Source organism: Vibrio sp. L5-1, assembly GCF_021728315.1.
GTDB lineage: Bacteria > Pseudomonadota > Gammaproteobacteria > Enterobacterales > Vibrionaceae > Vibrio > Vibrio splendidus_K.
This window is the reverse complement of sequence record NZ_JAKKCQ010000002.1, coordinates 814,627-1,010,490: the sequence shown is the minus strand read 5'-3', so window position 1 is coordinate 1,010,490 and position 195,864 is coordinate 814,627. Positions and strand designations below refer to the sequence as shown.

Below are 195,864 nucleotides of genomic sequence, written 5' to 3'. Positions count from 1 at the left end.
AGAAGACTTATGGTTTGTCTAAGTAACGTTGTAATGGCTGGGCTACCTGGATTCGAACCAGGGAATGCTGGCATCAAAAGCCAGTGCCTTACCGCTTGGCGATAGCCCAACAGGATATCAATTAAGATATCTAAATAATGGTGCGGTCGGAGAGACTTGAACTCTCACACCTCTCGGCGCCAGAACCTAAATCTGGTGCGTCTACCAATTCCGCCACGACCGCAGCAAAGCTTTTACTCTAGCGAAGAGTATAGTTAAGAAGACTTATGGTTTGTCTAAGTAACGTTGTAGTGGCTGGGCTACCTGGATTCGAACCAGGGAATGCTGGCATCAAAAGCCAGTGCCTTACCGCTTGGCGATAGCCCAACAGGATACCAATTAAGATATCTAAATAATGGTGCGGTCGGAGAGACTTGAACTCTCACACCTCTCGGCGCCAGAACCTAAATCTGGTGCGTCTACCAATTCCGCCACGACCGCAGCAAATCTTTATAGTTATATCGACATTGGTGATTCAATATAACGTTGTTTGTACTTTTTCTTTCATAAAGAAAGAATGGTGGCTACTGCGGGATTCGAACCTGCGACCCCATCATTATGAGTGATGTGCTCTAACCAACTGAGCTAAGTAGCCAATAATGAATTTTATGTATTCACTATTTTATCTCTAATTAAAGAGAAATAATGGTGCGGTCGGAGAGACTTGAACTCTCACACCTCTCGGCGCCAGAACCTAAATCTGGTGCGTCTACCAATTCCGCCACGACCGCAGCAAAGCTTTGTACTCTAGCAAAGAGTATAGTTAAGAAGACTTATGGTTTGTCTAAGTAACGTTGTAATGGCTGGGCTACCTGGATTCGAACCAGGGAATGCTGGCATCAAAAGCCAGTGCCTTACCGCTTGGCGATAGCCCAACAGGATATCAATTAAGATATCTAAATAATGGTGCGGTCGGAGAGACTTGAACTCTCACACCTCTCGGCGCCAGAACCTAAATCTGGTGCGTCTACCAATTCCGCCACGACCGCAGCAAAGCTTTTACTCTAGCGAAGAGTATAGTTAAGAAGACTTATGGTTTGTCTAAGTAACGTTGTTTGTTCTTCTTTCATAAAGAAAGAATGGTGGCTACTGCGGGATTCGAACCTGCGACCCCATCATTATGAGTGATGTGCTCTAACCAACTGAGCTAAGTAGCCATCTGAGAGCGAAGTAATATAATATAATCTCGCTTCCAATGCCATTATCTTTTTAAAGATAATTACACTTTAAATTGTGGCTGGGCTACCTGGATTCGAACCAGGGAATGCTGGCATCAAAAGCCAGTGCCTTACCGCTTGGCGATAGCCCAACAGGATATCAATTAAGATATCTAAATAATGGTGCGGTCGGAGAGACTTGAACTCTCACACCTCTCGGCGCCAGAACCTAAATCTGGTGCGTCTACCAATTCCGCCACGACCGCTTTACTTTCCTAAAAACTCTTTGTTGTTAAGAGACAGATGTTTAATAACAAACAGAGTGCTTAGGAAATGGTGGCTACTGCGGGATTCGAACCTGCGACCCCATCATTATGAGTGATGTGCTCTAACCAACTGAGCTAAGTAGCCATTTCCAAATTGTTGCTCATTTCGAGACGTTGCCGCTTCGTTGTGAACGGGGCGCATTATGCGGAGTTGAGCGAAACCCGTCAACTTTTTTTTTGAATAAATCGCGAATAAACATCTGTTCGGTTTCTTTTTAGGCAAAGAGGTGTATTTGTCGACAAAAAACAGGTCTAAAAGGCGATATATATAGGAAGTTAAGTTTTGGATGTGGGGCTATTTCTAAAGGGGGAAAACAAAAAGGCCAGTGAATTCACTGGCCTTTTTTCTAGATGTTTAATCAGAATTATACGTTGAAGCGGAAGTGAACTACGTCACCATCTTTAACGATGTATTCTTTGCCTTCAAGACGCCATTTACCTGCATCTTTTGCTCCGCTTTCACCGCCAAATTCGATGAAATGTTCGTAGCCAACTACTTCTGCACGGATGAAACCTTTCTCGAAGTCGGTGTGGATCTTACCAGCTGCTTGCGGTGCTGTTGCACCGATAGGAATAGTCCAAGCACGAACTTCTTTAACACCGGCAGTAAAGTAAGTTTGAAGAGTCAGTAGCTCGTAACCAGAGCGGATCACTCGGTTAAGGCCTGGTTCTTCGATGCCCATGTCAGCTAGAAACTCTTCACGATCTTCATCGTCAAGCTCAGAAAGTTCAGATTCGATTGCAGCACACACAGCAACAACAACGTTGTTCTCTTTTTCTGCATATTCGCGAACGGCGTCTAGGTAAGGGTTGTTTTCAAAACCATCTTCAGCAACGTTTGCAATGTACATTGTTGGCTTAAGCGTTAGGAAGTTAAGGTAGTCGATTGCTGCTACTTCTTCTTTGCCAAGTTCAACAGTACGAGCCATACCACCTTCAGTCAGGATAGGTAGAAGCTTTTCAAGAACTGTAGTTTCAAATTTAGCGTCTTTATCTCCGCCTTTTGCTTTTTTAGCATTACGGAAGATTGCACGTTCACAGCTATCTAGATCGGCAAGAGCAAGCTCAAGGTTGATCACTTCGATATCTTCGATTGGAGAGACCTTGCCAGAAACGTGAACGATGTTTTCGTTTTCAAAGCAGCGTACAACGTGACCGATAGCATCAGTTTCGCGGATGTTAGCTAGGAATTTGTTACCTAGACCTTCACCTTTAGATGCGCCAGCAACTAGGCCTGCGATATCTACGAATTCCATTGTCGTTGGAAGGATCTTCTGTGGATTAACAATTTTTGCTAATGCATCTAAGCGTAGATCTGGAACCGGAACGATACCTGTGTTTGGTTCGATTGTACAAAATGGAAAGTTTGCTGCTTCGATGCCTGCTTTAGTCAGTGCGTTAAACAGAGTTGACTTACCAACGTTTGGTAGACCAACGATGCCACATTTAAAACCCATGATATAAACCTTATTCTGCTTTGAACGTATGTAAGCGATTTTGTGCTTTTGGTAGGCCATCTTTTAATAAGATGTCTAGGCTACGAACCGATTCGTCAACGACAGCCTCGATACACTCTTGCTCTTTCGCAGGAGCTTTGCCTAATACATAACCTGCAACTTTATCTTTGTGTCCTGGATGGCCAATGCCTAATCTAAGACGATAGAATTCTTTATTGTTACCCTGCTTGCTGATGATGTCTTTCAGACCATTATGTCCACCATGACCACCACCTTTTTTAAACTTTCCAATACCTGGAGGAAGATCTAACTCATCGTGAGCCACCATGATCTCTTCTGGTTTAATTTGGTAGAACTTTGCTAAGGCAGCAACAGCTTTGCCTGACAAGTTCATAAAAGTCGTTGGGATCAGCAAGCGAAGATCTTCACCATGAACCATGATACGACCCGTTAGGCCAAAGAACTTTGGTTCGTTCTTTAGTGTCACGTTATGTACACGCGCTAATTCTTCAACTACCCAAGCACCCGCATTGTGGCGAGTTTTGGCGTATTCTGGACCTGGATTAGCCAGTCCAACGAGAAGTTTTATTTGTTGGCTCAAGGTATGGATCTCTCTTGGGATTTCAAAAAGCGCCGTATGATATCACAGTTTATGAAAAAGGTGCGAGCTAGCTGATAGCAACACGATGATTCCTGACTGTGGTGAATTACGGCTTAATATTGGTTAGACATAAAAAAAGCACTTCATTCAATGAAGTGCTTAATATGTCTCTCTCACGAGTTTCTAAAACAAAGCTATAGAGCTTTGATTAGTTAAACATCGCTGAGATTGATTCTTCGTTGCTGATGCGGCGAATTGCTTCAGCAAGCATGCGAGAAAGGCTTAGCTCAGTCACTTTGCCTGTCGCAGCCATCTCTGGAGAAAGCTTGATTGAATCTGTAACAATAACTTGGTCTAGAACTGAGTTACGGATGTTTTCTGCAGCAGTACCAGAGAATACAGCGTGAGTAGCGTAAGCGAATACACGCTTAGCACCGCGCTCTTTAAGCGCTTCAGCTGCTTTACACAGTGTGCCACCAGTATCGATCATGTCATCAACGATAACACAGTCACGACCTTCAACATCACCGATCAGGTTCATTACTTCAGAAACGTTAGCACGTGGACGACGCTTATCAACGATAGCGATGTCAACATCACCTAGCGCTTTAGCGGTTGCACGAGCACGTACAACACCACCAAGGTCTGGAGAAACCACGACTGGGTTTTCTAGGCCACGGTTAGCCATGTCTTCTAGAAGAACTGGAGTGCCGAAGATGTTATCAACAGGTACATCGAAGAAGCCTTGGATTTGCTCTGCGTGTAGGTCGATAGTCAAAACGCGGTCAACACCAACGTTAGAAAGGAAATCTGCAACAACTTTTGCAGTAATAGGCACACGAGCAGAACGTACACGACGATCTTGACGGGCATAACCGAAGTAAGGGATTACAGCAGTAATACGGCCAGCAGAAGCACGGCGCATTGCGTCAATCATTACCACCAATTCCATAAGGTTGTCATTGGTTGGTGCACAAGTTGATTGAATCAGGAATACATCGCTACCACGAACGTTTTCATTGATTTGTACAGCGACTTCGCCATCAGAAAAACGGTCTACAGTAGCATCGCCAAGAGAGATGTATAGACGATCAGCAATACGTTGGGCTAGTTCAGGTGTTGCGTTACCAGCAAATAGCTTCATATCAGGCACGGTGGAAACCTCGGGTTGCGTCCAGTTTTAAATAGATTGTGGGTGGGCTGATTGGTATTCAGCCAAAGTTTCTTTCAAAGGCGAAATGTTTCGTCCTCTCGCGACAAACGCGGAAACTGTGTCAGGCAGTTGCTCTAGCACCGATTCGGCTTCTTTTTTGCTGCTAAATTCAGCAAAAACGCATGAACCCGTACCAGTCAATCTCGACGGCGCGTATTGTAGCAGCCATGAAAGTTGCTTATCAACCTCTGGGTACAGCATTCGCACAATTTTTTCGCAATCGTTTACGTATTCTTGCTCTAGAAGCGTTGCTAGTGCTCGCTTCGGCGTATTTCGAGTTAATTCTGAATGTGTGAATATGTCTACAGTTGCTATGCTCACTTGAGGTTTAGCAACGAGATACCATTTTTCATCCGGATTAGCGGGCTGTAGCTGTTCTCCAACCCCTTCTGCAAAGGCGGCGTGGCCTCGAACGAAGACCGGAACGTCTGCACCAAGCTTTAAGCCAATCTCGGCTAACTGGTCATCAGACAGGTTGAGTCGCCATAAATAATTAAGCGCGACCAGCACGGTTGCTGCATTTGAAGAGCCCCCACCAATGCCACCTCCCATTGGCAACACTTTCTTAAGTTCAATATCCGCACCGAAAGAGGTCGATGTATATTGTTGGAGGGCAGTTGCGGCTTTCCAAATCAGGTTATCTTCTGTCGCAACGCCTGGAATTTCAGGGGTTATTGTGATCGCACTGGTTTCTTGATTTGCACTAACTGTTAGCTCATCACCAAATTCGACAAACTGAAATAAGGTCTGAAGTTCGTGATAACCATTGTCACGTTGACCAGTGATATAAAGAAATAAATTCAGTTTAGCCGGAGAAGGCCAGTGGGTTGGCGTTGTTATCATTTTTTCAGTGTCCACTTCGAAACTACAATGTTGATTTTGTTCTCGTCTTGCTTGAATGACAATCGAGTAGGGAGTGGGATTGTCTCTACCTTAGTGTTGTCTTCACTAGAGTTCTTGTTGTCTTCACCAGATAATAGTTTACTCGGCATCTCTGTATTGCGATAGTTAGCAAAACTCAGTGTCCATAGTTGGTTGCTGACTTGTTTGGTGAGAGATTCAAGCGTGTTGGTGGTGTTCAATTGGTAGCTATCGGCTTGATCTGGAATGCCAAGGAACCATTGCGGTAGATGGTCTATGGGAATCTGCAATCCAGTAAGTTGTTCCACAAGAACGGAAGCACTTGCATGAGTAAAAACTTGGTCATCATAAGTGACTACCTTGGCACCCGAACTGTCAATTGTGAGGTTCAAGGCGGTTTGACCAAGGAAAGTAGTGAGCCTCAATTGACTCTGATTTGGTGAATGCTTCCAAATGAAATTTAGGCTTTGGCGTTGCTCTGGAGAAATGTAAGCGAGCTTGCCTGAGGCTTGATAGTTTTCTATCTGTAAAAGCCGATCTTGGTGGCTTTGCCACTCGACGCTTGTCGGTTGTTCTGGGATAGACGAGCAACCCACCATAATTATGGTTATAAAAATAAGAGACGTGATTTTACGAAGCTTGCTCATATTTGCTCACAACTTGTTCAAATTTATCTAAAAAACGTCTCAACTATAGCATTGAATTCACGAAGTCAGGAAAACAAATCCCGCTTGCTCTTTAAATAGAGCCATGCATCAAGTAAAATTCGCCCCTTGTTTCCATTCCCTGATCGAGAACTTCTGATACATGTCTTTGCTTGCCGTAGGTATCAATCACAATACAGCGTCGGTTGAATTGCGAGAAAAAGTCGCTTTTGGTCCAGATAAATTATCTGAGGCACTCAAGCAACTTAACGCAAATGCACACGTAAATGGAAGTGTCATACTTTCTACCTGTAATCGAACTGAAGTGTATTGTGACGTCAAAGGCGTGGCAAAAAACAAGTTGATCGATTGGCTGTCTGTATTTCATCAAGTTAGCCCTGAAGAATTAAAACCGAGCATCTACATCCATGAAGAGCAAGCCGCGATTAAGCACTTAATGCGCGTTGCTTGTGGTTTGGACTCTCTGGTTTTGGGCGAGCCGCAAATTCTTGGTCAGGTAAAACAGGCTTACACCGATTCGCGAGAGAACAAATCTGTTGATGCTTCAATGGAAAAACTGTTCCAGAAATCATTTTCTGTCGCCAAGCGTGTTCGAACCGAAACTGAAATTGGCGGAAGCGCGGTGTCCGTTGCTTACGCAGCCTGTACGTTAGCCAAACACATCTTTGAGTCGATTGCTGAATCAACGGTGTTATTGGTGGGTGCGGGTGAGACGATTGAATTGGTGGCAAAACACCTTTCAGCGAATGGCTGCACCAAGATGATAGTGGCTAACCGAACTCGTGAGCGTGCTTTAGGGCTAGCTGAAGAGTTTGGTGCTGAAGTGATCAGTCTGAATGAGATTCCTGACCATTTGCATAGAGCGGATATCGTGATCAGCTCAACTGCGAGTCCGTTACCTATCATCGGTAAGGGCATGGTTGAAACCGCACTGAAGACAAGAAAACATCAACCTATGTTGTTGGTTGATATTGCGGTTCCTCGTGATGTGGAATCTCAGGTCGGCGATCTGAATGATGCTTACCTATATTCCGTTGACGATTTGCAGTCGATCGTTGATGGCAATATTGAACAACGAAAAGTAGAAGCGATTCAAGCTGAAGCAATAGTTAGTGAAGAAAGCGCCGCGTTTATGAGTTGGATGCGTTCACTGCAAGCGGTAGACAGTATTCGTGATTACCGTAAATCGGCCAATGAAATCCGAGAAGATTTATTAAGTAAGAGTTTACAATCACTTGCCGCTGGCGGTGACCCTGAGAAAGTCTTACTTGAGCTGAGTAATAAGCTCACAAACAAATTGATCCATGCTCCAACGCGTGCACTTCAAAGTGCAGCTGAGCAAGGAGAACCTGCAAAATTAATGGTCATTAGACAGAGTTTGGGCTTAGAAAACCCTCAATAATATTCGACCTCCAACAGAATAAGACATTATGAAAGCCTCGATTCTAATAAAGCTTGAAACACTTGTTGAACGCTATGAAGAAGTTCAACATCTACTTGGTGATCCCGGTGTACTTGGGAATCAAGACAAATTCCGTGCCTTGTCAAAAGAGTATTCTCAATTAGAAGAGGTGACGGGGTGCTTCAAATCATACCAGCAAGCTCAAGAAGATTTAGAAGCTGCTGAAGAGATGGCAAATGAAGACGACGCAGAAATGCGCGAAATGGCTCAAGAAGAGATCAAAGATGCGAAAGCGAATATTGAACGTCTGACTGATGAGCTGCAAATTCTTCTGATTCCAAAAGATCCAAACGATGAGCGTAACTGTTTCTTAGAGATTCGTGCCGGTGCTGGTGGTGATGAAGCGGGTATTTTTGCGGGTAACCTTTTCCGCATGTACTCTAGATTTGCCGAGAAAAAAGGTTGGCGCGTTGAGGTGATGAGCAGCAATGTTTCAGAGCAGGGCGGCTTTAAAGAGATGATCGCTAAAATCAGTGGCGACGCTGTTTATGGCACAATGAAGTTCGAGTCTGGCGGTCACCGTGTACAACGTGTACCTGAGACTGAGTCTCAAGGTCGTGTTCATACATCAGCATGTACCGTTGCGGTTATGCCTGAGATCCCAGAAGCTGATCTACCAGAAATTAAAGCTGGCGATCTTAAGATTGATACTTTCCGTGCATCTGGCGCGGGTGGTCAGCACGTTAACACCACGGATTCAGCAATCCGTATTACTCACTTGCCAACCGGTACAGTAGTAGAGTGTCAAGACGAGCGTTCTCAGCATAAAAATAAAGCGAAAGCGATGGCTGTTCTTGCGGCTCGTATCGTTCAAGCTGAAGAAGAGCGTCGTGCTGCTGCTATTTCAGATACACGTCGTAACCTATTAGGTTCTGGTGACCGTAGTGACCGTATTCGCACGTACAACTACCCTCAAGGTCGTGTTTCTGATCACCGCATCAACTTAACTATCTACCGCCTGAACGAAGTTCTGGAAGGTGATATGCAAAGCCTGCTTGATCCTGTTCTACAAGAGCACCAAGCCGATCAACTAGCAGCACTTGCTGAGCACAACTAATTACTATGCAGTCAGCATATACGGTTGAAAGTGCTTTAAAGTCAGCAATCGTACAGCTTCAAGAGGGCGATAACACATCGCCCTCGATTGATGCTGCGGTACTGCTTTGTCACGCTTTAGATAAACCTAGATCTTACCTACTGACTTGGCCTGAGAAGCATCTCACTTCAGAACAGGAATCCGAATTCCATACCCTTCTAAAACGTCGCTTAACCGGTGAGCCTGTGGCTTATATTGTTGGTGAACGTGAGTTTTGGTCGCTGCCGTTAAAAGTTTCTCCTTCTACTTTAATCCCGCGCCCGGATACCGAGCGTTTGGTTGAAGTCGCTTTGGATAAAACCTACGGCAAACAAGGTGCGATTCTAGATTTAGGCACGGGCACAGGTGCTATCGCGTTAGCATTGGCGTCTGAAATGCCGAATCGACCAGTGACGGGCATTGATCTTCGCCCTGAAGCGCAGCAACTTGCTACAGAAAATGCACAACGCTTGAACATCACCAACGCCACCTTTTTACACGGCAGTTGGTTTGAGCCTTTGAGCGCTGTGAGTTCTGAAGAAGAAGCTGTGAAGTTCTCGTTGATTGTCTCGAACCCACCTTACATTGAGAAGAATGACCCTCATTTATCTCAAGGTGATGTGCGTTTTGAACCGATCACAGCGTTAGTTGCTGAAGAGAAAGGTTTAGCTGATATTCGATACATTTCTGAAAACGCACGCGGTTTTTTAGAAAACGAAGGCTGGCTAGCGTTTGAACACGGCTATGACCAAGGCTTGGCGGTACGTGAGATAATGCAACAACTGGGCTACTTGGATGTGGTTACAGAAAAAGATTACGGTGGTAATGACCGAGTGACATTGGGTCGTTACTGTTCATAGGCTGCTGTTAATCATCTTGTGAGCAATAGATGATGAACTTGCTAAATTGATACCTTTAACTCGACAATACACTTAACTCGATAATGCATTTAACGCGGAAATACAGAGAATTAACGCAGAAATACAGGGCATTAACGGGTATTGTTTGGCTCGTGTTAACGAAAGCACATATAAAAATATAAAGGAATACCATGTACGAAGGTTTAAAACATTTTCACCTACTAACGATTGCTATAAGCGCGCTACTTCTTTCGATTCGTTTCGCTCTGATGATGGTTAACTCACCAAAGCTTAAGCATCCTTTCTTGCAGCGTTTCCCTCATATCAATGACTCGTTGCTGCTGCTATCGGGTATTGGTTTGATTTTTATCACTGGCTTTATTCCATTTACACCAGCAGCGCCATGGTTAACCGAAAAACTAACTTGTGTTATGGCTTACATCGCACTGGGCTTCTTTGCGCTTAAGTTAGGTAAGAACAAGCTATTGAGAGTTTTTTCATTCTTTGGCGCTCTAGGCTGGCTAGCAATGGCAGGCAAAATCGCAATGACGAAGACACCAACATTTTTCGGTTAATTATCTCCTTATTTCGGTTAGTTACGTATGTACGAATTTTTTGATGAAGACTTTGACCAGCTAGAGTTAGCTGAAGGTGCATTGATCTTAAATAAAGCGATTAACCCAGAAACTCAAGACAGCTGGGCTGAGCAAGAACTGGCGAGATTGTTAAAAGACGCTGAGTTTGCTTTGGTTAATGAAACCGATGAGCAGCAGAAGTTTGAATCTTTTATTCGACTATTCTTTTACGAGTGGGGCTTTGCTGGCGATAAAGATGCGTACTTCTCTTCGGAAAACGCATTTATCGATAAAGTGCTCGAAAGAAAGAAAGGCATCCCAGTGAGTCTTGGTGCGATTTTTCTTTTTCTTGGTCGCAAGCTAGGCTTCCCTGTAGAGGGCGTTTCTTTCCCAACTCAATTCTTGCTAAAAGTTAGTTGGTACGGGCAAGCAGCCGTCTATATTAACCCTTATAACGGTGAGTATGTTGGCGTGCAAACTTTACGAGCTTGGTTAATCGGACATGATGGCCCACTCGCTAAGGTGAAAGCGGAACACTTAGAGGTTGCCGATCACCCAACGATTATTGGTAAGTGGCTAGCGTTGCTTAAGAGTGCATTATTGCGAGAAGAGCGTTATACGCTTGCATTGAAGTGTACTGATCTTGCGTTAACCTTTGTGCCGGATGATCCGTATGAAATCCGTGACCGCGGCTTTATTTATCAGCAGCTAGACTGTCATCAAGTTGCAGCAACGGATTATCAATACTTTATCGACCAATGCCCAGATGACCCTGCATCTGAGTTGCTAAAATCTCAAGTGAACGTCATGAACGAAAAGACAGTGGTTGTTCACTAATTAATAATTATTTAGAGAGAATATGATGGAACAGAAAACAGTTCACATTGGTGACATGCCAATTGCTAACGACAAGCCATTTACGCTATTTGCAGGCATGAACGTTCTTGAATCTCGCGATCTAGCTATGCAGATCTGTGAGCACTACGTGAAAGTCACAGAGAAGTTGGGCATCCCTTACGTATTTAAGGCGTCTTTCGATAAAGCAAACCGCAGCTCAGTTCACTCATACCGTGGTCCTGGTATGGAAGAAGGTCTTAAAATCTTCCAAGAGCTGAAAGATACCTTTGGCGTGAAGATCATCACGGATATTCACACTGAAGCACAAGCTCAGCCTGTTGCTGATCTGGTTGATGTAATCCAGCTTCCAGCGTTTCTTGCTCGTCAAACTGACCTTGTTGAAGCGATGGCTAAGACTGGCGCGGTTATCAATGTGAAGAAGCCTCAGTTCATGAGCCCGGATCAAGTAGGTAACATCGTTGATAAGTTCGCAGAGTGCGGCAACGACAACATTATTCTTTGTGAACGTGGTTCTTGCATGGGTTATGACAACCTAGTAGTTGATATGCTTGGTTTCGGTGTAATGAAAAAATCATCAAACGGCAGCCCAATTATCTTTGATGTGACTCATGCGCTTCAAATGCGTGACCCATCAGGTGCTGCCTCTGGCGGTCGTCGTGAGCAAACCGTTGAACTTGCTAAAGCGGGTCTTGCGACAGGGATTGCGGGTCTGTTTCTTGAGGCTCACCCTAACCCGGATCAAGCACGCTGTGATGGCCCATCGGCGCTACCTCTAGATAAACTAGAGCCGTTCTTGAAGCAGATGAAAGCACTTGATGACCTTATCAAAGGCTTCGACCACATCGATATCAAATAGCTTTGGCTGATGCTAAATAACTAGCATTAAATCGCTAATGTTAGTGAGTGTAAGTGGTTATTTAACAGCATAAGATAAACGCCCAACTCTTAGAGTTGGGCGTTTTTTTTAACGGGACATCCGTTCAGTTCACTGAAGCCTCGGCCTATTTTGACGATGACCAAGTTGTTTTTCGATGACTAAGCTGTGTAGTCGTTAGCTAACCTGTTTTTCAGAGTACTAATCAACGGCAGATGATTAAATCTTTGTAAACAGAACCTTTGATTCCCTAAGAAAGTGGTATGGGTGTGTGAGGTCTGTCCTGTTTATAGTAAATTACTGATGTTCATCACACTTTATAAGTAAACGATTGCCTGTGATGCAGGGGAAGTTTGAGTGTAATCTCATAATTTTGTTACACTTAACTGCCGATCTATGCGTGACCAATTCGACATAAATATGAAATCGTCGTGTTACATCTAGAATGTTAATTTAAGATTAGTCATGTTGAAGTCTTATTGTTCGAACTCCAGGAAAGGGGTCGCAATAGATTATAAAAAGCAGTGGATTCCCCTAAAAGTTCAAAGGTATGACAATGAAGCAACGCCTTATTCTAAAGACAGCACTAAGTGCTGCAATCCTAGCTACTCTAGCTGGGTGTGCGTCTCAATCAACTCAAGATTGGAACCAAGACGAAACTTACAAGCTTACGGTTCTACACACTAACGACAACCATGGTCGTTTTTGGCAGAACAAATACGGTGAATACGGCATGTCTGCGCGTAAAACGCTTGTTGATCAACTTCGTGCTGAAGTTGAAGCAGAAGGCGGTAGCGTGTTGCTTCTATCTGGTGGTGACATCAACACGGGTGTGCCAGAGTCAGATCTTCAAGATGCAGAACCTGATTTCAAAGGTATGAATAAAATTGGTTACGATGCAATGGCATTGGGTAACCACGAGTTTGACAACTCTTTAGACGTACTACAAAAGCAGATCGATTGGGCTAACTTCCCAATGCTATCTGCAAACATCTACGACAAAGCAACAGGCGAACGCAAGTTCCAAGCTTACGAGATGTTTGAAAAGCAAGGTATCAAGATTGCAGTTATCGGTCTAACCACTGAAGATACGGCAAAAATCGGTAACCCTGAGTTCATCGCGAGCATTGACTTCCGTGACCCTAAAGAAGAAGCGAAGAAGCTGATCGCTGAACTTAAAGAAACAGAGAAGCCAGATTTAATCTTCGCTGTGACTCACATGGGTCACTACGAAAACGGCCAACGTGGTGTTAACGCACCGGGTGATGTAGCACTTGCTCGTTACCTAAACGAAGGCGACCTAGACATGATCGTTGGTGGTCACTCTCAAGAGCCTGTATGTATGGAAGGCCCTAACGTTGCGAAGAAAAACTTCAAGCCGGGTGATGAGTGTAAACCAGACGTACAGAACGGTACTTACATCGTTCAAGCTCACGAGTGGGGCAAGTACGTAGGCCGTGCTGATTACGAATTCCGTAACGGTGAACTAGAGATGGTGAGCTACGATCTGGTTCCTGTTAACCTTAAGAAGAAAGTTAAGATTGACGGTAAGAAGCAACGTGTTCTTATTCAAGATGAAATCGCACAAGATCCAGAGTTGCTTGAATTCCTACGTCCTTTCCAAGAGCAAGGTCAAGCACAGCTAGAAGTTCAAATTGCTGAGACAAATGGCAAGCTTGAAGGCGATCGTAATGTGGTGCGTTTCCAACAAACTAACCTAGGTCGTTTGATTGCGACTTCTCACATGGAGCGTGCACAAGCAGACTTCGCTGTGATGAACTCTGGTGGTGTTCGTGACTCAATTGAAGCGGGCAATGTCACTTACAAAGATGTACTGAAGGTACAACCTTTTGCAAACATCCTGACTTATACAGACATGACAGGTAAAGAAGTTCTAGATTACCTAAACGTTGTGGCGACGAAACCAATCGATTCTGGTGCTTACGCGCAGTTCGCTGGCATTTCAATGACAGTAGCAAACGGTGAAGTATCGAATGTCTTCATCGGTGGCAAACAGCTTCGTTTAGACGAAACCTACCGTTTCACAGTGCCAAGCTTCAACGCGGCTGGTGGCGACGGTTATCCTAAACTGTCAGATCACCCTGGTTACGTGAACACAGGTTTTGTTGATGCTGAAGTACTGAAAGAGTACCTAGAAGCGAACAGCCCAGTTGACGTGAACAAGTACGCACCTTCTGGTCAAATGGTTTACAAGTAATTAAACCCAGTTGATAGAGTCAATAGGTGCTAAATTAGATTGACTCTAGCACCATGATAAATTTAACTAAAGCGACGCCTCGGCGTCGCTTTTTGTTTATCTATCGTTTGGATTTGTTATGACCCCTGCAATCAATCTAGCTAAGAAAAAGAAAATCGCTCATAGCGTGCATCAATATCACCACGATGCGAATAATACGAACTACGGATTAGAGGCTGTCGAAGCGCTTGGTCAAGATCCTAAACGTGTATTTAAAACGCTTTTGTTCTGTTTGAATGGCGTCGCTAAAGATTTAGCTGTTGCCGTTATTCCCGTTGATCAGAAGCTAAACCTGAAGCTTGCGGCAAAAGCGGCAAAAGGCAAAAAAGCAGAGATGGCGAACCCTGATATTGCTCAGAAAACCACGGGTTATGTGGTGGGTGGGATCAGCCCTCTTGGTCAGAAAAAAGCCTTGCCTACCTTTGTTCATTCCAGCGCTACCGATTTTGAAACGATATGCGTGAGTGCAGGGAAGCGCGGGCTAGAAATTGAACTCGACCCGAAAGACTTAGCGCTACTGACTCGCGGTCAGTTTGCTGATCTATGTTTATAGATTGTCGTCGTCATGATGATACAACTACCGAATGACAAACAAAAACGCCCGCTAGATTAACCTAGCGGGCGCTTTTATATTGAGTGTCTATCCTGATATGTGCTTGTACATTGAGGACGAATTATGACTACTTCTTCAGACCTAAAGTACCACCAACACGCTTCGGTGCAGGCTTACCGCTTCGACGATCGTTATTGTTACGATCTGTGCGGGTGCGATCCGAACTGTTTCTATCTGAATTAGAACGCTCTGAACGAGAGTTCGATTTCCAGTTCTCGGTATTGCCACCGCCACCGCTTTCACCGTTCGATGAGTTACGACCACGCTTTGAGTTAGGCGCATGACGGAATTCATCCGCATTGTTACCGCGATAGGTGCGAGTACGATTCTCGTTTTGATTACGTCGCGCTGTTGAAGTTTGGTTCTCTTCACGGCTATCAAATAACTTAGCATCGGTTGCCTTGCGAATTCGCTGACCTTTTGCGTTCATTTTTGACGCATCTTCAGTGCTCACTGAGCCTTCACACATAGCCAAGATCTCAGTGATCTCTTCTTCGCTTAGGTAGCGCCACTTTCCGTTTGGAATGCCATCAAGTGAGATATTCATAATACGAACACGACGTAGTTTGAATACTTCATAGCCTAACGCTTCACACATACGACGGATCTGGCGGTTAAGGCCTTGAGTTAGCGTAATTCGGAATGAAAACTTGGTCTCTTTCTCGACATTACACGGCAAGGTCACGGTATCCAAAATCGGAACACCAGAAGCCATCTTCTTCAAGAATTCCGTCGTAATCGGCTTATCTACACGCACCACGTATTCTTTCTCGTGGTTGTTACCGGCACGTAGGATTTTGTTTACGATGTCGCCATCGTTGGTCAAGAAGATAAGACCATCAGAAGGCTTATCTAGACGACCAATAGGGAAAATACGTTTGTGGTGGCCGATAAAGTCGACGATGTTGCCTGGAATATCACGTTCAGTAGTACAGGTGATGCCTGTTGGTTTATTAAGAGCAATGTAGATCGGCTTCTCTTTTGAGCGAACAGGTTTATTGTCGATCTCAACATCATCACCGGGCAAGACTTTAGTACCCATTTCAGGGATCTTACCGTTAATAGTAACTCGGCCTGCATCAATGAGTTTGTCGGCTTCGCGGCGTGAGCAAAAACCAGTTTCACTGATGTATTTATTAAGGCGTTTAGCTTGGGATTCTTGTGACATGATATTCTCTTAGCGTTTCACAACGGAAATATAGATAAACAAAAAGCAACCTTTGGATAGTTGCTTTGAGTTGGGATTCGTTAACTGAGGACAATTTTAGCACTTGGTGTGAGTCTAGGCACGCAATATCGATCTTGATACAATTCGCTATCAGTGTACTTATCTGTTTCAACCAGTTAACTGGTGCGTTTTTGATGGCGCTCTCTGTTCTCTAGCTTTTTCTCATTACTCTTTCTGAGCATAACGTAGACTGCGCCAGTACCACCATGAAATTGCTGAGCAGAATGAACACATTGAACGTCGTTAATTTGCGTGAGCCAATTCGCCACGTAGCTTTTCATCATTGCTGGTGGGTTCGAGCGCTCACCTTTACCGTGAACAATGATAACGGTGCGAACATCCATTCTTAAACACTGGCGTAAAAATGAGAGTACTTCGTTACGAGCGTCTTTCAGTGTTTTCCTATGAAGGTCGAGTTTGGCCTGAATAGGGTATTTGCCTAAGCGCAGCTTTTTATATACGCCTTCTTGTACACCATCTTTCTTGTAAGCAATGACGTCGTCTGGCTTGATCATTGGTGAGTAGTCTAATGATAAGTAGTCTTTCTCGTCGTCAGACAGCCACATAGCGGCTTCACGCTTAGCAAGGTGAGATTCTGTGACTCGGTGTACTTTCTGGTGTTCGGCGGTGTCATGGTCGATACGTTTAACATCGCCCATCATTTCTTGGAATAGATCTAAGTCGTCATCATGAGACATAGTGTGTATCTCAAGTTGGAGAAGGATAGGGTAAGTATACCTAAGTTGAGGCTGGGTTTAAAAATGAAAAAACCGGAGAAGACAATAAGTCTGCTCCGGTGCAAAGCGTTTTTACATCCACCCAAAGAAAATGATACTTAAAAGTAGATGACTTAGGCTGAGCGATTCTAGTGAGGAGATTTTTCAGTCATAACTTTGTAGATGAAGAAGCCTCCATAGAACATCATGAGACCCAGAGCCCCGAATATTACTATCATTGAAGATAGCCCCACTGCATTACCAAATAGGAGTTCTAGCCAAAAGTCCATGTGTATACCTCAAAGTTATATGACATGGCTTAGTGTATTAAGTAGCGTTATCAATTCACTGATCTGGATCAATCCTGTTTCATAAGTTAAATACTTGTTGTTGAGTGTGTGTTTTTCGTCACATTAGCCGTTAGGTTGTACGTCTTTTGTTCGAACGATTCGATATTGTAAAAAAGAGTGAAAAAAGCTCTTGCGCATAAATTCAGAATCCGTATTATACGCTTCATCGACAGGCAATCAGCCAGTTAGATATCTCGGTGAATAGCGCAGCTTGGTAGCGCATCTGGTTTGGGACCAGAGGGTCGGGGGTTCGAATCCCTCTTCACCGACCACATTAAGAAAAAGGCTTCTCAGAAATGAGAAGCCTTTTTTGCATTTCAGGATAAAGATAATCACTTGGTCAACGGGTTCGCCTGATGTTCAAAATAAGCTCTTCAACGCCACATTAAAGAAGCCGTAGACCATTTATTATAGAGAAGGGCTACGACTTTTTTGCATTTTGGTATGTGCGTCATTCCCTAGAGTGACGAAGGAGCGAGTCGGGAATCTCTTGTTGTTCTAAACATCCCGCATAGAGAAAAGGATTGACTCAATAAGCCCGCCCCAAATCTGTTTACTTCACATCACAAGTAATGTTCTTGATTGGTGTCTCTGAGGTAACAAAGCAAACATACGCTTCAACAGGATTATTTGGACCAATTCGAATGTAGCCTGCCTGTACTTCATCTTCGTTAAAAGTCACCGAGTGAGAGTTACCCATCTTGCCATCGTAAAAGCTTGCTTCAAAATTACCATTCATTTGGCTTGCGATACGGTTGCGTGTCGTAGACGTCGTGAAAGTAATATTCGCGCATCGCATGGGTGGCTTTTCAGTAATCAAAAACTGTCCGCTTTCTTTATCTAGCACGCCGCCTTTTGTATCTGGCTGAATGTCGATGGCTTGAAATTGTTCGATGGTACAAGTTTCTCTGGCAGAGGCTGTCGTGGGCATCAGGATCAAGAGAGCTAAAGGTAAAGCGAAGAGAACTGGTTTCATGAGAACAACACCGTGTATAAAAAGAGCGAAAGATAATAGCACCGTTATGGTGCTATTAAATGTAATGATTCTGTTATTAGGTAATGGTTATATTATGAGAAGGTCATGGTCTCGAATTTAGTTAGTTGTCGTCACTAACCTCAAATTGACACTGAGCCTGTTGGCTTTGTGATTGTTGAATGACATTAAAACCTTTCTCTTTTAACAACTGCAAAAGGTTACCTTCGCCAACTAGGTGCAAGGCGCCAACCACGATCAAATAATTCCCATTTGAATCGAGTTTCCAATCATTGGCGGATAGCTTGTTTGCCCAGTCGATATTGCGATCAGTTAAGAATGCTTTCTCGAGTTCAAGCGACATCTCAGACAGCTCTGCGAAGGCTTCCAGCTTCGCTAAATCACCCGCTTTCCAGCTTTCAATTAGGCAATGAACCACACGATCAGTTTGGTCAAATTCCTCAAGGCTACTGACTAACCATTCCTTACCGTCATCCTTTTGTTTTGTCATCAGGTCTATTTGGAATTGTAGTGGTTCTAAACTGATAACCGGAACATCTTGGATAGTCGCTTTGTAAGCTAGCGTCGCATCAACGCCGCCGGCGGAGCCATAACCAAGGTTTTTTAGCTGCTGCATCTGTATGGAGAGAGAAGTAGCCCAAGGCGGTGAGCTAAGCAGTTGTTGCGTCGGCATCTCCAACGATTTTGATATGTCGGTTAATAATTGCAGTTGTTCTTCATTGAGCACATCGGCTGTGGTGAGTTTGTTGTGGGGATATACAACGCCATCAGACTTTCTGATATCCGTTTCGATAACTAACCCATCACTGTTTTTTAGCGCGTCGGTGATCGCTGAAGGAAGTGGGTACATACTCTCGTCCCCAACGTGCACGGAACCTAAGATAGTGAGTGTCAGTTCATCCTTTTTTGCTTGCCAATAAAGGGGCTCGGCGACCGCTTGCCTAGCTGAAAAAGCGAGAACGAATAAAACCATGTATAAGAATGGGCGCAAAGGGAGCTCCTTTAGGAAGTCTTAAACTCGTTAAAATCGATTTTGACGGTGTTTTTTAACGGTTTTTTTTGAGAACGATGTCACGTTGTTTGTACGAAAAGTATAACAACACCAACAAACTCTTAAACCTTTCTCAGTAACAACGACACGATTTTATGAAATCCTTTCAAAAGATTGTGATTCAATTCTCAAATATTACGTCAAAATAAAACTGACGGAACTGTCGATATCGGTAACTTGATGATTTTAATCAGGTTAATTTTATCAATATTTTTTAGATTTGAAGTCGATCACTTTATTAACTTGATTTAATTCACGACGAAAAATAAGGCCATATAGTTTATCTAACTTTTGAAGCGTTCTATTTTGCTTCTAACTCAATTTTTTAAATTTATGGGTGAATACGATGTTGAAGAGAAACTTACTATCTGTAGCAGTACTGGCTGGTTTAACGGGTTGTGCGGTAACACAAGCACCAGAACAAAAGGTGGTAAATGCACTGGCTGATAACCTAGATGTGCAATACGAAATTTTGACGAACCACGGCGCAAACGAAGGCATGGCTTGTCAGGATTTAGGCGCAGAGTGGGCATCATGTAACAAAGTGAACATGACTCTGACCAATGATGGTGAAGCGATCGATTCGAAAGATTGGACTATCTATTTCCACAGTATTCGCCTTATCTTAGATGTTGATAATGAGCAGTTTAAAATCACTCGTGTAACGGGCGACCTACACAAACTAGAACCTACAGATAAGTTCGATGGTTTTGCCGCTGGTGAAGAAGTGATTCTTCCACTAACAAGTGAATACTGGCAACTGTTTGAAACCGACTTTATGCCGGGTGCATTCGTAACGGCGCCAAACGCTGAACCTAAGATGATTGCTTCATTGAATACGGAAGATATCGCGTCGTTCGTAACCGGTTTGGAAGGAAATAACCTTAAGCGTACACCTGATGACAACAATGTCATGGCAACAGCGGTTACTCGCTTTGAAAAGAATGCTGATCTGGCAACGCAAGATGTATCAACCACTTTACTACCAACGCCAATGTCGGTAGAAGTGGGCGAAGGTTCAGTGAGCATTGCTGGTGGTATTGCCCTACCGAAAGACGCATTCGATGCTGAGCAGTTCGCTGCAATTGAAGAACGTGCAGATGTGGTAAACGTAGATGTGAGTGGCGACCTACCTGTTAGTGTTGCTGTTGTTCCTACTCAGTTTACGGGTGATTTAGCGAAATCTGGCGCTTATGAACTAAGTATCTCGGAAGAGGAGGTTGCGATTAAAGCGTTTGATAAAACAGGTGCTTTCTACGCAGTTCAGTCTATTTTTGGCCTAATAGACAGTCAGAACGCTGAATCATTACCACAACTGTCGATCCAAGATGCGCCACGCTTTGACTACCGCGGTGTGATGGTGGATGTTGCTCGAAACTTCCACTCAAAAGATGCCATCCTAGCCACGCTAGATCAAATGGCAGCCTACAAGATGAATAAACTGCACCTTCACTTAACGGATGATGAAGGCTGGCGTTTAGAAATCCCAGGTTTACCAGAGCTAACGGATGTAGGGTCTAATCGTTGTTTTGATTTGGAAGAGCAAAGCTGTTTACTGCCTCAGCTAGGTTCAGGTCCAACAACAGACAACTTCGGCTCTGGTTTCTTTAGTAAAGCGGATTACGTCGAGATCTTAAGCTACGCAAAAGCGCGCAGCATCGAAGTAATCCCAGAAATTGATATGCCAGCACACGCTCGTTCTGCTGTGGTATCAATGGAAGCGCGTTACACTCGCCTAATGTCCGAAGGCAAGGAAGCTGAAGCGAACGAATACCGCTTGATGGATCCACAAGATACATCGAACGTAACTACGGTTCAGTTTTATGACAAGCAAAGCTTCATTAACCCATGTATGGAATCTTCAACTCACTTTGTCGATAAAGTTATCTCTGAAGTGGCGGCAATGCACCAAGAAGCGGGCGTTCCATTAACGACTTGGCACTTTGGCGGCGATGAAGCGAAAAACATCAAGTTAGGCGCGGGCCTACAAGATATTAATGCAGAAGATAAAGTGGCATGGAAAGGTAATATTGACTTGGCTAAGCAAGATAAGCCATTCCAACAATCTCCACAGTGTCAGTCTTTGATCGCTGATGGTACTGTGAGCGATTTCGGTCACCTGCCAAGTCACTTTGCAGAGCAGGTATCTAAGATTGTTGCTGACAAAGGCATCCCTCACTTCCAAGCATGGCAAGATGGCCTGAAATACAGTGAAGGCGAAAAAGCATTTGCAACAGAAAGCACTCGCGTGAACTTCTGGGACGTTCTTTACTGGGGCGGTACTTCATCAGTATACGACTGGTCAGCAAAAGGGTATGACGTAATCGTCTCTAACCCAGACTACGTATACATGGATATGCCATACGAAGTTGATGCTGCAGAGCGTGGTTACTACTGGGCAACACGTGCAACCGATACTCGTAAGATGTTTGGCTTCGCACCAGAAAACATGCCACAAAACGCAGAAACATCATTAGACCGTGACGGCAATGGTTTCTCTGGTAAAGGCGAGATTGAAGCGAAACCTTTCTACGGTTTGTCTGCACAACTTTGGTCTGAAACAGTACGTACCGACGAGCAGTATGAATACATGGTGTTCCCTCGCGTACTTGCAGCAGCAGAGCGCGCATGGCACAGAGCTGATTGGGAAAACGACTACAAAGTGGGCGTTGAATACTCTCAAGATACTGACTTAGTGAATAAGCAGTCTTTAAACAGTGACTTTAATCGCTTCGCGAATATTGTAGGGCAACGTGAATTGGCTAAGCTTGAGAAAGCTGGCATTGATTACCGACTGTCAGTACCGGGCGCTCAGGTTGTTGATGGCAAGCTAGCGATGAACGTACAATTCCCAGGCGTAGAGCTGCAATACTCTGCTGATGGCGAAAACTGGTTAACGTACGATGAGCAACAACGTCCTTCGGTTTCAGGCGAAACTTACATCCGCTCTATCTCTGAAAGTGGCGAGAAAGTAAGTCGAGTAACTTCGGTAAAATAATCGACAAGCAACATTAATAGAAGAGCTCCCTAGCTTTTATCTGATTCAGATAAGAGTGGGAGCTTTTTTTTCGTCCAAATCAAGTTAGCCACTTCTCTTAAACTGAAACATATAGAAATAGCCTTTATGTATATCGTCAACAATGTACATAAGGTGAGTTCCATCGCAAAAGTGACGCGCTTCTCATTATTCTCTTCAAAAAATAAGTCTCTCATCAAAAACTCTAAATCAGGTGTGATTGAACTAACTTAATCTAATTTTGTGACGTGAAATAACGTGATCTCGATCTGTGTATTTTTAAGTCTTAACTTTTTTATTAAATTTTATATTTTTAAGTGATTGATTTAAATGCATTAAATAACTTGTTCTTTTTTGATAGTGAGAGAGATCACTCTGCTTACTCTTTTATTTTGAAACGCAAATTAATTCGAGCAACATAGATTTCATGCCAGGGAGGCAACTAACTACTCAAGCGGTGAAGGTGAATGATGTACCGAAGATGTGCCGCTGAAAAAATCAAACTAAGGCAGTTTACTATGAAAAAAATTATCGCTCTAAGTGCACTTTCTCTTGCTTTTGCTTCTAGTGCTTTTGCTGGTTCTTCTTACGTTACAGGTAACATCCAAATTCATGACGATGGCCGTATCCACGGTTCTGATATGACTTCTACGCTAGAAGCTGGTCACACGTTTGACAACTCTCTAGGCGGCTTCACGGTTTATTCTGAGTTTGATGGCATCCAACTTGGCAAACTTGAATCTGAAAATGGCGGTGCAGGTAATACTACTCCAGGCATCACTGTCGGTGGTGAGCAATCTTTCAACATTACTGACAAATTATGGGTTGCTGCTGGTTACCAACACCTATTCTCTGCAGGTGAGAGCATTCAGTTCCGTCCATTAGTTAAGATCGGTTACAACTTCGATAACGGTATCTCTATTAGCAACCGTACTCGTGCACACATCGATGATACTTCGGCTAATGCTGACACAGACTACCGCATGGATAACCGCATTGGTTACACAGTGAATGCTGACCTAGCACTTAGCTACAACAACGTATACATGATTGATGCTGAAGCGATGGACCATGAGTTACGTGCTACATGGACTCGTCAAGGTGTTCAACCTTACTTTGAGTTCCGTAGCCAAGCTAACGGCGTAGATTTCGCAAACGGCGATTCTAAGCAGAACAACGCATTCGTATTCGGTGCTTCTTACGGCTTCTAAGCCGATTCACTTGGCTGCTTAGTCGATTAGATTATTAGCCGAGTGAGCTTCTTCGCTAAATAGCTTCTTAGCCAATTAGCGAGGAGAAATATAGCGGCACTAACAGCCCGGTTGGTACCGCGACAAGATTTGCTTTACTGTCCAAAAGCAAAGAGCCTAGCAAGTAAACCACAGTCTTGGGTTTACTCATGCTAGGCTCTATTTTTATGACTTCTTTTAATTGCTTGGCGTTGGTCTAGTTAAGCTTTATTTTCCGTTGTAATGACGGTACTCAAACACCTGACCTTCTTCATTAAACGCATACACAGAATACTCGTCTTTCTTATCGCCATATTCCATGCCCGGAGAGCCCATTGGCATGCCTGGAACCGCTAAGCCAATCGCATTACGTGGTGGATTTTCTAAAAAGGCTTTCACGTCCTCTGCTGGAATGTGCCCTTCAAATACGTAACCGTCGATCTCTGCAGTGTGGCAAGAGGCTAGTTTTTGCGTTACCCCTAACTTCTGCTTTATTGGATTCATATCATCGTGGAGCTTCTCTGTAACATCGAACCCAGCATCTCGCATATGTTCTGTCCATTCTGTGCAGCAGCCACAGTATGGAGACTTATGGTTTAGAACATCAGTCGCGAGAGCTTGTCCTGAAATTGCAGCGAGTGCTGTAAGAGTCATAATTTTACGAATCATGGTTAACCTCATGAATATGGTTTTTGTTGATATTAGAATGTGTGGGTTTGAAAAGTCTTAATCTGTTGGCATTGCTTACTACCGTGATTGACGACATCGCCATCGCAGCGCCTGCAACGACAGGGCTAAGCAGAAATCCGAAAAATGGGTAGAGCACACCGGCTGCGATAGGAATACCAAGTGAGTTATAGATGAAGGCACCAAACAGGTTTTGCTTCATGTTTCTCACGGTCGCTTGAGATAGCTCGATCGCGTTGCTTACTGATAATGGCGATGAGTTGAGTAGCGTCATTTGCGCACTTTCAATCGCGACATCACTGCCACTGCCCATTGCGATTCCTATATCTGCTTGAGCAAGAGCTGGTGCATCGTTAATACCGTCTCCGACCATAGCAACACTCTTATATTGCTGTTGCAGCTGAACAATATGTTGAGCTTTCTGCTCTGGAAGCACTTCCGAGATAACCTCGTCGATACCGACGTCTTTACCTATTGCTTGAGCCACAGAGTCATTGTCACCCGTTAATAGCACAGTGTGAATTCCGGCGGATTTTAGTTGAGCTATCGCCTGTTTGCTATCTATTTTTAACGCGTCTGAAATGCCCAATATGCCTTCCAGTTTTTGGTCAATCACAATGAAAATAGGCGTCCACGCTTGCGAGCGGCAAAGTTCGATAAAATCCGCGCCAATCTCAGTATTGATGCCTAACTGGGTTAGGTATTTAAGCGAGCCAACTTGCACGTTCTTGCCGTTAATTGTTGCCTGTACGCCAAGCCCTCGTTGGTTTTCGAACTCGCTATGAGGTAGTGCTGAAACTTGTAGGCTCTCTGCATATTGGCAAACGGCTTTGGCGAGTGGGTGCTCAGATCCCACTTCTACTGAATAAGCATAAGCCAGTAACTCTTGCTCCGTTAGATTAGAGTAAAAGGCCTGTTGAACGGTTGGTTTGCCTTGGGTCAACGTACCTGTTTTATCAAACACAACAGCATCGATCTTGCTGGCAGACTGCAATACATCCGCATCTTTAATAAGAACGCCAAACTCAGCGGCTTTACCCACGCCAACAGTAATCGACAGTGGCGTTGCTAGGCCTAACGCACATGGACAGGCGATAATCAGTACAGTGGTTGATACCACGAGCATGTAACTTGCACTAGGTTGCGGGCCAACAAGAAACCAAACTAAGGCGGCAATGGCGGCGATTGCGACCACAACAGGTACGAACACGGCCGAGATAGAATCGGCAAGCTTAGCAATCGCAGGTTTGCTGCTTTGTGCTTGGCGAACCATCTGAATGATTCGAGCCAGCATGGTGCTTGAGCCAATTCCAGTCGCTTCAATCACTAAGCTGCCATCACCATTAATGGTACCTGCTGAAACGCCATCATTAATCGATTTAACGTTGGGAAGCGGTTCGCCGGTCAGCATTGATTCATCGATGTAGGATTCACCCGAAACCACAACGCCATCGACAGGGACTTTTTCTCCCGGTTTTACACGCACTTGCATACCGACTTGAATGGCTTCGACGGCGATGGTCTGTTCTTTACCATCGACGATAACCACGGCTTTTTGAGGCTGTAAGTTAATCAGTGCCTGTAAAGATTTGGTGGTGCGTGCTTTGGCTTTGGCTTCAATGTAGTGTCCTAAAGAGATAAGGCCGATAATCATTGCACTTGCTTCAAAATAGACATGACGCGATGGTTCTGGGAACCATGATGGAATCAGTACAACCAGCATTGAATAGAACCATGCTGCACCCGTGCCTAAAGCGACCAAGGTATCCATGGTCGCACGCTTATGCATGAGAGACTGCCAAGCATTCGTGAAGAAGCTGCGTCCCGAGGTCGCAAGCAGTATCAAACAGACCACACCAACCAATCCCCAAGCCAATTGGTCGTTAAATGTAACAATGGTCATGCTGCCACCGAACAGACCCCACGCCATCAGCGGAGCTCCGATAACCAGCGCGCTTACTGAATTCTTTAGGAAAGCTTTTTGGGTACGAAGTTGTTGTTCTTGCTGTTTTTGCTGTTGAGTCGCCGCGTCATCAACGAACTCCGCACCATAACCTGCGGTTTTTACCGATTCTATGAGAGCATTCTCGATGACGTCACGTGTTTTAGACGTGAAGACCAAGGCTGTCTGTTCTGCGAGGTTGATCTGAGCTTGGTCGACGAACTCATTCTTTTTCAACGCTTTCTCTACCGAAGAAACGCAACTCGCACATGTCATTCCTTCAAGAACAAGATGATAGGTATATTGGCTAGCAGCAGGTTTAGCTGGTGTCGGTTCTACGGGCGCTGTTTTTTTATCTTCTTTTGAATCTGAACTCGATAAAAGGTCATGAGCTTCAGAGTAGGGAGTCGCGTGATAACCCACGCTTTCGATCAGCGCAATAAGCTCTGATTCTGCAAGCAAAGTAACCAAGGACAATTCATATTTGCTGATTTCTAGGTCTGATATTTGCTCGGTCTGCTCAAGCGCTTGAGTCAGTTTGCTCACGCACTTACCACAGCTGAGTCCTGATAATGATAGATGCAGCGAATTACCCATGGAATAACTAAGGGTCGCTAACTGTTCGTTGAGTTCAACGTAGCTAAAAGGAGTCGAAATGTCGATGTACGTCGGCGATATGTCATTGATCGTCGTGTTATCGGAATCACCAAACAGGGTGTGGACTTTCTTCGCGCAACCCATGCAATTTAGGCCGTTGAGTGCGGTAGTGTAATGGTTCATATCGATACTCCAATTCTCATCTACACCCAACATAAACCTTACCGTAAGGGTAAGGTCAAACATAAATTTAAAAAATTGATCTTAGTGGAATATGAATGGGTGGGTTACGTTGGTGAAATAAGCGTGAGTTAAAGAAAAGCGTGGCTATAATTTATTGGCTCAGGCTATAGATTTGCTACATCGAAGCTGGATTTGGCCTTTCTACAGTGGCTTTCGCACAAGATCCGCGCATTAATCATTCACTACTGATTGTAGATTTAAGCGGTGGTGATAAAATAGCGCCCAAAATTTAGTGATATTTGTCTATTACAGACTTTGTATTAGACCCCACTAAAAGAATCACCTACATAATCAAGGTATTTAAATGACGGTTAAAACTCGTTTTGCTCCTAGCCCAACTGGCTATCTTCACGTTGGTGGTGCACGTACTGCACTTTACTCTTGGCTATTCGCTAAGAACCAAGGTGGTGAATTCGTTCTACGTATCGAAGACACGGACCTTGAGCGTAACTCTCAAGAAGCGGTTGATGCAATTCTAGAAGGCATGCAATGGATGGGTATGGAATGGGATGAAGGTCCTTACTACCAATCTAAGCGTTTTGACCGTTACAACGAAATGGTTGATAAGCTCCTTGCTGAAGACAAAGCGTTCAAATGTTACGCGTCTAAAGAGCTGCTTGATGAAATTCGAGCACAGCAAGAAGAAAACAAAGAAATGGCTCGTTACGATGCGAACCACCCTAAAATTGTTGCAGCAAACGAAGCAGCAAAAGAAGGTGATGCGTGCGTTATCCGTTTCCGTAACCCTAAAGAAGGCAGCGTAGTATTTGATGACCAAATCCGTGGTCGCATTGAAATCTCTAACAGCCAACTTGATGACCTAATCATTCGTCGTACAGACGGCGCACCAACATACAACTTCGTGGTTGTAGTAGATGACTGGGATATGGGTATTACACACGTTGTTCGTGGTGAAGACCACATCAACAACACACCTCGTCAAATCAACATCTATGAAGCACTAGGCGCGCCAGTCCCAACTTTCGCTCACTGTGCAATGATTCTTGGTGATGACGGTGCAAAACTTTCTAAGCGTCACGGTGCTGTATCAGTAATGCAATACCGCGACGAAGGTTTCCTTCCAAATGCACTAAACAACTACCTAGTTCGTTTAGGTTGGTCTCACGGTGACCAAGAGATCTTCTCTCAAGAAGAGATGATTGAATTCTTCAGCCTGAACGCAATCAGCAAGTCTGCATCTGCATTCAACACTGAAAAGCTACTTTGGTTGAACAACCATTACATCAAGACTTCTGAGCCTGAGTACGTTGCAAAATACCTGCAATGGCACCTAGACGCACAGAAGATCGATACAACAAACGGCCCAGCGATCACTGAAGTGATCACGCTAGTTGGCGAGCGTTGTAACACGCTTATAGAACTTGCTGAGCAGTCTCGTTACTTCTACGAAGATTTCTCTGAGTTTGAAGCTGGCGCAGCGAAGAAGCACTTACGTGGTGTTGCTAAAGGTCCACTAGAACTTGCTCTTGCTAAGGTTGAAGCGCTTGAAGAATTCACAACAGCAAACATCAAAGACGGTGTGATTGCAGCAGTATGTGAAGAGCTAGAGATCGGCATGGGTAAAATCGGTATGCCACTTCGCGTAGCAGTAACAGGCGGCGGTCAGTCTCCTTCTGTTGATGCAGTGATGGAGCTTGTTGGTAAAGAGCGCGTAATCGCTCGCATCAAGATGGCTCTTGAGTTCATCGCTGAGCGTGAAGCTAACGCTTAATTGAGCGATTGCTAGAATCAAAAAAGGGTCAGTAACTTGGTTACTGACCCTTTTTATTTGTTTTGAGCTTGGTTGATTAAAGCTTATCTTCAGCAATCATTTGGGTCGCTTGAGTGGAGGTTTTCTTATCGAACAAGATATCCATCATCGCTTTGATGCGTTCCATATTGTCGCCAAACTTTGATAAATTTCCGCTATTCGGTGCTTTAAACTCAACGTTGCCTATGCGTTGTTGATCTTGATAAGCTGAGATCTTAGCGTCCGCCACAAAGGTTCTGAAATCCCAGCTCCAGCGAGAGACATAATCAAGCGTAATGTCCTCTGGATTATGTTCTGAACCGTCGGCAACCACTTTACATTTCACCTGATTGTTCAGACACCAGTCGAGCATGGAATCGAGGAAAATGCTGCGTGTTTTTACATCTTCCACGATCGTGATATTTTCGATGTTGTTTGCTTCAGGAAGTGCATTGCCCGCATACTTCGGAGCACTGCAACCTGCGAGTAAAAAGACAACAGCAAGAGCTAGCCAGTTTTTCATTATCTATCCTAGATTTTTTTGAAGATGATGGAAGTGTTGATCCCGCCAAAGGCAAAGTTGTTGCTCATTAGGTATTCAACATCCAGTTCGCGGCCTGAGCCCGTTATGTAATCAAGTTTACCGCAGCGTTCGTCAATGTTTTCAAGGTTCAATGTTGGACTGAACCAGCCTGAATGCATCATCTCTAGGCTTAACCAAGCTTCAATTGCACCACACGCACCAAGTGTATGACCAAAATAGCTTTTCAATGAACTGATTGGCACTTCTCCGAAAATGTTCGCTGTCGCATTACTTTCTGCAATATCGCCTTTTTCGGTTGCAGTACCGTGAGCAGAGACATAACCAATCTTTTCAGCCGGAAGCTGCGCGTCTTTGAGTGCTTTCTCCATACAAACTTGCATGGTTTCCATTTGAGGTTGGGTCACATGAGCTGCATCGCAGTTGCTGGCAAAGCCGACAATCTCAGCGTAGATCTTTGCGCCGCGAGCGACGGCATGTTCATACTCTTCGAGCACAAGCGTACCAGCGCCTTCACCGATGACTAGACCATCGCGCTCACTGTCGTAAGGGCTAGGGGATTTTTCTGGTGTGTCGTTTTTTAAACTGGTAGCAAAAAGGGTATCGAAAACGGCAGACTCAGTTGGGCATAGTTCTTCACCACCACCAGCAACCATCACGGTTTGGTAGCCGTGTTTGATCGCTTCATAAGCGTAACCAATCGCTTGGCTCCCTGAAGTGCAGGCACTGCTGGTGGGAATCACGCGTCCGCGCAAGCCAAAGAACAGTCCAACGTTGACCGCAGCAGTGTGTGGCATCATTTGAACATAGGTAGTTGCTGTGATTGCTCGTGTCGATTTCTCGTTAAGCATCACACCAAACGCACCTACGGCATCAGTACTGCCGGTTGAAGACCCGTAGGCAATGCCCGTTTCTCCGTTAGTTAGAACATCATGTCCAATCAACCCGGCTTGTGTTAAAGCATCTTCAGTCGCGACAGTGGCTAAGCGAGAAACCCGACCCATGCCTCGAACCTGTTTACGTTTGTAGTGTTTTGGTAACTGGAAGTCATCAATAGGCGCAGCTAGCTTAGTGTTGAGGCCATCGTATTGCTCAAAACTTGGCATATATTGAGTGGCATTTTCACACGCTTTCAGTTTTGGTTCGATGTGCTTCCAATCATTACCAAAGGCAGTAACACCAGACATGCCAGTTACAACAACGCGGTGGGTCATACTAAGCCTCCATTGACTGAAATTACTTGGCGAGTGACGTAGCCTGCAATATCAGACATTAGGTAGCTGACTAGGCCAGCCACTTCTTCTGGCTCGCCCATGCGGCGCAGTGGAACTTGAGGTAGAGCGTGATCTTTCACGTGCTCATCAACCATACCGGTATCGATTAAGCCTGGAGCAACACAGTTTACCGTGATCTTGCGTTTTGCGAGCTCTAGAGCCAGAGACTTAGTCGCGCCAATTACGCCCGCTTTTGCTGCAGCATAGTTGGTTTGACCACGATTACCCATGATGCCAGATACCGACGCCAGAGTAACGATTCGACCGCCTTTACGCTTTTGAACCATAGGCATTACGCACGGGTGAAGTACGTTGTAGAAGCTGTCGAGATTGGTATGGATCACGCCATCCCACTCTTCTTCCGTCATGGCAGGGAAGGCCGTATCACGAGTAATGCCCGCGTTATTTACTACACCATAGTAAGCGCCATGTTCAGCTATATCTGATTCAAGCGTTTCACGGCATTCACTGCGATTGCTGATATCGAATTGGATCAGACGTCCTGCGCCACCCAATTCAGTGATCGACTTTAAGGTATCTTCGGCACCTTGCTTGTCACCCATGTAATGAACGGCGATTTCAAATCCGTCTTTTGCGAGTTGAATAGCGATCGCTTTACCAATGCCTTTACTGGCACCAGTGACTAAAACCTGACGGGTCATGATGGGCTCCTAGTTTTCATTTCTTGTAATTTGTGTTCAGTTGGCACATAGACATTAAGTTGGCATTGAGCCACCAATTCGCCTTGGTCTTCGACTCTGGCGGTAAACACGGCCATGCCACTGTCTTCCATCAGTTGCTCGGCGTAGATATCAAGGGTCTGACCTTGAGTGAACTCATCACATAGTGACTTGTAGCGACGAGAACCAAGTAAGAAGCCGATTGGAGGAGTCGTGCCGTTTTTCAGCGCATGGTATCCAGACCATGCAGCCACAGATTGCGCCATAAATTCGATACCGACATAAGCCGGTACGGTTTGAGATTCGGCATTAAAGAACAGGTTATGAGCACCAATATCGACCTGACAGTGAATCGACAACGCCTCTACATTGATAGCACGATCGATTAATATCATCGGATCATCGTGTGGAAGAAGTTGGTCTACAGAAGGGATATCAGTCATTTACTACACCAAAGATCAGGCTAATGTTGTTGCCACCAAAAGCGAACGAGTTGCTTAAGATGTTCTTTACTTTAAGTTTCTGGGAACAGTTTACCAAATCAATCTCAATATCTTCAGCTTTATCCTGACATTTTTGTAAGGGAAGCGGTAAGTCATATTTTAAAATATGCCATGCTATTGCAGCCTCTATCGCACTTGCGGCTCCAAGAGTATGCCCGGTGAGCGGCTTGGTAGAACTGACGGGAACCTTGTTTGCAAAAATACGATGAATGGCTTTGCTTTCCATTGAGTCATTGAGAGGCGTTGCGGTGCCATGAGCATTGATATAGCCGATGTCCTCTGCTGTTAGCTGTGCAGCGTTCAGTGCCTTTCTCATTGCTTGTTCTGCGCCATTTCCTTCAGGGTGAGGGGCTGATATATGGTGCGCGTCAGAACTATCACCACAACCTAACAGAGCAATATTGGGTAAGTTGTTCGATGGTTTTATTTTGCTAAGCAGCATAAATGCGGCGGCTTCTCCGATATTAATACCATCTCTAGAAGCACTAAAAGGCTGACAATGTGTCGTTGAAAGTGCTTCAAGGCCATGAAAACCATTGAGCGTCAGCTTACATAAGGTGTCCACACCACCGACTAATACAGCATCAGCCATTCCAGAATCTAACAAACGTTGAGCGGTAAGAAAAACACGGCCGCTTGATGAGCAGGCGGTCGAGATTGCGTAGCTTGGCCCTGTTAATGAGCAATATTGACTAACAAACTCTGAGGTATTCCCTAGCTCTTGTTTGGAGTAGTGATAATGCTCAGGAAACTCACCGTTTGCCAATTTATGTTTGAATGCCGCTTCACCGTCAGAAATTCCCGAGGTGCTTGTGCCGATAACCACAGCAATTCTATCTGCGCCAAATTGTGACTTTGCTTGTTCGATAGAGTCTTGGATTTGATTCAGAGCTGATAACGCCAGTTGATTGTTACGAGTGGCGTATTGTGCGAGATTGGATGGAACCTCTGGCAGTTCGCCTGCGACCTTACCGACGATAGTGTGCTTACCATCATTCAGCATATCGCTTACTTCAACCATGTTTGATTCGCGTGTATCTTTGAGGCAGCCATGAATGTCAGCAACGCTTGAGCCTAATGCGGAGTGGAAACCACAGTCTTGGATATAAATAGGCATGATGTTTAGCTCTTATTTGGGTTATCGACAATCGTTGAGTTCAACGTTTGTATAGTGATGGTGTAGCCTTGAATCAAATGCTTGAAAACAATGTCTCCAGAGAGCTTCTGCTCATTAGCTTTTGCTTGATACTCTATACGAATAATGGCTTGTTGGTCGTCGTCAAACACGGTTCTTGTATTGTCAGTATCGACTAGATGCCAACTTATGTTTTGCAAAGGCTGAGTCCAGGCTTCAGTCGGCCATAAGGTCAGCATCAAATTAAATAGCACCTGTTCAGGTTGTGGCAAAGTTGCGCCAAGCCCAGACAAAACCTGCGTATCAATCACTTGATTTTGATATTGCAGCGATAGGATGCGAGTACCCCAAGAAGAAAACCCCGCCAAAACTACTTTATCCGCTGTCACTTCGACTTGAACAGGCAATTGCTGCGTATCGGTTTTCCACGTAGCGCTGATGAGCTGACTGGCCGTGAGGGAGTATCCCAGTTCAGCTGGCAATGGTAGTGCTAGCTCGGTGTCATTGTTGATAGACACACTTGCACCAGTTGGCTGCTGAGAAACCATCGAGCAGGCACTGAGCATTACACCCACTAGCGTGACGAAGGTTACCTTTAATGTCCTGATCATCTAAAAACCTCTCGAGAAGTTGGTCTTTCTACGTTTTTGCTATTGTTGATCGCGAGTGGAGAAAGCAACCACGCCACAAAAATACCCGTTAAGACGGTAACGCCGAAACTATGAATGGCATGAGTCTGACTTAGTGACAGTAAGCCAAATGAAAGCAACGTTGTGAGACCCGATAGGGTAATCGCTAATAAGGTGCTTAGCGATTTTTTCTGCTCAGCAAAGAACAGGGTATAGTCGATACCAATCCCTAAAATTAGAATCAGTCCAAGCAGGTTAAACAGATTCAGTGTCGAGCCTAAAATGCTGGTGACCGCTAAACCTGCGACTCCGGCAATCAATGAAGGCAACAGCATTAATAGGCTTTGCTTCACACCGTAGCGCCAACCTAAAACCATCCCAATAGCGGCCAAAGCTATCAATAATAGCTCGGTGATCTTGACTCTGTATTCCTCAAAGAGAGCGGAGATTTCATCGGCTTTATTAAGGTATTTAACACCTTGTTGCTGAGCAAAGCTTGAATCGAGCCATTGAGAGAACAGTGCTGAGTTTGTAACGCCTTTGATCAAAATGACTGATGCCGCTTGTCCATCGATAGGTTTTAACCAAAGTGGTCGAACAGGTTCTGACACCGGTGATTCTAAAAATCCAGATACCGTGATTGCTTCGAACTTAGGTAATTCTGGAAAGCTAGGCCAACCAAGCGTGTTCTGTAAGATATGGCTTTGCTGGCGATAGAGTTGTTCAACCAATTGATAGTTATCATGCTGGTCTTGTTTACTTAACAACTGCTGATTGATGCTGCGATATCCTGAGATACCTTGGCTATCGATTAAAGAGTCTAAGCTCGCGGTGATTTCTGCCAGTTTTTTGAGTAGCTTTTGATCGCTCTTAGCGGTCACCAGCAGCATATTTTGGCCACTGCCTAATCCTGATATCTCAGTAATGGCTTGCTCTTGCTGTTTGAGTTGATCAGGCATCGCTTGAAGTTGGCGAATATCGTCGTCGTAGCGAATTTGACTGAGTGATATCAAGCTAACGACAGTCACTATTAATGGTAAGCCAATTCTAAACTTTTGGTTGCTCCAGAGACTTAACCAGGTATGCCAAAGCTTCGACAAGGGAAGCGGGCGTTCTTGACTTGGTTTTGCAGCTAAAACTGGGTACCAACACACCACGCTGGCGTAAGCCGCAATAAGCCCAATCGACGAAAACAGAGCAAGTTGCTGTAAACCCGGGAAAGGTGCCACCAACAGACCTAGGTAGCCAATCAAGCTGGTGATCAGACCCAAGGTGATCGCAACGATAATATGTTTCAACCCTTTGTTGCTTTGCCATTGATTACCCGCCGCCAAACGATCGGTTAGGTAATGAAAAGAGTAGTCGATGGATACGCCAATCAAGCTGGCACCGAACACCAAACTAAATAGGTGAACCTTGCCGAAGATAGCGACGGTGCTTGTAAGAGCAACCAACAACCCAGTGCTGATGGAAAGCAAGGATAAGGCAAGTGGTAGGGCACTACGAAACGTCAGCCACACCAATAAAATAACACCGGCTAATGAGCCCAAACCAATAGTACTGATTTCTGATTTCGCGCTTTCGGTGCCGTAATTTGCGTAGAACACCACACCGGTATGCTGCACTTTGACGCTAAACTGTTTTTCGACCTCGAGCTCAATTGAATCAAGATCAGGAAGTTGTTCTTGAATCGCCAAGCTATAAGGTGAGCCAGCCAGCGTAGCCGTGACCAAAATATGAGTTTGGTCATTAGATTGAGCGGTGAGGTACCCTTCTTTCAGAACAAAGTTACTTGATTGAACGCCAACAGCACTGATGTAGTCGCGAAATAGCAGAAATGGATCCATCGACAGTTCGGCTGCAGTGACGCCTGAGAATGGATTGTACAGAGACTGGATGACATATTGAGCTCGCGAATCCGGCGAGTGTGTCAGTGTCTCTTTTTGTTGTTGGGTCAGCAGTTGAGCTCGGTGACGAAAGTAGAAATCGCTCCACTGGCTTTGGGTGCTGGCGTTGATTTTGCCTTGAACTTGCTTAAACAGAGTTGGCTGACTTGAAAAAGCTCTTTGGTTGAGAGCTTTTTCAAAAGCGTCGGTCGCAATCATGGCTTGGTCGATGTCGGGGGCGCTGATGATAAACACTACTTGCTCGCTCATCGAGCTGGATATCTGCTGGAAGGCTTGCTCTACCATTGGGTCTTGCTGGTTTTCTGGTAGTAACTTTAGAATGTTGCTTTCAATCGGTACCGACGAAGAAAAAGCGAATTGTTTTATTAACAATACGCTAAATAGTACTACGATAACAAGCCAAACAAGGGCCAGACTAGAGTTGGAATTGTTGCGCTTCAGCATCTGATAATACTTCCGGTAGATGGCTTAATTGGCTAAATTCGATCACCGTGCTGTCTCCACGAATCTCTCTCAACTCAATACGTTCAATATCATTTTTACCTTGCAGCGTAATGGCTTCAAACACCGCGTTCATCGGCGCACTTTTCGGCTTTAGAGTGAGTGTCCATCGTGTGTCTTGTGAACTTGCGTTTGCACTTTGATCAGTGTTTGTAGTGGTTGCAGGCTCAAAGTCGAGTGAGAATTGTTCTTGGAGTTTTTGCGTATCCCCGTGGAACACCGATAAGAATATATGGCTGAAATAAAACGCCATTGGGTTTTCTTTGTCGGTAATGATTTTAGCGGGTTGATCGGCAAACCTTTGGCTCAGCTTGTTATCGGTTAACACCAAGCTCACAGGAAAGGGGGTAGTTTGCGTCCAAAGCAAACCATTCGACTTGTCTAACAGGAAAGTACCTTGTGACGTCAAAGGCTGGGCGAACATTTCCATGTTGCGCGTTTGGGTGAACTCACCACGCACTATGTTGTTTGCGCTTAATACTGTTTGCAGATCTGAAATAGAACCAACCGTAGCTGTACTTTCATTAGCAATAACAAAACTACTCGCCGTCATTGAGGCAAGCCCTAGTAGTGCGATGCTGATGTGTTTGCGACTGCGTTTAAACAGACTCATGTTTCACCTGCTGCTGTGTGTTAGATACTTGAGGTTGGTCTGATTGTTGGTCGCTTGGTTGCTGTTCAGTTGATTGGGGTAAGCAGCCAAATTGATGCCAATGCTCGACTTTATCTGTAAACACTTTCGGTGAAGCGAAGCACATCTCTTGTTCTTCAATGGTCACCGCAACCTGCATTGTGTGGGCGCGTGTCATGCGAGCACCTGTGTTGGCATCGTGAATTTCGTAGTCAACACGCAGGCGGTTTTCCCATTCAGTCAACTTAGCCGATACCTTGATCTGATGATTGAACGGTATCGCCTTAATGTACTTTACACGCGTGTCGATGATCGGCCACATGTAGCCCGAATCCTTCATCTCATGGTAGTTGTACTCAATCTTATCCATCATGATACGCCTTACTTCTTCAAAAAATCGGAAGTAATTACCGTGATAGATCACGCCCATCGGGTCGGCATCTTGGAATGAGGTGATAAGTGTCACCTCAGATTGTAATGGATGAAGGATTTCAGACATAAATCGCTCTCAACAATATTGCGTAAAGGGTTAGCTACTCTATGAGTAAAGTGACCAGTGCTGACTTTGAATACGAGCAATGAAGTGGCGTAGATCGCCTTCAAGTGGTCGGTCTTCAACGATAAATTCAAACTCTTTAAGCACTTCGTCGCGAATGTACTTTAGGTTTTCACTCATGTGGTGCTCATCAAGCTCATTGTGACGTTTACGAAGCTCGAGTGCTTGTGTACCCGCCAGAAGTGATGCCGCTGCCACTTGTTCCGTTAGCTCTAGAACGCGTAAACAATCACGAGCAGCAATGGTACCCATGCTGACTTTATCTTGGTTGTGACATTCAGTAGAACGAGAGAACACGCTTGCTGGCATGGTGTGTTTTAGTGCTTCTGCTGTCCAAGCCGAAACACCGATCTGTACTGCCTTGAAGCCGTGGTTGATTGGCTTACGTTCGCCTTCTGCGCCTGTTAGGTTAAATGGCAGTCCGTTGTTGAACTTGTAATCCATCAACTGTGCCATTTGGCGATCAAGCAGATCCGCAAGGTTGGCTACTGCTGTTTTTAACGTATCCATCGCCATGGCAATATGGCCGCCGTAGAAGTGTCCACCGTGCAGTACGCGCTCGTTGTCGCCATCGATAATTGGGTTGTCGTTAGCGCTGTTGAGCTCATTCTCAATCATTTGGCGAAGCCAAGGCAGAGAGTCTTGAACGACACCGATAACGTGTGGAGCACAACGCAATGAGTAACGATCTTGCAGACGGTCACTGTTGCGAGGTGGGCGTTCTGCTTGAAGGTCGTCGCGTAACCACGCTGCAATTTGTTGTTGACCAGGGTGAGGCTTCACTGCAAACAGCGCTTCATCGAAGTGGAAGTCATTACCTTGCATACCCACAGACACCATTGCCGTGATCTTAGTCGACAGCTGAGCTAGATATTCTGCACGTTTGTAGGCGATACAAGCCAGAGCGGTCATTACTGAGGTGCCATTCATCAATGCCAAGCCTTCTTTTGGCTTAAGCTTGATAGGGCTAATTCCTAGCTCTTTGTAGACGTCACTAGTAGGGCGAACTTCGCCTTTGTAGATAACATCGCGCTCACCAATCAGTGCGGCCGCTAAGTAAGACAGCGGCGTTAAATCACCACTGGCACCCACCGATCCTTCTTGAGGAATACGCGGTGAGATGTCTTGGTTAATCAAAGTAACGATCTGGTTGAGCAAATCATGAGTCACACCAGAGACACCTTGTGACAGAGAACACAGGCGAGTTGCTAATACTGCACGAGATTGTTCGTGAGACAGTATTTCGCCTAAACCACAGCCGTGAAAACGTGTTAAATGCAGTGGTAGCTCGTCAACTAGGTTTGGCGGAATTGCAACGGTACATGAGTCACCGTAACCGGTTGTCACACCATAGATCACGCCTTCTTCTTTCAACAGACGCTCTAAGAAAGCGACACCACGGTCGATCTTAGATGTGAAGGCTTCACTTGAGTTCATCGAAGCTTTTGCGCCTTGTGAGATAGCGACAACATCCTCAATCGTGAGGCGTTCGGCACCAAAGGTGATGCTATTTGGATTCTTTTTCGTCATGGTGCTTGCTCAATGTCCAAAAATTAAAAAAGTTGTACCACTGAAGCGGTGCTTTCAGTGTGTAGTGCTCAAGTCGATTTGCGTATTTTTGCACGACTTGCTGTAAAGATTGTTCGCGAGTCTTTCTGGGTAGTTCTATCTTGTCGCTAAAATGCTCGAAATAGACATTAAAATGCGGCTTAGATTGTGAGTCATCACGTAGCCCAAATAATAGAAATACTGGCGCTTTGAGAACAGAGGCTAACATAAATGGCCCTTGAGGGAAGGGCGCTTCCTTACCCAAAAACTCAGCCCATACTGAACGGCTCTCTTTGTTGGTGGAGGTTCTATCGCCAACAATCACAATCCACTCACCTTGTTCCAGTTTCTGTTGCAACAAGATAGCAGTATCAGGCCCCATTGAAGTTACCTGAATCAGGTTTAAATCAGACTGCGGGTTGACCGCTTTCATCACCGAATTAAAACGCTCAGCGTGCTCGGTAAAAACCAATGCATTGATTTTGATGTTCGAGTGTCTGCGACCCAAAGCTCGACACAGTTCGATGTTGCCAAGATGAGAACCTAGGATTAGCACACCTTGCTTATTTGCCACCATGCTCTCAAATTGTTCTTGACCATGAATGCTCAGGTTATCGACCGAAAAATCCCCTTTCCATGCAGCCAACTTGTCTAGCATGGTATGGCCAAACGAGAGCAAATGGTTATAACTGGTTAATTCAGCGGGTAACTCAATATTCTGTTGTTCAGCGTATGCCTTAAGCTGAAATAGGTACTGTTCTGAGGCGTTTCGTGCACGTTTGCCCGTTAGGTGGTAGTAACGCATCACGCCGCGTAAAATCAGATTAAATACGCCTCGGCCCAACAAGGTATAAACGGCCAATAACAGTTTGATTCCCAGCACAGTGCCGCGTTCTTGAGTACGCGACCAATGGGGTTGTTCTGGACCTATTTGTTCGGAATTTACTTGTCTTGAATCTGCCGAGGAACCTTGGCTATTTTCAGCTGGCAAACTCTTAGCTGCAGATAAGCTCTCGGCGGAATCTGATTTGAAATGACGAGCAATCAATTTTGGTGCTCTCGGCAGCATGCCGAAGAACAGTCTTGTGTGCATCCAACTGATTTTTACGTTGTCCCACAGTGCATCGAAATGAGAGATACCATTTTCTGGGTAGATAACACGCGTTTCAACGAAGTCGATATCGCAGCCTTCCCAATACAGGCGAACCAGAATCTCGATATCAAAGTCCATTCTCGAACCGACATCGTATTTATTCAGTACGGTTTGCGTCTTATCGATTGGATACGCTCTAAAGCCACACATGCTGTCTTTAATCGAGAGAGATAGGGTTTCTATCCATACCCAGATATGTGTCGCGTAGCGTCCGTAGAGCCTTGCTTTAGGCACGCTCTCGTCATAAACAGGCTGACCTGATATCAAGCGCAGAGGTTTGTCTTGCGAAGCTTGGATTAACGCGGGTAGGGCGTCTAGGTCATGCTGTCCGTCAGCATCAATCTGAATAGCGTGGCTAAAGCCGAGCTCTTGCGCTCGCTTGATGCCCTCTTTTACTGCGCCGCCTTTGCCTTGGTTCTGATCAAGTGTTACCAAAGTCACGCTTGGGCTATCGGCAAGTGGAGTCAGAAACTGTTTGGTCTCGAGTTCACTGCCATCATCAACAATAATGATCGGAAGTTCGAAATTAAGAAGTGATGAGACCACCGAGGGCATGGTTGCGCCGTGGTTAAAGCACGGAATTAGGAAGCAAGCCTTGTAGTTGCTTTCTTCAAGTGCGTGTTGAGAAACAGCCTCAGCGCTATTCACTTTTCTCTCCCAGCTTCATTTTGCCTGAAGAGTGAATCTGTTCGCCGTTGTTTGAGGTGTAACTAAAGCTAAGTTTGTCTTTGTCAGCGTCCCACTTGAGTGACAACTGTATGGTCGAGTCTGGCAGGATCGGTTCTTGGAATTTGATGACTTCCATGCCTTTAAAAAAACCAGGGACACTCAGTTCTTGGACTGCGTAGTGAAGTGCCCAATCAATCTGCGTAACACCAGGAAGAATAGGGAAGCTCTTGAAGTGCCCCTTAAAATCGGTGATGTCACCAGCAATATGGAGTGTCAGGGTCGATTCTTTCTCTGCAGTGTCAACAGCAATGACGTTTGGTTTTCTCTTATCCATAGCGTGTGTTTAGAATCCTTGGGCTGAAAATGGGTGTTCTGACAAAAATATAAAAAGATAATCTCAGTGTAAAATACGATCAGCGGTTTCTATGATTTTATTAGCTGTTCGATATGAGAGGTTAGTCGCTTACCTTGGCTGTTGAGTGGAATCTCATCAACAATGCGATATTTTCTTGGGATAGCGATCGGTTCTAACCATTTTCTAAGTTCTGAACGCAGCATCAACCAGAATTTACCTTTACTCATGGTGGCGAGTTTCGCTTGGCCTTCCTCTGATAATACCAAAGCCGACGCCAAGATTAAGCGCTCCGGTTCTTCAAATGGAATGACAACACACTCGCTTATCCAAGGAAGTTGCTCAAGTCGCTTTTCGACTTCAACCAGTGATACTCGTTTTTCTTCAATCTTGATCACTCGGTCGGTTCGGCCTTTCAATATAAATTGATTATCCGAAACCATTTCGCACTCATCGGCGGTTTGATACCAGTTGTTTTTGTCGATGTACGGCGACAATAACTTAATGCAATTCTCACTGTTGAGACTAGCCTCAATACAGTCAAAAAGCTGCCAAGGCGTTTGAGCGCTCTCTTGCTGACGAAATGCGATGCCACCGGTTTCTGTGCTGCCAAATACCTCGATGGGAAAATGTCCTAACAAATTAAGTGCTTGGTGAGCCGATTCGGTTGGTAAAGGGCCACCAGAAGAAAACACACCAGCTAGCTGTGCAAACTCTGTCTCGTGTTTTAATCGTTTGAGTAGCGCAGGACTACTGATCAGCACGCTCTGTTTGTTAGCGTGAGATAGGATTTGTTCAGGGTACTCAAGATTGTGTCGAGCAAATGGAACACCAGAACAAAGTGGCCATAAAATTCGGAACAACAGACCATAGATATGTTGGTGTGAAACCGTGCTGTGGACTCGGTTGCCCTTAAGTAAATCGCCCCAGTTTTTATCTAGCTGAGCGATTTCAATATCTAGGTGCTCTAAGGTTTTGTCTATAGCTTTGGGCGTACCACTTGAACCTGAAGTAAACAGGGTCAAGTGGATAGCTGCCAAATCAATGGGCGAAAGATTATCGATTAGAGGTTGTTGTGCTTTAGGGTTTGAGTCCAATAAGTTTTGGATATTGCTAACTTCACTAACCTCAACTTCACCAATCGAGTCATCAACTAACAGGCAATCAAAATGCTCACTCAGCTCGGCAAGCGCACAAGGTTGATAGTTACCCGGTAAGATGATGTGTTTTTTGCTGACAGCACATGCCAAAAAGGCCACCGAAAATAGGTAGCTGTCTTGGGTACAAATCGCAACTCGTTGAAAAGGGGATGAAGATAAAAGGTGTACGAGTTGAGATAAGTCGTCGTTAAATGTTTGCCAAGTAATCTCACTATTGTCGTCAAAGCAGACAATAGATTCAGGGGCTCGGTTTTGACTGAGGAGTTCAGACAATGAGATGTAAGATACGGTTTGGGTCATAACAATTTAACTCTGACGAATGCGCTGTCTTACCACCCACTCTCCTGCAAAGAGTAACCCGGCGAACAAATAGCTGAGTAAGCCATTGTATAGGGTCCATATTTCAAGAGGCTGGAAACAGGTGTAAAGGGCGATAGAGCCATTGATAACAAAGAACAGGCACCAAACCTTGGTGACTTTTCGTGTGTAATCAACACCACTTTGCGGAAGTTCAGGCTCTTGGAGTCGAGCAAGACGTTCGATAATAGTTTGCGGTTGCCATAGGCTTGAAGCGAATACAGCCAACATACAAACATTAACGATGACGGGATAATAGGTTAACCAGCCATGCTGTTTGAAGGCTAACCCTAATGCCAGTAGAACAATTCCGGCACTTCCACTGATCCAAGCTAGGTGTTTTAGCTCTTTGATCTTAGCCTGACCACCGGTGAAAATGCGGACAGCAAAGATAGCGGCTAAGACGATACCAACGGTTTGTAGGCCAAACTTGTTGAGCCCAAAGTAAACCGCTATTGGATAAGTGAAAAGTATGATTGCCGACAATAAAGTCAGCAGAGGACGCATTAGGCGTCCTTCAATAGTTCAACCACAGACTCCACAACGTCATTAACGGTGCGTACTGCTTTGAACTCTTCAGGTTTGATCTTCTTACCCGTTACGTTCTGTAAATGAACGACCAAATCAACCGCATCAATGCTGTCTAGGTCTAGGTCGAGATAAAGGTGTGCTTCAGGCGTGATATCTTCGGCATCAAGCTCAAACAGCTCAATAAGCGCATCTTTAACCTGATTGTATACTTCTTGTTGGTTCGCTTGTGTCATAAAGATCTGTCTAGTTGTTTGTTTGAGAAGAGATGTAGTTCGCTAGATTTTCAACTGACGCAAAGTGCTGTCGAGTGTTTGAATCGTCGGCATCGATAACAATGTTGTACTTTTTCTTGATAGCAAGACCAAGCTCAAGTGCATCGATAGAATCTAGTCCAAGTCCATCACCAAATAGTGGAGCTTCTGTTTCAATCTCATCAATGCTCATGTCTTCAAGGTTCAATGCGTCGATGATCAGTTGTTTCAGTTCGTTGTGTAATGTTTCCACTTTGGCCTACTTAATGCTTTATCTGAATGCTGCTTTAAGGGGGCGATTCTACATTATGCGAGGTATTTTCGAAATGCCGATATCGCCGGTTGTTTATTGATGAGCTAAATACTTTCTTCGGAAGGGAAAATAGTGTGTGCAAGATGATGATTAAGGCGTCTTGCTGCCGAAGTTAAGTTATTTGCATTCTCAATAAATGGTGCGACTTCTATTTTACCTTTCACCGCGATATGAAAAAAGGGTTTCGTAGCAGGAACTTGATACCATTTTTTCTCTTTCGTTAAGAATGTCGGAGAAACCGTAATATGAATCACGCGTAAATCGGTTTGTGTTCGAGTAGCAATTTGCGCCGCACCACGTTGTAAGGATGGTTCAATTCCTGGCGTTGTGCGAGTTCCTTCGGGAAAAACCAGCAGTACATTGCCACGTGAAAAGCGTTCTTCACAACGTTCTAAAAGATCATCAGGTGCTTGATTGGGTATGTAACCCGCCGCTTTAACAATTCTCTTCATAAACGGGTTTTCCCATATGGCTGCTTTAACGAGGCAATCACATTGAGGAAGTTGAGAGGCGATCAGCACATAGTCGATTAAGCTCGGATGGTTGGCAACGATGATGCAGTTGCGATCTTCGCGCAGCAGCTCGGCACCATCAATTCGGTAGTCAATTGCCCCAGTGAATTTCATGATTTGGCAAAAAGCATTGAAGGAGAAACGAATCAGTCGCTGAACTTTGAGCTCTCTTTCAATGATATTGGGTGTCGTTATCGCAATAGAAGGTAAGATTATGAAGCTTAATACTAAGCCTCCCAGCCCAAAAGTGGTAAAGCAGAACCCTGTCGCAAACACTCGCCAATATTGGTCTAACTTGCTCATTGCTGTGTTCCTGTCTTGGCGTTATTTATCCACGACCAAGTTTGGTGCTTGCCAGCAACAGTCCACTTATTTGTACCCAATAAGATATGTTGGAGCGTTTGTAGCCCTTGTGGTAACCCGGAAGATGCTTGGTTGGCTTCTACTGTTCTAGTAATAGAGTATTCACTGCCAGTCGTGAGCACTAAGCCCAGAGCATAATCAGCATAGTGTTGTGTTTCGTATTCTTGGTAAAGCTCAGGCAAAGGCTGGTCGAAATCAATGACGAGCACACGATGTGACGGATACTGATGTAGGTAAAGATAAGCTTCGATCAGAGCATTGTGGAAAGTATCTTGCCCAGCAGCGATAGAGGTCAGTGGAATCGGCGCTTTTGCGGCAATCGTTGTGAGACCAGCAGCGGTATTGTGCACCGACTGCGAGAACGCCATTGGTGAGGCGTCATCACCTTCTAAGATTGATTGAATCAATGTGGCAGTTCGGTGCAGCTCACCATGTCGGCTGGCAAAAACCAGAAAATCAACCGAGGTGTCTTTTAATAGAGTCAATGCGGTTTGGACGGCAAGCTTACTTTGCAGGCTCATTCGGCGACGCATCATCGGCGGGATGGCTTTAAATTCAGTTGAGCCATCTTGTGGCCAATCTAAATTTGTGCTCCATGTTTGCCATTCGGCAACGGAATTGAGCCCCGCAGAATTTGCAGACCATTTCTCAATATTAAACGACATTAATTGGGATTGATTTGACATAAAGTATTGATTTGCTTTGGGTCTAACTAAATACTATGCGTGCTTATAAATAAACACAGGTAAGGAATTTAAATGAAATTACTAAAAATAGCCGTTTCAATGTTATTCATATTCGTTCTTGCAGGGTGTGGACGTGTCCAACCTGTAATGAATGTTGAGGATACTCCAGTTGCACTTAATCTTCAAAGTAAACAGGTGAAATCAGCTATTTATGAGTCTGCTGAAAACCGAGGCTGGTTGGTTTCAGAAATAAAGCCTGGCTTGATCCGTGCAGAACTGTATGTTCGTTCACACCATGCTGTGATTGAAATTCCTTATAGTGACAAGTTTTACTCTATTCTTTACGTTGAATCAGAGAATTTGAAGTATGACGATGGTGAAATACACCGTAATTACAACCGTTGGGTTAATAACTTAAACGTTGATATTAAACGTAAGCTTGCACAAATGGCAGCTGAGTAATCCTCTATTATTTTAAAGTTAGGTTTTTCGTGTCGGAATATAAATTAGATCCATTCAATGCATTAGAAGCAAAAACAGAAGCGCAAAAGTTGTCTTTCGCTCCAATTGTTTTTCACACTGCTCGTACACTTCGTGATTTAGGTATCTTGAAAGCGTTAGATGACGCGGGCAGTGATGGTTTACCTGCAGAGACTCTTTCGGAAATAACGGGCGTATCTGAGTACGGCGTAAAAGTTCTGCTTGATATGGCGTTAAGTGCTCATATTGTTACTTGGGACAAACCTAACTATAAAATGGCCAACCTTGGTTTTTACCTTCTGCACGATGGTATGACCAACGCAAACATGGATTTCACAGCCGATGTTTGTTACGCCGCGATGATGCATCTAACTGAAGCAATTGAAGAAGGTACACCTGCGGGTTTGAAAGAGCTGGGTGACTGGGAAACTATTTACCAAGGCTTGTCTCAATTGCCAGAAAAAGCAAAAGAGAGCTGGTTCAAGTTTGATCACTTCTATTCAGACCGTTCTTTCCCTATTTTGCTTGAGAAAGTCTTCAGTAAGAAACCTAAATCGCTGGTGGATATTGGCGGTAACACCGGTAAGTGGGCGATGCAGTGCTGCAACCATGATGCTGACGTTGAGGTGACGATTGTTGATTTGCCACAGCAACTAGAAATGGCAATGGCAAACGCGACACAACATGGCCATCGAGACCGAGTGACTCCATTCCCAGCCAACATGCTCGACAAACAGCAAGCCCTGCCAACGGGCGCCGATGTGTGGTGGATGAGCCAGTTCCTTGATTGCTTCTCGCCAATGGAGATTCTGAGCATATTAAAGCGTGTTCGCTCTCATATGTCAGAAGAGGCGACGGTCTATATCCTTGAACTGTTTTGGGATGCACAGAAATACGATGCGGCTTCTTATAGCTTAAACGCGACCTCTCTTTACTTCACTTGCTTGGCCAATGGCAACAGCCGTTTTTACCGCAGTGAAGATTTCCTAGAGATCGTTGAAGAAGCTGGCTTTGAAGTGGTGACCCGTACCGACGATATCGGCCTTGGTCATACGCTTCTTGAACTGAAAGCTGGCGCGCAATAAAAAATAACAAACATGGCTTAAATTAATGAAAAAACTGTCAACTCAAGTAGTGATCATCGGAGCTGGGCCATCAGGGTCTATTGCTGCGTCTTTGCTTCATAAAAAAGGCATCGATGTTCGAGTGATTGAAAAGAGCCTTTTCCCGCGCTTTTCGATTGGTGAAAGCTTACTACCTGCTTGCATGGAAGTGATTGAACAAGCTGGGATGAGCGAAGCGGTGGCTGACGCTAACTTCCAATTTAAAGATGGTGCCGCTTTTCGTAAAAATGGCGTGTACACCGCGTTTAATTTTGAAGATAAGTTCTCTGCTGGGCCGGGAACCACGTTTCAGGTTCAACGAGGCGCCTTTGACAAGGTGTTAGCAGACACTGCCGAGGCGCAAGGTGTTACCATTGATTATCAACATGAGTTGATGGGCATTAACTTCACTGAAGACAGCACCATTTTAGACGTACAAGTGCTTGATGGAGAACGCTATCAGCTAGAGGCTCAGTATGTGCTGGATGGCAGTGGCTTTGGTCGCGTGTTACCGAAGATGCTTGATTTGGAAGAGCCATCATCGCTTCCTCCACGCAAAGCTATTTTCACGCACATTAACGACCATATTTCAGAGGTTGATACCGACCTTGAATATGACCGCAACAAAATTCTGATCTCGGTGCACCCAACCAACCCTGATGTTTGGTATTGGTTGATCCCGTTTAGTAACGGTGTGTCTTCGTTTGGTATTGTCGGGGAGCCTAAGTTCTTTGAATCATACCCAGAAGACAAGATTGCCGCGATTAAGCAACTGGCAACGGAAGAGCCGGGTTTGGCTGAAATATTGGCGAATGCAAAGTATCCAAACCCTGCCGGTGAAATCGGTGGCTATTCTGCCAACGTAAAACACCTTGCAACAGACAAATACGCACTATTAGGTAATGCTGGTGAGTTCCTTGATCCTGTATTTTCATCAGGTGTGACGATTGCGATGAAGTCGGCTCAGTTTGCGGTTGAGTGCGTGGAAAAGCAGCTCAATGGTGAGAAGGTTGATTGGGAACGTGATTATGCAGATCCATTGATGGTTGGCGTAAACACCTTTAGAACTTATGTTGAGGGATGGTACTCAGGTACTTTGCAGGATGTGATTTTCTATCAAGATCCCAACCCGAAGATTAAGCAAATGGTGTGTTCTATTTTGGCTGGTTACGCATGGGATCAAAGTAACCCCTATGTGAAAGAATCAAAACGCCGACTGACGACACTGTCGGAGATATGCCGAAGCTAGGTGGTCGATTAAGGTGTAGCAATCTACTAAAGCACCATAATGATAAAGCCTATAAATCAAAACAGCCGCAATGCGGCTGTTTCTGTATCTGCTAAATATGGGAAGCTGATTCTTAGCTTACTCGCTTTACTGAAGTTGATACTACTTCAGGTCGATGCTGTTCAATCGTCCCATAAAGATAAGTAACTCAATCACATCTTTGTGGGCTTCAAGCAGCGCTCGTTTGGTTTGGCTGTAGGCGGCGAGTCGCCCGTGCTTCCTTATAGAGCATACTTTGGTTCTATATTTGTATTCACCACTTTCAGAGAATACGCGCCACTTAGCGATGTAGCATTCATCTCGATGTTCGGGATCTGTCTGAGTCGGGTTTGGTTTGAATACTATTTTAGGTTCTAAACTGTGCGGTAAACGCGTCATCAGATAGGGCTCTCTAAGGACTTTTGGCCAAAACTTTCCCCAGAGCTTTCTGCCAAGCTCATCTCTTAACTTGATGGTTTTCTTTAGTGCTTTGTCTTCACCCATACGAACAAAACCGACAGAACGATGTAACACCGTATCTTCGGGAGTATGGATGTGGATTTTAAAAGCGGTTTGGCCTTTCGATATAAATCGATAACCGGTCGCACCAATTAGATTATTCTGGCTCATAGTTTGCTAAATGATGATTATGTTATTAATAAGGTTACGACAAATACGTTAAAACCGAAACTAATCATCATGAAAAAAATAAAGCCTTAACAAAAGTGCTAAGGCTATATTAGAAACTATGAAGTGAGCTTGTCGCTAACTACATGATTTTCTGCATTACATCACCAATTTGAATGCTTCCAGCAAGGCTAGGTTGATCAATCGTGAGTTCAGCTTCGTTCTCATAAACGCGAGAAACGGTCAGTGTGATATCGCTTTGAGAGACCTTATTACGTGGCAAGCCTCGTTGGTCGATAAACGAACCGGTGTGCCACAGTTGCAGTTTGTCACCTTGTTGAACGCCATGCATTCGACCTAAATCAATGGTCACAGTGTTACCAAATACTGCAGCCACCTCTGGAAGCGTGATTTTACATGATACTTCTGATTCCAAGTCCAACATAATATTGCGGCTGACGCGAAGCATCATACTGCCGTAGGTTGATGCCCAGAAACGAGCACTGCGCGTATCAACCTCACTGGTCTTAGCAAAAGGCCATTTTGCCACTTCACGATAGCTACGGTTATAAACCTGATGACCTGTTTTGCCATCGAAGACTTGCATTTCTAAGGCAAACTGGCGGTTTATAATGTCGTCTTTTAGAAGCTTGGATTCAATGGTCGCAGTTAAATCGGTGATATCACCGCCGATAATGTACTGTGCTCCCGTGTCTTGTGCGATCATTTTGATCACTTCCGGTCGACGCTTGTCGATATCGTAATTGGTTGTACCAACAGAAACAAAGCTACGAGATTCTTGGGCCAGTTGTCGGTCAACGACATGGCTAAAATCATCACCAATATTATAGATTCTGCCCATTACAGCTTGTTGTGGGGAAGTCACATCAATGTTGCCGACCAAAAATGTTTTCTTATATTGGCTCTCATGGCAAGCATTTGCCGAAGGGTAGATGTCGATCCTTGCAGTGATCATTATATTGCCACTGCGTTTCTTCTCTTTTTCTACCAAGATGTAGCGCACTTCATGATTGGTAAATTGAAACTCTTTCTTCTTCGCGTCGAGGTAGGGTGTGAGGTTAGCAATGCTACCAATGTCAGCACCAGAGAACTGGATCGCTTTATATACCGCGTCTTCCAGCGCATGGACTCTTGCGGCTTCCTCTGACGATACGATGGTTGCTGTACCGGTAACTTCATACCAAGAGGCATGAGCACTGAAGCTTATGGTTATCAGTGAACTTATTGAAAATAAGTAAGAAATTATTTTTTTCATCTATTCGTTACCAGTTGGGTATAAATATTGCTTAACAAATAACTATAAGCTTGAAGCTGACTTAAGTGCGTTTTTCTTAATCTGAACCATTAATGAAAAGCAAAGACTGTTCCAACATTGTAATCCATTGAAAAGAATAATGGTGAGAACATATTGGAATAGGTAGCACTAAACATATCTGGAGATTAGAGAATGAAAAAATGGCTCGTAGTAATGAGTGTCATGTTACTGACATCATGCGCTTATTCGCCGATCTATAACGGCAAGTCTGAATATTCAGGCAGTCAGTTTATGTTGATGGACAGCCCTCGTCATACCATGGACTTTTTCGTGGAAAGTATGACTGAAGATTTGATCATTTCGAATACGAGTATTTCAGCAAGAACTCCAATTGCGATAACTTCGTTTGTTGACCTGCAACACATGGACACAACAAACTGGCTAGGAAACTCGGTATCAGAAGGCTTCATTCATCAGTTTCAGCGTCGTGGCTTCAAGGTGGTTGATTTTAAAACAACCGGTTCGATCCAAGTCACTCACCAAGGTGATTTTGCATTAAGCCGTGATTGGAAAGACTTAGCTCAAGAGCAAGATGTCCAGTACGTGCTGACAGGCACTATGCTTCGCCAAGAGGGCGGTGTTCTAGTTAATGCTCGTGTGGTAGGTATGCAAACTCGTATTGTGGTAGCTTCCGCGCAAGGCTTTTTGCCAGCGGATCGTATTGGTCGAGATCTAGATACTCTGAACAGCATTCGAACTCAAGATGGTGTCATTATTCGTTCTGATCCAACGATGACTCAGCCTTACACCGTTATTCTTCGCCCCTAGGAGTTCGAGATGAAGAAGTTAATATTTGTTGTTGCCGCTTTACTGCTTGTTGGCTGTCAGCCTCTGCAAAACATGAGGCCAGATGATTACTTAGTTGCCGTTGGTTACGCGAGTATCAGTGAGCAAAAGGGACGTAACGACGAGGAAAGGCGCATTCGTGCGATGAGAGCTTCCAAGATCGATGCTTATCGTGAACTTGCTGAACAAGTGTATGGCATGCGAGTAAGCGGCCGAGCAGAGCTTGAAGATCAACGCCTTGGCACTGAACGTACTTCTGGCGCAGTTGATGGCGTAATCCGTGGCGCAGAAGTGGTGCGCAGCTACCCAGTGGGTGATAGCTATGTAACAGAGCTCCAATTAGATATCCGTAAGATGGAACAGCTACGTAATTACGGTGAAGTTCAGGCAGTGCCTGAGAAGAGACAACAAACGTTGTTCTAGTTTTAGGAGCATCTAGTTATAGGCTTACCTAATTATATTGGCTACCACTCGCTTTCCAGATGGCGTATCGGCAACCAATAACGGTTATGGTTAAGAAAGCGGCAAGTATGAAAATACTTGCCGCTTTTTTGTGTTTATCGTTTATTAGGGGCATTTATAGGTTTAGAGAGACTTTGACGGTGTAGCGAGAAGGGTAGGCTGAGATACAGATACAGATACAGATACAGATACAGATACAGATACAGATACAGATACAGATACAGATACAAGCAAGAAGGGTGTTATGCGCAGAAGATTAGCCCAATTAGGCTTTTACATTGGTTCCCAGCGTAGAAATCGTATGCGTTTGGCCACCGGCATTGTAAGTCATACCAATTTTACCATGGCTTTGCTGCATCATATTACTGAGTTTTTTGAAGCTGAGGTGTGCTCGATTCAAGGCTTCGCCATTGACTAGGTTCGCTTGGTGGCAGTCGTGCACTATGGACTTGATGGTCGCGACTAACTGAGCAAGTTCAGGGTTCTCGGTCAATTCTGAGATATTGGTATGGGTAGCAATTCGTTGATCGGTTGATCTTAGCTGTTCAACAAGGACCACTTTTTCTTTGGCGATTCGCTCAATATCGTTTGATTGTCGGCTCGTAATAGCGGTTTTCTCTGAACTTAGTAATTCAGATAAGGCTTTGGCATTTTGAAGTTGAAAATTAACTAAATCTGCTAGTGCCGCCATAACGTAAACCTATTCATAACCTCGTGTACTTTAAGACAATAACTTCAATGAAAAGTTAGTGTTTTCTTAAAGGCCTTTTAATTCATCTTCGAACTTGATCATGTTGTCAGCCAGTTTTTCTGGATCGACAGTGTATGAACCATTCGCAATCGCTTCTTTGATCGCAGCAACTTTTACAGAGTCAAAGCTTGGTTGTGCAGCCATGTCTTGATGGAGCTGACCAATCGCTTTGCCTTGTTGGCTTAGTGAAACCGCGTCTTTGCTTGCTGGTGATTTAGTTGACACATCAGAACGTGATGCCTCAGAGCTAGAATCAGAGCGTACTGCTGGTCGGTTAGTGGTCGTTAGGGTTTGCCCTGAACGAATATTATCAATGCCTGCCATAGTTAAGCCTTTTTCTTCAAAAATGGGAACCTGTACAGTCAATATCGACCAAGGGTTCGAATACTTTAGCAATTTTTAGCTCAATAGTCGAAAAGGGACAAAACACCACTGTCGTTATATTTTGGCGTTAAAGTTGAGAGCAAAATAACTAACGATACCGTCAATTTAGAAGTAAAGAGTTAAAAGTAAACCGTGACTTCAGACATGCTGGTAACAATACCTTCAATTATACGCTGTGATTTATCATTTTTCACTCTTACTTGATCACCCATTGAGCCATCCGTAAGCGCAGTCCCTTTGGTGGTAATGGTCATGCCACCTTTTACTGCCTGTATGATAACCTTCTCGTTTCGGCATACGACACAGATATCGCCTCTTTCGACAACATCGCCTGGCCTCAGGTTTTTTTTCACCTTAGCGCCGATCACTTGTTGGGGAGCGGTGAAACCTTGACGACGAAACTTGTTAAGCGAAATCATAGCGGTGGTGACATCGTATTGACCAACGATTTCGCCTCTTGCTAGTGAGCGTGTTGTTGTGACTAGTGGTACTGACATTGAAAGGCGTACCGGCACGTAAACTCGCCACTCATCAGGAACACATTGCACTAAAACCGTAATGCTACTACGGGTATTGCTGGTGGTTGAGGCGCTGGTATCTAGAGGAATAGGGCAATCTGTTGCTTTGATTCTAGAGTCCACATTTGCTGAGTTAACAAAGAGTTCGCCGCCTTGTGGCTGCTCAACTGTCTCTAGGATGTGTTGTTCCGCCGCAGATTGAATCATTTCAATTTGCTCTGGAGTCGCAGCTTGTACAAAAAAACTAAACAATATTGATAAAATGCCGATAAACTTAGCGACAGTTTTAAAAGTAGCTCTACACATTGCTATGGAAAAAAGCGGCAGATTTGTTTTATGATATATCATTCCGTTTCTCTAGTGGTTCGTAGCCTGCAGTAGACTAACACTTTTTATACAAAAAAGTTTGATATGGAGATGAGCTCATGACGGGTATTCTTGATTCGGTGAATCAGCGTACGCAACTCGTCGGTCAAAACCGATTAGAATTACTAACCTTTCGCCTAATGGGGCGTCAGCGTTACGGCATTAATGTTTTTAAAGTAAAAGAAGTACTTCAGTGCCCTAAACTGACAAAAATGCCAAACTTGAACCCACTGGTTAAAGGTGTAGCACACATTCGTGGCCAAACGATCTCTGTAATCGATTTGAGCTTAGCGATTGGTGGCCGTCCTACAACGGATGTTGAAAAGTGTTTTGTGGTTATTTCTGAGTTTAACCGAACCATTCAAGGTTTCTTGGTCAGTTCAGTAGAACGCATTATTAACATGCACTGGGAGTCGATTCTTCCGCCGCCAGATGGTGCAGGCAAAGCCCACTACCTGACTGCAGTCACCAACATTGATAATGAGCTGGTAGAAATTCTTGATGTAGAAAAAATTCTAGCGGAGATTTCACCTGTTGATGAAACAATGGACAGCAAAATTGCTGAAGAAATCGCAGAAGTAGAACAAGGTAAAGAATTGGTTCGTCGTATCTTAATTGCTGATGATTCAACGGTTGCTCGTAAGCAGGTTCAGCGTGCGATTGAGTCGATTGGTTTTGAAGTTATTTCGGTGAAAGATGGTAAAGAAGCCTATGAGAAGCTGGTGGAGATGTCATCAGAAGGCAGTATTTACGATCAGATTTCATTGGTGATTTCAGATATCGAAATGCCAGAAATGGATGGCTATACGCTGACTGCTGAGATTCGTCGTCACGCCGAACTTAAAGATCTATACGTAATTTTACACTCATCATTGAGTGGTGTATTTAACCAAGCCATGGTTGAGCGTGTAGGAGCTAACTCCTTTATCGCGAAGTTCAACCCCGATGAGCTTGGTGCAGCGGTAAAAGCTGCGTTAACTAACTAAAAGAGACATTAATGACTGCTATAACAATAAGTGATCAAGAGTATCGCGATTTCAGCCGTTTCTTAGAATCTCAATGTGGCATTGTATTAGGTGACAGCAAACAGTACTTAGTGCGCAGCCGTCTAAGCCCATTAGTAACGAAGTTTAAGTTAGCTTCGTTGTCTGATTTGTTGAGAGATGTAGTAACAGGTCGAAACCGTGAGCTGCGCGTGGCTGCAGTCGATGCCATGACGACGAACGAGACACTTTGGTTCCGTGATACTTACCCGTTTGCTGTGCTTGCGGATAAACTTCTACCGGAAATAGCGGCAAATAAACGTCCTATTAAGATTTGGTCTGCGGCAAGCTCTTCAGGCCAAGAAGCATACTCAATGGCAATGACGATTCTTGAGACTCAAGCTCGTAAGCCAGGTATGTTGCCAAATGTATCAATTACCGCAACTGACATCTCAGCAAGTATGTTGGATATGTGCCGCACTGGCGCGTACGACAACCTTGCATTGGGACGTGGACTTTCTCCTGAGCGTCGTCGTACTTTCTTTGAAGATGCGGGCGATGGCCGTATGAAAGTGAAAGATAACGTTAAGCGCATGGTGAACTTCCGCCCTCAAAACCTGATGGACAGCTATGCATTGTTAGGTAAGTTCGACATCATCTTTTGTCGTAACGTGCTAATTTACTTCTCGCCTGATATGAAATCAAAGGTACTTAACCAGATGGCAAACAGCCTGAATCCTGGTGGCTACCTATTATTGGGAGCGTCTGAATCGCTAACAGGCTTAACGGATCGTTTTGAAATGGTTCGCTGTAATCCAGGCATCATCTACAAATTAAAGTAATGAGTGGCACCAGTTTTAGGTGCAAAGTTACTGCCTAATTTCAAAACCCAGCCAAGTGCTGGGTTTTCTTTTTCCGGCTTAACCTATATCTTTAAGTCAGAGTGACATTCCAATTTACTCTATTTTTTGGCTTGTATATTGCAAGTTTACCCACGAGTAACCTGTAAAAGTATTGATAGCCCGCTTTGTTTTAAAAGTTGGTATATATATTGCTTTGGTTATCTCATAACAGTCAGTTCTTGAGTTGAGGTTTACATGGCTATTTCTTTTGACAATGCTTTAGGCATTCACCAGCACACAGTTGGTGTACGTGAGCGTAACGCTGAGGTGCTTTCCACCAATATCGCGCAAGCAAACACGCCTGGGTATAAAGCAAAAGGATTAGACTTTAAGAAATCGCTGCAAGCGGCAAGTTCTGGGGCAAGCATTGGTCTTAGCCGTACAGATGGTCGGCACATTTCTGCCTCAACAACGGTGAACGGGGAAACGAAGTATCGAATTCCTACCCAACCTGATACAGGAGATGGCAACACGGTTGATTTGGATTTGGAAAGAAACCTTTTCATGCAAAACCAAATTAGGCATCAAGCCTCTCTCGACTTCCTAGGAAGTAAGTTCAAGAATTTAACTAAAGCGATTAAAGGGGAATAATTAGATGAGTTTATTCAATGTATTCAATGTGACTGGTTCTGCGATGAGTGCTGAATCTGTTCGTCTAAATACGACCTCGAGCAACCTTGCAAACGCGGACAGTGTAAGTAGTTCTGCTGAAGAAACTTACAAGGCTCGCCACGCAGTGTTCGGCGCTGAGTTAAATAAAGCACGCAACAGTGGTCACACTGTGCCTGTGAAAGTATTAGGTATTGTGGAAAGCGATAAGCCGTTGAGCGCGGAGTACAACCCAGATCACCCATTAGCGAATAACGAAGGCTATATCTACAAACCTAACGTGAACGTTATGGAAGAAATGGCAAACATGATTTCGGCATCACGCGCGTACCAAACAAACGTGCAGGTTGCTGACTCGAGTAAACAAATGCTGCTGCGTACGCTGCAGATGGGTCAATAAGGATAAGGAGGTAGCACATGGCTGGAATCAACAACAATGTTGGTCAAAGCGGCTTGTCCTATGTTGACCAGCTGAAGAGTCTTCAAGATGGCGCGAAAAAGCCCGACGAAACAACAGGTAAGCAGGATCTTAAACAAGAAGACTTCTTATCTTTGTTGACTAAGCAATTAGCCCAACAAGACCCTTTTAAGCCGGTTAGCAATGACCAGATGATTGCGCAAATGGCTTCATTTGCGACCGTAGATGGCATTGGCAAAATGAATACACAGTTTGAAAGCTTGAATTCATCAATGACTTCTAACCAAGCATTACAGGCATCCTCTTTGGTTGGCCGCGATGTATTGGTTCCTGGTGCGGCAGGTGTGAAACCCGGTGATGGCGGTATGGCGTCCATGGTTAAGCTTCCTCAGGCAATGGACAATGTAATCGTCCGTGTTGAGAACGAAGTTGGCCAATTGGTTCGCACTTTTGATATCGGCTCTAAACCATCAGGCGACACACGTGTTGAATGGGACGGAAAAGACGAAGACGGTAACCCATTGCCGGCTGGTAAATACAACGTGAAAGCGTCGGGTTTACTGGATGGCGAGAACACAGAGTTCCAAGTTTCCAGTTATGCGAACGTGAACAGTGTGCTTCTTGGTAAGGGCGATGGCAACGTACTACTCAATCTGGCTGGTTTCACATCGCCAGTACGACTTGCTGAAGTACTAGAAGTTGGTAAAGCGTAACGCTTTAAAAGAGTGATTATGCTAGCTAGAGAGATTAGGAGAATATTGGAATGTCATATGTAGCTTTAAGCGGTCTATCCGCTGCACAACTAGACCTGAATACAACCAGTAACAACATTGCGAACGCAAACACATTCGGCTTTAAAGAGTCACGTGCGGAGTTTGGCGATGTTTACTCAAGTTCGTTATTCACTAACGCAAAAACGACGGCAGGTGGCGGTGCGCAAGCTAGCCAAGTGGCGCAACAGTTCCATGAAGGTTCAAGTATTTATACGAACAACCCAATGGACTTACGTGTAAGTGGTACAGGTTTCTTTGCAGTATCGAAAGACCGTATGGTACCGGAGATCAATGAACTCACGCGTAATGGTGCATTTCACCTAAACAAAGACAACTACATGGTTACCGCTAACGATGAGTTTCTTTTAGGTTACGATGTTGATCCAAATTCGGGTGAAGTTCTTTCTTACGCGCCAAAGCCACTCGACATTCCTGCTGAGTTTGGTAAGCCAAAACAGACAGAAAACATTGAAGTAGGGGTTAACCTTCCTGCAAACGGTGATCTTAAAGACCCGGCTGCATTTAACTTCAAAGATGCTGACACTTATAATCGTGCAACGTCTTCGACGGTATACGATTCTATGGGTCAGTCTTACAAGTTAACGACTTACTACCTCAAAGATCAGACTCAACCAAACACTTGGCAGACGTACTACACCATGTCAGATGAGAACGGTGAAAAGCCGGTCAATATCACGGGTGGTGATGCGACCAATGCACAAGGTCATGTTGGTCACACAATGAAGTTCAACAATGACGGTACGTTGGCGAGCCTTAACAATGGCCAGCCAATTAACTCTGAAGCACTAGGTGCAGGAGCTAACCCAATTGATTTGAACGGTGCTGATCCAACGCAGGTGCTTAAGTTTGGTCTAGATTCGTCAACTCAGTTTGCCGCCCCATTTGAACTCACTAAGTTCGATGAAGATGGTGCGACAACAGGTTTCTTAACCAAAATCGATTTCGATGAGTACGGTAGTGTTTTAGGTACTTACTCAAATGGTGAAAACGTGATGCTTGGCCGTGTAGGCTTGGTTCGTGTACCCAATGAGCAAGGCCTAGATAAGAAAGGCGGCACTCAGTGGGACTCTACTAATGACTCAGGTTCTAAAATCTGGGGTGAATCGAACAAAGGTTCATTTGGTAGCATCAACAACGGCTCGCTAGAGCAGTCGAACATCGATATGACTCAAGAACTGGTTGATTTGATTTCTGCTCAACGTAACTTCCAAGCGAACTCTCGTTCTCTAGAAGTACACAACCAACTGCAACAGAATATTCTTCAGATTCGTTAATCGTTTCGAGCGTTTGAATCATCTGCGAATACCCAATTCAATGTTATTGAATTGGGTATTGTTGCTGAATTTGATATGGCTGTTTACTTTTCTATTTGCCGCCCCTATTGCCGCACGGTAATGCCACTGGCAACAATTCTTCCTCAATGATCCTTTTGTGATCCCTCTTCTTCGTTGTTTTCTATTTAAATTATTGATAAATAACAGTTAAAAATACTGGCACAGTGTTTGCTTTGTTAGCCCCAGAAGATGATTTTTTGGAGCAGAATTATGGATCGCGCACTGTTTCTTGCCATGAGTGGCGCTAAGCAAAATATGCAAGCTTTGCAGCTACGTGCTAACAACCTTGCCAACGTAAGTACAACGGGTTTCCGTGCTGATTTAGCACAAGCACGTTCAATGCAAGCGTACGGTGAAGGCATGCCTACTCGTGTTTTCAGCATGACAGAACGTCCGGGTCATAATTTCGCACAAGGTAGTGTGGTCACCACTGGCCGCGATCTTGATGTCACGATACAAGGTGATGGCTGGATTTCGGTAATGGACAACACGGGCCGTGAAGGCTTAACACGTAACGGTAACCTAAAGGTTGACCAAAACGGTTTGCTAACCAACGCAAGCGGTCATTTGGTGTTAGGTGAGAACGACGCACCCATCACACTACCTATTCCTATCAGTAAAGTAGAAATCGGCACAGACGGTACCATTTCGGTGATTCCTCAAGGCGCTCCAGCTGAAGAATTAGCGATTGTCGACCGTATCAAACTTGTGCGTCCAGATAATCAAAGCTTATTTAAAGACACGAATGGTTTATTCCGTTCGAAAAACCCAGATCAGGCATACGAAGCAGATGCAGCGGTAACGTTGCTAAAAGGTGCCATCGAAGGCAGCAACGTAAATGCTGTCGGTGAAATGACCAGCCTAATTGACTTACAACGTCAATTCGAAATGCAGGTCAAGATGATGAGCACAGCAGAGGAAATGGACAAGTCGTCTGATTCACTGCTTCGTATGAGCTAATAGAATTTAAAGGAATTTGCTATGCATCCAGCATTATGGGTAAGTAAAACAGGTTTAGACGCCCAACAAACCAACATCTCAACAATTTCAAACAACCTTGCCAACGCCTCAACCATTGGCTTTAAAAAGAGTCGTGCAGTATTTGAAGACCTGTTCTATCAGAATATCAACCAGCCAGGTGGCCAATCGTCTCAAAATACTGAGCTGCCAAGTGGCTTGATGTTAGGTGCAGGTTCAAAAGTAGTCGCAACTCAAAAAGTGCACACTCACGGTAACGCGCAAACGACGTCTAACAGCTTAGATATGATGATTGAAGGCGACGGCTTCTTCCAAGTTGAAATGCCAGATGGTGAAACAGGTTACAGCCGAAATGGTCAGTTCACTCTGAACGGTGACGGCGCGATCGTTACATCAGGTCAAGGTTATGCTCTGCAACCAGAAATCGTGATTCCTGAAGATGCGATTTCGGTAACTGTTGGTAACGACGGTGAAGTATCAGTACGCCTACGTGGTGAGCAAAACAACGTCGTGGTTGGCCAAATCACCATCACTGACTTCGTAAACCCAGGTGGTTTAGAGCCTGTAGGTCAAAACCTTTACTTACCAACCGGTGCTAGTGGCGACCCGCAAGAGGGTGTTCCTGGCTTTGATGGCTTAGGTAATATTCGTCAGTCGATGCTAGAAACATCGAACGTCAACGTAACCGAGGAGCTGGTTAATATGATTGAAGCTCAACGTGTTTATGAAATGAACTCGAAAGTTATCTCGTCGGTAGACAAGATGATGAGCTTTGTTAACCAACAGCTGTAATTGGTTTATTTGCCGTTTACTTTTTTAATTAATAGATCTGTTTTTGCTAATTGATCCATTTACCACTGCCTGCTGAGAGTATATCGCCATGAAACGTATTTTTTGTTTAGCTCTGTTTATGTCTATGACGGGCTGTGCTGTACTGGATCCGATCGAGACTCCAGCAGAAGAAAACGCAACCACAGTAGTTGATGCAGTGGAAGGTGATAAGTCGGCTCAAGAGAGCTCAGGCATTATCGACACGCTTCGTGGTCGAACCGATCCAGTTGCTGGTGACCCAGCATGGGCGCCAATCAATCCAAAAGAAAAACCAGAACACTACGCAGCAGCAACGGGCTCACTGTTCAATGTTAATCACATTGGCAGCATGTATGACGACTCAAAACCTCGTGGCATTGGTGACATCATTACCGTGGCGTTAGACGAGAATACTCGAGCGACCAAGAAAGCCAACGCAGACATGTCTAAGTCGAACGATGCATCGATGGAGCCGCTGGCAGTTGGTGGTCAAGAGCTGACTATCGACAAGTACAACTTTTCTTATGATCTGAGCAACACCAACACCTTTGCGGGTGATGCGTCAGCCAACCAAAGTAACAGCATCAGCGGTTATATTACCGTTGAAGTTATCGAAGTATTAGCCAATGGTAACCTAGTGGTTCGTGGTGAAAAGTGGATGACACTGAACACGGGCGATGAGTACATCCGCCTAAGCGGCACTATTCGTCCTGATGATATAGACTTCGAAAATACCATCGCTTCAAACCGTGTTTCTAACGCACGAATTCAGTATTCAGGTACGGGCGTGCAGAAAGATATGCAAGAGCCTGGATTCTTGGCACGATTCTTTAATGTATCACTGTAAAGCTTGAGAGGGTGTCGAGATACTGACAGCCTCTATCACGCAGCCATATTTAGTTAAGCTATTATAAATTAAAGCAATACAGACAGGTTATTCAATGAAAAAACTAACACTCGTACTATTCGGCATGCTATTTCTTGCCACCAGTGCCCATGCTGCGCGTATCAAAGACGTGGCAAAAGTGGCGGGTGTTCGTAGTAACCAACTTGTCGGTTATGGTTTGGTGACTGGTTTGCCGGGTACAGGTGAGACAACTCCCTTTACCGATCAAACGTTTAACGCGATGCTGCAAAATTTTGGCATTCAATTGCCGCCTGGCACTAAGCCAAAAACCAAAAACGTAGCGGCAGTAATTGTTACCGCTGAGCTTCCTGCGTTCTCTAAGCAAGGTCAGGAAGTTGACGTAACAGTGTCTTCTATCGGTTCAGCAAAAAGCCTTCGTGGTGGTACCTTGCTACAGACCTTCCTGAAAGGTCTAGACGGTCAAGTGTATGCGGTCGCACAAGGTAACTTGGTAGTAAGTGGCTTTAGTGCACAAGGTAACGACGGTTCTAAGATTGTCGGTAACAACCCTAACGTCGGTATCATATCTAGCGGTGCGACGGTTGAGCAAGAAATCCCAACTCCATTTGGCCGTGGTGACTACATCACTTTCAACCTAATCCAATCCGATTTTACAACGGCTCAGCGCTTGGCTGACGCGGTTAATAATTTCCTAGGCCCACAAATGGCTTCAGCGGTCGACGCGACGTCAGTCAAAGTTCGCGCTCCTCGTGAAATCAGCCAACGTGTGGCTTTCTTATCTGCCATTGAAAATATTGAATTTGACCCTGCAGAGGGTTCTGCAAAAATCATTGTTAATTCTCGTACCGGTACCATTGTGGTTGGTAAGCACGTGCGCCTAAAAGCGGCAGCGGTAACGCACGGTGGTATGACGGTCGCAATCAAAGAAAACCTCAACGTGAGCCAACCGAATGCATTTTCTGGTGGTCAAACGGTCGTCGTTCCTGATTCTGATATCGAAGTCACCGAAGCCGATGGCAAGATGTTCAAGTTTGAACCGGGTCTAACGCTGGATGATTTGGTTCGAGCGGTCAACGAAGTGGGCGCAGCGCCTTCTGATTTAATGGCAATCCTTCAAGCACTGAAACAAGCCGGTGCAATTGAAGGCCAATTGATCATTATCTAAGGAATAAAGCATGATTAAGAATAACAATGACATCGGCTTTATTCACGACATCGGTAGTTTAGACCGTCTTCGTCAACAAGCCGTAAACGGTGAAGAAGGCAGCGAGAAAGAAGCATTAACCGCGGCGGCAAAACAGTTTGAATCGATTTTCACCTCGATGTTGTTTAAGTCAATGCGTGATGCGAACTCTAGCTTTAAGTCGGATATGCTGAACAGCCAGAACGAGCAGTTTTATCGTCAGATGCAAGATGACCAAATGGCGAGTGAGTTGAGTGCTTCAGGTTCATTAGGCCTTGCGGACATGATTGTTGCTCAGCTAAGTGCAGGCCAAGCAAGCGACGCGACAGAAGATAAGGTTCGCAGTGAAGGCTTTGATACCTCACTGGAAAGACCTCAGTATTCAGGTCGTTCAGAAGAAAAAGTATCTGAAGTTCAATCTGCTTCCGCTGTTAAACAACCAGCATCTTTCGATTCTCCAGAATCTTTTGTTACCTCAATGAAGCCTTACGCTGAAAAAGCGGCGAGCGCACTCGGTGTTGACTCGTCACTGCTACTGGCGCAAGCGGCACTTGAAACAGGTTGGGGCTCTAAGATGATTAAGAACTCTTTGGGCAACAGTAATAACCTATTCAACATCAAAGCAGATAGAAGCTGGAAGGGCGATAAGGTCGCGACTCAAACTCTTGAGTTCCATGGCAAAACCGCCGTTAAAGAGTCTGCTTCTTTCCGTTCTTACTCAAGTTTTGAAGACAGCTTCAACGATTATGTGAAGTTCTTGAACGAAAATCCAAGATACGAAACAGCGCTACAACATCAAGGTAATTCAGAGAACTTCATCAAAGGCATTCATCAGGCAGGTTACGCAACCGACCCTAACTATGCAGACAAGGTTTTACGAGTTAAAGCCAAGATCGATGAGATGAACTAGCGTCATAAATCAACATAGAGAGCTTGCTACTGGCAGGCTCTTTTCTTCTCTGCCCCTTCAGTTCTTGCGCGTCATCCATAGTTATCTCCTTACACTTCAATAAATTATTGTATTTTAACTCTCCACTATTTGTATTGGCACATATATTGCTATTTATCTTAGTAATATGCGGTTGTAGTTAATCAGTTCATTCTGGTTTTGTTAAGTTTTTTGGGGGCATTATGGCGTCGGATCTTCTGAATGTAGGGGCACAAAGTGTTCTTACGGCTCAGAGACAGCTCAACACCACAGGTCATAACATTTCTAACGCCAACACAGAGGGCTATAGCCGCCAGTCTGTGATTCAAGGTGTGAATGACCCGCGCCAGTACGGTGGGCAATCCTACGGTATGGGTGTGCATGTGGAAAATGTTCGCCGCTCTTGGGATCAGTTTGCCGTCAAAGAACTTAACTTATCGACAACTAATGCCGCCAACAAAGGCGATACCGAAGCCAACCTCGATATGCTGTCGAGCATGTTATCGTCGGTCGCTTCAAAGAAGATTCCAGAAAACCTCAACGAATGGTTTGATTCCGTTAAGACTCTCGCCGATACCCCAAATGATGTGGGTGCGCGTAAGGTCGTGTTAGAGAAAGCAGGGCTTGTAACTAAAACCTTGAATGAATTTCATGAAACGGTACGTCAACAGTCTGATTCTACGAATAAAAAATTAGAAGTCGGCATTGAACGAGTAAACCAAATTGCGGTTGAGATTCGTGACGTTCAGCGTCTGATGATGCGAACACCAGGTCCTCACAATGATTTACGAGATCAGCACGAAAAGCTGATCAATGAGCTATCTGGCTACACCAAAGTGACGGTAACGCCGCGATCTAATGCGGAAGGATTTAACGTCCATATTGGTAATGGTCATACCTTGGTTTCTGGTAGCGAAGCAAGTCAACTGAAGCTAGTTGACGGTTTACCTGATACGCATCAGCGTCGACTGGCGATTGTTGAAGGTAAGTCTCTGAAGCCGATTACCAGTAATGATATCGATGGGAAAATCGGTGCCATGCTCGATATGCGAGACGAACACATTCCTGACATCATGGATGAGCTTGGGCGTTTGGCGACGGCTTTCTCAGAGAAAGTAAACTCACTTCAATCACAAGGTTTGGATCTCAATGGCAACGTTGGCCAAGATATTTTCACCGATGTGAACTCTGAGCGGGTGGCGAAATCACGCGTCACGGCTGGCAGCCAATCAAAGGCTGATGTTGCCGTTTATATTGATGACACCTCTGCCTTAAAAGGCGGCGAGTATGGTCTTAAGTATGATGGCAGTGATTATGTCGTGACCAAGCCTGACGGTGAAACGGTAAAAGTCAGCACTAATGCAGCAGGCAATGCTTTTTATCTAGATGGCATGCGAGTTGAAGTTCGAAACCCTCCTGAATTAGGTGAGAAGTTGTTACTGCGTCCAACGCGTAACTTTGCAGCTCAGATTCAGATGGAAACCAAAGACCCTAGAGATATTGCCGCGCAAAGTTATGAGGCATCGACCACGTTCGCGAAAGGCTCTGCGGGGTTCAAGATCCTAGCGGCCGGTCAATTACGTGAGTTTGAAGTGATTGTTTCACCAAAAGGTGAGCAGTTTGCCGTGACTGATCCGAAAGGCAATATTTTAATGCAGCCGCAGCCGTACCCGCCTGAAGGGCCGGTTACGATTAATGGCACGACTTTCGAGTTGACCGCTGGCGCTGTGGCAAACGATAAATTTACGGCAAACCTTGTCCCATCAGAGGGTGACAACGGTAACTTGCGTAAGCTGCAAGATCTCCAAACCGGTAAGATCTTGAATGATGGTGAGTCTACGATTTTAGACCTTTACCACAACTTGAATACCAACACGGGCCTGAAAGCGTCGACGGCAAATCGGTTAAGCGACATTGCCACCTTAGAAAAGGAATCCGCTCAGGAACGTATTGCTTCAGTGTCGGGGGTTAACCTCGATGAAGAAGCGGCAAATATGATGAAATTTCAGCAAGCGTATATGGCTTCTTCACGCATCATGCAAGCAGCCAATGATACGTTCAATACTATTTTGGCTCTGAGGTAGGAAGTATAAATGTTGAATCGTATTTCTAGCTTCCACAATTACCAATCTGTTCAGAACGACTTGCGCCGTCAAGAGAACAAGATACATCACAACCAAGCACAACTTGCTTCAGGTAAGAAGTTGCAGTCGCCGAGTGATGATCCTCTTGCGACCCATTATTTACAGAATATTGGTCAGCAATCAGAGCAGCTAAAACAATATAGTGACGCAATCGTCTTGGTTCGTAATCGATTGGAGCATCACGAGGTATTGGTCTCCAACACCGAGGGTTTTGCTGATGAAGCAAAACGAACCGTGATGGAAATGATTAACGGTGCGCTTTCTCCAGAGGACCGCTTAGCGAAGAAACGCGAGATCCAAGAGCTATCGAATAACTTTCTGCATCTAGCTAACTCTCAAGATGAGTCGGGCAATTACACGTTTGCGGGTACTAAGCCGAAGAATCAACCCTTCTTTAGAGATAACCAAGGTAATGTCAGCTATCAAGGCGATGACTATCAGCGAAAGATGCGTGTAGCGAGTAGCTTCGAGATGGCGATGAATGATCCGGGCAGCAAGTTATTTATGGAAATAGATAACCCGTTTGGTGATTACGAACCTCAATACAAGCTTGAACCTGCTTCTGAATTACTTTTGGAACGTGCGACGAACTCAGCTGAAGATGGGTCAACGTATAAAGTGACGTTCGTTGATATGCAGACAGGAAATTATGCTTATCAACTTGAAAAAGATGGCGCAGTGGTGGCCGCGGAAGACTTTGATCCTTCGACTGGCATTGTCTATGAAGGTCTGAATATCCAAATCAAAGGCCAAATCACTAAAGGTGATTCGATCACCTTAGAACCACGAGAGACTTTCTCTATCTTTGATACGTTCAAAGAGGCGGCTGAGCAGGCTGAAAACCCGGTATCGGATGCATCAGCAACAGCGAAACTGCACCAAGTAACCGAAGAGTTCCACGCTGCGTTTATCCATTTGACCAAGGCGAGAACCGATGTTGGTGCGCGTTTAAGTACGCTAGATATTCAAGAGCAACAGCATGAAGATTTTAAGTTGTCTTTAGCCAAAGCAAAAAGCAACTTTGAAGACTTGGATTACTCGAAAGCCATCATTGAGTTCAATGAAAACTCACGAGCATTGCAAGCTTCTCAACAAGCGTTTGGTAAAACCAAAGACCTGACCTTGTTTAACTATATTTAATGATCAATCGGTATTTAGTGGTGAACTAACACTCACCATTGAAGTTAGATTCTTTGCCGTATGTGCTATGCCGTATGAGCGAATCACTTTAACCTTTGCCGGTTTTTTATACAGGATGTCATCTGTTTGAAAATAGCGGCAAAAAGCGGCAATGGGTCAACGAAGGTACTTTTTGTTCCCCAAGCTAGTTAAATCAAATCGAGTTGAGTTTTAACTTAAGTGATTGATTTTATGTATATTAAAAATTAATCGAAACAGTATTAAACTTGGCATATAACTTGTATCTGTGTTGGTCATGAAATGATTTATACAGATCTTAAACCCTGCATAGGGTTTAGCGAGTAATACACGGTCAGTGCTTATCCATATGAGAGTAAAGCTGGCCGCTTCGCAGAAAGTTTGCGAACTCATAAGGAGAGCAAAATGGCTATTAATGTAAGCACTAACGTTTCTGCTATGACAGCACAGCGTTACCTGAATAAAGCGTCTAATGATCTAGCGACCTCTATGGAGCGTTTGTCGTCAGGGCATAAAATCAACAGCGCGAAAGACGATGCAGCTGGTCTGCAAATCTCTAACCGTTTAACGGCGCAATCACGTGGTTTAGACGTGGCAATGCGTAATGCCAATGATGGTATTTCAATTGCACAAACCGCTGAAGGCGCGATGAATGAATCAACTAACGTACTACAACGTATGCGTGATCTGGCGATTCAATCATCAAACGGTACGAACTCGGCAGCGGAACGTACAGCGCTTAATGAAGAGTCTTCGGCACTTCAAGATGAGCTAAACCGTATCGCGGAAACGACCTCGTTTGGTGGCCGTCGTCTGTTGAATGGTTCATTTGGTGAAGCATCTTTCCAGATTGGTTCTAGCTCTGGTGAAGCAATGATTATGGGACTCACTAGTGTTCGTGCTGATGATTTCCGTATGGGCGGTACTACGTTTGATTCTGAAAATGGTAAAGATAAAAGCTGGGAAGTGCCGCCAACGGCGAGCGACCTTAAGTTTGAATTCAGAACCAAAGCAGGTGAAGACATCGTTTTAGATATCAATACCAAAGCGGGTGATGATATCGAAGAGCTTGCTACTTACATTAATGGTCAATCTGATCTTGTTAACGCATCGGTTACCGATGATGGTCGCATTCAACTATTTGTTGCTGAACCTGACCTTGACGGTGCCATGTCGATCTCTGGTGGCCTAGCATCTGAGCTAGGTATTAAGAGTGAAGGCCGTGCAACATCGGTTCAAGATATCAGCCTGACTAGCGTTGCAGGTTCACAAAACGCAATCAGCGTAATTGATTCTGCAATGAAGTACGTAGATTCACAGCGTGCTGATTTGGGTGCTAAACAGAACCGTCTAAGCCACAGTATTAATAACTTGGCAAACGTTCAAGAGAACGTCGACGCTTCTAACAGCCGAATCAAAGATACGGACTTTGCGAAAGAGACGACGCAAATGACCAAATCACAAATTCTGCAACAAGCAGGTACTTCGATACTTGCTCAAGCAAAACAGTTGCCTAACTCTGCAATGACACTATTGCAATAGTTATTGGTTGAACTTGCTGCTCGTGTTCAGACGTGAGCCATGCAGCAAGGGAAACTGGCAAGCATACTTACTATGAGTGTTTAGCTCTCTCATCTCTCACCTGCTATTCATTTTTACGGTAAGAATGCAACGGCGTGTCAGAAATGTGTTCATTTCTCGATGATCTCCACACAGGCTCTGACCTGCCAACTAGCCCCGGTTCTCTCAAAGGAAAAGGGGCTTTTTCCTTTCTGCTCTTTATCTCTCTGTTTTCTATCTTTCTGCTTTTTTGTTTTCTTGTCTTTTGCGTTTCCCACTGGTTTCTAACTTTAGATTTCTGATCCTTAAGTTTCAATTCAACCCATTTTCTTCGTTACAAATGCTCTCCTTGGCTAGATGAATTGCACAATATTTATGCCCATCAATGATCTTTGGTGATTGATCATTTCTGAGCGTTGAGTAACTTGAACGGCGATTAGCGTGTTTTTTGAACAAATTAAGATTTGTACCCGATTAAGCTCTATCGCCTTTTTAGAAAGGTGTGAAATTTAACTTACTGATAAGTAATGATTTATTATTTTATTTGTGGTTTTTTTAAAGTTTTTCTAAAGCTTCGGGATTTTGAGCCGTTATTAAATGTAACTTTGAGAGAACTACTTGGTTTTCCGAGACGTCGGAAACCGCTATACCGGAAAATCAATTGGAGAAATCACCATGGCAGTGAATGTAAATACAAACGTTTCAGCGATGACAGCGCAACGTTACCTAAACAACGCAAACAGCGCACAACAAACATCAATGGAGCGTCTAGCTTCAGGCTCTAAAATCAACAGCGCGAAAGATGACGCTGCGGGCCTACAAATCTCTAACCGTTTGAACGTTCAGAGCCGCGGCCTTGATGTTGCTGTTCGTAACGCGAATGACGGTATCTCAATTGCACAAACTGCTGAAGGTGCAATGAACGAGACAACGAACATCCTGCAACGTATGCGTGATTTGTCTCTACAATCTTCAAACGGCTCAAACTCAAAATCTGAGCGTGTAGCGATTCAAGAAGAAGTAACAGCACTGAATGACGAATTAAACCGTATCGCGGAAACAACGTCTTTCGGTGGCAATAAGCTGCTTAACGGTACTCACGGTACTAAATCATTCCAAATCGGTGCGGATAACGGTGAAGCGGTAATGCTTCAACTGAAAGACATGCGCTCTGATAACGCTCAGATGGGTGGTAAAAGCTACCAAACTGAGAACGCGAAAGACAAAGACTGGAACGTTCAAGCTGGGGCAAACGACCTAAAAATGTCGTTCACTGATAACTTCGGCCAAGCACAAGAAATCGATGTGTCTGCGAAAGCGGGCGACGACATCGAAGAGCTAGCAACGTACATCAACGGTCAACAAGATTCTGTTAAAGCGTCTGTAACTGAAGACGGTAAGCTGCAAATGTTTACTGGCAACAATAAAGTTGAAGGCGAAGTGGCATTCTCTGGCAGCCTTGCTGGTGAACTAGGCATGCAACCTGGTAAAGATGTAACGGTTGATACTATCGACGTAACATCAGTTGGCGGCGCACAAGAATCTGTTGCAGTTATCGATGCGGCACTTAAGTATGTAGATAGCCACCGTGCTGAACTGGGTGCTTTCCAAAACCGTTTCGACCACGCTATCAGCAATTTAGACAACATTAACGAGAACGTTAACGCATCTAAGAGCCGTATTAAAGATACCGACTTCGCGAAAGAAACGACTCAGATGACTAAGTCTCAGATCCTTTCTCAAGCTTCAAGCTCGATCCTTGCTCAAGCGAAGCAAGCTCCGAACTCGGCACTTAGCCTACTAGGTTAATCGATTAAAAAGCCACGTTGCCACGTTGGTTATAAGCGCTGTTGACTATAAGCGTTGTTGATCATAAGCGTTAACGTTAGGCCTCCACAAATTAGCTCGTGGTGAGAGATGAGCGCTAAACAGACCCAGCTTCGGCTGGGTTTTTTATTGCCTGCAATTTGGCGAAGGTGTATTTGGAAAGTGCAATGTTGGTAAGCAGGAGCAAAAGCGAGATTCCCTATCACGTTCGTTCCTCACTGTAGGGAATGACGGGAATTGGGAAATGATGATTTCCTCGCTTACTACATCGAAGCAGTCTTTCGTTATCCCAGAATCGAGTAGAACGAGATATCAGGGATCTGCTTTGGTTTTTATGCGCAAGGCGACACTTATAAATGAGCGAAGATACGAAACTTTAGCGAATGTCGCCCTATTAATTGAAGCCCGATCACACTTTTCCTTGTTGTTGAAAATAATACGAAAAAACTCGCAATTTTTATTAAAGCTTCTAATTAAGGGGCCGTTAAAGGGATTGAGAGAAATGATATGTACCAATGTAAGGTGAGAGAGACACTGGTGCATAAACAAAATTGACATGTATTTGTGTGAGGTGAGAGTCACATAAGTACATTAAAAAATGCCTAAAGGAGATCAACTATGGCGATTAATGTAAGCACTAATGTGTCTGCAATGACGGCTCAGCGCTACCTAAATAGCGCGGCTGAAGGTACTCAAAAATCAATGGAGCGTTTGTCTTCTGGCTATAAAATCAATAGCGCAAAAGATGATGCTGCAGGCCTACAAATCTCTAACCGCTTAACGTCGCAAAGCCGTGGCCTAGATATGGCTGTGAAAAACGCGAATGATGGTATCTCTATTGCACAGACAGCTGAAGGTGCAATGAATGAGTCAACCAACATTCTGCAACGTATGCGTGACCTTTCTCTTCAATCTTCAAATGGTTCAAACAGCAAATCTGAACGTGTTGCGATCCAAGAAGAAGTCTCTGCTCTAAACACTGAACTTAACCGTATTGCTGAAACGACCTCTTTTGGTGGTAACAAGCTTCTTAACGGTACTTACGGCAGCCAATCTTTCCAAATCGGTGCTGATTCTGGTGAAGCAGTAATGCTGACTATGAATAACATGCGTACTGACACTCAAGACATGGGTGGCAAGAGCTACGGCGTTACAGAAGGCAAAGATGCTTCTTGGCGTGTAGCTGCAGGTTCTGATCTGACTATCAAATACAACGATAAGTTTGGTGAAGCACAAGAGTTGTCTATTTCTGCGAAGGAAGGCAACGATATGGAAGAGCTAGCAACTTACATCAACGGTCAGAGCCAAGACGTTAAAGCGTCAGTTGGTGAAGGCGGCAAACTGCAACTTTTCGCTTCAAGCCAAAAAGTTGAAGGTGATGTTGAGTTCGGCGGCAGCCTTGCTGGTGAACTTGGTATTGGTGCAGCTAAAGACGTTACTGTTAACGACATTGACGTAACATCGGTTGCTGGCGCGAACGAAGCGGTATCTATCATTGATGGCGCACTAAAATCTGTTGATAGTAACCGTGCTTCTCTTGGTGCTTTCCAAAACCGTTTTGACCACGCAATCAGCAACTTAGATAACATCAACGAAAACGTTAATGCATCTAAGAGCCGTATCAAAGATACTGATTACGCGAAAGAAACGACAGCGATGACGAAGTCTCAAATCCTACAACAGGCGAGTACTTCTATCCTAGCTCAAGCAAAACAATCACCATCAGCAGCTCTAAGCTTATTGGGCTAAACTTACCTCGGTAAGTGGCGGTAAACTCTACTCTGGGTAGAGTTTTACTGTATGGCTCACAAAGGAGGGAGGGAGACTGTTATGGAAATACCATCCAACGCATCGAACATCCAGCCTTATGGCTCACCTAATGGCATTAAATTTGCAAGCGATGAAGGTAGTAGTGCGTTGAGCACTTCACGACTGAAAGAAGCAACATCTTATGGCAAGGTAGAAAAATCGAAAGAGCAAGCTACCGAAGCGGCGATTCAATTAGCTCAACATCGACAAGAGTTAAACGATGAAGAGCGAGTCAAGATGGTAGAGAAGGTAAACGAGTTTATCTCCTCTCTCAACAAGGGTGTTGCCTTTAAAGTCGATGAAGAGTCGGGGAGAGATGTGGTTACCATTTATGAGACCACTACCGGTGATATTATTCGCCAGATCCCTGACGAAGAAATGCTTGAAATTCTAAGACGCCTAGCAGCCCAAAATTCAAATAGTAGAATATTTGAGGTGAAGGTTTAAGTCGTATTATTGAGGTGGTTTAATGAGTTTTGGCCCAATGGGGATTTCGTCTGGCATGGATATCAATTCCATGGTCAGCAAAATTGTTGATTCGGAGCGTGTACCTAAACAGCAACGAATTGATAATGAACGAACGCGAATCGATACCAGCATTAGTGCCTATGGAAGACTCAGAGAATCCCTTGATTCGATGAAAAACCTGATGACAAACTTTCGTCAGGAAAAAGCTTTTGCTGTGCGAACAGTTGAAAGTACCGATGAAGGTCTGGTTTCTGCAACCGCGACTACCGAAGCGATCGCTGGCAAATATGCCATCGATGTGTTGCAGCTTGCCCAGAGTCATAAAGTGGCTTCTGATGTACTGTCAGAGGACATGAAATTTGGCCCAGGTAAGCTGCAGGTTTCGCTTGGTGATGACAGCTTTGATGTGCAAGTTGGCGACAGATCGAAACTTATCGATGTCGTTCGCAGTATAAACGGCGCAGATAGCAATCCAGGCGTTCGTGCATCTATTATCAATGATGTCGAAGGCCCACGACTTATTGTCGCCTCGAACCAGTCTGGTTCAGATCAGCAGATCAGCATTAATGTAGAGTCTGATGCTGCTAATCCTCTAAAAAAACTCGAATACAAAACTCTAGAAGAGCGTGTGAAGGCGCTTGAGAAAGCGCGCCTTGCTGCACAAGATGTTCTTGCTCTAACCCCTGCAGGAAAAGCCGTTGAACTCATCGATGAAGCGATCGCTAACGATGAACCAAATGCGAGTGAAAAACTCGATGAAGACGGAAATGTTATCCCAGCAACCCAAACCGATTCTGCCTCAGATGTTGACGGAGACTCTCAAAGTCTTAGCTACGGCGAGCAAGCTGCAGCCGATGGTCAAGCTGCCCTAGACGCAGCTCAGGCGTCAAAGTCTGTGATGCCCGAAGACAATATCCCAGGTTGGACTGAGACAGCCTCAGGAACTCTTTTAGATTCTTACTACACACCAGAACTTGAGCTTGATGAAAAAGCGATAGAGAAGGCGCCTGACGTGCCGGGGTGGTCAAATGCTGCCTCGGGTACTCTGACCGATTCTTATGTGACGCCGAAAGAAGCTCAGCAAAAGCTTGAAGCTGAACAAGCGCGAATCGAAGATAAAATTTCACAAGAAAAAGCCGATTTGGCTGAGAAAGTTCAAAAAGGCGAATTGACCGCGGAACAAGCCAAAAAAATTGAGCGTGCGAAATTAGAACCCGAAGAGCGTGAGCTTTTAGAGAAAGTCGATAAAGTGCAAGCTGACCTCGAACAGGCACAACAGTCTTTTGATACCTATAGCGGTATGGCTGAAGTTCAGGCGGGGCAAGATTCAATGGTCGTTCTAGACGGCGTTGCACAGCTTTCTAGTAATAACAATGTGATTGAAGATGCCGTAGAAGGTATCGATATTACGGTGAAAGGAAAAACGCCCAAAGATAAGCCACCGGCCGAAATCGGTGTTGAGTACGACCGTAATAGTGTGCGCCAAGACATTGAATCTTTCGTTAACTCTTACAATCAGTTTTATCAAGTGTCTAAGAACTTGGCGGGCGTTGATCCAACGACTGGCCAAAAAGGGCCGCTTTCTGGCGACAGTACTGTACGTAATGCCGACTCGCGATTGAAAGGGGTGTTCTCATCAAGTATTGAAGGCGCGCCTGATAATCTCAAGTCATTGACTGAATTTGGTATCACGACCACAAGGCAAGGCTCGCTAGAAATTAACTACGACATGCTTGATCGTCAACTTAATAATAACTTCGATAAGTTGGGTGAGTTCTTTGGCGGCAACAATGGTTTCGCCAAAAAAGTGGAAGATGCGATTCAAGGTATCACAGGTATCACCGGTTCGATTCGTACTAGAGAAAAGAGCTTAGTCGAGCAAAACTACCGCTTGGTTGATGATCAAAGCGCACTCGATCGCCGCATGGACAGCCTAGAAAACCGCACACATTCTAAGTTTACTGCCATGCAAGATGCGACTAGCAAGATGCAATCCCAGCTGGGCAGTATGATGAATGCGTTGGGCTAATAGATGAACAGTCAGCTGCAAGAGCTTTGTGAACTCGATCAATTAATTATCTCTAAGCTTGAATTTAGTGAAATTAATGCTGAAGAAATAACGCGGCTTGTCGATAACAGAGAACAGTTATTGCAAAACGTGCTTCAAATAATCGACTCACACCCCGACGTTAAGCAAAGTTCTGAGTGGTTTGAAGCCATTACCAGAACCAGAAAATTAGTCGAATTGATGCAGTCTGAGACGAGTCGAGTCGGTAAGACCCTACACAAATATCGTCACGGCGCTAAATCAGTTCAACAATACAAAAAGTTTTTATAAAAGAGGTTTACTATGCGCGGTTCTTTACAGGCATATAAAAAGGTATCAGTGGATAGTCAGCTAACAGCTGCCTCACCGCATAAGATTGTACAAATGCTAATGGCAGGTGCTATCGAGCGCTTGATTCAAGGTAAAGCGGCAATGCAAGCGGGCAACATCCCAGTGAAAGGCGAGCGACTTGGTAAGGCTCTGGATATCATTATTAGCCTACGTAGTTGCCTGTCTATGGACGATGGTGGCGATATTGCGAAAAACCTAGATCAACTTTATGAGTTCATGATCACGCAAATTTCTGCGGCAAATCACAAAAATGACCCACAGCCTATTGATGATGTTATCGATATTATCCGCGAAATTAAGAGCGCTTGGGACCAAATTCCGAACGAATATCACAACTTGACGTCTGCTGACGTAGGTATTTAAAGAAAAACTGCAGTTTTAACCAATCTCATATCCCTTAATTGGTTGGTTGCCTTATTTTTTTAATCAAATAAAATAGAAGCCATTAGATAGCCTAATGGCTTTTTTCGTTGCTGATTTCCTAAATTTGTCCACGTAGACCATAATCATTGATACTTTTCTCTGTTTTATCGATTACGTCGCTCACCGTTTTTCTGCATCGCACCAAAATAAAGGCAATAATTCCTACTTATGCAAGGTTTGGCAAAACTGCTTGTCGTCGACGATAGCGCTCAAGATCGTCACAATTTAAGCACAATATTAGAGTTTGTAGGAGAGAGCTGCGAAGTAATCAGCTCTGAACAAGCACGTAAAGTTGATTGGTCACTACAGTGGGCCGGCTGCATTATTGGTACCATTAAAGGTAAAGGCTTCAACGCATTACTGAATGAAAAGCTTGTTCACGCCAATCACATCCCTTTACTGGTGATTGGTAAAAACAATCACCCGGTTGACGAGCTAACTAACTATGTTGGCGAGCTTGAACTTCCTCTTAACTACCCGCAATTAAGTGATGCATTAAGGCACTGTAAAGATTTCTTAGGCCGCAAGGGTGTTCAAGTGGTGTCTTCGGCACGCAAGAACACACTGTTTCGCAGCTTAGTAGGGCAAAGTGCTGGCATTCAAGAAGTACGTCACTTAATTGAACAAGTCTCTTCTACGGAAGCGAACGTGCTGATTCTTGGTGAATCTGGTACCGGCAAAGAAGTCGTAGCGCGTAATATTCACTATCACTCTAAGCGCCGTTCTGGGCCTTTCGTGCCTGTGAATTGTGGTGCTATTCCACCAGACTTACTCGAAAGTGAGTTGTTTGGTCATGAGAAGGGCGCATTTACTGGTGCGATTACCGCACGAAAAGGTCGCTTTGAATTGGCTGAAGGTGGCACACTGTTTCTTGATGAAATTGGCGATATGCCAATGGCAATGCAAGTTAAGTTGTTGCGTGTACTGCAAGAGCGCTGTTTCGAACGCGTAGGTGGTAACAGCACCATTAAAGCTGACGTTCGTGTGATTGCAGCAACACACCGCAATCTTGAAGACATGATCGACGATGACTCGTTCCGTGAAGACCTTTATTACCGCTTGAATGTATTCCCGATTGAAATGCCGGCGCTTCAAGATCGTAAAGAAGATATTCCACTGTTGCTTCAAGAACTAATGACTCGAATGGAAGCGGAAGGCAGTATGCCGATCTGCTTCACGGCTCGTGCTATCAATTCTTTGATGGAGCACTACTGGCCAGGTAACGTTCGTGAGCTAGCGAACCTCGTTGAGCGAATGGTTATCCTGTATCCGAATAGCTTGGTTGATGTGAATCATCTACCCACTAAATATAGATACAGTGATATCCCTGAGTTCCAGCCTGAATTTAATCGCTTTGTGTCGGAAGAAGAGCAAGAACGTGATGCACTTTCTGATTTGTTCTCAGAAGATTTTAGCTTTGACCAGCAAGATGATCTTGCCGATAACGCGAATGCGCCTCAAGAGTTACCACCAGAAGGTGTTAATTTGAAAGAGCTGTTGGCGGATATGGAAGTGAACATGATTAACCAAGCCTTGGAAGCGCAGGGTGGCATTGTTGCCCGTGCTGCAGACATGCTTGGAATGCGCAGAACCACTCTGGTTGAAAAAATGCGTAAGTATAATCTACAGCGATAGAGCTCAGATTCGTGTTCAGCGATATCAAATTAAGACGGGTGTTGAGTTAAAGCATCGTTTTGGTTGAGAGAATAGAGAGGGCATAGTCGAGTTGTTGCTTGCTTAACTATGTGATAAATATAGCAAATAGCCTGACGCGTGTTTTACGTGTCAGGCTGTTTTAGTATTTGAGGCAAATTTTTGACATGCACGGATCTAACGAATCAGAAAATCAGTCACACCTAGATTCAGTTGAACAGCAGGTTGAGCGCTATAAGCAAGTGCTTGATGTGATGCCAGCAGGTGTCATCTTGTTAGATACTCATGGTGAAGTAAGGGAAGCGAACCCAGAAGCGCACCGAATTTTAGGTGTGGAACTGGTGGGCGAGAAGTGGTTTTCGGTTATTCAAAGTGCCTTTGATCCAAAAGACGATGATGGACATGAGATCTCACTGAAGAATGGGCGTAAGGTTCGTTTGGCTATTTCAGCTTCTACCACGGGTCAACTTATCTTGATTACCGACCTGACAGAAACTCGTCTTCTACAGTCTCGCGTGAGTGATCTTCAGCGCTTGTCGTCGTTAGGCAGAATGGTAGCCTCGTTGGCACACCAGGTTCGTACGCCACTTTCTAGCGCCATGCTTTATGCATCAAACCTTGCCGCGCCAAACTTACCGCCGGCAACAAAGACACGTTTTCAATCTAAGCTTATGGATAGATTGCATGACTTAGAGAAGCAAGTGAACGACATGCTGTTGTTTGCCAAAGGTGGCGACAACAAGGTTGTGAAGCCATTTACCGTTGCTGAACTGATCACTGAATTTCACCCAATGGTGGAAGCGGCATTAAAATCGAACCAGATTGATTATTGCCAAGAAGTGGAAGGCGAAGAGACTCAGATGTTTGGCAATGCTAATGCTATAGCTTCTGCTCTGAGCAACCTAGTTTTGAACGCAGTGCAAATTGCGGGTAAAGAATCGCAGATTGATGTTTTTTTTAGGCCCGTAAACGGCGAGCTTAAGATATCAGTGCAAGACAGTGGCCCCGGCGTACCGAAAGAGCTTCAAGGTAAAATTATGGAACCCTTCTTTACCACTCGTTCGCAAGGTACAGGTCTAGGTTTAGCCGTTGTACAAATGGTCTGTCGAGCACATGAAGGCCGACTGGAATTGATATCAGAAGAAGGGGATGGCGCATGCTTTACTATGTGTCTACCGCTGGAAAGAAGCGCTTCTTCTGAAGACTAATAAGTTTTAACTGAATTTACACTGGAGAATCCTATGGCTCAAAGCAAAGTGTTAATCGTCGAAGATGATGAAGGTCTACGCGAAGCCCTTGTCGACACTCTCGCGCTTGCTGGCTATGAATGGCTGGAAGCGGATTGTGCGGAAGATGCTCTGGTAAAATTGAAATCGAACTCCGTTGATATTGTTGTCTCTGATGTGCAGATGGCAGGTATGGGCGGCTTAGCACTGCTAAGAAATATCAAGCAGCATTGGCCAAATCTACCAGTATTGTTGATGACAGCGTATGCCAACATTGAAGACGCCGTTGCCGCAATGAAAGAGGGCGCTATAGACTATATGGCAAAGCCATTTGCGCCTGAAGTGCTGCTTAATATGGTGAGCCGTTACGCTCCCGTAAAATCGGATGATAATGGCGATGCCATCGTTGCCGATGAGAAAAGCATCAAACTAATGATGTTGGCTGATAAGGTGGCTAGAACCGATGCTAACGTCATGGTTTTGGGGCCAAGTGGTTCTGGTAAAGAGGTGATGTCTCGCTATATTCACAACGCTTCGAGCCGTAAAGACGGTCCGTTTGTTGCGATTAACTGTGCCGCGATTCCAGATAACATGTTGGAAGCAACACTGTTTGGCTACGATAAAGGCGCATTTACTGGTGCTATTCAAGCTTGTCCTGGTAAATTTGAGCAAGCTCAAGGCGGTACTATTTTGTTGGATGAGATCAGTGAAATGGATCTTAGCCTACAAGCGAAACTACTGCGCGTGTTGCAAGAGCGCGAAGTTGAACGTCTTGGTAGCCGCAAGAGTATCAAACTGGATGTTCGTGTTCTGGCAACCAGTAACCGCGACCTAAAGCAGTATGTTTCTGAAGGGAATTTCCGTGAGGATTTATACTACCGCCTGAATGTATTTCCAATTACTTGGCCAGCACTGTGTGAACGTAAAGGCGATATTGAGCCGCTTGCGAAGCACTTGGTTGAGCGCCATTGCACCAAACTTGGTATGCCCGTTCCTGTTCTGTCCGAGCAAGCCATCAATAAGCTCGTCAATTATCCGTGGCCGGGTAATGTGCGTGAACTGGATAATGTCGTGCAGCGCGCTCTAATTCTGAGTGAGCAAGAAAATATTTCAGGTGAGCACATCTTACTTGAAGGTGTCGATTGGCAAGACGCAAGTGGCCTACAGCAAATTGTTGAAGGCAACAGTGTTGCAGCGCCAGAAATTAAGCCGATAGCTGAAGCGAGTCCAATCAATAAACTGGCTGCCAGCAGCGAAGGGTTAGGTAATGAGCTTAGAGATCAAGAGTATGCGATTATTCTTGAGACGCTGATCGCTTGTAATGGCCGACGCAAAGAAATGGCAGAAAAGTTGGGCATTAGTCCTCGTACATTGCGTTATAAGTTGGCAAAGATGCGCGATGCTGGGATAGATATCCCAAACTGAGGATAGGTTAGTAGTGTCAGCTTTCTGACTAGTGTATTACGATATCTAGTCAATTTAATGTGTGGCACGCTAATTGCTCTGTCAATAATACAGCTAAATAGATAGTCATAATTTTGACTCCTGAGGTAGTAGATGAGAATAGATGGTTTACAAGGCGAAATGCAGGCAATGATGGTTGAAGCTGCTAGCGCGCGTCCTGCTGCAACGGGGCAAGCGGTCGGTGCAGATTTTGGCAACATGCTGACGCAGGCCATTAATAACGTGAACTCATTACAAAAAACCTCAGGTGATCTTCAAGCTCGTTTTGATAGTGGCGACCAAAGCGTGTCTCTATCGGACGTGATGATTGCTCGTAATAAATCTAGTGTGGCTTTTGAGGCGACGATCCAAATTAGAAATAGATTGGTCGAATCGTACAAAGAGCTGATGAATATGCCGGTATAAGTTGGGTAATTAAATAGTGGCAGATAATAGTCAAACAACAGATTTAACCGTAAGCGATAGCAATGACCATGCACTCATTGCAGGTTCGGAGCTTGATGGGGAAGGGCAAAATCCCGATCTAGGTGAACGCAGTTCCTCTAAGTTCGATATGGCCGTCGGTGATCTCGATTTACTTCGTCAGGTCGTCTTAGTCCTATCTATTTCTATCTGTGTAGCGCTGATTGTGATGCTGTTTTTCTGGGTGAAAGAGCCAGAAATGCGTCCATTAGGGGCTTATGAAACAGAAGAGTTGATTCCCGTTCTTGATTACTTGGATCTACAAAAGATCGAATACACTCTTGAAGGTAACACTATCTCGGTACCGGCTAGTGAGTACAACTCATTAAAGCTTAATATGGTACGAGCGGGTTTGAATCAAGAGCGAAACGCCGGTGATGACATCCTCATGCAAGACATGGGTTTTGGTGTATCACAACGTTTAGAGCAAGAGCGCCTTAAGTTAAGTCGTGAAAGACAGCTTGCGAAAGCCATTGAGCAGATGAAACAGGTACGTAAAGCTCAGGTTTTATTAGCCTTGCCAAAGCAGAGTGTCTTTGTTCGTCACAATCAAGAAGCCTCAGCTTCCGTATTTCTGACTCTGAAAACGGGCAGTAACCTCAAGCAGCAAGAAGTTGATTCTGTTGTCGACATGGTGGCAAGTGCCGTTCCGGGAATGAAAACCTCACGTATCACGGTGACCGATCAGCATGGCCGACTGTTGAACTCAGGTTCTCAAGACCCGATGTCAGCTGCGCGTCGTAAAGAACATGAGCTAGAGCGCAATCAAGAGCAAGCGCTGCGTGAAAAAATTGACTCTATCCTAATTCCTATTCTTGGGTTTGGTAACTATACCGCTCAGGTTGATATTCAGCTTGATTTTAGTGCAGTGGAACAAACGAGAAAACGTTTTGATCCGAATACGCCAGCGACTCGAAGTGAATACACGTTAGAAGATTACAACAACGGCAACACTGTGGCTGGTATTCCTGGTGCTTTGAGTAACCAGCCTCCTGCAGATGCTTCAATTCCCCAAGATGTTGCTCAGATGAAAGACGGTGCGATGACGGGGCAAGGCTCGATTCACAAAGAAGCGACCCGAAACTTTGAGCTAGACACAACCATCAGCCATGAACGTAAACAGAGCGGCACGGTTAACCGTCAGACGGTATCGGTAGCGATCAAAGACCGTCAATCACTGAACCCTGATACGGGCGAAGTGGTTCATACGCCAATCCCTGCCAGCGAAATTAATGCGATTCGTCAGGTACTGATTGGTACTGTCGGTTTTGATGAAAATCGTGGCGATTTACTCAATGTGTTAAGCATGCAGTTCGCACCACAAGTGACGGATGTTGTCGCTGATGTGCCAATTTGGGAGCATCCAAACTTCAATGATTGGGTACGCTGGTTTGCGAGCGCGTTGGTTATTATTGTCGTGGTATTGGTACTTGTTCGCCCTGCAATGAAGAAACTGCTTAACCCAGCAGCTGACGACGACGACCAAATGTACGGCCCTGATGGTATGCCAATTGGTGCCGACGGCGAAACCAGCTTAATTGGTGGTGATATTGAAGGTGGCGAGTTGTTTGAATTTGGTTCAAGCATCGACTTACCAAACCTTCATAAAGACGAAGACGTGCTGAAAGCAGTACGTGCACTTGTAGCGAATGAACCAGAGCTAGCAGCTCAAGTAGTTAAGAATTGGATGGTAGATGGCTAACGAAATAGTTCCACAACAAACGGAAGGCGGTGAAGTGCTTGATGTCTCTAGCGTGGATATCGATTCTATCTCAGGCGACGAACGTGCTGCGATCTTGTTACTAAGTTTAAATGAAGAAGATGCTGCTGGTATTATTCGTCACCTAGAGCCAAAGCAGGTTCAGCGTGTGGGTAGTGCAATGGCGCGAGCTACTGATCTATCCCAAGAAAAAGTGGGAGCGGTTCACCGTGCTTTCTTAGATGATATTCAGAAGTACACCAACATTGGTATGGGCAGTGAAGACTTCATGCGTAATGCGCTGGTCGCTGCCTTGGGTGAAGACAAGGCGAATAACCTTGTTGACCAAATCCTTCTTGGTACTGGCTCGAAAGGTTTGGACTCACTTAAGTGGATGGATCCTCGTCAGGTGGCGAGTATCATCATCAACGAGCACCCTCAGATTCAAACCATTGTATTGTCGTACCTCGATTCTGATCAGTCGGCTGAGATTCTGTCTCAATTCCCAGAAAGAGTTCGTCTGGATCTGATGATGCGTATCGCTAACCTTGAAGAAGTTCAACCTTCGGCTCTTGCTGAATTGAATGAAATCATGGAGAAACAGTTTGCGGGTCAAGCGGGTGCTCAAGCTGCCAAAATTGGTGGCCTGAAAGCCGCGGCTGAGATCATGAACTACATGGACAATAATGTGGAAGGCGTCTTGATGGATCAAATCCGAGATCAAGACGAAGATATGGCAACGCAGATTCAAGATCTTATGTTTGTCTTTGAAAACCTTATTGAAGTTGATGACCAAGGTGTTCAACGACTGCTGCGTGATGTTCCACAAGACGTTCTACAAAAAGCGCTTAAAGGTGCTGATGACGGTCTACGTGAGAAGATCTTCAAGAACATGTCTAAACGTGCTGCCGATATGATGAGAGACGACATTGAGGCGATGCCGCCAGTAAAAGTCTCTGACGTGGAAGCGGCTCAAAAAGAGATATTGGGTATTGCGAGGAAGATGGCAGACAGTGGCGAGATTATGCTGTCTGGTGGCGCCGACGAGTTCCTTTAATACAGAAACCTCAAGAGCCCCACACTGTTGGGGCTTTTCTTTATCCAATCTCGAACCCAAGATTAACTCCGTTCAACGGCTTGAATTTACATGCAGCTGGACGCATTCATAGATAGGTACTGATATGTCAGGTGATAGAAAACGCGGCTTCCTTCGCCCTGAAGAAGATAATACGGTTGCCCAACCTCAAAAATGGGGGTTGCCTGACTACACCTCTGATGTGAATAAACAAGCCAAAGAAACGGCCTTTAATTACGATCCTAGTTGGATGCCGACGGTTGAAGAAGCCATTGAAGACGAAGAGCTTGTTCTGACTGAAGAGCAAATCGAACTGATTAAGCAAGGTGCTTATCAAGAAGGGCTTCATCAAGGGCAAGAAGCTGGCTTTAAACAGGGTTACGATAAAGGTAAAGAAGAAGGGTTTGTTGCAGGCCACGAAGAAGGCAACCAAGCCGGCAAGCTTGAAGGCGTGACTGCTGGTCAAGAGTACATTCAGCAGCAAGTTGCCATCTTTATGGGGCTAGCCAACCAGTTTGCTCAACCGTTAGAGCTGATGAACGCTCAGGTAGAGAAGCAATTGGTGGACATGGTACTGACCATGGTCAAAGAAGTGGTTCATGTTGAAGTGCAAACCAACCCACAAATCATATTAGATACCGTCAAAGAGTCGGTCGAGTCGTTGCCGATCTCAGGTCATGCGATCACATTGAAGCTTAATCCCGAAGACGTCGCGATTATTCGTTCTGCGTATGGCGAAACTGAATTGGATTGCCGCAATTGGACGTTAGTTGCAGAGCCTGCACTCAACCGTGGTGACGTACAAATCGAAGCGGGTGAGTCGAGCGTTAACTACCGCATGGAAGACCGTGTGAAAAACGTCATTCAAAACTTCTGTGGCGCAAACCGTCATCAGGGTCATGAGTAATGCTTGAATTAGCAAATCGTCTTAGCCAATACAAAGTCGAAGGGCTAAAATCGCGACCAATTGCCTCTGGTAAGTTAGTACGCGTTGTTGGCTTAACGCTTGAAGCGACCGGCTGTAAAGCACCCATCGGCAGCCTGTGTTTAGTAGAAACCATGTCTGGTCAGATGGAAGCCGAAGTCGTCGGCTTCTCTGGCGATAACTTATTTTTGATGCCGAGTGAACAAATCACTGGGATATTACCTGGCGCTCGTGTGACCCCCGTGACCACTGAAAGCGGTATCCCTGTTGGAATGGAATTGCTTGGCCGAGTGATCGACGGTGTGGGTAATCCACTTGATGGGCTAGGTCCCATCTATACCGAACAACGCGCTTCATTTAATGCTGAGCCAATCAACCCTTTAGCTCGAAAACCGATTTCTGAACCGCTCGATGTCGGCTTGAAGGCCATAAACGGCTTGCTGACGGTAGGTAAAGGTCAGCGTATTGGTCTGTTTGCTGGTTCCGGTGTCGGTAAGTCGGTCACGCTCGGGATGATGACTCGAGGCACAACCGCGCAAGTGGTGGTGGTGGGTCTAATCGGTGAGCGTGGACGAGAAGTTAAAGAATTTATTGAAGAGATTCTTGGCGAAGATGGACGCAAACGATCTGTGGTGGTCGCTGCTCCTGCGGATTCATCGCCGCTGATGCGATTGAAAGGTTGCCAAACTGCACTGGCTGTAGCTGAGTACTTCCGCGACCAAGGTTTAGATGTTCTTTTATTAATGGATTCATTGACCCGTTTTGCTCAGGCTCAGCGTGAAATTGCTCTGTCTGTGGGTGAGCCGCCAGCAACTAAAGGTTATCCGCCATCAGTATTCGCCAAGCTTCCTGCGCTGGTGGAACGTGCGGGTAACGGCAACGATGAACAAGGCTCTATCACGGCTTTCTTTACCGTTTTAACTGAAGGTGATGACTTACAAGACCCCATTGCCGATGCGTCACGAGCGATTCTTGATGGTCACATCGTTTTATCGCGTGAGATGGCTGATGCCGGACATTATCCTGCGATTGATGTCGAGAAATCCGTCAGTCGTGTTATGCCGCAAATCACCACCGAAGAACATGTATTGATGTCGAAAGCGGTGCGCCAAGTACTGTCTATCTGTCGTAAAAACCAAGATTTGGTATCGATTGGCGCTTACAAACCGGGGACTGATCCTGCCATTGATAGTGCCTTCACCTTGAAACCGAGGTTGGATGAGTACCTACAGCAAAAAATGAAAGAAACGGTTCCCTATGACATGTGTGTCAACATGTTGAAACATGTATTGGGTGGCTAACGAATGAATAAGGTTAGTCATGGATAACGCATTAGAATTTTTGCTCGACCAAGCCAAGGATCAAGAGAACCAAGCCGTACTCGCGCTCAACAAAGCGAATTCAGAGCTTCAAGGTTACTATGAGCAGGTCGCTCAGATTGAAAAGTACCGACTTGATTACTGTCAGCAACTTATTGACCGCGGAAAAGCAGGACTCACAGCGAGTCAGTATGGTCACTTGAACCGTTTTTTAACTCAACTAGATGAAACATTATCTAAACAGAGAGAAGCGGAGCACCATTTTAAAAACCAAGTCGACAACTGCCAAAACTACTGGATGGAGCTACGTAAAAAGCGTAAATCCTACGAGTGGTTGATGGAGAAAAAACAGAAAGAGAAGGCAAAGCTGCAAGATCAAAGAGAACAAAAGCAAATGGATGAGTTCTCGACGCTGATGTATGGCCGAAAGAAGATGTGATCCTAAGCCCTGAATGACGAAGGTGTTGCCGTTCAGATTGTGAGAACAGAACTAATAGGCATGTTTCTTGCTCCGTTTTATATAAAATTGCGCGTTATGCCCAGTAAAGGCATGAAAAGCACCCGACTTTCTTTTTGTTGTCCGATTTATGGCAGCAAAGCTAGTAGATAGAGCTTGTATATATGAATGTTAGCCTTTCCTCAAATTCAGCGACCAACAAAACGTCATCGTTGTTGGACACCGGTTCTGCCTCTTCAAAGGTAGAAGAGACCGGCGACTCTAAAGGTTTCTTAGAGTCTTTTAAAGAAGCGCTAGGCTTTGAAGAAAGTGACAGCAAAGCGGCAGTAAAAGACACTGATGACGCCTCAAAATCTAACGATAAACAGACCTCTTCGGAAGACGAAGTATCGGCTGAAAAGACTAAAGGTGATTCAACTGAGTCTAAGAACGCTGATGAGGCTAGCGAAGCTCAAACCAAGCAAGCTAAAGCAGCGAGGGATGTTGAAAATACGGCTACTAGCAACGCAGCTACTGAACATACGTCTGAACTAAATTCACCGTCGAGCGATAAAGCCTCGTCGAAACCGTCTGATGACGATACCTTGGCTGCGGCTCAGCCCAAAGGTGACCAGTCCCAGAAAGCTCTGGTTAATAGTGATTCTGATACACAATCCGCAGAGCTGAATGCTCAGGGGGCATCTCAAGCTAGTGCTGCGATGAGTGAAGGCAATAAATTGCTTGGTCAGTTGGACGAGGCAAACAAAACACTGAATCAACCTGACAACGGCAAAGGCTTGCCTCAGCAAGTGAAGGCTGATGAAGCTCAAGGCAAGATTGTAGGTGCGACTGCTGTGGGCGTTCTTGCGACCGACACCGTGGGTAAACCGGCACAACAAACCAATGCAACAAATCAAGAAAACGGTCTTGAGATCGATTCTGAAATTGCCGTGCTTACCGGAGGTAAGGGTGTATCACAGTTGACTGATGATGAAATTCGACAGTTGATGGATAAAGGCGTCACCCCAGAACAAATTGAAGCGAGTATGAGCCGAGAGTTGCGCCAAAAGAACGCGGCCAGTTCGGTTGCTGCCGATCAGAGTCAAGCACTCTCAGCAGCGGATATGGAACTTGCAAAACAGGTTGATGCCCATACCAAAGCGTTAAACCAATTGAATGGACAGATCGAATCAGAACAGTCTGTTGTCGATGGTCTGGTTCATAAGCAACAAAGTGGCGCTAAGTTGACCGTCGATGAGCAAGCTGCGCTGGCTCAAGCAACTTCTAACTTAGAAGTATTAAATCAACAGCTAACCAATGTTCAACAGCAAGCAACGGCTTTACTAAGCCAAGCTCCGAACGTGAACAGCACACCCGGTGAACCCGCCGCTATTGATTGGGACAACACTGATTCAAATGAAGCCAAAGCCTTAGCCGCGGTGGCATCAACAGCTGCAGTAGCGACGGCTGCACAACAAGTATCAGCGCAGGCCGCTTCTCAATCAACAAATAATGCTCTTACGGATAAGGCGGCAATGCTGCACGCCAATAATGCGCATGCGGCTCAACAGGCAGCAGTTCAGCAATTACAACAAGGGAATGCCGCTCCAATGCAGCAGCAAGCGGCTTTAGACCCAAGCTTAACGGCACAAAGCTTAGCGATGAATGCAACGCCAGCGGCCACAAAAGCAAGCTCGACTGACGCGCTTCTTAAAGCGGGCGCTGGTGCCGCTGCATTGTCTGGTTTGGGTAAAGCGGGTGCTAAAGAAGATTCTAAAGATTCGACCTTGGCCCAGCAGATCGCTTCTGCGGCTGGTGCACAAGGTACAGCAACGGTTGGTTCAGCACCTACACGAGCTGAAATTCAAGCTGCTCAACAAGCGCCTTTACAGCTCACCAAAGAGTTAGCCAATGAGCAGGTTGCGGAAAAAGTCCAAATGATGATGTCGAAGAACCTCAAGAACTTGGACATTCGTCTCGACCCACCAGAATTGGGTCAGATGAAAATACGAATGACCATGAATAATGATGTGGCGAACGTGCACTTTACGGTTAGTAATCAACAGGCAAGAGATGTGATTGAACAAACCTTACCTCGCTTGAGGGAGATGCTTGCTCAACAAGGCCTACAACTAGCCGATTCGTCAGTTCAGCAACAGAGCTCTGGTCAGGGACAGGATAGATACAACAATGGTGAGCAACAATCCGGCACTAACCGCACAAATGATGGCCAAGGTGATGAAAACCTTGATAGTGGCAGCAATCTTGAATTGAATGTCGCATCAAAGCGTGATGGAATTAGTTATTATGCATAATATCAGGCTAAGAACGCTTGATAGAAAGAATCATCAGTTAATAGAAAGTACTGTCAGTTAATAGAAAGAACCGTCAGTTAATCGAAAGAACAGGAAGTTAGAGTAAAGTATGGCAGAAGAACAAGATGCACCTAAAGGGAAGAGCAAGCTCCTTATCATCATTATAGCGGTAGTCGTTTTGCTGCTTGGCATAGGTGGTGCGCTGTTCTTTTTCTTAGGCTCCGATGATAGTGCCTCTGAATCTCAGTCTCAGCCAGCCACCGCAGTGGTCGCAGCAGAGCCTGTCATGTATGTTAATATTCCTCAGCCTTTCTTGTTCAACGTGGCGGGGGATAAAAAAGATCGCCTAGTTCAGATAAAAGCACAGCTGATGGTACGTGGCAGTAAGAATGAAGACCTCGCACGCTACCACTCTCCACTCGTAGAAAGTACGCTACTGGCCACGTTCGCTTCGGCAACGGTCGATCAATTACGCTCACCCACTGGGCGAATTGAACTGCGTGACAAGGCAACTGAAGATATTAAAGCAAGTCTGGCTCAAGCTGTTGGCCAGCCTGTGATTGAAAAAGTGTTATTCACTGACTTCGTAATTCAATAGGTAATTTGTGACCGATTTATTAAGCCAAGACGAAATTGATGCGCTATTACATGGCGTTGATGATGTTGAAGAAGTTGAAGATGTCTTAGAAACCGAGAATGACAGTGCGGTCAATTTCGACTTCTCATCTCAAGATCGAATCGTCCGTGGTCGAATGCCGACCCTTGAACTTATTAACGAGCGCTTCGCACGTCATATGCGGATCAGTTTGTTCAATATGTTACGTAAAACGGCTGAAGTGTCGATCAATGGCGTACAAATGATGAAGTTTGGTGAGTACCAAAACACATTGTATGTACCCACCAGTTTAAACATGGTTCGTTTCCGCCCGTTGAAGGGCACGGCGCTGATCACTATGGAAGCACGCCTTGTATTTATTCTTGTAGAAAACTTTTTCGGTGGTGACGGCCGTTTCCACGCCAAGATTGAAGGCCGTGAATTCACGCCAACAGAAAGACGAATTATTCAGTTATTGCTGAAAATTGTTTTTGAAGATTACAAAGAAGCTTGGTCTCCAGTGATGGGGGTTGAGTTTGAATATTTGGATTCTGAAGTGAACCCAAGCATGGCGAACATTGTGAGCCCAACCGAAGTGATTGTTGTGAGTTCATTCCACATTGAAGTGGATGGCGGTGGTGGTGATTTCCACGTCGTGATGCCTTATTCCATGGTTGAGCCGATTCGTGAATTGCTTGATGCCGGTGTTCAATCAGACAAAATGGAAACCGACGTTCGTTGGAGCACCGCACTGCGTGATGAAATCATGGATGTGCCAGTCAATTTTCGCGTGAACTTGTTAGAGCAAGATATTTCCCTACGTGATTTGATGGAGCTGCGCCCAGGGGATGTCATTCCCATGAACATGCCTGAACACGCGACGATGTTTGTCGAAGAGCTGCCGACTTATCGTGTGAAAATGGGGCGTTCTGGTGAGAAGCTCGCGGTACAGATTTCGGAAAAAATTCAAAGACCGCATGTGGTCAAAACTGATCTCGCTTTTCTAGGCAAAGACCTAATGTCTGAGCTCGAAAACAGCGATGATGACGAATAGCAAAATAGATAAAAGTATAGGAATTGGTAATGGAACCTAGTGAAGATCAAAAGCTAGCAGACGAATGGGCTGCAGCACTTGGTGAAGACCCTTTAGCACCGTCAATTGATGTTGATGATGTGCTTGCGGCACCACTTGATGAACTAACCGATTCATCGTCTCCGATTTCTGAAGATGAGCGTCGTAAACTGGATACCATCATGGATATCCCAGTGACTATCTCGATGGAAGTTGGCCGTTCTCAGATCAGTATCCGTAACTTACTTCAATTGAACCAAGGTTCGGTTGTAGAGCTCGATAGAATTGCTGGTGAGTCACTAGACGTGATGGTTAACGGTACTCTGATTGCGCACGGGGAAGTGGTTGTGGTGAACGACAAATTTGGTATTCGTTTGACTGACGTAATTAGCCAAACAGAACGAATTAAGAAGCTACGTTAATGCGCTTTTCGCCAAAAAGATTGGTGGGCTCGTCTCACGGGATAGCTGGTTTGTTTAGCGGAGTGACCGGCTTGTTTCGTGAAATCACACGCTTGTCCCGTGGAACATTGGGAATAGGGCTGTTGTCTACGCCTTCTATTGCCTTTGCTGCGCCTCCTTCTCTAGATTTAGCGACCACTTTTGGGTCGCTAATTTTCGTTATCGCCTTCATCTTATTTATTGCTTGGTTACTCAAGCGAATGCAAGTGCCAGCGATGTCGAATCAACAAGGCCTAGCCATTGTTAGACAAATTCCTGTTGGAACTAAAGAACGCATTGCGATTGTTCAAGCGGGTGATGAACAGTTCTTAGTCGGCATTACTACGCAATCCATTCAGCTGATCTCTAAGCTCGATAAACCTCTTACTCAGGAGATGCTGGAAAAAAGTACGTTTTCAAGTCAGCTTTCCCAGCTAATAAAAAAAGATGCAAATAAGTAACGGATTTTCGAATTCATCTTACTTTTACCAAATCGGATCATTCCGAACGGTAAAAGTGCTGTTAGTTCAGCTCATTCTTCTCTGCTCTATCGTATTCAGTGGGTCGGTATTTGCGCAGGCCGAAGACGGCACAGTTATCCCTGCGAATACGGCTGGCTCTGAGTCGGTAACCATCAGCTCGATGGAAAAAGATCAAGCTACATCGCAAACCATGACCACAGGCAGCTTAACGGGAAATGGTGGTGGTATTCCTGCCTTTACCATGACGACTAATGCTAACGGTGGTGAAGACTACTCGATCAATTTACAGATATTGGCTCTAATGACCATGCTTGGCTTCTTGCCGGCAATGGTAATTTTGATGACGTCGTTCACCCGTATTGTGGTGGTGATGTCTATTTTGCGTCAGGCAATGGGTCTCCAACAAACGCCTTCAAACCAAGTGATTATTGGGATCGCGATATTTTTGACCTTTTTCATCATGTCACCAGTGATCAATCAAGTGAATGAGCAAGCGGTTCAGCCTTATCTCAATGAACAAATATCGGCACGACAGGCGTTCGACGTTGCCCAAGGCCCGATCAAGTCTTTCATGCTCAAACAAACCCGAATCAAAGATCTAGAAACCTTTGTTGAGATCTCGGGTGCGGAAGTAACTAACCCTGAAGATGTTTCCATGGCGGTTCTGATTCCAGCGTTTATCACATCGGAGTTGAAAACGGCTTTCCAAATTGGCTTCATGCTGTTCTTACCTTTCTTAATCATCGACTTGGTGGTCGCCTCGGTATTAATGGCTATGGGTATGATGATGTTGTCACCGATGATTGTATCGTTACCATTTAAGTTGATGCTGTTCGTTCTTGTTGATGGTTGGAACTTGATACTCTCCACTCTCGCCGGCAGTTTTGCCTTGTAGCTGGGGGAATAATGAATCCTGAAATATTCGTAGAGTTGTTCCGAGATGCACTTTGGATGGTACTGATAATGGTATGTGCCATTATTATTCCTAGCCTATTGATTGGTTTAGTCGTAGCGGTTTTCCAAGCTGCGACGTCTATCAACGAACAAACATTGAGTTTCCTACCGCGTTTGATCGTGACGTTATTGGCGTTGATGATGTTTGCTCACTGGATGACTCAGATGATGATGGAGTTTTTTTTCGAACTCATCGAACGCTTGCCGCAAGTTCTGTATTAAACCAATATGGAATACCCAACGAGCCTTGTACTAGAGTGGTTAGCCAATTATTTTTGGCCATACACTCGCATCTCAGCCATGCTGATGGTGATGACGGTAACAGGGGCACGCTTTGTGTCGCCGCGTATCCGTCTGTATTTAGGTTTGGCGATCACCTTTGCTGTGATGCCCGCAATCCCAGCAGTTCCTAAAGAGATTGAGCTGCTGTCCTTCCAAGGATTCTTGACGGTATTTGAACAAATCGTGATTGGTGTCGCCATGGGGTTTGTTACTCAGTTTTTGATTCAAACTTTTGTTATGCTCGGTCAGATTTTAGGTATGCAATCGAGTTTGGGTTTTGCCTCTATGGTCGATCCTGCGAACGGTCAAAATACGCCAGTACTTGGCCAACTGTTCATGCTGTTGGCGACCATGTTTTTCTTGGCGACCGATGGCCACTTGAAAATGCTGCAATTGGTGGTGTTCAGTTTTAAAACCTTGCCGATTGGCAGTGGCTCTTTAACCGCCGTCGATTTCAGAGAGCTGGCATTGTGGCTTGGAATCATGTTCAAAACAGCATTAGCGATGTCGTTATCGGGTATTATTGCGCTGCTGACGATTAACCTTTCATTTGGTGTAATGACACGTGCTGCACCTCAGCTAAACATATTTTCTTTGGGTTTTGCATTTGCGCTACTCGTGGGTCTGTTACTTTGTTGGTACATCCTTGGCGGATTGTTTAGCCACTATGAGCTATTTTGGATACAAGGCGAGCAACAGATATGTCGTCTAATCCGGTTAGATTGCTAGGAGACTGAAATGGCAGAGTCAGACGGCCAAGAGCGCACAGAAGACGCCACGCCCAAACGCTTGCAACAGGCCAAAGAGAAAGGGCAGGTTGCAAGGTCAAAAGAGCTGGCGTCAGCATCGGTATTGATAGTCGGTGCGATTTCTTTAATGTGGTTTGGCGAATCGATGGCGAAGGCTTTGTTCGAGGCCATGCAACGCCTGTTTTCACTCAGTCGTGACGAGATTTTTGATACTAACAAACTACTGGAAATAGCGGGTGGCGCACTAGTAAACTTGTTGTTTCCACTGTTCTTGATTCTAATCACTTTGTTCGTTGCTGCTGTGATTGGCGCTGCGGGTGTTGGTGGGGTCAATTTCTCAATGCAAGCCGCTATGCCAAAGGCATCTAAGCTCAATCCTTTGAGTGGTATCAAGCGTATGTTTGGCTTACAAAGCTGGGTTGAACTGCTGAAATCTATCTTGAAAGTGGCTTTGGTATCGGGCATGGCCATTTACCTGATTCAAGCTTCTCAACATGACTTGATGCAGTTGAGTATGGATGTGTACCCACAGAATATATTCCATGCCTTAGATATTTTGCTTAACTTCATCCTGTTGATCAGTTGTTCTCTACTCATCGTGGTCGCCATTGATATCCCATTCCAGATTTGGCAACACGCCGATCAGCTGAAGATGACCAAGCAAGAAGTCAAAGACGAATTCAAAGACACGGAAGGTAAGCCCGAAGTAAAAGGGCGTATTCGTATGCTGCAACGAGAAGCCGCTCAACGACGAATGATGGCTGACGTTCCTCAAGCGGATGTGATTGTGACCAACCCGGAACACTTTTCAGTGGCGCTGCGCTATAAGCAGAATCAAGATAAGGCACCAATTGTGGTTGCTAAAGGTGTCGATCACATGGCGATGAAGATCCGTGAAATCGCACGAGAAAATGACATCTATATTATTCCAGCACCGCCATTGGCCAGGGCGCTTTATCACACCACAGAGCTAGAACAACAAATTCCTGACGGTCTGTTTGCGGCAGTTGCACAAGTACTTGCATATGTTTTCCAGCTTAAGCAATACCGAAAAAAAGGTGGAGAGAGGCCAAAACTGCAAGATTCTAATATGCCGATCCCACCTGATTTACGACATTAGATCAATTGCTTGAGCTCAGCTTGATGAACCCTGATAATAGCAACTTAGCTACCCCTCTTGTTTCCGAGGTGATGGCGATAATTTGACGTGAGATGTTGGTACAGTGTTTGCTATATCAATTCCGAACATATTAGCCCATAGCAACATAGCTTAGACCTAGGCCTCAATCTGCTTAGTGAGATAGCTACAACATAGCGAAACTGCCTAGATTTATGAAATTCACCCTGCCTTTTGCGGACAAGCTACCTAAAATTCCTAACCGTGCCATGCCTGCGATTGGCGCGCCTGTTATGGTGCTTGCAACGCTAGCTATGGTGGTGCTGCCCATTCCAGCTTTCTTGTTGGATATGTTCTTCACCTTCAACATTGCACTGTCTATGGTTGTGCTATTGGTTTCGGTTTATACCCGTCGGCCTTTAGACTTCGCTGCATTCCCGACCGTACTCCTGATTGCGACTCTGCTCCGCTTGGCCTTGAACGTTGCTTCGACACGTGTGGTATTGCTCCATGGCCATGAGGGTGGTGACGCTGCCGGTAACGTTATCGAAGCCTTTGGTAACGTGGTTATCGGTGGTAACTATGCGGTTGGTTTGGTGGTGTTCTTGATCCTGATGATCATCAACTTCATGGTTGTCACCAAAGGTGCGGGTCGTATCTCGGAAGTAAGTGCACGTTTTACCCTTGATGCTTTACCGGGTAAGCAGATGGCAATCGATGCCGACTTAAATGCAGGTTTGATCGACCAAGATCAGGCTCGTACTCGACGTTTTGAAGTGACCAAAGAAGCCGATTTCTACGGTTCAATGGACGGTGCATCTAAGTTTGTTAAAGGTGATGCGATCGCTGGTATCTTGATCTTGTTCATCAACATTATTGGTGGCTTGAGTATTGGTATGGTTCAGTTTGACCTTGGTTTTGGTGAAGCAATCGAAATCTATACACTACTGACTATCGGTGATGGTCTGGTTGCTCAAATTCCATCGCTATTACTTTCTATTGCTGCAGCGATGATGGTTACGCGTCAAAACACCGATGAAGACATGGGCGAGCAGCTTGTCTTCCAAATGTTCGATAATCCTAAAGCCCTTATGATCACTGCTGCAATCCTTGGCATCATGGGTATTGTGCCGGGTATGCCGCATTTCTCGTTCTTGAGCCTTGCTGTCGTTGCAGGTGCAGGTGCCTATTACATTGATAAAAAGAACAAGAAAAAAGCCGAACAACCCAACCTTCCAGCTACGGTTGAAGCGAGTGGGGAGACGGGTTCTCAGAAAGAACTTTCGTGGGATGATGTTCAGCCTGTTGATATTATTGGCTTAGAAGTTGGCTACCGCTTGATTCCTCTAGTTGACAGAGACCAAGGTGGCGAACTGCTTGAACGCGTTAAAGGGGTGCGTAAGAAGCTGTCTCAAGATTTTGGTTTCTTGATCCCAGCAGTACACATCCGCGATAACCTAGAATTGACGCCAAACAGTTACCGACTCACCTTAATGGGGGTTGCGGTTGGTGAGGCTGAGATTAAGCCGGATATGGAATTAGCCATTAACCCAGGTCAAGTGTATGGAATGATCGATGGTGAGCCGACGATTGACCCTGCCTTTGGTCTAGAAGCGGTGTGGATTCGTGAAGAGCAGCGTGAACATGCGCAAGCCTTAGGTTACACGGTTGTTGATTCATCAACCGTGTTGGCCACTCACCTCAGTCAACAGCTAACGAATAACGCATCACAACTGATTGGTCACGAAGAAGTTCAGAACTTACTTGAGATGCTTAGCCGCTCAACGCCTAAGCTGGTGGAAGGCTTTGTACCGGACCAATTACAGCTTGGCGTCGTTGTGAAAGTGCTACAGAACCTATTGAATGAAGCCATTCCAATTCGTGATATTCGAACAATAGTCCAAACTTTGTCGGAGTACTCAAGTAAGAGTCAAGAACCTGACATACTTACGGCGGCTGTTCGTATCTCTTTGAAACGACTAATTGTTCAAGAAATCAATGGTATAGAGCCAGAGTTGCCCGTAATAACCTTGATTCCAGAGCTGGAACAAATCTTGCATCAAACCATGCAGGCATCCGGCGGAGAATCTGCTGGTATTGAACCTGGTTTAGCCGAACGTTTACAGACCTCACTCAGCCATGCCACACAAGAGCAAGAGCTGAAAGGTGAGCCAGCAGTGCTACTGACCTCTGGTGTATTGCGTTCAACTCTGGCTAAGTTCGTGAAGAACACGATCCCAAGCTTGAGAGTGTTATCTTACCAAGAGATACCGGACGAAAAGCAGATACGTATAGTACAAGCTGTTGGTAATTAAGCCGCCTAATTAGAACGGACGATCGAATTGAAAATTAAACGATTTTTTGCAAAAGATATGCGAACCGCACTGCTCCAAGTTAAAGAAGAACTTGGCTCAGAAGCGGTGATCATGTCTAACAAAAAGGTCGCAGGTGGCGTGGAAATTGTTGCCGCTATTGATGGCGAATCTAGCCCGTCGACAGCGAGCCAGAGATTAAATAAACCTCAGCAGCCTGCGCAAAGCCAATATACGCAAATGGCCGCACCCGCAGCACCGGCAGGGCGTCGTCAATTAGACGATGACAAGGTTAGCCTACAGACAAGTGCTGAAGGTGGACGCTCAATGACTAAACGCTTTGCGAATATGCTAAAGCAATACAGTCATGGCGCCGATGATGAGCCACAGCACCGCGCTGAAAACGAAGACTCGTTGTCAGCATTGCTAAATCGCCAATCCAGCACGGGTCATAAGCCACATAGTAATCAGCAGCCGCATAGTAATCGTCAGTCTCTCGGCAACCAGCCGTCTCTTGGCAGTCAACAATCTTCCGGTAATCAGCAGTCTTCCGGTAACCAACAAACTCACGGGAGCCTCGATTCAGCATTTGCTCGTGAAACCGGCTTATCTAAATTGATTGCCGAAGACCGCAGAGTAGAGCGTCCAGCACCTCGTTTGGATCCTACCCGTTATGATCGTGGTCGTGAGAACCCTCAATCGAAAGGTTCAGATGCAGAAATGGAGACGATGCGTGAAGAGATGACCTCAATTCGTCGTTTGTTAGAGCATCAAGTATCAGGGCTAATGTGGCAAGAAGTTGAGCGTCGTGAACCGCTTAGAGCAATGCTTATCAAACGCCTTGAACGTATGGGTGTATCTGCCGAACTTGCCGATCAAATGGCTTGCTACATCCCTGAAGATACCAAGCCTGCACGTGCATGGAAGGCCTTGTTAGCACTGGTTGCTGACCAGATCTCAGTAACGCAAAAAGATATTTTAAAACGCGGTGGTATTGTGGCCTTATTGGGCCCGACTGGCGTAGGTAAAACAACGACGGTTGCTAAGCTAGCAGCACGCGCAGCCATGGAATATGGCGCCGACAACGTCGCACTAGTGACAACGGATACATATCGTATAGGTGCACATGAGCAGTTATCGATTTATGGTCGAATTATGGGTTGTCCTGTAAGAGTTGCTAAAGATTCTAGTGAATTGGCCGATGTAATATATCAGTTACGTAATCGTCGCCTGATTCTGGTCGATACTGCAGGCATGGGACAACGAGATGTTCGCCTATCTGAGCAGTTAGACACATTGATGCAAGAGAGTGGTTCCGTTATCAATAGTTACCTTGTGTTGCCTGCAACCGCACAGCGCAAAGTACTACAAGAAACCATTGAACACTTTAGAAGAATCCCGTTGTCGGGATGTATCCTGACTAAGCTGGATGAATCCCTTAGCTTGGGTGAGTTCATCAGTGTGGTAATACAAAATGCATTACCAGTTGCTTACATAGCAAATGGTCAACGAGTTCCTGAAGATATCGTCATAGCTCAGCCAAAGTATATGATTGCTAAGGCCAATGAGTTATTAGAAAAATCTACAGAGAATGAACCTCATTACTGGAATAGCGATTCTGAAGGGCTCTAGGCGGCGGATAAATATGAATGAGAATATGATACACGATCAAGCTAGCGGCCTCCGTCGCTTAACCAAGCCTTCACTCACAAAAGTTATCGCTGTAACCGGTGGTAAGGGAGGCGTCGGTAAATCGAATGTGACGTTAGGTATGGCTATTTGTATGGCTCGCCAAGGCAAGAAAGTCATGGTACTGGATGCCGACTTAGGGCTGGCTAACGTAGACATCATGCTGGGCATTCGTTCTAAACGAAACCTGGGTCATGTGTTGGCTGGCGAATGTGAACTTAAGGATGCGATTGTCGAAGGGCCGCACGGAATTAGAATTATTCCAGCGACATCTGGCACACAAAGCATGACTGAACTTTCACACGCTCAACACGCTGGGTTGATTCGTGCATTTGGTTCGCTTGAAGATGAGATGGATATCTTGTTGGTTGATACCGCTGCGGGTATTTCAGACATGGTAATTAGCTTCTCAAGAGCGGCGCAAGACGTGGTTGTTGTGGTTTGTGATGAGCCTACCTCAATCACAGATGCATATGCACTGATCAAGCTTTTGAGCCGAGAGCACCAAGTTCAGCGATTCAAAATTGTTGCAAATATGGTCAGAAGCTACCGCGAAGGCCGAGAATTATTTGCAAAGTTGACTTTGGTCACAGAGCGCTTCTTGAATGTGAGCCTCGAACTCGTAGCATGTATTCCTTTAGATGATAAAGTACGTCAATCAGTCAAGAGACAGAAAATCGTAGTAGATGCGTACCCTCGCTCTCCAGCTGCATTGGCAATCAGCTCTTTGGCTAATAAAGCATTGACCTGGCCAATACCAAAAACGCCAAGTGGACACTTGGAGTTCTTTGTTGAAAGGCTGCTGAATCGTACTGAATTTATAGAGGAACCATTTGGTGAATAAAGCGCTTACTTACGATCAACATGCTAATCACAATAGCCAACAGGCTTTTTTTGAGAAGTATTCTGTGTTGGTTAAACGTATCGCTCATCACTTGTTGGGGCGATTACCGCCTAATGTCTTGGTTGATGACTTAATTCAAGCTGGCATGATTGGCTTGATTGAAGCGCAACAAAACTATGATGGTACCAAAGGCGCAAGCTTTGAGACGTATGCAGGTATTCGGATTCGCGGAGCTATGTTGGATGACATTCGCCGTGGTGACTGGGTGCCGAGATCGGTTCATAAAAACAATCGAGAAATCAGCAGTGCAATCGCGGAATTAGAGGGTACCCTCAACCGCGACCCAAGTGATGCCGAAGTGGCAAAGCACATGGGGCTGAGTTTAGACCAGTACCACAACGCTTTAACTGATATTAATTGCTCAAGACTGGTCGGGATCGAAGATTTAGGCGTCTCAGATGATGTAATATCTCCGAATGAAGACTCTCAAGATAATACGCCCTTTCAAGGGGTTGCTGATGAGTCATTCCGTCAAGCTTTGATCGATTCGATAAAACAACTTCCGGAAAGGGAAGGCCTCGTGCTTTCGCTTTATTACGACGAAGAACTCAATTTAAAAGAGATTGGGGAAGTGCTAGGTGTCAGCGAATCTCGTGTCAGCCAAATACTGAGCCAATCTATGCAGCGTTTACGCACTAAGTTAAGTGCTTGGACACAGAACGACTAACAACACTGATTCTATTCAGTGGAGGCTAATTTGAACAAAAACATGAAAATTCTCATTGTTGATGATTTTTCAACGATGCGCCGAATTGTTAAAAACCTACTTCGCGATTTAGGTTTCAACAACACTCAAGAAGCAGACGATGGCTTAACCGCGTTACCTATGCTGAAAAAAGGCGAATTTGATTTCGTGGTAACTGACTGGAACATGCCAGGCATGCAAGGTATTGACCTGCTTAAACACATTCGCGCAGATGCAGAACTTAAGCACCTTCCAGTGCTTATGATCACTGCGGAAGCGAAGCGTGAGCAGATCATCGAAGCAGCGCAAGCGGGTGTTAATGGTTACATTGTGAAGCCTTTCACTGCTGCAACGCTGAAAGAGAAACTTGATAAGATTTTTGATCGCTTATAAGCATCAATAAGTTTTAGGCACTTCTAGGCAAACACTGACCGATAAGTTCTCTGTTTATCTCGATAGCCTAAGCGCACAAAGTATGCGGAGTAAGGCCGAACTCAGGATGATTTCATTAGAACAAGCAAAAAAATTAGTAGAGCTGCTTGAGAACGATGAGCAGCAAGATGCTGATTCTCTTGTTAGAAGCATTTATGAAGACAATTTTAGTCTTCAAGACAATCCAATGCTTCAAGAAATAGGAAGTTTGACTCGCGACCTCCATGACTCTTTGACTCAATTTAATTTCGATGAGCGCATCAGCGTTATCGCAAATGATGAAATCCCTGATGCAAGGGATCGCCTTCAGTATGTCATTGATAAAACGGAAGTTGCGGCAAATAAGACGATGGACGCTGTCGATCGTTGTATGCCAATTGCAGACAACCTACACGAGTGTTTACTTCAAGTAAGGCCTCAATGGAATGAACTGATGCATGGCCGCATTGAGCTGGCACAATTTAAAGCTTTATGTCACCGCATTGATGGATTGCTTGTCCAAGTAGAAGGCGATAGTACTGAACTACGTGGACAATTGACTGAAATCTTGATGGCTCAGGATTTCCAAGATTTAACTGGGCAGATAATTAGCAAAGTTATTACCTTGGTGAATGAGGTTGAAGGACGTTTGGTCGAGATTCTCACCGTATTCGGTGCGAATCAAACAGAGCCAACTCCAGAGTCAGAGAAGAAAGCATCTATCGCGCCTGAAGGTCCGATTCTGAACCCAGAAGAGCGTGAAGATGCTGTTGCATCTCAAGATGAAGTCGACGATTTGTTATCCAGTCTTGGATTTTAAAGGTAACGTATGAGCTACGATTTAGACGAAGATATTCTTCAGGACTTTTTAGTCGAAGCAGGAGAGATCCTTGAACTCCTATCAGAACAACTGGTAGAGCTTGAGAATAACCCTGACGACAAAGACCTATTAAATGCTATTTTCCGTGGTTTCCATACAGTAAAAGGTGGTGCTGGTTTCCTAGCATTGACTGAGCTGGTGGATACTTGTCATGGTGCTGAGAATGTGTTCGACATTCTACGAAACGGCCAGCGCAGCGTAACATCAGGTTTGATGGATACGATGCTGCAGGCTCTAGATACAGTTAATGTACAGTTTCAAGCCGTGCAAGATCAGGAACCTTTAGTGCCAGCTGATCAAGCTTTATTGGATGAACTTCACCGCCTCTGTAAACCACAGTCGACCGATGAAGCTGCTCCAGTAGAAGCCCCAGCACCAGTAATCGCTGAACCCGCTTTTGAAGCGCCTGCTGAACCGATCGTCGAAAGCGCAAGCATTAGTGCATCTTCAGTGGATGATATCTCTGAAGATGAGTTTGAGCGTCTGCTTGATGAGCTTCATGGTAAAGGTGGTTCACCAACAGCATCTTCTGTACCAACACCGCCGCCAGCTCCTGTTGCTCATCAGCCGGTTGCTGAGAACGGTGATATTACGGATGACGAATTCGAAAAGTTATTAGATGAACTGCATGGCGCGGGCAAGAGCCCGACGGCAGTAGGTTCAGCGCCTCCTCCTCCGCCAGCACCTTCTTCCGCACCCGTTTCGGCGATGTCTGAAGGTGATGACCTGATGAGCGACGAAGAGTTTGAGAAGCTACTAGACCAGTTACATGGTTCAGGTAATGGACCAACTATTGAAGAGTTAGATGCAGCAACTAAACCTGCTGCAGCGAAGCCTATTGCACCAGTGCCTGCTCCACAAGTAGCTCCTAAGCCTAAGCCATCTGCACCGGTCGCTGTTAAAGAAGCACCAGCGAAAGCTGAAGTTAAAGTACCAGCGAAGAAACAACAAGCCGACGCTACAGTTCGTGTCGACACGTCAACACTGGATACCATCATGAATATGGTGGGTGAGCTGGTGTTGGTTCGTAATCGACTTGTAAGCCTTGGCTTAAACAGTAACGATGAAGAGATGGCAAAAGCTGTCTCGAATTTAGATGTTGTTACCGCAGACCTCCAAGGTGCGGTAATGAAGACTCGTATGCAGCCGATCAAGAAAGTTTTTGGTCGTTTCCCACGAGTTGTCCGCGACCTTGCTCGTAGTTTGAAGAAAGACATTGTTCTTGAAATGCGCGGGGAAGAAACGGATCTTGATAAGAATTTAGTTGAAGCACTTGCCGATCCTCTGATTCACTTAGTGAGAAACTCTGTGGATCACGGTATTGAAATGCCTGAAGCCCGTATTGCGGCTGGCAAATCACAAACGGGTAAAGTGATTCTTTCCGCCTCGCAAGAAGGTGACCACATTGAACTGGCTATCGTTGATGATGGCGGCGGCATGGACCCTGATACGTTGCGTGCTATTGCGGTTAAACGTGGTCTGATGGACGAAGATGCCGCATCTCGTTTATCAAACAAAGAATGTTTCAATCTTATCTTTGCTCCTGGCTTCTCAAGTAAAGAAAAAATCTCGGATATCTCAGGTCGTGGTGTAGGCATGGACGTTGTGAAAACAGCGATCAACACACTGAATGGCTCGATTGATATCGATTCAGAGATGGGACAAGGCACCAAGATCACGATCAAGGTTCCATTGACGCTGGCGATTCTGCCAACCTTGATGGTCGGTGTTGCTGGTCATCCATTTGCATTGCCATTGGCTTCTGTAAACGAGATTTTCCACTTAGACCTCAGCCGCACTAACGTGGTTGATGGCCAGCTGACCATCATCGTTCGCGATAAGTCTATTCCGTTGTTCTACTTGCAAAACTGGCTAGCACCCAAAGCGGGTATTGTGGAATTGCGCAAAGGGCACGGACATGTTGTTATCGTACAGCTTGGTAGTCAACGTGTTGGTTTCGTTGTCGATACGCTTATTGGTCAAGAAGAAGTAGTCATCAAGCCACTTGATAAACTACTACAGGGCACGCCAGGAATGGCAGGCGCGACAATTACAAGTGATGGACACATTGCATTGATTCTAGATGTGCCGGACTTGTTGAAGCAGTACGCAGCTGCGTCAAGAATTTAATTTAAGGATAAATATGGCGATTAAAGTATTAGTCGTTGATGATTCGAGTTTTTTTCGTCGTCGCGTTAGCGAGATCATCAACTCAGAGGCTCGCCTAGAAGTCATTGATGTAGCAGTAAACGGTAAAGAAGCGGTTGAGAAAGCGAAACAGCTGAGACCTGACGTAATCACGATGGACATCGAAATGCCTGTCATGGACGGCATCACCGCCGTTCGTGAAATCATGGCTGCGTCGCCAACGCCTATTTTGATGTTTTCATCGCTAACGCATGATGGTGCGAGAGCAACGTTAGATGCGTTAGACGCTGGTGCGCTAGACTTCCTACCTAAGAAGTTTGAAGACATCGCGCGTAACCGTGATGATGCTGTCGCATTGCTTCAACAACGTGTGATTCAGATTGCAGCAAAGCGTGCGTTTATGCGCCGTGCTCCTATTGCGCCACGAGCTACAGCTACACCGGCAACAACTTCAACACCATTGCGCCAACCGATTTCAGCCGCAGCTTCAGCAGTGAAACCAGCGGTTGCATCAACGGCGAAATTCAGAGCTTCGGGTAAAAAGTATCAATTAACTGCAATTGGTACTTCTACTGGTGGCCCTGTTGCACTACAGAAAATTTTGACGCGCATCCCTGCACACTACCCACATCCGATTGTGTTAGTTCAGCATATGCCAGCAACGTTCACCGCCGCTTTTGCTAGCCGACTGAATACCTTATGCAAGATTGAGGTTCGCGAAGCACAAGACGGAGATGTGTTGAAACCTGGAGTGGCTTATCTTGCTCCTGGTGGTAAACAGATGATGGTTGACGGCCGTCCAGGATCTGCTCGCTTAAGAATTATCGATGGCGGCGACCGAATGAATTACAAACCTTGTGTGGATGTAACCTTCGGCTCTGCAGCGAAGATCTACGGTGACAAAGTCTTGTCTATGATACTGACCGGTATGGGCGCTGATGGTCGAGAAGGTTCGCGTATGTTAAAAACTGCGGGCTCGACAATCTGGGCGCAAGACGAAGATAGCTGTGTTGTATATGGTATGCCTCAAGCTGTAGCAAAAGCTGGCATTTCTACTGAAGACCTCCCTCTAGACCGCATTGCGGAAAGGATTTTGGTTGAAGTTGGGTTAGCTTAGGTAAATCGAAATGATTGTTTGGAGTGTTGCAAACCAAAAAGGTGGTGTTGGTAAAACGACCTCGACCGTGACCTTGGCAGGTTTACTTGCGTTGAAGGGGCACCGTGTTCTGTTGGTTGATACTGACCCGCATGCATCACTAACCACCTATCTGGGTTACGACTCAGATACGGTGGAATCGAGTCTGTTTGATCTATTTCAGTTGCGTGAGTTTAACGCGCCGACAGTAAGACCTTTGATTTTACAAACGGAAGTCGAAGGTATCGATATTATTCCCGCGCACATGTCTTTGGCAACATTAGACCGTGTGATGGGAAATCGAAGCGGTATGGGGTTGATCTTGAAGCGTGCTTTGGCCGCTTTGAAAGACGACTATGACTATGTGCTTATCGATTGTCCGCCGATTTTGGGCGTGATGATGGTCAACGCATTGGCTGCCAGTGACCGTATTTTGATTCCGGTACAGACTGAGTTTTTGGCAATGAAGGGCTTAGAGCGCATGATTCGCACTTTGGCTATCATGCAGAAGTCTCGCAAAACACCGTTTAAGGTGACGATTGTCCCTACGATGTACGACAAGCGAACTAAAGCATCACTGCAAACATTAACTCAGCTAAAAGAAGATTATCCAAATCAAGTTTGGACCTCCGCTGTGCCGATAGACACTAAGTTTCGAGATGCTAGCCTAAAGCGCTTACCAGCATCTCATTTTGCATCGGGTAGTCGTGGTGTATTTGCTTACAAACAGCTGCTTATTTATCTCGAAAGGCTGGCGATAAATGAGCGCGAATAAAGAATCAACAATGGCGCGATCAAGTTTATCAAGTGAACAAGCACTTGATGATTACTTTACTGCGCTGTTAGGTGATGAAATGCTGGATTCTGACGAATTTTTTGTTGACGAGACCAGCGATGAGTCATCATCTGCAGAGCCAGAGCCAGAGCCAGAGCCAGAGCCAGAGCCAGAGCCAGAGCCAGAGCCAGAGCCAGAGCCAGAGCCAGAGCCAGAGCCAGAGCCAGAGCCAGAGCCAGAGCCAGAGCCAGAGCCAGAGCCCAAATATTCGAGTTACTCGACCTATGCCGAGTTGCGAGAAGCTGAATTTGAAGTGCCCAATCTGGAAGACGTTCAAAAATTACTGAGCCGCTTAGAAGCGACGAACGTGGTTGATGAACTGAATCTTGATGAATTAATGGATCAGAACACGCAGAAAATCGCTCAGCAAGCAGACATGCAAATGTTTGATGCTGCGGTGGAATCCGTTCAGCTTTCTGTAGAGTCTGAGATTCAAGACTGGAACCTCCCAGAGTCAGATTCGTCAATGGTTGTTGATCGACCTGTTGAACGACCAATTGAGCAGCAAGCCGAGTCTCCAATAGCGGAAGAGTCACCAATAGCTGAAGAGTCGCACGTTGAAGCTCTGCAAGACGGAACTCACACTGAAGAGTCAGAAATTGAATCTATCAGTGAACCCGAGGTTGAGGTTGAGGTTGAAACTCAATCTGGCGGTATTGAACGGTTTACATCTTGGGAAACTACGGCTCGAACAGAAGATTTTCAGGTACTGTATTTTGATGTCAACGGGGTAACATTTGCTGTTCCTCTTGATGAGCTTGGTGGTATTCATCGCCTTGAAGAGCTAAGCCATTTGATTGGTAAGCCTGCTTGGTATTTAGGTTTGCAAACAAACCGAGAGAGTCAGTTAGATGTGGTCGACACCGCAAAGTGGGTGATGCCTGAGAAACTAACGAATGATGAATACAAAGAAAACTATCAATATATAGTGATGCTTGGCGAAAGCTTATGGGGGCTTGCGGGTACTGAACTTAAAGGTACCGAGCTTCTTAACACCGATAAAGTTCGTTGGCGAGAAATGGCAGGTAAACGCCCATGGCTCGCTGGTATGGTAAAAGAAAAAATGTGTGCTTTGATTCATGTTGAAGCATTGATCGCCATGCTAAACGCAGGGCTAGATGTAAAAGCATTAAGCTAGTAATAAGCATTAGGCTAACAATAAACGCATCAAGTTAATAATAGTGGTCGGTAACGACGGCAAGAGGATTAAATATGTCTCATATGAGTGAAATTGAAGTAAGAAAAGACCCAACCAATGATGAAGTACTTCAATGGGTGACATTCCAGCTAGAAGAAGAAACTTACGGCATTAATGTTATGCAGGTACGTGAAGTACTTCGCTACAGTGAAATTGCTCCAGTACCGGGTGCTCCAGATTACGTTCTAGGTATTATTAACCTGCGTGGTAACGTTGTTACTGTTATCGACACTCGTTCTCGCTTTGGTTTGATGCAAGGTGAAATCACAGACAACACTCGTATCATCGTTATTGAATCTGAGCGTCAAGTCATTGGCATTCTAGTAGACAGCGTTGCTGAAGTGGTTTACTTACGTTCTTCTGAAATCGACACAACTCCAAGTGTTGGTACTGACGAAAGTGCTAAGTTCATCCAAGGTGTTAGTAATCGTGATGGCAAGCTGCTTATCTTGGTAGATCTAAACAAACTATTAAGCGAAGACGAATGGGATGAGATGGCTCACCTGTAATGTTTGAAGCGCTTCCTTTAAGCCCTGTTGCTCTGATTGCCGGAGTCGGGGTTTTTACATTATTCATCGTGATTTTGATTAGCAAAGTAAAACGTGCGATTCAAAAGCAGCTCGATCAGTCACGCCTGCAAGTTCGTAACTTGGACAAAGAGCTTCAAAAATCGAGCAAGCAATTGCTTGAGGTTCGCTCTGTCGTGGTTGGCCTTGGTCAGAAAGTGACGGAACAGCAAGATCTAATCAAGCACTTGAATGAACGCATTGTAGAGCTGGAACATGTTGATACCGATGGGCGCTTGTACACGCGTGCAACGAAGATGGTTCAGCTTGGTGCAGGGATAAACGAACTGATCGAAGAGTGTGAATTACCTAAAGCTGAAGCTGAGCTGATGATGTCTCTGCAGAATAAGCTCGCGGGTAAGGAAAAAATCCCTTCGCTAAGAAGTAACCCTTCATCGTACGATGAACAACCAGATGCATCTCATAAGCGCAGAGACCCAACTCGACGTCGTTAAATTGAGCGCTCGCTGCGTGTTGAGTAATTGATGTTTATCGTGCACTCCTCTTAAAAGAAGCTTCGGCTTCTTTTTTTATGCCTGACAGCTCTATATAGAACGATGTTTATAAGTGCTTGTATCTAAGGCAGTATCTTGTTTGTTGATGAAAATGTGTAAATTGTGATGCGGTGGTAACAGTTTCTTACGGAGTTTGTTCTATCGAAAACGCCTAGTCCTGTTTTGTCACCATATTGGTGTGCTACTATAGCCCTTTCATTACTCGACTAAATTTACCTATGCTTGAAGTCTCAAATTTAACTGCTATTCGTGACGACAGGGTTCTATTTGAATCGTTGTCTTTTCAATTGAAACCCGGTGAGCTGGTTCAAGTTGAAGGTCGTAACGGTACTGGGAAAACGACACTCCTTAGGATTATCACCGGCTTAGGTGATCGTGATGAAGGTACTATCTCTTGGGATGGTGAGTCCATTGAAACGAGTCGAGATGTGTATCACCAAAATTTGCTTTTTCTGGGTCACCAAACTGGCGTAAAACGCGAGCTTAGTGCCTATGAGAACCTGAGCTTCTATCAATCGATTCACAGCAGTGGAACGAGTAAGGAAGAACTTTACAATGCATTGGCTCAAGTCGGCCTTGCTGGACGAGAAGACGTGCCTGCAGGTCAACTTTCGGCGGGTCAACAGCGCCGTGTAGCATTAGCTCGTCTGTGGCTAAGTAAGCAAATGTTGTGGATTCTAGATGAACCGCTGACTGCCATTGATAAGCAGGGCGTTAAAGTTCTTGAGTCTCTTTTTTCTCAGCATGCAGACAACGGTGGCATTGTGTTATTAACCACACACCAAGATATGTTTGCTGATAGCCCGAAACTAAGAAAAATAAAGTTGGGTGAGTAATATGATTTCTTCAATGACAACGATCATTCGACGTGAGCTGTTGATCGCATTTCGTCGCCAAGCCGATATCTTTAACCCTCTGTGGTTTTTTATCATTGTCATCACCCTTTTCCCATTGAGTATCGGCCCTGAGCCAAACCTACTTGCGCGTATCGCAGCGGGCATTGTTTGGGTTGCTGCTTTACTTTCTGCATTACTCTCTCTCGAACGATTATTCCGAGATGATTTCCAAGATGGCGCCCTTGAGCAGATGATGCTGATGCCCATCCCGTTGCAGTTGGTAGTATTGTCCAAGGTCATAGCGCACTGGTTATTGACAGGGTTACCATTAATATTGATCAGTCCGTTGTTAGCGGTACTGCTGTCCTTAGATTTCGATACTTGGTTATCGGTGGTCTTAACGTTATTGGTTGGTACGCCTGCATTAAGCTTTATTGGTGCGATTGGTGTCGCTTTAACGGTTGGATTACAAAAAGGCGGTGTGCTGTTAAGTCTGCTTATTTTGCCGTTGTATATCCCAATTCTTATATTTGCTACATCAGCGATTGATGCGGCAGCACTAGGCGTTGCGTATAACGGACAATTAGCTGTGTTAGGGGCTATGCTAATGGGCGCAATGACGCTCACCCCATTTGCCATAAGCGCAGCGCTGAGAGTGAGTGTTAACTAGTTAATTATCTGATTAAAACTAGTTAACTAAGCGTTCACTTCCACTTTGTTTGTTCAGAGTGAACTAATTGAAGCTTTTAAACTCATAGAGTCACTGAAAGAGACAGTAAGCCAAATAAATTATAATAATTATAGCTGTAATAGCTGTAAGCAATATGAAGTAAGAGTGAGATTACAACATGTGGAAATGGCTCCATCCCTATGCCAAAGCAGAAACCTCTTATCAGCTTGCTGGTAAACTTCTGCCATGGTTCTCTATCCTAGCGCTATTGTGTCTATCCGCCGGTACTGTGTGGGGGCTTGCATTTGCGCCTTCTGATTACCAACAGGGCGATAGCTTCCGTATCATCTATATCCATGTTCCGTCTGCAATTTGGTCGATGGGTGTATACATGTCGATGGCAATTGCGGCATTCATCGGCTTGGTATGGCAGGTGAGATTATCAGACATGGCTGCATTGGCTATGGCGCCTATTGGTGCTGTATTTACCTTCATAGCGCTGCTAACCGGTGCTGTTTGGGGTAAACCAATGTGGGGTGCTTGGTGGGTTTGGGATGCGCGTTTGACCTCAGAGCTGATTCTTCTATTCCTATACTTGGGTGTGATTGCACTACACCACGCGTTTGACGACCAAAAAACCGCAGCGAAAGCAGCAGGTATTTTGGCGATCGTTGGTGTCATCAACCTACCTATTATTCACTTTTCAGTAGAGTGGTGGAATACACTTCACCAAGGCGCGACGATTACTAAGTTCGATCAGCCTTCTATTTCAAGTGACATGCTATGGCCGCTTCTTCTCAACATCTTCGGCTTCGCCTTTTTCTTTGGTGCTGTGACTATGGTTCGTTTTAGAAACGAAATCATCAGTAAAGAAAGTCACCGTCCGTGGGTTCGTAAACTCGCGGCTGATAAAGCGTAGTAGGGTAGGTAATTATGTATTTTGAATCTCTGAGTGATTTCTTTGCCATGGGTGGCTACGCCTCATATGTATGGAGTGCATTTGGAATCACATTCCTCGCGATGATCATTTTACTGGTCTTAAGCGTTCGTCGTGGTAAGCAATTACTAAATGAAGTACAAGCTAAGATTGATCGTCAAGCTCGTATCGATGCAGCAAAAAATATGGAGAACACTCTATGAACCCAAGACGTAAAAAGAGGCTGGGCATTGTCTTAGCGATCTTTTTTGGTATCAGTGCAACTGTTGGATTAATGGTTTATGCGCTTAACCAGAACATGGATCTGTTCTACACGCCAACTGAGCTTGTTAACGGCAAAGACGGCAAAAAACCTGAGGTAGGTCAACGTCTGCGTATTGGTGGCATGGTTGTAGTCGGTTCTGTAAGCCGTGACAACGAATCACTACGTGTAAGCTTTGACTTGAAAGATGTTGGTCCTAAAGTAACGATTTTATACGATGGCATTCTTCCTGATCTTTTCCGTGAAGGGCAAGGTATTGTTGCTCAAGGCGTTCTGAAAGATGCGACAACAATTGAAGCTTTCGAAGTCTTAGCGAAACACGATGAAGAGTACATGCCTTCTGAAGTTGCTGAAGCAATGAAGAAAACCCATGAGCCAATGCAGTACTCGACAGAACAAAAAGAAGGAAGTGCTCAATGATAGCCGAGATCGGCCACTTTGCCATGATCCTGTCCTTAGGGCTGGGATTGCTATTGAGTGTGCTCCCGCTGTATGGGGCAGCTCGAAATAACACATTATTAATGAATAGTGCACGACCGCTATCATGGGGTATGTTCGGATTCCTAGCGATTTCGTTTTTTATCTTGTGCTACGCGTTCTACACCAATGATTTTACGGTTCAATACGTAGCAAGTAACTCGAATAGCCAACTTCCTTGGTACTACCGAATCACAGCGGTTTGGGGTGCTCATGAAGGTTCATTACTGCTTTGGGTTCTTATCCAAGCGGGTTGGACGGTTGCAGTAGCGACGTTTAGCCGTGGTATGCCTCAAGAGTCTGTGGCTCGCGTACTGGCTATCATGGGCTTGATTACTGTCGGCTTCTTGCTGTTCATTATCGTAACGTCTAACCCGTTCTTACGTACACTGCCTTACTTTCCTGTCGATGGCCGTGACTTGAATCCATTACTGCAAGACCCAGGTTTGATTATTCACCCGCCTATGCTTTACATGGGTTATGTAGGTTTCTCGGTTGCGTTCTCTTTCGCTATTGCTTCTCTAATGAGCGGTCGTCTAGATACGGCTTGGGCTCGTTGGTCTCGTCCTTGGACAATCGCTGCTTGGTTATTCCTAACGGTAGGTATCGCACTTGGTTCATGGTGGGCTTACTACGAACTTGGCTGGGGTGGCTGGTGGTTCTGGGATCCAGTAGAAAACGCTTCATTCATGCCTTGGTTGGCTGGTACAGCGCTGATGCACTCGCTTGCGGTAACAGAAAAGCGTGGCACATTTAAAGCCTGGACAGTATTGCTGGCTATCTCTGCATTCTCTTTAAGCTTACTAGGTACATTCTTAGTTCGTTCGGGCATCTTGGTATCGGTTCACGCATTCGCGTCAGATCCTGCTCGTGGTATGTTTATTCTAGGTTTCCTAGTGTTCGTTATCGGTGGTTCACTGCTGTTGTTTGCTGTTAAAGGCGCATCGGTTCGTGTCCGTGGTAACTTTGATTTGGTTTCTCGTGAAAACGCACTACTCGGCAACAATATCTTATTGATTGCTGCGTTAGTGGTTGTGCTAGTGGGTACGTTGTTACCACTTGTTCATAAGCAATTAGGGCTGGGCTCGGTTTCAATCGGTGCACCATTCTTTGATATGTTGTTCTTCTGGTTAATGATCCCGTTCTCGTTCTTACTTGGTATCGGTCCTCTGATCCGTTGGAAACGTGACAACCTATCTAAGCTCGTTAAACCTATGCTGATCTCGGGTGCATTCTCATTGGGCTTAAGTGTGCTAATGGTGACGATGCTGGCTGACCGTTTCAGCGGCACAGCTTTTGCTGGTTGGGTAATGGCGTTTTGGATCATCTTCATGCATGGCTTTGAGCTTCATGAGCGTGCGACACACCGTCATACATTCCTGAAAGGCCTGACTAAACTACCTCGTAGCCACTGGGCGATGATGTGTGGTCACATAGGCTTGGCTGTGACAGTGATTGGTATCGCGATGGTGCAAAACTACAGCATCGAACGTGATGTGCGTTTAGCGCCAGGCGAAAGCTACCAACTTGAAGAATACAGCTTCCTGTTTACAGGGGTTCGTGACAAAGATGGCCCTAACTACGATGGTTACATCGCTGACTTTGAAATTACCAAAGAAGGCAAATACATCAACACGCTTCACGCTGAAAAACGTTTCTACACCACAGCTAAGTCTATGATGACTGAAGCTGCGATTGATCGTGGCGTAACGCGCGACCTTTATATCGCAATGGGTGAGCGTTTAGACGACAACAAATCTTGGGCTGTACGTATTTACTACAAACCATTTGTACGTTGGATCTGGGCGGGTTCTTTGATCATGTCGATTGGTGGTGTGATTGCTATCAGTGACCGTCGTTACCGTTTCCGTAAGCCAACGAAAAAGTCGGCTCAAGAGCAGGAGGCTTAATTCGAATGAACAAGAAGATTTTATTCATTCCATTGATTGCGTTCATGGTTCTAGCTGGAATCTTTGCAACTCAATTGATGCGTAACCAGTCGGGTGATGACCCGACTAAACTTGAATCCGTATTGATTGGTAAGCAGGTTCCTGAGTTTGGCCTAGAGGATTTGGAACAGCCGGGTAAGTTTCATGATCAAGCTATCTTTAAAGGTGAGCCGCTGCTTCTTAATGTGTGGGCGACTTGGTGTCCTACTTGTTATGCAGAGCACTCTTACCTGAATAAGTTAGCGGATCAAGGCGTTAAGATTATTGGCCTTAACTACAAAGATGATCGCAATAAAGCGGTTGGTTGGTTAAAAGAACTGGGCAACCCGTACTTAATCAGCTTGTTCGATGGTAACGGTATGTTAGGTCTTGACCTTGGCGTATATGGCGCTCCTGAGACCTTCCTAATTGATGCTAACGGTGTGGTTCGTTACCGCCATGTTGGTGACGTGAACCCGACTAACTGGGCATCGACGCTTCAGCCGATGTACCAAGAGTTATTGGAGGAGGCGAAATGATTAAACAAACACTTGTAGCAATGTTCGCCACGTTCGCTATCTCTGCGTCGGTAACGGCGGCGCCTATCGAATTTCATGAGTTTGATACGGTCGATCAAGAGCAGCAATTTAAAGATTTGAGCAATACGCTTCGTTGCCCAAAATGTCAGAACAATACGATTGGTGATTCGAACGCGGAACTTGCGGTCGACTTGCGTCAAAAAGTGTATGAGATGACAAAAGAAGGCAAGTCTGAGCAAGAAATTATTGATTATATGATTGCTCGTTACGGTAACTTTGTAACGTACAACCCGCCACTGACCTTGGCGACATCGATCCTATGGGTTGGTCCGTTTTCGGTTGTTGTATTAGGTTTTGGTTTGATTGTTTTACGAAGCAGAAAGTCAAAATCAAAAGCAGTAGAGTCCAATAAAGACTGGGATGCAGACAAAGAAGCACGTTTAAAAGCGTTACTCGACGAAGAGAACGACGGAGATAAACAGTAATGACTCTATTTTGGATTTCTACAATTGTCCTTTCGCTAGCCGCAGTTTTATTGATTGTTCTGCCTTTCTTGAATAAGAAAGAAAACAACGATGACGTGCTTCGCGATGAGTTGAATAAAGCCTTCTATAAAGATCGCTTAGTTGAATTAGAAGTAGAAGCTGAAGAAGGCCTTGTTGATAACGAGCAAGAACTGATCGCTGACTTAAAACAGTCGCTACTTGATGACGTTCCAACGCAAGAAAAAATCAAGAGAACTCAAATATCTACGCTGGGTGTCGTTGTACCGTCAGTGATTCTGGTTCTGGTTGTGACTTATGGTATGTACTTCCAGTTTGGTGCATTAGACAAAGTTCAACACTGGCAAGAAGTGAGTTCGAACCTTCCTGAGTTGTCTAAAAAGTTAATGTCATCAGAAGGTGGAACGCTTACCGATGATGAACTTGAAGATTTGACTCTAGCGCTTCGTACTCGTCTTCACTATCAACCAAAAGATTCAACCGGTTGGCTACTGCTTGGCCGTATTGCATTAGCAAACCGAGACGCAGAAACAGCGAAAGATTCTATGGAAAGAGCTTACAAACTTGAGCCTAAGAATGAAGATGTTCAGTTAGGTTTTGCTCAAGCACTGATGCTTTCACCTGATGAAGCCGATCAAAACCAAGCGCGTTTGATTTTGAGCCGTTTGATCCAAAACGATTATGTCGACCTTCGAGTGTTCTCACTGCTAGCGTTTGATTCTTTTGAACGTCAAGATTACCCGGGTGCTGTGAAGTACTGGAGCATCATGCAACAGATGATTGGTCCACAAGATAGCCGCTACGAGATGTTGTCACGCAGTATTGAAAGTGCTCAGAAGAAAATGGGTGACACCATGGGGGTTGACCAAGGTAAGAGTGTTGCAGTAACGCTTGAGCTGTCTGGCGATGTTAATGCTGATCCTAAGTCTGTGTTGGTTGTTTCAGTACATAGAGCTGATGGCTCACCAATGCCGGTCGCTGCAGCCCGTTACCCATTGGGTTCTTTCCCACGCACTGTTGTTCTCGATGATGGTAACAGCATGATGGAAGGATCTAAGTTGTCTAGCCTTGAAACTCTGATGGTTAGAGCTAGGCTTGATACAGATGGTAACGTTTCAACTCGCGATGGTGATTGGTACGGTGAAAGTGAAGTGGTTGAACTGGGTGCTCCAGTGACCATTAATATAAATAAGCAATATTAATCATCATTTTGCATAGGTGTTAGCTATTCCGATTTTGCAACAAACGGTATAGACTTACGCAACCAATTGAGGCCAGCGATTGCTGGCCTTTTTTTATTATATGAGTTCCTTATGGAAAAGGTGATATGTCTGTCAGTGTTTTAAGACTCTCGAGTTTACTTTTTATCGCAAGCTTAACGGTGGGCTGTTCTAGCGCGCCAGATGAAAGCACGAACGATAATAACCTCGAAACCTCTGAATACGTCGAAGAGTCCCACCCGAATGACCCTTTCGAAGGGTTCAACCGAGCGATGTGGGATATCAACTACGAATATCTTGATCCTTATTTAGTTCGTCCTGTTTCACTCGCTTATGTTGGCTACACCCCTGTTCCAGTTCGCTCTGGTATCTCAAATTTTTTAGCCAATTTAGATGAACCTGCAAGCATGGTGAACAACTTATTCATGGGTAATGGCGAGAAAGCACTCGACCATTTCAACCGTTTTTGGATTAACTCAACCTTTGGCTTGTTGGGCCTAATCGATATTGCCAGTGAAGCGGGTATCACCAAATATGACGACAAGTCGTTTTCTGATGCGATTGGTCACTATGGGGTAGGGAATGGGCCGTACTTTATGGTGCCGGGTTATGGTCCTATTACGACTCGTGAAGTGACGGAGCAAGTGGATAGTCTGTATGTACCTTTGTCATTAATTAGCTTCTGGGCGAGCCTCGGAAAGTGGGCGTTCGAAGGCATGGAAACTCGTGCTCAGTTAGTTTCTCAAGAAGCTCTGTTGGATGACTCGCCAGATCCATATGCTCTGACTCGTGAAGTTTACATTCAACGTCGTGACTTTAAAGCCGAAATCGAACCGGAAGAAGTCGATCTTGAAGAAGAAGATTTCATTGACGGATATCTAGAAGATTACTAGATATAAGGTTTTGAATATCAGATAAAAGAAAGGCTCGATGTTGATAAGAACATCGAGCCTTTTTAATGTTTATTACTTTGATTCAGTAAATAGATTAGAAGCGGTAGTTAGCTTGGATACCCACTAACCAGATGCTACCTGTCACTTCACCTTCGAAGTCGCCACCAAATGGTGCTGATGCTGCATCGTCTTCAAGCATTTTTGCGTCTTTCGCTAAAATGTAAGTGAAACCTGCGTCTAGAGTTAGTTGCTCAGACCATTGGTAGCCTGCACCAATACTTAACCAAGTACGGTCTGTTTCAGGAATAGTTGCAGTGCGGTGCTCTTCGCTTACTGCTGATGTGTCGTATGCGATACCAGAACGTAAAGCTAACTTAGGTGTCATTTGGTAAGTTGTACCAATCGCAAAGCGGTAGTTGTCTTCCCAATTTTCTTCTTTTATATCTTGCGAACTAGCAGGTCCAAACTCAGGGATATCGGCAACTAACTCTTTAAAGCTGCTCCAATTCGTCCAGTTTACACTCGCATGTATTGCAACTTTCTCAGTTAATTGATGAAAGCTCGCTAGTTCGGCAGTAGCCGGCAATGCTAGTTGCATTGAACCATTGTATTGAGACTTAACCGGAGTACCTATAGCGCCGGCTACGGCATCAAAACCTACACCTTTTGCGTGGCCTTCCAGTGTAAGGTCAACTTCTGATTTGTAGGTAAAACCAAGGCGGTTGTTTTCATTGATTTGCCACGCAGTACCTAACTGCCAACCCCATGCAGTGTCATCACCTTCCATGTACTTTAAAGCAGTCCCTGTTGGTAATGGAACAAGTGAATTCGCGGTAGATGCTGCGCCAAAGCTGCCTTCAGCCATGATGTAACGAACACCACCACCAACAGATACACTCTCAAGTACTTGGTATGCCGCGTTTAAGTTTAGCTCCATTGTGGTAACACTTGCCTCGTTACCATGGTTCGCACCGCCAAAGTCTTTGCCTAGGTCTGTTTCCATGCCGTAGTTAGTGCCAGCAGCAAAGCCCAACGCAAATTTTTCGTTGTACTTATGAGAAACATAAAAGTTTGGGATCACTGCGCTATGAGCGAAATCGCTAGAGTTCGATGAAGTAGACTTACCCATCATAGAGGTAGAAGTACCGTCGATATCAATGTTTGGATCAACATAGATACCACCAACAGAAACTTGAGTACCTTCTAGGTAAGTCAGCATTGCAGGGTTACGCCACTGTGCGTCTGCACCGTCAGCCATTGCAGCTTCACCAGCGTACGCACGGCCAAGACCTGTTGCTGAGTATTCTGCTAGTTGAAAACCTGCCGCGTGAGTGACGGTAGAAGTCGAAAGTAGTCCAACTGCCACTGCAGCAGATAGAAGAGTCTTATTCATTTTCATTATTATGTTCGCTGAATCATAAGTATTTAGTGTCGTGATTCTACGTTTAGAGTTATTACTTTAAAAATGAAATTCGAATAAAACAGTGTTTTAGGGATTAAATGAGTAAATGTGTTTAATTATTAGAGAAATAATCTAAATGTTTCGGCTGTGTTGCGAAGTTTGAGCGTACACTTGTAGGCATATTTTGCCTCTGCAGGCTACAGCTGTAAGCTTAAATTGATGTTGGTCAGTGGGTTATGCAATAAAAAAGGGTCGCGTAATGCGACCCTTTGGGATTGTTAACTTCGATTATATTAGAAGCTACGGCTGTACTGCAGACCTAGTAGGATTGCATCAGCATGTGTAGTTGCTGTAAGCGGAGTTCCTGAAGAGGTTTCCTTAACATCTACGTCATCACCTAGTAGGTATGTAAAGCCAAAGTCTACATTAGATGCTGTATCGATGTGGTAAGTGAAACCAGCAGATAACCACTGACGATCAGAATCAGGTACAGAGATTGAAGTCAGCTCGTCTTGTGCGCTTGTGTCATACATGTAACCAGTACGAAGAGTCCAGGTGTCGTTTAGGTAGTAAGTACCACCAATTGCATAGTGCCAGCCATCTTGCCATTGGTACTCTTTATTGTAAGTACCTTGGATAGCGCCTTGAGATAAGTTTTCGAATTCGATTTGGTCGAAGTCACCCCAACCGATCCACTGTACAGAGTAGTGTATAGCAAATTTGGTGTCTTCGATTTTGTGGTAACCAGAGAATTCAGCAATGTCCGGTAGAGGAAGAGTGATCTCTTGACCTTTATCATCTTTAGCCGTGATTTCAGGGCTGTAGCGGTAAGACAAACCAAAGCGGTTATTCTCATCCAATTCGTAAACAGTACCAACGTTAAAGCCTACTGCCCAACCATCAGCCTCGTCGACGTTTAATAAAGGAGTTCCTGCCGGTGGGATCCCCATTGATGGAGCTCCAGGGCCAAAACCTGCGCCAGCTGTACGTTTCATTGTACCTTGGCCGTAGATAAGATCTAAGCCAGCACCAAAGCTCCATTGAGAGTTTAGGCGGTATGAACCAGCAAGACCAAAGTTGATGCTCTTAACATCCGTTAAGCCGCCGTATTCAGCCGCAGGGTAGCTGTCATCAAATTCTGTTTTAGTACCGAAGTTTGAGTAAGCGTTCACACCCCAAGCAAACTTATCATTTACTGGAACGATAAGGTGAATGTTCGGAGCGATTGACGTATCACCTACATCATCTGTATCGCCTACTGGAATACCACCAGCATAATTAACGTCGCTTACTTCAATCATTGAAGTGATGCTTTCAAAACCAAGAGATAGCTCAGTTTTATCAAATAGTGCCATTGCTGCAGGGTTACGTGCCATTACTGACGCGTTATCTGCGATTACGGCATCACCAGCGAAAGCACGGCCGATGCCGGTTGCTGATTGTGCGTTAAGTTGGAAACCTGCTGCCATCGCTTGCGAAGACGCCAGTGTAATTGTTACTGCTAAAAGAGACTTTTTAAACAGACGCGTGTTGTTGGTAGTCATTCATTTATTCCTTTATATATCCGCCTCTACAGGGCGATTAATTTGAGCAATTGCTCAATGGTGGCTGATCCTATTCGCAAGTATACGATATACAAATCCGACCATTGGAAATTTTGAGGGTAAAATTATGGAAATGACGCCTATCTGGCACGGAAATGGTGTGAAATGCTGTTTTTTAGAGTTTTAACTCTAGAGGTATTGGTGTGGTGAATGATTTTACGGTTTATTGATAAATAAAGCCCAGCAATATCAGTGATATACTTGCTGGGCCTTTTGTGACGGGGCTTTGAGAGCGAATTAGCTCATCGGTTTAATCATTTTGGTTAGCTTTTCGGCGATTTTAGAGACATCCTCGCCATCTTCGCCGACAAGGATCAAACTGCTGCCATCGATCGGTGTTACTGAGCCTGACATGCCTTTTTCATCAAAGTCGATAGACTTGTCAGTCGGAATTCCAGTTAAAAACAGAGTGACCTTGCCTTTTTCGCCTTGAAAAACCATGTGCATTGCGTTGGACTTACCAAAACCGCAATGGTTTAGGTAATACACATGATAAGGGAAGGCTTCATCAAACTGGTAAGCAAATGGATTCATTTTTGCGTTGATCTGTTGTGATGTAACTTGTTCGTCGATTGAACTAACAAAACTTTTCTCATCAACAACATGTTTCATCGCGGTATCGACCAAACTTGCTTGAGCTGGAGCAACCAGTGCGTTTCCCCAATTAACCTGTCCGACCAATAAGCCTGCAACGAACGCAACTGAAGCGGCCATCGCCATTGCTCGTCGAGCAAACGTAGGTCTTACGACTTTACTTTCTTCGCTCGATGTTTGATTGAACAGAATGCGATCAGCAAGATCGTCTGGCACATCAACATTCATTGCTGAATGGATCTGCTTATCAAGCGATAGTACATCGTCTAAGAAGTGACTATTGGCTTCACTACTTGCTACAGCATCGATAATATCTGGTGTTCGTTGTTTAGGTTCCGACAAAACACGACGACGAAATTCTAAATCATCCATTATGTTGCCCCCTCTCTGCCTCTTCTGTATCCAGCATCTCTTTCAACTGATTTCGAGCTCTGAATAAACGTGTCATTACTGTGTTTTTGTTGAGATTGAGGATATCTGCAATCTCTTCACCACTAAATCCACCAATCACTTGTAGGAAGAGTGGTTCACGGTAATCGACTTCAAGTTTCATGATCTGAGCTTGCAACCACAAATGTTGATGGTGCGGGTCATCGCTGACACTAGCATCATTACCATGATCGTCGATATCAACCAGATCAAACTGTTTGCGTTCAAAACGTCGAGCATTCTCGCGTCGCAAGATGGTAATCAGCCAAGATTTAGCGGCTTTTTCATCTTGAAGGCTATCGAGTGACTTCCATGCACGAAGGCAAGTCTCTTGTACTAAATCTTCGGCAATGCTCTTGTCTTTACATAGCCAATAGGCGTAGCGAAAGAGGTCACGATGATAGGCACGCACGAGTGCTTCATATTTTCTTTGTTTGTCCATATCAGAGTTGACCGGACGCTTGGCTGTTTTCTTTCCAAACATTTTTATTATTGACACACGAGCCTCCATAATTGCTCTGCGTATAGCTGTCCTCTATACGTTGTGCTTCGTTTTTATATTCTGTTTCGTTTTTAGGGCTAACGATCGGCAGGAAACCGTAAAATCACATTAAAATTGATCTACTTCAAAATCTAAGGCCTCGAACAAGCTATAGTACACCTTGTCGTCTAGTTAGTCATTCGTGGCTAGCATGTTGAGCAAGACGACACTTCCTTTTGAAGGCTGACTTTACTTTCTCCTAATCAGGAAACTGATTATTTCAATTGGCGTTAAGTTAATTGCTTTATATACATTCCGACCACACAGTTTTGTGTGGTTTTTTTTTGCCTCAAGAAAACAATCCTCACACACTGCAATAACAGCGCCTACACATAATAGTTTAGTCTCTTAGGACAACCTTTCCCCCCAAAAGGTTCGCCTGAAGGTGCAGTTAAATTTTCAAACAGTGAGATACTCGTATCACGTTTATTTAAACGCTCGTTTGATTTTATTAACAACTTCTTTACAATGCTTCAGGTCAGACCTCTTAACATTAAGGAGAAACCATGGGCAAACAGGAAGTCAAAACCCGTTCTGGAGAACGTGTTGCCGTTGTCGCTGGATTACGAACCCCATTCGCTCGTCAGAGCACTGAATTTAGTCAAGTGCCTGCGGTTGACCTAGGAAAAATGGTCGTGAGTGAAATGCTTGCGCGAACAGATATCGATCCTGCGCTTATTGAACAAGTGGTGTTCGGTCAAGTAGTACAGATGCCAGAAGCGCCAAACATTGCACGTGAAATTGTGCTTGGTACTGGTATGGATATTAATACCGATGCGTACAGCGTGACACGAGCTTGTGCAACTAGCTTTCAAGCGGCGGTTAACGTGGCCGAGAGTATTATGGCTGGCACGATTGATGTTGGTATTGCTGGTGGGGCGGATTCTTCTTCTGTATTGCCTATCGGTGTTTCCAAAAAATTGGCTGCAAATTTATTGGCATTGAGTAAAACGAAAACGTTGGGCCAAAAGCTCAAGATATTAAAAACGTTATCCGTTAAAGATCTTATGCCTGTGCCACCTGCTGTTGCTGAATATTCTACAGGCCTTTCAATGGGTCAAACCGCAGAGCAGATGGCAAAAACTCATGGTATCACTCGTCTAGAACAAGATGCGCTCGCTCATCGATCTCACTCTCTGGCTTCTAAAGCTTGGAAAGAGGGGAAAATCAAAGATGAAGTGATGACGGCATTCCCAGCACCTTATAAAAAGTATTTAGCGGAAGACAACAATATTCGCCACGACTCAACGGTTGAAGGCTACGCTAAATTACGTCCAGCATTTGATAGAAAGTACGGCAGTGTAACGGCAGCCAATGCCACGCCTCTTACCGATGGCGGCGCTGCGGTGATGTTGATGCGCGAAGGTAAAGCTAAAGAGCTAGGCTTAGAAGTGCTTGGCTATATTCGTGGCTATGCATTCTCAGCGATTGGTGTTGAAACGGATATGTTGATGGGGCCGACTTACGCGACCTCTCAAGTATTGAAGAATACCGGTCTAGAATTATCAGATCTAACGCTTATCGAGATGCACGAAGCATTTGCAGCCCAAGTTCTGGCTAACGTTAAAATGTTTGCAAGCGATGAATTTGCTCAGAAAAATCTTGGCCGTGAAAAAGCGCTTGGCGAGATTGATATGGAGAAGTTCAACGTTCTAGGTAGCTCAATTGCTTACGGACACCCGTTTGCAGCGACTGGCGCACGCATGATGACCCAAACACTACGTGAACTGAAACGTCGCGGCGGCGGCTTAGCACTGAATACAGCTTGTGCGGCTGGTGGCTTAGGTGCAGCAATGATCTTGGAGGTGGAATAATGTCTACGACTCTTGATGTGAAAAAAGAAAAGAAAGCAGTCAAAAAAACGGATTCAACTCCAGTGGCTGCATCCAAAAGTGACAAGACAGTTACAAACGATGAAGCCGTAAAACAGGCGACCGCATTTTCTTTAACTATCGATGACCAAGATATTGCATGGCTTGCGATCGATGTGCCAAACGAAAAAATGAACACGCTACAAGCGGCGTTTGCCGAAGAAATGAAAGCCATCTTCGAGCAGTTGAAGGAAAAGCAAAGCCGCGTAAAAGGCTTGATCGTTCACTCACTGAAACCAGATAACTTTATCGCTGGTGCTGATGTGCGAATGCTTGATGCGTGTAAAACCGCTGACGAAGCACAATCTTTGGCTCGTCAAGGACAGGAGATGTTCCAAACACTCTCAGATCTTCCGTACCCAGTAGTCGCAGCGATTCACGGTCCATGTTTAGGTGGCGGTTTAGAGTTAGCTCTGGCATGTGATTACCGCGTATGTACCGACTCAGATAAGACTCGTCTTGGTTTGCCAGAAGTTCAATTAGGTTTGTTGCCTGGCTCTGGTGGTACACAGCGTTTACCTCGCCTTATCGGTTTGCTGCCTTCTCTTGACCTTATTCTTACGGGTAAGCAACTGCGCGCTAAGAAAGCGAAATCTTTAGGTGTAGTCGATGCTTGTGTTCCGGAAACTATCTTGCTCGAAGTGGCTAAAAGCTTTGTTGAAAAGAATGCTGGTAGCAAAAAAGGCAAACGTCTGGCGTCTCAAAATCAGGCTTCAACTAAAGAAAAGCTGATTTCACGTAATGGCCTTGGTCGTAAAGTAATTTTCGAACAAGCTTCTAAGAAAACTAACCAGAAAACACGCGGCAATTACCCAGCAGCAGATGCGATTCTAGATGTAATTCGCTATGGCCTAGAGAATGGTTTTGATAAAGGCCTTCAGTATGAAGCGAAGCGCTTCTCTGAATTGGTGATGACCGCAGAATCTAAAGCTCTCCGCTCTATTTTCTTCGCAACCACTGAAATGAAAAAAGAACACGGTGCAGACGCAGAACCTAAAGCCGTTAAGCGTGTTGGTGTATTGGGTGGCGGTTTAATGGGGGCGGGTATTAGCCATGTTAGCGTTGCTAAAGCTAAAGTACCGGTTCGTATTAAAGACGTATCCAATGAAGGCGTGTTGAACGCACTTAACTACAACTTTAAGTTGTTCGACAAGCAGCGTAAACGTCGCATTTTGAGTAAAGCTGAACTTGAAAGCAAAATGCTGCAGCTTTCTGGTGGTATCGACTTTACGAGCTTTAATCACACCGATGTGGTGATTGAAGCGGTATTTGAAGACCTCGATCTTAAGCAATCGATGATTGCCGACATTGAGGCGAATGCGAAACCTGAGACTATTTTTGCGACCAACACTTCTTCATTGCCAATCCACAAGATTGCAGAGAAGGCACAGCGACCAGAAAACGTTGTCGGTCTTCACTACTTCAGCCCAGCAGATAAAATGCCATTGGTTGAAGTTATTCCTCATGAAACAACGTCAGAAGAGACGATTTCGACAGTTGTTGCATTAGCGAAGAAGCAAGGCAAAACGCCAATTGTTGTTAAAGACACGGCGGGTTTCTACGTGAACCGTATTCTTGCTCCGTACATGAATGAAGCCGCGCACTTATTATTGGCAAATGAGCCGATTGAAAAGCTCGATAGCACGTTATTGGACTTCGGCTTCCCGGTTGGCCCTATCACCTTATTAGATGAGGTGGGTGTTGATATCGGCGCGAAGATTATTCCAATTTTAGTGAATGAGCTTGGCGATCGTTTCCAAGGCCCTGATGTGTTCGATATTCTTTTGAATGACAACCGTAAAGGCCGTAAGAGTGGCAAAGGTTTCTACACTTACAAAGGTAAGAAGAAAGAAGTCGATAAGTCAGTTTACAAGCTGCTTAAGCTGCAACCAGATCCTAAGTTGAGCGATAACGATATCGCGATGCGCTGTGTGTTACCTATGCTAAACGAAGCGGTTCGTTGTTTGGATGACGGTATTATCCGCAGCCCACGTGATGGCGATATTGGTGCTATTTTCGGTATCGGTTTCCCTCCATTCTTAGGAGGTCCGTTCCGATACATGGATCAAATGGGTATTAAGTCATTGGTCGAAATGATGAACGACTTCGCTAAGAAGTACGGTGATCGTTTTGCGCCATGCGATGGCCTACTGACACGTGCTGGTTTGGATGAGTCTTTTTATAAGTAACTCTCTCTACAAGTAACGTTCTAGCACATTGATTATCAAGCCCGTATCAAGCAATTGATGCGGGCTTTTTTTATTTTTTTGAGTGTGCGAAAGGAAGGAGATTCCCGACTCAGTCGTTCCTCCTTCTCGGGAATGACGAGGAGAGGGATGTGTTCTGCCAGATATTATCGGTGTGTCGGGAGATTCCCAACTCGGTCGTTCCTCCCTCTTGGGAATGATGAAAGAGAGGTTGAAAGTAAGCTATTAGTGTTAATAGGGGGATTGTGGCTAATGCATTGCAATCGAAACTACCGTCATCTCCTAAAGCGACGAAGGAGCGTAATCGGAGATCTGATTTTGTGCTTCATCCAAGAAAAAAGGTTGATGCTTTCACATCAACCTTATGAATTTCAACCCAGTTTTATCAGCCAAGCTCACAGTCTTTAGGGCGTAACTGAAACTCATCAATTGAGCCAATCTCCACACCTGCCGACAACTTCTGTTCCTCATTATGAGCATTACCATGGGCATGCATAATCAGACGATTTGCCGTGCGAGGTTTAAGTTGGCTGACAACAAAACGCATCATGTCTGAGCGTGTCAGACCTTTGAGGTCTTCCAAGACTCGTTCTCTCTGATTGAATTCCAAGTCCTTATTGCCTATCGCAACCCATAAACGTTGAGCGCGACCGCGCAAGGTGGTATCTGGCGTTGAAATCTGATTCCAGAGGCCGCGTTTACTGCTATGCCATTGATAGTCGTTAAGCTCCAGCAGCACCATGTAAAAGGCATTGAGGAACTCATCTATAGAGGCTAATAAGTCTGCCGGGGCAGCATTCGGTGATTGCACATACAACACAATACCTGGGTGTCGGTTCAACGGCATATTGCCAGTGCCGACCATATAGCCTAGCTGCTGCTTGGTACGAATCTCATGGAAGAAGGTGGCTGACATCAAATGGTTGGCCAATGAATACAGCGCAATATTTTTAGGTGAAATATCAGCACACTGGTAGTAAACCACGATGGCTGAATCATCTTGATTACATACGACTTCGCGTTGGAAGCTACCGTTTTCACCCAACATGATTAACGGGCGTAGTGACTCTTCGTAAGCTTGGTCTTGAACACGTAATGCATCTTTTAGCGTTTCAGCCATCTTGTGTGCATCGGCTTTTTTCCAATCACCATACACAAACATTTCGACATGCAGTTCTGCCAAAATCGCTTGAACAAAAGAAGAGAGTTCATCGACCTCAATCGTTTCCAATGCTTCAATTAAAACGGAATAGGGCGGGTTGTTTGGCTGAAGTATTCCGGTCATCGCATTAAACAGTTGCGAAATAGGACGATCTTGCGACGCATTATTCCAGTTTCTGAGCAATTGGTGCTTAATAGTTTCAAAGCGTGTTGGACTAAAGTCGCGTGCTTGGAAGCGCTCAAGGATCATATTGAGCAGCTGTGGTTGCTTTTCGCTGAACCCCGAAAGCGTGAGTGTTACACCGCCCTGATGGGTATACATGTTGTAGCCCATACCCGCAATCTCAGCCTGATACGTATCTTTTTCAAGCGAGTCCAAGAACATCTCTACACACAAGCGTGTTTTAACGATGTTTCTCGGGGTGGCGACTGAATGTGGGCTGTCGATAGCGATATACACCACACCTTTAGGTACTCGAAATTGATGGTCTTGGAGGTGCCATAACTTAAAGCCATCCAGTTCTTCTAACAGTTGTGGGTGCTTAGCATCACCTTCGAGTTCAGCAGGGTCTAAGTCGTAGCAAATAAATGGGTTTTTACTTGGCAGCTCAAACATCCAGCCGGGGTTGATGCACGTAAAGCACTGGGTCTGCTCTGGGCTAAAAGGTGTGACGGAGTAGGGCGTAAAGTACCACTTCGCTTCTCTATCATACTCGAAGCCTTGAGCTACGATGGTGACCCGCATGTTGTCGACAGATAAGTAGGGAAGCAAAGAGCGTTGTAATTCTTCGTCAAAGTGCGACATCTTATAATCGCCATACACTACGTCCTGCTCTTGATAGTGCTGCATGTTGATAACAAGATGACTGACGACATCGAGCGGTCTGGAGGGCTCTTGAAAGCGGAAAGCGGACTCTAAAACGGCGCGCTTTTCAAGATAACGCCACTCTTCGATGCCTTGTTGTTCAATGAGTTTGATGTACTGAAATATTGCTTGAACGACGTTATCGGTTTTGGTTAAGCCTTCGATGGTCATTGAGCAACTGATCGTGAAATCACGATAGTTACTGCCACTTGCGCCGCCACCTGCCGAGAGGGAAGTAATCCAACCTTTCTCTTTCAGCTGCATCATCAAACTGCCTTCGCCTTCGTAACCGATAAGGTGTGCAAAGAATGATAATGGCTTAACACCATAGTGCTCGTCCATGCTTGGCATTGGGAAGGTTAAGATAAGTTTGCGCACTTCTTTTATCGGTTTAACGTGTACTTGTACGCCAGTGCTTAACTCGCCAACAATCGGAACTGCAACCTTCTTGCCTTGTAGATGATGGTTGGTAATAGAACTGAAGCGCTCCTCAACCCAATTCTGCATATCATCAAGCGATTGGTTTCCAGATAACGTCAGTGTCATCAGGTCGGCTGAATATTGTTGCTGGTGGAACGATAAGATCTCTTGGCGAATCGTGTCACCGTTTCTGTCACCTAACGTCTCGATATTACCGACAGAAAACTTCGAGAATGGGTGATTGTGATTCACCAGTTCTTTGGTAACTTGGTACAAGCGTCGCGAGTCGTCGTTGAGTTTCATCTTGTATTCGGAATCAACGGCTTGGCGTTCTTTATCTAGTGCTTCTTCGTTAAAAAGTGGTGCTGTGAAAAATTGGCTGAAGCGATCGAGTGCGGTTTCAAAGGCATTCAATTCAACGTCAAAAAAGAAGCAGGTGTGTTCGGTTCCGGTCCAAGCATTGTTGCTACCGCCATGTTGGCTGATAAAACTTTGGAACTCTCCGACCTTTGGATACTTTTCAGTTCCCAAAAATAGCATATGCTCTAAGTAGTGCGCTAAACCCTCTCGGTCGGTAGGGTCATCAAAATGCCCGACATTAACGGCGAGTGCGGCTGCAGCTTTTTGAGCGTTCTGATCGTGAACTAACAGTACTCGCAATCCGTTATCCAAGGTTACGTAACGGTATTGATGTTCATCATTAGGGCTTAAATGCACAGAAGCATCTCCAGAGAAGGTGGTTTTTAAATTATGTACGCGATGATTTGAGGTGCAAACCTTGCGATCACATTTTGGGATATGAAGAGCTTTTTGGCGACTTCTAAATCATTTTTATCGATTTTTATCAGTGATTTATTTTCTTTTAATAAGATTGTTAAGAAAGTCGAACTCTTTAGCAAGTGACTTGATATAATTATTTATATAGACTGCGGCTTCTCTAGTTTGAGAGCCAAACGCTAAGTAGCGTATCGCTGATATGGGATATATCGACTTTCGAAATGTTACGTAGACAGGACTGAACATGAAAATATTCATAATGCGCCACGGTGAAGCAGAACATTTTGCGGACTCGGATGCAGAACGAGCGTTAACCAAGCGCGGGAAAATGGCATCTCTTGCAGTGGCTCAAGCTGCAAATGAGCAGGGGATTAGTCAATTCGATAAAGTGCTTGTGAGCCCATATTTAAGGGCACAAGAAACGTGGTTAGAAATATCTCAGGCGTTTTCCGGAAAGAAAGTAGAAACCTGTGATGATATTACGCCTTATGGAATGTCTGACGACGTGTTTGATTTGACTTTAGCGATGGCTGAAGTAGAAAAACTAGAGACCATTTTGTTTGTTTCTCATTTACCTCTAGTTGGCTACTTAACCGCTGAGTTCGCGACAGGCATGGCACCACCAATGTTTCCGACTTCTGGATTAGCTTGTATCGAATTCGACCTTGAGACACAAAAGGGCGAGTTACTTTGGAATATTAATCCATAGACTAGACAAAGCTCGTTGGGCTCTTTTTTTACAAAAAAAAAGACAAAGTTGAAGACAAATAAAAAGGGCACCTCAATGCAATTGAGATGCCCTTTGTCATTTCTGAAACGCTGTTTGTACGAATCAATAACTGGCTAGTTAACTTTTGTTGAATAAACAGCAAACTAGAGGTTATTTATCGGGAATGGAAAGTAAAACCAGCAGCGCGCCGTTGCCGCCAAACTCTAATGGTGCTTGGTGAAAAGCCATTACATCTGGGTGCTGCGCTAACCACAAAGGCACCTTCTGTTTAAGGATGTGTTTACCGATACCGTGCTGAACACAGGCACACGCCACGCTCTCTTTCACGCAGTGCGCAATCATGGCACCTAACTCGCGTTTCGCTTCTTGTTGAGTCATACCGTGCATGTCAAGATACACATCAGGTACGTAGACACCACGACGTAAGCGCTTCAGTTCATACTTAGAGACATCATCACGCGCATAACGTGTTGGACCTTCTTCGCTAAGATGCGGAATGAACTCATCCGAGAAATAAAACTCGCTATCACTGGCTTGTCTTGCCGTGCGAGTAATTTCTTTTTGCTTGGCATTTCTTTTTGGCTGCTGGACTATGGTATCCTGTTGCAACTTTTTAACGCCCTTTACTGCATCGTTGAATAGGGCGAAATCGTCATCGAAGTCGGTGTCTTTTTTGCTCATCAGGTTATGAATTCTAATTAGAAACGTAATTAGCAGTATTGTAGCGCTTTTCGGAGACAATTTTGGATAAGATTTTTGTAGAAGAAGCGGTATCAGAACTACACACGCTTCAAGATGTGATTCGTTGGACTGTTAGTCGCTTTAACGCAGCGGGCCTTTTTTATGGTCACGGCACTGATAACGCGTGGGATGAGGCGGTACAACTTATTTTACCTACTCTTTATCTGCCGATTGATGTTCCTTCGCATGTGATGAACTCTCGTCTAACGAGCAGCGAACGTCTACGTATTGTTGAGCGCGTAATCAAGCGTATCAATGATCGTACACCAACGGCTTACCTAACCAACAAAGCTTGGTTCTGTGGTCTAGAGTTCTTCGTTGATGAACGCGTTCTTGTGCCTCGTTCGCCAATTGGTGAGCTGATCGAAGCTCAATTCCAACCTTGGTTAACTGAAGAGCCAACGCGCATAATGGACCTTTGCACGGGTAGTGGCTGTATTGCTATTGCTTGTGCTCATGCATTCCCTGATGCTGAAGTAGACGCGATTGATATCTCTACTGACGCATTGCAAGTTGCTGAGCAGAACGTTCAAGATCACGGCATGGAGCAGCAAGTGTTCCCAATCCGTTCAGATCTTTTCCGTGATTTACCAAAAGAGAAATACAACCTGATCGTATCGAACCCACCTTACGTGGACGAAGAAGATATGAACAGCCTACCGGAAGAGTTTACTCATGAGCCGGAACTTGGCCTAGCAGCGGGTACTGATGGCCTTAAACTGGTTCGCCGTATTCTTTCTAACGCACCAGATTACCTAACTGATGATGGTATCTTGATCTGTGAAGTGGGTAACTCAATGGTTCACATGATGGACCAATATCCAGAAATTCCATTTACTTGGATTGAGTTCTCGAATGGCGGTCATGGCGTATTCATGATCACTCGCGAGCAGTTAGTGGCTTGCGCAGATGAGTTCTCTATCTACAAAGACTAAGTTTTGTATAGACTAAGTTTGCACAGACTAAACTTTGTATCGAAAAAGCTTCTTTGATTAGATTCGGGTTACCTTCGTTATTAAAGAAACCCTATCTGTATTAATTTAAACGCCATGCAGCAGTGCATGGCGTTTTTTATTGCCTAAATTTTGGATATCGTACTTAGCGTTGAGGATTGGTTTCATATTATTTAGTTGCTTAATGTGAATAACTATCACATATTGATAGTCAATGTTTACTCGTTTTAGTGAGTTAAGGAGAATTCGCGATGAGCTTTGATACATGGATTTATTATTTATTAGCTGTGCTGGTTTTGACAGCTTCACCCGGGCCAAGCTCTTTATTATGCATGACCAAAGGTGTGCAATCTGGCTTTAAATTATCGATATTTACCGCACTGGGTAGCTTAACTGCGATTACTGGAATTCTAACGTTATCGTTTACTGGGCTGGGCGTGATTATCGCTTCGTCTGAGGTGGTGTTTAATGTCATTAAATGGACCGGTGCTGCTTACCTAATTTATCTTGGTTGGAAGTCACTACGTTCTAGCCAGCAAGATTATGACAACCTATCCAATCAACAATCCGATTCTAAATCGGTTAAAGAAAGTGCTGCGCAGCATTACCTCAGTGGCTTTATTGTTGGCGCGAGCAATCCCAAAGCTATCCTATTTTTTACCGCACTTTTTCCGCAATTTATTGACCCATCGATCGCTCTGGTTCCACAGTTCACCGTGTTTGCTTTGACCTTCGCCGTGATGGAATTATCTTGGTTAATGGTGTATGCCTACTTGGGCGCGAAGTCGTCAAATTGGTTGTTTGCTAAAGGCCGAGCCAAGGTATTCAATCGTGTCACTGGAGGTGTCTTTATTGGGGCTGGTGCACTGCTTTCGACGACCAGTCGAGCATAGCTTTTGATTTATCAAATAGTTGAATAGTTACAGAAGTTTCTTGGTGTTGTCATAAAAGGTTAATATTAATGTGCTTGCTGATATCGACATAAAGTCGATATATTGGTGTTACACCATCACGTTCTCGAGGAGAGACATATGCAGCATCAAGAAATGATTCAACACAGTAATTTCGGCGTTATCAGTCGCACTTGGATTTTCTCTACCCTTTCTCTAGTGGGTATTCTTGCTCTAATGTAGTCAGTTTTATGGCTCAATATTTTCAGTTTTTATTATGAATACACTTGTTAAAAAGTCTTCAAAGTCAGAACTCTTATTCTCGTAAATGTGGCTCTTCTCATCAGTCTAGCCACTTAGCTTTTCCTCTTCTTAGCAGTACCTTTCTCTCAGTAACCTTTTTTCTCTGAATAGTCTCTTTGTCTGATTAACCCTTTTATCTCAATAGACCCACTGCATAACCTGATCTGAAGTTGTTATCAAACTGTGATAATCTTAAATCATCTTTTATCTACAGTGTGCCTCTCATGTCTGTCTGGGATTCTATTTCATTTAACAATCGATTTACCGCATTACCTCGACTGTTCTATACCCCAATTCAACCTACACCGCTCAGCAATGTCCAATGGCTCGCATGGAACCATAATCTTGCGAATGAACTTGGCTTTCCGTCATTTAAAAACGCTTCCGAGGAATTGCTTGAGACGTTATCTGGCAATGTTGAACCTGAGCAGTTTTCGCCAGTTGCAATGAAATACGCAGGTCACCAGTTTGGATCTTATAACCCTGATTTAGGTGATGGAAGAGGGCTGTTATTAGCTCAAGTTGTCGCGAAAAGTGGTGAAACGTTCGACTTACACCTTAAAGGTGCAGGTAAAACCCCCTATTCACGTATGGGCGATGGTCGAGCGGTTATTCGCTCAACGGTTCGTGAGTATCTATGTAGCGAAGCGATGGCGGGTCTTAATATCCCAACCACACGTGCGTTGGCGATGATGACCAGCGACACACCCGTATATCGAGAGAAGCAAGAGTGGGGCGCATTGTTGGTGCGTGCTGCTGAGTCACATATTCGTTTCGGTCACTTTGAACACCTGTTTTATACCAATCAGTTGTCAGAACATAAATTATTGGCCGACAAAGTCATCGAATGGCACTTCCCAGAATGCCTCGATGAAGATAAACCCTACGCAGCCATGTTTAATGAGATTGTTGATCGCACCGCGGAAATGGTCGCATTGTGGCAAGCGAATGGTTTTGCTCACGGAGTGATGAACACTGATAACATGTCGATCATCGGGCAAACTTTCGATTATGGCCCATTCGCGTTCCTTGATGAATATGACCCAAGATTGATCTGTAATCACTCGGATTACCAAGGTCGTTATGCTTTCAATCAACAGCCTAGAATTGGATTGTGGAACCTATCGGCACTGGCTCACTCACTTTCACCGCTGGTGGATAAAGCCGATCTTGAGGCTGCACTCGAACAATACGAACCACAAATGAATGGTTATTTTAGTCAGATGATGCGTCGTAAGTTGGGGCTGCTTTCGAAACAAGAAGGTGACAGTCGTTTGTTTGAATCTATGTTTGAGCTGATGTCGCAAAACAAAGTCGACTACCCAAGATTCTTTAGAACGCTGTCGAACTTGGATACCTTGCCGCCACAGGAAGTGATTGATTTGATTATCGACCGCGAGGCAGCAAAGCTATGGATGGATAACTACTTACAACGCTGCGAATTAGAAGACAGTTCAGTGGCAGAGCGCTGTGAAAAGATGAGACAGGTGAACCCTAAATACATCCTCAGAAACTACTTAGCTCAGCTTGCGATAGACAAAGCTGAGCGTGGTGATAGCAGCGATATTGAAGCATTAATGGTGGTTCTGTCTGACCCTTATGCAGAACACCCAGACTATGAATACCTTGCCGCCTTGCCGCCTGAGTGGGGCAAAGCCATGGAAATCAGCTGTTCCTCTTAACCTTCTATGATTCTTTGAGTCGCTAAGTACAGGTAGAGGTCACTAAGATGTGATCTTTATCTGTTTGTTCGTCTAACTTTACAAACATGTCAATAATCAAATAATCGGCCAGCCTATACACTATGTGAATAAGTTGTAAATTTAATAGGTTTGGGCGATGCCAACAAATACTCGAATTCTCGTGGTGGATGATGATCAAGAAATCCGCGAGCTGCTGGAAGAGTACCTCACAAAATCGGGTTTCGATGTCTCTTCTGTTGGAGACGGTGTTGAATTAGAAACCCACCTGCAAAGCCAAGGTTATCCAGACCTGATTCTGCTCGATGTTATGCTCCCCGGTGACGATGGTTTTACTTTGTGTCAGCGAGTTCGAAAGCAATCCAATGTGCCAATCATCATGCTGACAGCGGTATCGGATGAAACCGATCAAATTATTGGTTTAGAAATTGGTGCCGATGATTACATTGCGAAGCCATTTAGTCCGCGCCAATTAATGGCTCGTATCAAAGCACTACTACGCCGTGTTCAAGTGGTGGATGACAAGCCAAGTGATGCATTGCCAAAGCAGATTATTTTTGGTGATTGGACGCTCGATACACTTGCGCATCGAATTTCTCACAATGAAAATTCAGAAGAAATGGACTTGTCAGGCAGTGACTTTTCTTTGTTGATGTTGTTCTTAACTCGTCCTAATGAAGTTCTCGACCGTGACACCATCTCTTTCGCCACCAGAGGTCGCGAAGCGCTGCCTTTTGAGCGAGGCATTGATGTGCAGCTTAGTCGCCTGAGAAGTCGGCTGGGCGACAGTGGTAAATACCCTCACTACATCAAAACTATGCGCGGTAATGGCTACATTCTTGCTGTGCCGGTTCAGTATGAACACTAAGCATGACCTACTGTTAATGAAGTAATGCTAATAAAGTATTTCCAATGAAGTATTCCGGATGAAATATCTCGTATGAACTGGATGAGTTGGTTGAAACCAAATTCGTTAGTCGCAAGAACCTTATTGTTGACGCTGTTAGCCGTGGTGATAGCTCAGGGCATCGCAACGTCTATATGGTATAGCGAATCAAAACACAAAGAGCTAGAAGGGATTCGTTCTGCGTCGTCGAGCATGGCGAACATGTTTGCCTCGACGGTGACTTTCTTTCAGTCTCTGCCCGTTAAATATCGTCATATCGTATTAGATCAGATCCGCAATATGGGCGGTACGCGCTTCTTCGTTTCTTTCAATAAAGAGGCTTTGATCGTTGAACCGATTCCCGATACCCGCTTAAAAACCGCATCGATAGAAGCGATAGAAAGTGTTTTAAGTAGCAAGCTCAATAAAGTCGAATCGGTGCGGGTAGATTTTTCTCGACCTGAACACCTTCGCTTGCTTAAAAACGACATCTACTTAAGCGATCTCCCACGATCGTGGGCGCACCACACCTTAACGTTAGAACCTCTTAATCCGCCAATTCTGGTTGTTCAAATAGAGCTAACCAGTCATGAATGGGTGTACATTGCCGCATTGTTGCCAGCGCCATATGTAAAACTCGACGATACGATTCTTGGCAGAGAGCAGGTGATCTTCTTGGTCTCTTCAACGCTTATTCTACTGGTGTTGACTTACTTGATGATTCGTCGCCAAGTGCGACCTCTTAAAAAGCTGGCAAGAGCGGCTAATGAAATGAGCATGGATATTCAGCAGCCTCAATTGAAAGAAGAGGGGGCGACTGAACTGGTCACGGCAACCCGAGCCTTTAACCGCATGCAGCAGCGGATCCGTCGTTATGTTGCTGACCGAGAACACCTATTCTCTGCTATCTCTCATGACTTGAAGACGCCAATCACCCGTTTAAGGCTTCGAGCCGAGCTATTGGAAAGTGAGGTCAAGAAAGACAAGTTCAACAAGGATTTGGATGAGCTTGAGATGATGGTGAAAGGCGCATTACAAGCGGTCAGAGACACCGACCTTCATGAAAATAATGCCATTATCGATCTGAACGAGATGATGCTCTCTGTGATTGAACTACACAATCAATACCAAACTCAGGTCGAGTTTGAACCTGCAGTGATTGAGCCTTTGGTTGCCAAACCGCTAGCGATCAAACGCGTGCTTACTAATCTTATCGATAATGCTGTGAAATATGGACAATCAGCTGAGATGGATATCAGCAGTGATTCTGTGTGGGCCATTGTGACGATTCAAGACCATGGCAAAGGTATCCCTGAAGACAAATTAGAGTTGGTTTTCGAACCCTACTTTAGGTTGGCTACGGACGACCAAGGACACGGTTTAGGGCTCGGGATCTGTCGAAACATTCTACATGGACACGGCGGAGATCTCATTATTCGCAACTCCTCTCAAGGTGGCTTAGAAGCCAAAGTCTATATACCAAGAGGCTTAGAAGTGTAATGTAACAATTGTGTTACATAAGTCTTACCTTTTGTTTCAATCCTAAAAATCAAAATAAGTAGACTCTTTATTGAACCGGACGTCGAGTCCGCTAAACATGGAAGATTATAATGAAAATCAATAAAACCCTACTTACTCTATCTCTTCTTGCAGCCTCAACATTTTCTCAAGCCGGTGAAGTGGAAGTGCTTCACTGGTGGACTGCCGGTGGCGAAGCGAAATCCGCAGCGGTACTGAAAGAGATGATTGAAGAACAAGGCCATACTTGGAAAGATTTTGCTGTTGCTGGTGGCGGCGGTGAAAGTGCGATGACTGTTTTGAAAACGCGAGCAGTATCGGGCAATCCACCTTCTGCAGCGCAGATTAAAGGTCATGATATTCAGGAGTGGGGTGGTTTAGGTTTTCTAACGTCTCTCGATGCGACTGCTAAACAAGAACAATGGGATGAACTACTACCAGAAGTCGTCACTAAAGTGATGAAGTGGGATGGCGAATATGTCGCGGTTCCTGTCAACGTTCACCGTGTTAACTGGCTTTGGGCTAACCCTGTTGTTTTAGAAAAATCAGGCGTTACGGTTCCAACTACATTAGATGAGTTCTTTGTTGCTGCAGACAAGATTAAAGCGGCCGGCTTCATTCCACTGGCTCACGGTGGTCAACCTTGGCAAGACGCGACGGTATTCGAAGCCGTGGCACTTGATGTATTAGGCAGTGAAGATTACAACAAAGCGTTCGTAGAACTTGATATGGACGTGTTATCTGGCGACAAAATGGTGGAAGTGTTCACCAAGTTTAAAAAGATGCGTGACTACATCGACAGCAACTCTCCAGGTCGTGATTGGAACGTAGCAACCTCGATGGTTATCAATGGCGAAGCCGCGATGCAGATCATGGGTGACTGGGCTAAAGGTGAATTTACTGCGGCAGGCAAAGTACCGGGTAAAGACTACATCTGTGCACCAGCTCCGGGCACTGACGGCCAATTTACCTTCAATATCGATAGCTTTGCGTTCTTTGAGCTAAGCGACAAAGAGAACCAAAAAGCGCAGCAAGATCTAGCGAAAACCATTCTTACCAAAGATTTCCAAGAGGTCTTCAACCTTAACAAGGGTTCTATCCCTGTACGTCTAGATATGGATATGTCTAAGTTCGACCAATGTGCGTTGGATTCAATGGCAACCTTCAAAGCGAGTGCTGAATCTGGCGATCTTGTTCCGAGTATGGCTCACGGCCTAGCGACAACAAGCTACGCTCAAGGCGCTATCTATGACGTAGTGACCAACTTCTTCAATGAGAAAGATGCCGATCCGAAACAAGCGGCAGCTAAGTTAGCAAAAGCAGTAAAAGCGGCTATCTAATCAAACTTGATAAGTGACACACAACGCACGTGAGTGTCGGGTTGTGTTGCTTTATCGAACCCCCAGGGTGGGTAGGCTCGTAGGGAGCCTATCTACTCTTCACTCCCAATTCTGATATGCGTGATGCTGATGTGGTACCGAGAGGTAAGCCATTGGCTCGATTGTGCAACAAGGATAAGTTATGGAGCATGTTTTGACTGAGTCGACTCCAAAACCCACAAGGAGCCAGCCTGCACCGAAACCAAGTTTTGCTGACAGGTTGCAACATTGGTTACCTAAAATAGTACTGGCGCCCACCGCGTTAGTGACCGTGGTGTGTATCTACGGCTACATTTTTTGGACGGCAGCGTTGTCGTTCACCAACTCTCGATTTCTGCCGAGCTTTAACTTCGTTGGTTTAACCCAATATGAAAAGCTGATGGACAACGATCGCTGGATTACCTCAATCACCAACCTCGGTTTGTTTGGTTTTCTATTCATGGCGATTGCCATCTTGCTTGGTGTTGGTTTAGCCGTATTGCTTGACCAGAATATCCGTCAAGAAGGTGCGATTCGTACTATCTATTTATACCCAATGGCGTTGTCGTTCATCGTTACAGGTACCGCTTGGAAATGGATTCTTAATCCAGGCCTTGGCATTGAAAAACTGATGCAAGATTGGGGCTTTACTGACTTCAAATTCGATTGGCTCGTCAATTCTGAAATGTCGGTTTACACCTTAGTCATAGCAGCACTTTGGCAGTCTTCTGGATTCGTAATGGCGATGTTCTTAGCAGGCCTGCGCGGCATTGACTCATCAATCATCAAAGCGGCGCAAATTGATGGGGCAAGCTTACCGACCATCTATCTCAAAATCATTCTGCCTTGCTTGCGCCCTGTGGTTTTCAGTGCGGTGATCATTACGTCGCACATTGCGATTAAGAGCTTCGACCTTGTGACCGCAATGACGGCAGGTGGCCCCGGTTATTCATCGGATCTTCCTGCGCTATTTATGTACGCACACTCCTTTACTCGCGGACAAATCGGCCTTGGTGCTGCTAGTGCCATGATGATGCTTGCCGGTATCTTAGCGATTCTCGTGCCTTATCTTTACTCTGAACTTAGGGAGAAAAAGTCATGATGAATAACATCAATTTTGCTCGAATCTTTATTTATTCAGCACTGCTTTTCTTCTGCTTAGTTTATCTAATGCCATTGTTCGTGATGGCGCTGACGTCATTCAAAACTCTGCCTGACATCAAAGCGGGTAACCTGATGAGCCTCCCGAAAGAGTGGGTGTTCGATGCTTGGTATAAAGCGTGGGATACCGCCTGTACGGGTGTGAAATGTGAAGGCATCAAAGGCTACTTCTGGAACTCTTTCCAAATGGTGATTCCTGCGGTTGCGATTTCAACATTTCTCGGTGCATTCAATGGCTATGTCGTGACGAAATGGCAATTCAGAGGTTCAAACCTGTTCTTTAGCTTGTTGTTGTTTGGCTGCTTCATCCCATTTCAAGTGGTGTTGTTACCAATGGCAACCATGCTCGGCAAGGTGGGGTTAGCGAACACAACCATCGGCTTAGTGATTGTGCACGTTATCTACGGCATGGCGTTTACGACCCTGTTTTTCCGTAACTTCTACATCTCGATTCCTGATGAATTGATCAAGGCGGCAAAACTCGATGGTGCAGGTTTCTTTACCATCTTCTTCAAGATTTTATTACCGATCTCAACGCCAATCATCATGGTGACGGTGATCTGGCAGTTTACCGCGATTTGGAATGACTTCTTGTTCGGAGTGGTCTATTCCGGCTCAGATACTCAGCCGATTACCGTGGCATTAAATAACTTGGTCAATACCAGCACTGGCGTTAAGGAATATAACGTCGACATGGCCGCCGCGATCATCGCCGCGCTGCCAACGCTGTTGGTGTATGTCTTCGCAGGAAAATATTTTGTTCGTGGCCTAACGGCAGGATCAGTAAAAGGATAATTACCCATGGCAACATTAGATTTAAAACAGATCCGTAAAACCTATCGCAACGCGGACAACGAAACGTTAAAGGGCATCGACATCAGTATCGATTCGGGGGAATTTTTGATACTTGTCGGCCCTTCGGGGTGTGGGAAATCCACACTAATGAACACCATCGCTGGGCTTGAAAATATTAGCTCGGGTGAGATTGTAATTGATGGTGTAGACGTGGCGCAGGTTGAACCTAAAGATCGCGATATTGCGATGGTATTCCAGTCGTACGCGCTTTACCCAAACATGACGGTGCGCGGCAATATCGCTTTCGGTTTGAAGATCCGCAAGATGCCTCGACAAGAGATTGATGCCGAAGTTAATCGAGTGGCAGAAATGCTGCAAATCGAACAGCTGCTTGATCGTAAACCGTCGCAACTTTCTGGTGGCCAGCGTCAACGTGTCGCGATGGGCCGTGCTTTGGCTCGTCGTCCTAAGCTGTATCTATTTGATGAGCCGCTTTCTAACTTGGATGCCAAGCTGCGTGTTGAGATGCGTCATCAGATTAAACGCCTGCATCAGAAGCTCAACACCACGATTGTTTATGTAACTCATGATCAGATCGAAGCAATGACTCTGGCGGATCGCATCGCAGTAATGAAAGACGGTGAACTGCAGCAGTTAGGTACACCTCAAGAGATCTACACCAAGCCAAACAATATGTTTGTGGCGGGCTTTATGGGTTCACCTTCTATGAATTTCATTAAGACCATGGTGGATCTTGATGATGAGCAAAACCCGATCATCAAAGTGGTGGGTACTGCCGAACAAGAACACCACATCCGATTGCCACAGAGTATGCGTGACCAAGATGGCAAAGAGTTGGTGATAGGGCTACGTCCTGAGCACATTACCGAGCAGCAGGGTGATGATGTTTCTGCCTCTACAAAGCTAGACTTACAACTAGAGGTATTGGAACCGACAGGGCCAGATACTATTGCGATGGTTAAAGTGAACGACCAAGAAGTCGCGTGTCGTTTATCGCCAGAATTTGAAGTGTCCGTTGGGCAAATGGCACCGCTGCATTTTGACTTATCAAAGGCCGTATTCTTCGATGCTCAAACCGAAGCGAGAATCGATTTCTAAGTTTTATAACGGGTTATATTTCTTTGAACACCTCATCTTTTGATGGGGTGTTTTTGTGTCAGAATAGACAAATTCATATTAATGATAAAAAACTCAGTAGAGTCTATGCTTGATGGGAGATTAATTTTTATAAAAAGGATGTCTGCAATGAGAGTCCAATTACTTGCAGGAGCAATGTCACTTGCTCTTCTTTCCTCTCCTGTATCTGCTGTTGTTAATCATGATTTGAGAGACAGTTATATTGTCGTTTTGAAAGATAGTACGTCGGTGTCACGAGCGAATGATATTGCACGTGAAGTTGCCAATGGGCGCGGTGTAGTCGGTCATCAATATAGCCATGCCCTGAAAGGATTTTCAGTCAAGTTCCCAGAACAAGCACTCAAAGGTCTTAAAAATAGGTTCCCTGAGATTGATTACATTGAGCCTGATATCGTCATGCATGCTTTGCCGCGAGGGGGTAAACCTAATCGAGGCGGAGGTGGAGATAGTGTTGAGCGAGATCCGCAACAGATCCCTTGGGGTGTAACCAGAGTCAACGGTGGGACAAGTGATATGAGTAACGCCTCAGTCGTTGCTTGGGTCATTGATTCGGGTATTGACAGCAACCATCCCGATTTGAACGTAAACAAATCTCGAGGGGCAAACTTCACTCGCGGTAAGAAAAACAATACGAATGATGGTAATGGTCACGGCACGCATGTAGCAGGAACGATTGGTGCCTATGATGATGGTTTTGATGTCGTTGGCGTTGCCCCCGGTGTGCAGGTAATTCCAGTACGAGTTTTAGATAATAGTGGTAGTGGCTCAATGTCGGGCGTGATTGCGGGTGTTGATCATGTTGCACGCTATGGCGGCTCTGGTGACTGTGCCAATATGAGCTTGGGAGGAGCTGGATCTTCCTCTGCCTTAGATAGCGCTATTAAAACAGCTGCTGCCCAAGGGATATTTTTCTCAATCGCAGCGGGTAATTCAGGCCAGGATGCAAGTGGTTTTACGCCAGCTAGCACTAACGGTACAAACATATTTACTATCTCAGCATTTGGAGAAATTAACGATAGCTTCGCTTACTTTTCCAATTATGGTTCTGATGTAGATTACGCTCAACCGGGAGTCGATGTACTATCGACTAAAGCGGGAGGAGGAACGGTTTCTTACAATGGTACCTCGATGGCAGCTCCTCATTTTTGCGGAGTACTGTTAGTAACCGGTGGCTCATTCTCTTTAGATGGGGTTGTGAATAATGATCCTGATGGAGATCCGGACCTTATCGCAGTGAGCAATTAATTCGTTTAACAGTAATGATAGCTCAATGGGTAAAAAAATGCCGTTGTAGGCAATAAAAAGCGACCTGATGGGGCGCTTTTTATTGTGAATAATCATCGAGTAGACAGTTAATTATCATCAAAGCTGATATTTAGTGTGATGTGGCTATATAAAGCTGACGTAGAAACGCGTAGGATCGACTCAACTTTAGATCAAATACTAGGTAGCACTTTGGTGCATAGACAGAAAAAAACATGAAACTAACAGCAAAACCAGCGGCGAATAACGCTTTACTTATTTCTATTACGACACCGGATTTTAAAGGTGACGAAGCAAAAGAGTCTCTTGCCGAACTTGCTCGCTTAGTGTCAACCCTAGGGTTTAAAGTCGTTGGTACGCAATCGCAACACCATAGTTCATCTCAACGACAGAATGTGTTGGGTGCAGGTAAGCTTGCCGAAATTGCACATCTAACTGGTTACCAAGGCTCTATTGAAGAAGCTGAAGATGAAGATTTTATTGATGAGTCGTTTGATTTTAGTTCTGAAATCGATGAGCTAGATTTTGATGATCTTCCAACGGGCAATTTCCAATACGGTGCCGCTGATGTTGTGGTATTCGACTGTGATTTAAGTCCATCTCAAATGCGTACTGTTGAGGCGAGTTTGGGTGTGGAAGTATTTGACCGTACTGGCATCATCATCGAAATCTTTAGTCGTCACGCTCGTACTCGTACTGCCCGTCTGCAAGTTGATATCGCTCGTCTAAACTATTTAGTTCCACGACTGCGTGAAACGGCTGAGGGTGATAAAGAGCGTCAAATGGGTCAGGGCGCAGGTGAAACTTCACTAGAGCTAGACCGTCGTAACGTACGTGACCAAATTGCTGCGCTTAAGCGTGAGCTAGTAAGCGTACAAGATGAAATGAAGACCAGACGCACAAGGCGCGCGGAGCTTTTCACTGTTGCTTTAGTTGGCTACACCAATGCCGGTAAGTCTTCGATGATGCGTGCAATGACCGCAACCGAAGTGGTGGGTGAAGATAAACTGTTCGCAACGCTAGATACTACGGTTCGTGCACTTCAGCCGATTACTCAGCCACGTATTTTGGTTTCAGACACCGTTGGTTTCATCAAGAAACTGCCACACGATCTGGTTGCTTCATTCCACTCAACGCTAGCAGAAGCGCATGATGCTTCACTGCTTTTGTATGTGGTTGATGCTTCTGACGTTTCGTTCCGCGCACAACTTGATGTGGTACACGACGTATTAGCACAAGTGGGCGTTGAAGGTAGCGAAAAACTATTAGTGCTTAATAAGTGCGATAGATTGACTGAAGAACAGCAATTAGAGCTGATCGAAGAATTCCCAGATGCGATGCTAACGTCGACTCGTGATCCGCTAGATATTACGAAGCTGCACAAGTACATCGTTGGTGTTGCTGAAGAAGGCATGATCGAAGAAGAGATCACTATCCCTTATTCTGGACAAGGCATCATCGGTGAGATTCGCTCAAACATGAGTGTGGTTAAAGAAGAGTACGACTACGAACACATCAAATTAACGGTTCGTTCAAGCGCCATTGATTTAGCGCGACTGAAAAAGCGTATGCAAAACTCTTAATCGTCTATCAAATTTAGATAAGAACACCTAAAGAAAAAGCGACCTAAGTGGTCGCTTTTTTTATTCGTTGAGCCTAGCTAATTTAAGTTTAGCTAAGTCATGAGTCACTTAAGCCATTCTTTGAGTTGGCTTCCAGCGTGCGAGTTCAGGATCAAGCTTAATGCCCTGTGAGGTCAGCAGGTTAACACGTGCTAAGTAAGCCGCACCGTGCATCAAGTGCTTAGCAAGGTCGACCGCATTACGCTGTTGGTAATCATCTAGGTAGCTGTCTTTTGCCCATGCGTTGAATGCGCCAAGTGCAGGGCCTGCCCATACTTGGTAATCCATTTCACGACCTTGTTCACCTGTGTTTGACCAGCGGCTAGAAAGCCCTAAGTACCAACGGAAGATCAACGCCATCTTACGCTTTGGGTTGCCTTCAGCACGTTCGATCTGTTTAGGGTCGCGCTCGTTAAAGTGCGCCACAGTACCTGCCCAAATGTCATCCAGTGTTGAACGGAATACCTGCTTCTCAAGTTTCAGACGCTCTTCTACTGGAATCGCTTCAATCGAGTCGTAACGTGTGTATAGCTCATACAGTTTGTTTGCACGCATTGGGAATAAAGTGCCGCGTTTAACCACTTGCAGTTTCACGCCCATTTCGAACATGTCTGCCGCCGGAGCCATAGTCACGTCAGCCATTTCGGTTGTCGAAAGCAGCTTACGTGTGTGTTCGCTCGCGCCAGCCTCGACACACGCTTGGTTGATTGAACCGGTAACAATGTAAGCAGCGCCCATGTTAAACGTCGCTAGAGCAGCGTCAGGCGTACCTACGCCACCACCACAGCCAACACGCAGTGGCGTTTTGAATTGGTACTGTGCTTGAATTTGTTCTTTCAACGCAAGAATCGTTGGCAGTAGGGTAACCAGAGGACGATTATCGGTGTGACCACCAGAATCGGCCTCTGCAGTAATGTCATCCGCCATAGGAACCAGCTGTGCTAGCTCCATCTGTTCTACTGTGATTCGGCCTTCATCAACCAAAGCTTGCAGCATTTTTGCAGGAGCAGGCTGCATGAATTTACTCGCGACTTCAGTACGGCTTACCTTAGCAATAACCTTGTTGCCAATCTGAATCTCACCTTGTGCATCGCGACTAAGGCCTGCTGCACGGTAGTGAACGATTTGCGGTGTTAAACCTAAGAATGCTGAAGCCTCAACCGTTTTTACTTGGTGCTTCAAAAACAGCTCTACACTGCCGCGCTCTAGTGCAGGTTCACTTGGGCTGTGAATCAGGTTAAACGCGTAAGGACCGTTTGGTAGTGCTGCTTGAATACGGTTGATCGCTTGCTCAACGCGAGACGGGATTAAGCCCGCCGCGCCAAATGAACAAAGAATGCCAGCTTGACCAAGCGCAATCACTAACTCTTCAGATGAAATGCCGTTTGCCATTGCACCTGCATAGTAAGCGTATTTTACGCCGTGGCAGCGACGAAAATCTTCGTCGCCTAGGCTTTGTGTACCAAGAGCAGGAGCAAAGGCGCTAACAGGTTGGCTGTTCGCTGAGCTTGCTGAATCGCCCGATGCAATCTCAGCTTGTTGGCTTACGCCTAAGCCTTTTTCTGGGTGGTTCACGACGTAACAAGCAAGGCTTAAATCTTTCAAAATTGTTGACATTGCCGCGTTATCAAAGCGAGTTGCGCTCTCTTCGATCTGCCAAGGCCACGGAGATAGCTTTTCGTTATTGATTGTAGTTTGAGTTGTCATAATTAATTCTTTCCTAGTTCTCTGTCTCTGTCACTAAAGGCGGCTTATGCTTTATCGTTCGCAGGGGCTTCTTCGATACAAATCGCGATGTCTTTCACTTCGTAAATACGCAGACCATCTTTGCTCAGGTTTGCGTCGCCAACGATGATGAGTTTGCCGTCTTCGTCTTTAATCGCAGTGATGTGTACATCCAGTGACATCTGTTTGTTCAGAGGGTTAATCTGACCACGGTATTTCCATTTCACTTCAGATTGGATTTGACCAAACTTAGGATTACGGAAGCCAGCGCCAAGATCTTTGTTTAGTGCGTAGGTTTGCATTAACTCGATGATCGCTTCGACACCTAGAGAACCTGGCATTACTGGGTCTTGATGGAAGTGGAACTGGAAGAACCAATCACTTGGGTCAATCGTACGCTCAGCGTATAGGTAACCTAGACCGTCTTTACCACCATCGCTAGTGATCTGCACAGTATCGATAAAGTTCAAACGACCGCCAGCCAGTTGGTAGTGCTCTTGCACTTCACCAGTAGCAGAAACAGGTGCATTAAAGTAACGACTCGTTTTGTCTAGCAAGTTGATGTTTACGTCTGGCGTGCGATTGTTATCAACGTGCCATGCGTGAGTCACTTTACCGTTGTCCAAACCTAATTGGTCTTTCAGTGCCGCGCCTTTGAAATAACCAAATACTGCCGTACCTTGGTAGAAAGGCACACCGTCAGTGCTTAGCTCAAAGCTGAAGCTCTGTACGATGTTGGTACCCATCATTACCGTTGAAAGCAGACGAGAATCGTTGGTGATGGTTTTGCCACGTAAATCGACATTGCGTAGCATTTTGCCGCTGCCGTCTAGGTTACGGAAAAATAACTCTTCACCCGGGAAGCCCAGTGTTGTGCCCATGTAGCCAGAGATAAAGCCGTTTGGCTGCAGTGATATCTCCATTAATACCGAGTAAGGCATCAAGGTTTGGTGGCTGTTTTCATCAAAGTACCATGCGTTTTCTGGCACTTCGTATTCTGCGATACATGAAGATGGTTTCTTGAATTCACCACGTTTACCTTCAATCTCAACCACACGTGTCGTTAGCTGCAAGTCGCCACACGGAGTACGTGGTGGGATCATGCCACGGTAAATAGAGAAATCAGGACCGAAACATTTCTCGATATCGCCAGTTGCGAACTCGAACATGTGATAAGGCGTGAATGGAACTGTGTCTGGTGTACGGTTCGGGTAGTCAGGCGTCACCGGCGCTTCAACGTGTTGAAGAGGAATCACGCCTTTGTTTGGTGCTGTTTCTAGGTCTTCAATTTGTGCCATCAATGGCGCATTTGCTGAAGCTTGTTGGTTCACTGCTGGTGTATGGCCCAAGTTTTCGATAACAGGGGTCGCGACAGCTGTCTCTAAAGAAGGCAGGTAACGAGTACATTCGTCGTCTTCTTTGATCATCACACCCAAGTTTTGGAAATCAACAATCACTTTGCCGTTCAGCAAAATATCGATGTTAGCTTTCGCGTATGGGCGAGGGCTTAGACCAATCTCAGTTACTTCCATGCGGTAAGTCAGTTCTGCCGATTGTGGTAGAACTTGACCACGACAACGCACTTGTTGAGGGGCATTTTCAAGCGGTTGGAAACGACCATTTTGAACAAGCGTGTGCATGCCAAGATGCATCATGAAGAATTGAAGCAGTTGACCACAACCTTCTGCCATCAAAGATCCTGCCATTACCGAGTCATCTTTGAAGTGACAAGGGAAGTACCAGTGGTCAGGCTCTAGCTGCTTATGACCTTCAATCAGACCAAGTCCCCATGTGCCGCCTTGCGGTTCAACACGGCTAACCTTTTCGATCATCATGAACTTCTCTGAGCTGAAGCACAAAGAAGGCTGGTGGCGATTAGATTGGTGAGTCGGGCCAAAACATTCTGCAATGTTGGCAGTCAGTAGATGACGCAGTTCTTGGTGGTTAAACTGGGTTTTAGGGCAGTGCAACATAGGGTCGAAGCGTTGCTTAGTTACAAGCTTACGAGCCTTGATTTCATCTTCAGTGTGAATCACACCTTTGCCATCTGCTAGCTCTTCGTCCGTGAAGAAGCCCGCACAGCCGTTATCCATTTTGAGGATCATCTTGTCGCCAACGAAACATTCGTACGAGAAGAAGAACAGCAGCGTGTCGCCATTGCGAGCAAAGTTGTTGATTGAGATATCGTAACGCAGCGTATCGCCACCACGAGGCAAGTCGCCAAGGAAAGTCAGCGTACAATCAAGCAGGCGATAAACACGCTCGCCTTTGTTTTCGAAATCAATGCCTAGGTAGCTGATCAGCATTAGATCACACTGACCAGATTCAACTGCAACAGCCCAAGGGATCTGACCATCAACAAGATACGGCGCATCAACTGGGATGTCGTATTCTGTGGTCATGGTGCTTGGCTTGTACTCGTTGACTGTCGCGTTGAGCTTAGTCACACGAGATACCAATAGGTAGTCAGTGGTTGGTAAACGAACGCGGCGCGAGTAGCTATCGATGATCGCGTAGTCAGGGCCAAATACATTCGCAATATCACCTTCCGCGTATTCAACCAGAGCATCGTAATCCCAGATACATGGTTTACGGATCGGTTTCACTGGTGCTGGTGTCGCAAGTACGTTGACTGGCGTTGACTGAACCTGAGCTGGTTGAGCTTGAACAGGCTGAGCTGGTGTTTCGGTTGAGCTATCTAAACCAGATGTAACTGCGTTTAGCTGCGCTTTTAATAGTGCATCAGCCATTTGCATGCCTTGGGCACGAGTGTGCAAGAATGCTTTGTGTACCTGCTGCGCTGCTTGCTGGTTTTGAGCAAAAGCTTGGTTGTGTGGTGTTACAGACGGCTGTGATGCTGCATCCGTATTAGCGTCGATATTCGATACGCCATTTTTAGCGGATAGGACATGAGTCATATTGCTGTGGTTACCTGTTAGCTGACTGTGGCGCGTTGGCGCCAGAGTAGGGGATACTGATGTAGGAGTTTCGATTACTGGCTCTACCGCGTTCTGCGTTAGTGCTTTCTTCTCTAACTCTTTTTGCACAAGAGCTGCTTGAATGCTTGCTGTCGTTGGAACCGACGCCACTCTTGCTGCTTGTTTACCAGAAGCTTTCTGTTGAATCGTTGCTAAGTTAGTCACTGGGGTTTGGGCAATATGTTGATAGATATCGCGACCACCAAGAGTCACTTGCTTAACCAATTGACGTTTAGCATCGCTCGCCAGTTCATTGCTTAAACGAACGGAAAGTGATTGAGATTCAACACTCGATTGGCTTAGTAGCAGCTGTGAACATTGTCCTTCGCTGATGTTGGCAACAATCGCACTCTTAGAGCTGATATTTGGATTCAGAGACTCAAGGTTCAGATTGAGCAGACCGTGTAGCAGGCTCGCCATGCCAGAAGCAGCGGAGCAATGACCAACACGTTGACTCGCTTGAGTCGTCTTGGTAACCCCTAAGTTGAGAGGTACAAGCTCGTGTGATGAAGTCTCTGGTGCATGGTTAAGCTCAAGCAGAGAAACATCGTTCGAGCTCATACCTACTTGAGTCAGTAACTCATCAACAACGGCGTTGTTACGCTCGCTTGAGCCAAAGGCCAATGCGTTGATACTGCCGTAAGCCGTGTCTTGGTTGCTCGCTACTCGGTTTTCTTCAACAAGAACAATTGCACCTGCGCCTTCACCCACATTCCAACTGCCGTCTTGCGGTTGTCCGAATTTTGGAGCAAGTGACACTGGGCTCACGCTGTTCTTCAGAATCACATGCTCTGCACTGCCGCTTAGGTCAACGGCTGCAATCACGACTGCGTCCATTGATTCTTGCGACATTAGGTTTTGCGCGACATCGATACAACGAGCAACTGACTGTTCAGCGGCTGAGATCGTAAAGGCAGGGCCGTTAAAGTCCCACAATGAAGAGATACGCGAAGCCATGATATTGCCGATGAAACTGGTGTATTGGTTCAGCTTTGCTGCGTCCATCACACTGTCCATCGCGATGGTTTCTAGCGCTTGGTATTCGTCTTGAGTTAGTTCGATACCCATGTTGGCAAAGCTGTCAGCCAATTGGCTATGCAGGTTTACGCGTCCACGGAATTGGTGCATCTCAAGCTCAGTTTCCATCGCGACTAAAACCGCAACCTTTTGGCCAGCAACAAGCTTGGCATCTTTGATGGCTTCGTCTGCAACTTTCATCAGTAGCAACTGCTGAGAGATCAAACGGTCATCTTCATTTGGCGGCACTTTGAAGCGCAGGAAATCGAGATCGAATTGATCGATGTAGGCTCCATTTGGAATGCCGTGTAAACCAAACTGATTCAGTAGTTCTGGATGTTGGTCTAAGCCTTTCCAGCGTTTCTTAGGCAAAGCAATGAAAGCATCGTTGTTGGTTTCAATGGCAGTGCTTAGCGCGTTGATACTTTGCAGAGAACCGAAGTGAGACGCGAGGCCAGTAATGCTTAAATTAGACGGCTGTAGGCTTGGAGACGCTGACTCTAGAGTTTGGTTTATATGACTCTTATCTGAATACGCTTCAAGTAGTAAGTGTGCGTTACAACCTCCGAAACCAAATACAGAAACACCCGCACAGCGCTCTTGGTTACCTGCTTTACTTGGCCAAGGTTGAACCTGCGTTGGCAGAGTCTGTGATCCAAATAAACCTTCAGACGATGATAGAGGCTTGTCCAAATTAATACTTGGAGGAAGCACGCCTTCTTTCATCGCAAAGATCATCTTCATGATCCCTGGCATACCTGCCGCAGTCAGTAAGTGACCGAGGTTTGACTTCGCAGAGCCAATCAATGGCGGGTTAGAACCATTCAATTTGTCAGCAAAGAAACGCTCCATTGAGGTTAACTCAACCTTGTCACCTAATGGTGTGCCGGTTGCGTGACATTCAATCACTTCAATGCTGTCTGGTGTTAGGTTTGAAGCCTCGTAAGCGCGTTCAAAGGCTTGGACTTGTCCCTTGCTATTTGGGCTTAATACGAACTGGCCACGGCCATCGTTCGACAAGCCAATACCGCTGACAACTGCGTAAATATTATCGCCATCACGCTCTGCATCAGCTAAGCGTTTTAGGACTAAAACACCAGCACCTTCGCCAGCAAACAAACCTTTACTGTTGCTATCAAACGGAACCGACACACCGTGGTCTGGGTAAGCGTGGAAGATGGAGAAACCCATGTTGATGAAGAATGGGTCAGCACCGGATACCGCGCCTGCCAACATCATGTCGGCTTTGCCTGTGTTCAAGTAATCACACGCTAACTTCAATGAATACACTGAACTTGCGCATGCGGCATCAAGGCTAAGTTGCACGTTGCCTAGACCCAATGCATCCGCCACTAACTTAGAGGCGTTATGTGCAGCTGCACCGTTGATCGGGTTGAGGTCTTGAGCGGTTTCATTGGTTGGTAGCAGTGAAAACTGGTCATTAGCCAATTTATCTTTAAGTGCTTTCTCGACCACCGAGTGATACATCGGCAGAAACAGGTCGTTTGAACGTGTGGTTGGGAAGGAAAGGGCACCCATGATCACGCCTGTGCGCTCTAAAACATCGGCATCTAAATTAATGCCTGCGTCGACTAACGCCTTACGACTGGTATCCAAAGCCCATAGGAAACTCTGGTCAACACCGTTGAACGATTCTGCTGCTAAGCGGTAGCCATTGCTATCGAAATTGAAGTTTTCGATGTAGCCGCCTTTGTCACAGTAAAAGCGGTCTGACTCACCTTGAACGCCCTGATAGCTTTCAGGTTTAGCACCTAACTTTTCAGCGCTTAATGTGGTTCGAGAATCTTTTTTATTCAGCAAGTTTTGCCAAAAGTCTTTTGGCGTATCAGCTTCTGGGTATTGGTTAGCAATACCGACAATCGCGATCTTATTGCACTTCACTTGCTGCTTATTCTTAGCTTGAGCCTGAGCCTGAGCCTGAGCTTGATATTGAGATGACTTCGATTGAGAACTCATACTAGCTCTCCTTGATGATTCACTGCACTGCCTTGAGACACACCACGTAATTGCTTAGTGGTGATCTGTTGTTTTAGCCCTTGGATAAGAGGCTCGACAGACAATGGGATTTGATGAGTAATGAGCTGACCAATGCATTTGATGAGCGTGACAACATCGTCACCGCCTTTGGCATTGGAAGCGATTGTGCAGTACTGGTCGGCTACGTCGTCGCTACGATTGATCTTGTCGATCAATGTGCTGGTTTGACGATCGGCACCCACTTCAACGAACAGACGCGCACCTTGCTGACGAGCACTCTGGATCAACGCGGTGAAATCCAGCGTCGAACAGAAAGTGTCGGCAATCGAAAGGGCGATGCTATCGCTGTCGATATTGATTGGTGCGCCAGTCGGTAGACCTGCTGCGCTGATAAAGCGGATATGCTTTGGCAACTTGTCGAACAGTGGTTGAGTGTAAAACTCACGTACTTGGCTATGCTGGCTTAGTGCTGGTGTAGTGTGCATGGCAGTCACGCGGTTAGCGGCAATGCCACGTTTTCCAAGCTTTTTGAGCAGAGCGCGACAAGTGCTTTCACAACCGGCCAGTACGCAAGTGTCACCTTGGATGATAGCGAGATAAGCGCGTGGGAACTCTGGTAACAGAACCTCAATCGCTTGTGCATCACTGCGAACCACAAAGCTATTCCATTGGATGCTTTCGTCGCTGCTCAGCTGCCAATCTTGACGCACGGCGGTGAGTTCGCCAGAAATAGCCGTGGTGAAAATAGGGCTAGTTTGAGTCATCTCAATCAGCGCATGCGGGTTTTTCCAAACATTTAAGCTGGCCCACATGGATGCCTCACCCTTGGAGTAACCCAAAGCGAAATCTGGCTGCACTTTGAATTCATTAGATAGCAGTTGTGTTAACAGATAACTACTGCCTACACCTGCAATAGCCAATTCACTAAGCGACATTTCTTGCGAGTCTTCAGCGTAGGTTTTTTCAGCCTGCAGCATCTCTTTCAAGTTACCTTCACGTTCTAAACGAGCGAATAACTGTGGAAAATGGTGATGAAATTCACGCAACATACCGGGATAAACTGTGCCAACACCAGGGTAAACAAATGCAACGCCACCTTTGCTCTGAGGCATCGGTGAGAAACAACTGCCCGCAGGCGTTTTGTATTGGCTATTGTCAGCCATTACTTTTGGCAACGCATTTTCTAGCGCTGTGATTTCTTGCAATGCAGCATCAATCGAAGCTGCCTGAATCACGATGTTCGCGCCAAGGTCAACATTGTGTTTAACGCTTTGAAAGAGGCTTAGGTTTGAATACATCAAGGTGGCGATAGCAAGTTCGCTGTCCGCCGATTCGTTAACGCATTTAAGCTCTACTCTTAGTGAGGCTAGCTTAGAAACTAATTCAGCTTGGTGATTGCCAGAAACCACAAACATCAAACGCTCGCTCGATAGCAAAGGTTTTGGTTCTTGCAAACCGGTCGCTTGAGTCAATATCAGGCTGGTGGCTTTGTGGCTATCGTCACTGAAAGTTAACGCAGCAATACGCGCTTTGTTCGGCTCAGTGAACCAATAATGGCCCGGTAAAGAATGGTTTGGCAATGAACGGCTCGATATCGCATTAACCATATTCAACAATTCATCAAACTGCTGCGAAGCAGATAGGGCTGAGTATTGCTGTTGATGATTTAAGTCTGAAATGGGACGGCGTGACATATCCAGAGCAAGCTGAACGCTATCTCCATTATCTAGATCGAGAGCTTCGACAAAACCCGCTAAATTCGCGTGCGGGTGAATCTTATTCTGAGCAGCGGTCAGCGCACTCAACATCAACAATGATGGTGAGTGAGAATCCAAACAAAGCTTAACCATACTGCCTTGATTGACTGCCTTAATCGCTTGAGTAAGTGCTTGATTAAAATTGCCATCAACCACAACAGTTATCATGTCTGGGAACGAGGGGAATAAGTCGGCAGAAAGCTCAGCCGTGTTTGCTGGCTGAGCTAAAAGAGCGATGCGCAATGGCATCGCTTTATTAGTAGGAACAGTCACTATGACAATTGCTCCTTTTCTGGGTTCTTAGTCGCCTCTTTCTTCGATACTACTGAGCTAGATTTTGGCGAAAATGCGTCATTTAAGCTCTTGCTGATGGTGACTTTGGCACCTTTCATTACTGCGCTTAAACGACCATCTTGGTGGTAAAGCGAGATATCAGCTTGCAGCGAACGAGCCGTGCTTTTTATCACGCTCAGCTCTAGCCAACCTTGGCCACCATTGTGCATCGGTGCGTAACAAATAAACTCACCGATTGCAGACGGTAGGCTTGCCGCGCCGTATTTCAATCGAGCCCATACCAGCATTGCTTGCAACAGATAATCTTCAGCAAATGGCTGGCTATCACCAAAGCCTTGCTTAGGAATAAATGATCCGCAGTCGCTGTTTTCAATCAGAGGCAATTGGCATTGAGCCAATAAGCCTAAGTCGTCAAAGCGTTCGACTGAGGTAATACCTTGCAATCTTGGTCCATGAAACAGAGTACCGTCACTGTATAGAGCTTGTGCCGTTGTTACAGGTGCTGAAGTGTTGGCCTCAAAGCGTTTTACTGACGCTTGTTGAACATCTTCAGACACTTGCACAGAGGCAACTTGCAACTGAGCTTGATACTGTGGTCGCCCTTGGCAACTGATCACCGCTTTTAGCTGATCTTTTGATTTAGCATCAGAAGAAAGAACCAGATTCAGTTCTTGCACTTCATCAGTATCAAAAATCACACCCTTAAGCAGTTTGTAGTTGTGAACGCTAACGTTCACCCCTAACAGTTGCTCTGCCACTTCACGCATCCATTGGATGGCACACACTGTCGGTAACACTGGGTTACCAGCAATGCAGTGATCTTGAATGAAAGGCAATGCCTTTGGATCAAGATGACGTGTCACAGTGATGCTTGTATTCAGCGGACTCTTTGCAAGATGCACAGACTCCGCATTAAGCTTTTTTACAGCAGCTTCCTTGTTGTCAGAACCTTGCATGCTCGTACCAACCAGCAATTGAATGCCAGTTTCGTTCAGTAGTTGAGAGCTAAACAGCTCTGCACCTGCTTGAAGAGGAATTACGTACACACCACGTTCTGTGAACATACGTTTCAGTGCTGCGTTGACCATGCCACCGTCCCACGGTCCCCAATTGAAGCTCATCACTTTCGCTTGAGAGTTACGAGCAGATAGTTGTAGAGCCGCTTTGTTTAGGATCTCGTTAGACATCGAGTAATCACTTTGGCCAGTGTTTCCATAGAAACCCGCCGCCGAAGAGAACATCGCAATCAGTTTTAGCTTGCTGCTATCAAGACCACTAAGAACCGCTTCTAGTCCGCCCACTTTCGTGCCGTAAACCATGTTTAGCTCATCAAGCGTTTTGTCTTGAATGTGTTTGTCCGCTAGCACGCCTGCGCCATGGATAAGCCCCGTGATGCTGTCGAAATTCGCCAGTGTTTTCGCTACTGACTCATGGTTCGACACATCTAGACTTAGGTATTCAGCGCTCGCGCCAATCTCGTTGAAAGCGGCAAGTGCTGCGTTGATTTCAAGGCTGCTCAATACCGGTTTTAGCAAGGTATCTACTTTCTTCGGCGTTGGTTTGTCACCTGTTGCTTGTAGGTGAGCGATAGCCGCTGGTTTTAGCTCTTTCTCTTGCTTGCCTTGTGCCCACTGAGGTAGCTCAGCTGAAGTAATATGCTTACTACGACCTGCAAGAATGAAGTGAGACTTACATTGCTTAGCAAGCGTCAGTGCACATTCAAACGTCACGCCTTTAGCACCGCCAGTTACGAGAACTTTGTCGCTCTTGGAGAGTTGAGCGCCTGCGTTTTTGGTTTGTGCAGCACCTGGTGTTGCCGCAATCAATGTTGCACGACCAGATTCGCCGTTTTCCGCATGGCTAAGGCCGATTTCAACCGTGTTGGTATCGATATCGAATAGTTCACCTGTGATAGCTTCAGCTAGGTGACGAGCATCAATAGAAGCGTCAGCATCCAATGCACGGCAGAATACGTTTGACCATTCATGGCTCAGTGTCTTAGTTAGACCAGACAGCGCCGCTTGGTTAAGTTCTGCGTTCGCTAATTGCTTAGTATCTAGGTAACCAAAGCCACCATCGATACGGCTTAGTGTGAAAAACACGCTGCGACCAGAAACGGTATTCAGCTGACCATTTAGGTGCTTCGCGAATAAGAACGCTGTGGTTAGTGAAACTCTTGAGTCTGCATTCAAGTTAACCGCTTGCTCGTTGCTTTGTTTCGCATCAACGATAGCTTGTAAATGAATGAAGCCAGCAATCACTTTGTTCGACGTTTTAAGGTCTGCTTCGATGTCGTTAATAACTGCAGTCACACCCGCATCATCGACGCTGTTGAGTGTGTAGCTTGCGATTTCACTGTTTAAAGGTGACGCGGCAGAAAGAGCACTACGCACTACAGCAACTTGAATGCCGTTAGCGGTCAACTTTTCTGCTAGAACACCGGCGTTGTGACCATCATCTGTGATCACGACACAAGCGTCTTTTGAGAAACAATCGACGAGTTTATCTGCCGCTGGTAGCTTTTTTAGCGCCACCTCATTGTGTGGAGGAAGTTCCGCTGTCGCTGTTTCTGCGATAGGCGTTACTGATTCAGCTTTAGGAGTCGCTACGGGTGCTGCTGCGGATAGCTTGCTTTGCATGTAAGTAACGATTTCACCAAGCGTACGACACTCAGCTAAGTCTTCAGGGTTTAGCTCTGGCAGTGTTGGTAGCTGGTCTTGAACCGTACCCAGGATCTCAACACGTTTGATTGAGTCGATGCCAAGGTCTGCTTCCATGTCCATCGCTAGGTCGAGCATTTCTGCTGGGTAGCCTGTTTTATCGGCAACCACTTCCATCATTGTTGATTGAACATGAGCTGGGTTTAGGTCGTTGCTCGTGCTTTCTGCAACTGCATCTGAAACAGGTGCTGCGTTAGGAGCCTCATTAGCGCCTAGCTTGCTGTTCATGTAGTCAACGATTTCGCCAAGAGTACGACACTCAGCTAGGTCTTCAGGATTTAGCTCTGGCAAGGTTGGTAGTTGGTCTTGAACCGTACCAAGGATCTCAACTCGTTTGATTGAGTCGATGCCAAGGTCTGCTTCCATATCCATTGCTAGGTCGAGCATTTCTGTTGGGTAGCCCGTTTTATCAGCCACTACGCTCAACATTGTGCTTTGAACTTGCTCTGCGTTTAAACCGTTTGATACTGCTTGCGCTGGTGCAGATGCTTGAGCTGCTGCAGGAGCAGAAGCTGGAAGCTTACTGTTCATGCTTTTAGTATTCATGTAAGCAACGATTTCACCTAGAGTACGACACTCTGCGAGATCTTCAGGGTTGAGCTCTGGAAGAGTCGGTAGCTCGTCTTGAACCGTACCTAGAATTTCAACACGTTTGATTGAATCGATACCAAGGTCAGCTTCCATGTCCATTGCTAGATCTAGCATTTCAGTCGGGTAGCCCGTCTTCTCTGCGACTACTTCTAACATGGTTTTCTGAACGACAGCGGCATCTAGTCCGTTGTTAGATGTTACCGGAGCAACTACTTCAGTTTGTGCTGCAACTGGTGCAGACGCTGGAAGCTTGCTGTTCATGTAGTTAACGATTTCGCCAAGAGTGCGACACTCAGCTAAGTCTTCAGGGTTTAGCTCTGGAAGAGTAGGCAGTTCATCTTGAACCGTACCAAGAATCTCAACACGCTTGATTGAATCGATACCAAGGTCTGCTTCCATATCCATTTCTAGATCAAGCATTTCCGTTGGGTAACCTGTCTTCTCAGCAACCACTTCTAGCATGGTTTGTTGAACGACTTTTGCATCAAGACCGTTAGCTGCTTGAACAGGAGCGGTTGCGCTTGGCTGTGCAGCAACAGGCGCAGATGCAGGCATCTTGCTGTTCATGTAAGTAACGATTTCGCCAAGAGTACGACACTCAGCTAAATCTTCAGGGTTCAGCTCAGGTAGGTTTGGCATTTCGTCTTGAACGGTACCAAGAATCTCTACGCGTTTGATTGAGTCGATACCAAGGTCTGCTTCCATGTCCATTTCTAGATCAAGCATTTCCGTTGGGTAACCCGTTTTCTCAGCGACCACTTCTAGCATCACTTTTTCAGCATCTGCTGATTGTACTGCTACTGGTGCAGCCACAGGAGCCGGTTGTGCTTTAACTGGCACAGGTTGAGCTGCAACCGGTGCTGCTGCTTGAGCGGCTACTTGTGGTGCAGGCACGGCTTTCTGGACTGGAGCTTGCTGAGCTGTTGTATTTTGAACTGGTGCTGCTTGAACAGACTGAGCTTGTACAGGAGTCGCTTGCACTTGAACTACAGGCTGTTGAACGATAGCTGCTGAAGTAGTTGGAGTAGTTGGAGTAGCTGGAGCTTGAATCGCTGGCTGAGCATTTACAGACGCAACGAAGGTGGGTTGTGCCGTTTGTACTGAACCTTGCGTCAGCATATTAAGTGCTGAGTTGTTGCTGTGCGCTTGCATCTCTAGGTAATGAGCGTGCGCTTTTAGCGTTTCAGCTTGGTGCTGGTGGAACATCTCCATAGAACGCTGTAGGTTCTCAGGAATTGCTACGCCTGCCGTTGCCATTTTCGCTTGCTCAGACATTAGGGTGTTGAACGTGTCACCGTATTGCTGAGGAATTGTAAGGAACTGCTGATGTACTTCTGCTGCTTGTTGTTGAGCATTGAAGAACGATTGCAGTGAAGATTCATCAACCGTTACTTGAGCTGCAGGCTGAATAGTCGCTGGTGCAGGTTGCGCCACTTGAGGCTGCTGAGTTGCTACTTGTACACTTGGTGCTGCAACTGATTGTTGTACATTTGAAGCTTGAGGAGCAGCCACAGGTACTTCAACGATTTCTGTTTTAATCACTTCTTTTTCCACGATTTTCTCGACTTCAACTTTCACTTCAACAATCTCAGTCTTTTCGGTGACGTTGCCCGAAGCTAATGATTGATCCATTTTCTTACGAGTAGCAGGGCTGATGTAGTTGGTTGCATTCAGCTTGATGTTCATTGGTGATGCCTTTGCAGGTTCAGCAATGTCAGCTTGGTAAGGGTCAATGTTGTCTAATGAAACACCTGCCACACACAGTTGAACCGCAGCTAAGCGAAGCTGTTGGTCACTGTCGCCTTTAGGGCTTGGGTTGATGCTGATTGCGTAAAGCTCTTCGTTCTTGTCAGCCAATGTTTTCTCAACCAGCTTTTGAAGAATGTTCTTCGGACCGAACTCAACGAATACGCGCGCACCGGCTTCATACATCGCTTCAATTTGCTCGCTGAAACGAACCGATTGCAGCATGTGCTGTTTGAATGCTTTCTTAATCGCTTTCGCGTCTTTGCTGTGCAGTTTGCCCGTTGCGTTTGAGTAAAGCGGCAGCGTTGGAGCGCTGAATGAAGCTTTATCAATTGCAGCAGCAAATGGTTTTTGAGCGTGAGCAACAAGCGGTGTGTGGAAAGCACCAGACACTGGCAGAGCAATCGCTTTGAAGCCTTGATCAGTTAGCGCTTGTGCTGCTTGTTGAACCGTCGCAGTTGGACCTGCAATAACCAGTTGAGTCGGAGCGTTGTAGTTGGCAATGCTCACGCCTTCGAATTGGCTGATGCAGCTTTCAACGGCTGGAAGCTTGTCTGCGTCTAAGATGACCGCAAACATAGTACCGCTGTCGCCTTGTTCAGGTGTTGCTGCCATTGCATCGCCACGAGCGAAAGCTAGTTGGTAGTAATCGTCTTGCGAGATAACACCCGATGCACATAGTGCACTTAGCTCACCAAAGCTGTGGCCTGCGACCATGTCTGCTTTGAAGCCTGCTTGAGTCATGATGTCGAACTGACCCATAGACACAGTACCAATCGCACTTTGCGCGTTGGCCGTGTTGGTTAACACCACTTCTTGAGCTTTGGTTGCTTCTGGTGTGAAGGTTGGGATTGGGAACAGAATTTGCGACAGAGCCGTTTTCTTGTGTTGACCAAATACTTGATCCGCTTGAGCAAGCTGTTGGCGCATCTCTGGGTAGTGACAAGCAAGCTCGCGTCCCATGTTGAGGTATTGCGAACCTTGGCCTGCAAATAGCGCTGCCACTTTACCCGCACCGTTTTCAGCAATCAGTGCTGACTCGCGGTAGCTAGTGCCGTTTGGCATCTGCCAATGTGTTTTGGTTTGGCTCTCAAGCATAGAAACCGCTCGAGTCAGTTGCGCTTGAAGGTCTGCTTGGTCAGTCACGACTAAACCAATACGAGCATGTTTAGCGTCAACTTCGCGTAGAGCGTGTTGCTCAGCAAGCGTTTCTAATTTGAACGCAGCGTCTGTAGCTTGAGTTGAAACCTGTTTAAGTTCATTGATCAGAGCTTGACGAGATTCCGCGCTGAATAACAGAGTTTGTGGTACTTGGCGCTGACGGTATTTATCACCGCGAGCGTGTTCTGGCGTGTACTCTTCCAATACAACGTGGAAGTTAGTGCCACCAAAACCGAATGAGCTGATACCTGCACGGCGCGGTGTGCCGTCGACACGTTGCATCCAAGGACGCGTTTGTGTGTTTAAGTAGAACGGTGAGTTCTCGATATCTAGCTTAGGATTCGGAGCCGATACGTTAATCGTTGGCGGCAGTACTTTGTGGTGTAGTGCTAAAGCAGCTTTGATTAAACCTGCAGTACCCGCGGTTGATTTTGTGTGACCAATTTGAGATTTCACAGAGCCTAACGCAATGTGTTGCTTCTCTTCGTTGTTCTCACTGAATACCGAGTTTAAGCCACCAAATTCAGCCACATCACCCGCTGCAGTACCTGTACCGTGCGCTTCTAAAAGGCCAAGTGTGTGCGGTGCGAAACCAGCATCATCGTAAGCACGTTTCAGAGCTTTAGCTTGTCCTTCAGGGCGAGGCGCATAAATACTTTTGAACTTGCCGTCTGAAGAAGAACCCACACCTTTGATTACTGAATAGATTCTGTCGCCATCGCGCTCTGCATCTTCAAGACGCTTAAGAGCAACCATGCCGATGCCTTCACCAATCATCATGCCTTTTGAGTCGATGTCGAAAGGTTGAATCGTTTCATTGGTAGTAAACGCAGGTGTTTTAGAGAAGCTCATGTACATGGTTGGTGAGTTATCAGTACACACACCACCTGTGATCATCATTTCACTGCGGCCTTCAACCAGCTCACTTAGAGCCATGCGCATTGCGGCTAGAGAACCTGCACAAGCAGCGTCTACCACACAGTTGATACCACCAAGGTCAAAGCGGTTAGCAATACGACCTGAAATTACGTTACCCAATGAACCAGGGAATGAGTTCTCTTCCCAGTGGATGTATTGGTCTTGGAATTTTTTGATCAGCATTTCGCTGTCTTCGTCGTTGATGCCACTGCTCTTGAATACTTTTTTCAAAACAGGGTATTGCAGACGAGCATTTAGGCTTTGAGCGATCTTTTGACCACCACCAACACCGAGCGTAATACCGATCTTATCGCGATCGTAGCCTTCAGGCAGCTTGGCATCTTCAAGCACTTCTTTTGCAACGATCAGAGAAAGCAGCTGTGATGTATCAGTCAGTTCTAGGATATTTGGCGGAAGGCCGAACTCCATTGGGTTGAAGTCCACTTCAGGGATGAAACCACCGCGCTTACAATAAGACTTGTCTGGCGTAGTACGATCTGCATCGTAGTAATCTTCTGGACGCCAGTGCGTATCTGGTACTTCGGTAATTGCATCGATCTTTTCACTGATTAAATCCCAGAACTTATTTAAGTAACGGGAGTTCGCAAACATGCTTGCCATACCAACGATAGCAACTGGCATATCTTTAAGGCGTTTATTGAGTCGAGTGTCGTCGACTGATTCCGGTGTATTTTTTTCGGGTTGGCTCATTATGAGTCTCCACTTGAAATCACTGAGGGCGATGTCGTGTTTTGAGGCTGCGTTTCTAAATGGATCGAAAATAAATCTGAAACAGACTTGGGCAAACGCAGCTGAAGAGTAAGGTTGCCAAAAGTAGGCCACCTAACTGAAATAGGGTGTGCGAAGTACATTGACTTGCGGGAGTTGAGAACGTGTTTCATGCGCGAAGAGGGCATTCGAATGTGAGGGTCATGTCCATTAAAATCCTGTCCAAAGTACTGCTTTTGTGCAAAGCAGGTATCCGCAAAAAAAACGTGTGAATTTGTTTAATGGTTGAGCAGGCTACCCGAGGTGAGTAGTTGATACAATGCTCCCAGCGGCCACTATGATCTGTTCAGACCAGATGAATCGAGTGTGTTTTTAATTTTTGTATTTTTATTGTATTTAACTTATTGATATTTAATGGGTATGAATTGTTTTTTAGTGTTTATACTCTATTTTTTGGCTTGATGAGATCTATGTCAGGTTTTTGTAAGTAAGGTTTAATAGATGACTGTTTAACAAGGCTGAGTGTGATCTATGTTTTAATTTGTTATTATTTTAAAATTAAATTCCAAGCCCTCATATGAAGGATGTTTCCTTCCCGATTTCTCTATGTTTATAGCAAATCATAGGTGAGTTAAATTTGTTCGTTTTGATGTTTTTTTGATAGCTTGATGAGAGTGGTTTTAATAAATGAGTGCTAGAGATATGGGAATACCGATTGTGGGTTTGTGGCTTTGCTCTCTGAGTGATTTACATGATGATATCGATAGCGTGTCGTACTTAAAACAGAGACTCACGATGGATGAGATAGCCAAAGTTGATCGCTATCGAATGCCCTCATCTCAGGTTCAAGCTTTGTACGTTCGTAACTATCTAAGAAAGGTGTTGTCTTGCTATTCTGATTTGAGGCCAGAAGAGTGGCGGTTTGAATATGGCGAGAAAGGTAAGCCAAGCCTAATTACAGAACAACAAATTAAAACGGGGTTAAATTTCAATATTAGTCATAGCAAAGAACATTTGTTGATTGCAGTTTGCCAGATAGAAGGGAAGCAAGTTCAATTGGGTGTTGATATTGAACACGCAAGAAGTTCGACCAATATCGACTCGATCATGAAGCACTACTTTTCAGATGCAGAACTTACGGATTTACTTGAGCTCAGCAAAGAAGAACAGAGAGAGCGTTTTTTCGATCTGTGGGCATTGAAAGAGTCGTACATCAAAGCGACGGGTGAGGGGCTAGCGACATCGTTGCGAAGCTTTTCGTTTGATTTCTCTAACCTGACTAACAAGACATTGCCAATTCACTCTTCGGATTTTCAACCAAACTTGCAGGATGAAATTAGATTGTATAGCGAAATCAGGCTACATAGCGGGATTGGGTTGGATTTGGATTCTGCTCAAGAAGACGATATTTCTACAGATTGGCAATGTTGCTTGGGTCGATTAGATGACCAGTACCGTTTTGCCGTGACTCTTGGTGGAAATTTGCTACCCATGCAGATAGAGATGAGAACCTTTTCGTTGTCTCATCTCTTTTAAGCGAGTTTGGTGAGGTGAGGTGAAGTTAGCTCGTTTCGCCAAGCATCGCTTTTAATACTTCGGCAGGCACTGGCTGCAGTTGCTTGTCTTTATCTAGGCAAACCATTTCGATATCACCAATCACCGCAGGCTTAGTTGCATCTTTGCGCCACACTTCTTGTCGCCATAGCGTTTTGTATTTTCCATCGAGTTCAAAAGAGGTTCGGATGTCGCAGATCTCAGCGAACTCAACTCCATCTTGAAAAGTCATGTTGGCTTTATACACCGCAAACCCCAGTCCATGCTCGTTCCACAAGGTTGCCAGTTTATCGCTGCCCAATACATGCTCGCGTGCACGCTCAAAGTACTTTAGAAAGTTAGGGTGATAAACCACACCTGAGTGATCGGTATCTTCATAGTAAATTTGTACTGGGTGATGGTAGATCTGACTCATTGGTATCAACTCTTGTTAAGTAGTGAAGTGGTAAATCTGGCTAAGTTGTGCAGCACTTTACAGGATAGGTTGAAATTACTTCAAGGCATCATAGTCAAACTCGCTTTTGGTCAGACCTCATTCGGCCTTATTTATTACTAATACGTTGGTCAGCTTCCACCCATTTACAAATATTCTATGTGTCATTTTCCACCCATTAATTTTTGCCGCGAGTTGGCGACTACCACAGGCAGATATCATGAAGCCTTATGGTTAAAGGGTTGTTAATGATTTGTGTCAATGTGGCGCGCTAATTGCCTTAGTGAAAGCACGCAGTTCCCATTGAAGGGCTGTTTTGTTTACTAAGGAGAATAATAATGTTTAAGCCTCTTACCCTGCTGTCTGTATCTGTTCTGGCGCTCACAAGCTTTAATGCTGCTGCAAACTGTGACCCTGGTGAAATTGTGATTAAGTTCAGTCACGTAACCAATACTGATAAGCACCCGAAAGGCATTGCCGCTTCTTTACTGGAAGAGCGAGTAAACACGGAAATGAACGGCAAAGCTTGTATGCAAGTTTTCCCGAACTCAACACTTTACGATGATAATAAGGTACTGGAAGCCCTGTTAAATGGTGATGTTCAAATGGCAGCGCCATCGCTATCTAAATTTGAGAAGTTCACTAAGAAATACCGCATTTTTGACCTTCCTTTCCTATTTGAAGATGTAGAAGCTGTTGACCGTTTCCAAAACTCAGAGTCAGGCGAAAAACTGAAGAATGCAATGAAGCGTCGTGGCTTACAAGGTCTAGCGTTTTGGCACAATGGCATGAAACAGATGTCGGCGAATAAACCTCTTATCAACCCTGAAGATGCGGAAGGTTTGAAATTCCGTGTTCAAGCATCAGACGTATTGGTGGCTCAGTTTGAACAACTAGGTGCTAACCCACAGAAGATGTCTTTTAAAGAAGTATACGGCGGCCTGCAAACTAAGGTTATCGATGGCCAAGAGAACACATGGTCAAACATCTACGGTAAGAAGTTCTTTGAAGTACAAGACGGCGTAACTGAAACCAATCACGGTATCTTGGATTACTTAGTTGTAACGTCAAACGACTTCTGGAAAGACCTACCTGAAGATGTACGTACACAGCTTGGTACTATCGTTCAAGAAGTCTCTGAAACACGTAATGCAGAATCTTCAAAAGTTAACCTAGCGAACAAAAATAACATCATCGAAGCCGGTGGTGAGGTTCGTACACTTACGCCTGAACAGCGTGAAGCATGGGTAGCTGCACTTCAACCAGTATGGAAGAAGTTTGAAAAAGACATCGGTTCAGACCTTATCGATGCAGCGTTAGCTTCAAACCAATAACACCGCTAAGGGAGTGGCGTGCATTTCGCCACTCCTTATTAAAATAACTATAAGCGGAGTCAATTATGGATAATCCTCAAATGGAACAACCAAATTCTAGCGAATCAGCACTGGAAACCTCTTTTTTTTCCAAAGTCGGAAGAGTTACAGATGTGATTGAAGAGTCATTAATCGCATTTTTCCTTGGCGCAATGACGCTACTTACTTTTGCCAATGTGGTATTCAGATACGCATTCAATGGCAATATATTGTGGGCACTAGAACTGACTGTGTTCATGTTCGCTTGGATGGTGTTAGTAGGCGCATCTTATGGCGTTAAAAAACACTTTCACATTGGCGTTGATGTCATTATTAACCTTGCCCCAGAAAAGCTACGTAAAGTGTATGCGTTAATCGCCGTTACAAGCTGCCTAGCCTTTTCAATCCTACTTCTTATCGGTTCTTGGAATTACTGGTACCCGTTCGCGACCGAGCGAGCTTGGTATGAAACCGATGATATTCCAATGCCAGAGATGCTTCAGTTTCTTGCCGACTGGCTGAATGAAGGCGAGCGATACGAGAAACTGCCACGTTTTATTCCTTATATGGCGCTGCCGATTGGTATGGCAATGCTGACGTTCCGATTTATCCAAATCGCTTATCAAGTGGCGACGGGCAAGCTTGACCGCATGATTGCAGGCCATGAAGCCGAAGAAGAGCTGGATGCATTGAAAGCTGATGTGTTAGCGGGTTCTGATGAAGACGCGACAGCGGTATTGGATTCGACTAAGCAAAACAAGGCGAACGAGTCGGGTACAAAATCTAACGGTAAGGAAGACTAATCATGGCAATGTTATTTCTATTTTTAATGGTAATTGCTTTCATGTTGGTCGGTGTACCAATTGCGATTTCCCTTGGTTTATCGAGCGTCATATTCTTGTTGATGCACTCTGATGCGTCACTAGCTTCGGTTGCACAAACGCTGTTTAATGCATTTGCAGGCCACTACACACTCTTAGCGATCCCTTTCTTTATCTTGGCCTCTAGTTTCATGTCTACAGGTGGTGTGGCGAAACGTATTATCCGTTTTGCTATCGCAATGGTCGGCTGGTTCCGCGGCGGTTTAGCGATGGCGTCGGTTGTGGCATGTATGATGTTCGCAGCGTTATCTGGATCGTCTCCAGCAACGGTAGTGGCAATCGGTAGTATTGTTATCGCTGGTATGATCAAAAACGGCTACACAAAAGAGTTCGCGGCAGGGGTTATCTGTAATGCGGGTACTTTAGGTATCTTGATTCCACCGTCAATTGTTATGGTTGTTTACGCTGCGGCGACGGATGTATCTGTAGGTCGTATGTTCCTCGGTGGCGTTATTCCTGGTCTGTTGGCCGGTGTGATGTTGATGATTGCTATCTACATTGCAGCACGTATTAAGAAGATTCCTGCACAGCCGTTTGTGGGCTGGGGCGAGATGTTCGCAGCAGCAAAAGACGCAAGTTGGGGTCTGCTACTGATTGTCATCATTTTGGGTGGTATCTACGGCGGTATCTTTACACCGACGGAAGCGGCGGCAGTGGCAGCAGTTTACGCGTTCTTCATTGCTAACTTTATCTATAAAGATATGGGGCCATTCGCAGATAAGAAAAACACCAAGCCAGTTTTAGTTAAAATCTTCCAAACCTTCTTCCATAAAGACACCAAAGACACGCTCTATGATGCAGGTAAGCTGACGATCATGTTGCTGTTTATCATTGCCAATGCTCTGATTCTTAAGCATGTACTGACAGAGGAACGCATTCCTCAGATGATCACTGAGTCTATGCTTTCTGCGGGCTTAGGTCCGATCACCTTCTTAATTGTGGTAAACGTTCTACTCTTGATTGGTGGGCAGTTCATGGAGCCATCAGGCTTGCTGATCATCGTTGCGCCATTGGTATTCCCAATTGCAATTGCACTGGGTATCGACCCAATTCACCTAGGTATCATGATGGTTGTGAACATGGAGATAGGGATGATAACGCCGCCTGTTGGGCTCAATTTGTTTGTGACCGCGGGGGTTGCGAAGATGTCGATGATGAACGTGGTAAAAGCAGCACTGCCGTGGGTTGGCGTGATGTTCTTGTTCTTGATTATCGTAACTTACGTACCTTGGGTATCAACATGGTTACCGACCACGTTGATGGGTCCGGAGATCATCACTAAGTAGATAGTGAAGTAACAACGAAGCGATGAGGAGGGTTAAACCTCCTCATCGATAATCTTGCCATATCTAGAACCTGAATCAATCTGCTCATACAGCGCTCTTTTTGCCTCTAATTCTGGCGTGTATAGATCGACATGATTGTCAGTATAAAAAACACCATCTATCTCGAAAGTATCGGTGATCGAGGGAACTCTTGTTTTCTCACCCATAGTTATTTCCTTATTACTTTGATTGCATAACATCCTGTTATCAAAATAAGTATAGGTGATCTTGCTCCCAAATCTAATTTAGTTTTCGTTTTGTCTGTATGACTCTTTCACTAGCTGGTGTTTTTGCATCTTATCGTAGAGTGTTTTTCGGGGAAGTTGCAGCCGATCCATCGTCTCTTTGATGCTGCCATTACACTCAATAAGCGCTTGCTTTAACGTGTTTTTCTCAAAATCACAAACCAGTTCTGCTAACGACAAATGTTGGGTCGACTCCGAAGTACTGTCTGATAAGTGAGATAGCTTGCCTAAAAGTACGAAACGCTCCGCAGTGTTACGCAATTCTCGTACATTTCCCGGCCAATCGTGGGCTAAAAGCTCGTGCAGTTCTTTCTGTGGAATTGCCGGGGCTGTTTTGCCATAACGTGCCGCAGCGACCAGTAAGAAGTGGTGGAAGAGTGCTGGGATATCTTCTTGGCGGCTTCTCAACGGCGGTAAATCTAGGGTGACAACATTCAATCGGTAGTAAAGGTCTTGTCTGAAAGTCCCTTCTTCAGCTGCCTTTTTCAAGTCCACTTTGGTTGCGGCGATTACTCGAATATCAAGTGGGACCAATCCGTTTGAGCCAACTCTTTCGATGACGCGTTCTTGCAAGACACGTAACAGGCGAATTTGTGCCTGCATCGGCATGGATTCGATCTCATCTAAGAATAGGGTTCCGCCTTGAGCAAACTCGAACTTGCCAATGCGTTTACTCTCAGCACCTGTGAATGCGCCTTTTTCATGGCCATACAACTCACTTTCAATCAGATTTTCTGGAACCGCCCCGCAATTGACGGCAACAAAGTTTTGTTCTCGTCGACTGCTTTGCTCATGTAGGGATCGTGCGACTAATTCTTTGCCCGTACCTGTCTCACCAAACAACAAAATATCGGCGTTAGTGTCGGCAACGTGGGTGATGATAGAACGCAGCTCGGTCATTGATTGCGTGTCACCAATGATTCTTGGTCCAAGCGCTTTACTGGCCTTGAGAGAGCGCTTCAATTCAATATTCTCAAGGGTAAGTTGGCGTTTTTCTATCGCTCGCTTAGTAGTTTCGATTAGGCGTTCATTGGCGAACGGTTTTTCAATGAAGTCATAGGCGCCGTCTTGGATTGCTTGTACGGCCATGGAGATATCGCCGTGGCCAGTGATCATGATTACGGGGACTTCTTTGTCTTTGTGCATTACGGTGTTGAGCAAGTCATGCCCGGAAATACCCGGTAAACAGATATCAGTGATGATTACGTGGGGTAAGCCGTTCTCTTGAATTGCGAGCAGAGCAGATTCGGCATCGGGAAAGAACTCCGCTTCAATATCGGCGAGCTCAAAGCTCTGTTCAATCGCCATTCTTAGATCGGATTCATCATCAATGAAATAGACGTGACACATAGTGATTCCTTTACTTCTTTGTATTCTGATTATCGCTGAGTTTTTTGCTTGTTGGTTGGCTCGCTTGTTAAATAGCTAGCTTGTTAACGGTTTAATCTCAGTCTGTTGTTTTTGCTTTACGTAATGGTTCTTCTTGCTGCTGCTGTTCAAAAAGGGGCAACTCTATGCTGAATCGAGCACCACCTTGAGGGCTGTGACCGGTAACGAGCTTGCCGTTGATTCCGCTGATTATTTGTTGAGAAATCGATAACCCAAGTCCAAGTCCGTTTTTCTTGGTGGTATGGAAAGGTTCAAAAAAATCTCCGCTCGAAGGGGAAGTGAAGCCGGGGCCATTATCATCGACATGAATCAGCAAGGTGCTGGCTTGTCGATGGTCGGATTCCCTAATCTCTAACAGAATAGCCAATTGCTTGTCGTCTTGTTGTTCCATCGCCTGAATCGCGTTGGTCAGCAAATTAATGATTACTTGTTCCAATTGAATGGCGTTGGCGAGCACGCAAGCATCAAAGGTTTCAGGAAGTTCGTTGACCTTTACTCGTTCACTCTTGAGTTGTGGTTTCATCAGCTCTCTTGACGAGTGCAATACGGGAAGTATCTGCAACGTGTGTAGCTCTTCCGCGGTGGATTTCTTGGCGAAGGAGCGAAGCTGGTGGCTGATTTTCGCCATGCGATCAGTGAGCGCCGAGATTCGCGAGAGGTTGTCATCGACACGATCGATCTTTTCTTTGGCAAGAAACAGTCGGCCGTTGTCGGCATAACTGCGAATCGCAGCGAGAGGGTTATTCAACTCATGGCTGATGCTTGCCGACATTTGCCCTAGCACCGCCAGCTTGGCGGCTTGGATGAGTTCGTCTTGTGTCTGTCTCAGTACATGTTCGGTTTCGATACGATGTTTAATCTCGACATGCAGCTCTGATGTGCGCTCAAGCACTTGAAATTCTAGCTTTTGCTTGGCTTCAGATTGCAGCCTATCAATTTGGGCACGCCTTTGTTGTCGATGGTGATTGAGCTGCATCGTTAGATAAATAATCGCAAAGATAAGGCTCAAAACCACTAGGTAAGCCACCAGATCCCACCAAACTAAGTGGGTCGGAGAAAATACCCGTATGGTGAGTTTCGGTTCGGCTAAGAAGCGTGATGAGCTAAAGAATTGCTCTTGGACGAGCTTGTGCGGAGACTCAATATTGCTAGTCGCACTCTCGAAATTACCAGAGAAGTGAAGGCTTTCTATTTTGGTATCGAGATACTGCCTGCTTTCTTGAATTCGAGCTTGCTGTGCTTGGCTCAGCGGCTGAAGGCTTTTGAACAGCCATTCAGGATTACTCGACATGAATACGATTTGGTCTTTATCGTCAGCAACAAAAAAACTCTGTTTGCCTTTCCAACTTGCTTCAATCAGCGATAAATCCATCTTTACGACAATGACGCCAATAATCTCAGCGGCATAGGAGACGGGGTAAGAATAATAATAGCCTCGCTTCCCAGACGTTGAACCTAGCGCAAAATATTGATTTTCATTACCTTGAATGGCTTCTTGATAGTAGGGACGGAAAGCAAAGTTTCGACGAATAAAAGAATGCGGTTGATTCCAGTTACTGGCTGCGATAGTGGTGCCAATGCTGTCTAATAAATAAGTGTCAGACGCTTGAATCACCGAATTTACGTGCTCTAGATAGCGATTGGTGAGTTCGATTTGCGCAGAGTTACTTGGAGAGTGAAGGGCATCGACCAGCTCTTTGTCTTTTGAAAGCAGCTCAGGAATGTGCGCGAACTTATCCAATTGGCTTGAAATATGAACCGAAAAGCGGTCTAGCTTAGATTGATGATCATTTAACAAACTTTCATGACTTGTACTCCACACCCAATGACCGCCAAAGACCATCAGTAGACTGTATATGGCCATTAATAGTATTGGGATTCTAAAAGCTTGAAACATGAAGGCTCTCCGCTAATTTCTTTGGTAATCAATCAAGCCCGTCTTCTCTCATTTATGGTAGCAAATAGCGGTGGTTTTTGCTGAAAGGAGAAAGTCGACAGGTGGGGGTAGGTTAAGGGTTTGTAACGGGGATTGTTGAAAAAGTTATCGACTCTGAGGGGTAAAACAAGAGCAAGATCTCTTTTTAAGGTTTTTAGCAAAAAAAGCCCTCGATTCCCTTGAAAAAGTCGCTATTGTCCCCATTTCTGTTGTGCTAAGTGATGATTTGATCGTTTTTGTATCATTTAGTTGGACGAATTTAGAGCATTCATCATCATGCAGAGGTGAACGGCTCGACAGAGATTAAACAGATCGCTAGAATGTCGCATCTAAAATTTCTGTCCTGAGGCTAATCGGAGATACCTTTCTTGTTTCCGAAAACAAGCTTCACTGCTTTTTGTAAGTACGTGAAAACGTTTTATAACTGCGTGAGAACGTTCAATAAGCATGTGAAGAACGAAGATATCGCTGATTAGTCTGGTGTTTGGTTGAATAATCAATTCAGACATCAATGCTCGATTTTAAATTAGGTGTTCGGATAGAGCACTACACAAGAATGCAGCCAACAACGTCGGCTTTTGAATTAAAGCTAAGTTACGGCTCATATGCTCAGATTACTGAGCCAGTTTTGAGGTTTATATAATGCAAGTTACTGTTGAAACGCTAGAAGGCCTAGAGCGCCGTCTTAATATTACTGTTCCTGCTGCTAACATCGAAGATGCAGTTACAGCTGAACTACGCAACATCGCGAAAAACCGTCGTTTCGATGGTTTCCGTAAAGGCAAAGTGCCTATGAAGATGGTTGCTAAAATGTACGGCAAAGCAGTACGTCAAGACGTGATGGGCGAAGTAATGCAACGTCACTTCATCGAAGCGATCGTTAAAGAGAAAATCAACCCAGCTGGCGCACCTACTTTTGCACCAGTTGAAAACAACGAAGGCGCTGACCTAGTATTCAACGCAACTTTTGAAGTTTACCCAGAAGTTGAGCTGAAAGGTCTAGAAAACATCACTGTTGAGAAACCAGCAGTAGAAGTTAAAGAAGCTGACGTTGAAGAGATGATCGAAACTCTACGTAAGCAACAAGCAACTTGGACTGAAGTTGAAGCTGCTGCTGACGCTGGTTCTCGTGCAACTATCGACTTCGTTGGTTCTATCGACGGTGAAGAGTTCGAAGGCGGTAAAGCTGAGAACTTCCCACTAGAGATGGGTGCTGGTCGCATGATCCCTGGTTTTGAAGACGGTATCGTTGGTAAAACAGCAGGTATGGAATTCGAAATCGAAGTAAACTTCCCAGAAGATTACCACGCTGAAAACCTAAAAGGTAAAGCTGCTAAGTTCTCTATCAAGCTGAACAAAGTTGAAGCTCGTGAACTTCCAGAACTAAACGAAGAATTCGTTTCTAAGTTCGGCGCAGCTGAAGGCGTTGAAGGCCTTAAAGCTGAAGTTCGTAAGAACATGGAGCGTGAGCTTAAGCAAGCTGTTAAGAACCGCATCAAAGAGCAAGCAATCGACGGTCTAGTTAACGAAAACAACATCGACGTACCTTCTGCTCTAATCGATCAAGAGATCGGTGTTCTACGTCAACAAGCTGCTCAACGTTTTGGTGGCAACACTGAAGCTGCTGACCAACTTCCACGTGAGCTGTTCGAAGAGCAAGCTAAACGTCGCGTAGTTGTAGGTCTTCTTCTTGGTGAAGTAATCAAGACTGAAGAACTAAAAGCTGACGACGAGAAAGTTAAAGCTATCATCGAAGAGATGGCTACAGCATACGAAGATCCAACAGAAGTTATTGCTTACTACGAGCAAAACGAGCAAATGATGAACAACATGCGCAATGTTGCTCTAGAAGAGCAAGCTATTGATGCAATCATCGCTAAAGCTCAAGTTTCTGATAAAGAAGTTAGCTTCAACGAGCTAATGAATCAGCAACCTGCTTAATATAGTAATATCTGACGTAGAAGGTTGACGTACGGTCAACAATTCTGCTAACAATGGTCCGTATGATTTAATCATTCGGGCCATTTATTTTAGGGACATAAGAATATGAGCTACCAAGAAAAAAATACAATGCCATCGATTATGGACGCACTAGTTCCTATGGTGGTTGAACAGACTTCCCGTGGTGAACGTTCTTACGATATTTATTCTCGTCTATTAAAAGAACGTATCATTTTCTTAACAGGTCAAGTGGAAGACCACATGGCAAACCTTGTCGTGGCTCAACTGCTTTTCTTGGAATCAGAAAACCCAGACAAAGATATCTATCTTTACATCAACTCACCTGGCGGTAGCGTAACAGCGGGCATGTCTATCTACGACACAATGCAGTTCATCAAGCCAAACGTGAGCACAGTATGTATGGGTCAAGCTTGCTCTATGGGTGCATTCTTACTAGCGGGTGGTACTCCTGGTAAGCGTCACGTGCTTCCAAACTCACGTGTAATGATTCACCAGCCACTTGGCGGCTTCCAAGGCCAAGCGTCTGATATTCAAATTCACGCGCAAGAGATCCTAACGATCAAACAAAAGCTAAACAAACTATTGGCAGAGCACACTGGTCAGCCTTTAGAAGTTGTTGAGCGTGATACAGATCGTGATAATTTTATGTCTGCTGATCAAGCAGTAGAATACGGCTTGGTAGATTCAGTTCTTAATCACCGCGGTCAATAATTGCACGGCAATTGTTTAACGCAAAGTGATTCAAATTGATATACACTCAAGCATAGAGAGTAAAGGCTAAGAGGTTAGCGAATGACAGACAAAAGCAAAGAGGGTGGTAGCGGTAAACTGCTTTACTGCTCTTTCTGTGGCAAAAGCCAACACGAAGTTCGCAAGTTAATCGCAGGTCCTTCTGTTTACATTTGTGATGAATGTGTCGATCTTTGTAACGACATTATTCGTGAAGAAATTAAAGATGTTCTTCCTAAGAAAGAATCGGAATCGCTGCCAACGCCGCGTGAGATTCGTGAGCATCTTGACGACTATGTAATCGGTCAAGAATACGCGAAGAAAGTGCTAGCAGTTGCGGTATACAACCACTACAAGCGTTTGCGTAATGGTGACACGACAGCTGAAGGCGTAGAGCTAGGTAAGAGTAACATTCTTCTTATCGGTCCTACTGGTAGTGGTAAAACGCTACTGGCTGAAACACTGGCTCGTTTCCTAGACGTTCCATTCACAATGGCAGATGCAACAACATTAACCGAAGCCGGTTATGTGGGCGAAGATGTTGAAAACATCATCCAGAAGTTGCTTCAGAAGTGTGATTATGACGTAGCGAAAGCAGAACGCGGCATTGTTTACATCGATGAAATCGACAAGATTTCTCGTAAAGCTGAAAACCCATCAATCACGCGTGACGTGTCTGGTGAAGGTGTACAGCAAGCTCTACTTAAACTTGTTGAAGGTACAGTTGCTTCAGTTCCACCTCAAGGTGGTCGTAAGCATCCACAGCAAGAGTTCTTGCAAGTGGACACGTCTAAGATCCTATTTATTTGTGGCGGAGCGTTCTCTGGCCTAGATAAAGTGATTGAGCAACGTGTAGAAAAAGGTTCGAGCATCGGTTTTGGCGCAGAAGTGCGTTCAAAAGATGAAGCAAAAACTGTGGGTGAACTGTTCACTCAAGTTGAACCTGAAGATCTCGTGAAGTACGGTCTAATTCCGGAATTCATTGGTCGTCTACCCGTGACAACGACACTGACAGAACTTGACGAAGAAGCTCTAGTTCAAATTCTTTGTGAACCGAAGAATGCGCTTACTAAGCAGTACGCAGCATTATTTGAAATCGAAGAGACTGAATTAGAATTCCGCGACGATGCTCTACGTGCAATTGCGAAGAAAGCAATGGAACGTAAAACGGGTGCTCGTGGTCTGCGTTCTATCTTAGAGGGTGTTCTACTAGAAACTATGTACGAACTGCCATCTTCGACAGATGTAAGCAAGGTTGTGATTGATGAGTCGGTAATTAATGGTGAGTCAGAACCACTGTTGATTTACAGCAACTCAGATAACCAAGCAGCGGTTGCAGAGTAGGTCTTTTTTAGACAAGTCACTCAAATTGAAAAAGGAGGTAAGCAATTACCTCCTTTTTTTTATTCTTCCATTGAATCCAGTCGTTTAAGCCCCATATACTGCTTTATAAGTTAAAGCGGAAGAGAGAAATATATGAACTTGGAACGTTCCGAGCGTATCGAAATCCCCGTGCTACCTCTACGTGATGTAGTGGTTTACCCACACATGGTTATTCCATTGTTTGTCGGTCGTGAAAAATCGATTACTTGCCTTGAATCGGCAATGGAAGCTAACAAACAAGTACTACTTGTAGCGCAGAAAGAAGCGGACACTGATGAGCCTTCAATCGACGACCTATTTAACGTAGGTACAGTCGCTACTATTCTTCAGTTGCTAAAGCTGCCTGATGGTACTGTGAAAGTACTTGTCGAAGGTCAGCAGCGTGCAAAAATTCACCAGTTCAAAGAGAGTGAGTTTTTCTTAGCGGATGCCGAATACGTTGTAACCTCAGAACTTGACGAAAAAGAACAAGAAGTGGTTGTTCGCAGCGCGATCAATCAATTCGAAGGCTTTATTAAGCTAAACAAAAAAATCCCACCAGAAGTTCTAACGTCTCTGAACGGTATTGATGAGGCTGCACGCCTAGCCGATACGATTGCAGCGCACATGCCACTTAAATTGGTTGATAAGCAGCACGTTCTAGAAATTGCAGATGTGACTGAACGTTTGGAATTCTTAATGGGCCAAATGGAGTCAGAAATTGACATCCTGCAAGTTGAAAAACGCATTCGTGGCCGCGTTAAGAAGCAGATGGAGAAATCTCAGCGCGAGTACTACCTGAATGAGCAAATGAAAGCGATTCAGAAAGAACTGGGCGAGATGGATGACGCACCTGATGAATTCGAGACTCTGAAGAAGAAGATCGAAGATTCTAAAATGCCTCAAGAAGCTCGTGAAAAAACCGAGCAAGAACTGCAAAAACTGAAAATGATGTCGCCAATGTCTGCTGAAGCAACAGTAGTACGTAGCTACATTGATTGGATGGTTGGTGTTCCTTGGGCTAAGCGTTCAAAAGTTAAAAAGAATTTAGCGAAAGCGGAAGAGGTCTTGAATGAAGACCACTACGGCTTAGAGCGTGTTAAAGAACGTATCCTTGAATACTTGGCAGTACAAAATCGAATTAACAAGCTAAAAGGTCCAATCCTTTGTCTTGTTGGTCCTCCTGGTGTCGGTAAAACCTCGCTAGGCCGTTCGATTGCAGCGGCAACGGGCCGTAAGTACACTCGTATGGCTCTTGGTGGCGTACGTGACGAAGCGGAAATCCGCGGTCACCGTCGTACTTACATAGGTTCACTTCCGGGTAAACTGATCCAGAAGATGTCTAAAGTTGGTGTTAAGAACCCACTGTTCCTATTAGATGAAATCGATAAGATGTCTTCTGATATGCGTGGCGACCCATCTTCAGCGCTTCTAGAAGTGTTAGATCCAGAGCAAAACGTTGCATTCAACGATCACTACCTAGAAGTAGATTACGATCTGTCAGACGTCATGTTTGTTGCAACGTCTAACTCAATGGACATTCCTGGCCCGTTACTGGACCGTATGGAAGTGATTCGTCTGTCGGGTTACACAGAAGATGAAAAGCTCAACATTGCTAAGAGCCATTTACTGGACAAACAAGTTCAACGTAACGGTCTTAAGCCTCACGAGATTAATATCGAAGATTCAGCAATCGTCGGCATTATTCGTTATTACACGCGTGAAGCGGGTGTACGTAACCTAGAACGTGAAATCTCTAAGATCTGTCGTAAAGCAGTTAAGAATATCCTGCTAGACAGCAGCCTTAAGTCTGTAACGGTTAACATTGATAACCTGAAAGAGTACTTGGGTGTTCAACGTCATGACTTCGGCAAGGCGGATGAGAGTAACCGCATCGGTCAAGTGACTGGTTTAGCGTGGACTCAAGTTGGTGGCGATCTACTGACTATCGAAACTGAATCAATGCCAGGTAAAGGTAAGCTAACGCAAACCGGTTCTCTTGGTGATGTGATGAAAGAGTCGATTCAAGCTGCCATGACTGTGGTTCGTTCTCGTGCGGAAAATCTGGGTATTAACACAGATTTCTACGAGAAACGTGATATTCACGTTCACGTACCGGAAGGTGCAACACCAAAAGATGGCCCAAGTGCGGGTATCGCAATGTGTACTGCATTGGTATCCAGCCTAACGGGTAATCCTGTGAAAGCTGAGGTCGGTATGACAGGTGAAATTACCCTTCGTGGTGAAGTTTTACCTATCGGTGGCTTGAAAGAGAAACTGCTTGCAGCACACCGTGGCGGCATCAAAACTGTCTTGATTCCTAAAGACAATGAGCGTGATTTGGAAGAGATTCCAGACAATGTAATCGCTGACTTAAAGGTGATTCCGGTCCAATGGATTGATGAAGTACTTAAAGTCGCGCTAGAACGAGATCCGTCAGGGGTCGAGTTTGACGTGAAAAAATAGTGATGCATAGCAAAAATAAGTAAAGAATTACGCTGATAGACCCGAAAAGGCTTGTCAGCGTTTTTTTTGGACGCTAAGTTATTTGACTAAAGCGGCAGCCCTTTTGCAATAAGGCTTGCGGCTAAATTAAAACCAAAATGGAACGTACAGTCATCGAGAAGTAGTCACAGATGACACATAGGGGAAAAACAGTGAATAAAACACAACTAGTAGAATCAATCGCAGAAAACGCAGACATCTCTAAAGCTTCAGCTGGTCGCGCTCTAGACGCTTTCATCGAAGCAGTTGGCACAACGCTACAATCAGGTGACCAAGTTGCACTTGTTGGCTTTGGTACTTTCAGTGTTCGTACTCGTGCTGCTCGTACAGGTCGTAACCCAAAAACTGGTGAAGAGATCCAAATCGCAGAAGCTAAAGTACCTGGCTTCAAAGCAGGTAAAGCACTTAAAGACGCATGTAACTAATTTTCACTGCTGAAACCTCGCTTTTAGAGAGGGGAAGGCAGTAAAATGCGTTTACTGTTTGAAAAATGATGTTTCATTCTTAGACAGTATGTGTGCAAAGCACATTGAACTTATTTAAATTATGCGCATCCTACTGATGCGCATTTCTTTTTCTGATAATATCGCGTGAATAGATTTTTATTTTGAAGCCAATGCTTCATATCCGGAGAGCACTTAAATTATGATGGATCGATTACGCGAAGGCGTGAATAGCATCGCGGTAAAAATTATCCTTGGGTTGATTATCCTGTCATTCGTATTCGCAGGTGTAGGCAGCTACATCACCGGTGGCGGTAACAACGCAGCAGCTAAAGTTGGCAACACAGAAATTGCTCGTGGTGAGTTCGAACAAGCTTACCAAAACGAACGTAATCGTATGCAGTCTCAACTTGGCGATTACTTCGCTCAAATGCTTGCAGACCCTGCATACGTAGAGTCTTTCCGTAAATCAGTACTTGATCGCATGATCAACGATGTTCTACTTGAGCAGCAAGCTGAGTCACTAGGCCTACGAATCAGTGATTCTCAAATCCGTACAATGATTCTAGAAATGCCTCAGTTCCAAACTGCTGGTCAATTTGATCAAGAAGTTTACCAATCAGCACTGCGTCGTGCAGGTTTCAGCGCAGAAAGCTTCGCTGAATACATGCGTCGTGACCTAATGCGTAACCAGCTTGTGACTGCGCTTCAAGGCAGTGAATTTGTTCTTCAAGGCGAAATCGATACGCAAAGCAAACTTATTGCTCAAACTCGTGACATTCGTACAGTGACCTTGTCTGTTGCTGATCTAGCGAAAGGCATCGAACTAACTGACGAGCAAATCGAACAGTACTATTCTGAGAACCCTCAAGCTTACACTCGTCCAGAGCAAGCTAAGGTGTCTTACATCGAGCTTTCAGCTGAAGCACTTAAGTCTCAGCTTGAAGTAAGCGATGAAGAAGCACAGAAATACTACCAAGAGCACCTAGACAAGTACTCAACTGAAGAGCAACGTAAAGTTAGCCACATTCTAGTTCAAGGCGATGACGAAGCGAAAGCTCAGTCAATCCTAGACGAGCTAAATGCAGGCGCTGATTTTGCTACGCTAGCGGAAGAGAAATCTGACGACTTCGGTAGTGCAGATGTTGGCGGTGACTTAGGTTGGATTGAACGCGATGTTATGGACCCAGCATTCGAAGACGCGGCTTTCGCTCTTGAGAATATTGGCGATACTACTGGCCTAGTTAAATCTGATTTTGGCTACCACATCATCAAGCTAGACGAAGTAAAAGCATCTCAAGCTCAGCCTTACACTGAAGTAGCGGCAGAGATTAAGACAGAGCTTCTAGACCAGCATGCTGTAGACCAGTTCTACGAACAGCAAACTGAACTAGAAAAAGTAGCGTTTGAATTCCCAGATTCTCTAGACGATTCTGCTCAGGCTATAAACGCGAAAATCACGACGACTGATTTCATCTCTCAAGTTGACGCTCCAGAAGTTCTGATGACGCCTGCAGTTATGCAAGCTATCCTGAGCCCTGAAGTGAAAGAAGACGGTCTGAACTCTGAAGTTATCGAAGTTGCACCTGAGCACGTGATTGTTGTTCGTGTAGAAGAGACTCGCGACGAGACAGTTCTTCCTCTAGCTGAAGTGAAAGATCAAGTTGTCGCTGCATTGTCTGCTGTACAAGCTGAGCAACAAGCAGTTGAGCTAGGTGTTTCTCTAGTGAACGAGCTTAAGCAAGGTAACGAAGCAGTACTTGCAGATAACAACCTTGAGTTCACTGAACTTGAAACGATTGACCGTAACTCGCCACTAGCGGCGTCTGTATTCGCTCTAGCGAAACCAGAAGCAGGTCAAGCTGTGTTCGGTCAATCTAAAGACCAAGACGGTAACATCGTTGTTGTTGAGCTTTCTAAAGTAACGGCTGAAATCAACCCAGCTTACAGCACTCAAATTGGTGCACAGTTGGAGCGAGTTGGTAATCAGCAAGACCTTACTAATGTATTAAACGTACTGCGTAAAAATGCAGACGTTGAATACTACGTAGTGGGTCAGGGTCAGTAAGCTCAGGTTAGTTTGAGTTAGTTTGAGTTAGCTTAGCTCGGTAGTTAGGCCTGTTTGGTGGCTGACTACCGAGAATCAACATGCGATGGTTGTTGTTTTGCAAATTAGGTTTATTCGATAAATAAGAATTGCGAGCCAACAAACAAGCTGATGAAAACAAGATGTATAACGAAGCGGGTCACTTAGGTGACCCGCTTTATTTTTGTCTGGTGATTGTGTTATCTAGTGCGGTAAATGCATAAGTTACGTTTTTTGTTCAAAGGAACGGTTTATGCGCACGATATATTCAACACTACTTCTTTCATTTCTGATGGCCCTGAGCTCCCCAGCGTTTTCTGATAGCCCATCTAAAGCTGAGCTTTACGATGGCATCGAGATTACGGTAAACATCAATACTGCGACGGCAGAAGAACTCTCAGCGCTATTAGTTGGTGTTGGGGACAAGAAAGCCCAAGAGATCGTCGATTACAGAGATCAAAACGGTGCGTTTACGACTGCTGATGATTTGGTGAGTGTGAAAGGGATAGGTGAAGCGACGGTTGAAAAGAACCGTGAGCGAATTCAACTTTAGTTTGAAGGGTTACGGCAGTTTGAAGGGGTACGGTTATAGAGGGCTACTTTCTATTCGGTAACCATAGTACCAAAACCATGAAGCCTCCAGCGATAGCGCCTGCTAGGTGGGCTTCAATGGCCACGCGAGCATTAATCAGTTCGCCAGTGGTGCTAGAAGGGCCAACAAGCTGCTCCCAAGCTATTTTAGCTATTAACCCCAACACCAGGAGCCAGCTTGACCTCCTGCCGTTCAGCGCTTCATTGAGAGCGAATAAACCAAACAACCCATGTAATGTCCCAGATAACCCCACATAGATATGAATGTCCGTCAGCAACAACGCCAGTCCAGTGATTAAGCTAATGAAAAGCAATGCACCAATAAGCCGTTTTTTATAGGGTTGAAACAGATAGCTGATGATCCATAAGCCTGCTAGATTCATCAGAAGGTGCGAGTAGTTGGTATGTGAAAAGTTTCCTGTTAGGATCCGCCACCATTGCCCCTCGGCAATCGCATTGCTATCCCATACGACCCAAGCTTGTATTGGCTCAAATTGGAATAAGACGCATAAAAGTGAAGTGAAAATTAAAACAGGGTACACATTAAATCCATGTCTCGTTATTGCCCCCAATGCAGCAAGGCTTTGAAAGCTTGTATTTGTCAGTGGGTTACACCACTCGAATCGAATGTTGAGCTTATCATTCTTCAGCACCCATCAGAAGAGCATCGCCCGATGGGAACTGCGCGCATCCTCTCGTTATCTCTAAATAACAGCGTGACGCTTGTCGGTGAAGATTTTTCAGACAACGAACAATTGAACGCATTGCTGGCCAATGAACATTACCAACATGTGATTTTATACCCAAGCGAAAACTCTGTTTCAGTTGAATCTGTGACATGCCCTAATAAGAAGCTGCGTGTGATTTTATTGGATGGGACGTGGAAGAAGGCGTTCAAGATGTGGCAGGTGTCGAGTAACTTGCATGCGCTGAGCACGGTTCATTTACCGAAAGACCTCAAGGGTAATTATCGAATCCGTAAAGCGCCCAGTGAAAACAGCCTTTCTACCGTCGAAGCCGGCTATCATTTGCTTAGCTTGCTAGATAGTGATGGCGACTTTAGCCCTTTGCTAACGGCATTTGACCAAATGATTCAGTTTCAAATCAATCAAATGCCGCCGGGTGTGTTTGAGAAAAACTACTTAGATTAAGCCGATTCACTGGTACGAGTCAGGAATTAAAACTCGGTATGAGCTGAGAACAATTGCTGATGCATTTTCTGCGCAAGATCATCGGTCATTGATGAGATGTAATCCGCAATCACGCGCATTTTTATTGATTCATCTTGATGCTGTAGCCATTGCTTTTTGATGGACAGTGGCAGCAAGCGTTCAGGATCTGCGCTGAATGCTTCAAACATATCCATGATGATCTGTTGGCCTTTGTATTCGATGACTTGAACTTGAGGCACTTGAATCACGAACTCGCTGACAAAGTGCTTCAGTTTATCGAGTGTGCCATCCATGCTCGGTTCAAGCACCGCATTGTAAGCCAACAGCACATTCTCAAAGCTAGCATCCACTCGTTCAATCGAAATACTGGTCAACAGAGCGTTAACTATCCCACCAATCGCATCTTTTCGACGATACTGCTCACCAGAGAAAAGCATCTCTGTAATTGAATCTAGGTGTTCACAAATCCAAGGATCGGCCATTTCTTTAAGTTGAGGGTAAGCTGAATCTACCCATTGTGTTTTGGTCACAGAGCCAAGCACAATGGCATCTTCTAAATCATGTACGCCATACGCGATGTCATCAGCCAACTCCATGATTGAACAATCAAGTGACTTATATTTGGTCTTATTGTGCTCAAGTGGCTCGGTATGCGTTTTTCTTTTCTGTTTTAGAAGCTGTTGGTCGCTGCTTGAAAGCGGCTCCAGTACCCAGTTAAAAAGTTCTTCATCATGATCGTAGATGCCTTTTGCTGGCATCCAATCTTTGGCTCGGAGTTGTCGTTGGTGCTTAACAGGCTCAGACTGTAATTTAGCTTGAACTTCGCTAAGAAGTGAAGGGTATTTAATCAGCCCCAACAGAGTGCGTCGAGATAGGTTCATCCCGTGATGTTCGGTGTAAGGTTCTAGCTGGGTGACAATGCGAAACGTTTGGGCGTTGCCTTCAAAGCCACCGTGGTCGCGCATCATATAGTTCAACGCGACTTCACCACCATGCCCATAAGGTGGGTGGCCGATGTCGTGAGCTAAACACAGTGAGTCAATCAAGCTATCTGAGGGGAGAAGATCTCGAAATTCGGGCTGCTTTTTCTTGAGTTGAGCGACAATACCAGTACCAAGTTGTGCGGCTTCTAGCGAATGGGTAAGGCGAGTTCGGTGGAAATCGTTTACCGTGGTGCCATGAACTTGAGTTTTTGCTTGGAGGCGACGAAAAGCAGCAGAGTGAAGCACACGCGCACGATCGCGTTGATATGGGCTACGATGGTCATCACGCCTTATTTTATGTTCATCGTCATTTCGATGTTGCCATTCTTGTTCGAGTTCAAATGGTGGTTCGAGTGGAGAAGTCAAAATAGCACCTATCAATCTGATTTATTTAGCTAATTACACTCAAGTTATACCCAGCTAGCTTATCTCGTCTAGTGATAATTCAAAGCTTGGCGCAAATGTGGTGAGAAAGTAGGCCATTTCTGGGCTTTTACGCTGTTCGAGTGTTTCTTCCAGTCGGCGTTTCGCTTGCTCGTATTCGTGGTTTCCCGCGCTGAGTTCTTCCAAGCATTTGAGGTAAGCACAGATAGTGTCGGCTTGCTTGACGATGCTTTGTTCTTCTTTGTTTGCTGTTCCGGATATTAAGAAGGGCGCGAAATCGTCTTGGAATTCTTCCGGTAGCATTGAAAGCAGTCTTTGTTCTGCTGCGGCTTCTATCTTCTTGTACTCTTGGGCGATGTCTGGGTTGTAGTATTTAACTGGCGTCGGTAAATCACCCGTTAGTACTTCACTGGTATCGTGGTACATACCAATCAGCGCAATGTGCTCGGGGTTGAGCTGGCCATCAAACTTCTTATTTTTAATTAATGCCAAGGCGTGTGCGACGAAAGCAACTTGCAGGCTATGTTCTGAAATGTTCTCACTTGAGACTGATCGCATCAGGGGCCAGCGTTGAATCAGCTTCATACGGGCAAGATGGGCAAAGAAATGGCTTTGTTTCATAAGAGTCCTTTCTAAACTGTGCTCCACTCGTATCATGTGTTCAACATAGTAATACGAGACAGCGGATACAAAAAAGGCTCCCAAACAGGAGCCCTTTAAGCATAGAAGTGATTGATTACAAGTTAAAGTCTTTTAAAACAGCAAATTGTAGTCATCTTTCTTTGTGCTAATTAACCTTCGATGAGGTCGTCTTGGCTGTAGGTCTGTAAGAAGCGCTCTAGACGACCAATCGCGATTTCTAGGTCTTCGATATGTGGCAGAGTCACGATGCGGAAGTGATCCGGTTTTGGCCAGTTGAAGCCAGTACCTTGAACCAATAGTACCTTCTCTTGCTTAAGGAAATCGAGCACGAATTTCTGATCGTCTTTGATGTTGTACATATTGGTGTCGATCTTAGGGAACAGGTACATCGCGCCTTTTGGTTTCACACAAGATACGCCAGGGATCTTGTTGATCAGTTCCCATGCACGGTCACGTTGCTCAAGCAGTCGACCACCAGGAAGAATCAGTTCGTTGATACTCTGATAACCCCCCAGTGCTGTTTGGATGGCGTGCTGCATTGGTACGTTGGCACACAAACGCATCGAGGCCAGCATTTCTAGCCCTTCAACGTAGCCTTTCGCTATGTGCTTCGGACCCGTTAAGAACATCCAGCCACCACGGAAACCACACACGCGGTAAGCCTTAGATAGACCATTGAATGTGACCATTAGTACGTCTTCAGCAAGCGTTGCGACTGAAGTATGTACGGCACCGTCGTAAAGCACTTTGTCGTAGATTTCATCAGCGAAGATGATCAAACCGTGCTCACGAGCAATCTCAACAACTTGTAATAGGAAATCACGGCTGTATACCGCGCCCGTTGGGTTGTTCGGGTTGATAAGAACGATACCGCGAGTCTTTGGTGAGATCTTCGCACGCATGTCGTCTAGATCTGGATACCAATCAGCATCTTCATCACACATGTAGTGAACCGGTGTACCACCAGAAAGCGCAACAGACGCTGTCCATAGTGGGTAGTCCGGAGCGGGAACTAAGATTTCATCACCATTATCCAGTAGCGCCTGCATAGACATAACGATAAGCTCTGATGCGCCGTTACCAATGTAAACGTCTTCTACATCAAGGTTACGTAGGCCTTTTTTCTGGTAGTGCTGAACAACCGCTTTGCGGGCTGAATAGATGCCTTTTGAGTCACAGTAACCTTGAGATGTCGGTAGGTTACGGATTACATCAACAAGGATTTCATCAGGGGCGTCAAAACCAAATGGGGCGGGGTTACCAATATTAAGCTTCAGTATTTTATGCCCTTCTTCTTCCATGCGCTTAGCATGTTTGAGTACAGGTCCCCTGATTTCGTAGCATACGCTGTTGAGTTTTGACGACATCCCGATATTTTGCATTGCCGATTTCCTGAAATTAATTTAAATACTTTATTAAAGTACCGCAAAATGGGGTTTGATAGAATAAAAATCTGATGAATGTCGCATTTCAGTGTCACGTTTGGTCTTTTTGTTGTCACTCTTTTCTAAATTTTAATTAATCGCTTTCTTTGTTGTTGTCTAAGATGAATAAAGAGGCTGGATCGCTTAAAATCACAGGAATGTTCAAAAGATATAGTAGATTCTTGATCTAAGTGGGTGCTGCCCATAAAGTATCAAACTAATATAATAATAATTTAGATGTGAACGAGGTCGATTTGTCACATTTCCAGCAAACTATCTCCGCTTTGATTGAGCGAGTACAAAATGCCCAAGCAAGTGAAGTTCGTTGTGTTGAAGTTCTAACGCAAAAACCATCGTTTGCATTTATAGAATGGCTTCATGCTCAACCGCTCTTTCCAAAGTTCTACTGGCAGTCACGTGACACTCGTGAAGAGGTCGTCGCGCTCGGTCAACTGCACACTTTTTCTGATCCTGCTCCCGCATACGCAATTCTTGGTGAAGACCAACGAATTTGGGGTGGACGTTCATTTGATGGACATACCGCAAAGAACCGTCGTTGCATGGAATCGTTTTTCTTCCTTCCTCAGGTTGAATTAATCCGCTTTGACGACACTTGGTCGCTAGCGGTTAACTTGTCTCCTGATCGCGTTGCCTCCATTAACGCTTTGAATAAGCTTTCTGTAGAAGCGGCGATATTGGCACCTTTGTCGGCTCACATTGAACAGATTAACCACGTTCCAGAACGAGAACAGTGGGGTAATTTGGTCGATAAAGTGCTTCAGGGCATTAGCGACGAAGAGTACAAGAAAGTTGTTTTAGCGCGTAAAACCACACTGCAGCTCGATGCGCCAATCTGCGCGGCTCAATTACTCAAGGCCAGCTACCTGCAAAACCATCACAGCTTTCACTTTATGTTGGTATTGGATTCTAAACACAGCTTTATTGGCTCAACGCCAGAGCGTTTGTATAGCCGGTATGGGACAGAGCTGGATACTGAAGCTCTAGCGGGAACCATTGGTCGCGGAGAAAACGCGACAGAAGATATGGAGTTAGCGAACTGGCTTTCTCAAGACAGTAAAAACCTCAATGAGAACCAGTATGTGGTCGACGACATCATTGAGCGCCTCACTCCTCATTCTCAAACGGTCCATGTTGAAAAGGATACGCGTCTTGTGCGCTTGCGTAAGGTGCAGCATCTTAAGCGTAATATCCACGCTCAGCTTAATAATGGCGTTAACGGTGTGCAGTTGCTTGCTGCATTACAGCCGACTGCTGCGGTGGCGGGTTTACCGCGTAAAGAGGCGATGGACTTCATTCTTGAACACGAACCGTTTGCGCGAGGCTGGTATGCAGGCTCTGTTGGCTATATCAGTCATCAGAGAGCAGAGTTTTGTGTCGCGATTCGAAGCGCGTTAGTTGTAAACGATCAAGTACAGCTGTTTGCTGGCGCAGGGATCGTGCCGGGATCGGTTGCCGAGCATGAATGGCAAGAATTGAACAAGAAGATGTCAACCTTACTCAGCTTGATTTCGGATCACCCGCCGTTGGGTGTGGCGTCATGAATCACGACCAAGCCGTATTAAATAGAGTTTGGAGTCACACATTACTTGAAGAGCTAGCACGCAACGGTGTTGAACATGTTTGTGTTGCACCGGGCTCTCGCTCAACGCCGTTAACTCTCGAAGCTGAAGCCAACCCCAAGTTAACCTTACACACGCACTTTGATGAGCGTGGTCTTGGATTCTTAGCTTTAGGTTTAGCTAAAGCCAGTGATAAGCCAGTTGCCGTGATTGTTACCTCTGGTACTGCTGTCGCTAACCTTCTCCCTGCGACGGCTGAATCTGGGCTGACACGAGAGAAGCTGATTTTGCTGACCTCTGATAGACCCATCGACTTGGTCGACTGTGGTGCCAATCAAGCGATTCAGCAACAGGGTATCTTTTCTTCCCATGTTGAAAGTGCTTTAAACTTACCAAGCCCTAGTGCACAAGTTTCTCTGAATTGGTTACTGACATCGGTTGATCACGCCCTAGTGAAACAACGCAATGTTGGTGGTGCGATTCATATCAACTGTCCGTTCCCAGAACCTCTATATTCTGCGAATAGCGCGGAAATGTATGCGGAATACACATCCAGTGTCGCTGGGTGGAAAGCTTCGACAAGCCCGTATACCAATACCTACTTGCCTAACCATTTGAATGAACAGCCAGTCGCGCCGGGCGATTACGTTGCCCGTAAAGGTGCGGTGATTATTGGCTCTATCGATAATAAATCAGCGAGAAAAGCAAAACAGTTTGCATCAGCTTTAGGTTGGCCAATTTTCTGCGATCCTCAATCGGGCGTAAGCAGCGATTGGAAACATTATGATCTTTGGATGCAGAGTGACGTAGCGAAAGAACAACTTAACCAATGTGATTTCATCCTTCAGTTCGGTGAGCGCATTGTTTCTAAGCGCCTTAATCATTGGATAAAGTCGCAAGCATCATCATTCTGCTCATCACAATATATTGTTGTGTCACCAGATACGCACCGAATCAACCAAGATCATCTGCCTCAAACTCATATCGTTGCTGCTATCGAGTCATGGGTGTCAGAGCAGCATTTACCCACCTTGTTAGGCCAGCATGCAGGTTGGGCGGCTCCTTTAATCGAGGTCGCAAATACTGTTCAGCAACTCGCCCTCGCGCAAATATCCAACAATGACCAATTGACGGAACTCAGTGTTGCCGTTGACTTGTCGTCTAGACTTAAAGGCAGAGAGCTATTTGTGGGAAATAGCTTGATGGTAAGGCTGGTGGATATGCTGTCATCAATATCTGCGAATCAAGTTTACAGTAACCGTGGTGCATCGGGCATTGACGGCTTGGTGGCGACGGCTGCGGGCGTGGTGAAAGCCAACCAGAATCCTTTGTTGATGTTGATTGGTGATACCTCTTTGTTGTACGACCTCAATTCACTGGCTCTGCTGACTCATAATTTAACGCCGATGGTTATTGTTGTGACCAACAATGACGGTGGTGCAATCTTTGACTTGTTGCCGGTACCAGAGCAGCAAAAACAGTCACTTTATCAAATGCCTCATGGTTTCAGTTTTGAACACGCTGCTGCGCAGTTCCAACTTGGTTACGCTGCACCAGAAACCTTGAATTGCTATCAAAACATTATCGAACAACATTTCGAACAGGGTCAGGGTACCTTGCTCGTTGAAGTTAAGACGCCTCCCGAACAAGCGTCTACTTTGCTGAAACAATTCAGTTCAATGCTCACCGAGGCATTAGCCTAAGGACTTTACATGCTTTACTCCAATTATTACCCAGCTGTACAAGAACCTTCCGACAAACCTTTGCTTGTTTTTTTACATGGTTTACTCGGAAGCGGGGATGATTGGAGTGCATGTCATCCATATCTAGAGGATTTTCCTCGTCTTTGCATAGATTTGCCCGGGCACGGACAAAGCCGCTTTATCGATCCGGTAGGCTTTGATCATTGCTGCAAGAAAATCGTTCAGTGCATTACTTCTCAACTTGCCCTCAACGATCTTCCTGCGGATTACCCTATCGTGGTAATTGGCTACTCTATGGGAGGAAGGCTCGCCATGTATGGGGTGACAAGCCCTTGCTTCGAAACACTCAATCTAGAGAAAGTCATTATTGAAGGTGGCAACTTTGGTCTAGAGCGTGATGAAGAACGAGCACAAAGGTTAGTACATGATACGCAGTGGGCTGTCCGCTTTGCGCAGCAGTCGATTGAAGATGTTTTAGACGATTGGTATCAACAAAGCGTCTTTTCTTCACTAAATCATGAGCAAAGACAAACTTTGGTCATAAAGCGTAGTGGTAACCTTGGAGTATCCGTAGCAAATATGTTGTTATCTACTTCGTTAGCTAAGCAACCGGATTTACGTGCCACATTGAAATCTCATGAGCATTTATTGCATTATGTGTGTGGAGAAAAAGATCGTAAATTCATGGAGCTAGCTGAGAATAGTGGCTTTGAATATAGTCAGGTTGATTACGCGGGTCATAATGTTCATTTTGAGCAACCAGAGTTGTTTTCAAACTTGATAATCCAATGTATCGCCAGTCGTCGCTAATCTGACTGAGCGGATCTCTAGTCTCAAGCACTATCAAAAGCAGAGCAACACCGTCACGACTACTTGTTAGTCGTGGTCTCTAATAGAACAATGGGAATCACCATGGCTAAAACAGTAGGCATCACAGAAGAAGAACTTTACGCGGCAGTTAACTGGAGCGATGAAAGCAGTCAATTCGAAGATATTCAGTACCACAAGTCTGACGACGGTATTGCGAAAATCACGATTGCGCGTCCTCAAGTCCACAATGCGTTCCGTCCACAAACCGTAAAAGAGATGATCAATGCGCTGGCTGATGCTCGTTATGACGAGAAGGTTGGCGTAATCATTTTGACGGGTCTTGGTGAGAAGGCGTTCTGTTCTGGTGGTGACCAAAGTATTCGTGGTGACTACGGCGGCTATCAAGATGATTCAGGTACACATCACCTGAACGTACTTGATTTCCAACGTCAAATTCGTACTTGTCCAAAACCAGTAATCGCAGCGGTATCGGGTTGGGCAGTCGGTGGTGGTCATGTTCTTCACATGATGGCAGACCTTACCATCGCAGCTGAAAACGCTCAGTTCGGTCAGACAGGTCCTAAAGTCGGTTCATTCGATGGCGGTTGGGGTGCTTCTTACATGGCTCGTATCGTTGGCCAAAAGAAAGCGCGTGAAATCTGGTTCTTGTGTCGTTTCTACGATGCTCAAGAAGCATTGGACATGGGCCTAGTAAACACAGTGGTACCTGTTGCTGATCTAGAAAAAGAAACCGTTCGTTGGTGTCGTGAAGTTCTTCAACACAGCCCAATGGCGCTGCGTTGCTTGAAAGCCGCACTAAACGCAGACTGTGATGGTCAAGCCGGTCTACAAGAGTTGGCGGGTAACGCAACCATGATGTTCTACATGACAGAAGAAGGCCAAGAAGGCCGAAACGCATTTAACGAGAAGCGTCGACCTGATTTCGACAAATTTCCGCGTAACCCATAGTCTTTCTCTTCTTTAAAATGAGTCGCTAATAGCGGCTCGTTTTGTTTTGATGTTCCCCGTTTTTTAGGAAACTTTATGAACTCAGTGAATTCTCAGCGTCACGCTAAACTCTACCGTTATCAACTACCTATGGATAGTGGTGTGATTCTTCGTGACAATAAGTTGAACGAACGCGTTGGCTATATCATCCAACTTGAGTGTGATGGTAAAACTGGCTTTGGCGAAGTCGCACCTTTGCCAGGTTTTAGCCAAGAAGATGCCGAACAAGCCGGTATTCAGCTTCAACACGAATTAGAGCTTTGGAGCCACAACAACCCTCAAACGCCTTTTGATGAGCTATATCCTTCTGTTGCCTTCGGCTTTTCGATGGCGATGATGGAATTACGAGGCGAGCTCAACGCAGAAGGTAACTACCAAGCGGCGCCGTTGTGTACAGGAGATCCAGATGAATTGATCCCTGTGCTGAATGAGATGAAAGGCGAGAAGGTCGCCAAAGTGAAAGTCGGTCTCTACGAAGCGATTCGCGATGGCATGTTGGTTAGCTTATTTCTTGAGTCGATCCCTGATTTGACCCTAAGGCTTGATGCCAACCGTGCGTGGAAGCCAGAGAAAGCGAAGCAGTTCATTAAGTACATTTCGCCGTCACTGCGTCAGCGTATTAGCTTTATTGAAGAGCCTTGCCAAAAACCAGAAGACAGCTTGGCATTTGCTATTGACCATGGCGTAGCGATTGCGTGGGACGAAACATTGCAAGAAGCGGTGCGAAGCCCAGAATTTGATCTTAGCGACCTTACTGGTGTTAAAGCTGTCGTGATCAAGCCAACTCTTATTGGTTCTGTAGAGCGTTGTGTGGCAATCATTGAGCGTGCACAGCAACTCGGTATCAAACCAGTACTAAGCTCAAGCATAGAGTCTAGCCTTGGCTTAACTCAGATTGCTCGATTAGCACAACAATACTTGCCTAATGAAGTTCCAGGACTTGATACCATTGGCTTGTATCAGCAACAGCTAGAGGTTTCTTGGCCGGGGTGTCAGCTTCCGGTTTCTACTCTTGAGCAGCAACAATTGATTTGGTCTTCTTAAGCTGATCGTTCGATTGGCTTAGACCGTTTTCAATCTATAACTTGGTTATCTTATGATGCGCCCACAATCTAATCATCACCCGCTTTGGGTACAGTGGGCGCAGCAAAACCCACATCAAACAGCGTTAGTGACTACTCACCATACCTATACTTGGCAGCAAGTGTCTGTGCTAGTGAGTGAGTACCAACAACAGCTATCTCAGCAAGGCCTATCTGAAGGTGACGTCCTGACGATTGTTGGTAAGAATCAAGCTGAAGTGACCCCTGTTTACCTTGCCGCACTCAATTTGGGTGTGGTTTGTGCGTTTACGATGCCTCAGCCTAGCTTACGCCTGAAGAAAAAGCTCGATTCCTTAAATCAAGCAGGTCAACAAAACTACCTTTGGATTTTGGACAGTTGCGGGATAGAGCAATCAGAGACTGTCGATTTGAATACTCAGTTGGTGACCTTATCTTGCTTAAATGAAGTGAAGGTCGATGGTGATGATAATCGGATAACGGCATCTCAAGACTCCAACTTCAATCCGCAAAATCTAGCGAGTATCGTATTCACTTCAGGTTCTACCGGAAATCCGAAAGCAGTGGCTCACACGCTTGAGCAGCATTTATGCTCGGCGGTCGGGTTACTCGACGTTTTTTATTTTGAACAAGGTGACACTTGGTTACTGAGTTTACCTATGTACCATGTGTCAGGATTAGCGATAGTTCATCGTTGGTTGGCGGCAGGTGGTTGCATCAAAATAGGCACAGGTCAGCTTGAAACCGACATCGAAGGTTGCAGTCACGCTTCATTAGTGGCTACGCAGCTACATCGATTACTAAAGAGTAAGCAAGCACTTACTTTAACTCATGTACTTTTGGGTGGTAGCCATATTCCAGAAGCTCTTGGGCTTGAAGCTCAACACATGGGTATAGAAACATGGCTTGGCTACGGCATGACAGAAGCGGCTTCAACAGTGACTGCGAAGCCCGTTGATGCCAGTAGCACGGCCGGATTTGTCCTTAACCATCGCCAACTAAAAATTGAAGAACAACGTATCTTTATTGGCGGCGAGACGCTCGCTTCCGGTTATTACCACCAAGGTAAATTAACGTCCTTAGTTGATGAGAATGGCTGGTTCGATAGCAAAGATCTTGGTGAGTGGATAGGCGAACAAGTGTCGATTATTGGTCGCGCCGACAATCAGTTTATTTCTGGTGGTGAGAACATTCATTGCGAGGAGATTGAGCGAGCACTCAACCAATTGTCTGAGGTTAATCAGTCTTTTATTGTTCCTATTAAAGATGATGAGTTCGGATTCCGACCTGTCGCTATTGTAGATTGTACTGATTTACCAACTAAAGAATGGTTTATCGAGCAATTGACGGGTCGTCTTGAACGGTTCAAATTTCCTGTTGAGTATTATCGAATGCCTAAGCAAGAACAACTGGGTATTAAGGTCTCACGCGCTGGGTTGGCACAGTGGTTGTCTCAGCATAGGAGTTAAAGGTAAGCGCTTACCTCGACGTTATTTGCGAAGCTGTTAGGTGATTCAGTTGTTAGGTGACTAAGTTGGCAGGCGGTTAGTTAATTTAGCAATTAGATAGTTCAAAACAGAATTTATTATCTTTATAACCATCCATCATAATAAGTCCTATAAATAACGGATTATAGAATAAGGTCTTATTATGAAAATTGCCCTCATCATTGCGGTTTTACTGCAGATAGGCCAAGCGGTCACTTCGTCAGGGTTGACTCGCTCGTTGGCTGAACTCACCGCATTTGTGTTGGTTGTGGTACTTGTTTTAATGAAAAGAGAGAGCAAGAAGAGTGATAAGCCCCTGTTTGATTTGTGATTGTTGCAACAAAGAATATCTTTACCACAAACGATAAAGGCAAAGCCCATTTGAGCTTTGCCTTTTTGTTTTGTTGCTCGCTAATCTGAGTGTCTAGGTAACCGAACAACCAGTTAAAGCGTTTCTTTGCGAACTAAGCAAGAGTTAACCACGCCAAAGAACCTGTCGAAATCATCGTCCACATCGTAATACCAAACATCAATGGCTTCGGCCCTGCTGCTTTTAACTTCTCTACAGAAATACCACAGCCAATTAAGAACAGACACACAACCAACGCGCGTTTGGACACATCAAAGATCCCTTGGTAGACCATCTCAAATTGTGGCAGCAAGTCACTGATAGCAATGGCGGCGCAGTAGAAGAAAATGAAGTAAGGAATCGTAATCTTCTTTTGATCGTTCTTGAAGATCATCGCGCTGACTAAAGCGATTGGGATGATCCAAAGTGCACGAGCGAGCTTCAATGTTGTCGCTGTCGTCAGTGCTTCTTCACCGTAAGCCGAAGCTGCACCTACCACAGAAGATGTATCGTGAATCGCAATGGCGGCCCAAGTCCCAAATGTTTGTTGGCTTAACTCAAGCGCGTGGCCAATCATCGGGAATAAGAATAGGGCTACAGAGTTCAACACAAATACCGTAGCTAACGCCAAGCCAATCTGTTCATCGTCCGCTTTAATCGCAGGTGCTACAGCTGCTATCGCGCTACCACCACAAATAGCGGTACCTGAAGAGATAAGGTAGCCCGTGGTGCGATCCAATCCCATTCGTTTGGCTAAGAACCAACCAATGACTAACGTACCAATGATGGTCGTGACAATTAAACCAATACCGTCGCCTGTTACCGCCAATGCTTTTTCAAACTGAATGCCAAAGCCTAAGCCGACAATCGAGTAGGCCAGTAACTTCTTTGTGAGTTTGCCTACTTCTAGATGCTCAGGGACTAAACCTAAACTAGCAAGCAGAAAGCCAATAACGAGGGCCGTCGGTGAGCTTACCCACGGTGTTAAGCAAAACAGTGCAGCAAGATAAAATGGAGCAGACTTTTTTAGGTTCATTATATTTAGAGTCTTGTTGTGTTGTCACGTTATTGTAATGAGACCACTATACGTTCAATAAAATGATAAGTAAGTCTAAATGAATTGAACAAACGTTAAGGAAAACTTAACGCTTGTTCAGCTGATATGAATAAAGGGCTGGTTAGCTAGCGTAGTGTTCCGCGAAGGTCTGAGACTGACTGCCGAAGAGTTTTGCATGAGGCATCTTTAGCGAGAATTGGCTTGCCAGCTTCTATCTCTAACTTGGTCCAGAAGCGGGTTGGTAGTCCTTTGCAGGCACTGCCTTTGTAACGACTGAAGTAGCTGCCCCATAGCCCTTTGAGAGCCATTGGAATGACAGACACAGGAGATCGTTTGATAATCAGCTCCATTCCACGCATGAACTCTGCGACTTCACCATCAGAGGTTAGCTTTCCTTCTGGAAAAATACACACGATGTGGCCTTCATGCAGAGCGCGTTCTACTTCTTTAAAAGCATTTCGAATCGAGCTACGGTTGGTTGCGGAGATTGGAATAACCCCAGCTCTTTTCAAGAAACGTCGAATAGGCGGCAACTTGGTGTAATCTTCTTCCATCACAAAGCGGATCAAGCGAGGGCAAACGGCGCTCAGCAATAATGCATCCATATAACTCACATGGTTACAGATAATCAATGCGCCGCCTTTTTCTGGCAGGTGATGTAAATTTTTATGTTTAACTCGGTACATGGTGTGAGTGACCACCCACGTAAAGAAACGGAAAGCGTAAATAGGCACCTGATAAAACAGATACAACATAACCAAAGTGTTTCCTATCGCGAGCAGTACAAACAGTTGTGGAATTGAAAACTCCAAAATACTAAGGCAAACAATACCTAAAACAGCGCTCCCGACCATGAATAGCGAGTTGTAGATATTGAGCCCGGCGATTACTTGAGCTCGCTCATTTGGCTTTGCCCGTAGCTGCATTAGAGAGTAAAGCGGAACAATAAAGATACCGCCAGAGATCCCCAGTAGTAGAAGATAAGCAAACAGCGGCCAAAGTTCGGAATACGTCACAAACTGATGGAAAGAGTTAAAGTCAGGCAAAGACTCCGGAATTGATGTCGCCATCAACAGGCCGAAGATCGAAATACCTAGGCTACCCATTGGCACGATGCCGATTTCAATACGGTGATTAGATAGTTTATCGCAAGCCAAAGAGCCAATCGCAATGCCTACCGAGAACAGTGCCAATAAAAACGCGACAGCGCTTTCAGTACCGTTTAGGTAAACCTTGGTGAAGTTGGGAAACTGAGTGAGGTAAGCTGCACCGAGGAACCAGAACCAGCTGATCGACATCAGTGCTTGAAAGGTTGGGCGGTCTTTTTTGGCAATAGCGAGTGTTGCGCGGGTTAGCTTTACTGGCTGCCACTTTACTTTCAGATCTGGTGCGTTACTTGGCGCTTCTGGGATAAAGTAACTTGATACATACCCGAGTACGGCAAAAGAAACAATACACACAGCAGCAATGAGTTTTGCGCTTTCTTCTGACGCAATAATACCAGCACCTAGAGTACCGATTAGGATGGCTAAGAATGTGCCTGTTTCAACCAGAGCATTTCCGGACACAAGCTCTTTGGTTTCTAACTGTTGCGGAAGTAGGGCGTACTTAACGGGGCCAAAGAAGGCACTTTGTGTCCCCATCAAAAACAGAAGCAGTAGTAATATTTCGTAGCTTTCGTAGATAAACCCGACCGCACCCAGTGACATTATCACCACTTCAAGAAGCTTAACTTTACGGATAAACCACGATTTTTCATATTTGTCTGCCAGCACACCAGCCAAAGCAGAAAATAGGAAGAAGGGCAGAATAAAAAGGCCAGCGGCCAAATTAATGAATAAATTGCTGGAAATAGGTAGCGTGTCTACGCTTGCGAAAGCAACAAACAGTAACAGAACATTTTTGAATATGTTGTCATTAAAGGCTCCCAGAAATTGGGTAATAAAGTAGGGTAGGAACCTTTTTTGCGTTAACAGCGAAGATTGGCTGCTGTTGTTCATTGTCTTTCCTTGGATGATTACCAGTTGGTTAAGTAGTTTGAGACTAGGTTATTGATCAACTCTTTACCATCGATAGGCTCAGAGGCGAAAAATTTATCATCAACGCTAAGTAGAGTAATTCCATGTACTCCAGACCATAATACACGGCTGGCTTTAACGACTTCGCTTTCAGTATGTTCAGGAGCAATCGCGATTAATAGTTGCTCTAGCATACCTGTCATTCTATCGATACGGTTCGATTGCCATTCAGGAAGGTTTTCACCGTTCATGTTGTGCTCAAAGATAAGCTGCCAACGGTGAGGGTGTTTTTGTGCAAAATCGTGGTAGCAGTAGGCAAGGTTGAATAGAGCTTGCTGAGGATTGCTCGATTGTTCAACTGCTACAGCAGATTCTGACGCCAGTTCATCTAATGTTTGAGCAACAACATGCAATAGCAATAGGTTGTAGTTGCCGAATACATTCACCAAGGTACTTGGAACATAACCAATCATATTGGCGATTTTGCGTAGACTTAACTCGTGATAAGAGTGCTCTTCTAAGAAGTCGGTCACCGTTTTTAAGGTTAATTGCACTAATTGTTCGCGAGTGTGATCGTTTCGTCTTGCCATGGGTACTTTCTATTAAATGAACATCGTTCAATATTTTAATGCTGCCCCAGAGTGTCGTCAATCCCTTCGCTAGTTTAGTAATCAATTAATAGCCGCAATATTATGATACATGTGTAAACGTCGTGAATATTTCATTGTTCTTTGTTAACGAGTATGATTAAGGTGTCGAAAGATAAAAAACCTATAAAGGATAATAATGAAACGATTTTTCTCACTAGTCGCGATCCTGTTGGTAACAGTCGCGGTGACGCCAATCGCGGAAGCGAAAAAGTTTGGTGGTGGTAAGTCATTTGGCAAAAGCTTTAAAACGGCTCCAGCACCAAAACAACAAAACACGAATTCGATCCGTCAAGATCAAACAGGTAAGAACACAGCAGCTAACTCTAGCCGTAAAGGGCTTATGGGCGGTATGCTAGGTGGTTTACTTGCGGGTGGTCTATTAGCAGCATTCTTTGGTGGCGCATTTGAAGGTATCCAGTTCATGGATATTCTGATCATGGGTCTGATTGCTTTCCTTGCGTTCAAATTCCTACGCGGAATATTGGGGGCGAAGCAGGGTTCCATGAATCAGCAGAATGGACGTGGCCAGCAGCCAGCATTCGGCGGCATGGGGCAAAACAAGTTTGAACAACCTGAGCAAAAGCCAAATGTTCATAACTTCGAGCAAGCACAACCTCAATCTCAAGGTGCAGCTGGTGGCTTCGGTTTTGGTTCACAAAGCGATGTTCCGCATAACTACCCACCGGGCTTTGATCAAGCGGCTTTCATCAATGGCTCTCGTGAGCACTACCGTACACTGCAAGGTGCATGGAACCACAACGAGCTAAATACGATTGAAGAGTATGTGTCTCCAAGCCTATTTGAAGACCTAAAATCTGAACGTGACAAGTTAGAAGGTGATCAGCACACAGACGTAATGTACGTTGATGCTGAAATTGTTCGTGCAGACCATGACGGCAGCAAAGCGCAGTTAAGTCTACAGTTTAGCGGTCGCTACCGTGACACTGCAGATGGCGTTGAAGAAGATATTACTGATATCTGGCACTTAGAACGTGACCTAACGACTGACAATGCGCCTTGGCTAATTGTTGGTATTCAAGGTTAATTCTGATATTTAGCGACAGCACTACGGTGTTGTCGTTTTCAGAAATTACGCCGATTAATAGAAAGCCCCTACTGAGAAATCAGTAGGGGCTTTTTTGTTTCGGCTGGTTTAAAACTATGACGGTATGAAACGCTAATACTTGGAAATCTAGTCACTTTGAATCATAAGGGCAACGAGTTAGGGTCCAATTTAAATCTTACAGAAGAAAACTTGTTGATTGTGCTAGATAACCTTTATTGACTTGAGCTAATAGGGTTGCCATCGCGATAAATCTTATTGGATATCTCTTATTATTGAAGTCGATTAATCTACCTGTAAGGGCTATTTTAATAGCGAAAGAGACTTTCAACTGAGATCACAATGTCCTTTGAACCCATACTAGAACATGAGATGACGCTTTGTCAGAAACAGAAAATCACTCAAAGTGTGAGGAACCAGTTTCTACAACTTGCTTAGGTTGTCCAGATGACTTGGTTTGTGAACGTCATCCTGATGTATGGAATGACTGATATTGGATTGAACCCTTGCTGAATTGCAGAAGAACAATCACAACAGTTTTGGGTCGGAGTTCAAAGCTTAGAGATATCGGGATTAACATATAAAGTTCAGAAACGAAAAAAGCCAACTCAATGAGTTGGCTTTTCGATTTTCCAATTAAGGATAATATGGTGGAGGGAGACGGATT

The 195,864-nt window shown here is 45.1% G+C and carries 166 protein-coding genes, 14 tRNA genes and 1 pseudogene (1 of these 181 only partly in view); 112 read left to right on the top strand and 69 right to left on the bottom strand.

The features are described from left to right. Positions 1–34 precede the first annotated feature (34 nt). From L3V35_RS11405 to lolB, 17 genes are all read right to left on the bottom strand, one after another. Positions 35–109: transfer RNA gene (locus tag L3V35_RS11405), tRNA-Gln, on the bottom strand. 29 nt (positions 110–138) lie between these two features. Beyond that, a tRNA-Leu gene (locus L3V35_RS11400) sits at positions 139–223 on the bottom strand. A gap of 68 nt (positions 224–291) precedes the next feature. After that, positions 292–366 (bottom strand) — tRNA-Gln (locus L3V35_RS11395). A gap of 29 nt (positions 367–395) precedes the next feature. Next, a tRNA-Leu gene (locus L3V35_RS11390) sits at positions 396–480 on the bottom strand. 77 nt (positions 481–557) lie between these two features. After that, a tRNA-Met gene (locus tag L3V35_RS11385) sits at positions 558–634 on the bottom strand. A gap of 51 nt (positions 635–685) precedes the next feature. After that, positions 686–770, bottom strand: a tRNA-Leu gene (locus L3V35_RS11380). Between the two features lie 69 nt (positions 771–839). Further along, positions 840–914 (bottom strand) — tRNA-Gln (locus tag L3V35_RS11375). A 29-nt stretch (positions 915–943) separates the two neighbouring features. Further along, a tRNA-Leu gene (locus L3V35_RS11370) sits at positions 944–1,028 on the bottom strand. A 91-nt stretch (positions 1,029–1,119) separates the two neighbouring features. Next, positions 1,120–1,196: transfer RNA gene (locus tag L3V35_RS11365), tRNA-Met, on the bottom strand. Between the two features lie 77 nt (positions 1,197–1,273). Then, a tRNA-Gln gene (locus L3V35_RS11360) sits at positions 1,274–1,348 on the bottom strand. Between the two features lie 29 nt (positions 1,349–1,377). Beyond that, positions 1,378–1,462 (bottom strand) — tRNA-Leu (locus L3V35_RS11355). Between the two features lie 68 nt (positions 1,463–1,530). Continuing rightward, positions 1,531–1,607 (bottom strand) — tRNA-Met (locus tag L3V35_RS11350). 280 nt (positions 1,608–1,887) lie between these two features. Next, positions 1,888–2,979, bottom strand: coding sequence for a redox-regulated ATPase YchF (ychF, locus tag L3V35_RS11345; RefSeq protein WP_026012356.1), 1,092 nt, complete (start codon positions 2,977–2,979; stop codon positions 1,888–1,890). 10 nt (positions 2,980–2,989) lie between these two features. Then, positions 2,990–3,580 carry an aminoacyl-tRNA hydrolase gene (pth, locus tag L3V35_RS11340; protein ID WP_010439162.1) on the bottom strand — a complete coding sequence of 197 codons (591 nt, stop codon included), beginning with the start codon at positions 3,578–3,580 and terminating at the stop codon, positions 2,990–2,992. 208 nt (positions 3,581–3,788) lie between these two features. Continuing rightward, the gene (locus L3V35_RS11335; protein ID WP_012603389.1) at positions 3,789–4,733 is read right to left on the bottom strand and encodes a ribose-phosphate pyrophosphokinase; all 945 of its coding nucleotides are present in this window, start codon (positions 4,731–4,733) and stop codon (positions 3,789–3,791) included. A gap of 27 nt (positions 4,734–4,760) precedes the next feature. Then, positions 4,761–5,636, bottom strand: a complete 876-nt coding sequence (gene ispE, locus L3V35_RS11330; RefSeq protein ID WP_054548120.1) for a 4-(cytidine 5'-diphospho)-2-C-methyl-D-erythritol kinase — start codon at positions 5,634–5,636, stop codon at positions 4,761–4,763. Next, the gene (lolB, locus tag L3V35_RS11325; RefSeq protein ID WP_054548121.1) at positions 5,633–6,301 is read right to left on the bottom strand and encodes a lipoprotein insertase outer membrane protein LolB; all 669 of its coding nucleotides are present in this window, start codon (positions 6,299–6,301) and stop codon (positions 5,633–5,635) included. Before lolB ends, ispE begins: the two co-directional genes overlap by 4 nt. 160 nt (positions 6,302–6,461) lie before the next feature. Here lolB and hemA point away from each other — a divergent pair, with 160 nt between their 5' ends. From hemA to ybaK, 8 genes are all read left to right on the top strand, one after another. Then, the gene (gene hemA / locus L3V35_RS11320) at positions 6,462–7,721 is read left to right on the top strand and encodes a glutamyl-tRNA reductase (RefSeq protein WP_054548122.1); all 1,260 of its coding nucleotides are present in this window, start codon (positions 6,462–6,464) and stop codon (positions 7,719–7,721) included. Between the two features lie 28 nt (positions 7,722–7,749). Next, positions 7,750–8,838: a peptide chain release factor 1 gene (prfA, locus tag L3V35_RS11315; protein WP_004736236.1), complete on the top strand. Its 1,089-nt coding sequence runs from the start codon at positions 7,750–7,752 to the stop codon at positions 8,836–8,838. A gap of 5 nt (positions 8,839–8,843) precedes the next feature. Then, positions 8,844–9,716: a peptide chain release factor N(5)-glutamine methyltransferase gene (prmC, locus tag L3V35_RS11310; RefSeq protein WP_054548123.1), complete on the top strand. Its 873-nt coding sequence runs from the start codon at positions 8,844–8,846 to the stop codon at positions 9,714–9,716. A gap of 191 nt (positions 9,717–9,907) precedes the next feature. After that, complete coding sequence (locus L3V35_RS11305; protein ID WP_004736238.1) at positions 9,908–10,291, top strand: SirB2 family protein; 384 nt, start codon at positions 9,908–9,910, stop codon at positions 10,289–10,291. A 27-nt stretch (positions 10,292–10,318) separates the two neighbouring features. Then, the gene (locus L3V35_RS11300) at positions 10,319–11,128 is read left to right on the top strand and encodes a SirB1 family protein (RefSeq protein WP_017084479.1); all 810 of its coding nucleotides are present in this window, start codon (positions 10,319–10,321) and stop codon (positions 11,126–11,128) included. 22 nt (positions 11,129–11,150) lie between these two features. After that, positions 11,151–12,005 carry a 3-deoxy-8-phosphooctulonate synthase gene (gene kdsA / locus L3V35_RS11295; protein WP_237299701.1) on the top strand — a complete coding sequence of 285 codons (855 nt, stop codon included), beginning with the start codon at positions 11,151–11,153 and terminating at the stop codon, positions 12,003–12,005. 574 nt (positions 12,006–12,579) lie between these two features. Beyond that, the gene (gene ushA, locus L3V35_RS11290; protein ID WP_004736242.1) at positions 12,580–14,241 is read left to right on the top strand and encodes a bifunctional UDP-sugar hydrolase/5'-nucleotidase UshA; all 1,662 of its coding nucleotides are present in this window, start codon (positions 12,580–12,582) and stop codon (positions 14,239–14,241) included. Between the two features lie 118 nt (positions 14,242–14,359). Next, a complete protein-coding gene (gene ybaK / locus L3V35_RS11285) occupies positions 14,360–14,833 on the top strand; it encodes a Cys-tRNA(Pro) deacylase (protein WP_017076861.1) in 474 nt (157 codons plus the stop codon). 127 nt (positions 14,834–14,960) lie between these two features. Here ybaK and rluF read toward each other — a convergent pair whose 3' ends face one another. The 3 genes from rluF to L3V35_RS11270 form a co-directional block, all read right to left on the bottom strand. After that, positions 14,961–16,061, bottom strand: coding sequence for a 23S rRNA pseudouridine(2604) synthase RluF (gene rluF / locus L3V35_RS11280; RefSeq protein WP_054548124.1), 1,101 nt, complete (start codon positions 16,059–16,061; stop codon positions 14,961–14,963). Between the two features lie 176 nt (positions 16,062–16,237). After that, positions 16,238–16,819 (bottom strand): DNA endonuclease SmrA, encoded by a 582-nt coding sequence (gene smrA, locus L3V35_RS11275; protein ID WP_017076135.1) that lies wholly within the window; start codon positions 16,817–16,819, stop codon positions 16,238–16,240. A 167-nt stretch (positions 16,820–16,986) separates the two neighbouring features. Next, positions 16,987–17,127, bottom strand: a complete 141-nt coding sequence (locus L3V35_RS11270) for a DUF3149 domain-containing protein (protein ID WP_004736246.1) — start codon at positions 17,125–17,127, stop codon at positions 16,987–16,989. A gap of 255 nt (positions 17,128–17,382) precedes the next feature. On the opposite strand from L3V35_RS11270, the gene L3V35_RS11265 reads away from it, so the two are divergent. Then, positions 17,383–17,459: transfer RNA gene (locus L3V35_RS11265), tRNA-Pro, on the top strand. Positions 17,460–17,740: 281 nt separating this feature from the next. On the opposite strand, the gene L3V35_RS11260 is transcribed toward L3V35_RS11265, so the two are convergent. Then, positions 17,741–18,163, bottom strand: coding sequence for a hypothetical protein (locus tag L3V35_RS11260; protein ID WP_017076858.1), 423 nt, complete (start codon positions 18,161–18,163; stop codon positions 17,741–17,743). Between the two features lie 121 nt (positions 18,164–18,284). Beyond that, positions 18,285–19,172, bottom strand: coding sequence for a TraB/GumN family protein (locus L3V35_RS11255; protein ID WP_054548125.1), 888 nt, complete (start codon positions 19,170–19,172; stop codon positions 18,285–18,287). 406 nt (positions 19,173–19,578) lie between these two features. On the opposite strand from L3V35_RS11255, the gene L3V35_RS11250 reads away from it, so the two are divergent. Then, entirely contained in the window at positions 19,579–22,230 is a 2,652-nt protein-coding gene (locus L3V35_RS11250) for a beta-N-acetylhexosaminidase (RefSeq protein WP_237299699.1), read from the top strand. A gap of 536 nt (positions 22,231–22,766) precedes the next feature. Next, on the top strand, positions 22,767–23,459 hold the full coding sequence (locus tag L3V35_RS11245; RefSeq protein ID WP_004736127.1) for an oligogalacturonate-specific porin KdgM family protein: 693 nt from the start codon (positions 22,767–22,769) through the stop codon (positions 23,457–23,459). Positions 23,460–23,705: 246 nt separating this feature from the next. On the opposite strand, the gene L3V35_RS11240 is transcribed toward L3V35_RS11245, so the two are convergent. Together L3V35_RS11240 and L3V35_RS11235 are read right to left on the bottom strand one after the other, a co-directional pair. Further along, positions 23,706–24,146, bottom strand: a complete 441-nt coding sequence (locus L3V35_RS11240) for a DUF411 domain-containing protein (protein ID WP_004736129.1) — start codon at positions 24,144–24,146, stop codon at positions 23,706–23,708. Then, on the bottom strand, positions 24,136–26,949 hold the full coding sequence (locus L3V35_RS11235; RefSeq protein WP_237299698.1) for a heavy metal translocating P-type ATPase: 2,814 nt from the start codon (positions 26,947–26,949) through the stop codon (positions 24,136–24,138). The genes L3V35_RS11240 and L3V35_RS11235 overlap by 11 nt, the downstream gene beginning before the upstream one ends. Before the next feature lie 301 nt (positions 26,950–27,250). On the opposite strand from L3V35_RS11235, the gene gltX reads away from it, so the two are divergent. Then, positions 27,251–28,678, top strand: a complete 1,428-nt coding sequence (gene gltX / locus L3V35_RS11230) for a glutamate--tRNA ligase (protein WP_237299696.1) — start codon at positions 27,251–27,253, stop codon at positions 28,676–28,678. 76 nt (positions 28,679–28,754) lie between these two features. On the opposite strand, the gene L3V35_RS11225 is transcribed toward gltX, so the two are convergent. From L3V35_RS11225 to L3V35_RS11140, 18 genes are all read right to left on the bottom strand, one after another. After that, positions 28,755–29,219, bottom strand: coding sequence for an Sbal_3080 family lipoprotein (locus tag L3V35_RS11225; protein WP_237299694.1), 465 nt, complete (start codon positions 29,217–29,219; stop codon positions 28,755–28,757). Positions 29,220–29,227: 8 nt separating this feature from the next. Beyond that, entirely contained in the window at positions 29,228–30,451 is a 1,224-nt protein-coding gene (locus L3V35_RS11220) for a beta-ketoacyl-ACP synthase (protein WP_237299692.1), read from the bottom strand. After that, on the bottom strand, positions 30,448–31,173 hold the full coding sequence (locus L3V35_RS11215; RefSeq protein WP_016767037.1) for a 3-ketoacyl-ACP reductase FabG2: 726 nt from the start codon (positions 31,171–31,173) through the stop codon (positions 30,448–30,450). The genes L3V35_RS11220 and L3V35_RS11215 overlap by 4 nt, the downstream gene beginning before the upstream one ends. Then, on the bottom strand, positions 31,170–31,634 hold the full coding sequence (locus tag L3V35_RS11210; protein WP_237299691.1) for a hotdog family protein: 465 nt from the start codon (positions 31,632–31,634) through the stop codon (positions 31,170–31,172). The genes L3V35_RS11215 and L3V35_RS11210 overlap by 4 nt, the downstream gene beginning before the upstream one ends. After that, positions 31,627–32,811: a beta-ketoacyl-[acyl-carrier-protein] synthase family protein gene (locus L3V35_RS11205; RefSeq protein ID WP_237299689.1), complete on the bottom strand. Its 1,185-nt coding sequence runs from the start codon at positions 32,809–32,811 to the stop codon at positions 31,627–31,629. Before L3V35_RS11205 ends, L3V35_RS11210 begins: the two co-directional genes overlap by 8 nt. Before the next feature lie 5 nt (positions 32,812–32,816). After that, entirely contained in the window at positions 32,817–33,440 is a 624-nt protein-coding gene (locus L3V35_RS11200) for a DUF3261 domain-containing protein (RefSeq protein WP_237299687.1), read from the bottom strand. Further along, positions 33,437–35,809 (bottom strand): MMPL family transporter, encoded by a 2,373-nt coding sequence (locus L3V35_RS11195; protein WP_237299686.1) that lies wholly within the window; start codon positions 35,807–35,809, stop codon positions 33,437–33,439. Before L3V35_RS11195 ends, L3V35_RS11200 begins: the two co-directional genes overlap by 4 nt. Then, positions 35,781–36,479: an outer membrane lipoprotein carrier protein LolA gene (locus L3V35_RS11190; RefSeq protein ID WP_114633092.1), complete on the bottom strand. Its 699-nt coding sequence runs from the start codon at positions 36,477–36,479 to the stop codon at positions 35,781–35,783. Before L3V35_RS11190 ends, L3V35_RS11195 begins: the two co-directional genes overlap by 29 nt. Continuing rightward, positions 36,466–36,996 (bottom strand): acyl-CoA thioesterase, encoded by a 531-nt coding sequence (locus tag L3V35_RS11185; protein ID WP_017093402.1) that lies wholly within the window; start codon positions 36,994–36,996, stop codon positions 36,466–36,468. The genes L3V35_RS11190 and L3V35_RS11185 overlap by 14 nt, the downstream gene beginning before the upstream one ends. A 39-nt stretch (positions 36,997–37,035) precedes the next feature. Then, positions 37,036–38,583: an aromatic amino acid ammonia-lyase gene (locus L3V35_RS11180; protein WP_237299684.1), complete on the bottom strand. Its 1,548-nt coding sequence runs from the start codon at positions 38,581–38,583 to the stop codon at positions 37,036–37,038. Beyond that, positions 38,561–40,402 carry a glycosyltransferase family 2 protein gene (locus L3V35_RS11175; RefSeq protein WP_237299682.1) on the bottom strand — a complete coding sequence of 614 codons (1,842 nt, stop codon included), beginning with the start codon at positions 40,400–40,402 and terminating at the stop codon, positions 38,561–38,563. Before L3V35_RS11175 ends, L3V35_RS11180 begins: the two co-directional genes overlap by 23 nt. Continuing rightward, positions 40,395–40,757: a 3-hydroxyacyl-ACP dehydratase gene (locus L3V35_RS11170; protein WP_010439237.1), complete on the bottom strand. Its 363-nt coding sequence runs from the start codon at positions 40,755–40,757 to the stop codon at positions 40,395–40,397. The genes L3V35_RS11175 and L3V35_RS11170 overlap by 8 nt, the downstream gene beginning before the upstream one ends. Before the next feature lie 89 nt (positions 40,758–40,846). Further along, on the bottom strand, positions 40,847–42,235 hold the full coding sequence (locus tag L3V35_RS11165) for an AMP-binding protein (RefSeq protein WP_237299680.1): 1,389 nt from the start codon (positions 42,233–42,235) through the stop codon (positions 40,847–40,849). A 6-nt stretch (positions 42,236–42,241) separates the two neighbouring features. After that, a complete protein-coding gene (locus L3V35_RS11160) occupies positions 42,242–42,799 on the bottom strand; it encodes a septation protein IspZ (RefSeq protein WP_017076838.1) in 558 nt (185 codons plus the stop codon). Then, complete coding sequence (locus L3V35_RS11155) at positions 42,799–43,056, bottom strand: acyl carrier protein (protein ID WP_004739745.1); 258 nt, start codon at positions 43,054–43,056, stop codon at positions 42,799–42,801. The genes L3V35_RS11160 and L3V35_RS11155 overlap by 1 nt, the downstream gene beginning before the upstream one ends. A gap of 10 nt (positions 43,057–43,066) precedes the next feature. Further along, positions 43,067–43,327, bottom strand: a complete 261-nt coding sequence (locus L3V35_RS11150; protein ID WP_004736154.1) for a phosphopantetheine-binding protein — start codon at positions 43,325–43,327, stop codon at positions 43,067–43,069. 104 nt (positions 43,328–43,431) lie between these two features. Further along, the gene (locus L3V35_RS11145) at positions 43,432–44,202 is read right to left on the bottom strand and encodes a lysophospholipid acyltransferase family protein (RefSeq protein WP_237299678.1); all 771 of its coding nucleotides are present in this window, start codon (positions 44,200–44,202) and stop codon (positions 43,432–43,434) included. Then, complete coding sequence (locus L3V35_RS11140) at positions 44,199–44,948, bottom strand: beta-ketoacyl synthase chain length factor (RefSeq protein ID WP_017088082.1); 750 nt, start codon at positions 44,946–44,948, stop codon at positions 44,199–44,201. The genes L3V35_RS11145 and L3V35_RS11140 overlap by 4 nt, the downstream gene beginning before the upstream one ends. 72 nt (positions 44,949–45,020) lie before the next feature. On the opposite strand from L3V35_RS11140, the gene L3V35_RS11135 reads away from it, so the two are divergent. The 3 genes from L3V35_RS11135 to L3V35_RS11125 are packed head-to-tail and all read left to right on the top strand — an operon-like array spanning position 45,021 to position 47,780. Next, the gene (locus L3V35_RS11135) at positions 45,021–45,410 is read left to right on the top strand and encodes a hypothetical protein (RefSeq protein ID WP_017084503.1); all 390 of its coding nucleotides are present in this window, start codon (positions 45,021–45,023) and stop codon (positions 45,408–45,410) included. A 29-nt stretch (positions 45,411–45,439) separates the two neighbouring features. Next, on the top strand, positions 45,440–46,513 hold the full coding sequence (locus tag L3V35_RS11130; protein ID WP_237299676.1) for a methyltransferase: 1,074 nt from the start codon (positions 45,440–45,442) through the stop codon (positions 46,511–46,513). 25 nt (positions 46,514–46,538) lie between these two features. Further along, positions 46,539–47,780: an NAD(P)/FAD-dependent oxidoreductase gene (locus L3V35_RS11125; protein WP_237299674.1), complete on the top strand. Its 1,242-nt coding sequence runs from the start codon at positions 46,539–46,541 to the stop codon at positions 47,778–47,780. A gap of 141 nt (positions 47,781–47,921) precedes the next feature. On the opposite strand, the gene L3V35_RS11120 is transcribed toward L3V35_RS11125, so the two are convergent. Together L3V35_RS11120 and L3V35_RS11115 are read right to left on the bottom strand one after the other, a co-directional pair. Next, positions 47,922–48,428 (bottom strand): hypothetical protein, encoded by a 507-nt coding sequence (locus L3V35_RS11120; protein WP_017084506.1) that lies wholly within the window; start codon positions 48,426–48,428, stop codon positions 47,922–47,924. A 139-nt stretch (positions 48,429–48,567) separates the two neighbouring features. Next, positions 48,568–49,701: a flagellar assembly protein FlgT gene (locus L3V35_RS11115; protein WP_017076832.1), complete on the bottom strand. Its 1,134-nt coding sequence runs from the start codon at positions 49,699–49,701 to the stop codon at positions 48,568–48,570. A 192-nt stretch (positions 49,702–49,893) separates the two neighbouring features. Between L3V35_RS11115 and L3V35_RS11110 the strand changes: the two genes are divergently transcribed. Further along, the gene (locus L3V35_RS11110; RefSeq protein ID WP_004736167.1) at positions 49,894–50,529 is read left to right on the top strand and encodes a FlgO family outer membrane protein; all 636 of its coding nucleotides are present in this window, start codon (positions 49,894–49,896) and stop codon (positions 50,527–50,529) included. Positions 50,530–50,538: 9 nt separating this feature from the next. Continuing rightward, positions 50,539–50,970, top strand: a complete 432-nt coding sequence (gene flgP / locus L3V35_RS11105; protein WP_004736169.1) for a flagellar assembly lipoprotein FlgP — start codon at positions 50,539–50,541, stop codon at positions 50,968–50,970. Positions 50,971–51,274: 304 nt separating this feature from the next. On the opposite strand, the gene flgN is transcribed toward flgP, so the two are convergent. From flgN to flgA, 3 genes are all read right to left on the bottom strand, one after another. Beyond that, complete coding sequence (gene flgN, locus L3V35_RS11100; RefSeq protein ID WP_004736170.1) at positions 51,275–51,700, bottom strand: flagellar export chaperone FlgN; 426 nt, start codon at positions 51,698–51,700, stop codon at positions 51,275–51,277. Positions 51,701–51,766: 66 nt separating this feature from the next. Next, complete coding sequence (gene flgM / locus L3V35_RS11095) at positions 51,767–52,084, bottom strand: flagellar biosynthesis anti-sigma factor FlgM (RefSeq protein ID WP_032546011.1); 318 nt, start codon at positions 52,082–52,084, stop codon at positions 51,767–51,769. 179 nt (positions 52,085–52,263) lie between these two features. After that, the gene (gene flgA, locus L3V35_RS11090) at positions 52,264–53,010 is read right to left on the bottom strand and encodes a flagellar basal body P-ring formation chaperone FlgA (RefSeq protein WP_017085300.1); all 747 of its coding nucleotides are present in this window, start codon (positions 53,008–53,010) and stop codon (positions 52,264–52,266) included. 77 nt (positions 53,011–53,087) lie between these two features. Here flgA and L3V35_RS11085 point away from each other — a divergent pair, with 77 nt between their 5' ends. The 60 genes from L3V35_RS11085 to L3V35_RS10790 all read left to right on the top strand — a co-directional run bounded on the left by L3V35_RS11085 (position 53,088) and on the right by L3V35_RS10790 (position 114,430). Next, complete coding sequence (locus tag L3V35_RS11085; protein WP_004736173.1) at positions 53,088–54,014, top strand: chemotaxis protein CheV; 927 nt, start codon at positions 53,088–53,090, stop codon at positions 54,012–54,014. Between the two features lie 11 nt (positions 54,015–54,025). Further along, positions 54,026–54,853, top strand: coding sequence for a protein-glutamate O-methyltransferase (locus tag L3V35_RS11080; RefSeq protein WP_004736174.1), 828 nt, complete (start codon positions 54,026–54,028; stop codon positions 54,851–54,853). A gap of 255 nt (positions 54,854–55,108) precedes the next feature. After that, positions 55,109–55,504: a flagellar basal body rod protein FlgB gene (flgB, locus tag L3V35_RS11075; protein ID WP_004736175.1), complete on the top strand. Its 396-nt coding sequence runs from the start codon at positions 55,109–55,111 to the stop codon at positions 55,502–55,504. A gap of 4 nt (positions 55,505–55,508) precedes the next feature. Continuing rightward, positions 55,509–55,922: a flagellar basal body rod protein FlgC gene (gene flgC / locus L3V35_RS11070; protein WP_004736176.1), complete on the top strand. Its 414-nt coding sequence runs from the start codon at positions 55,509–55,511 to the stop codon at positions 55,920–55,922. Positions 55,923–55,939: 17 nt separating this feature from the next. Continuing rightward, positions 55,940–56,653, top strand: a complete 714-nt coding sequence (gene flgD / locus L3V35_RS11065; protein WP_004736177.1) for a flagellar hook assembly protein FlgD — start codon at positions 55,940–55,942, stop codon at positions 56,651–56,653. Between the two features lie 50 nt (positions 56,654–56,703). Continuing rightward, positions 56,704–58,008 (top strand): flagellar hook protein FlgE, encoded by a 1,305-nt coding sequence (gene flgE, locus L3V35_RS11060; RefSeq protein WP_017076830.1) that lies wholly within the window; start codon positions 56,704–56,706, stop codon positions 58,006–58,008. Positions 58,009–58,278: 270 nt separating this feature from the next. Continuing rightward, positions 58,279–59,028 carry a flagellar basal body rod protein FlgF gene (locus L3V35_RS11055; RefSeq protein WP_004736179.1) on the top strand — a complete coding sequence of 250 codons (750 nt, stop codon included), beginning with the start codon at positions 58,279–58,281 and terminating at the stop codon, positions 59,026–59,028. A 21-nt stretch (positions 59,029–59,049) separates the two neighbouring features. Further along, positions 59,050–59,838, top strand: a complete 789-nt coding sequence (gene flgG / locus L3V35_RS11050) for a flagellar basal-body rod protein FlgG (protein WP_004736180.1) — start codon at positions 59,050–59,052, stop codon at positions 59,836–59,838. A gap of 88 nt (positions 59,839–59,926) precedes the next feature. After that, positions 59,927–60,703, top strand: coding sequence for a flagellar basal body L-ring protein FlgH (gene flgH / locus L3V35_RS11045; protein WP_114633100.1), 777 nt, complete (start codon positions 59,927–59,929; stop codon positions 60,701–60,703). Between the two features lie 94 nt (positions 60,704–60,797). Then, on the top strand, positions 60,798–61,889 hold the full coding sequence (locus tag L3V35_RS11040; RefSeq protein ID WP_017106350.1) for a flagellar basal body P-ring protein FlgI: 1,092 nt from the start codon (positions 60,798–60,800) through the stop codon (positions 61,887–61,889). A 10-nt stretch (positions 61,890–61,899) separates the two neighbouring features. Further along, complete coding sequence (flgJ, locus tag L3V35_RS11035) at positions 61,900–62,817, top strand: flagellar assembly peptidoglycan hydrolase FlgJ (protein ID WP_237299672.1); 918 nt, start codon at positions 61,900–61,902, stop codon at positions 62,815–62,817. A 221-nt stretch (positions 62,818–63,038) separates the two neighbouring features. After that, on the top strand, positions 63,039–64,919 hold the full coding sequence (gene flgK / locus L3V35_RS11030) for a flagellar hook-associated protein FlgK (RefSeq protein WP_017093267.1): 1,881 nt from the start codon (positions 63,039–63,041) through the stop codon (positions 64,917–64,919). Positions 64,920–64,928: 9 nt separating this feature from the next. After that, positions 64,929–66,119, top strand: a complete 1,191-nt coding sequence (gene flgL / locus L3V35_RS11025; protein ID WP_237299670.1) for a flagellar hook-associated protein FlgL — start codon at positions 64,929–64,931, stop codon at positions 66,117–66,119. A gap of 423 nt (positions 66,120–66,542) precedes the next feature. Continuing rightward, on the top strand, positions 66,543–67,679 hold the full coding sequence (locus L3V35_RS11020) for a flagellin (RefSeq protein ID WP_004736187.1): 1,137 nt from the start codon (positions 66,543–66,545) through the stop codon (positions 67,677–67,679). A 693-nt stretch (positions 67,680–68,372) separates the two neighbouring features. Next, positions 68,373–69,506, top strand: a complete 1,134-nt coding sequence (locus tag L3V35_RS11015; protein WP_004736189.1) for a flagellin — start codon at positions 68,373–68,375, stop codon at positions 69,504–69,506. A 636-nt stretch (positions 69,507–70,142) separates the two neighbouring features. Further along, positions 70,143–71,273 (top strand): flagellin, encoded by a 1,131-nt coding sequence (locus L3V35_RS11010; protein ID WP_004736190.1) that lies wholly within the window; start codon positions 70,143–70,145, stop codon positions 71,271–71,273. Positions 71,274–71,354: 81 nt separating this feature from the next. Next, positions 71,355–71,780 (top strand): flagellar protein FlaG, encoded by a 426-nt coding sequence (flaG, locus tag L3V35_RS11005; protein ID WP_237299669.1) that lies wholly within the window; start codon positions 71,355–71,357, stop codon positions 71,778–71,780. Positions 71,781–71,802: 22 nt separating this feature from the next. Further along, positions 71,803–73,830: a flagellar filament capping protein FliD gene (gene fliD, locus L3V35_RS11000; protein WP_237299666.1), complete on the top strand. Its 2,028-nt coding sequence runs from the start codon at positions 71,803–71,805 to the stop codon at positions 73,828–73,830. A gap of 3 nt (positions 73,831–73,833) precedes the next feature. Beyond that, positions 73,834–74,139, top strand: coding sequence for a flagellar protein FliT (locus L3V35_RS10995; protein WP_004736193.1), 306 nt, complete (start codon positions 73,834–73,836; stop codon positions 74,137–74,139). Positions 74,140–74,151: 12 nt separating this feature from the next. After that, positions 74,152–74,562 carry a flagellar export chaperone FliS gene (fliS, locus tag L3V35_RS10990; protein ID WP_004736194.1) on the top strand — a complete coding sequence of 137 codons (411 nt, stop codon included), beginning with the start codon at positions 74,152–74,154 and terminating at the stop codon, positions 74,560–74,562. A 228-nt stretch (positions 74,563–74,790) separates the two neighbouring features. Beyond that, positions 74,791–76,257 (top strand): sigma-54 dependent transcriptional regulator, encoded by a 1,467-nt coding sequence (locus L3V35_RS10985; protein WP_004736195.1) that lies wholly within the window; start codon positions 74,791–74,793, stop codon positions 76,255–76,257. A 185-nt stretch (positions 76,258–76,442) separates the two neighbouring features. Then, positions 76,443–77,483 (top strand): ATP-binding protein, encoded by a 1,041-nt coding sequence (locus L3V35_RS10980; protein WP_017076823.1) that lies wholly within the window; start codon positions 76,443–76,445, stop codon positions 77,481–77,483. Positions 77,484–77,516: 33 nt separating this feature from the next. Continuing rightward, positions 77,517–78,926, top strand: coding sequence for a sigma-54 dependent transcriptional regulator (locus L3V35_RS10975; protein WP_237299664.1), 1,410 nt, complete (start codon positions 77,517–77,519; stop codon positions 78,924–78,926). A 132-nt stretch (positions 78,927–79,058) separates the two neighbouring features. Next, positions 79,059–79,370: a flagellar hook-basal body complex protein FliE gene (gene fliE, locus L3V35_RS10970; protein ID WP_004736198.1), complete on the top strand. Its 312-nt coding sequence runs from the start codon at positions 79,059–79,061 to the stop codon at positions 79,368–79,370. 16 nt (positions 79,371–79,386) lie between these two features. Next, on the top strand, positions 79,387–81,129 hold the full coding sequence (gene fliF, locus L3V35_RS10965; protein WP_237299662.1) for a flagellar basal-body MS-ring/collar protein FliF: 1,743 nt from the start codon (positions 79,387–79,389) through the stop codon (positions 81,127–81,129). Then, on the top strand, positions 81,122–82,183 hold the full coding sequence (gene fliG, locus L3V35_RS10960) for a flagellar motor switch protein FliG (protein WP_004736200.1): 1,062 nt from the start codon (positions 81,122–81,124) through the stop codon (positions 82,181–82,183). The genes fliF and fliG overlap by 8 nt, the downstream gene beginning before the upstream one ends. Positions 82,184–82,307: 124 nt before the next feature. After that, on the top strand, positions 82,308–83,108 hold the full coding sequence (gene fliH / locus L3V35_RS10955; protein ID WP_237299661.1) for a flagellar assembly protein FliH: 801 nt from the start codon (positions 82,308–82,310) through the stop codon (positions 83,106–83,108). Beyond that, positions 83,108–84,427 carry a flagellar protein export ATPase FliI gene (gene fliI, locus L3V35_RS10950; protein WP_010439337.1) on the top strand — a complete coding sequence of 440 codons (1,320 nt, stop codon included), beginning with the start codon at positions 83,108–83,110 and terminating at the stop codon, positions 84,425–84,427. The genes fliH and fliI overlap by 1 nt, the downstream gene beginning before the upstream one ends. Positions 84,428–84,446: 19 nt before the next feature. Further along, positions 84,447–84,884: a flagellar export protein FliJ gene (gene fliJ / locus L3V35_RS10945; RefSeq protein ID WP_017076818.1), complete on the top strand. Its 438-nt coding sequence runs from the start codon at positions 84,447–84,449 to the stop codon at positions 84,882–84,884. A 182-nt stretch (positions 84,885–85,066) separates the two neighbouring features. Next, the gene (locus tag L3V35_RS10940) at positions 85,067–87,196 is read left to right on the top strand and encodes a flagellar hook-length control protein FliK (RefSeq protein ID WP_237299658.1); all 2,130 of its coding nucleotides are present in this window, start codon (positions 85,067–85,069) and stop codon (positions 87,194–87,196) included. A gap of 109 nt (positions 87,197–87,305) precedes the next feature. Beyond that, on the top strand, positions 87,306–87,794 hold the full coding sequence (fliL, locus tag L3V35_RS10935; RefSeq protein WP_237299657.1) for a flagellar basal body-associated protein FliL: 489 nt from the start codon (positions 87,306–87,308) through the stop codon (positions 87,792–87,794). 7 nt (positions 87,795–87,801) lie between these two features. Next, positions 87,802–88,845 carry a flagellar motor switch protein FliM gene (fliM, locus tag L3V35_RS10930; RefSeq protein WP_004736207.1) on the top strand — a complete coding sequence of 348 codons (1,044 nt, stop codon included), beginning with the start codon at positions 87,802–87,804 and terminating at the stop codon, positions 88,843–88,845. 29 nt (positions 88,846–88,874) lie between these two features. Next, entirely contained in the window at positions 88,875–89,285 is a 411-nt protein-coding gene (gene fliN / locus L3V35_RS10925; RefSeq protein ID WP_004736208.1) for a flagellar motor switch protein FliN, read from the top strand. Next, positions 89,285–89,764, top strand: coding sequence for a flagellar biosynthetic protein FliO (gene fliO / locus L3V35_RS10920; RefSeq protein ID WP_114633109.1), 480 nt, complete (start codon positions 89,285–89,287; stop codon positions 89,762–89,764). The genes fliN and fliO overlap by 1 nt, the downstream gene beginning before the upstream one ends. Further along, positions 89,751–90,680, top strand: coding sequence for a flagellar type III secretion system pore protein FliP (fliP, locus tag L3V35_RS10915; RefSeq protein WP_017073197.1), 930 nt, complete (start codon positions 89,751–89,753; stop codon positions 90,678–90,680). Before fliO ends, fliP begins: the two co-directional genes overlap by 14 nt. A gap of 11 nt (positions 90,681–90,691) precedes the next feature. Then, complete coding sequence (gene fliQ / locus L3V35_RS10910; protein ID WP_004736211.1) at positions 90,692–90,961, top strand: flagellar biosynthesis protein FliQ; 270 nt, start codon at positions 90,692–90,694, stop codon at positions 90,959–90,961. A 6-nt stretch (positions 90,962–90,967) separates the two neighbouring features. Then, positions 90,968–91,750: a flagellar biosynthetic protein FliR gene (gene fliR / locus L3V35_RS10905; protein ID WP_004736212.1), complete on the top strand. Its 783-nt coding sequence runs from the start codon at positions 90,968–90,970 to the stop codon at positions 91,748–91,750. A gap of 9 nt (positions 91,751–91,759) precedes the next feature. Further along, complete coding sequence (gene flhB / locus L3V35_RS10900) at positions 91,760–92,890, top strand: flagellar biosynthesis protein FlhB (protein WP_004736213.1); 1,131 nt, start codon at positions 91,760–91,762, stop codon at positions 92,888–92,890. Between the two features lie 212 nt (positions 92,891–93,102). Next, positions 93,103–95,202, top strand: a complete 2,100-nt coding sequence (flhA, locus tag L3V35_RS10895) for a flagellar biosynthesis protein FlhA (protein WP_102540310.1) — start codon at positions 93,103–93,105, stop codon at positions 95,200–95,202. Positions 95,203–95,229: 27 nt separating this feature from the next. Continuing rightward, on the top strand, positions 95,230–96,831 hold the full coding sequence (gene flhF, locus L3V35_RS10890) for a flagellar biosynthesis protein FlhF (protein WP_237299655.1): 1,602 nt from the start codon (positions 95,230–95,232) through the stop codon (positions 96,829–96,831). 13 nt (positions 96,832–96,844) lie between these two features. Beyond that, positions 96,845–97,732, top strand: coding sequence for a MinD/ParA family protein (locus L3V35_RS10885; RefSeq protein WP_004736216.1), 888 nt, complete (start codon positions 96,845–96,847; stop codon positions 97,730–97,732). Beyond that, entirely contained in the window at positions 97,725–98,459 is a 735-nt protein-coding gene (locus tag L3V35_RS10880; protein ID WP_017076812.1) for an RNA polymerase sigma factor FliA, read from the top strand. The genes L3V35_RS10885 and L3V35_RS10880 overlap by 8 nt, the downstream gene beginning before the upstream one ends. 42 nt (positions 98,460–98,501) lie before the next feature. Then, positions 98,502–98,870, top strand: a complete 369-nt coding sequence (gene cheY, locus L3V35_RS10875; RefSeq protein WP_016767062.1) for a chemotaxis response regulator CheY — start codon at positions 98,502–98,504, stop codon at positions 98,868–98,870. A gap of 106 nt (positions 98,871–98,976) precedes the next feature. Further along, entirely contained in the window at positions 98,977–99,708 is a 732-nt protein-coding gene (locus L3V35_RS10870; RefSeq protein WP_017076811.1) for a protein phosphatase CheZ, read from the top strand. A gap of 9 nt (positions 99,709–99,717) precedes the next feature. Continuing rightward, complete coding sequence (locus L3V35_RS10865) at positions 99,718–101,898, top strand: chemotaxis protein CheA (protein ID WP_054548162.1); 2,181 nt, start codon at positions 99,718–99,720, stop codon at positions 101,896–101,898. 13 nt (positions 101,899–101,911) lie between these two features. Next, the gene (locus L3V35_RS10860) at positions 101,912–103,033 is read left to right on the top strand and encodes a chemotaxis response regulator protein-glutamate methylesterase (protein ID WP_237299653.1); all 1,122 of its coding nucleotides are present in this window, start codon (positions 101,912–101,914) and stop codon (positions 103,031–103,033) included. A 10-nt stretch (positions 103,034–103,043) separates the two neighbouring features. Continuing rightward, entirely contained in the window at positions 103,044–103,826 is a 783-nt protein-coding gene (locus L3V35_RS10855) for a ParA family protein (RefSeq protein ID WP_017076808.1), read from the top strand. Continuing rightward, positions 103,813–105,024 carry a chemotaxis protein CheW gene (locus L3V35_RS10850; protein WP_237299651.1) on the top strand — a complete coding sequence of 404 codons (1,212 nt, stop codon included), beginning with the start codon at positions 103,813–103,815 and terminating at the stop codon, positions 105,022–105,024. Before L3V35_RS10855 ends, L3V35_RS10850 begins: the two co-directional genes overlap by 14 nt. A 74-nt stretch (positions 105,025–105,098) precedes the next feature. Continuing rightward, the gene (locus L3V35_RS10845; protein ID WP_004736225.1) at positions 105,099–105,593 is read left to right on the top strand and encodes a chemotaxis protein CheW; all 495 of its coding nucleotides are present in this window, start codon (positions 105,099–105,101) and stop codon (positions 105,591–105,593) included. After that, positions 105,593–106,105 (top strand): DUF2802 domain-containing protein, encoded by a 513-nt coding sequence (locus L3V35_RS10840; RefSeq protein WP_017090989.1) that lies wholly within the window; start codon positions 105,593–105,595, stop codon positions 106,103–106,105. The genes L3V35_RS10845 and L3V35_RS10840 overlap by 1 nt, the downstream gene beginning before the upstream one ends. A gap of 278 nt (positions 106,106–106,383) precedes the next feature. Further along, positions 106,384–107,001 carry a cytochrome c biogenesis heme-transporting ATPase CcmA gene (ccmA, locus tag L3V35_RS10835; protein WP_012603450.1) on the top strand — a complete coding sequence of 206 codons (618 nt, stop codon included), beginning with the start codon at positions 106,384–106,386 and terminating at the stop codon, positions 106,999–107,001. A 1-nt stretch (position 107,002) separates the two neighbouring features. Beyond that, complete coding sequence (gene ccmB, locus L3V35_RS10830) at positions 107,003–107,671, top strand: heme exporter protein CcmB (protein WP_004736228.1); 669 nt, start codon at positions 107,003–107,005, stop codon at positions 107,669–107,671. Between the two features lie 178 nt (positions 107,672–107,849). Beyond that, positions 107,850–108,590 carry a heme ABC transporter permease gene (locus L3V35_RS10825; protein ID WP_054548164.1) on the top strand — a complete coding sequence of 247 codons (741 nt, stop codon included), beginning with the start codon at positions 107,850–107,852 and terminating at the stop codon, positions 108,588–108,590. A gap of 14 nt (positions 108,591–108,604) precedes the next feature. After that, positions 108,605–108,811 carry a heme exporter protein CcmD gene (ccmD, locus tag L3V35_RS10820; RefSeq protein WP_004736230.1) on the top strand — a complete coding sequence of 69 codons (207 nt, stop codon included), beginning with the start codon at positions 108,605–108,607 and terminating at the stop codon, positions 108,809–108,811. Then, on the top strand, positions 108,808–109,290 hold the full coding sequence (gene ccmE, locus L3V35_RS10815) for a cytochrome c maturation protein CcmE (protein WP_017076805.1): 483 nt from the start codon (positions 108,808–108,810) through the stop codon (positions 109,288–109,290). Before ccmD ends, ccmE begins: the two co-directional genes overlap by 4 nt. Beyond that, positions 109,287–111,257, top strand: coding sequence for a heme lyase CcmF/NrfE family subunit (locus tag L3V35_RS10810; RefSeq protein ID WP_237299650.1), 1,971 nt, complete (start codon positions 109,287–109,289; stop codon positions 111,255–111,257). The genes ccmE and L3V35_RS10810 overlap by 4 nt, the downstream gene beginning before the upstream one ends. Before the next feature lie 5 nt (positions 111,258–111,262). Further along, the gene (locus L3V35_RS10805) at positions 111,263–111,814 is read left to right on the top strand and encodes a DsbE family thiol:disulfide interchange protein (RefSeq protein WP_004736035.1); all 552 of its coding nucleotides are present in this window, start codon (positions 111,263–111,265) and stop codon (positions 111,812–111,814) included. Beyond that, entirely contained in the window at positions 111,811–112,299 is a 489-nt protein-coding gene (locus L3V35_RS10800) for a cytochrome c-type biogenesis protein (RefSeq protein WP_102447220.1), read from the top strand. The genes L3V35_RS10805 and L3V35_RS10800 overlap by 4 nt, the downstream gene beginning before the upstream one ends. Continuing rightward, positions 112,299–113,519: a c-type cytochrome biogenesis protein CcmI gene (gene ccmI, locus L3V35_RS10795; protein WP_114633113.1), complete on the top strand. Its 1,221-nt coding sequence runs from the start codon at positions 112,299–112,301 to the stop codon at positions 113,517–113,519. Before L3V35_RS10800 ends, ccmI begins: the two co-directional genes overlap by 1 nt. A 125-nt stretch (positions 113,520–113,644) precedes the next feature. Further along, positions 113,645–114,430 (top strand): MlaA family lipoprotein, encoded by a 786-nt coding sequence (locus L3V35_RS10790; RefSeq protein ID WP_054548168.1) that lies wholly within the window; start codon positions 113,645–113,647, stop codon positions 114,428–114,430. A 94-nt stretch (positions 114,431–114,524) separates the two neighbouring features. Here the strand turns inward: L3V35_RS10790 and L3V35_RS10785 are convergent, their stop codons facing one another. The 4 genes from L3V35_RS10785 to L3V35_RS10770 form a co-directional block, all read right to left on the bottom strand. Then, positions 114,525–115,829: an outer membrane protein transport protein gene (locus L3V35_RS10785; RefSeq protein WP_114633115.1), complete on the bottom strand. Its 1,305-nt coding sequence runs from the start codon at positions 115,827–115,829 to the stop codon at positions 114,525–114,527. 296 nt (positions 115,830–116,125) lie between these two features. Continuing rightward, positions 116,126–117,376 carry an outer membrane protein transport protein gene (locus L3V35_RS10780; protein WP_237299648.1) on the bottom strand — a complete coding sequence of 417 codons (1,251 nt, stop codon included), beginning with the start codon at positions 117,374–117,376 and terminating at the stop codon, positions 116,126–116,128. 297 nt (positions 117,377–117,673) lie between these two features. Further along, positions 117,674–118,402 (bottom strand): DUF3379 domain-containing protein, encoded by a 729-nt coding sequence (locus L3V35_RS10775; RefSeq protein WP_145565706.1) that lies wholly within the window; start codon positions 118,400–118,402, stop codon positions 117,674–117,676. Next, positions 118,395–118,943 carry a sigma-70 family RNA polymerase sigma factor gene (locus tag L3V35_RS10770; RefSeq protein ID WP_065206809.1) on the bottom strand — a complete coding sequence of 183 codons (549 nt, stop codon included), beginning with the start codon at positions 118,941–118,943 and terminating at the stop codon, positions 118,395–118,397. Before L3V35_RS10770 ends, L3V35_RS10775 begins: the two co-directional genes overlap by 8 nt. A gap of 563 nt (positions 118,944–119,506) precedes the next feature. On the opposite strand from L3V35_RS10770, the gene fadI reads away from it, so the two are divergent. Both fadI and fadJ read left to right on the top strand, forming a co-directional pair. Further along, positions 119,507–120,814: an acetyl-CoA C-acyltransferase FadI gene (gene fadI / locus L3V35_RS10765; protein ID WP_017073609.1), complete on the top strand. Its 1,308-nt coding sequence runs from the start codon at positions 119,507–119,509 to the stop codon at positions 120,812–120,814. Next, positions 120,814–123,060, top strand: coding sequence for a fatty acid oxidation complex subunit alpha FadJ (gene fadJ / locus L3V35_RS10760; protein WP_237299646.1), 2,247 nt, complete (start codon positions 120,814–120,816; stop codon positions 123,058–123,060). Before fadI ends, fadJ begins: the two co-directional genes overlap by 1 nt. Before the next feature lie 403 nt (positions 123,061–123,463). Here fadJ and L3V35_RS10755 read toward each other — a convergent pair whose 3' ends face one another. Beyond that, entirely contained in the window at positions 123,464–126,241 is a 2,778-nt protein-coding gene (locus L3V35_RS10755) for an insulinase family protein (RefSeq protein ID WP_054548174.1), read from the bottom strand. Between the two features lie 304 nt (positions 126,242–126,545). Here L3V35_RS10755 and sixA point away from each other — a divergent pair, with 304 nt between their 5' ends. Then, positions 126,546–127,010 carry a phosphohistidine phosphatase SixA gene (sixA, locus tag L3V35_RS10750; RefSeq protein WP_054548175.1) on the top strand — a complete coding sequence of 155 codons (465 nt, stop codon included), beginning with the start codon at positions 126,546–126,548 and terminating at the stop codon, positions 127,008–127,010. A 171-nt stretch (positions 127,011–127,181) separates the two neighbouring features. Here sixA and smrB read toward each other — a convergent pair whose 3' ends face one another. Next, positions 127,182–127,712: an endonuclease SmrB gene (gene smrB / locus L3V35_RS10745; RefSeq protein WP_237299645.1), complete on the bottom strand. Its 531-nt coding sequence runs from the start codon at positions 127,710–127,712 to the stop codon at positions 127,182–127,184. A 62-nt stretch (positions 127,713–127,774) separates the two neighbouring features. Here smrB and prmB point away from each other — a divergent pair, with 62 nt between their 5' ends. From prmB to hflX, 11 genes are all read left to right on the top strand, one after another. Continuing rightward, complete coding sequence (gene prmB, locus L3V35_RS10740) at positions 127,775–128,707, top strand: 50S ribosomal protein L3 N(5)-glutamine methyltransferase (protein ID WP_054548177.1); 933 nt, start codon at positions 127,775–127,777, stop codon at positions 128,705–128,707. A gap of 269 nt (positions 128,708–128,976) precedes the next feature. Further along, positions 128,977–129,618, top strand: coding sequence for a LysE family translocator (locus L3V35_RS10735; RefSeq protein ID WP_102515597.1), 642 nt, complete (start codon positions 128,977–128,979; stop codon positions 129,616–129,618). Positions 129,619–130,142: 524 nt separating this feature from the next. Continuing rightward, on the top strand, positions 130,143–131,600 hold the full coding sequence (locus L3V35_RS10730) for a protein adenylyltransferase SelO (protein WP_237299643.1): 1,458 nt from the start codon (positions 130,143–130,145) through the stop codon (positions 131,598–131,600). Between the two features lie 157 nt (positions 131,601–131,757). Next, positions 131,758–132,486 (top strand): response regulator transcription factor, encoded by a 729-nt coding sequence (locus L3V35_RS10725; RefSeq protein ID WP_017076788.1) that lies wholly within the window; start codon positions 131,758–131,760, stop codon positions 132,484–132,486. Positions 132,487–132,558: 72 nt separating this feature from the next. Next, positions 132,559–134,004 carry an ATP-binding protein gene (locus L3V35_RS10720; RefSeq protein WP_237299641.1) on the top strand — a complete coding sequence of 482 codons (1,446 nt, stop codon included), beginning with the start codon at positions 132,559–132,561 and terminating at the stop codon, positions 134,002–134,004. A gap of 110 nt (positions 134,005–134,114) precedes the next feature. Beyond that, positions 134,115–135,362, top strand: coding sequence for an ABC transporter substrate-binding protein (locus L3V35_RS10715; protein WP_054548180.1), 1,248 nt, complete (start codon positions 134,115–134,117; stop codon positions 135,360–135,362). 181 nt (positions 135,363–135,543) lie between these two features. Beyond that, complete coding sequence (locus tag L3V35_RS10710; protein ID WP_102340193.1) at positions 135,544–136,482, top strand: sugar ABC transporter permease; 939 nt, start codon at positions 135,544–135,546, stop codon at positions 136,480–136,482. Further along, positions 136,479–137,336 carry a carbohydrate ABC transporter permease gene (locus L3V35_RS10705; protein ID WP_237299639.1) on the top strand — a complete coding sequence of 286 codons (858 nt, stop codon included), beginning with the start codon at positions 136,479–136,481 and terminating at the stop codon, positions 137,334–137,336. The genes L3V35_RS10710 and L3V35_RS10705 overlap by 4 nt, the downstream gene beginning before the upstream one ends. A 6-nt stretch (positions 137,337–137,342) precedes the next feature. Further along, the gene (gene ugpC / locus L3V35_RS10700; RefSeq protein WP_237299637.1) at positions 137,343–138,455 is read left to right on the top strand and encodes a sn-glycerol-3-phosphate ABC transporter ATP-binding protein UgpC; all 1,113 of its coding nucleotides are present in this window, start codon (positions 137,343–137,345) and stop codon (positions 138,453–138,455) included. Between the two features lie 138 nt (positions 138,456–138,593). Next, entirely contained in the window at positions 138,594–139,739 is a 1,146-nt protein-coding gene (locus L3V35_RS10695; protein ID WP_017092592.1) for a S8 family serine peptidase, read from the top strand. A gap of 233 nt (positions 139,740–139,972) precedes the next feature. Then, positions 139,973–141,340, top strand: coding sequence for a GTPase HflX (gene hflX / locus L3V35_RS10690; RefSeq protein WP_054548182.1), 1,368 nt, complete (start codon positions 139,973–139,975; stop codon positions 141,338–141,340). 108 nt (positions 141,341–141,448) lie between these two features. Here hflX and pfaD read toward each other — a convergent pair whose 3' ends face one another. Genes pfaD through L3V35_RS10670 form a run of 4 tightly spaced genes read right to left on the bottom strand, consistent with a single transcriptional unit; the run spans position 141,449 to position 158,995 of the window. Further along, entirely contained in the window at positions 141,449–143,086 is a 1,638-nt protein-coding gene (gene pfaD / locus L3V35_RS10685) for an eicosapentaenoate synthase subunit PfaD (protein WP_237299636.1), read from the bottom strand. Between the two features lie 44 nt (positions 143,087–143,130). Continuing rightward, positions 143,131–149,076, bottom strand: a complete 5,946-nt coding sequence (locus tag L3V35_RS10680; RefSeq protein WP_237299634.1) for a beta-ketoacyl synthase N-terminal-like domain-containing protein — start codon at positions 149,074–149,076, stop codon at positions 143,131–143,133. Continuing rightward, entirely contained in the window at positions 149,073–151,127 is a 2,055-nt protein-coding gene (locus tag L3V35_RS10675; protein WP_237299632.1) for a PfaB family protein, read from the bottom strand. The genes L3V35_RS10680 and L3V35_RS10675 overlap by 4 nt, the downstream gene beginning before the upstream one ends. Then, positions 151,127–158,995: a type I polyketide synthase gene (locus L3V35_RS10670; protein ID WP_237299629.1), complete on the bottom strand. Its 7,869-nt coding sequence runs from the start codon at positions 158,993–158,995 to the stop codon at positions 151,127–151,129. Before L3V35_RS10670 ends, L3V35_RS10675 begins: the two co-directional genes overlap by 1 nt. Positions 158,996–159,715: 720 nt before the next feature. On the opposite strand from L3V35_RS10670, the gene L3V35_RS10665 reads away from it, so the two are divergent. Beyond that, positions 159,716–160,549 (top strand): 4'-phosphopantetheinyl transferase superfamily protein, encoded by an 834-nt coding sequence (locus L3V35_RS10665; RefSeq protein ID WP_237299932.1) that lies wholly within the window; start codon positions 159,716–159,718, stop codon positions 160,547–160,549. Positions 160,550–160,574: 25 nt separating this feature from the next. Here the strand turns inward: L3V35_RS10665 and L3V35_RS10660 are convergent, their stop codons facing one another. Beyond that, positions 160,575–160,982, bottom strand: a complete 408-nt coding sequence (locus L3V35_RS10660; protein WP_009847292.1) for a thioesterase family protein — start codon at positions 160,980–160,982, stop codon at positions 160,575–160,577. Positions 160,983–161,338: 356 nt separating this feature from the next. Between L3V35_RS10660 and L3V35_RS10655 the strand changes: the two genes are divergently transcribed. From L3V35_RS10655 to L3V35_RS10645, 3 genes are all read left to right on the top strand, one after another. Then, on the top strand, positions 161,339–162,334 hold the full coding sequence (locus tag L3V35_RS10655) for a TRAP transporter substrate-binding protein (RefSeq protein ID WP_237299627.1): 996 nt from the start codon (positions 161,339–161,341) through the stop codon (positions 162,332–162,334). Between the two features lie 65 nt (positions 162,335–162,399). Further along, positions 162,400–163,155: a TRAP transporter small permease gene (locus L3V35_RS10650; RefSeq protein ID WP_017076776.1), complete on the top strand. Its 756-nt coding sequence runs from the start codon at positions 162,400–162,402 to the stop codon at positions 163,153–163,155. 2 nt (positions 163,156–163,157) lie between these two features. Beyond that, the gene (locus L3V35_RS10645; RefSeq protein ID WP_237299626.1) at positions 163,158–164,519 is read left to right on the top strand and encodes a TRAP transporter large permease; all 1,362 of its coding nucleotides are present in this window, start codon (positions 163,158–163,160) and stop codon (positions 164,517–164,519) included. A gap of 32 nt (positions 164,520–164,551) precedes the next feature. Here the strand turns inward: L3V35_RS10645 and L3V35_RS10640 are convergent, their stop codons facing one another. From L3V35_RS10640 to L3V35_RS10630, 3 genes are all read right to left on the bottom strand, one after another. Next, positions 164,552–164,725, bottom strand: a complete 174-nt coding sequence (locus L3V35_RS10640; protein ID WP_162838728.1) for a hypothetical protein — start codon at positions 164,723–164,725, stop codon at positions 164,552–164,554. Between the two features lie 78 nt (positions 164,726–164,803). Continuing rightward, a complete protein-coding gene (locus tag L3V35_RS10635; RefSeq protein ID WP_237299624.1) occupies positions 164,804–166,153 on the bottom strand; it encodes a sigma-54 dependent transcriptional regulator in 1,350 nt (449 codons plus the stop codon). A 97-nt stretch (positions 166,154–166,250) separates the two neighbouring features. After that, complete coding sequence (locus L3V35_RS10630; protein ID WP_237299622.1) at positions 166,251–168,089, bottom strand: ATP-binding protein; 1,839 nt, start codon at positions 168,087–168,089, stop codon at positions 166,251–166,253. A 163-nt stretch (positions 168,090–168,252) separates the two neighbouring features. Between L3V35_RS10630 and L3V35_RS25535 the strand changes: the two are divergent. The 8 genes and pseudogenes from L3V35_RS25535 to L3V35_RS10595 all read left to right on the top strand — a co-directional run. Continuing rightward, positions 168,253–168,435, top strand: a pseudogene (locus L3V35_RS25535) (hypothetical protein); the annotation flags it as partial. A gap of 335 nt (positions 168,436–168,770) precedes the next feature. Continuing rightward, a complete protein-coding gene (tig, locus tag L3V35_RS10625) occupies positions 168,771–170,069 on the top strand; it encodes a trigger factor (RefSeq protein WP_004736079.1) in 1,299 nt (432 codons plus the stop codon). A gap of 105 nt (positions 170,070–170,174) precedes the next feature. Continuing rightward, on the top strand, positions 170,175–170,801 hold the full coding sequence (gene clpP / locus L3V35_RS10620) for an ATP-dependent Clp endopeptidase proteolytic subunit ClpP (protein ID WP_004736080.1): 627 nt from the start codon (positions 170,175–170,177) through the stop codon (positions 170,799–170,801). Positions 170,802–170,882: 81 nt separating this feature from the next. After that, positions 170,883–172,163 carry an ATP-dependent protease ATP-binding subunit ClpX gene (gene clpX, locus L3V35_RS10615; protein WP_004736081.1) on the top strand — a complete coding sequence of 427 codons (1,281 nt, stop codon included), beginning with the start codon at positions 170,883–170,885 and terminating at the stop codon, positions 172,161–172,163. Positions 172,164–172,295: 132 nt separating this feature from the next. Continuing rightward, positions 172,296–174,647: an endopeptidase La gene (lon, locus tag L3V35_RS10610; RefSeq protein ID WP_017076773.1), complete on the top strand. Its 2,352-nt coding sequence runs from the start codon at positions 172,296–172,298 to the stop codon at positions 174,645–174,647. A 170-nt stretch (positions 174,648–174,817) separates the two neighbouring features. Then, positions 174,818–175,111 carry an HU family DNA-binding protein gene (locus L3V35_RS10605; RefSeq protein ID WP_012604504.1) on the top strand — a complete coding sequence of 98 codons (294 nt, stop codon included), beginning with the start codon at positions 174,818–174,820 and terminating at the stop codon, positions 175,109–175,111. A 220-nt stretch (positions 175,112–175,331) separates the two neighbouring features. Beyond that, positions 175,332–177,197 (top strand): peptidylprolyl isomerase, encoded by a 1,866-nt coding sequence (ppiD, locus tag L3V35_RS10600; protein ID WP_237299619.1) that lies wholly within the window; start codon positions 175,332–175,334, stop codon positions 177,195–177,197. Positions 177,198–177,468: 271 nt separating this feature from the next. Next, positions 177,469–177,768, top strand: coding sequence for a ComEA family DNA-binding protein (locus L3V35_RS10595; RefSeq protein ID WP_054548192.1), 300 nt, complete (start codon positions 177,469–177,471; stop codon positions 177,766–177,768). A gap of 43 nt (positions 177,769–177,811) precedes the next feature. Here L3V35_RS10595 and rrtA read toward each other — a convergent pair whose 3' ends face one another. Further along, positions 177,812–178,348 carry a rhombosortase gene (rrtA, locus tag L3V35_RS10590; protein ID WP_237299617.1) on the bottom strand — a complete coding sequence of 179 codons (537 nt, stop codon included), beginning with the start codon at positions 178,346–178,348 and terminating at the stop codon, positions 177,812–177,814. Positions 178,349–178,357: 9 nt separating this feature from the next. On the opposite strand from rrtA, the gene L3V35_RS10585 reads away from it, so the two are divergent. Continuing rightward, positions 178,358–178,957, top strand: a complete 600-nt coding sequence (locus tag L3V35_RS10585; protein WP_237299615.1) for a tRNA-uridine aminocarboxypropyltransferase — start codon at positions 178,358–178,360, stop codon at positions 178,955–178,957. Positions 178,958–178,983: 26 nt separating this feature from the next. Here L3V35_RS10585 and L3V35_RS10580 read toward each other — a convergent pair whose 3' ends face one another. The 3 genes from L3V35_RS10580 to L3V35_RS10570 all read right to left on the bottom strand — a co-directional run bounded on the left by L3V35_RS10580 (position 178,984) and on the right by L3V35_RS10570 (position 182,369). Beyond that, entirely contained in the window at positions 178,984–180,327 is a 1,344-nt protein-coding gene (locus tag L3V35_RS10580) for an anti-phage deoxyguanosine triphosphatase (protein ID WP_237299613.1), read from the bottom strand. Between the two features lie 54 nt (positions 180,328–180,381). Then, complete coding sequence (yfbR, locus tag L3V35_RS10575; protein WP_237299611.1) at positions 180,382–180,966, bottom strand: 5'-deoxynucleotidase; 585 nt, start codon at positions 180,964–180,966, stop codon at positions 180,382–180,384. A 170-nt stretch (positions 180,967–181,136) separates the two neighbouring features. Next, positions 181,137–182,369 carry a pyridoxal phosphate-dependent aminotransferase gene (locus L3V35_RS10570; RefSeq protein WP_004736094.1) on the bottom strand — a complete coding sequence of 411 codons (1,233 nt, stop codon included), beginning with the start codon at positions 182,367–182,369 and terminating at the stop codon, positions 181,137–181,139. A 296-nt stretch (positions 182,370–182,665) separates the two neighbouring features. Here L3V35_RS10570 and L3V35_RS10565 point away from each other — a divergent pair, with 296 nt between their 5' ends. From L3V35_RS10565 to L3V35_RS10535, 7 genes are all read left to right on the top strand, one after another. Beyond that, positions 182,666–183,973, top strand: coding sequence for an isochorismate synthase MenF (locus tag L3V35_RS10565; protein ID WP_004736095.1), 1,308 nt, complete (start codon positions 182,666–182,668; stop codon positions 183,971–183,973). Next, positions 183,970–185,694, top strand: coding sequence for a 2-succinyl-5-enolpyruvyl-6-hydroxy-3-cyclohexene-1-carboxylic-acid synthase (gene menD, locus L3V35_RS10560; RefSeq protein ID WP_237299930.1), 1,725 nt, complete (start codon positions 183,970–183,972; stop codon positions 185,692–185,694). The genes L3V35_RS10565 and menD overlap by 4 nt, the downstream gene beginning before the upstream one ends. A gap of 9 nt (positions 185,695–185,703) precedes the next feature. Beyond that, positions 185,704–186,504, top strand: coding sequence for a 2-succinyl-6-hydroxy-2,4-cyclohexadiene-1-carboxylate synthase (menH, locus tag L3V35_RS10555; protein WP_065206784.1), 801 nt, complete (start codon positions 185,704–185,706; stop codon positions 186,502–186,504). A 102-nt stretch (positions 186,505–186,606) separates the two neighbouring features. Then, positions 186,607–187,473, top strand: coding sequence for a 1,4-dihydroxy-2-naphthoyl-CoA synthase (gene menB / locus L3V35_RS10550; protein ID WP_029222208.1), 867 nt, complete (start codon positions 186,607–186,609; stop codon positions 187,471–187,473). A gap of 75 nt (positions 187,474–187,548) precedes the next feature. Next, a complete protein-coding gene (gene menC, locus L3V35_RS10545; RefSeq protein ID WP_065679261.1) occupies positions 187,549–188,556 on the top strand; it encodes an o-succinylbenzoate synthase in 1,008 nt (335 codons plus the stop codon). Positions 188,557–188,608: 52 nt separating this feature from the next. Then, positions 188,609–190,042 carry an o-succinylbenzoate--CoA ligase gene (gene menE, locus L3V35_RS10540; protein ID WP_237299610.1) on the top strand — a complete coding sequence of 478 codons (1,434 nt, stop codon included), beginning with the start codon at positions 188,609–188,611 and terminating at the stop codon, positions 190,040–190,042. 181 nt (positions 190,043–190,223) lie between these two features. Next, a complete protein-coding gene (locus L3V35_RS10535; protein WP_004736103.1) occupies positions 190,224–190,391 on the top strand; it encodes a hypothetical protein in 168 nt (55 codons plus the stop codon). Positions 190,392–190,524: 133 nt separating this feature from the next. Here the strand turns inward: L3V35_RS10535 and L3V35_RS10530 are convergent, their stop codons facing one another. The 3 genes from L3V35_RS10530 to L3V35_RS10520 all read right to left on the bottom strand — a co-directional run bounded on the left by L3V35_RS10530 (position 190,525) and on the right by L3V35_RS10520 (position 194,074). After that, complete coding sequence (locus L3V35_RS10530) at positions 190,525–191,445, bottom strand: putative sulfate exporter family transporter (RefSeq protein WP_004736106.1); 921 nt, start codon at positions 191,443–191,445, stop codon at positions 190,525–190,527. A 146-nt stretch (positions 191,446–191,591) separates the two neighbouring features. Then, positions 191,592–193,466, bottom strand: coding sequence for an MFS transporter (locus L3V35_RS10525; protein ID WP_054548201.1), 1,875 nt, complete (start codon positions 193,464–193,466; stop codon positions 191,592–191,594). A 17-nt stretch (positions 193,467–193,483) separates the two neighbouring features. Then, positions 193,484–194,074, bottom strand: coding sequence for a TetR-like C-terminal domain-containing protein (locus L3V35_RS10520; RefSeq protein WP_004736110.1), 591 nt, complete (start codon positions 194,072–194,074; stop codon positions 193,484–193,486). Positions 194,075–194,270: 196 nt separating this feature from the next. Between L3V35_RS10520 and L3V35_RS10515 the strand changes: the two genes are divergently transcribed. Next, positions 194,271–195,179 (top strand): TIM44-like domain-containing protein, encoded by a 909-nt coding sequence (locus L3V35_RS10515; protein WP_237299608.1) that lies wholly within the window; start codon positions 194,271–194,273, stop codon positions 195,177–195,179. Between the two features lie 666 nt (positions 195,180–195,845). Here the strand turns inward: L3V35_RS10515 and L3V35_RS10510 are convergent. Then, positions 195,846–195,864 (bottom strand) — tRNA-Tyr (locus tag L3V35_RS10510); it runs 166 nt beyond the window's last position.

What these genes read in the sequence shown, in the direction of transcription:
- L3V35_RS10680 (WP_237299634.1), bottom strand. Translation starts at nt 149,076, where the DNA reads ATGAGTTCTCAATCGAAGTCATCTCAATATCAAGCTCAGGCTCAGGCT.
- L3V35_RS10825 (WP_054548164.1), top strand. Translation starts at nt 107,850, where the DNA reads ATGTGGAAATGGCTCCATCCCTATGCCAAAGCAGAAACCTCTTATCAG.
- L3V35_RS10530 (WP_004736106.1), bottom strand. Translation starts at nt 191,445, where the DNA reads ATGAACCTAAAAAAGTCTGCTCCATTTTATCTTGCTGCACTGTTTTGC.
- ybaK (WP_017076861.1), top strand. Translation starts at nt 14,360, where the DNA reads ATGACCCCTGCAATCAATCTAGCTAAGAAAAAGAAAATCGCTCATAGC.
- flaG (WP_237299669.1), top strand. Translation starts at nt 71,355, where the DNA reads ATGGAAATACCATCCAACGCATCGAACATCCAGCCTTATGGCTCACCT.
- L3V35_RS10975 (WP_237299664.1), top strand. Translation starts at nt 77,517, where the DNA reads ATGGCTCAAAGCAAAGTGTTAATCGTCGAAGATGATGAAGGTCTACGC.
- L3V35_RS10570 (WP_004736094.1), bottom strand. Translation starts at nt 182,369, where the DNA reads ATGCAAAATATCGGGATGTCGTCAAAACTCAACAGCGTATGCTACGAA.
- L3V35_RS10770 (WP_065206809.1), bottom strand. Translation starts at nt 118,943, where the DNA reads ATGTTTGGAAAGAAAACAGCCAAGCGTCCGGTCAACTCTGATATGGAC.
- L3V35_RS11120 (WP_017084506.1), bottom strand. Translation starts at nt 48,428, where the DNA reads ATGAGCCAGAATAATCTAATTGGTGCGACCGGTTATCGATTTATATCG.
- L3V35_RS11215 (WP_016767037.1), bottom strand. Translation starts at nt 31,173, where the DNA reads ATGACCCGTCAGGTTTTAGTCACTGGTGCCAGTAAAGGCATTGGTAAA.
- L3V35_RS10845 (WP_004736225.1), top strand. Translation starts at nt 105,099, where the DNA reads ATGTCTCATATGAGTGAAATTGAAGTAAGAAAAGACCCAACCAATGAT.
- L3V35_RS11300 (WP_017084479.1), top strand. Translation starts at nt 10,319, where the DNA reads ATGTACGAATTTTTTGATGAAGACTTTGACCAGCTAGAGTTAGCTGAA.
- L3V35_RS10525 (WP_054548201.1), bottom strand. Translation starts at nt 193,466, where the DNA reads ATGAACAACAGCAGCCAATCTTCGCTGTTAACGCAAAAAAGGTTCCTA.
- L3V35_RS10785 (WP_114633115.1), bottom strand. Translation starts at nt 115,829, where the DNA reads ATGAAAATGAATAAGACTCTTCTATCTGCTGCAGTGGCAGTTGGACTA.
- L3V35_RS10535 (WP_004736103.1), top strand. Translation starts at nt 190,224, where the DNA reads ATGAAAATTGCCCTCATCATTGCGGTTTTACTGCAGATAGGCCAAGCG.
- yfbR (WP_237299611.1), bottom strand. Translation starts at nt 180,966, where the DNA reads ATGAAACAAAGCCATTTCTTTGCCCATCTTGCCCGTATGAAGCTGATT.
- L3V35_RS10520 (WP_004736110.1), bottom strand. Translation starts at nt 194,074, where the DNA reads ATGGCAAGACGAAACGATCACACTCGCGAACAATTAGTGCAATTAACC.
- L3V35_RS11190 (WP_114633092.1), bottom strand. Translation starts at nt 36,479, where the DNA reads ATGAGTCTGTTTAAACGCAGTCGCAAACACATCAGCATCGCACTACTA.
- L3V35_RS11235 (WP_237299698.1), bottom strand. Translation starts at nt 26,949, where the DNA reads ATGTTTGACCTTACCCTTACGGTAAGGTTTATGTTGGGTGTAGATGAG.
- flhB (WP_004736213.1), top strand. Translation starts at nt 91,760, where the DNA reads ATGGCAGAGTCAGACGGCCAAGAGCGCACAGAAGACGCCACGCCCAAA.
- tig (WP_004736079.1), top strand. Translation starts at nt 168,771, where the DNA reads ATGCAAGTTACTGTTGAAACGCTAGAAGGCCTAGAGCGCCGTCTTAAT.
- L3V35_RS10720 (WP_237299641.1), top strand. Translation starts at nt 132,559, where the DNA reads ATGAACTGGATGAGTTGGTTGAAACCAAATTCGTTAGTCGCAAGAACC.
- L3V35_RS10705 (WP_237299639.1), top strand. Translation starts at nt 136,479, where the DNA reads ATGATGAATAACATCAATTTTGCTCGAATCTTTATTTATTCAGCACTG.
- L3V35_RS10725 (WP_017076788.1), top strand. Translation starts at nt 131,758, where the DNA reads ATGCCAACAAATACTCGAATTCTCGTGGTGGATGATGATCAAGAAATC.
- L3V35_RS11200 (WP_237299687.1), bottom strand. Translation starts at nt 33,440, where the DNA reads ATGATCAGGACATTAAAGGTAACCTTCGTCACGCTAGTGGGTGTAATG.
- L3V35_RS10940 (WP_237299658.1), top strand. Translation starts at nt 85,067, where the DNA reads ATGAATGTTAGCCTTTCCTCAAATTCAGCGACCAACAAAACGTCATCG.
- flgA (WP_017085300.1), bottom strand. Translation starts at nt 53,010, where the DNA reads ATGATATATCATAAAACAAATCTGCCGCTTTTTTCCATAGCAATGTGT.
- fadI (WP_017073609.1), top strand. Translation starts at nt 119,507, where the DNA reads ATGGGCAAACAGGAAGTCAAAACCCGTTCTGGAGAACGTGTTGCCGTT.
- flgJ (WP_237299672.1), top strand. Translation starts at nt 61,900, where the DNA reads ATGATTAAGAATAACAATGACATCGGCTTTATTCACGACATCGGTAGT.
- ccmD (WP_004736230.1), top strand. Translation starts at nt 108,605, where the DNA reads ATGTATTTTGAATCTCTGAGTGATTTCTTTGCCATGGGTGGCTACGCC.
- clpX (WP_004736081.1), top strand. Translation starts at nt 170,883, where the DNA reads ATGACAGACAAAAGCAAAGAGGGTGGTAGCGGTAAACTGCTTTACTGC.
- ushA (WP_004736242.1), top strand. Translation starts at nt 12,580, where the DNA reads ATGAAGCAACGCCTTATTCTAAAGACAGCACTAAGTGCTGCAATCCTA.
- hflX (WP_054548182.1), top strand. Translation starts at nt 139,973, where the DNA reads ATGAAACTAACAGCAAAACCAGCGGCGAATAACGCTTTACTTATTTCT.
- L3V35_RS11155 (WP_004739745.1), bottom strand. Translation starts at nt 43,056, where the DNA reads ATGACACAAGCGAACCAACAAGAAGTATACAATCAGGTTAAAGATGCG.
- L3V35_RS11165 (WP_237299680.1), bottom strand. Translation starts at nt 42,235, where the DNA reads ATGACCCAAACCGTATCTTACATCTCATTGTCTGAACTCCTCAGTCAA.
- fliJ (WP_017076818.1), top strand. Translation starts at nt 84,447, where the DNA reads ATGGATAACGCATTAGAATTTTTGCTCGACCAAGCCAAGGATCAAGAG.
- fliL (WP_237299657.1), top strand. Translation starts at nt 87,306, where the DNA reads ATGGCAGAAGAACAAGATGCACCTAAAGGGAAGAGCAAGCTCCTTATC.
- L3V35_RS10640 (WP_162838728.1), bottom strand. Translation starts at nt 164,725, where the DNA reads ATGGGTGAGAAAACAAGAGTTCCCTCGATCACCGATACTTTCGAGATA.
- L3V35_RS11185 (WP_017093402.1), bottom strand. Translation starts at nt 36,996, where the DNA reads ATGTCTGAAATCCTTCATCCATTACAATCTGAGGTGACACTTATCACC.
- flgK (WP_017093267.1), top strand. Translation starts at nt 63,039, where the DNA reads ATGGCGTCGGATCTTCTGAATGTAGGGGCACAAAGTGTTCTTACGGCT.
- L3V35_RS11145 (WP_237299678.1), bottom strand. Translation starts at nt 44,202, where the DNA reads ATGAGCAAGTTAGACCAATATTGGCGAGTGTTTGCGACAGGGTTCTGC.
- L3V35_RS11180 (WP_237299684.1), bottom strand. Translation starts at nt 38,583, where the DNA reads ATGACGAAAAAGAATCCAAATAGCATCACCTTTGGTGCCGAACGCCTC.
- fadJ (WP_237299646.1), top strand. Translation starts at nt 120,814, where the DNA reads ATGTCTACGACTCTTGATGTGAAAAAAGAAAAGAAAGCAGTCAAAAAA.
- L3V35_RS10670 (WP_237299629.1), bottom strand. Translation starts at nt 158,995, where the DNA reads ATGAGCCAACCCGAAAAAAATACACCGGAATCAGTCGACGACACTCGA.
- fliH (WP_237299661.1), top strand. Translation starts at nt 82,308, where the DNA reads ATGTCAGGTGATAGAAAACGCGGCTTCCTTCGCCCTGAAGAAGATAAT.
- fliN (WP_004736208.1), top strand. Translation starts at nt 88,875, where the DNA reads ATGGAACCTAGTGAAGATCAAAAGCTAGCAGACGAATGGGCTGCAGCA.
- menE (WP_237299610.1), top strand. Translation starts at nt 188,609, where the DNA reads ATGATGCGCCCACAATCTAATCATCACCCGCTTTGGGTACAGTGGGCG.
- flgH (WP_114633100.1), top strand. Translation starts at nt 59,927, where the DNA reads ATGAAACGTATTTTTTGTTTAGCTCTGTTTATGTCTATGACGGGCTGT.
- flgG (WP_004736180.1), top strand. Translation starts at nt 59,050, where the DNA reads ATGCATCCAGCATTATGGGTAAGTAAAACAGGTTTAGACGCCCAACAA.
- flgB (WP_004736175.1), top strand. Translation starts at nt 55,109, where the DNA reads ATGGCTATTTCTTTTGACAATGCTTTAGGCATTCACCAGCACACAGTT.
- L3V35_RS11260 (WP_017076858.1), bottom strand. Translation starts at nt 18,163, where the DNA reads ATGAAACCAGTTCTCTTCGCTTTACCTTTAGCTCTCTTGATCCTGATG.
- ispE (WP_054548120.1), bottom strand. Translation starts at nt 5,636, where the DNA reads ATGATAACAACGCCAACCCACTGGCCTTCTCCGGCTAAACTGAATTTA.
- flgD (WP_004736177.1), top strand. Translation starts at nt 55,940, where the DNA reads ATGGCTGGAATCAACAACAATGTTGGTCAAAGCGGCTTGTCCTATGTT.
- L3V35_RS10775 (WP_145565706.1), bottom strand. Translation starts at nt 118,402, where the DNA reads ATGGATGATTTAGAATTTCGTCGTCGTGTTTTGTCGGAACCTAAACAA.
- L3V35_RS10870 (WP_017076811.1), top strand. Translation starts at nt 98,977, where the DNA reads ATGATTTCATTAGAACAAGCAAAAAAATTAGTAGAGCTGCTTGAGAAC.
- L3V35_RS10635 (WP_237299624.1), bottom strand. Translation starts at nt 166,153, where the DNA reads ATGTGTCACGTCTATTTCATTGATGATGAATCCGATCTAAGAATGGCG.
- ccmE (WP_017076805.1), top strand. Translation starts at nt 108,808, where the DNA reads ATGAACCCAAGACGTAAAAAGAGGCTGGGCATTGTCTTAGCGATCTTT.
- flgN (WP_004736170.1), bottom strand. Translation starts at nt 51,700, where the DNA reads ATGGCGGCACTAGCAGATTTAGTTAATTTTCAACTTCAAAATGCCAAA.
- L3V35_RS11140 (WP_017088082.1), bottom strand. Translation starts at nt 44,948, where the DNA reads ATGTCAAATCAATCCCAATTAATGTCGTTTAATATTGAGAAATGGTCT.
- L3V35_RS10850 (WP_237299651.1), top strand. Translation starts at nt 103,813, where the DNA reads ATGAGCGCGAATAAAGAATCAACAATGGCGCGATCAAGTTTATCAAGT.
- ccmA (WP_012603450.1), top strand. Translation starts at nt 106,384, where the DNA reads ATGCTTGAAGTCTCAAATTTAACTGCTATTCGTGACGACAGGGTTCTA.
- L3V35_RS10840 (WP_017090989.1), top strand. Translation starts at nt 105,593, where the DNA reads ATGTTTGAAGCGCTTCCTTTAAGCCCTGTTGCTCTGATTGCCGGAGTC.
- L3V35_RS11085 (WP_004736173.1), top strand. Translation starts at nt 53,088, where the DNA reads ATGACGGGTATTCTTGATTCGGTGAATCAGCGTACGCAACTCGTCGGT.
- flgM (WP_032546011.1), bottom strand. Translation starts at nt 52,084, where the DNA reads ATGGCAGGCATTGATAATATTCGTTCAGGGCAAACCCTAACGACCACT.
- L3V35_RS10630 (WP_237299622.1), bottom strand. Translation starts at nt 168,089, where the DNA reads ATGTTTCAAGCTTTTAGAATCCCAATACTATTAATGGCCATATACAGT.
- L3V35_RS10605 (WP_012604504.1), top strand. Translation starts at nt 174,818, where the DNA reads ATGACACATAGGGGAAAAACAGTGAATAAAACACAACTAGTAGAATCA.
- L3V35_RS10805 (WP_004736035.1), top strand. Translation starts at nt 111,263, where the DNA reads ATGAACAAGAAGATTTTATTCATTCCATTGATTGCGTTCATGGTTCTA.
- L3V35_RS11170 (WP_010439237.1), bottom strand. Translation starts at nt 40,757, where the DNA reads ATGGATAAGAGAAAACCAAACGTCATTGCTGTTGACACTGCAGAGAAA.
- L3V35_RS11305 (WP_004736238.1), top strand. Translation starts at nt 9,908, where the DNA reads ATGTACGAAGGTTTAAAACATTTTCACCTACTAACGATTGCTATAAGC.
- L3V35_RS11110 (WP_004736167.1), top strand. Translation starts at nt 49,894, where the DNA reads ATGAAAAAATGGCTCGTAGTAATGAGTGTCATGTTACTGACATCATGC.
- prfA (WP_004736236.1), top strand. Translation starts at nt 7,750, where the DNA reads ATGAAAGCCTCGATTCTAATAAAGCTTGAAACACTTGTTGAACGCTAT.
- fliP (WP_017073197.1), top strand. Translation starts at nt 89,751, where the DNA reads ATGCAAATAAGTAACGGATTTTCGAATTCATCTTACTTTTACCAAATC.
- L3V35_RS10865 (WP_054548162.1), top strand. Translation starts at nt 99,718, where the DNA reads ATGAGCTACGATTTAGACGAAGATATTCTTCAGGACTTTTTAGTCGAA.
- L3V35_RS11125 (WP_237299674.1), top strand. Translation starts at nt 46,539, where the DNA reads ATGAAAAAACTGTCAACTCAAGTAGTGATCATCGGAGCTGGGCCATCA.
- L3V35_RS11040 (WP_017106350.1), top strand. Translation starts at nt 60,798, where the DNA reads ATGAAAAAACTAACACTCGTACTATTCGGCATGCTATTTCTTGCCACC.
- flhA (WP_102540310.1), top strand. Translation starts at nt 93,103, where the DNA reads ATGAAATTCACCCTGCCTTTTGCGGACAAGCTACCTAAAATTCCTAAC.
- lolB (WP_054548121.1), bottom strand. Translation starts at nt 6,301, where the DNA reads ATGAGCAAGCTTCGTAAAATCACGTCTCTTATTTTTATAACCATAATT.
- L3V35_RS11010 (WP_004736190.1), top strand. Translation starts at nt 70,143, where the DNA reads ATGGCGATTAATGTAAGCACTAATGTGTCTGCAATGACGGCTCAGCGC.
- L3V35_RS10695 (WP_017092592.1), top strand. Translation starts at nt 138,594, where the DNA reads ATGTCTGCAATGAGAGTCCAATTACTTGCAGGAGCAATGTCACTTGCT.
- L3V35_RS11195 (WP_237299686.1), bottom strand. Translation starts at nt 35,809, where the DNA reads ATGCTGAAGCGCAACAATTCCAACTCTAGTCTGGCCCTTGTTTGGCTT.
- fliS (WP_004736194.1), top strand. Translation starts at nt 74,152, where the DNA reads ATGCGCGGTTCTTTACAGGCATATAAAAAGGTATCAGTGGATAGTCAG.
- L3V35_RS11210 (WP_237299691.1), bottom strand. Translation starts at nt 31,634, where the DNA reads ATGACTGATATCCCTTCTGTAGACCAACTTCTTCCACACGATGATCCG.
- L3V35_RS10985 (WP_004736195.1), top strand. Translation starts at nt 74,791, where the DNA reads ATGCAAGGTTTGGCAAAACTGCTTGTCGTCGACGATAGCGCTCAAGAT.
- L3V35_RS11240 (WP_004736129.1), bottom strand. Translation starts at nt 24,146, where the DNA reads ATGATTCGTAAAATTATGACTCTTACAGCACTCGCTGCAATTTCAGGA.
- L3V35_RS10810 (WP_237299650.1), top strand. Translation starts at nt 109,287, where the DNA reads ATGATAGCCGAGATCGGCCACTTTGCCATGATCCTGTCCTTAGGGCTG.
- L3V35_RS10650 (WP_017076776.1), top strand. Translation starts at nt 162,400, where the DNA reads ATGGATAATCCTCAAATGGAACAACCAAATTCTAGCGAATCAGCACTG.
- menB (WP_029222208.1), top strand. Translation starts at nt 186,607, where the DNA reads ATGGCTAAAACAGTAGGCATCACAGAAGAAGAACTTTACGCGGCAGTT.
- L3V35_RS10585 (WP_237299615.1), top strand. Translation starts at nt 178,358, where the DNA reads ATGTCTCGTTATTGCCCCCAATGCAGCAAGGCTTTGAAAGCTTGTATT.
- L3V35_RS11250 (WP_237299699.1), top strand. Translation starts at nt 19,579, where the DNA reads ATGTTGAAGAGAAACTTACTATCTGTAGCAGTACTGGCTGGTTTAACG.
- gltX (WP_237299696.1), top strand. Translation starts at nt 27,251, where the DNA reads ATGACGGTTAAAACTCGTTTTGCTCCTAGCCCAACTGGCTATCTTCAC.
- L3V35_RS10645 (WP_237299626.1), top strand. Translation starts at nt 163,158, where the DNA reads ATGGCAATGTTATTTCTATTTTTAATGGTAATTGCTTTCATGTTGGTC.
- prmC (WP_054548123.1), top strand. Translation starts at nt 8,844, where the DNA reads ATGCAGTCAGCATATACGGTTGAAAGTGCTTTAAAGTCAGCAATCGTA.
- L3V35_RS11270 (WP_004736246.1), bottom strand. Translation starts at nt 17,127, where the DNA reads ATGGACTTTTGGCTAGAACTCCTATTTGGTAATGCAGTGGGGCTATCT.
- fliI (WP_010439337.1), top strand. Translation starts at nt 83,108, where the DNA reads ATGCTTGAATTAGCAAATCGTCTTAGCCAATACAAAGTCGAAGGGCTA.
- sixA (WP_054548175.1), top strand. Translation starts at nt 126,546, where the DNA reads ATGAAAATATTCATAATGCGCCACGGTGAAGCAGAACATTTTGCGGAC.
- L3V35_RS11225 (WP_237299694.1), bottom strand. Translation starts at nt 29,219, where the DNA reads ATGAAAAACTGGCTAGCTCTTGCTGTTGTCTTTTTACTCGCAGGTTGC.
- L3V35_RS10735 (WP_102515597.1), top strand. Translation starts at nt 128,977, where the DNA reads ATGAGCTTTGATACATGGATTTATTATTTATTAGCTGTGCTGGTTTTG.
- L3V35_RS10790 (WP_054548168.1), top strand. Translation starts at nt 113,645, where the DNA reads ATGTCTGTCAGTGTTTTAAGACTCTCGAGTTTACTTTTTATCGCAAGC.
- fliR (WP_004736212.1), top strand. Translation starts at nt 90,968, where the DNA reads ATGGAATACCCAACGAGCCTTGTACTAGAGTGGTTAGCCAATTATTTT.
- menC (WP_065679261.1), top strand. Translation starts at nt 187,549, where the DNA reads ATGAACTCAGTGAATTCTCAGCGTCACGCTAAACTCTACCGTTATCAA.
- L3V35_RS10980 (WP_017076823.1), top strand. Translation starts at nt 76,443, where the DNA reads ATGCACGGATCTAACGAATCAGAAAATCAGTCACACCTAGATTCAGTT.
- L3V35_RS10730 (WP_237299643.1), top strand. Translation starts at nt 130,143, where the DNA reads ATGTCTGTCTGGGATTCTATTTCATTTAACAATCGATTTACCGCATTA.
- L3V35_RS10885 (WP_004736216.1), top strand. Translation starts at nt 96,845, where the DNA reads ATGAATGAGAATATGATACACGATCAAGCTAGCGGCCTCCGTCGCTTA.
- L3V35_RS11015 (WP_004736189.1), top strand. Translation starts at nt 68,373, where the DNA reads ATGGCAGTGAATGTAAATACAAACGTTTCAGCGATGACAGCGCAACGT.
- kdsA (WP_237299701.1), top strand. Translation starts at nt 11,151, where the DNA reads ATGATGGAACAGAAAACAGTTCACATTGGTGACATGCCAATTGCTAAC.
- ychF (WP_026012356.1), bottom strand. Translation starts at nt 2,979, where the DNA reads ATGGGTTTTAAATGTGGCATCGTTGGTCTACCAAACGTTGGTAAGTCA.
- smrB (WP_237299645.1), bottom strand. Translation starts at nt 127,712, where the DNA reads ATGAGCAAAAAAGACACCGACTTCGATGACGATTTCGCCCTATTCAAC.
- L3V35_RS11115 (WP_017076832.1), bottom strand. Translation starts at nt 49,701, where the DNA reads ATGAAAAAAATAATTTCTTACTTATTTTCAATAAGTTCACTGATAACC.
- L3V35_RS11245 (WP_004736127.1), top strand. Translation starts at nt 22,767, where the DNA reads ATGAAAAAAATTATCGCTCTAAGTGCACTTTCTCTTGCTTTTGCTTCT.
- L3V35_RS10860 (WP_237299653.1), top strand. Translation starts at nt 101,912, where the DNA reads ATGGCGATTAAAGTATTAGTCGTTGATGATTCGAGTTTTTTTCGTCGT.
- lon (WP_017076773.1), top strand. Translation starts at nt 172,296, where the DNA reads ATGAACTTGGAACGTTCCGAGCGTATCGAAATCCCCGTGCTACCTCTA.
- fliO (WP_114633109.1), top strand. Translation starts at nt 89,285, where the DNA reads ATGCGCTTTTCGCCAAAAAGATTGGTGGGCTCGTCTCACGGGATAGCT.
- ppiD (WP_237299619.1), top strand. Translation starts at nt 175,332, where the DNA reads ATGATGGATCGATTACGCGAAGGCGTGAATAGCATCGCGGTAAAAATT.
- ccmB (WP_004736228.1), top strand. Translation starts at nt 107,003, where the DNA reads ATGATTTCTTCAATGACAACGATCATTCGACGTGAGCTGTTGATCGCA.
- fliG (WP_004736200.1), top strand. Translation starts at nt 81,122, where the DNA reads ATGGCTAACGAAATAGTTCCACAACAAACGGAAGGCGGTGAAGTGCTT.
- L3V35_RS10855 (WP_017076808.1), top strand. Translation starts at nt 103,044, where the DNA reads ATGATTGTTTGGAGTGTTGCAAACCAAAAAGGTGGTGTTGGTAAAACG.
- L3V35_RS10595 (WP_054548192.1), top strand. Translation starts at nt 177,469, where the DNA reads ATGCGCACGATATATTCAACACTACTTCTTTCATTTCTGATGGCCCTG.
- ugpC (WP_237299637.1), top strand. Translation starts at nt 137,343, where the DNA reads ATGGCAACATTAGATTTAAAACAGATCCGTAAAACCTATCGCAACGCG.
- flgP (WP_004736169.1), top strand. Translation starts at nt 50,539, where the DNA reads ATGAAGAAGTTAATATTTGTTGTTGCCGCTTTACTGCTTGTTGGCTGT.
- fliQ (WP_004736211.1), top strand. Translation starts at nt 90,692, where the DNA reads ATGAATCCTGAAATATTCGTAGAGTTGTTCCGAGATGCACTTTGGATG.
- L3V35_RS11160 (WP_017076838.1), bottom strand. Translation starts at nt 42,799, where the DNA reads ATGCGTCCTCTGCTGACTTTATTGTCGGCAATCATACTTTTCACTTAT.
- L3V35_RS11135 (WP_017084503.1), top strand. Translation starts at nt 45,021, where the DNA reads ATGAAATTACTAAAAATAGCCGTTTCAATGTTATTCATATTCGTTCTT.
- L3V35_RS10715 (WP_054548180.1), top strand. Translation starts at nt 134,115, where the DNA reads ATGAAAATCAATAAAACCCTACTTACTCTATCTCTTCTTGCAGCCTCA.
- fliE (WP_004736198.1), top strand. Translation starts at nt 79,059, where the DNA reads ATGAGAATAGATGGTTTACAAGGCGAAATGCAGGCAATGATGGTTGAA.
- flgC (WP_004736176.1), top strand. Translation starts at nt 55,509, where the DNA reads ATGAGTTTATTCAATGTATTCAATGTGACTGGTTCTGCGATGAGTGCT.
- flgE (WP_017076830.1), top strand. Translation starts at nt 56,704, where the DNA reads ATGTCATATGTAGCTTTAAGCGGTCTATCCGCTGCACAACTAGACCTG.
- L3V35_RS11220 (WP_237299692.1), bottom strand. Translation starts at nt 30,451, where the DNA reads ATGACCCACCGCGTTGTTGTAACTGGCATGTCTGGTGTTACTGCCTTT.
- L3V35_RS10780 (WP_237299648.1), bottom strand. Translation starts at nt 117,376, where the DNA reads ATGACTACCAACAACACGCGTCTGTTTAAAAAGTCTCTTTTAGCAGTA.
- cheY (WP_016767062.1), top strand. Translation starts at nt 98,502, where the DNA reads ATGAAAATTCTCATTGTTGATGATTTTTCAACGATGCGCCGAATTGTT.
- L3V35_RS10800 (WP_102447220.1), top strand. Translation starts at nt 111,811, where the DNA reads ATGATTAAACAAACACTTGTAGCAATGTTCGCCACGTTCGCTATCTCT.
- L3V35_RS10710 (WP_102340193.1), top strand. Translation starts at nt 135,544, where the DNA reads ATGGAGCATGTTTTGACTGAGTCGACTCCAAAACCCACAAGGAGCCAG.
- L3V35_RS11205 (WP_237299689.1), bottom strand. Translation starts at nt 32,811, where the DNA reads ATGCCTATTTATATCCAAGACTGTGGTTTCCACTCCGCATTAGGCTCA.
- pfaD (WP_237299636.1), bottom strand. Translation starts at nt 143,086, where the DNA reads ATGACAACTCAAACTACAATCAATAACGAAAAGCTATCTCCGTGGCCT.
- ccmI (WP_114633113.1), top strand. Translation starts at nt 112,299, where the DNA reads ATGACTCTATTTTGGATTTCTACAATTGTCCTTTCGCTAGCCGCAGTT.
- L3V35_RS11055 (WP_004736179.1), top strand. Translation starts at nt 58,279, where the DNA reads ATGGATCGCGCACTGTTTCTTGCCATGAGTGGCGCTAAGCAAAATATG.
- menH (WP_065206784.1), top strand. Translation starts at nt 185,704, where the DNA reads ATGCTTTACTCCAATTATTACCCAGCTGTACAAGAACCTTCCGACAAA.
- L3V35_RS11020 (WP_004736187.1), top strand. Translation starts at nt 66,543, where the DNA reads ATGGCTATTAATGTAAGCACTAACGTTTCTGCTATGACAGCACAGCGT.
- hemA (WP_054548122.1), top strand. Translation starts at nt 6,462, where the DNA reads ATGTCTTTGCTTGCCGTAGGTATCAATCACAATACAGCGTCGGTTGAA.
- rluF (WP_054548124.1), bottom strand. Translation starts at nt 16,061, where the DNA reads ATGTCACAAGAATCCCAAGCTAAACGCCTTAATAAATACATCAGTGAA.
- smrA (WP_017076135.1), bottom strand. Translation starts at nt 16,819, where the DNA reads ATGTCTCATGATGACGACTTAGATCTATTCCAAGAAATGATGGGCGAT.
- L3V35_RS10660 (WP_009847292.1), bottom strand. Translation starts at nt 160,982, where the DNA reads ATGAGTCAGATCTACCATCACCCAGTACAAATTTACTATGAAGATACC.
- menD (WP_237299930.1), top strand. Translation starts at nt 183,970, where the DNA reads ATGAATCACGACCAAGCCGTATTAAATAGAGTTTGGAGTCACACATTA.
- L3V35_RS11080 (WP_004736174.1), top strand. Translation starts at nt 54,026, where the DNA reads ATGACTGCTATAACAATAAGTGATCAAGAGTATCGCGATTTCAGCCGT.
- L3V35_RS10995 (WP_004736193.1), top strand. Translation starts at nt 73,834, where the DNA reads ATGAACAGTCAGCTGCAAGAGCTTTGTGAACTCGATCAATTAATTATC.
- clpP (WP_004736080.1), top strand. Translation starts at nt 170,175, where the DNA reads ATGAGCTACCAAGAAAAAAATACAATGCCATCGATTATGGACGCACTA.
- L3V35_RS10665 (WP_237299932.1), top strand. Translation starts at nt 159,716, where the DNA reads ATGGGAATACCGATTGTGGGTTTGTGGCTTTGCTCTCTGAGTGATTTA.
- flgL (WP_237299670.1), top strand. Translation starts at nt 64,929, where the DNA reads ATGTTGAATCGTATTTCTAGCTTCCACAATTACCAATCTGTTCAGAAC.
- L3V35_RS10655 (WP_237299627.1), top strand. Translation starts at nt 161,339, where the DNA reads ATGTTTAAGCCTCTTACCCTGCTGTCTGTATCTGTTCTGGCGCTCACA.
- fliD (WP_237299666.1), top strand. Translation starts at nt 71,803, where the DNA reads ATGAGTTTTGGCCCAATGGGGATTTCGTCTGGCATGGATATCAATTCC.
- L3V35_RS10515 (WP_237299608.1), top strand. Translation starts at nt 194,271, where the DNA reads ATGAAACGATTTTTCTCACTAGTCGCGATCCTGTTGGTAACAGTCGCG.